Source organism: Candidatus Flexifilum breve (genome assembly GCF_016713355.1).
In genome coordinates this window covers 1,499,458-1,730,143 of the sequence record NZ_JADJPI010000035.1, presented here as the reverse complement: position 1 = coordinate 1,730,143, position 230,686 = coordinate 1,499,458, and the positions used below count along the sequence as shown (strand labels likewise).

Sequence of the window (230,686 nt, the reverse complement as noted above, 5' to 3'; positions counted from 1 at the left end):
CGAACTGGAACCGCGCGCCGCCGGTGTGCTGCTGGCCGCTTTCGGTGTGCCGGGGCTGATTCTCGCCGCGGTGGTCGCTATCCGCGCGTGGCGCAGCACCCAAAAGGCTGCCCCCGCCGCCTAAATCGGTAATGGTCACATAGTTCACCAGTCCGGCGGAGAGACGCACCTGTTTCTCCGCCGGAATCGATATGTAGAGAGATCAGTCGTCATGGACAAGGCAGCGTTGCAGAATACCATCCAAGCCCGGCGGGCCCGCCAGAAACGGCGGCAGACTCTGGTGAGTCTGGCCGCATTTGCGATTCTGGTGGCGGCGTGGCTGATCGGCTATCTCGGCCAGAGCGGCGAACTGCCCCTAAGCGATTACTTCGCCGACGTGCTGCCACAAGCGGAACGGGTTGAAGCGGGCAGCAATGGGCTGTTCACGGGTTTCGCGGCGAGCGCCGATGGCTCATTTTCCGTCGTGGGTTACGCCATGGCGGGCATCGGTTCTGGCTATGGTGGACCAGTCGCGCTGTTGGTGGGGACAGATACTGCAGGTACCATTCTGAATGTGGCGGTCGTTCAGCATGTCGAAACGCCGAACTTCTTCCGCCAGCTTGAAGACTCCGATTACTACAGCCAGTTCATCGGCGCGCGCTATGACGAAGCCCTGACAATTGGCGACGATATCGACGGCGTGAGTGGAGCGACACTCTCCTCCGAAGCCGTCGCGCAGAGCATTCGCTTGGCCGTACGCGGTATCGCGGCCCAGGCGATCCCCAATGCCGTGATCCCGCCGGACAATCGCCCGATCCAGTTCGGCGTGCCGGAAGTGACGCTGCTCGCGCTGTTCATTGTGAGCTTCTTCCTGCATCGCATCCGGTCGCGGTCACCGTTCAAGAAGTATGGACGGTGGGTCGTGATGGCGGCGGGGGTGATCATGCTCGGTTTCATCTTCAACAAACCGCTGACGCTGGCGAATGTTATTTCGCTGCTCGCGGGCTACTTCCCGGATTGGCACAACAACCTGTATTGGTTCCTGCTGCTCGGCGGAATCATCGTGGTGACGTCCATTCAAGGCAAAAACCCGTACTGCTCGTGGTTTTGTCCGTTCGGCGCGACTCAGGAATTTCTCGGGTCACTCACTGGCGCGAAAGCGTATCAGCCGCGCCAGATCTACAGCAAACTACAATGGCTCCAGCGCGGCCTATCCTTCACCGCGATTGTGTTAGGCTTAGCCCTCCGCCAGCCGGGCGCGGCCAGCTACGAACCCTTTGGCACGCTGTTCAATCTCGAAGGTTCGTGGCCGCAGTGGGTCTTACTCATTCTGATCCTGTTTGGCTCGCTCGTGATTTATCGTCCGTTCTGCAATTATCTCTGCCCGCTGGACCCGGTCGTCTCGTATATCGGTGAAGTGCGGCATTGGGTGAAAAACTTATGGGACAAGAAGAACGCCCAACCGACAAGCGGCAGTATCTCTTGATCGGCTATGTGGCTGTCTGTGTGGTGCTGGTGTGCCTGACCCTTGTGCTGGCGCTGACTTCAGACCCTTCAGTGGCGATCGCGCAGCCGACGCTCCGCGCAACCGCGACGCGCAACCCGATTGTGCTGACTGCGCAGGCCGACTATGCGACTGTCGTCCCGACGCCAACAAGGAGCGGATCATGAACCAGAAACCGGCGTCGCTGTCACGTCGCCAGTTCATCCGCCTGACCGCGTTCGCCGGGTTGGCTGCTGCTGGTGGTCTCGGCCTGTCGGCCGGGCTGCGCGCCGCTCAGCCGGTTGAATCCGTGCAGGAAACGCGCATGCTGCTCGGCAGTATCGCCCATCTGACCGTGATCAGCTCGAACGGCGCCCAGGCGCGTGCGGCGATCATCGCGGCGTTCGACCGCATGGCAGCGCTCGAAGCGGTGTTCAGCCGTTTTCGTCCGGACAGCCAGTTGAGCCAACTCAATGCGACGGGCGCGCTGAGCGATCCGCATCCTGAACTGAAAACCGTGCTGACCAAAGCGGTCGCTTATGGCGATCTCACCGCGGGCGCCTTTGATGTGACGGTCGAGGCGGTGCTCAGGCAGTATCGCGCGGCGGCGCAGTCGGGCACACTCCCGACTCATGAGCAAATCGTCGACGGCGCAGCGGCTCGTCGATTACCGTCAGATCGCCATCCATGAGGATGCCATTCGCCTGAATCTTCCCGGCATGGCCGTTACGCTCGACGGGATCGCCAAAGGTTACATCATCGATGCCGGTGCCGCTGCCCTACGCGAACTCGGCTTCGATCAGGTGCTCGTTGAACTCGGCGGTGACCTGCAAACCTACGGCAGCGCAACCGCGCAGTCGTGGCAGGTGAGCATTCAAGCGCCGCCCGGCAGCGCGAGTACGACCCCGATCATCGCGGAGTTGGTCAGCCGCGCGCTGGCGACCTCCGGCGATTACCAGTACACGTTCACGCCGGATCGGCGACTGCATCACATCCTCGACCCGCACAGCGGCGTATCACCGGATGAATTGAGCAGCGCCAGCGTGATCGCGCCGACGGCCTGCGATGCCGATGCACTCGCGACCTCACTCATGGTCATGGGCGCGGAGGCGGGGCTCGCCTTAATTGCGCGGCTCCCTGAGGCTGAAGCGCTGGTCATCAACAAACATGGGATCACCCGCCAGTCAGCCAACTTTCCGGTGCGGGCCTAAGGTGCATGCGATGATCTGAGGCGACTACATAGTCCGTCATGACAGTCTAAAGTGAGGGAAGACCGGTGCGAATCCGGCGCTGTCCCGCAACGGTAACGGCTACCCTGCCGAAGCCCGATGACTCACCAGACAGTCTTGTGCAGTGTCCTTCGTGGAGAAAGGGTGCGAGCTAACGAAACGATTTATCGTTCACCCGCTCACAGGCGGGTTTTTTCTTTGGTGGGCAAGTCTATATCGTCAATCCAGGATTCTCTGATGAAAATCACACGTTTCACCTTTATCCTCTGCTCTTTAGTGACCGCGCTGCTGCTCACGGTGGTCATCACCGTCGATGCGCAGGCCGCGGCTCCCGAGATCAACCTCATCGATGGCTGCGTCGAGAACTACGACCCGACCGTCGATTACTTCCCGGCGAAAGCCACCGTCGATTATGCGAATAACTTCGACGTGGAATACTTCAACAACTACAAAGTCGTGACCATGCTGCCGTGGGTTGGGGCAGAAACGCCGCTGCAATACGTGCTGGTGCAGTGCGGCACGCCCGCCCCGGAGGGCTACGCGGATATCCCCACGTTTGAAATCCCGATTCAACGGTTCGTGACCATGTCGACGAGTATGCTCCCGCACCTCGACGATCAAGGGCTGCTCGATCATCTGGTCGGCGTGGATACCACGCTCTACACGAGCAACGAAGACGTGCTGGCGCTGGTGGCGGCGGGTGATGTGGCTGAAATCGGCGGTGGCGGCACGGGCGGCGAGATCAACTTCGAACTGCTAATCAGCATCGAACCCGATCTGGTCATGGCGCAGGAATTCTTCGCGGGCGGAACGACCCTCGCGCAGCTCAACGATGCGGGCGTTCCCGCCGTGCTCAACGCGGATTACACCGATACATCGCCGCTCGGGCAAGCCGAATGGGGCAAATATATCGCCCTGTTCTTCAACACGGAAGCGGCGGCGAATGAGCTGTTCGCGGGCGTCGCGGAACGCTATACCGCGCTCACGATGCTGGCGACGGATGTGGCGACGCGCCCCACGGCGATCACCGCCAGCCCCTTCAGCGGCGTGTGGTACATGCCCGGCGGTGACAGCACCATCGCGCAGTTGTTAGCGGATGCGGGCGCCGACTTTCTGTGGGCGGAAATGCCCGGCACGAGCAACCCGCTCGATTTTGAAGTGGTGCTCGAACAGGGAGCCGAAGCGGAATTCTGGGTGAATGTCAACCAGTTCTGGAGCACGCAGGCGCAAATGCTGGCCGACGACTCGCGCTTCGCCGCCTTTGCCGCTTTCCAGACGGGCAACCTGTGGAACAACAACCTGCGCATGAACATCAATGGCGGCAGCGACTACTTTGAGACGGGCGCGGCGCATCCCGATCTCATCCTTGCCGATCTGATCAAGATTTTCCATCCGGAACTGCTGCCGGATCACGAGTTCTACTTCTATCAGCAATTGGGTGCGGAATAAGTAAGCACACGGGCGGGCGAGATGCACGTATTTCGCCCGCCCGAACGACTCACAGCATGTCTTGGTGTAAATACCGCTTTTCGCGAGGAAAACTTATGGCACAGCGCATCCTATCAACCCCAACGATCACGCCCGCGACCCGCCCAACGGTCGCGCTGCCCGGCTTAAAAACGCTGCTGGTCGGCGGACTCCTCGCGCTGTTGGTCGGCCTACTGTTGGTCAGCCTCGCGCTCGGTTCGGTGACGATCCCGCTGGAAGAGGTGCTGCGCGTGCTGCTGGGCGGCGAGGCAAGTAAAGCCGTGTGGACGAGCATCATCCGCGATTTCCGGCTGCCGCAGGCGCTCACGGCCATCCTCGCGGGCGCGGCGCTCGGCGTCAGCGGACTGCTCATGCAGACGTTCTTCCGCAATCCTCTCGCCGATCCGTTTGTGCTGGGCGTCAGCTCCGGCGCGAGTCTCGGCGTCGCGCTGGTCGTGCTGACGATTGGTTCGGTCACGACGACGCTGCTGACGGGACTCGGCGTGTTCGGCGATCTGGCGCTCGCCGCCGCCGCCAGCTTCGGCTCGGTCGGCGTGATGGCGATCATTCTGCTGGTCGCACGGCGCGTCAGTGGCGGCACGACGCTGCTCATCATCGGGCTGCTGTTCGGCTACCTGACGAGCGCGGTCGTCAGCGTGCTGCTCTACCTGAGCATCCCGGAACGCATTCAGGCGTACATCAACTGGACGTTCGGCAGTTTCAGCGGCGTGACGTGGGATCAACTCACCATTATGGCTCCCGTCATCATCGGTGGGCTGAGCGCGGCTTTTCTGTTGTGCAAGCCGCTCAATGCGCTGCTCCTTGGCGAAGCCTACGCGGAGAGCATGGGCGTGAATCTGCCCCGGGTGCGCTTCGCCCTGATTTTGGCCTCCGCCGTCCTCGCGGGAACAATCACCGCGTTCTGCGGGCCGATTGGTTTCCTCGGCATTGCGGTGCCGCACTTCTGCCGCAGTCTGTTCAATACGTCCGATCACCGCGCGCTGATTCCACTCACAATCCTCGTCGGCGCCGTGGTCGCGCTGCTGGCGGCGATCATCGCAGATGTGCCGGGCAGTTCACTGGTACTGCCGCTCAACGCCGTGACCTCGCTGATCGGCGCGCCGGCGGTTATCTGGGTGATCCTCAGCCGGCATAGTGTGAAGGCGGCGGCAGCATGACCGAACACCTGTTGCAGCTTGAGGAATTGAGCGCGGGCTATGTCCAGCGGGGCAAAGCCGCCCGTCCGGTGGTTCAGCCATTTTCGACGAACATCAATCCCGGTACCGTCACCTGCCTGATCGGGCCGAATGGTGCGGGCAAGTCGACGTTGCTGCGCACTATCGCGGGCATGCAGAAGCCGCTCAGTGGTCGCGTACTGATCGGCGGCAGTGACGTGCAGCGCCTGAGCGCCGCCGAGCGCGCCCGCCGTCTCAGTGTCGTGCTGACACAGAAAATGGAAGTCGGCTTGTTCACGGGCTATGCGCTGGTCGCGCTCGGGCGCACGCCGTACACGGGCTGGTTGGGGCAGCTCTCAGATCACGATCATCAAGTGGTGCGCCGCGCTATCGAACTAGTGGGCGCGGAGAGTCTGGCGGAGCGCCCGGTGCAGCACATGAGCGACGGCGAACGCCAGCGCATTATGATCGCCCGCGCCTTAGCGCAGGAACCCGATCTGCTCATCCTCGACGAACCGACCGCCTTTCTCGATCTGCCGCGCCGGGTCGAGTGTATGCTGCTGCTGCGCGACCTCGCGCGGCGCACGGGCTGTGGGGTAGTGCTCTCCACGCATGATCTCGACCTGGCACTGCGCTGTGCCGATCAAATCTGGCTGCTGCCTTACACCGGAAGAATTCAGGTCGGTCTGCCTGAAGATCTCGTGCTGAACGGCGCGTTTGAGGCCGCCTTTCGCAGTACGACTGCCGGGTTTGATCTGCTGACAGGCACGTTTCAGCCGATCGCCCGGTCATCAGCGCAGGTTGTCCTTGCAGGCGCAGGCGCGCCCTATGTCTGGACCAAACGCGCGCTGGAGCGGGAGGGTTACGACGTGGTTGATCAACCGGCACCGCATTTGCCGACCATTCATGTGGAAAGTACGGGAACACCCGGCTGGCAGGTCAAACAGAGCAATCGATGTATCGACTGTGACTCGCTGCGCGCTGTGCTGGAAGCGCTGCGTCAGAACCAGTGACACAGACACGGCGCTAAACTGAAGAGCGCGAAGCAACAGTCACGAAAATCAAACCAACTTGACGGCAACATCGAGTCCAGACAGAACGTGTTGGTTGGTCAACTTCAGATTTTCGATGGTATACGCTTCGAACAGCGAGAGGCTGCAATCGGACGTGTCTTATCCGTGCGTAATACAGTAATCCTAAAAATCGGGACAGGTAGGCTTAAGTCGTTGTGGGAATCTGAAATTTAGGTGCGGTCAGATTGCCCTTGAAGCGCGTTTTGACGGCGTCATAACCCACCTGGCTAAAGGGGCAAACGGCCAGACAGACCGCACAGCCATAGTGCTGTGTGAAATATTCGCGACAGGTATGGTGCTCAATACACTGCATGCCGCCGTCGCCGCGTGGCTGCGGTTGATCATAGATGGCGTCTACGGGGCAGCTGCGCACGCACTTGCGACACATGGCGCAAAAATCACGCACCCACCCATGCTCGTTAGTGATCGTGATCGGTAGATTGCTGATATTGGTGTAAATGGTGTTGATGCGCAGGCGTGCCCCCTGTCCCGGCGTTATCAGCAACCCGTGATAACCAATCGCCCCGAGACCGGCCAGTTCTCCCAGATGCACATAGTCAGTCAGACCACCGAGCGCGGTGCCGGGATAGGCGGCAAAACCCTGCTGCTGCAGAAACCGAGCGAGCTTGGTGCCGATGACGGCCATGTTCTTGTAACCGCGCATCACTTCGAGTTGTGATTCGAAGCTCGGTGAGGTCGAGATCGGCGCTTTGTCCATTTCGACCGTGTAGACAATGGCATACTCACAGGGAATGCCTTTGCCCTGGAAGATCGCATTCCGTGGCACTTTGACATATTTGATATCTTTCACGCCGGCTTTGAAGGCCAGGGCTTCGAGTTGTGCCAGCACGTCAGGAGTCACCTCACTGCGAGCGGCTCGAAATTTGCCGTCGTACATGCGTGCTGCCCGCTGCATATTGAAGATCAGAGGTAAGGCTTTCGGGATCACCCGCAGCTTCTGGCGCGGATTAAGATTTGCCAGCGACATCTGCTCTTTGGGTAGATGCGCATCAAACGGTGTACGTGGTTTGGATTCCGGTGCTGGTTGAATGAGCGTGTCGAAATTCTCTAGGTGCTTGTCCATGCCTTCGAGCAAGCGGTCGAGTGAGGGCGCGTTTTGTTCGCTGCCACCGCCGCGTATGATCATGTTGAACATCTGCTTGAACATACTGACTCCTTTTTGAGTCAGCATACTCCAGTGTTTACATGAAACCTAATCAAATTGCTGCTACTCTATATGAATAGAATTCATGCAGTGTCGCGAGTAAATCCGTGCGCTTTGGCCCAACGGGCACAACTTTCCAAAAACGCTTCGGCGGCGGGCGCTTTGAGATTCGAGGCCAAGTAGATATCGGTAAACTGTCTTGGGGCTAATGGCAGGGCGACTATCCCGGGCGTGTCCGTATCAAGCAGCATCTTTAACACCAGCGCGACCCCCATCTTTTCACGGACCATCGCAAAAATCGTATTCGGGGTGCTGACCTCGTGGCGCAGGCGGGGCAGGGCGCCATGACCAAGCCCAAGCAGCACGTGCATCAGACCATACTCGGCTTTTGGACCGATCAAGGTCTCATTGGTCAGGCTCTCCAGCGAAATGGCGGACTCATGGGCTAGGCGATGGTTGGCCGGTACGATAACGGTAATCTCCGCTTGGACAAAGGGGATTGAGAGCGCGAAGCCCTCAGGCCGCGTCACCGTGGCGATATCAATGACGCCGTTCTCCAGCCAGTCGACCAGCTCACGCGGCGTGCCCTCAAACAACACGACGTCGATATCAGGGTATTTTTGCTGAAAATCACGGAGGATCCCCGTTAGCAGGCGGCTAGGGACTGTGCTGACACATCCAAAGCGCAGTTTTCCAACGGTCAAGCCCCGTTCGCGCGCGGCTTTCTGCCGGATCGCTTCTGTGTGGTTCAGAATTGCGCGGGCATGCTGCACCACCTCGTGGCCGACTCGCGTCAGCGCGATCCCTTGCCGCCCGCGTTCGAGCAGGGTGACGCCGAGCTCAGCCTCCAGACGGCTCAACGAGTAGCTGACGGCGGACTGGGTCAACCCGACGACATCCCCTGCACTCGTCAGACTGCCGGTATCGACAATCGCCACCAAGACTTCCAACTGGTTGAGGTTCATAGGACTGCGCTTTCGCTGGGATTCAAGCTGCTACGGCATGATTGAGTTTGCTGCTTCACCTCTACCACAGGCAAAGCTGCTGTCAGCGCCGTTCGTTAAGTCGACGGTATTGGCGTTTTTCAGCCCAATTCGAGTTTAATCCGTCTTTCATGGAGAAAAAGAAAGCTTTCGTTTATAATTTCTCTCAAAGAGATCTTCTTTTCTTCCAGCGTAACAAACAAACGGTATCATTCATACGGTGAAAGAGAGGTGGGGTCGCTGATCGCTGCTGTATTAGCCCCTGCACTAGCGGCGTTGCTTCTGCTAACGCCGCTGCGTAAACGTCCAGTCTGGGCGGCGCTGGTCCCCGGAGGCTTATTTCTGTATTTTCTCGCCCAACTGGCGGTTGAGACAACGCAGTCGGTTATCATTCCGTGGGTGCCCTCCTTAGGCGTTAATCTGAGCTTTCAGCTCGATGGCCTCGCGCTGCTGTTCAGCCTGATCATCAGCGGGATTGGCACATTAGTGCTGCTGTATTCCGCTGGTTACTTCGAAGACGCTTCCGAGTACGCCCGCTTCAGCCGCTACACGCTGATCTTTATGACGGCGATGCTGGGCGTTGTCACCAGCGCGAATTTACTCCTGTTGTTCATCTTCTGGGAGATCACCAGCCTGACATCGTACCTGCTGATCGGCTTCAATCACGACGATGAAGCTGCGCGCAGCGGGGCGCGACGGGCTTTGATCGTCACCGGCGGGGGCGGCCTTGCGCTGATGGCGGGTTTCCTGCTGCTGGGTCTGATCGGCGGCAGCTTTGAACTCGCGGAACTGTTGAATCAGCGGGAGGCGATTCAGGCGCACGCGCTCTATATCCCGGCGCTCCTGCTGATATTCGTCGGAGCCTTCACCAAGAGCGCGCAGTATCCGTTTCACTTCTGGCTCCCCGGCGCGATGGCCGCGCCGACCCCCGCCAGCACTTACCTGCATTCCGCGACGATGGTCAAGGCGGGCGTGTTTTTACTGGCGCGCCTCGGCGGTCTGCTCAACGACACGCCGACTTGGGACGGAATCACGCTCATCGTCGGGCTGATCACTTTTCTCTATGGCGGTGTGATCGCCTTGCGCCAAACTGACCTCAAAGCGATTCTCGCGTACAGCACAGTGAGCTGGTTGGGCGCGCTGGTCGCGGTACAAAGCTCCAACAGTGAATATGCGGCGGTCGCGTTTGGCGTTGGTGTGCTGGCGCACGCCCTCTACAAAGCGGCGCTGTTCCTCACAGCCGGCAGCGTGGATCACGGTGTGGGCACGCGCGATATCCGCCAGTTGGGTGGCCTAGCGCGAGTCATGCCGTTCACGTTCGCGGGTGCGCTGATCGCGGTCGTCAGCATGGCGGGAATTCCGCCGCTGCTCGGTTTCCTGTCGAAAGAACTTCTCAAGGCCGCTTCCGTGTATGATGGTCAGCCGGACGCGTTTCTGATCATTTTTCCGATCGCCGCGGTGCTCGGTTCGGCGCTCACGGTCACCGTTGCGCTGCGCTTCCTGTGGGATACCTTCGTTCGTTCCGCGCCAGCAGAGGCCCACCATCATCCCCATGAAGTCAGCCCGCTGATGTGGATCGGCGCGCTGGTGCTCGGCACGCTGACACTCGGGCTGCCGCTCGCGCTCCCGTTGACGCTCGATCCGCTGCTCGGACGAGTGGTCGCGGTCATGCGCGGCGCGCCTGCGGAAATCCATCTGCATCTGTTTGAAGGGATCACCACGCCGCTCATCATGAGCGCGATCTCGATCACGTTGGGCTTCGGTCTGTTCCTGCTGCGGGGGCGGGTGATCCGTTTGCTGACGCGCCTGCCTTCGTTCGACACGGTCGGGGTGTATCAATGGCTGTTCTACCGGGCGCTGCCTGACGGCGCGGCTTGGCTAACCATGCGGTTGCAAAACGGTCGGCTGCACTTCTATCTGCTGGTCGTCTTAGGCTCGGCCATCAGCTTGACCGCCGCGCTGCTGCTGTTGGGACAGGTGAACCTGACAAATACTGAAACTCTCGGCGGGTTGGATCCGCTGGCGGGTGTGATCTGCGTGCTGCTGATGGCGGGCGCGATTACGGGCGTGATCGTGCCTACGCGCTTGGGCGCAATTGCGATTCTAGGGATCGAAGGCGCACTCCTCTCCTTGCTGTTCGCTTTGTTCGGCGCGCCCGATCTCGCTTTCACGCAGCTCATGATCGAGGTGGTCACGCTGGTGTTGTTCGTGCTGGCATTCCATTTCCTGCCAAATGCCTTCAACATGCAGATACCGCGCCGCACCCGGTTCTTCGATATTACGTTTGCCGCCGCCAGCGGCGTCGTGGTCACCCTCCTGATTCTTGCGGCAGCGGCCAATCCGATTGCCGAGTCGATTAGTGGGTACTACGTGGAAAATGCGTACGAGGTGGGACATGGGCATAACGTCGTCAATGTGATTCTGGTGGATTTCCGCGCTCTGGATACGCAAGGCGAAATCCTCGTGCTCATCATTGCTGCCATTGGCGTGACCGCGCTGCTGCGGCTGCGCCCCTCAGGGCAGCCTCGTGGTCTGCACCTGCCGCCCGATCCGGAGACGAGCATCACACTCCCCGTGGAAGCAGATGTCAATCTGGAGGTGGAACAGCCATGACGCAGTCCCTGTTCTTACGCTTTCTCGCGCGGATGATGATGCCCGTGCTCATCCTGTTTTCGCTGTTTTTGCTGCTGCGCGGGCACAACGAGCCGGGCGGCGGTTTCGTGGGCGGTCTCGTCGGCGCGGGCAGCATTGTGCTGATGACGCTCGCTTATGGCGCGGATGAAGTGCGGCAGCGTCTGCGCATCGATTTTCTGCGCGCTATGTTTTATGGACTGGCCATCGCGCTCGGTGCGGGCGTGATCGGTTTAGTGCGGGGCGTTGCCTTTCAGGATGCATTCTGGTGGGCGCCGTTCATCCAGGGCATCGGGCGGATCGAAATCAGTACGCCGCTGCTGTTTGATATTGGCGTGTATATCGTGGTATTCAGCGTCACGTCGTCCATCGTGATGAATATGGCCGAAGAAGGCGAACGGGAGGATCACTGATGCTGCTGCTCTTTGCTATCACGGCTGGGGTTATTTTTGCGTGCGGTGTGTATCTGATGCTGCGTCGCAGTGTAGTGCGCCTGATCATAGGTCTGTCGCTCTTGACCTATGCCGTCAACCTGTTGATTTTCTCGCTGGGGGATTTGCGCCGACGGGCCGCGCCCATCATCGACGCTGTTCCAGAAGACCAGATGGCTGATCCGCTGCCACAAGCGCTGATCCTGACCGCGATTGTGATCAGCTTTGGGATGCTGGCCTTTTCACTGGCGCTGGCCTACCGCGCGAGTCAAGCGGCCATGACGGATAACATCAACGCGTTACAGCACACAGACGGGGAGTTTTAGCATGCAGCCATATATCGTCCTCCCCTGATCATCCCGCTCTTGATGGCGCTCACCGCTTTGGCGCGGTTTCGTAATTTCCGCCGCCGTCTCGCGCAGATCGGCGCCTTTGCGAATCTGTTGGCGTGCATCGCGCTGCTCATCGTCACCGAAACCGGGCAGATTCAGGTGTCGCAAATGGGCGGACATCCGGCGCCTTACGGCATCACACTGGTCGTCGACGCGTTGAGCGCGATCATGCTCACCATCGCGGCAGTTATCGTGTTCGCGGTCGTGATGTATTCGCGCGCCGCTATCGACACGAACCGGGAACGATTCACGTACTATCCGCTCCTCGGGTGTCTACTGCTCGGTATCAACCTCGCGTTTCTGACGGGCGATCTGTTTACGTTGTATGTTGCCTTCGAGATCATGTTGATGGCGTCATTTGTGCTGCTCACGCTCGGCGGCGAACGCGGTCAGTTGGAAGGTGGGCTGAAGTACGTCATTCTGAACGTGGTCGGCTCGACCCTCTTCCTCATCGCCATCGGGTTGACTTATGCGGTTGCGGGCACGCTCAATTTGGCCGATCTGGCGCAGCGTCTGGCAGACGCGCCTGCGCCCGGCATCACCACGGTGCTGGCGGGCTTATTTCTGGTCGCGTTTGGCATCAAAGCGGCGATCTTTCCGCTGTTTTTCTGGTTGCCCGCGTCTTATCACACGCCGCCCATTGCAATCACGGCACTGTTCGGCGGTCTGCTGACCAAGGTCGGCATTTATTCCATGTGGCGCGTGCTGGTCATGGTGTTTCCGAACGAACTCACGACGCTGCAACCGCTGCTGTTCGCGCTGGCCATGCTCACCATGGTGACCGGCGTGCTCGGCGCGGTCGCGCAGATGGATTTGCGGCGCTTGCTCTCCTTCCACATCGTCAGCCAGATCGGGTATTTGCTGATGGGGACGGCGCTGCTCACCGAAGCCGGACTAACCGGGGCAGTCTTCTTCATGATTCACGTGATTCTGGCGAAAACGGCGCTGTTCTTTATCAGCGGCATCGCGCATGAAGCACAGGGCAGCTATGACCTCAAAAAGCTGGGCGGCCTCCGCGCTATGCATCCCGGCGTTGCGCTCCTGTTCATCGTGGCGGCGTTTTCGCTTGCCGGACTGCCGCCATTTTCCGGCTTCTGGGCGAAGCTGCTCCTCATCCGCGCCGGCTTAGAAGCCGGACAATATCTGGTGGTGGCGGTGGCGCTCGGCGTCAGTCTGCTGACCCTGTACTCGATGGTCAAAATCTGGAACGAAGCCTTCTGGACGCCGCCCGCACCCGGACGGGTCGCCGCCATGCTCACGTGGGAGGATCGACGTAGTCTGATGTTCCCCGCCGCGCTGTTGGTCGTGCTGATTGTCAGTGTCGGGCTGCTCGCTGAACCCATCTATCGCCTGTCGGCGCAGGCCGCCGAGACGGTGATGCAGCCCACCACCTACATCGAAACCGTACTGATCGAAGGTGAAGAATGACTTTCTTCCTGATCAATATTTTGCTGGCGTTTCTCTGGGCGTCCTTTCAGCAATTTCGCCCGATGGATGTCGTGATCGGCTTTATGTTGGGCTACGGACTGATCTGGTTGACACGCGACTGGTTGGGTGACACCGCGCCTCGCTATCTTCAGCGTATGCCAACCTTCATGCGTTTCCTGATCTACTATCTCGCCGAGCTGGTGTCGTCGACGTGGGGCGTTGTGCGAGCGCTGTTTCGCGATCAGTCAACGCTGCGTCCCGGCATCATCTCCTTCCCACTGCAAGCGCAGACGGATCTCGAAATCGTTTTGCTCAATAACCTGCTGGTGCTCACGCCCGGCACGCTCGGTGTCGATCTCTCGCCTGATCGGAAGACGCTCTACATTCATTTTCTGGATATCCCGGATGCTGACGCTGAACGGCAGCGGATCACCCAGGGGTTGGAACGTCGGTTGCTGGAGGTGCTGCGATGAACACGATGTTGTTCCTTGTTGAACTCCTGTTGCTGTTCTCGCTGGTACTGGTATCGATCCGGTTGCTGCGCGGGCCAACACTGGCAGATCGGGCGGTTGCTTCAGATCAACTGGCACTGCGTGTCGTCGCATTGATTGCCGTGCACAGCATGGTCTCAGATCAATCCTTTCTGATCGATCTCGTCATTGTGACCGCGATTGTCGGCTTTTTGAGTATGGCGGTGATTGGGATATACATCGAGCGGATCGTTCGTCGGAAACGCGGTGAGGAAATTGGAGACATTCTATGACGCTCGCAAATATCTTGATCAGTGTACTGCTGCTGCTTGGAGCGTTGATTATGGTGTTGGCCTCTGTGGGACTGCTGCGCTTTGGCGATGTGTATCTCCGGATGCATGCGGGCACAAAAGCCAGTACGTTGGGCATTGGCTTCATCATGATTGGCACAGCCCTGTATTTCAGCGACGCACTGCTTACCATCAAACTGATTGCATTGGGCGTTATTTATTTCTTCACTGCACCCACTGGAGCACAAGTACTCGCTCGGGCTGCGCATATCGCGCGCACCCCGACGGTGAAGGAAACATGGATTGATGAGCTTGATGAAACGGGGGAATCGAAATCCGGCTGAATGACATGTTCACGCGTAATTTGTCGCAGAGATCGGAATCTGCATCGATGTACACGGATGGAATTTGTTACTCAGATGGACTCCTGAAATGCCGGACTGCCCTGACCGAGAAGTTCTGATGCTGTGTGCCCCAAAATTCACATAGCCACAATGCGACTTTAAGAGCCGAGATAGTTGATTGCGCACAAGGTTAGCGCTAAAGTAAGTTCTCAACCCCCCCCCCCCCCCCCCCCCCGCCCCCGCCCCCCCCCCGGCCCGGCGCGGCCCGGCCCCGCGGCCCGGGGGGGGGGGCCCCCGCGCCCCGGGGGGGCCCCCCGCGGGGGGGGGGGGGGCCGGGGGGCGGCCCCCCCGCCGCCCGGCGCGCGGGGCCCCCCGGGGCCCCGCCCCCCCCCCCCCCGCCCCCCCGCCGGCCCGCACGCGGGTGCCCTGGCGAAAACTGAAACAGAACGAGATTAGTCCGTGTTTTGATCCAGAATCTGGCGAAGTCTGATTTCGGCAGATGACGTTGTGACCACTGTTAGCACATCACTCTCGTGAATCCGCGTGTCACCGCGAGGAACTATCAGCTGGCTGCCGCGTCGAATCGAGGCAATTACACAATCGTTGGGCAAATTGATATCACGCAGTCGCTTGCCGATCAGGCCACTACCAACGGGTACACGGCAATCCACTACATGTGCTCCCGTAAGTCGTAGTCGAGTTTGTTCGAGTGTATGCTGTTCTTCCGCTTTTCTGGCGACCGCACGGCTGTAGGCCTGCAGGATAGCAGGGCGGTTGATAATGCCGATGGGCAGGCGGGTGTGTTTCTGCAATACGGGTAGTCCCCAGAGATCACGCTCCCCTAAACGCCGCATGACATCCGAAAGCGGTTCGTCCGGCGATGCTGTTATCACGTCGCGTGTACAAATATCTGCGACCCGCCGCGTTTGTGGAAGCTCTTGCTCGTATGCCTGCTGTAAATCGCTCAAGGTAACAATACCTTGCAGTTCGCCCGCGTTATTCACCGCGCACAGCGCCCGTGCACCTCTGGTGCGTAGCGTGTCCCGTAGTTCTACAAGTGGAGCATCCATTTGGATGGTGTAAGCTGGGGTCTTCATAGCGTCAGCGACGCGCAGACTCTGCATAATATCCAGATCGCGTCCCTGCTGCAGGCGCACGCCCTTGCGCAGAAGGCCGAGCGTGTAGACGCCACTCGGCTGAATCCGTTCTGCAACCAGAATGCAGATCGCCGAGGTGAGCATGATCGCGAGGACTAGGCGAAAATCCTGTGTGAGTTCAAAGACCAGCATGATCCCGGTAATCGGTGCGCGCACGACGCCTGCCATCATGCCTGCCATCCCCGCAATTGCAAAACCTTGCGGATTACTCAAGCCTTCGAGAGGCAAGACTTGCCCCAAAAGACGACCAAAGGCGCCGCCGAGCATTGTCCCGACGAACAGCGACGGAGCGAAGATCCCTCCGACGAATCCGCCTGCCATGCTTACCGTCGTCATCAGCAGCTTGGCCAAGCCGAGCACGATGAGGAAGCCGAACGCCAATTCCCCGCCACTTCCGCTGTTCAGTACTTCCACCATGAAATCGCGTCCAGGACCCATAATCTGTGGCAGGAATAGGGCGACGATGCCGACCAGCGCGCCCGCTAGCGCGGTCTTGAACGGGCGGGGAAGTCTTGCTCCGTAATGATGCCAAACATCGTGCTGCCAGTAAACCAGACGGATGAACAGAATCGAAACAGGCGCGAGCAGCAGACCGAGGATCGCAAACAGCGCGATATTCCCAACACCGCCCAATTGGTAATGTGTAAAGGTAATCAGCGTGCGCGGGGTGCCTATCGCCTGCATGAAGGCGGAAGATACGACCGCTGAAAGTACCACGATGCCGAACGATCCGGTGCCGAACTGCCCGTTGAGCACGATTTCCAGCGCGAAGAACACGCCAGCGATTGGTGCACGAAATGCAGCGGCGATTGCGCTGGCAGCGCCTGCGGCCACCAGCAGCTTGATGCGCTCATCGGACATGCGCAGGCGCTGCCCCAAAAACGAACCGATGTTGGAGCCAATTTGAACGCTGGGGTCCTCAGGGCCGACGGATGCGCCAGCTCCTAGTGACAGGGCAGACGCGACTGCTTTGAAGGGCATGCGCCAGTAACGTAGTCGACCGCCGGAGAGCGCGACTGACTCCATGATGCCGGCAACGCCATGATGCCGTTCTTCTCCAACAAAGCGCTGCATGATCCAACCGACAATGAGACCCGCCAATGTCAGTGAGATGATCACTGCGGCTGGGCCGACGATGCCATGCAGGATATCTTCGGCCAGTAGTTCCTGGAATAGCCAGTGAAAGAACTCGATTCCGTGATCAAATGCCCAGATGGCGATCCCTGTGGCCAAACCTACACCTACGGCAAGTGAGAGCAGGACAGCGTTTTCGGAAACGAAAGGCCGCCGCCGTAGATCACGAAGGGGATCCAGATTCATAGTACTTTGCTCTTGGTAAGTCGTCGACATGTGCCGATTATAGGACCCAAACTGAGCATAGCTAGTGGCAAGGAGCGGAAGAGTGTCCTTTAGGATACCGCTCACCGTCCAAAGGATGAATGCAATAAGATCACGAGGCTTTGTAAAGTGCAGTCGTTTCGGTGACGTTTGCTGATGAGGACAGGTTATGAGCACCGACTGTCTGATCTGGCCTTCCCTGTGGCCAAATGTGAAATTGACAGACTACATCTGACACTCTGGGTAAACTGAGAGGGAAGGGAGAGTGTCAGATTGGCGCATGGAGAGCAGATCATCAAGCCGAAGTTGGCACTGCTGAAACCGGCAGAGACGCTGGGAACTGCGATCGAAGCCTCCCAAGTCATGGGTGACTCCCGGGAGAGCTGCTACCGGTTCAAGGAACTGGACGTTACTCAAGGCGAAGCCGGACTCCCCGAGATTAGGCGCAAGAAACTGAATTCCAAAAACCGGATAGACGTTGCGGTAGAAACTGCGGGGGGCCTCCGCCTAATCCAAGCGCTTGGGTTCTATGTCGATCCTATCCGGTGTCAATCATCAGTACTAGCGTGACGCTGCTGGAATTCTCCTTGGATAGGTTTATCGGCTACCAGTATGATTGCCCCACTATAGTCTGTGGACGCGGTTGGTTATAGGGTTTCGGAAACAGAGTGAATCCCGGTCGCACCGCTCGGACGTACTCCCTCGACGGTTTCGATTTGCGGCGTACCATCTGCCTCGACGCAGCGCACAGCAAACGTGTGTTCGCCCGGCTCAAATTGCCAGTCGTAGCGCCATATCACCCAGGCGCGGTCGGACAATGGCCGTCGCAGCTGCGCATCTTGCCATGCGCCACCATCAACTTGAACCTCGACCTGTGCAATGCCGCGCGTGCCTGCCCAGGCAATTCCACCAATTGGGACAAAGCGGTTCTCGGCAGCATCGATCACCATCATATCTACGGCGACAGTATCGATTACGGAGGTCGCGCGCACCAAGGCATCGCGATCCCAGCCACGCCGCACCCAGTAGCCTTCGCCCCACTCTGAGACGAATTCCATCCCCGTGATCCACTTGGGCTGCTTCATACCATAGTGATTCGGGATGTGGATGCGCAGCGGGAAACCGTGCCGCTGGGTCAAAGCTTGCCCATCCCACGCCCAGGCCAGCATAACGGTTTCGTCCCCGCGGATGGTCGCCAGATCGACATACTCATCAAATCCGTCCGCCGCGGTGATCTTGATGTGCGTCGCTTCAGGCAGTGGACGGGCAAGGTCGAGCAGGTTTTGCATACTCGTTCCCATCCACAGCGTCGTGCTGATCAAATCTCCCGCGAGCCGGTTGGAAATGCACGACATGGTGACAAACTGTTCCATCGACGGCAGCGCGCGGATTTCTTCCAGCGTGAGTTCGAGCGGTGCTTCGACCAGACCGTTCACCGCAAGGCGATACGTTTCTTCGTCGAGCGCCGGTCCGCTGCCTGTGTTGATGTCGATGCGGTAGTGCTGACCGAGCGGCGTGTATTCGGGGCGCGTGCCGGGCGCAGGCTGGACCGGATCATTGGCGTTGGGCAGCCGCGCCGCGATATCGCCGCTGGCGCTGAGCAGTTCCGTCGCCGTAGCGCGGCTGCTGTTGATCAGCGCCGCGAGTCCAGTTCCGAACAAGGTTATGGTCGCCGCAGCGCCGCCGATCTGGATGAGGAACTGGCGGCGCGACAGCGGCGTAACCCCAGCTTCGCGCGTTGGTTCTGGCATCTGGCGTGTGAGAAGGTACAGGGTTTGCCCCAGCACCAGCCCCCACAGCCCAAAGGCGGCGATCAGCCATACAGCGGTCGCCAGAGTTGGCGCGGTAGCCGCCCGATCCAATGACAGGCTGATCAGCAGGAAGGGCGTGCCGAACACCAGCCCGAACACGATGCCGGACAAGCGGGAATCACGCGAAAAGGTTGCACTCCGTGCCAACAGGCCGGGCGCTGTCTGTAAGTAAATCAGCGCCGCCCCCAGCGTGATTCCAGCAAACATCGCCACCGCCATCGTCTGTTCTGCGAGTTTGGCGGTATCGTCGGTTGCACCGAGATTGAGCGCACGAATCGAGTCGACCATGAGGTCGATGCCGAACGTGAGGAGATTGCCGGGCAGCAGGCGTGCGACCAGATCAAACAGGTTGAAGGGTGGAAAGGCCACGCCGATCAGAACAGCAGCGAGATATAACACGGCCACCAGCGGGAAGGTCAGGAGAAATGCCACCAGCAGCGTGATGGGTATAGAGAGCCTGCGCATGAGTTTACCTTTCAGATCATGGCCGGGGACCCTTGCGGCGTCCCCGGCCTCGGAGGGGCGTCCTAGCTGCCGGATTCCATCATCATGCCTTCGCTGAGCGTGGTGTAGAGGAACGCGTCGAGCTCATCGCGCAGCGCCGTACAGGCAGGATCTTCGCCTTCCACGTGTCCGGGAGTGAGCATGACCATATCGCCCATCATGGTTTCCTCGGTGCCCATCATGGCTTCTTCCGTCGCCATCATGTCATCACCCATCGCTTCCTCGCCCATCATCGCCATCATCTCGTCGAAGAGCGGCGCGTACTGCCCTTTTTCGAAGGTGGAGACGTCGACGGACATCGCGTGGAAGCCGTAGTCGTGTTCGGCGATGTAGAGCAGTGCGATCAGCGTTGAATCGCACGTGTGGGTCATCATGTCATCTTGTGCCTGAGCGGTGCGGGAGGAAAAACCGACGAAAGCCGAGAGAACGAGCGCAAACGCAGCGATCAACAGAACCCGTTTCATCATCTATCTCCTGATTAACTAGCGGACGGAACGCTAATGCCCGTCTACGATCAGGAGCTTAGAAAACAATTCTTGCGGAGAGGTGACAGAATTCTTGCGAATTCCTTACAGCGGGGATGGAATGGTGAAGCGAAAGGTGGTACCCGCCTCACGACTGCTTTCGACGTATACCTGGCCGCCGTGTGCTTCGACAAAACCACGCACAATTGCCAGCCCTAACCCCGTTCCACGTCTGCCTCCGTACTGAGCGCGAGACGGTTCGCTGCGAAAGAAGCTTTCGAAAACGTAGGGTAGGTCGGCAGTCGGAATGAAGCTGCCTGTGTTATGGACGCTGACTTCGACTGCGTCCGGGATACGGCGGGCGCGGATAGAAATAGCACCGCCGTTTGGGGTGTGTTCCAACGCGTTCGTCAGCAGATTGTGCAGCACCCGCTGAATCTTTTCGGGAGCAATCTTAACGAGGTCAATGCCTGTCTCTAACGATCCATCAAGTCGGACACTGCGTCCTTCAGCCTTGGCGTTCATACTTCCCAGCGCATCAGAGATCATGTCACGCAGCGACGTGGGTTGGCAGTGGAGGACAAAATCGCCGGCATCCAACTGGGCGAGGTCAAACAGATCGTCAATCATTTTGCTCAGATGAAACAGTTCCTTTTGAACCGTTCCGATGTACCGGTGGACAGTCTGCGGGTCGGAGACTACCCCATCGAGAATCGCTTCATTCATGGCCCGGATGTTGGCGAGGGGGGCGCGCAGATCGTGTGACACCCACGCGACCAGGTCGCGGCGGGTCTGTTCCAATTCCTGCTTTTGCAGCTCAATCGCCTGTAGGCCGTCAATCATATGGTTGAACGAGTTGGTGAGCTGCGCCAATTCGTCCCTTCCCCGTACGGGAAGTTTCGCCCGAAGATCGCCCGACTGCAGGAGCTTGGCCGCATTCCCGAGTTGATAAATGCGGTTGATCCAGGTACTCGCGATGAAAAACACCGAGATCGCGCTGATCGCCCCTGCAAAAATCAGGAGCGCCATGGTCAGAACAAAATCGTGTTCGCTGATGAACATGAGCTGCGCCGTCAGCCACACATTCAGGATGATCAAGGTGACCAGCAGAATGATGTTCGCCAGCAGTGTCCAGCGCATACTGTTGAACTGTTCGAGTAAGCCGAACTTAGTGAGCAGAAAAACGCTGGCAACGCTCACGCTGCCGCTCCCGAGCATAAAGAGGAGGAGCAGCTGGATATCGCTTTGAGGTGGATTGAGGTTAACGACGACAATTTCCAAACTGATCGCGAGGGCACTCAGCATGCCGACGAGCAGCACCAACGGATACAGAAGATTAGTCCGAGTCTGGTGGTTCAAATTTGTACCCTACCCCCCATACCGTCTGGATGATGGTTGGATTTGACGCATCAGGCTCCAACTTCTCGCGCAGACGGCGAATGTGGACGGTCACGGTGCTGTCATCACCGTAGTAGTCACCCCCCCACACCCGATCCAGCAGTTGTTCACGGGTAAAGACTTGCTGAGGATGTGACGCGAGCATCCAGAGTAAGTCAAACTCGCGTGCTGTTAGGGTGAGCTGGTGATCGCCGAAACGTGCCATGCGCCGCAACGGATCGATGGATAACTGGCCGAACTCGATGGTCTTGTCGAGCACCTCGTCTTGACCGCTTCGTGTACGGCGCAGCACCGCTTTCACCCGCGCGACGAGTTCGCGCGGGCTGAAGGGCTTCACGACGTAATCATCGACGCCCAACTCAAACCCAGTGATACGATCTTTCTCGTCCCCGCGTGAAGTCAGGATGATCACCGGAACAGCACCATGCACGTCGAGCACCGTGTATTCACCGGAATGTTTCAGAACACGCATGAACGTGAACCCATCCAGACCGGGGAGCATGATATCGAGCAGAATCAAGTCGACCGGGTTTTCACGCAATACTTGTAAGCCCTGCGGACCAGATTCTGCCTCGATCACCTGAAACCCGTCGAGTTCCAGATAGCGACGCACCACTTCACGCAGGGTAATCTCGTCATCGATGATACAGATAGTTGTGTGTTTTCCCATGGCGACGATTGTACAATAAATATCTTGCCAAATTCTTACGGCTCATACTTATGAATCCGGAGATCGTAGGGACAGCGCCTGCGCTGTCCGCTGCGAACGGACAAGGCATGAAGTCATTTCACAATCGGCAGTTTGTCTAACCTCACCCCGTTTCGCTTCGCTCAACCGCCCCTCTCCAAAGGGCGAGGGGCAAGGACACGGCGGGTGGTGTCCCTCTCCCCCGGAGAGGGACGGCTTGCGCAGCAAGCAGGGTGAGGTTGAATATTCTGACCAATTCTGAAATAGCCTCATGCCTCGTCCCTACCAATGACACCCGCTGTATCGCGTCCGCAACAGCCCAAGACGGACAGGTAACCCGTTTTCACGGCATTCGACGCACTTACCGGGTGCTTTGTCCTTTGGCTGAAACGGTCATTGGCTTAAACACCTTCTCGAAAATCTTCGTGTAGGGGCAGACCTATGTGTCTGCCCATTTTCGGGCGCACACATAGGTGCGCCCCTACATCCGTGCTTGGCGTTCTTTCGAGAACCTACTTTAGTAATCTTAGATCGGCTTCAGCCGTGAGCTAACCCGATTATGGCGTCAATCTCCTCTCTGGCCTGTTCGAGCGTCCCGTCGACGAATGCGATCGTTGGCAAATAGTGGGGCTGATCCGGCAGTCGTTCATACGGAGCGTAGCCGGACTCAAAGACGCCAGTGCTGCCCCGCGCTGGTTCGCTATCGGCGATGTGCCCCATCAAACGGGCGTAGCGCCCGACCCAATCCGGCGTCTGCCGCCACTTCGTCGTCCGCTGGAAAACCGGAAAGAGCGGCAGCAACCCGTCATACCAATCTTCACCTGTCACTAAAAGATCGGTGCGTGCCTGACGCAGTTCACCAACGAGCTGTCGATAGCCTTCCAGCAGGTTGAAGTCGGGATCATTAACCCAGACTTCAACAGTGTCGAGGAAGACGGCGTGCAGGTCGTATTGATCGAGTAATTGATTGATCTGGCGTATCAGTTCACGCTGCCAAGCAGGGGCACCCGGGTTGAGCCACGCCTGCCAGCCCGTATCCTGAGTGCGGCTGGTATCCCAATCCGGTTGATTACCATGAAACACGTTGCGGGTTGCCGTCTTCATATGTGACGACGGGCCAAACAGATGATAATTTGACTTCCAGGAGTTGACACAGTTCGCGCCAAACATGGGCATCAGGTGGACTCCCAGTTCACGCGCCGTCTGACACAGTGCCGTAAAACCCGCTTCCCCACCGAGCAGCGGATCGGGACGATAGTCCCCGTACTGCCAGTAGTAGCGTCCCTCCCAACCCGGCAGATAGGCGAGCACCTGCGAGCCATCGATGCGCGTCGCGACGTAGCGTAGGATGTCGATCATCTGCGCGTAGGTATTGAAGGTATAACCCGACCAGTGCATGCCGTGAAGCGTCACGACGAGGCGGAGTTGGCGCGCCCAATCCGGCACATCCGTGCGCTCTTCCCAGCGCTTGAGCCCCGCTTGACGTTCGTTGAATGTAAGCTGAGCAGCACGAAAGGCAGTAGGATCATCCACGCGAGCAATAATCCAGTCGGGTACCTCGATCTGTGTGGCGAAATGACGGGCATCTTCCTCATGGATACATTCGACGGTGTAGTCGTCGCCAAAGCGCTCAAGATAGACCGCAAAGCGCTTGGAGCGGTGTTCGGCGTCTTCCCAGCGGAAACCCAGTGTGATCCCGTCTAGCTGGCGCACGCACAGGAGCGGAAGGCGCAGTTGGTTGGGGTAACGGTCAAGCAGACCTTCCGGCGGGATGGCGCGTTCGTCATCAAACTGGTCGAGCGCTGTGACTGGCGCCAGATGCCTAATCAGAATTTTCACCGCGCGGATTGGCTCTGGAGCTTGCGCTTTGATCTGCACACGCAGCCCCTCTGGCTCGAAACGGGCGGTCAGGTGTAGACTTCCCGGTGCGGGCTGCTGACCACCGCCCCAGCGCAGTCCGATACAGCTCAATGATGCGCTGTCTTCGTGCTCAGTGCGGTGTATCCCGTCCGGATCGAGTCCGTAGACATTTTCCAGCGTAATGATCTGGAGGCTCAGTGCCCAATCTTGGATCCGAAATACAGGGTTATTGGGATCGAAACTGAAAAACTGCATAGTAAGTTACCACCTGTCAATATTTGCCCTCGTTTGAGCCCGCATGGGCTTATAGGAGGGATTGGCGAATCCGAGTAAGTAATGATAACCTTTACATAGAGCTTCCCCAAAGAGAATCTTTGCGCCGCAGCCGTACCAAGCTCTTTCGTATCGGTTTTTCGCGCGTTTTTGAGGAAAAAAGATTATGTCCAAACGTACTACCCCACTTTTGGTTTTCGTCGGCATCCTTCTCGTCGTCGCTTTTTCGGTCAATGCTCAGGAACCAGTCACGCTGGACGTGATGGGGTTCGTCGTCCCCCTTGAAGAGCAGGGAACGCCGCTGGATGAGGCATACCAGACGTTCATCAGCGATTTCGAAACCGCGCATGCCAACGTAGATGTTAACGCCCTTGAGACACCGCCGGAATTTGACACGCAGCTCCTCGTCGATCTCGCCGCCGGGACAGCCCCTGACGTGTGGAATCAGGACGCGTCAACCTTTGCGCGCTTGGTCGATGGTGGCTACCTGATGGATCTGCGTGAGTGCCTCGAACTGACGCCGTCGCTCAATCTGGATCGCTTCTTCCCGACGGTGCTGTCGATCTGGCAGCCGGAAGCTGACGGCCCGATTTATGCGCTGCCCAACGATTTCACCCCGATGGTGATTTACTACAATACGGCCTCGTTTGAACGCGCTGGCGTCGAACCGCCGCCGGCTGACTGGACGTGGGACGACCTGATTCAACTCAGCCAAGAACTGACGCTCGACTCTTCCGGACGCAACCGCCTCGATCCTGACTTCGATGAAACGAATGTGGTTCAGTGGGGCTTCCGCGTGCGCAAGTGGGCGTTCGAGTGGCTGTATCGCGTGTGGCAGAATGGCAGTGATGTGATTGCGCCGGATGGCTCGACGGTCAGCGGCTACCTCGATTCGCCGGAGTCGATTGCGGCCATCACGTTCCTGCGCGATTTGGTGACAGAATACGGCGTGTCGCCGGAACCAACCGTCTACGACCAGCTCATTCAGCAGGCGGGCTTCCTTGACCGCTTCCTGCTCGGCGAATTTGCTATGTTCGACCGTGGTCACTGGGAACTGGTCGGTCTGCGCGCCAATGCCAACTACCAAGAGGGCAGCTTTGGCATCCTCAGCCAACCCGCCAGCGCCCAAGAGGCGACCGTCTTCTATGCGTCGGGTTTCGTGGTCAATGCCAGCTTGACGGATGCCGAAAAACAGGCCGCCTGCGACTTCATTGCCGCTGCGACCGATCGCGGCTATCAGGACACCAAGGCGATCACCGGGATTGCCATTTCCGGCAATCAGGCAGCCGCCGAAGCCGCTGCTCAGGATAACCCGTATCCGGAAATCGAAGAAGTGTTCGTCAATGAAGTCCAGTTCGGACGCCCACCCTATGGCGCGCGTTTCGCCAACTGGCCGACCGTCGAAGAACTCCTCGACGCCATGATGGAACGCATTCTGGCCGGTGGTGACGTGGAAACGGAAGTTGCTGCCGCCGTCGAAGAAATCAACCGCGAACTGTCCCGCTAATTAACTTCCCCTAGGTTATGGAAAGCCGCCAATTGGCGGCTTTCCCCATTGATGGAGAATTGCATGAGCCGCGTGATCGATGCTGCTTCGTCTCCTCGCTCGACACCGCCCGGAAATTTCGTCCAAAATGCGTGGAGGCGCTTCTGGAGTCGGTCGAACGAGAAAGCTGGTTATCTGTTTATTTTGCCGTCTCTGATACACCTGATTGTGTTTCTATTCATCCCGCTGGTGTTCAGTTTCTTCCTGTCTTTTCGCGATTGGGATCGCCCGACGTTCACCGACGCACCCTATATCGGGTTGGAAAACTATCAGTTTCTGCTCGGCGACCGGCGCTTCTGGCAGGCGATGCTCAACAGCGCCTATTACACGGCGCTCGCCGTTCCGTTCGGCATGGCGATCAGCCTCGGCATCGCGCTGATTATGAATCAGAAACTGAAGGGCATAAACATTTTTCGCACGCTGTTCTTCATGCCCGTGATTTCGTCGTGGGTCGCCGTGTCGATCATCTGGCTGACGCTGCTTGACCCGTCCGTCGGGATTGTCAATTACGTGCTGGGGCTGCTCGGACTGCCGCCCGTCAACTGGTTGGGGAATCCAGCAACGGCGATGCCTGCGCTGGTGATCATCTCGATCTGGAAAAGCGCGGGTTTCAGCATGGTGATCTGGTTGGCAGGCTTGCAGTCGATTCCCCGCGAGCTGTATGAGGTGGCGTCGATTGATGGCGCAAACCGCCTGCAAGCCTTCCTGCGCATCACGCTGCCGCTGCTCGCCCCGACCAGTTTCTTTCTCGCCATCACCGGCGTGATCGGATCGTTTCAAGTGTTCTCTCCTGTGTGGGTGATCACGAAAGGCGGCCCGCTCGGCGCGACCGATGTCGCCGTGTTTCACATTTACCGGCGCGCGTTCGAGTCGTTCGACTTCGGCTATGCATCGTCACAGGCATGGGTGCTGTTCGCCGTGATCTTTGTCGCGACGGTGCTCCAACTGGTCTACATGCGCCGCCGCAGCGACGAAATCCTATACTGAGGGGGACTCCGGTCATGACGAAAAAACGCACGCCGCTCGGAACGATTTTTAGTATCCTTGGCTATATTGTGCTGATCGCTTTCGCGCTGACGATGGTCGTGCCATTCATCTGGATGATCTCGACCTCACTCAAGTCGCCGGGGACGGAATTCAGCTATCCCCCGCAGATCCTCCCGACGGAATTCAACTTCTCGGCCTACCGCACGCTGTTCGTTGAACTGCCATTTGTGCGCTATTTTCTGAATACGTTCTTCATCACCGCCTGCACCGTGTTCGGGCAGATGGTCGTGTGTTCGATGGCGGCTTACGGCTTCGCCCGGTTGAACTTCATCGGACGGGACAAAATCTTCGTCCTTTACCTCGCCACCATGATGATCCCGTTTCAGATCACCCTGATCCCGATGTTCCTGATCATCGCCGGGATGGGGTGGGTCAATACGTATCAGGGGCTGATCGTTCCCGGCATTTCGAGCGCGTTCGGCATCTTTCTGCTCCGGCAGGCGTTTCTGGGCGTCCCGCGTGACTATCAGGACGCCGCCCGCATTGACGGAGCGAGCGAATGGACGGTCTACACGCGCATTTTTCTGCCGCTCAACGGTCCGGCGCTGACTACGCTCGGCGTGTTCACGTTCATGGGCACATGGACGGAACTGCTGTGGCCCTTGCTGATCGCGCGGCAGGAGCACATGCGGACACTTGAACTCGGGCTGGCGTACTTCAACGCGCGCCCGAACGCCTTCCTACAGCCGAACTGGCCGCTGCTGATGGCGGGCGCGGTGGTGGTCATGCTGCCCGTGTTGATCGTGTATATCTTCGCCCAGCGCTATTTCGTAGAGGGAATCTCGCTGTCGGGCGTCAAGGGCTGAGACCGACGTCAGCGAGCAGCGGCGCAAGGGGGACAGGCTGTCCGCTGCGCGCCGACTGCTTGATCGCTTCCATCACGCAGTAAGTCTCGATCCCTTCTTCAAGGTTCGGCGAGTACGGGCGGTCGGCGAGCAAGGCGCGGGCGAAGTATTCGGTGTAGTTGGCAAATTCGCCGTAGTGCATGCCGTGAACTTCGTTGTTGAAGTAATAGGCGCGTTTGTGGTAGAGGTAGTCCTCGCGGATTTCCGCGCCGTCCGGTCGGGTCGCGAGGTAGCGCATATCGTGATACTGCGCCTGACTGCTGCCAGCGGTGCCATACAGCAGCAGCTCAATGGCATTGCGTGCCGACGGCAGTTCGTGGACGCCGTAGTGACCGAGCACCCGACCGATGCGCCCGTCGGCGGCGCGCAGATTGACCGTGTAGATATCAAACGACTGCGCGTGGTACTGCTGCGCCAGCGCCGACTGCCGCCCGTAAGCCTGAACTTCCGCAATCCGCCCCAGATACCAGCGGGCGAGATCCACCGGATGACTCAGCCCGGCATAGACCCAATCGGTTTGATCGGTCGCCCACGGGCTCTTGTCATAAAACCAGTCCATGCGATGCATGTAATGCGCGTCGAGCAGTTCCAGTGTGCCGATCTGGCCCGCTTCATAGGCGGCGCGCTGCCGCTGGAACGGTTCGAAAAAGCGCGTGCTTTGCCCGACGAGCAGTTGGCGTCCGGTGCGGCGACCCGCCTCCAGGACGCGGCGCGCATCTTCGACGGAGTTGACGACCGGCTTGGTGCAGATGACATGTTTGCCCGCGTCAAACGCCCGCACAATGTGATCGCCGTGCAGCGGATCAGGGGTGTAAATGGCGACGATATCGACGTCGTCACGCTTGAGCATGGCGTCGTAATCGGTCGTGTAGAACAGATCGGGACAGTCACGGCGCGCGGCAGCGATTTTGTCCTCGCGGAGATCGCACCCGGCGACGGCGCGGGCGTGCGGGGCGCGGGTGACCTGTTCGGTGGGCGCACCCACATTCGCCGGGATGATGTGATTGAGCGCGACGAGCAGTGTGCGCCCCTCATGCAGGCCAATGACGCCGACGCCGAGCAGATCTTTCTGCGTCATTCTGGCTTCTCCTGCTGCTCGTCGACGCGATGAACGGTCGCCCAGACCGAGCGGTGTTCGTCAAGGTTGCGCGGCTGTTTGCGCCCCCATTCGAGATCGAGGTACAGCGTGGCGATCTCGTGTGGCTTGAGCGTGAGCTGACACGTGCTCGTGAGTTGATCCTCACTGAGCGTAAATGTCACAGGTTCGCTGATTTCGCCGAGCAGGTTGGTCTTGTAGGCCGCGCCGACATTCCCCGCGACGCGCAGAGTCACGGGCGCTTCGACGCCGTTGAACTCCACCAACCGCAGGATGTACGGGAAGCCCATGCCGCTCCCGGCGTAATCGGGTAAATCTTTGGCGATCGCTTCGGACTCACGGTAGAACGCAGTGACGACCACCGAGGCAGACTCACACTGCACCGGGCTGAAAGTCGGCGGCAGCGGCGGCTTGTTGGCAAGCTGCTGGTCGAGGACAGGGTGCTGATCCTTGCGAAAATTCGTCACCCATTCCAATGGACGGCGGAATTCCTGCGCCAGCTTCCAGCGCTGCACATGATCCAGCTCACCATGCAGTATCAGGCGGAAGCCAAGATCGAGGGTATCCACGAAATAATCTTCGTCCCAGGCATCGTACAGGCTGAGGATATTCACCACGTGCAGCACTCCCGCGCTTGTGTCGCAGCGCAGGAAGGCTTGCGATCCGTCATGTAAGAGAAGCACACCGCGTTTGTCGCCCATAAAATCGAGCAGGCTCAACGCAGTAAAGGGATTGTGCACGTCCTCAAAGACCTGCGGGGAAGTCATCCATTCGCCTGTGGGATACTTGCGCTTGTAGATCTTACCCTGTGCGGTGATTTCGCTCATGCCATAAGGGTGATCATGAATCAGCCGTCCTTCAGGGAGTCGCAGTGCAAGGTGCATTTTGAGCGCCGCTGCCACGCCGTTATCGGGGCGCGGGATCGTCGGCATTGACTTGCACTCGATGTCAATCGCCTCCTCAAGTGGATAAAGAGTGAGCACAAAGCGCAGGGTAATTCCCGCTCCGTGCCGGAAGATGAAGATCGAGTCTCCCGAAATTGACACGTCAGCGCTCTCAAACCGTTCGACCTGCCCACCGTGGGTCATTTCGAGCAGAAGCAGCGGTTTCTCCAGCACACCATCGGGGAAATCGGCATTCGCAATCTGCGTGATCAAGCCGCGCTGTTTATCGACTATGACGGTCAACGCCCCCCGCCGGACGATGAATTCCGATGCGGTTTCATCGAAATCTGGAAAAGGCAGCACAAGCTCGTCATGGCACACCGTGTAGCCGAACGGCGGCACCGTCGTCAATTGGTAGTTGTTTCCGGTCATGCGAACAAAGCGGCGTTCCCAGCCGAGCGGGTTGTACGCAAACGTTTGTTCGTGAGCGAGACCAATGCGTTCTATAAGCAGAGACTGACTGCGCTGAAATATGGCCTCACTCAATCGGCGGCTGCGTTGATACGAATTTTCGCCGACGAACCCGCACAACCCTTCGCACTCGTCATTGTCGTGATGCTGCGCGCTGAGGAGTTCGCGCCACCCTTCTTCGAGTTCCCACGTCGGGTAGACATCCCAATGGGGGTATGGACGCCCGAACAAACCTGCCAGCGCGGAGAGCGACTCGGCAGTGAGCAGCGCCTCCTCCGTTTTGCGGCTCAACCGTCGAAAATAGTCGCCGTTCTTGCCGAGGCTCATGCCGTGAAAGACATCATCGAGCGTGTAGCGGCGTGGTTGGGCGTGCGCGCGCGCTTGGTCAAGATATTCCGAGAGCGTGACGAAGCGCAGCTCAAAGCGCGGATCGGCTTTGAGCGCGTGGAGCTGCGGCAGCAGCAGTTCGGAGCGGCACATCCAATCGGGGGAGGGCATGAGTTCGAGCCATTGGACGATCCCCGGCACGGGCATTTCATGGATGATTGGGCTGTCGAGCAGTCCGGCGAAGTCTTCGGGCCACTGGTGCAGATTCAGCGCGTTGCGCGTCGACGTCAGCAGGCGGCTGCCATCCATGCCTTCCCACCACACCGCTGGGATCGTCTCGCGCGGGACTTCGGGCGTGTGCCACGTCCACTGGAAGAACAGCGACGCATACTCGAAGCCGACGCCGCGCAGCATCTGCGGGAGCTGCGGGAAGAAGTCGAATTCCTCCTCCCAGAAAGTCTTCGGGCGCACGCCGAGCAGGCGCATCACCGAGCGCACACCGTAGACGCGCTGGCGCACATTCGACTCGCCGCCATGAAACAGGCCGTACGGCTGCCCATACGACGCACCGACGACTTCCAGCGTGCCCGCTTGCAGCGCGGCGCGTAGTTCTTGCAGCGCGTCGGGTGCTTCGACCGCCATTTTCTCGTAGCCGATGCCGTCGAAGTTGATGTTGCCCTTGGCGCCTGTCTCCCGGCAGAAGTGGAGCATATCGCGCAGGGAGTCCGGCAAGACCTGATAGCCCCACAGCCATTCCATATCCACCCAATGCATGTGGTTGCCGAAGGTGTAGTAGAGCAAGGTGCGCTCATTGGTCTGGGCGGTCGAGGGTTCGTTCATGGTTGAGCCTCTCGTTTCAATGGACTGGATGCTAGCTGTCGGGTTCTGGGCGGATGCATGAATTGCGAATCACCAGTTCGGGCGGCAGACTGATTTGCTCAAGCGCGCCGCCGTCGCCTTTGACGCGCCGGATGAGAATCTTTGCCGCCTCCTGACCGATGGCGACGAAGGGCTGCGCCAGCGTCGTCAGCGGCGGGTCGAGATGGTCGGACATGTCGAGGTTGTCGAAGCCGAGAATGGACAGGTCTTTCGGAATGGCGAGACCGACAATCACCGCCGCCCGGTACAGCGCGATGGCGATCTGGTCATTCGCGGCGAACACCGCCGTCGGGCGACCGGGGGATGATAGGTAGTCGCAGAGCGGCGAGAGATCGATCAGCGGGTAGCCTTCCACGCGGCAGACCAGCGCTGCATCGACCGGGATACCGCGTTCCAGCAGCGCCTGAGCATAGGCAAGGTAGCGATGCTCCATGCTGACCGCCGGTGAAAGCCAGCTCACGAAGCCGACGCGCCGGTGTCCCTGAGCGAGGAGATAGTGAGTCCCGCGCAGCGCGCCGCCAAAATGATCGCTCATCACGTAATCCGTCGAAGTGCCCCGCAGGTAGCGGTCGATCAGCACCAGCGGATAGCGTGCCCGGACGAGCGCTTCGATCTCAGGCTGAGTCTCCGAGTCGACCGGATACAGCGCGATCCCGGCTGTGCCATCGCCGACGAGTTTACGCAGGACGCGCTCTTGCTGCTCAATGCTGTTGTTGACGTGATTGAAGATGACCGAGAAATTCGCCTGTTCGGCGACCTGCTGGAACCCGATCAGAATGGCGGGAAGGGAGGAGTCGCGCACATATGGAACGACGAACGCGAGCTGCCGGGACGGCGGCTGGTTCGGCGTGTACATGACGAACGTCCCGCGACCCTGCTGGCGGTGAAGAAACCCTTCGCTCTCCAGCGTTTGCAGCGCTTGGCGCATGGTGCCCCGCGCAACGCCGAACTCTTCGCACAGTTCTTTCTCGGCGGGAATGCTGCTGCCGCTGATCCACGCGCCGCTGACGATGCGTTCTTTGAGGATGCGGGTGACCTGGACATGAAGCGGCGGAGCATCCGGAATTCTGCTTAATAAATCAGACATATACCACTTAGTCTGCACAATGTGCTTTGATAGGTCTATACCTTTTAACTATATGAGAAAGCAGTTGTCCATGTCAAATAGGAATTTTCCCTAGACTAGAACCAAATGATTGACGCTTGACACAATTTGACGCTAAGATTTAGACAGATCGTAGCAGTTCAATGATTAGATTACTTTGCAAAGAGGTATAGACCTATGGTACGCAAAAGTATTCTGCTGGTGGTGTTGGCGCTTCTGGCGCTGACGCTTGTTCCTGTGGCCGCCCAGAACGATTTCTGTGAAGGGCGGGAAACGGTTGCTTTGCGGGTCGACGATTGGTCCAGTGGCGACCGCGTCGAATACATGAATCAGGTGATCGAAGCCTTTGAGGCGGAATATCCCTGCATCGACGTCGCGCTGGAGCCGAATATTGGCGATGAGCAGAACACTCGTCGCCTGACGTGGCTAGCAGCGGGCACGAGCCCGGACCTGATGGCGTATCCACCCGAATGGGCGGCGCTGTACATGGAAGCCTCGGACAGTCAGGCGTACATCGACCTCGAACCGTACATTTCCGGCGATAACGGGATTGCGATCGGCGAGGATGTGTATCAGGGGATCTACGAACAGGGCTTTTACGACGGTCATCCCGTCGCGCTGCCGAAGGACTACAGCACCAGTTCGTTCTACATCAACACGGCACTGCTCGACGCGGCTGGCATCGCCTACCCTGAAGAGGGCTGGACGTGGGATGACGCGCTCGACATCGCCATGGAACTGACGCTGGATGCCAACGGCAACAACGCGGCCAGCCCAGACTTTGATCCCGACAACATTGTCCAGTGGGGCATTGATATCATCAACGATGGTTGGTGGCGCGGTATGCAGAGCTATCTGCAGGCCTGGGGCACGCTGACCATCAGCGAAGACGGCACCAGCACCGCCGGACTGCTCAACAGCGAGGCGGCCGTTGAGGCGCTCGAATGGTATCGTGACCTGGTCTTTGAATACCACGTCGCGCCGTCGGCCACCGAAATCGGCGCCGTCGAGGGCGGTCGTGTGCAGATGTTCCAGGATGGCAAGATCGCGCTCGGTGTGACATTCCATGGCCCGTGGTGGCAGGATGTGTTCAACGAAACGCCGAATCTGGAATGGCAGGTTGTTCCCGTTCCGACTGGCCCCGGCGGCCGGGCGAGCGTGCTCATGTGGATGGGTTGGGGCATCTCCGGCCAGAGCGCTAATCCTGACGCCGCGTGGGAGCTGCTGAAGTGGCTGACGACCGAGCCCGGCCAGCGCGTGTTCGCTCTCAAGGCGCTCAGCGGCAATCCGGTGGTTTCACAGGAAATGCAGCGCGAGGATGATCCGTACTGGAGCGTCTTCATCGCCGAAACCGACCACCTCGGCCCGCTGGAAGAACTGCGTTCACCGTACTACAGCACCTGCGTCGCCACCCCGGCGAGTGACCTGATGAAACGCCTGCTGGCGGACGGCGGTGACGCGATCGATATTCAGGCGGAACTTGATGCACTGGTGGCAGACGCCGATGCGTGCCTCGCTGAAGGCGGGCAGACGTAAAGCCTGCTGTGCAGGTGACTGAGATCACTCGTCCGTAACATCGCATCAGCGATCAACTTGTGCATAATGTGGACAGGGGGTGCGCGGCTTTCGGGCAGCGTAACCCCCTGCCCTTATCGGTCAAGACCCACCTTGCCACCCACTCGACAGGTGAAGGACTTCCGTGATGGCTGTACGTCCCCCAAAAAGGAATACTGGTTCCACGCTGGCGCGTCGGGAAGCACTCTGGTTCTACGCGCTGATCCTCCCGTGGTTGATCGGCTTTCTAGGCTTCCTCGCTTATCCGATGCTGCGTTCGCTGTATCTGTCGTTCACATCGTATGATTTACTCTCGGCACCCGTCTGGGTCGGCCTACGCAACTACGAACGCATTTTCAGTGACGCGGACTTCTGGCAGTCACTGAAAGTCACCCTGCTGTTCGCGCTCGGCAGTGTGCCCGGCGGCACGATCATCGCGCTGGCGCTGGCGATGGTACTGTCACAAAATCTACGCGGCGTCAATTTCTGGCGCACCATCTTTTTCATCCCGTCGATTCTCAGCAGCATTGCCGTCGCCATCCTGTGGCTGTACATCTTTCGCCCGGAAGGTGGGCTGCTCAATCTGGTGCTCGGTGTGTTTGGCATCAAAGGTCCAAACTGGCTGTTAGACGAAAACTGGGCGCTGCCCTCGCTCATTCTCATGAGCTGGTGGACGATTGGCGGACAGATCGTGATCTATCTGGCGGGACTCAAGGGCATCCCCGAAGTGCTGTACGAAGCGGCGGAGATTGACGGCGCGAACAACTGGGCGCGCTTTCGCTACGTGACTCTGCCCATGCTCAGCCCGACGATCTTCTTCAATGTCGTGCTGGCGATCATCGCCGCACTGCAAGTTTTTGATGTCGGGTGGGTGCTGACGCGCGGCGGTCCCAACGATGCAACCCTGTTTTATATGCTGAATTTGTATGAGCGGGCATTCCAGATGGCGCAGATGGGCTACGCCTCGGCGCTGGCATGGATTCTGTTCATCATCATCATGGTGATCACACTGCTGGTGATTCGGTCTTCAACGGCGTGGGTCTACTATGAGGCGGAGGTGCGCTGAGCTATGGATGTCGCAAGTCAATCCACCATTCGCAGGCGCGCCGCTCACCGTTGGCACATCGTGCGCGCTTCCAAAAGCTGGCAAAACGGTATCCGCCACGCTGCGAGTTACGTTATTCTGGCGCTCGGCGCTGCCTTCATGTTGTTCCCCATGTTGTGGATGATCTCCGCCAGTTTGAAGCCCGGTTGGCAGATCTTCACTGATCCGCCGATCTGGATTCCGCAGCACTGGGAAGAAGTGCGCGTCGGCAGTACCAATCGGATGCTCAGCCTATGGCGAGTGGAGATTGATGGTCAGACGGAAAAAGTGATCCAAATCGGCCTGCGGCGCTACACCACGGTCGTCGATGCCGCGCTGCTTTCCAACGTGATCGCCGCGCCGACCGCCGAACTCGGCGAGGCACGGTCGACCACGATTGGCGACCTGCTGCTGAATGTTCGTGACTGGACGGCAGAAGGCACGACTCGACAGGTGGTGGCGCTGGCACGCGGCGAGGACGACACCTTGATCGTCGCGGAAGTGGCGGATATTCAGGCCGCGGCGCTGCGGTTGCCACTGGATGAAGTGAACGCCGGTGGTCGTGCGTCGCCCGAAATCGCCGGGGTGGAATTCCGTGGTCGTGAGATCGAGACGGCGGAGGGTGTCCGTCAGATCATCCCCATCGGCCCCGAGTCGCAGCAAACGGTCGTCGGCTCACCGGAGATCGCTGCTGCCGCGCTCCTCGTGCCGGTCGAACAGCTGGCCGACGCGGGCTTTGCCCCGGTTGGGCAAACCGAACTGCCCCAGTTCACCGTTGAAGGACAGAATGGTGAGTTCATTGTGCTGGTGCAGGAGTCATGGCAGCCGGTGATCGACGAAGTCGAGTTCGACGCCTACGCCTTCATCGCGCCCCGAACGCAGCTTACCAACGAGCAGACGGTGCTCGTCAACGAGGTAGCCATGCAAGGGGCAACCTTCACTGCCGATAACGTCACAACCCCAGTAATCGTGCTGGTAAGCGGCACACAGTCGAGCATCGTGATCCCGGTCAGCCAAGCGACATCCCTGCGGGCGGCTCAACTTGGCGGACTGACCAGCGCGCGCGGCGATCAACTCAACCGCATCCCCTTCCGGGTTCAAGATGGCTTTAGCGACGACAACGCGGCGCGTTCCGTCGCATTGGTGGGCAATCCGCGTGATTTGGCGCTGATCGTACCGACCACCGCCGTTAGCGCGGCGTTCGACGTCGACCCGGCGGTGCTGTCACGTGCCATGTACCCGCAGCTCGATTTCAGCGGCTATGTTGAGGCGCTGCAAACGAAAGTCGGCGAAACCTACTTCCCGGTCTTCTTTCGCAACTCATTCGTGCTGGTGGTGCTGAACACCATAGGGCATGTGCTGTCATGCGTTGTCGTCGCCTATGCGTTCGCGCGTCTGCGCGCGCCGGGCAAGAGCTTCTTCTTCGTTTTGCTGCTGGGGACGATGATGCTGCCGTACCCGGTGACGCTCGTCCCGGTTTACGAGATCTTCCGCGATCTGGGCATGGTCAATACGTTGTGGCCCCTATTCCTGCGTTCATTTTTCGGCAACGCCTTTCTGATCTTCATGCTGCGCCAGTTCTTCACGACGATCCCGCGCGAACTGGAAGACGCCGCGCGCATCGACGGGGCCAGTACGCTGCAAATCATCGCGCGGGTGATCGTGCCGTTGAGCAAACCCGCCATCGCCACCGTGATTATCTTCACCTTCTGGTGGACGTGGAACAGCTTCCTTGAACCGTTCATTTTCCTCTCCAGCCCGGATCTGTTTCCCGTATCGGTCGGACTCAATTTTTTCAATGACCAGTACGGCACAATCTTCTATGATCGCTTGATTGCCGCCTCGGTCATGAGCATGGTGCCCATGATCGTGTTATTCTTCTTCGCTCAGCGGTATTTCATCGAGGGTATTCAACTGACCGGATTGAAGGGTTAACCTATGAAGCGTAACGTGATCCCGTCCGACGGGATGATCATCACCGAGGACACCGAGTTCGCTCCCGGCGTGTACGCGCTGCCGAACGGCGTGAGCATCGGCGCGGACCACGTCACCGTGCAGGGCAGCGGCACGGTGATTATCAGCGCGCAGCAGGAAGGTGTAGGTATCCGCGTCGATGGGCACAAGGGCATCACCATTCGCGATCTGGCGCTTTCTGGTTACTACCACGCGATCCGCTGTGACAACTGCGGCGATCTGACCATCGAGTCGATCAAAGTGCGCGACACCTGGGAGATTGAAGGCATCGATACGTTCCTCTATCTGTGGCTGCCAGTTGCGCAGGTTTACGGCGGCGCGATCCTGCTGCATGGCGTCGATGGTGGAGCGGTTCGGCGCTGCGATCTTCAGCACCAGTTGAACGGACTGCTGCTGTACAACTGCGATCATCTGACCGTCGAGGACAACAACGCCTCCTTTAACAGCGGTTGGGGCGTTTACCTGTCGCGCACCAATGACAGCCTCTTCCAGAACAACCGCTTCGACTTCTGTAACCGACTCTACCGCCGCCCCGAAGACGGATCGATCCGCGCGGAAGCCGACACGGCGGGTATGGTGCTGGTGAAGGGATCATCGCGCAACCGCTTCTTGAAGAACACCTGTATCGGCGGCGGCGACGGAATCTTCCTATGCGGGTATGAGCATCCCGGCGTGAATGAGCCGTGCAACGACAATCTATTCGAAGAGAACGACTGTCGCCTGAGCCCGAATAACGCGATTGAGGCCACGTTCTCAAAAGGCAATATCTTCCGCCGTAACGACTGCAGCCGATCGAACTACGGTTTTTGGATGGGTTATTCGTGGGATAATGTGCTTGAAGACAATCTTGTGGAGTTTAACCGCTGGGCCGGGATTGCTATCGAGCATGGGTTTGACTTCACTATCCGAAACAACCGCATTCGCTTGAACGGCGATGGGGTGCGCCTGTGGACGCGCGGTGGCGTGGTCGTCGCGTATTGGCCCGGGCATGAAACGACCTACAACTTCGTGTTGACTGACAACCTGTTTGAGTCGAATACGATTGGCTTCAATGCCTATTCTGGCGCAGATTCGATGGACCAACCGTGTCACGATTTTGTTGTGCGCGGTAATCAATTCAAAGACAACCGTATCGGGGCGCGCTACGGTCGCGTTGAGAACTGCACGCTGACTGAAAATACGTTTACGGCCAATGTCATCGCGGCGGTAGAGCTCGAAGGGCAGCCGGGAGTCACCACGGACGGCAACCACTTCGAGGGCAACGCGGCGGAGATCGTTCAGAAATAAGGCACCGGGTGGCTGGAAACAGTCACCCGGTTATTTTTTTACTGGCGCGTGGACAGATATTCCACAAGTTGATGCAGCAGAAACAGCGCGGTGGGGCTGTGCTGAATATCCGTCACCTGATCGCCTGCTCCCCCCCAGAAGCGCAGCGATGAAGCGATCAAGCGTCCGCTGCCCATTTCCAATTCCACCAGATAATCGAGCAGGGTAAACAGGCGCGCATCCAGCCGGGTGAGCATTGGCCGACGGCGGGCGTCCGGAATGCGGGTAACATCCAGCGCATGGTCGGCGGCGAGGTGATAGAACTGCAAATCGACATACCCTTGGTGCGGAAAATTCTGCCACAACGGGTGATCTTCGATCAGTTTGATCGATTCGCGCCAGAACGGGACTGGCTGCGTCGGGAACGCGCCCGCGCCCGTCTGCAGCAGGATGGCCCGACCGCCGCCGCGCACCCAGGCTTCGACCTGCGGCGTCCAGACGCTGGCGAGGATCACTTCATCCGGTTGAAACGCGGCAGGTGGGCAGATGCCTCCGAACGCACCGACCGGATCATACGCGGTAATACCTGCGCCCCAAGCCTGAGGCGTCGGGTAGAGCCAGAGCCGCCACGTGTTGGCGATCTGTCCATCAAGATCGGCTTCGAGCTGCCACATCTGCGCCGCTTCGACGTGGGGCAGCGCGATATCGAGCGCCGCAATTTCGCTGACCTGTCCCGGTGGTAAGCCCGCTGGCACGACCGCAGTTCCCATCAGCGCAATAGTCTCGTCTGGACGGACGAGCCGCCAGTGCAGTTCGCCGCCGGGGAATGATGTGTGGGCCAGCAGCAATCGAAAACTCGCCGTTGTCCCGCCGACGTAATTGAACAAATCAACCGGTGCGGGGCGGTCGCCGCCGTTGACCCACTGGCGCGCGCGTCTGCCTTCCAGCAGCAGTACCGACTCGTCGTTGAAACGCCGGAAGGCATCGGGATCGAACTTGCTGCGTCCGAGATCGTCAAAGACGCCCGATGTGCTGATCGGCGTGTCGCGCAGTCCCGTGAGCACGTAACCGCCGACGTAAGGGGTCGCGCGCGTGCGTTCGAGGATGAACTTGCGCTTTAAAAACGACTCCTGGCGCGAAAGGCTGACCAACTGCGCATCGCTGAAGGGGAGCGCATGGGCCGCCATACGCGTTTCCTGTTCGCTGTAGGCCCAGCGTCCGGTGTTTCCCTCCACGCCGAGCAGATCGCGCCACGCGGGGCGTTCGCCACCCTCGTTCAAATCCGCCGGGTCGCGGTAGTCGTCGCTGTCGCAGTATTCGCCGAAGATCCAAGGGCGGGGCTGCTGCCACTGGCGGTAAAAGTGCTGCAACAGCGGGGCGAAGTAGTGCAGATCGGCGTAGAAGTGATAATCGCTGAAGTCGGCGAAGTCGAAATCCAATCCCGCGTAGGCTTCGCCCGAACCGCTGTTGTCACAGGCGAGCACGCCGGTTGTACCCCCGCGCACGATGGCGTTCAGTTCGCTGAGCAGCGCCGCGTCCGCCATGTCGATGCCGAGTTCACAGCCGAGGCTGTAGATCACGATGGATGGGTGATGCTGAACGCGCCGCAGTATGTCACGGTATTCGCGCGGCGCTTGCCCGCGCAAATAGTCGTTGATGCGCTGCCACCACATCGGCAGTTCCAGCCAGAGCAGCATTCCCTCTTCGTCGGCGATCTCAAACAGGCGTTCCGGTGGTACGAACAGGCACAGTTTGACCAGATTGAAGCCGAGCGCGCGCACGCGGCGGAACTCGTCGCGGATTTCGTCGTCGGTGGCGACCGGCGCGAGGGTCTGCGGATTCCAGCCCCAACTGAGAATGCCGCGCACGCCGTAAGGCTGATCGTTGAGCAGGAGCGCTTCGCTCTGGGCGCGCAAACTTCGGAAGCCGAAAGTCCGGCGTGTTTCTGCCAGCAGCGCGCCATCCCGGATCAGGCGCAGGCGCAGATCGTAGAGGGTGGGCGTCTCCGGCGACCAAGGGGCTGGCTGTTGGACGTTCAGTGTGAATTCATCTGATGACGCTTCGATGGTGGCGACGGTTACGCCGTTTGCATCCAGCACATCGACCTGCAAACGATCGGTCTTCGCGGGCTGCTCGCCAAAGTAGTCGAGCGCGGCGCTGGCGCGGACTTCGCCCGTGCGCCAGTCCGCTTGAATGTGCCCCATGCGGAAGGCAGGCGTACGCTGGGCGATTAGCGTGACGGGTTGCCATAGTCCGCCGAACGTGCGCGCCACGTAGGGAACAAAACCCACCAGGACATCGCGATATGGGAAAGGGCTGCCGTCGCCGCCCGGTTTGGTGACGGTCAGCGTGATGGTGTTGGCCGTCCCGGCATGAATGACGTTCGTCACGTCGAATTCGAACGGCGTCCACATGCCATCATGCGTGCCGACGATCTGTCCATTGACGCTGACTTCGGCACGGTAGCTGACGGCTTCGAAGCGCAGAAAAACCCGCGCCCCTGCCCAGTTGGACGGAAGCTCGACCGAACGGGTGTAAAGCGCCGTGACGGCATCGGGGGGGTAGCCCTGCGTCTCCCAGACTCCCGGCACGGTGATCGCACCCGACTGATCGCCGATTTCCAAATGCCATAGGCCGTCGAGCGGCAGGCGCTGCGAGAGGATGTTTTCGAGCATCATCGGCTACGGGCGCGGTAGGCGCTGTTCGACGGGCAGTAGGGCGGGAAACGGTTTGTGCGGTTCCGTCTGATACCAGTACGCCGTCGATGAGTAATCGTTGGTCAGCTTGTTGGCGTGCCCGTGCTCAATCGTGACCCGGATCGACTGCTCGAAGAAGATCGGGTCTTCGATGTGGTAGCGATAGAGCGTGTTCTTGCCCCGCCAGCGCCAATCCTCAGTCCCCTGATTCAGGATGACGCCGTGATAGGGTGCGCTGTATTCCTGCGTAGGACAAAACGCCGTGTTGAAGTAATCTTCTGTGCCCGTCCCGTAGAGACTCGGCAGCGGTTCACCATCAATCAGGATCATGTCGTCGCCCTCGCCGTACCAGTCATTGGCCTGACGCGAGAAACAGTCCACGTCGAGATGGCAGCCGACATAGTGCCCGCGACCTTCCGCATCGAGGATGACATAGTTCTTTTCCCCGGTAAGGTTTGGCTCAGCCCATGCTGCGCTCATCGCATCGGGGTTGTCTTTCCATCGGATAGCAGGGTCTGCCCATCCCGGCGTCGGGTTGAGGCGCCGCCACTGCGCGTGAAAGCGCGCATACTCATCTAAACGCGTGCCTTCCGGATAGGCTTCATAGTCAATGTAGAAATAGAGGTTGGTCGTGTGGGTCGCTTCGTTCACCATCTCGATGCGCATCCGGCTTTGATAGGGCATGGGAAACCAGCAGTTGAAGCTGCGCCCATCCTGCGGACTCATTTGCAGCGGCAGCGAGACGAAGTTGCGAATGAGATTGTGCCCCATACCGAAGAAATCGCCGATGGGGACTTCGACGCTGGGCGACGCTTCGTCATCCCAGAACATGCGCACGACGAGTTTGCGAAAGACGAGCGCATCTTCACACCAGAGCGTCATCCAGATATGCTTAATGCAACCTGCGCCCTCCGCCTCTGCGATGGTGCGCGTTTCGCCCGGCGCAATTTCCCACCAATCCCGGTTACCGCCGGTGGGATCGTAGCTCGACGCCCGTTTGCGTTTGACGCCCGGTCGCAGCCGCGCAAGTTCTGAGAGTGTGCTCATACCGATCATCGTGTTCCCCCTAAGTGTGTGCTTGTTCGGGCCAAATACTGCGATTCCCCGGCGCGACGACGACACTCGTCCCGTGAATGACCGCCGTGAGGTCTCGTTCGCTCCGGTTTTCGATGCTCACTCCGTCAGGTGTGATCTCGACATAAACTTCCTGTCCCTTCCAGACCACCGGAAACGCCAACTGCGTCCACTGGTGCGGAAGGTGCGGGTTGAGAGTGAGTACGTCTGCCTGCATCGCGGTGCGCAGTCCGCCGAACCCAAAGACCGCGATCTGCCAGTTCATCCCCTGCGCGGCGATGTGAATCCCTTCTTCCGCGCCGCCGTCAAAGTCGAGATGCAGGCTCCGTTCCCAGAAGTCCCACGCTTGATCGGCGAAACCGAGCCGCAGCGCGATCAGCGCATGGACGCCAGGCGACAGCGATGAATCATGGGTGGTGTAGGGCAGGTAGTAGGCCCACGCCTGACGCACCTCGGCGTCGCTGAACTCGTCGGGAAACAGCATCATGAGCAGGAGGACATCTGCCTGTTTGAGGCAGCGGCTGCGGTACAGCCGCTCCTGAGATACCTGAGCGGCGAATGGCTTCGTCCGGTCACGCCACAGCGCTGTGAAGTCGATTTCGGCGAACTGCTCGAACTCTTCGCACTGAAGCAGCAGCCCGTCGGCGCGGCGCGGCAGCGGCAGTTTGCGCGCGATCAACTGGCAGCGTTCGCGTAAACCATCGTCTTCCTCGGCGGTGGCTGCGAGCGAGAGTGCGAACGCGACCATCCGGTTCGTATAGGCATTGTTGTTGGTGATCGGCGCGTATTCGTCAGGGCCCATCACGCCGAGCAGACTGGGATAGTCATCGCCGGGACGCCAGTCGATGCGTTCCAGCCAGTAGGCGGCGGTTTCGCGCAGTACAGCGTGTCCCGCCCGCGTGAGATAGCCCGGTTGCGCGGTAGCTTGCGCGGTATGAGCAAGCCCGTAGACCACGTCGGCTGTGACGTGAACCTCGTGATCGCGGTACTGCCAGTTCGGGCACTGCTCGATTCCGTCCGCGTCGCCTTCCCATGGATAGCGCGCCCCCGCATAGCCGAACTCGGCTGCATTCCGGCGCGCCCCTGACAGAGTGCGGATGCGGAAATCGGTGAGCATTCGGGCGCGTTCGGGATCGGTATACAGGAAGAAGGGGAGCAGATACATTTCCGTATCCCAGAAGTACAACCCACGATAGGCATCCCCAGCATACGCTTTCGGGTCGATGGCGACGCGTTCGTGACCGGGATGCGCGCGCAGCAGATGGTAGAGCGCAGCTCGGAGCGCGATCTGCGAGCGATCATCGCCAGAAATGCGCACGTCGGCGTGTTCCCACCGGCGCTGCCAGATCGCTTCGTGTTCAGCCTGCAGCACGTCGAAGGGGGTATCGAGCGCGTCGAAATCGGATAGGATTAATTCCCCCTCATCCATGTTCGTGGTGACGAGCGTGACTTTCTCGAAGGTGATGCTCTGCCCTGCGCTCAAGGGGATCTCCACACACAGGTGGGCGGCGCGTTCGCCTGCGACGTAGTCCCAGGCGGCGTCTTGCAGCCGCGCCTGACTGATTTCATTTACTTCGTCGCCCGTGTCCAGCACGACAGCGCAGCGCAGCCGCGCCGCGCCAACCCGCTCGAAGCGCACGTGGGCGAAGTGGTCATAGCCGCTCGTTCGCACGCCTGCATCAATTCCCGTTTCCAGCATGAGGCGGGCATCACGGTCGCTGGTGAGGGTGAGCCGCTGCGCGAAGAGATGCGGTTGTGCCGCGCTGGCGAAACGCTCGAATGTCACGTCGATCTGCGCGCCGGACTGTGCGCGCCAAGTCAGGCTGCGCGTGAGTACCGCCGTTTTCAGGTTCAACGCGCGTTGATGGTGCAGCAGTGCCGACTGCCGTATGTCCAGCCGCTCATCATCGACGCTGAGCGCGATCTGCAAGAAGCAGGGCAGATTCGCCATCTCTTTGCCCATAAGCGGGTGATTGCCGTAGATGCCCGGCACGAACGTCCCCCACTTTGATCGCATATCGGGGAACTGCTCGGCGGTCACGTTGGCAGGGCGGCGCATGTAGGATTGGTCCTGCGGCGCATCGCTCAGATGCTCCTCGAGCGATCCGCGCACATGCAGGTATCCGCTGCCCTGTGTGAACAGTCCTTCCCAGCCTTTGAGAGCTGCGACATCGGAAGGTTCTGGCTGATCTAACCACCAGTTTTCGCTCGTCATGCCGGACTCCGATTACCTATTGTTTCACAGGCGAGGTCTCACGACTGCAAATGTACCCTTTGACGGGGACAAGTTCAAAGACTGGCTGGTTTGCGCTGACGTTAACCGTTCACCTAAAGTAGATTCTCGAAAGAAATTCACGAACGGATGTAGGGCGCACCTGTGTGTGCGCCCACAACCGGGCAGACACATCGGTCTGCCCCTATACCATGATATTTGAGAATGTGCTTAAGTGCTCTGTCCGGCAATTGATTGCAGAAAAGGAAGCGCTTTTTCGTAGGGGCGCACGGCCGTGCGCCCCTACAAACCCATATTCGACCATTTACCGGATACAGCATTAAGCCAGTGTCCGAAACACTCCAAAACAGGCCAAGGCAGGCCAATCGCTGCGTAGAATAGCGTCTTTTGGGGAACAGCGGACACAATTCATTGCGTCCGCTGTTCCCAAGACCGACAGGTAACTCGTTTCCCCGGCGTCGCCTTACTGCCCAACGCCCCAACATAGAAGGCCGGACTTTGCAGTGCGATACTCACCGCATGGCGCGAGGCCAACCCGATGTCGGCGAGCGCGGAATCGGGAAAGGTCTAGATCAGGCGATCAATGTGCGGGAAACGTTCGTTATTGCCAAACACGGTACGCGGATCGATGATTTCGAACAACCCCATGCGTGCTCTAGTTCGGCGCAGATCGGGTCGGGGACGTGATCGGTCGCAAACACCACGCTCTTGACGCGCAGCGTCGGGTCGCGCCGCACCAACGTTAGCAGATGCACGGGCACGCCGACGAGCACCGTGATCGCTTCTCAGCGGATCACATCGTCGGGATCGACTACCGGGCCATACTTAACCGGCAGCGCGGACTAACCACGACTGGGGTAATGCTCAACTAGTCGGGTTCCTAGTTTTGTCGTACACTTGTTGACATCTATTGCTTTCCATAAATAAGGTTTATTTCCATGGCGCAACAGCAGCAGTCGACGAGCGCAACGCGCAAACAGGCGAATTCTGAGGTCACTCGAACGCCAAATCTCGCTGAGCAAACCGGTCAACAGAACGCTGAAAGCATCAATGCGTTTACTGAACTAGCCTCTGACCGGCTGACACCCGCCCAAGTCCTGCAACTTCAAGGAACCGTTGGAAATTCGGCGGTGCAGCGGTTGCTTGCCAAGCGCGCCGCTCGTGGGCAAGGCGACTCGGCAGCCATTCAGCGCCAATTTCAACCTGTCACGACAACGAAGAATGCGCACCTGCGGGTTGATGGCGCCTGGGATGACTTTGTTGGCCCACGGATCGATGAGGGCGACGAGATCGTCGTCGATCCCCTTCAGCAGCGGACGCAAGTGCGGCGCGTCCGGAAGAATGTCACGTGGACCAAAGCCGTAGGGGTTACGGGTGCTGGTTGGAACTGGGCACTGCACAACGGCGGAAACACTTACATTCGTAACACCGCGGTGGGGCAGGCCAAACAGTATCCGCATAAAGCCAGCATGGATTACAAGCCGCCACATCGCCGGAGTATTGACACACCGCAGTACAACTGGCATCACTTGACCGGTGAATTTGTTGAAATCGAAGACAGTGTGTCGACGCCCGGTGCGAAAATTGCGTGGCACAAAGGTACTTACAAACGGATCACCCCGGCGACCGGTCAGGTTGCGGCGCTGGACGCCGATGAAGAACGCCAGATCAATACCGAGACGCTTGAAGCCTACCTCCTGACTCGGCTGGAACAGGCCGTCCGAGCCGGACTCGGCGGTGTCGCGTGGGAAAATCTATTGGTGACTACGCCGAACCTGAAGAAGATCATGTATGCGAACAACCCCGAAGGTTCGAAGGCGCTGCGGTTTGATGATTTTGGCAAATCCTTAACCGGCGCGCGGTTCGTAGCTTACTACAAATGGGTGATGGCGGCTGATGGCCCCTTCCAACGCATTCAGGATGGCGCGGCTTATGTACGCAACTCGCTGGAACACTGGCGCGCGTACTTCAATCCGCCGAACGGTGACAACGTAACAATCACATCAATTAGCGTGAATGGCAGCGATCTCCATGAGCATGGGTTAGGCGTACTGTTCGTCAAGTTCAATAAACCCGCCGGTGGCCCCGCAGAATACACGGCGGCAGGCGAACACGAAGTGGTCGTCAAGCCGGAAGAACGCAGTCTGGAACAGGGGTTGTTTGGGACGCAGGCGGACAGTCTGGCGAACTACATCAATACGGCCGTCGGGTTGGCTGGCCCCGATCAGATCACAACCTACAAACAGAAAGTCGATGCGGGCTTCGGTACGCTGTGCGAGAAGGTTGTCCAAACGCGGGCGAAGGATTTGCCCACCAACCTCGTACGACCCATCACTCAGGCGCTCAAAGAATCGCTGATGTTCGTCCTCATCACCGGGCTGACCGATTTACATGGTGAGAATGTGCTCTGGGATGCCGCGACGGGGAAACCCTACATGATTGATGCGGACAACGCGCTTAAACTCCAGTACATGACTCCGGGACAGGCGACTGCTCAAAACGGCTACCTTGCCTACAATAATCAAGCTGGCACGGTTCTGAACGAAGTCTACAATGGGGCGGTGGGCTATGAAACCGCGCTCTTGCGAGCGCTGCAAAATCCGACGAGCTTCGAACAAATTCTGCTCCTCGACAAAGTGAAGGATGTTTTTGCAGCCTCGGTCGGGCGCACCGTTCCGATTGAAACAGCCGTTTGGGGCAATCGGCTCAAAGTGTTCATCATGACGCCGAATGTCGGTCAGCCCGCCGACGCTCCGGTCCAAGGCGTGGAACCGAACACCAAGTGGCAGTGGTGCAACTATTGGGCGGCGACCGTACCCACCGGCGCCGGGGCGAATGCCCCCGGTTTGCAGGGGGAAGTCGGCGTGCGCAACGGCACAAACGGGAATTTCCTACCCGGGGTCGAAGCCGCGCAGCTGTTTGCTGATTTCAAGGTTGGTCAAATTCCGTTCTACAACTACGAATACGGAACCGGCTACGTGAAGCATAATGGCCAGACCGTCTGGCATGGTCAGCCCATCGGTGAACGCATGCAGGGACTGTTCGCCTTGTTCCCGAATCAGATTGAGCTTTAGTAGACAATCCGCACTGAGTATAAAGCGCTGGGCGGCTGCAGCCGCCCAGTGCTTTTCTTAACCTGTGATCCCCAAGGACCCGCTTTCAAGCCATTAACCGTGCCCTTCGCCAAACAAGCGGCGTAGATTCTGGCCATACCACATCCATTCGCGAATATCTTCGGTGACGCTCAGTTTAGCGGTCGTAAACGGCGCTTCGACAATCGCGGTGACTTCCAGCGTGATCTCGGGCGTATTGGTGGCGGTGGCGGTCGCCGTCGGCGGCGGTACGGGGGTATCACTGGGTGTAGACGTATTGGTCGGCGTGTTGGTGGGCACCGCGTATTGCTCGCGGTTGGCGTGTTGGTGGGCACCGGCGTATTGCTCGCGGTTGGCGTGTTGCTCGGCGTGAACGTATTGCTGGGCGTCGGCGTGTTACTCGGCGTGGGGGTATTGCTGGGCGTCGGCGTGTTGCTCGGCGTGGGGGTATTGCTGGGCGTCGGCGTGTTGCTCGGCGTGGGGGTGTTGCTGGGCGTCGGCGTATTGCTCGGCGTAGGTGTGTCGCTCGCGGTCGGCGTACTGGTCGGCGTGTTGGTCGGTGCGGGCGTGTTAGTCGGCGGAACCGCGGTCGGAGCATCGGTATCAGTTGGTGTGGGAGTCTCGCTGCGCCGTGGGGTGCGGGAGGGTGTGTCGGTCTCCGTGGGCGCATCCGTCGGGGTGAACGTTAATGTCAGCGTGTTGGTCGGCGCAGTGCTCGGCGTGCGGCTGGGCGTTAGCGATGCGGTGGGCTCAGTGCTGGGCGTGCGTGTCACTGTGGGCGCATCGGTGGGGGGCACATTCGTGCGCGTCGGCGTCGCCGTTGGCTGATTTTCGCGGGTGGGGCTGGCTTCTTGCCGCGTCGCCGTCGGTTCCGGGCAGCCGTTATTTGCCAATGTGCCCGCTTGCGTCGGGCATTGATCGACGGTGTCGAGGATGCCGTCACCGTCCACATCGAGCGCGAGCGTCGCCGTGCGCGTTGGCGTGGGGCGGCGGGTCGCGGTCGTCGTGCCCGGACACCCCTGATTCTCGACCGGACCCGCCTCCAGCGGACAGAGATCGGCATCGCCCGCCAACCCGTCACCATCAAGATCGGGCAGCGGCGTGGCTGTGGGCAGCGGACACCCGCTATTTTCTGCGGGACCAGCGATCGCCGGGCACAAGTCTAAGCTGTCGATCACGCCATCACGATCCGCATCCGGGCAGCCGTTGGTTTCGGGCAAGCCGGGTTCGTTTTCGCACACGTCATCTGGGTAAGCGATACCGTCACCGTCGAGATCGAGGGCGGATGACAGGCATTGCAGCAGCGTCGGGTCGCCGTTGGTGAAGCGGATCGCGCTTTCGTAGTAGGCGCGCGCTTCGGAATATGGCGCGGGCACGCTCTCGACAAAGCGGGGCGGTACGCTGAGCTCGAACAGCGACCGACTCCCCGGCGTGAGCATGACCGGTTCCGCGCCGGGCAAAGTATAAGAGCACGTGTTCGCCTGCGTCGAATAGCATGTAAAAGCGATTTTCTCGGGATCGCCTTCAATGGCGGGATCCGCCGGAATCTGGCGGGCGGCCATACACTCGCTGAGCGACTGGAGCAGCACCTCGCGGTTTTGCAGCGGCTGCACCGATAACCCTTGATGCTGAAAATCGCCGATGTTGGCGAAGAAGTCACTCACGGGGTAGAGCACCAGCGCGGCATTTTCCTGTTCGGGGGTGTTGTCGACGCGGTTGAGTTCGAGCAGCGAGGCGCTTTCGACGAACAGGTTGAGCGGGTTGATGAAGAATTCGCCCGTGTCGGGATGTCGGCCTTCCACCACCATCAGGCTGTCCGCTGGCGAGGAGATTACGCTGCGGAGGAAGATCGGGACGGGCTGGCTCTCAAGAAAGTTCTGGATACCGATCTGGTCTGCTGAGACCTGCGTGGGCCGGATGGTCGGCGTAAAGGTTGGCGTCAGCGAGGCGGTCGCGGTCGGGGTGGCGGTGGGTGGCGCGGTCGCGGATAGGTTGAAGACGATGACCTGAAATTCGGTCTGCGTCGCCATGAACAGGACGTTACGTTCCTCGTTGACGCGCATCTGAAAGATGAAGAAACCGATCAGCACCAGCACGACGAACAGCGATAAACCGAAGCCCGCCCGCTGCCTACCCGACAGCGAGGCGGCGACCACAACAGCGCGGCGGCGCGGCGACGGCACGAACAACAGCGAGAGCGCCGTGTTATCCTGCGGGGCACGGGCTGTCGCATAACCCATGATCGCTTGCCCGGCATGATCAACTTTGTCATCCAGCGCGTAGCGAATGAATTCCTGCTCGATGTTGTAGGGGCCACCGACTTCCGGATCGACGGCAAACAGCCCGTCGGAGGTGACGAGGATCGAGTCACCTTCCTTGAGCGCCAGCCCTTTTTGCCCGAGCCGAAACGCGCGGCGGCTGCTGACAAATTCTTTGCCGCGTTCCGCGTAAAAGCCGATATCGACCTGCATTTCGGTGTTGACGCCCACCGCGCGGGTGATAAAGTCCGCATTCGGCAGCTTTTCCGCCTCTTCCGGCGACATCTGCCCGGCGTAGATGTACTCGTTGCCGAGCACATGATCGATGTTGAGCCGCACGGCGTGACCATCGCGCAGCAGATAGATGCGGCTGTTGCCCACGCTGGCGATGTAGAGACGCCCATGATCGCCATCGTCGAGGTTCACAACGGCCAGCGCGAGGGTCGTGGTTCCCGTGCCGCGCAGTTCGCTGTACACCACGCGATTCGCCTGTTCCACCGCGGCGAACAGCAGCTTGGGGATGCTGGTGCCCGTGCTGATCTGCAAATGATCCATAATGGCCCGCGCGGTGAGTCGAGCGGCCTTCTCGCCCGCATCACCACCGCCCGCGCCGTCACAGACGAGCGCCAACTGGAGATTCAACCCGCCGGCAGTATGGATAACCGTATCCGCGGCGTAGTCTTCCAGGCGGTCACGGGTGGCGATATTTCTTTCAGAAAATGCAGTAATCTCTGCCATGTTGTCTCAAACTACATGAACCAGCTTGGGCGTTTAGTTCAGTGCTCAGCGACCGTTACAGTGGGCTGTAGTCATCGCCAACTTCTTCATCATCATCGACGTACCGAATCCCTAACATGGGGCGGAAAAGGTGTTCCGTGCCCGTCACCTGCGAGTGCTGCGTCTGCGTGACGGTGGAACCCATGCGCGTTATATTCCGGTTCACAACGGTGGTGGGGTCCCACAATTCGACAACGATGTTCTGGGTAATGCTCACTTCTGAACCAATCGGGACGATCACATCGCGTTCGATGGGGATGCGTTCGCCGTTCACGAACACCCCATTTTTCGCCTTGAGATCGCGAATGGCGAAGCGTCCGTTGCGATGGATGATCATGCAGTGGCGCGGGCTGATGTAGGGTTCGGCGATAACGTAATCGCAGCCGCTCGTGCTGTCCCGCCCGATGACAAACTCGTCTCGCGTGATCGGGATCTCCAACTCTTTCAAGCCTCGGATGACGATCAGGCGTCCAAGGAGCTTGTTAGCGACGGGCGCGGGGGGCGTTGGGGCCGCCGTTGGTGTGGCCGCTGCAGGCTGCTTGGTTGGTGGGTCGGGCTGTCCGGCATCGGTGATGAATTCCTGATCCGCCGCATCGCCATTGCGCAGGCGCCCCGCTCGGCTGATGCGCCGCAGGCGGACGAGCATCACAACAATAACCACCACGAGGAACAGGATGATCCCGGCGAACAGCAGAATAAGGCGGCTATCGCTGGCTGTGATCGTCTGAGGTACGGCGCTGATGGGAGCGGCAGCGGGGACAGTCACCGTCGGCGCGGGCGGGGCAGTCGCGGTCGGCGGTTGCGTTGGTTCCGGCGTCGGCGTGGGCAGCGGCGGGAGCGCGGCCACCAGCAAGCGGCCTTCGGCTTCGGCTGAACCGCTCAACCCGAGCTCGTCCGTCACGGTGACGACCAGACGGAACGCCGTTGTACTGTCCGGTTGATCGAAATTGGTCAGCGGCAGCGTCAGATCGAAATTGCCAAGCGCATCCACATCCGGGTCAAGGTCTAGTTCGGAGATCAGCACCTCATCGTCGGCGGTGCTCCGCAATTCGACCTGAATGCTTTGAACGGAGCGCGCTACGTTATCGGAGAAGACCACCCGCGCGGTCAGTTGGTGTTCGCTCACGTCGAAGATGACGCTGTCAGCAGAACGACTCGGCGTGCGGCGCAGGTCGAGCGCGCCATCCGCCAGTTCGACCTGAGGGGGCGCGAAGACGCGCTCATAGGCGTAACTGGTGCTGAGCCGCTGCTGCGCGCTGAGCTGGACGGTGAGCGTGACTTCCGGTTCAACGGTCAGATCGCGGCGTTGGGGGCTATAACTCAGGGTGTAGACGCTGCGGCTGCTTTCCAGCGCTTCATAAGCGAGTGCCAGCGTGCTCACCGCCGCCCCGTCCTGCAAAAAGCGACCGCCGCGATTGTTCACAAAGAGGCCACCGCCATTGGTCGCGAGCGCGCGCAGTTTCTCGGTGCTGTCATCGCGGAAACGGTGCGCCTGAAGCACATGCAACGGGACGCCGAGCGCGGCGAAGCCTTGTCCCACCAGCGGATCGTCGTTGGCAATCAGATACGAGCCGACGAACAGCGCCTGAAACGCGCGCGTCGGGTGCTGCGCGAGTTCCGCTTGCAGACGTTCCTGCGCTGCTGTGAACATCGATCCGATCGGCGCATACAGGTTGGAAGCGATCAAACCGTCGATCTGACTCTGGAGCGCCGATAGATCGGTGGGTTCAAACGTTTCGAGCAGATTGGGTCCGAAGACGTAGAGGATGACCTGATCGCCGGGGCGATAGTAGCTGTCAAAGTACGCGCGCAGAGTGGCGCGGATGAGATCGGCATCGGAGGCCGAACCGAGGTTCACCATGACCAGAGTTGTGAGCGGAGCGCTCGGCGTGCTGGTGACCTGCACCGCCGCCGCTGGTTCGCCGATGCTGAAATTGGCTGCGTTGAGCAGATCGTAACGCTGCAAGCCCGCGCTCCGAATCAGCAGATCGACAGATACGCGATCGTCGACGACGGCGGCGGGTGTGACCACCAGCAGACTGCCGCTGGCGGTCTGCGCGTGGACGGCGAATGGGCTGATCAGCGCCAGCAAGCCTAGGAGTAACCACAGGGATAAATTACGCGGCGGGATGCGTTTCATGGTTCGGACGATCATCAACTACTGCCCCCCGGATTCGGAATGGCGTTCCCTGTTGTTCCCGGTGCTGGTGTCGCGGGCATGGGCTCTAAATAGAAGTTTTCGGCTTCACCTTCCGCCGTCCAGCCGACGACGCCGCCGTAATTGATCTGCCACCAGCGGATTTGATCAGTCGTGTCACAGGTTGGCCCGCCGACGACGAGGAAGCCAGCGCCCGGTTGCATCAGCGCGATCACCTGTCCTTCGGCTTTGCCGGGGGCGGAACGCACGCGGTTGGGCAGACCACCGGGCGTGACAATGCCCTGCATGCCGACCGCCATGCGCGACGGCGTGGGCGAACCGGAGCAGATATCGCCCGCCGTGCCGGGCAGGGTGGGGAAGGGCGTGATCGTGGGCGTGGGCGGCAGAATGGGGGCAATGTCTTCATTGTCAGGGACGCCATCGCCATCCGTATCCCGGTTGAGCGGGTCGGTGCCCAGTTCGACTTCTTCACCGTCGGCCAGCGTGTCGCCGTCGGTATCCCGATTGAGGGGATTGGTGCGCCAGACGCGCACTTCCACGCCGTCGGGCAGGCCATCTTCATCGGTATCCGCCAGCGAAGCGAACGTTTCCAGCGTGGCTTCGCGGCCATTGGTCAGCCCGTCGCCGTCATCATCGCCCAGCGCGATAGCCGTCGCGGTCGCGGCGACATCCGTCGCCTGCACGAGCGCCACCTGCGTCTGCTGCTGCGCGGTATAGGCGGTGAACTGCGTATACCCGAATACGGCGATTACGGCGAGCACCACGAGCAGCATGAGGCAGCCGCCGAGCAGCCAACCGGGAATCAGCGACTGCACGACGACTTCGCCTGAGGCCGACTGCGTGCCCCCGTACGATTCGGCGGGCGTCGGGATGACGCTGAACTCAAAGGGAAAGGTTTTTGGCGCGCCGAGCAAATGCCGCCGCTTGGCCATAACGCGCACGGCGAACAGCTCACTTTGCCCCGGCGCGAGCGTGTACTGCTTGGTGCTCAGGTCAAAGCGCAGCGCCTGTTCCCGGTCGCGGGCTTGCAGCGTGTACTTGCCAAAGGTGTTCGCGCTGTTATTGATGCTGACCTGCACGAATTTACCGGAAGCGATCCGTTCCGGTTCCATGTCGATGACGAAACTGTAGAAGGGCTGAATCAGCAGCGAGCCCTGCACCGCCGCCGAGGTAAGACCCTGCGCGCGCGCGCTGACGCGGACTTCAAACGCGTGTTCGCCCGCCGTGCTCGTGCTGTTCATGGGCGGGTTGAAGGTCACCGAGGTGGTGTTGCGGCTGTTGGGCAGCAGAAACAGCGGTTCGGTGGGCACGGTTACCCATGCAGCGGGCAAGCCGATCAGCTCGACGCGGAAGTGATCGACCACGTCGCCGCGATTCACAATTTCGATGGGCAGCGCGACTTTCGTGCCGGGCGTGACCTCTAAATGCGGCGCCTCGATGTTGACTTGAATCTTTTCCGGCAGCAGGGGCGGATAGGCGGGTATGGCCTGCGGTTCTGGGGCGGCGGTCGGCAGAGCGGAGGCTTCATCTTTGGCGGGCGCGGCGGTGCTCGGTCGCTCAATGCGTACCCAGTAGCTGCCCATGCGCAAGGTATCGACTGGATCCCAGATTTCGGCAATCCCGTTGATGAGGCGATAGTTCCCCAGGAACGTGCCGTTCTTCGATCCGAGGTCGATGATGCGATAGACACCGCCCAATGCCACTTCGACGCGGGCATGCTGATGCGACACGCGCCGATCATCCAGATTGATATCCTGACCATCACCGCGCCCAATCGTGAGCACGTTCCGGTCGAGCGGGACAATGCGCGTGGGCGCGGTCTCGCTGTAGAAGATCAACAGCGCGTGATCGGGGTGCGGGCTGGGGGCGCGCGTGGGCTGCGGCATCTCGGCGGCGACGGGCGCGACCATCACCTGCGTGACATCGCTTTCCACCTCGACGAGCTTCGTCCCCTGACCGGTACGCTGATTTTCCAGCGCGAGGCCAATATCGCTGCGCTGAAGGGCGCGCGCCACTTCAATCGCCGTCTGGAAGCGATTGTTCGGGTTCTTCTCCAGCATCTTCAGCACGAGAATTTCGAGTTCTTCAGGGATATCGCCGCGCGTGTTGCGGGGCAGCGGAATGGCTTCGCGGGCGTGCATGCGAATGGCTTCCGCCATCGAGCGCGGCTGATACGGCGGCGCGCCGACGATCATCTCATAGAACACGACGCCCATCTCGTAGATGTCGCTGCGCGTATCAACGCGTTCGCCGAGGCACTGCTCTGGCGACGCGTACGTGTAGTTCACGTCGGGTTTGTCGGACATATACAGGTCGCCATTTTCAGCGGCCTGCGCGACGGTGAACTCGGTCAGCACGGGCACGTACTGCACAATCGGCCCGATGACCGGGTTGGGGCGCAGCACAATGCTCGTCGGCGACAGCGCGCGGTGGATCATTCCTTGCTGGTGCGCGTAGTTCATGCCCTCCGCGATCTGAATCATCAGCGCCACAGCTTCCGACAGGCTCATTTGCTTGTTGGAACCCTTGAGCTGGTTCAGATAGTTGCGAACGTTTCTTCCGCCGCGAGGTGCGGATGCATGATCTTGAGCGCGACTTCGCGATCCAGCGGTAGTTCGGTCGCCTTGTAAACCGCGTTCAGGTCATTCTGACCGAGAAAGCGATCAATGCGAAAGTTCTTGATGCGCCTGCCGACCATCCGGCGCGAGTCTTTGCCCACGTCCAGTGTAATCGCATCGAGCAGGCGGCTGCCGCTCTCGAATTTAAGCCAGTAATTCCCCAGACGCACGATCTCGTCTTTGTCCCACAGGACGTGCGTTTGCGGGACGAGCAGTGTATCGCCGACCCATGTGCCATTCGTCGAACCGCGATCCAGCAGCAGAATGCTGCCATCCGCGCGCAGTTCGATTTGCGCATGAGCCCGGGAGACGCGCTTGCCATCCAACTGAATATCCTGATCTTCACCGCGCCCGATGGTGATGAGTTCGGACGCCAGCTTGATCACCTGCATCGGGTGATCCTCGCTGTAAAACACGAGGCGGTCATTCGACTGTAAATCAACCGTCAGCGGTGGTGGAGAGTAATGCGGCATCGCCTCGTCCAGCGGACGAATCATCACCACGGTCGCGTTTTCGTCGTCGGCTGTCCCTGTTTCATCGCCGAAGCGCGGCACCCCCGCCATCAACGAGATGGGGACGACACGCTTCAATTCATATTGCAGCCAGTACTCGCCAATGCGCAGACTTTTTTCGGGTTCAAGGCGAATTGTCTCGCCAGCGGCCAGGCGTCGTCCATCCGTCCACACGCCATTCTTGGAGCCGCGGTCGCGCAGATAGAATTTGCCATCAATGGCGCGTTCAATCGAGGCATGCGCCCGCGAAATACCTTCGCCACCTAATAAAATGTCCGCTTGGCTTGACCGCCCAATTTCAAAGCGGTCGCGATCCAATTTGACGGTGAGCGTCGGTTGAGAATCACTGTACAGAATCAGCCGATCAAAGCCCATTTGGTCAGGCGCAATTTGGGGGGGCGTATGCCGGGGTGGCTCCGTCCACGCCAGCAGCGCGCTCACATCCGTGTTGACGGCATCCGACGGCGAAGGCGGCGGTTTGACTGGCTCCGGCGGGCTGACTTCGATGGGCGCTTCTTCAACCTGCGCGGGCACTTCCGAGCTGATTGTTTCGGCGGGCAGCGGCTTGAGTTCAAGCTGCATCCAGTAGTCGCCCAGACGCACGATCACGCCGGGATTGAGCAGCACCGGCACGCTCGGGTCGAGGCGCGTCTCGTTGACCCACACACCGTTGGTCGAGGAATGGTCGGTCAGGTAATAGCGACCATTCGGCTTGCGTTCAACCTGCGCATGCAGGCGCGACGCTTTGCTCCCTTGCAGCGCGATTTTACTGCTCGGGTCGCGCCCAATATCGACCGTATTATCGATCAGCGGAGCCGCAAACGACGGATGCTCCGCGCTGTAGAACAACAGGCGATCATTGTCCGGATCGCCGGGCGGCACAGCGAATCCGAGCGGCAGCGCGGACGGCAGCGGCATGGTCATGATGGCCGTCGCAATGTCGGTCGGTACCCGGTCATCGGCGGTGTTGAAGACCAGGGGCGGCGCGACGGGTAACGGTGACGGCGTGGGCGCTTCACTCGGCGGTGCCAGAATCGGACGCAAGAGCGCTTGCAGCTCGTGCGCGAGATCATTCGCCGTGGCATAGCGCTGCTCCGGGTCTTTTTGCAGACAGCGCAGCACAATCCGTTCCAGATCCGCGGGATAGCCCTGACGCAGCGTCGACGGGAGCGGCACCGCTTCCCGCCCATGCATGCGCGCCGCTTCGGCGATGGACTTGGGGTTGAAGGGCAGTCGCCCAACCGACAACTCGTAGAGCATGATGCCGAGCGAGTAAATGTCGCTGCGGTAATCGATTTTCTCGGCGAGGCACTGCTCCGGGGACATATACGGGTACGTGCCGACGGGCTGCTGCTCGGTGATTTCGCTGGCAGTGCTGACAGTGAGCTTCGCCAACCCGAAATCGGTCAAAATCGGGCGGTAGCTCAGGCGGGGCGCGCCGTTCTCGGGCTTGAGCAGCACGTTATCCGGCTTGATGTCGCGGTGAATCATGCCCTGCGAATGGGCGTAGTCGAGCGCTTCGGCGAGCTGGCGCACGACTTCAATCGCTTCCGGGTAGTCAATGAAGCGCGACTCTTCATTCAGCCGCTTGACATACTGGCGCATGCTCCCGCCGGTGATCAGCTCCATGACGAGGAACAGATCGCCGCTCAGGTTGTTGAAGGTCAAAACGCGAATGATGTTCGGATGATCGAGCCGCGCGGATGCCCGGGCTTCCTGCAAAAAGCGTTGCTGGAAGCTGGTGTGGGCGGCGAGATGCGGATGCATGATCTTGAGCGCCACCTGACGCTGCAACCGCAGGTCAGTCGCCCGGTAGACCGCCGCCATCCCGCCCTGTCCCAGCATCAGGTCAATGCGATAATGCTCAATCGTGCGTCCAATCATCCCGTTACGCATGTGCTGCTATTTGCCCTTTGGCTTGCGGCTGACCGCGTTCTGCTGAATCGTGTGGGTCAGTTCATGCGCGAGTAACCGCTTGCCCTCACTGGTATCCGGTTGATATTCGCCCTCGCGGAAGAAGACATCGCTGCCCGTGGTGAAGGCGCGCGCGCCGACGGCAGCATTCAGTTGATCCGACTCGGTTCCCGTGTGAATGCGTACATTGCTGAAGTCTGCGCCGAACGCCTCGCCAAACGAGCGCTGCACATCAGCGCTCATGGTCTGACCGCCGCCGCGCTGGGACTCAATCGCCTGTTCGACCCCCGCGTCGACATCGAAGCTTTCGGCCAACGAGTGGGCCGGTTTGGTCTGGATTTCGTCTTCATCGGCTTGCCGCATGATGTGCGGGTCACGCTGGGTTTGGATTTCGTCTTCATCTTCCGCCCGCTGCACGATATTTAGGTCGCGTTGGGTCTGGATTTCATCTTCGTCTTCCGCCCGCTGCACGATATTCAGGTCGCGTTGGGTCTGGATTTCATCTTCGTCTTCCGCCCGCTGCACTATATTCGGGTCACGCTTCGTCTGCAGCTCGTCTTCATCCGCTTCACGCATGACATGCGGGTCGCGCATGGTCTGGATTTCGTCTTCATCTTCCTGTCGCTGCATACCGTCCATGCGCTGCAAAACCTGCTCGGCGACGCTGTCGGCCTCGTGTTCCGACGCATTGTCGGCAGACGTGACCGTCAGCTTGGCTTGCAGCACCGTGCCACCGGGCAGGTGTGTGCTGCCCTGCGTCATGAGGCGCTGCAGCGCCTGATTCCCGATCAGACTCTGAAGCTTGAGCGCCGGATGCGTGCTGGGTGCGGCCGCCGCTTCGTCCGACTTACGGGGCGGCTTGGACTGCGCACGATGGACATCTGGTTGATGTTCAGCCATTTTCAAATCCCCTTTGTGGTCTAGGTCACTTCGAGCAGGTAGGACGCAAATGCCGGGCGCTGCGAATTGATGAGCCGATCCGCGACTTCCGCGCCCAACTTCGATTTCGATTCGCTGAGCGGCAGCCGCACGACGAAATGGCACGGTACCGTCTCAATGATTTCCGGCGTGACATCAAAGTAGAGTTCCAGCAGACGCTGCAAGCCCATGCGCGTCCCGCGGCGCAAGAACAGCCAGCCCAACTGCCGCACGATCTCGCGCTGGCGGGCGACCGGTAGTTCGGGCAGCAGCAGCAGATCAAACCAGCTCGCCATCCACGCCAGCCATTCCTGCGGCGCGGTTTCCGGCGAGAGGTAAAAGTCGAAGTTGTCGATCATCCAGATGATCGGGTTCATGATCGACTCGAAGATGAGCAGGAAGCGTCCCATAAACTCATCATCCGAGTAGATCGCTGGGAGGTACTGCAGCCAACTGCTTTGATCGTAGGGCAAACCGGGCACAAAGCCGGGACGCGTCTCTGTCGGCGCAAGTCGTTCCAGGGGAGCAGACGCGGGCGGCGCGACGACAATCGGCGTCGCGTAGAGCAGGCGCACAAACGTGAAGATGTACGGCCCGGCGCGCAGCACATCGCCCTCATGCAGTTCCTGCGGCACGCGCGGAGGGATCCGCGCCTCATTGAACCACACGCCGTTGCTGCTGTTCAGGTCTTCGACGAGATAGGTGTCGTCGTCGCGCCACAGAATACGCAGGTGCTGGCGGCTGATCTCCCGGTTATTGAGCACGAGATTGTTATCGGATCCGCGCCCCACGCGCAGCCCCTGCCGACCGACGACCATTTCCTGTTCGTCCATGTCGGGGCCGCTCACCCGGAATACCGCTTTGATCTCTTCCATCGCGGCCTAGTCCGTAATGATCGTATGCTGGAACGAGACGACAATCCCCTGCGGCGGCAGGCGGACTTCCTGCGTTTCGGTGCCGCGGGTGAACTGCCGCTTATCGTAGTTCACCGGGAACAACTTGACTGAACGCACGAAATTCACCCCCGGCACGGAGAGCAGCACGGCGGTCAAATCGGACACGAACAGATCGCGCCCGAACTTCCAGCCCGTGCCATCCGTCCCGCCGGTCAGCGGATTGACGAATTCGAACAGTCGCTTTTCGACGGCGGCGCGCACCTGCTCGGTGTCGTACAGATCACTGATGCTGATGCGTGTTTCGCTCTCCACCCACTGATAGGTCGGCTGCGTGATTTCCAGTTGAGTCGACAGTAAGCGCCGATCATCGAGGTAGGTTTGCACGGCTTCGCGCAAATCGGCGGCGACTTCCAGACTTTCCGGCGCGATGAACCCGGTCAGGCGCGGCACCTGCGGAATCAGCAGTACTTTGATTTCCCCGCGGTTAGTGAGCGGGGGCTGCAGGCAGTACGCGCGTCCGATGCGCCCCGGCGCGGCTTCGAGCGCCAGGTATTCGAAATCGGCGGCGGTGACGGCGCGGCCCAGTGAGCGCATGAAGTGCGGAACGCGCAGCTTCGCGCTTTCGAGCGATTCGGTGTCCATGCCGCCGCGCGCCGGAAAGCGATTGGTCACACGGCTGACGTAGGGCAGGGAGGTCTTCAGTTCGTTGATGGTGTTCACGGCCACGTTGCCCGCCAGCCCGCCGCCGTAGCGGTAGCGTGACATGATCAGCATGGCGTTTTTGGGCGGCAGCGCGCCGTAGCGACGCACCTGACCGTCGCGCATGGGCAGGGCGGGGCCGAGCCGCAGCTCACCCGTGTCGCTGTCCAGCGTGTAATGGCGGTCGTTGGGCATGGAGCTGGAGAAATCGGTGACTTCCTGCCAGCGTTCCTCGCGGCCATCGTCGCGGCGCACGATCAGATATTCGTTGACCGACCGGGCGATCAAGGGGCTGTGCGCCAGATAGAAGATTTGACCGGGCGAACCATCGGAGCGACCGATCACTTCGTTCGTCACCACGTCGATGTTCGTCGCGCCGACCGTGCCACCCCAACTGGCGACGGTGACCCGGCGAAGGCGCGGGCTGACGTTGTAGCGGCTTTCCACCGTCATCGAGTCGAGGCGGCAGCGCAGCCAGAAGACGTTGCGGTCGTTGCGGACCGCGCGGCGTAACTGCGGCAGATGCATCTTGATGAGGCCGCTGATGTTCAAGCCGAGAGTCGTGTCTTCTTCGACCACCACACGCGTCCAATTTTGGGTGAGGTCGGTGCTGAGGACTTCCCACACATACGGCGGGCGCTTCGGGTCAATGCCCGCGCCTTCCGCCGTATCGACTTCTAATTCGAGGCCGATCAGGTGATCGCTCAAGTCATTGTCGAAGCCGAGGTAGAACGCATCGTCGTTCGCGGGCGGGGTTGACGTGAACGCGGCGAACGTTTCATAGCCTTCCCGCACGCTCTCCGCGTCATACACGTTGAAGGAGCGCTTGTCGTCATCACCCACTGAGGTGAGCACGGCGCTCAGTTCCGGTACGCGAATCGCGAGCTCGCCATCCGTGGTGAAGACGATAGCGGCGTCGTTCTCGGTGCGGGCGGTCGCCACCTGCGTCCCATTCGGAATAGCGATTTGGGCAGCTTGCGGCACGCTCAGCCAGAAGGTGACGCTCGTGCGGGCCGGTTCGGCTTCTTGCAGCCGCAGGCCGATCAGCTCCATGAATTTGACGAAGTGCTTGTCGGGCACGCGGTTGAGCCGGTACAGCACAATATCGGTCATCCACGCGAACAGTTCGATCAGCGTGATGCCGGGATCGCTCAGGTTATGATCAGTCCATTCCGGTGCGTAGAGTGGAATCCGCGCCCGTGCTTCTTCGACCAAATCGTTGAACGACCGATCATCCAACCGGGGTGTTTTTAAGCCCATAATGATCTATCACCGGGGTACAAGATAATAAGGAAAAACGAGGCTGCGCGGTTCATATTGTCCTTTAATCTGATACGTCACGTGAATCGACATTTCGCCCAGTTCGGTATCACCGGGTGTTATTTTGACCCCTTGCACGGTGATCCGCGGTTCCCAGCGCAGCAGCGCTTCACGAACGTAACGTTCCGCCACCACGGCCGTTTCCTCATTCACCGGGTCGAAGATGAGGGAGTGAATCTCGCACCCAAAGTCCGGATGCATGACGCGTTCACCCGGCACGGTGTACACGATAATGTAGATGGATTGTCGAATCGCCAGATCGCCGGAGACCAGCGCGATCTGGTTGCGATCACCCAATTGGAACGGAAACGCGAGCCGACTACCAATAAAATCATCCATGCCGCACCATTTCTAGTTAATGTTAACGACTGCGCCCTTGAGATTGGCGGGACCGGTCGCTTTCAGGTCGAGCGTCGATTGCGCTTCCACATTGACGGCTCTCCCTTTGATGTCGACATTCCCGGTCGCGGTGAGCGTCATATTTTTCGTCGCTTTGATCTCAATATCGCCCGCGCTTTCAATCGTGATCTTCTGCGTGGTCGTGTCGATGGTAATCTTGTTGCTCGTACTGGAATCGATGATGTAGATGCCCTTCTTTTCGCCGCCTTTGTCTTCATCGACCAGCTTAAACACATGACCAACCCTCGTTTTGAAGATGCGAACCCGGGTTTTCGACGCTTCGACCGGAGCAGGATCGGGTGGCGCATCCTTGCCATTCCAGATCCCACCGAGCACGTAGGGGTGATTGATGTCACCGGACTCAAACGCGACCAATACTTCATCGTTGACTTCGGGAAGCCACTCAATGCCCCGGTTTTGACCAGCCCCGGGCGCAATGACCGGTGCCCATGTGCTCGTGTGTTCCTCAGTCAACGTGGGGAATTTGACTTTGACGCGATTGATTTTCTTGGGATCAACCGTATCAGTCACGATGGCCGGAACCACGCCGAACCACGTCGACGTCCGCGTTGTATTTCCGGCGACGAGATCGGTAACTTGCTGCGGCTGCGTGCCTTCAATCGTGAAGTGCGTGTCGTACCCTTCCGCGGACGTGAAGAGATGGCGGGTGGATGACAAGCTGTAAGTGCCGCCAAACCGGGTGCCAATATTGCTGATTTTAACGCGCACGCCGGGCAGCAGCGCGGGATTTCCATACGCGACGCCTTCCGCTTCGGCAAAGCTCACGCCAATGTGAGCCGCCAACGCCTTGGCTAGATTGTCGCCGTCCATTTGCGTCTCCACCGGAACGCGGGTTTCAACATACTTACTGTTCGGATAGAGGCTGTTCTTTTCCGAAGCCATGGAACTACCGCCAATGGCGGGGACTGATGAGGTGGGGGAACCGGTCGCGACAATCGCCTTTTTTTGCATGCGATCCCAACTCCGCACTTCAACCGACCCCACTTGGTCGACCAGCGACACCCGTGGGCGAAAGCTGCGCAGATTTTCGCGCCACTTTAGCTCAATCGGATCGGCCGTCAGCGGTTTGCGAAAGCTCAATTTACCATCTGTGCTCATCACCAGTTCGAAGCCATTGCGCTCAGCCAGTATCTGCATGAATGCCAGATCGGTCTGGTTGTCTTGAAACACATGCTCCCGAACCACCGAGGTACTGGTGACAGTTTGCGTCGTGAGCCCGGCGGCTTTCGCCAGTTTGGAGACGATATCGCTGTCCGTCATGTTCAGGAAAGTCTGCGTGTGCGCTTTCAGCAACCGATGACGTTTATCATACCCGCGCACGACGAACTGGGCGACCGAATCCGCGCCAAAATCCGGCTCAAGAGCGGTCACTTCACCCGTGAAAACCACACTGAGCGGGTTGGTGACGCCCATGGAGATCTGGATTTCCGCCCCTAGCTTAAATTTTGCGCTGTCCATGAGGACGAAATCGTCATCGTAGAAACGCAGCGTGAACATGCTCGGCAGATCCAGCGTGTTTTCCACGTCGGCGAGGTAGAGCAGATTCATTTCGGTCGCCGATAAATCGGCTCCAGCCACTTTGATAGTGACCTGGCTGACGTCCGGTTGGGGATTGTTGGTCATGGGCGCTCGTTTATCCCTAGGTTCTCAAGACCGTGCCCGGCGGAATGCGCATCGGGTTATCGATGTTGTTGTTCTCGGCGATTTGGCGGTAATTGGCCGGGTCACCATTGTTGTTCGCCGCGATATGATCCATGCGATCCCCTTCGCGCACCTGCGTGTTGGAGACCGGAGGCGTCGAACTGGTCTGCGAACTGGTCTGCGGCGCAACTTCTTCGGCATCTTCATACTGCCGCAGCGTGATCTGAATGCTGCAGCGCAGCGGGATGCCTTCGTCGGTGAACAGCGTGAACTTCTCCGACATCGACGTGATGACCGACTTGAAGTACAGACTGCCCCATTCGAACGCGACGGTCGGCGGTTCGCCTTTGTTCGAGACCTGATTTTTCTTCGTCTGGTCGATCATCATCATCGACCACAGCGGCTTGGTATACGTACGCACATCCGTTTTGGCCATCTGCGTGTCGAAGTAGAGGGTCAGCGTGAGCGTTTGCGCCCCACCTTGACCGAACGAGACCAACGGCACATTGCGCCCCGACGGCTGCTTATCCAGCCAGTTGTTGGACTTGCTGATGGTGTATTCGTAGGGATTGAACATGAACTGCACCACCTCGCTCGGTTTCACGAGGTTGGTGATTTTCGCTGGTTTGAGTTCGCCGCGGGTTGTCATGGTGTCACCTTCGCTTACCTGTGCCGCGCGCGTTCAGATTCAATGCGCAGGCGATCTTTCAGAATGCGGTATACGTCGCGGGCCAACTGGTCGATTTCCAGATCGTCGAGTTCGAATTCGGTCTCGGAGTCATCTGAGTCGGTGTCGTCTCCGGCGGTGATCACCCGTTCCAGCACAGGCGTAAGTGGCTCCGACTGGATCACCGGTGCGCTGGTTGGACTATCGGGCTGGGGCGACCGCTGGATCGCAGCGGGCGCTCGTGTGTCGGCGCGGGGTGGCGCTGACGGAATCAAACCCATTGCCTGCAGCGCCGTCAACACGTCAACCGGCGGCACTGATGGCGGCGCGTTGGTGATCCCCGTGTCACCCTCGGGCTCGCCTTCCTCTCCGCTCCAGGCTGGCATCGACACGTCTGCCGATGGTGGGCTATCGGTGGTCGCATTGGCGACGGAGCGCGACACCATCCCCGCGGCCTGCAGCGCCGCGAACACATCGACAGGCTCCTCCGGGCTGCTGGAATTCTCACCAACCGCTGCCTCGGCAGCCTGAGCCCGGTCAAGGGATTCCGGGATGAGCGTGGTGCTCACTTCAGGCACAGAGATCGGTTGGGGCTGCCCCGTGCTCACGCTTGGTTCAGCACTATCGTGTGGCGCGACTGACGTAGTTACCGGAATTGGTGTTTGATTCGCGGTCGGCGACCCGGGATCACGCTGCACCGTGGCGTCCGGTTGTCGCTCACTTAGTGTGGGCAGCACAGATTCAGCGGTTGCAGGCAGTGAGGCAGTGACGAGCGGATCAATTGACGGTGTGGCAGACTGTGGCGCACGCGGTTCAGGCACATCACTTGAGGACAAGCTCACAACCGGTTGCTCGAGTCCGGTTGGCAGCGCCGCGACCTCATACTCAGTAATCGACAGCGGCGGCGTGCCTACAACGGTCGGATTGACTGATGGGGCAGAGGCGTTAGCTGCCGACTGTGCTTCCCGCTGAATATTGGTTTCAGTAGGTGAAATGTCCGGCGTGGGGCCAGCTGTGGTGATCGGTTCAACCGCGTTAATCGGCGTACGGATAGATGCAGGTGAGCCGATTGCAGGCTGTGGGCTTTCAATTACATTCGGGATCGGCGCGGTGCTGCCCACGCTCTCGCTGCTGTTGGCTTCTATAACAGACTCGGTTGGTGCTTCGGTCGGCGTCAGCGGAGTGCGCTGTACTGTCAGCTCGTTCGGTGGAGTGCTCGCCGCCGAAGTGTTCCGTTCGAGCTCCGGCGCGGCTGCGCTGACTTCTGGCGTCGCGGCTGTCCATGATGGCGTCGGTGCGGGGAGGGGCGTTAGTTCCGGCAGCGCGCTGTTGTCGGTCGGCGCTGCTTCACGCTGCGCTGCGCTCTGGCTGTTCAACGCGTTCACCGTAGGTTGAGGCGGCTGAACGGCAGTCGGCGCGCTGATTGTTGGTTCCTTAATCGGCGCTGGGACTATCGGCGGTTGCCCGACTGCACGCTGAAGCGGCGCGGCGGTTGCTGCCGTCGGGGGCGCAGGATCGACGTCTGATTGATCTTCCGATTCTACTTGGACGCTGCGCTGGGCAACAGCTTCAAGCGGCGTCGTGGTCACCGTTTCGAGCGGTGGCTCAAGCGCAGGTGCCGCGCTCGGTGGGCTGATTTGCGGCGGGGTCACGGCCGTAGATGTGTCTGGTGCAGTGAACACTTCGCGCTGGACAGGCGATGCTTCTGGCGAATGGCTGATGGGCAGCGTCGCGCTCTCGCTGGCTTGCTGCGCCGGGAGATTCACCGCGGATGATTCGCTCAGAGTTCCGTTAAGTTCGACGGTTGGTTGCGCCTCGGTCGCGCCCAAGTCGCGCTGGACAGGCGATGTTTCTGGCGAACGGCCAATGGGCAGCGTCGTGCTCTCGCTGGCTTGCTGCGCCGGGAAATTCGCCGTCGGCGCTTCGTTCACAAATTCATTGTATGCGACCGTGGGCTGCGCCTCAGTCGCGGCGCTAGCGCGCTGAATGGGCGGATTGGGAACATCCGGGCTGGCTGACTTTTCAGGTGATAGGGCTGGTGTCTCAAGCGCAGTGGGCAGCGGCGCTGACAGCTCGCGCTGAGCAATCGACGCGCCTGACCCTAAGCTGCTTTCGGCTCGAGCAGGTTGCGCCACGGGAGATATGTCCGACAGTGGGAGACCACTATTCGTCTCAAAAGGTGATTCAAAACGTTCCGGCTCAGGCTGCACGCTGACTTCACTGCCGAGTGCGTGCAGGCGGGGCTGATCAACAGGTGACTGGGCTGGAGGCCCAGCTTCGAGATTCGTTTCCACCGGGCTAGTCTGTGGTGGAGCGGCATCCAACATACGCTGCACCGGGCTCGGGGTGCTGGTTGCTGCGTTGACAGCCGGTGTCCCACTGGGCTGATCAATGGGGGGCTGCACCGGGATCACAGCTTCGAGATTCGTTTCCACAGGGATAGTCTGGAATGGAGCAGTGTCCAACACACGCTGCACCGGGTTCGGGGTGCTGGTGGTCGGGCTGACAGCGGGTAACCCGGCGGGCTGATCAACAGGTGGCTGCGCCGGGATCACAGCTTCGAGATTTGTCTCCACCGGGATAGTCTGTGGTGGAGAAGCGTGCAACTCACGCTGAACCGGGCTCGGGGTGCTAGTTGCTGCGCCAAAAGCGGGCAATTCCGTCGGCTCATTCGAAGGCAGCGCCTCAGGCACAGGGGGTGCGCTGGATGCTGGCTCAGACGGTGCGCTCTCAAGCCGATTGGCCATCTCTGCGTACTCGCGCTGCGCGAGCGGCGCCGCACTGGATGCTGGCGACGACTGCGGCGTTTCGATGGCGCTGACCATAGGCGTCGTAGCGGGCTTATCGGTGCTGGCCACTTGCGCGGCACTTGGTTCACCGGATGTTTCCCGTTGGAGGGGTGTTTCGGTCGGCGTGCTGCTCACTGCAGGCGGCTGCGCCTCTGGTTCCGTGATCGGAACGGAAACTTCGCGGTTGGGCAGAAGGGTATGCTGCACGCTGATTGCTGTCGGTTCCGACAATTCAGCGAGTGCGCTCGTCGATGCGCTGGTTTGTGGCGCGGGGTTGGCTTCAGGACGGAGCGCGGCTGATACATCTGTCTGGTTCAGCGTCTCCCTTTGGACAAGTTCTTCACTCACGGGGGAGGTGGGCGCGTCCGTCGGACCCACTTCCGAAACCCGTGAACTGGCGGCGGACAGAGGCGCAGCGGGGATTTGAGCAGGTTTGTTGGAAATCGCCGCCTCTGGTGGCAGGCCGCGCTGCAGCGACAGCGGCGCGGTTGCGGGTGCTGCTGTGTCTATCGGCAGGGGCGGCTGCGTGCTGCTTACCGCGCCTGTGCTCGGTGCGGATCGTTCGCTGACGGTTGGCGAGTGTGGGGCAAGTGGAACGGTCGGTGCATTGCTCCCCAAGGGGTAGGCTGGATCGTCTTGGACGGGTTCCGGGTCGGTGGGCAGCACGATATCAGACTGTGTCGGCGGCTCTACTTCAACAGGCACAGCGCGCTGAACCGCACCCGGAATTGAGACGGGCGGCACAGTGGGCAGACTGGGAAATGGCGGCGTTTCCGTGGAGCGCGGATCGCTCGGTGGCACCAAATGCGGTGATGATGGGGCGAGCTCAGAAGCTTGATGCTCAACCGGTGGCTGAGCAGCGCGCGCTTCGACCGTCGGCTCGCTTGGCGCGGCGGTTGGCGCTGGCGGCGGTGGAACCGTGATCGCCGGAACGGTGGGGCGCTCACCGGGAATCGGCTGAACCGGTGCGGGTGTTGGCATCGATAAGGGTGCAGCGTCCCGCTGAACGCTCAGGTCACGCGCGGGCGGCACTTCGACTGGAGAGACATAGCTCACGTCGGTCGTCGCGGTTTCGGCGGGGGGCAGGAACGCAGGCCGCGGCGGCAGTGCCTCATTGGGCGCGCGTTCCACGCTGTCCACGATGGGCGTATCCTGGGCTTGACTTGAACTAGAGTCGACTTGCAGCTCTTCGTTTAGCGCTGTGATGTCGTCGGTCGGGAGTAGAGGGCTATCTGCCGCACTCGCTGACCGCTGCAGACTGTCCACGACCGGCGTATCAGACGCTTGACTGGAAGCGTCTGCGGGTAATAAAGCGTCGCCAGTCTCAATTGCGGTCTCAGCGTTGGTCGCGTTGACGTCTTCGACGGGTTCCGCTTCGTCTCGTTCAGGGACTGGTTGAACGGGTTCGCTTTGGCGCTGAAGCGGTGGCTCTTCACCCTGACTGAGCGGCTTGGTATCGACGTAGTTGACCGACATTTTCCCACGGCGGCGGCGGATCTGGGCAGCCGCTTCGGGATCAGCGTTCGAAAGTTGTTCGCTAAACTTCGCCAATTTGTCCTGGCGGATTTCTTCCCGTTGGACATCGCGTTTGCGGCCTTCTTCCGCGAGTTTCAGGAGCGAGGCGGGAAGCTTAGGCGCATTGGCTGGTGGTTGCGGTGGCGCGCTTTGGCGCTGAATCGGTTTTTCGGGCGCGGCTGGCACGGGCTTGGGTGCAGCTGGTGGGGTTGGCTCGGATGCTGGAAGTGGAGGGGTGATGTTATCAACGGGCGGCGCAGCTTCGGGCGCGGGCAGCACCGATTCTTCCCAGAGCAGGGGTGTTTCGATCTCCGCCTGCCAGTTCGGCGGCGGTGCTTCACGCTGCGCCGGGAACTGCTGCTGCGGGACGTAGTGGCGCATGATGCCGCGGCCAAAATCGCGCATCCGCACCCCAATGGTCTGAAACTGCCGCTCGCGTTTTTTCATCACATCCAAATTCCAGCGCTACGAGCTGGATTGTCTCGGGTTGAGTTCGATCTCAAACCCGTGATAGACCAATTCAAGTTCTTCGATGGCGATTTCGCTGCTGTCCGTTTTCAAACTCGGACCGCTCCATTTGACCGGATAGGCATTGCGAAAACTCCAAACGACTACGGGAACACTCATCGAATCGACCAGCGCCACCGTCACCTGACGATAGGCTTTGTCGAGATCACCCTTCATCACGTCCAAATACCAGTTGAGCAGGCTCATGTCGCGGGTCAGCCCATGACGGAGCGACACTGTCCCGGTATTTACGCGCACGGGTAGTTGATGGATGTAGGCATTCTGGCCACCTTCTTGAATGCGTTCGACATCCACTTGCAGGCTGGGCAGGCGAAATTCGGTGAACAGCAGGTTATAAATGCCTTCAATCGTCACCAAAAAGCGATAGCCGTTAAAAGAAATGTCATTGAAATTGAGCATGGTTTAGCCGCGCCGTCCTCCGCGCCGTTCCCGATCCCGCCGCAGTTCGAGCATCCAGATCTGCCAGATGCGCTCGCTCACCTGCTGCACGAGCTTCTCGTAGGCTTCATCGCTCATCGAGCCGCGCTTGGATTTCTTGGCCTGCTGTTCCGGCATCGCCATCACTTTCTCGTCTGTGCTTGCCCGGAGCGGATCTGGTTTACGGTGCGCACCCACGCCTGCCGTTCGCGGTGGGTTAACGCCAAAATCTCATCGTGTTTCCAGCCCAGCCCCATCGAAAGATAGGCTACCTCCTCGCGCAAGCGAGCGACGGGGTAGCTCACAATTCCCCCAATAAGGGGAACTCCACGTCAAACTCATGCCCGCAGTTCGGGCACACGGCCTGTTCAACGCGCGCGTCCGCATCGTTGATCTGGCGATAAAAATCCTGCAAGTAGGCGATATCCCCCGCGAAAAAACGTTCAACCATCGCGGGCGTCACGCGGGGCAGCGTCCCAAGTCTGGTGATGACCTGCGACAGCAGGATCACCACCAGATAGGCTTCGTTGTTGCGAACACGCGGATCACGCAGCGGGGCAATTTCGTCCATCGCCGTCGCAAGGCGCATCGTTCCATCGGTTTGTAGGACGCCGTTGTCGTCGATATAGCCTTTCGGCAGGACGAAGCTGAACTCCGTTTGTAGCATGCTGGTTCTCCGTCAGTTCACTTACAGGGCGCGCTTGATGCCCTCATGCACGATCGTGACTTCTTCGACGCCGACCGAGCTGGACTCGGTGTTGAGCGACGGGCCGCTGAGCTTAGACGGCCAAGCCGCGACCACATCCCACTGCGCCACAAGTACGCCGGCCTGGTCATACATCATGATTGACCCGTTGGTACGCGCTTGATCGACTTTGCCCTGCTCCACCAGATAGCGCCAATCCCAAATATCCATATTGCTTGTGAGCCCGCGCTTGAGGGTGATATCTCCCCACTTCAAGCGACCCGGTACTTTGCGGATGGCTTCCTTATCGCCCCTAGACGTGATTTTGTGCTCGGTGACTTCGGTTTCCGATCCCAGACCGCTGCATTCGGTGAAATAGCCTTTGATCTTGCCGCCAAAATCAATTTCCCAATTAAACGATACAAAGGGATCACCGGTGATGACGTCTTGTGTAATGAGAGGCATGTGCTTACTCCTTTAAGGCTAGAATCGGGTTAACTCTCGGGCGACCATTGGCTGATGCGGAAGATCACGAATTCGGCGGGCTTGACCGGCGCAATACCGATTTCCACGACTAATTGACCGAGATCGCGCAGTTCCGGCGGGTTGGTTTCCGCGTCGCATTTGACGTAGAAGGCGTCTTCCGGCGAGGTGCCAAAGAGTGCGCCCGTGCGCCAGACGGTCGTCAGGAAGGCGCGCACGTCACGGCGGACACGACCCCACAGGAACGTATCGTTCGGCTCAAACACGACCCACTGCGTGCCGCGTTCGATGCTCTCTTCGATCATGTTGAACAGGCGGCGCACGTTGATATAGCGCCACGCCGGATCGCTGCTGAGGGTGCGCGCGCCCCACACGCGGATGCCGCGCCCGGGGAACGAGCGGATGACGTTCACGCCGATGGGGTTGAGCAGATCGTGTTCACCTTTCGTCACCTGCACTTCGAGACCGAGCGCCGTGCGCACGATTTCGTTGCCGGGGGCCTTGTGCACGCCGCGCGAGTTATCGACGCGCGCGTAAATGCCCGCCATGTGCCCGGACGGCGGCACCATGCGCGTGCGGCCCTTGCCGCCCGTCATATCCGCCACTTCAACCCACGGATAATACAGCGCGGCGCGGGTGGTGTCGTAGTTGACCTGCATGCGCCATTCTTTGACTTCCTGCGGCATCAGGGCCGGAGGCGCGTCGAGGATGGCGAAGCAGTAGCGCACCAGTTCGCAGTAGTCGATCAACGCCTGCTGCACGGCCTGCACGCCCTTCATGTCGATTTCGCCCGCCTGATAGCTCGCCATCAAGTCCGGCGCGCAAATCATCGTCACATCGTCGAGCGCTTCCCGACCGCCCAAGCCCTTGCGTTCGGACACGCTGCCCTTGTAGTCGACCAGCGAGATGGCCTTGGTCTTGACCTCGCCGCCCGCCAGCGGGTAGCTGCCGCCGACCGGCGCGAGTTCGGCCTTGCCGACCATCACCGCATTGATCAGGCTGGACTGGGTTTGCAGGACAGTCACGACATTCTTGTCGCCCTTGGCGGTCGTCAAACCGGGGAACGATTCGCGAACCTGCCCGCCCACTTTCACGTTGATGGTGAATTCGGGAGCCGACGGTGCGGCCTTCTTGCCGCCTTCGGTTTCGCTGTCGCCCGCGCCTGACGGGGCCGCGGCTGACGGCTTGACTTCGACTTCGATGCCATTGCCGACCGGGCCGCCTTGTTTGGCCGTGAATTCGAGCAATTTAGCCGCTTTGTCGCCCTCGGCCTGAACGGTCGCTTTGGCGGGAACGCTCAGGCTCGGGTCATCCGAGGTGCCCAGCGTCCGCACGCTGACGACGTAGCAGATCGTGCCGCCGTTGGCGAAATACCCGTAGACCGAGTCCGGCGTATACGCGCCCGCGACAAAGCCGCCAAACTTTTGCGTGTATTGGCTCCAGTTGGTGACGAGCGTCGGCTTGCCGAGCAGCGACACCGTCTCACCGTTCTTCGTATCCGTGGCTCGTTCGGTGTAACCAATGAAGGCGGCGACGGCTGTCCCGACCGACTCAATGGGTTTTGTCCCACGGTCGACTTCTTCCATATAAACGCCAGGAGAAAGGTAATTAGGCATTTTTCGTACAACTCCTTCGAAGCTACTGCTACGCTCTGCGATAAACGATCATGGCTTAGTCCTGCTCGTCTTGGTCGGCCTGTCCCTCCTGCTTCTTTGGTTTGATTTTAATAGCGCCGCTGGGTGTCGTAAGTTGATGCGTGGATGGAGATTCGGCCTGACCGGTTTTGATGGTCGCCTCCAGCACCAACGGAACTTCCTGAACCAATAGGGTGTCGAGTTCCACGGTGGCTTGCAGCGTAAAGCCCAAATGCATCTGGTTATCCATCACGCCCCATAAATCAACCAGATTGACAGGGCAGACCGACATGTCGGCGACGGTGATGGGGATATCGAGGTTTTGGTAGCGCAGCGCGCCTTCGCATTGCGCAGGCGTAAGCTGGGTGATGGGTTTTAGCACGCTCAACGCCCGCCAGAACAGGCGGTGTTCGTCTTCGATCTTGCGCGCCCACGCTGTCACCAGATAACTCAAGTCCATGCGCTTGGGGGGACGCGTGATCTGGCTGCTGTTCCCATTCCGCTGCACCTGACGTTCGGCGCTGCGGAGCTTGAGGTTTTCGCGGAGATCAAAGCACCAGCAGTTGAGCGTCGGGCGGCTCAGGCGTCCCGCCCACTCGCGGCTGGGCAAATCAAACGAAACTTCGATTTCGGAACCGAAATTTCCGTTTTTCGTCAGAATTGCGCGCAGCGTAGCGTCCAGGTCGTCCAGCATCGTCGGTTCCTAATCTTCGGGCAGTCGCCCCATTTTCTGATTTTCGCGGCGCACCGCGCTGCGAATATGCGATGGTGTGATCACCCGCCCGTCTGCCGCCGCGAGATAAGCGGCTGTCAGCGTGACATTACGGATGTTGCCACCGGAGAGCCGGTACTTCGCCGCGATCTGCGCCAGATCCACTTCCGGGGAGAGGGGCGCGGTCGGCGGGAAATGCACTTCAAAGATGCGGCGGCGGTATTCGGCGTCGGGGACGGGGAATTCCAGAATGAAGTCCAGACGGCGCGTGAACGCATCGTCCAGATTATGCCGGAAATTCGAGGCCAGAATGACCGTGCCGTCGTAGTTTTCGATGCGCTGCAGCAAATACGCAACTTCGATGTTGGCGTAGCGATCATGCGCGTCTTTGACCTCGGAGCGCTTGCCGAACAGCGCGTCCGCCTCGTCAAAGAAGAGGATGGCGCTGCCCGTCTGCGCCTCCCCGAAGATGGCGCTCAGGTTTTTTTCGGTCTCGCCGATGTACTTGCTGACAACGGCGGATAAATCGATCTTATACAGCGGCAGGCCCAGCTCATGGGCGATCACTTCGGCGGCCAGTGTTTTGCCGGTGCCGCTGTCGCCGGAAAACAAGGCGCTGATGCCTTTGCTCGCGCGGCTGCCGAATCCCCATTCCTCGTTGACGATTTGGGCGTACAGCATGCGGTCACAGATCTCGTGGAGCTGTGATAATTGATCCGGCGGCAGAATGAGGTCATTCCAGCCCTTGCGCGGGGTGATGCGCGTGGCGAGATGGCCGAGCTGAATACTCGCATGAATTTGCGCGCCCGCGTAGACATCTGCCCGGGTGGGGAACTCTCCGCGCGAAGCGGCGAGATCGGCTGCGGTTTGAACGGCACGCGTGATCTGCATATAGGTGAACCGGAATTTATTGGCTAATGTCGCCAGCTCGTCCTCGGTGAGCGTCGCATTCACAGTGTGCGCTTTGCGCTGCCAGACCTCACGGCGATACCCATAGGCGGGTGTGTCGATTTCCAAGCGCAGCATCCGGCGGTCACGTTCGGCATCCCCCGGTTCCCAGTGAGCGCTCCCCCACAGGAACACGGGATACGGGTACTCCAGAATTTGTTTCCAGAACAGGGCGGGGGCTGACGCTGGTCATCCAGCACACTGTCCCAGTGCCGGAACAGCAGTGCCGACCGGGTCAGATAGCCTTCGCGCACGGCGAGACTCAGGAGCACATCGGGCGACTCATGCCGCTGCGCGCGCTCCAGATCGATACTCAACAAGGGCAGTTGATGGACGGCGCACAGGGCAGCCGCGGTTTCGAGCTGGCCTGTATCGCGCGCTCCCGGCAAATAGACGATGGGCACGGTGAGCAGGGCCTGAGCGACGCGCTGAAATTGAGCCGGGGATATGGGCGCTTCGGCTTGAGCATGCACCGTGGTGATGAGTCCACGCAGACGCTCGTCAAACGCCTCACTGCCGAGCAGATAGTCCTCGATCCGGTGATCGACCTTGAGCGGTTGGGCGAGGCGCGTGGAGTTGGGACGCGTGGTATCAATCGTCAGGCTGATGAGGTGATGGTGCAGCAGGGGCGCAGTCGCGGTCAATCGCTCCCACACGGCCAGCCGCGTAGGGATGCCGTGCCCCAGCAGATTCGCGATCAGATTGACCGTTGGATAACGCAGCGAGACATCATCTTGCAGGTAAGCGTAGATTCGTTCGTAGCTGCGATCCAGATCCGGGAGCAGAGCGATGAGTAAAATGCCGAGATCAAGGGTGGTGAGCGCAAACGCGCTGGCCAGCAGTCCGAGTCGTGAGTCAGGGAGAATGAGGAGATCCAGCGATTGGAGCGGCGGCAGGTCGGAGGGATCGCCAGCGAGCTGCTGCAGGTGGGCTTCGACTTCGTCACGGGTGACAATGAGCCCGCGCAGCGCATCTGTAGGATCGTGTCCGGCAGCATCCGCACGGTACACAGCTTCCTGAATCAACTGCTGGATAGGGGACACAACAGTCTGAAGCTGATCCAATAGGAGCGAAGTCCTCAAAGTAGGCCTTTTTCGGGTAGTACTAATCTATTCGCCCCAACGCAAACAGCGCCGTGAAAACTGGCCATTATTTCCGGTGCGGATTTACAGTGAAAGCTTGACTCCAGTGTAACATGAGTTGGGCTACATGGATACCTAAAAACGTATATACTTGATTATAAAAGCGAAACATGGTTTACAGGACTTAACGAATGGGCAAACCGGCCGCAAAACTCGGCGACAAAATTGTTGCTACGGACACGCATATTTATCTCATCCCGGCTCCGCCCGGCCCGCCAGTGCCGACACCACTGCCGTCACCCTTCAACGGGACGATTGTGCAGAGCGTGAGCACCAACGTCAATATTGAAGGTAAGCCCGCCGCCACGGTCAACAGCATCGCCGTGAACACGCCGCCCCATTTGCCCCAGGGTGGGCCGTTTCAGAAGCCGCCATCTAATCAGGGCAAAATCATTATTGGCAGCACCACAGTCATGATCAACGGCAAGCCCGCGGCGCGCATGGGCGATACCGCCATGACGTGCAACGACCCGGTCGATCTGCCGGTGGGTCAAGTCGTGCTCTCTGGTCCCTGCAAAGTCATGATTGGGGGCTAGGGCGGAGCGCCGCATACAGCGTTTCGTTCGGCTTCATGCTGGCGACGGCTGTTTGCGGCGGGATGATATGCGCGATGTACAACTGCATATCCGTTATCGGTGTTGGCTGGAAATACTGAATGAGACTCAGGCCGATTTGCCCGAGTGGCAGGGTGCTGGAGGCGCGCAGCGTCCGCTGTTCCTGTTCGGTTCCGAGGAGCACGCGGACGGGAAACGTCCCATCCGGCAGCACCCGCCCCGCCGCCTCGACCGTTTCCGCGATGAGTTGAAGTTCGATGAGGGGCAGGCTCAGGGCTGGGTTATCCTGCGTACGGTACAATCGCAGTCGATGCCGGGCGCTGAGGGCGACAGGCTGCATCCCCACTTCGAGATCGTCCAGCAGTACACGTGTTTGACCAATTTTGGCCGCGGTCCAGACCTGAGCGCGTTCGTCAAACTGGATCTGAACACAGCGCCGCGAGATGTAGTCGAGCGTCCGTTCCGACACCACTGCGCGCAGGTCGATGTCGGGCAGATTCTGCCGCTCGTTATCCGATTTGCCGATGAGCATAGGTTGTTGACCATGGGTGTGCCATTCCGTCCCCGCCAACAGCACACGGACGCGCTTGTCGCCCGGTCGCAGCGGCGTGAACGTCGCCGCGCGTGTGGTTTGCGTGAGCACGACGAGCCGATCCCCCGCCTTGAAATCCACATCTTGCAGACACTGCTGAGCTGCCACCGGGCGCGCCAATTCCAGCATCCCGGTGACGAGCCGGGTTTCGCGCTGTGCCAGCGCCGCCGCGATGTGCTCGACTCCCGCCGCACTGGCGGTGGTGACGGTATAACTGGAACTCGTCGAGACCACCGCCGCGGTAAATTTCAATACACTCATAGATCAGTCTTGATGAAATCAGAAATGTTCTGCTGTGAATCTGGGTGGAAAACGAGAGTTGCGCCACCGATCTGAAGTTCGGTCATCGGTTCCAAGCGCTCGAAGATGAACCCGATGCGCCGCCGTCCGTTGATGCGCGTGCTCAAGCCATTTTTCCGGTTGCTGTAATACCAGTTGCGCCGCCGCCACATGACGACCCCGTGCTTGCGCGAGATATTTGGGTCTTCCCCGAGATTGATGTCATTGCTGGAACTGCGCCCGATGGTGACGGTCTTCTTGGTGAGCGTATAGTGCTGGGGCACGCCGCCGCGGTAGACCGTGAGCGACATCAACTGGGGGCTGAGGTCATGATCGTCCGCATGGTTGATGAGGCGGCGAATCCGACTGCCGCGAACAGCCCGAAACAGCAGAAGGTTGATCGCGCCGAAGAACAACGTACCCAGCAGCGGCCAGTTTTCCACCAGTGTGACCAGCCCCGCATTCACTGGCGCGGACGCTGCGGCGCTTGTGACCGCTAGCACCGGCGCGGCCACCGAGAACGTCAGCGGATCGCTGAGCGCCAGCGCGGGTTGATTTGGTGTCGTATTCGGGACGCGCGCGACTGCCTGCAGGCGATCAGTCGCCGCGAGCTGTGGGAACAGCGCCTGCACCGCCGCGCTGATATCGGCGATCTCCAGCGTGCCGCGACCGTCGCTCCCGAGTTCGATGGTCCCGAGTACCACCTGCTCATCCGGTTGGTCGCGGCGGGCGACGGCCACTTCAACTTCATCCGGGGCAAAGTCCGGGTTGGCCGCGACCGTCAGGGTGACCGCTCCGCTGAGGCGTTCTGCGGTGTCGCCCGCCACCGTGAGGTCGAGCGGCAGTTGAGTGAAGAGGCGCAGCGGCGCGGCGGTGGTCGCCAGCGTCTCGTTGCGCCGATTCCACAATTCGACTGCGACCTGATGCTCACCCGGCGCCAGCTGCGCGGCCGCCAGCGTGTAGAGCGTCGCTGTCGAATTCTGGACGACTTCCCCATCCACGCGGAAGACGATGCGCACATCATCAGTCGGCGGCGTCACGACGACACCAATGTCAGCCGTCCCGCGAATGGGTGCTCCGATTGGTGTGCCGGTAAAGGTGACTTCGTACTCAATCACCTCAAACGGACAGGTGATGGCCGTCGTGAGCGCACCAACGCCCAGAACATCCGCCGTCAGGGTGATCGGCAGTCCATTTGGTGGCGCGCTGGTGAGGCTCGAAGCATCCAGTGTGACGTTGATTTCGCTGTCGATGAGGCGCAGGTAATTGCGCAGATGCGCGCTCAACGCCGATTCAATCGAGGCGGGCGTGTTCGGTGTTTCGTCGTAGCTCCATGCGAAGCCCTGCGTGCCGACCGCCAGCGAGGTCAAATCGGGGAAGTCGGGGCGATCTTCGGACGTAAACCCGATGGTATAGAGCTGTGTGCCGTTAGCGGTGGCGCGGGTGATGATCTGATCAATCGCCGTTTGCGCGCTGTCACGGCGACCCGAGTCGGTCAAGACGAGGATCGCCTGCCGCCGATCGCTGTCAAACGGCATGAGATCGACCGCATCGCTGATCGCTTCGTATAAGCGGTTGTCACCCTCCACTGTGGTCAGACCGACCAGATAATCGGCGAATAACTGCGCCTTATCAGTGTAAAAGCGCGTCGGTGGCGAGACCTCATCCCCAAACGTGATCAGCGCGACTTCATCCTGAGGCAGCAGTTCCGGCAGGAGATCGCGGTTAATGGCGTTCAGCACGTTATCGATGGGCACGGTATCCGTCAGGTCAAGCACGAGCACCATGCGCAGCGGCGGGCGCACGGCATTGTCCGCGACAGACACGGCCTCTGCGCTGAAGGGTTCTGTCGCCCCGTTCACGCTGGCGGCCAGTTGATACGTATTGGCCGGAAACGGCAGTCCGGTGGTGTCGTGGAACGCGACGTTGAGGTTCAGCGTCTGCTGCTCGGCGTCAAAAGCGCACTGGTACGCGAACAACACCGCCTGATCGGTGGGCTCATCGGCCTGCGCGCTGACCGCGGTCACAGTCAGCCCGAGCAGCAGAATCAGCCCGAGGATGACAAAGACGATCACCGCAGCGAACAGACACCCATCGCTGATGAGAGGCGCTGACGTCTGTGTTTCCTCTCGTTTTTTGAGGCGCAGGCTGCGCGGACGGTGACCTGCGTAAACGCGCTCACTATCCACCGCCTGCCAGCTATCTTCAAGGTAGGCTTCGTTCAAGACATCAATGGCGATGGCACTGGCGTTGTCGTCCGTGCCGCGTTCCGCGGCTAAATCCACGAGTTTATGGGCAACCTGAGAGATAGACAGTTGGGCGAGCATAGTTGACATTTCACCGGAGGATACATGTTTGGCAAGGCCATCAGTCACGAGCAGCAGGCGATCCCCCGGTCGCAGCGGCAGCGTCACGAAATCGGGCTGAATGCTGTCCTCTTTGCCGATGGCACGGGTCAGGACATCATGGAGCGGCGGTGGGGTGGTCGCTTCGTAGGCGAAGCGGGTGGGCAGTTCGGCTGGCAGCCGTTTGACATGATCGACCGTGCACTGTTCGAAACTCCCGTTGCGCCAACGGTACACGCGCGAATCGCCAGCGTGCGCAATCTGCGCTTCCCAATCCTGGATGACGACCGCGGTCAGCGTGGAGCCAGTTGGCCCGAGCGCGGTCTGCGCGAAATGACGCACTTCGGAATTGATGTACTGATACGCTGTCGCGAAGATCTCCCGCCACGCAAGGCCCAGCTCGACATTCTTGTGGAAGACCGCCAGCAAGTACTGCACGCTAAAGGCGCTGATCCGGTCGCCATCCTGCCCCCTCCCCACGCCATCGGCGATGGCGAAGAGATAGCCTTTGGGGTGTTGAAACAGGCCGAGAGCATCTTCGTTCCGGTCACGCACCGGGCCGGTAATCGTCGCCCAACTCGCGTCTACCCGGGTGACGATGGGCGCGGAATCCATCGCATACAGTTCGTAGAGGAAGCTTTGCCCCGCCACGGTGATCGTGTCGCGGTTGCTCAAATAGGCCGGGCTCGCAGCTTCGACCTCGTTGATGTGCAGCGGAGTTTTCGGGGGCAGGCAGGTCAGCCGCATCGGGATCAGGCTTTCGGCGGGATCCACCAGCGTGAACTGGAGTGTGATCGGCTCACGATTGGGCAGTTGAAGCGGGAAGTCCGCCGTTTTGCGACCAATGTTCGTGCCGATATGCAGCACGGTTCGTTTGCTGTTGCTCAACTGCACCAGATGAATCTGCGAGAACTGCGCGCGGGAGCTGACGCGCTGCCGTCGGCGCGCAGCCCGCTGCGGCCGCAGGCTGTCCAGCCACTGGCTGATAGCTGCCCCCTGCGCTTTCGGCATGAGCTGCCGCAACAGCCCAAATGGGCGCAGCAGGGTGCGGGGCAGGTTGGTGAACATGCGCAGCCGACTGCTGAGCGCTCGGAACGGCATGAGCACAGTCGAAAAAAGCCGCATAACCCAATTGAGGGGTGAAATGAAGGGAAAGCGAAAAGGGTGCATATATGTTTCTTCGTTTGCGTGTGCCGTTTAACCTACAGTATAATCGCTCTAGATTATCCTTAGCAAAAGTGCCAAGACATGTTTGACGTGCAGCATCTGCTTCGACTCGTTCCCCTCGCTCTAGCCGTCGTCGCGGTGCTTCAGGTGGTCTATTTGCTGTGGCTGCGCGCGACCGCCGATCGTCAGCCCGCGTCGCGACGGCCGACCGCCCCGCAAATGCCGACCATGCCCCAAGGCGGATTGTATCCCAAAAGCGCGCCCCAACGCCCGGTCATCCTCGCTGGCAAACTCAGCGTCGTGAGCGGTTTGTCCGGCACAAGCGACATCACGCTGCCGGGCAGCACCTTTGTGATCGGACGCTTCTATCACCCCGAAAGTAATGTGATGCTCGCGTTGGATGAAAAGAGCATCTCCCGCCGCCATGCGCAGTTTTCTGGTGACGATGTGCTCAAGACCTACTCGCTCACCGATCTCAACAGCACGTATGGTACGGCGCTCCGGCGCGACGGTAAATTTGAGCCGCTGCAACCGGGGCAGCAGGTGCGCATCTACAACGAAGATATCGTGCAGTTTGGCACCAATGTCACTGTCCGCTTTAGCCTGCCCGGCGATACGCGCGCCGATGCCACCCAATTGTGATGACCACCGCCGATGCTGGACCACGCTCGTTTGAACTCGAAACCAAACTCGGCTGTGGCTCGGTTGGGGAAGTGTGGCGCGCGCAAGTGGACGGGCGGATGGTCGCCGTCAAGCTGATCAACGACCCGGCGAATGCGCGTCAGCGGCACAGCCTCGAAACCGAACTCCAAGCGCTCAACTGTCTCGAACATCCGGCGATTCCGGCGCTCTACGGGTTTGATCTGGAGGGCGAACGCGCGTATATCATCATGGAATATATCGCGGGCGAACCCTTTCACCGACTGATCGCCGAGGGTGGCATCTGGCACATTCCTCTGGATCGGCGCCTCACTATCCTTGACCAGATCGCCGGTGCGGTCACGTACAGCCATGCGCGCGGCTTGATTCATCGCGATATCAAGCCCGCCAACATCATCGGGATCGAGCAGCCATGATGCGTTTGGCTTCGCGCTGACCGCCTACGAACTGCTGTTCGGCGTGCATCCGCTGTTCACCGCGCAGGATGGCGGCTTAGCGCGGGATGAAGTGTGCGCTCTGGCACGGCAGCGGTTGGTTGATCAGCAGTGGCGCGTGCCTTCACGGATCGCGGCGCACGAAGTGCCGTATGACCTGCGTGGTGTCGATCTGCCGCAGCTCGATGCCCTGTTTGCGACGGCCTTCGACTGGCAAGCGGCCGCCCCGCTCATGCCGAGCGAGTTGGTCGCGGCGCTGCGGACGCTGGTTCTCACGCCGGACAATCAGCCCTACCGGGAGGCGATGCCGCAGATGCTTGCGCCGACCGTAGATCACAGCGCCGACCTCCCCGGCACGAGCACGCTGCACCCGGAAGCCGCCGCCCGCTGGGAGTGGCCGACCATGCTGCTCACGTCGGTGATCGGCGTGGTCACGGCGATCGTATTGTTCATCGCCCTACAGAATGCCTTTTAGCCGCGGAGGGAACCGCCGATGTCGTCGGGAGAAATTTACGCCAAACTGCATCAACTGCGCGAAGCCGCCAGCGGTTTGCGCCAGAGCACCGAGCAAATCAACCGCTCGATTGAGGCGATTGACGCGGAAGTGCGCGCCCTGAGTTCGGATCGCTTCATGAGCGTCGGCGCGGAAGTCTTTCGCGCGGAATACGCGCGCCTCACCCCGCGCCTGCAAGAGACTTTCGCGCTGTTGGGCGCGTTTCACGATAAATTGAACGCCTCCGCCGACGACATTGAGGTCGCCGCGCACGCAGTCCAAAGGTTAGACCATGAGCGCTCTCATTCGCGTCCCCTATACCGAACTGCTGCAGCGCGCCGCCCGCATCCGGCAGGAAACCGAAACGATTCGCGCGGAAATCCAACGTCTGCGCGGGACAGTGGACAGCATCCACTGGATTGGCCGCCGCGCCGAACGCTTCTTTTCGGTCTGGGGCGAAACTGTCACCGAGATGGAAGAATGGGTGACCATTCTGGAGGGCTTCGCCACCGAACTGGAACAACAGGCGCGCCGCATGCAGATCGTCGACGAGTCGTTTTAGGCGCGCGTTCGTCCCGTGACCATGCAGACTGATATTTCCGCGGTCAATTTCAATCGTCCGCCGCGCACGCCGACACCCCAACTGCCGGATCTGACGGTCGATATCCCCGCGCCGCCGCCTAACCCGCCGCCGCCCGAACAAAACCTGCTCATCATCCTCCTGCCGACCATCGGCATCGGGTTAATCAGCGCGTTCTACTTCATCCGCTCGCTCGATACGGGAGCGGGGCTGTGGTCGGCACTGCCGCTGCTCGCGCTGCTGCTCTTCACCGTGGGCAGCAGTCTATGGTTACAGAACCGCCGCCGCCGGGAATACCGCGTCCGGCGGGAAGAAGCGCGCATCGCCTATATCCGCCTGCTGGGACGCAAACAGGCACGCTTGCAGGCCGCGCACGACGCCTACCGCGCCATCCTCGAAACCGATTTCCCCGCCCCGAACGAGATCACGAGCATTGTGCTCACGCGGGCCGATCAACTGTGGCAGCGCCGCCCCTCCGATCACGACTTTCTCAGCCTGCGCATCGGCACCGGACGCATCCCTTCTCCGGTGGTCATCAATGCGCCGGATGTCGAAGATCTGCACGCCGACTTTGATCTCTCGTTCCTGCATGCCTACCAGCATCTGGAAGCTGCGCCGGTGGTCACGGCGCTGCCGACGCGCTGGGCGTTGGGCGTGTGTGGAGCACGGGCGGCGCGGCTGAACTGGGCACGGGTGGCAGTCCAGCATCTGGTTGGACTGCATGCGCCGCAGGAACTGCACCTGCACCTGCTGGCACGCGGACGCGCTTACGAAGACTGGCGCTGGCTCGAATGGCTGCCGCACGTCAGCCAGAGTCACCGGGGCGGCGCGGCGGATCTGCTGGCGTTTGACGACGACAACAGCCGTCGACTGCTGACGAACCTCAACCAGCTCATCGAAGAACGGCGCGAACAGCGGAATCCGCTGCCGTATCTGGTCATCCTCGTCGATGGCGATATTGCCATTGAAGCCGACGCTCTGGCCACACTCTTGCGGCGCGGCGCGAGCGTCGGCGCGGCGGTCATCTGGTTGGGCGAGAGCCTCAAAACGCTGCCCGGCGAGTGCAACGCGGTCATTGAACTGCTGCCGGATGAGCGCTTCCGCTACTTTGAGACCGGGGCGGAGCGCCGGGAAATTGTCGGGCAGGTGGATACCCTCACGCTGAACGAAGCGGAACAGGCCGCCCGCGCGCAAGCGGCGCTGGTCGCGCCGGAAAGCAGTCTGAGCGGACGCATCCCCCGGCATGTCGATTTTCTGGAGTTATTCGGCGTCGGGCATGTGGACGCGCTCACGGCGCAGATCGCCGCTGCTTGGAACGACGTGAATCCCGGCGGCGGCCTGCCGCATCCCGCCGCGGTCGGTCGGGATAGTCTCACGGGGGCGCTGGAAGTCGATCTCGCCGAAAATCGCCACGGGCCGCACGGGCTGGTCGCCGGGACGACGGGCGCGGGCAAAAGCGAATTTCTGCAGACGCTGATCTGTTCGCTGGTGCTGCGTCATGATCCGCGCTTGCTCAACCTGCTCTTGATCGACTTCAAAGGCGGCAGCACGTTCAATTCGTTCACACGCCTGCCGCACACGGTCGGCATCATCACCAACCTCGACGGGACGCTCATCGAACGGGCGCTGGAAGCCCTCAAATCGGAGCTGCTCGAACGACAGGAATTTCTCAAGCGGATGAAAGTGCGCGATATTGCGCAGTATCATCGCTTCTTCAGCCCGACGCCCGCGGACATCGCCGATCCGTCCTATCACCCGCTGCCGCATCTGTTCGTGATCGTGGATGAGTTCGCGCAGTTGGCGAAAGAATTCCCCGACTTTTTGCGCGAACTGGTGCGCATCGCGCAGGTGGGGCGCAGCCTCGGCTTACACCTGATCCTCGGCACACAGACCACCGAAGTCGTCACCGATGAGATGAACGCCAATCTGCAATTCAAGGTGTGTTTCCGTGTCCAGAACATCGACGCCAGCCGCGCGATTTTGCACGCGCCCGACGCCGCCTATCTGCCGATTGGATGGGCTGGACGCGCGTATTTTCAGGTGGGTGAGCGGGGGGTATTCAAGCAGTTTCAGACCGCCTATGTCGGCGGCGAATACCGCGATCCAATTATGGATCAGAGCGCCGATGATGAGCCGCTCACACTGGAATTACTGACCGACTCCGGCGAAGTGATCGATTTGCTGGCACAAACGCGCGTTCCGCTGCCCCCTTCAGTGGTCAGCAGCCGCTTTGCGGATGAACCGTATTCGATGGCCCGCGCGGTGGTCGACGTGATCATCGATTATGCCCAACGGCAGGGCGTGCCGTTCATGCCGCCGCTCCTCTTGCCGCCGCTGGAGGAGCGCAGTACGCTGCGCCCAATCTTCCGGCAGGCCGGGTTGGGTGGTTGGGATGGCCGCGGGTGGCCGGAAAACCCCATCCTCGGCGCGCCCATCGGCCTGATCGATGACATCTATGCGCGGTCACAAACGCCGCTGTGGATTTACTTCCGCGCACCCGACCAACACCCAGTCAAAGATGGGCATGTGCTGATCACGGGGTCGGCGGGCAGCGGCAAAACGATGGCACTGCGCACGCTGGCGATCAGCCTAGCGCTGCTGCACCGGCCTGATCATCTGCACCTGTATTTCCTCAGTTTCATGAGCGGCACACTGACCGATCTCGGCTCGCTGCCGCACGCGGAACAGGTTGTGCACGGCATGGAAACGGAGCGCGTGCGCCGCTTACTGCGCCGCCTGATCACAACGCTCACAGACCGTCAGTCGGGACGGATCAGCGCGCTGCCGGCGATTGTCGTGTTCATCGACCAGTACGAGCAGTTCCGCGATGCGTATTATGGTCAGTTTGCCGCGGAATTTGATCGACTGGTCAACGAGGGGCATGCGGTCGGCATTTATCTGGTCATCACCGCCAGCAGTATCAACAGCGTGCCGGAACGGTTACGCTCGCTCATTCAGCAGCGGATTGCGCTGCAGCAGAACAATGCCGCGGACTATGCGCCCACCGTCGGCGCACTGCCACGCCCCGTGGACTCCACGCTGCCGAAAGGGCGCGGCTTGGTGCATGGCACCCCACCGCTCCTCTGCCAGATATGCCTTCCGTGCGAATACCCAAGCGATGATATTCCAGCGGCGTTGGTCGCTATGCGCGAATTGATCCGTGAACTCGGTGCCAGTTATCAGCAGGCGCTGGGGAAACTGCGCAGCCCCCAGCCGCTGCGCCCGCTCCCCGCCGTCATCCCGTTCGAGTCGCTGCCGCCCATTCCCGAAGAGCGCCTCAGCACGCCGCTCGGTTGGATCGATGACGATGCCTTGAGCGTGTTCACGCTGGATTGGCGCGAACACGGCCCGCACTTTGTCGCCATCGGCCCTCCGCAATCGGGCAAGTCGAACCTGCTGCGCGCGGCGGTATTGAGCGCGGCGCGCCAACTGCCGCCGGATCGGCTGCGGTTCGTGCTGGTGGACTTCACCACGCGCAGCCTGACCGCGCTCGCGCCGCTTAAGCATGTGGCGGCGCTGGTCGATACACCGACCGCCCTCGAAGCTGTGGTAACGACGCTGGAAGGCGATCTGAAGATGACCACCGTGCTCGTCATCGACGATTATGACTTCTTCAGTGATGCGCTCATCAGCCACGGCCCGCTCATGCGGCGGCTCCGCGATGTGGTCAAGCTGCACAGCGGCGGTGGGCTGCATGTGTGGGCGGCAGGTTATCTCGAACACGCCTCTGATCCGCTCATCAAGTACATGCTGCTGCGGCGCTGCGGCTTCGGGCTGATGCTGCGCGAGAGCCTGCAAGCCATTCACCTGCGCATCACCCAGCTCCCGGTTGAAGCCATGCCGGAAGGTCGAGCGTTCTTCGTGCGGCACAACAGCGTCAGCATAGTACAGACGGCGCTCGTCAGCCAGCCGGAACACTGGGTCACGACGATTAACCAGCAGTGGTCAGACCACGCCCCGGCGACGCTCGCTGTGCCAGCCGCGCCGCCGGTCGCCCGCGTGACACCGCCCCCCGCGGCGGATCTCGGGATCGACGTCGCCGGCTTGATCGACGATCTGTTTGGAAAGTCGGATGATGATGGCTAAGCTTAGGCTCATTCAGGCGAACATCGCCCTATTCGCCGGGACGTACCCGGAAGCGCGGCGGCTGCTGGACGAGGTGCACGCCAGCCGCGATCTTACCCCGGAAGATGTGCCGCAACTGCTGTGGTTGGATGCGCAGGTGCAAGACGAGCCCGACGAGCGGCTGCGGCGGCTGCGCACGTTGATCGCGCAAGTGCCCTCCACAGATCCCTATGCCCAGATGGCGCGGCAGATTCTCAACGCGGAGCAGGAATATGCGGCCAATCTTCGCGCCGCCCAAAGCACCACGTTGCTGTCAAACCGCCTAGCGTGGTTGTGGCTCGCCGTAATCGTCCTGGTCGGCGGGGTATTGATAGGGCTGACGGCTAATGGATCCCAATCAAACATGCCCGTCAGCCCGACGGCACCGGCCAGCGCTGAACCCACGGTGCCCGTTTTCGCGGATACCAGTTCGGCGCTTGACCCGGCGGCTCATACCGGGCGTTACCCGCAAGGAATTTTGCAGGTGACCCGCGTCGAAAATGCCTCAGCTCGGGTGATCGCAGCACAGAGCGGTGAACTGCTCAGCCCGGTCGATGGCGCGCGTTTCTACGCGCTGCACATCACCTTTGAGTGCCGGAGCGGCGTGTGCGATCAACCGCCGGAAGCCGATCTCGCGCTGCTGCTCGACGATAACACCCGCATTCCGCCGCGGGGGGATCTCAATCTCGGCGGCGAAACCGGATTGACCGCGGTCGCCTTAGGCCGTGTCACCACAGGCTGGATCATCTTTGAAATCCCGCTCATCAGCCGCGCGGTGGCGCTGCAAGTATCCGCGCGGGATCGTCAGGCTTTCGATCCGCTTTCTATCAGTTTGCAGGGGGCAGCATGAGCGATCAGCTTGAAGTTCAACTCTCGACCCTGCGGGCGGCGCGGGAGCAGTTGTTCGCCTCGACGCTGCGCATTGGCGACTCGGTGATGGCGGTGCGCGGGGTACTGCGCGAACTCGCTGCGCTCGGCGGTGATGGTCTGAGTGGGCTGGCTCCGCTACCCTTGGCGCTGAGTCCGATCATGGAGCGTGACCTCGAACAACTACAAGCGCTCAAACAACAGCTGGATGAGACAGTCTATGCGGTGGAAAACGCAGCCGTCGCCCATTTCCCGCCGCTGGGCGCGCTGCTCAATCCGTCGCCGCTGACGTTGGCGCTGGGGGCGGCGAAGTCCTCGCCGGTACTCGTGCCCGTTGCGCTGGCCATCACCCCTGACCGTTATGTATCGGTGGCTAATCTGGAGTTGTATCAAACGCTGGTCAGCCGTCGTGATCAGCTCGCCCAGCAGCAAGCCCAACTGCAAACCTTGACAGCTGCGCAGGCTGAACTGGAGGCGGATCTGCGGGCGCTGCGCAACCGCAACGCGACCGCAGCGGTCAGCGCGCCAACGCCTGAAAGCGCGCGGCTGGAAGGCGAACTGCAGCGGGTCGATGCCGAACTGGCGCGCGCGCACGGCGAAATCAACCGCCTGCAGGCGGAAGTCGCGGCACTCAATGCGCGTCTCGACCGGGTTGCCCCCGGCGCGGGCGCGAATCTGGCGGAGATTCGCCAGTTGGAGAGCGGAACCAGCGCCGACGCGGTACTGCAAAACACGCAGGGCTGCGTGAATTACATCGCCCAGCGTGTGCCGATCCCGGCGATCCTCGCTCGCGATGCCCATTTGTGGAATGATATTGCCGCCGAGCACCCGCAGTTGGGCATCACGCAGGGGCAGACACCCCTCGCAGGATCAATTCTGGTGATGGAACGCGAACACAGCTACGCCGATGATCTGTACGGGCATGTGATCTACGTGGAGCGCGTCGATGGGGACACGGTCTGGGTCACCGATAACACCCATCCCACCCCTGTACCACTGACCGAATTGACGACGGAAACCAGCAGTGCACACCTGACTTATTTGTATCTGCCGTGGCACACCGCTGGGTGAATATTCAGCAAGATGTGACTCGCTGCCCGGCAGGGTAAAACCTGTCTGGCTGAACCTCGGAACGGTCATGCAAGGTTCTCTGGAGGTTCGCGCCCAATTCCGCACACGGCGATTCAGTAAAGTTGATAGATTTCGTATTGACCCGCGACGAATTACCCTTGGCGCTCGCGTATGGCAGCGGGTGATTGAAGACAGATGCTTCAATAGGTGTTCTTGTGGTAACGCTTTGCGGATCTGACGGGAAATCTACGTTTCGAGCTGCCTATCGATAGTCGTGATGTATATATTGTCAAGGAAGCCCGGTGAATAAGTCATTGAAGCTGGTCGAAGGATGTTGGGGCGAAAAAGGCGAGTTCTTCGGACGCACGCTTTGTATAGAGGGTTTGGTGCTGAGTAATGGTGGCCGTACATTGTACTTGCGCAACCACGATTCCTTGATATGTGTGGATCTCAATTTCCATATTTGACAGTTCAAACTCGTCGCTACGTCTTCGCCGTTCCCAAATATGGACGACGACCCGCCGATACGATCATTCGACAGTCTGCACGGCGTGGAAAGGGCGTATTCGGAATCGGCAGGTATGCGGGTGCTGAGCGCTATGGTAACGGCTTGCACTCAGATGGTAGAGCGAGTTAAAGCGTAGCGACAAGCTGGGGGCATGCCCACCCCGGAGTAAACAGCGGACGATCTTTAGCGGAGACGTTCCGAGGGTAAATTATTATATATGACATAGATTAATTTTTAGTACTAGGGATAGATTGACAGAGTCCGTATTTCAATATGCTCCTCGAACCGTTAGATATGCTAGACTTGAGTGTGTGCCTGAATAGGAACTGGAATCGACGGTGTACCGACAGCAGCGGAGCAATCCATTTCGAACAATTCTGCGCATGATTCTCCTTGGCGTCCTCGTTGGGGCAGGCTTTTATGTCCTCAACAATCCGGCGACCACGGAGTTCGCGCCTCCTTTACAGGCGACCTCGGTGCAGATGCTGCCTTCGGCGACGATGCTTCCGCCTCCCCAACCTGATGAACCGCAGGTGCGCCTGCTCATTCCCAGCGTGGTGATCGTCGCCGATATCGTCCCGGTGCGCTTGGACAGCAGCGGCACCTGGAATGTGAGCCTACTTGGCGAGCATGTTGGTCATTTGCAGGGAACGGCATGGATTAATCAACCGGGGAACATTGGCCTCGCCGGACATTCGGAGCGGGCGAACGGTAATCCCGGCGTTTTCAGTCATCTCGCCGACCTGCGCTCAGGCGACGAAATTCTGATGCAGATTGACGCCCTGACGCGGCGCTATGTGGTCGACACTGTCTATACAACCGTACCTGAAGATCTTACACCGCTGTATCCCACGACCGATGATCGGCTCACGCTGACCACGTGCACCGATTACGACTTCATGACAGGCGTTTATCGCCAGCGCGTCATCGCTGTGGCTGTGCTCAGCGGCGTCTGGCAGGAGCCAAGTACGTAAGCCGCAGCAACAACCTTGACCATTGGCCCCATGCGACATTCCAAGGGGTTGTCCGTTCTAACAATAGGGCGATTTTTGCCGTTTCGCAGAACCCACTGAGCCCTGTGGTGGACAAAGGCGCAATTTATGAACATCGTAACTCTGCAACTCAATTGGCTGCATCGCTATTTTTCTCTCCTTGCTCTTTTACTTCTCGTCTTTGTCGGGCTGGTGTCGCCAGTCTATGCCGCTGGCATCACGGTGACGCCCATCACGTGGGACATCCTCGGTCTCGACAGCAACAGCCCAACGACTGGCCCGCGGTTATTCCCTGTCGGGGCGCGCGTGTGCAACACCAGTGGCACAGCGCTCACGGACGTGTTGGTCAAGTTCAACTGGGACTCGGTTAATACGAATATTGACCTGCGCGCGGGTTCGCTGACTGAGATTACCTTTGCAAACATGGCGGCAGGTGCCTGTCGGGATGCGTACTTCGAAGTCGAAGTCACGACGACCGCTGCCGCGTATGACACTTTCCGCCGCTACTACATCACGGCGCAAGATGCCAACGGTACCGGGACGTTTACCGGCAGCACGCCGCGACCGCGCCAGCTCTATGTCGAGTACCTGATTTCACAGAACCGCAATGCGACGCTCGATGTCTTGTATGGCACGAGCATTGGTAGCTTGACCTCTGTGCCCGCCGGTGGGGCGATGAACCTGATGGTCGGCGAAACCTATTACATTCGCCTGCATGCGAGTACGGCAACGCAGGGTTACGAGCAGCTCGAAACCTTCATCACACTCAATAATAAAATCTTCAACGTGCTGGATGTCACATCGAGTTACTCCGCCAACACTGCGCCGCTCACACGTGTGCCCAACCCGAACGACAAACTGTATGCGGATGCTTGTAAGTGGGATCCCAACCCCAGCAGCCCGACCTATAGTTCGTGTTTGGAAAGCTCGCTGAAATCTGGCGGTTCGAACATTTTCGTCACCTATCATGTGACAATTCTGTCGGGCAGCGGCGCGACATCGAGCACGCTCAACAGCTTGATTTACGATTTCTCCGGGTCAAGCTTCCACTACAACAGCGACTATAGTTCCGGTGCGCGCACGGCGAACATCATCGATCCCACTCTGATGGACATCTCGAAGGCTTTTACGCCCGCCACTACGGTCGCCGGTGGCATCTCGACCCTCACTTTCACGCTGACCAATCCGAACTCGGGTGCGGTGTCCGGCTATAACTTTAGTGATACGCTGCCGGGTTCCATGACAATTGCCAACCCGGCCAATGCGACGACCAATGGCTGCGGCACGCCCACGCTTGTGGCGACCGCGGGCACCAACGTGATCAACTTTAGCAATGGCACCGTCGCCGGGGCGACTGTCGCCGGGGCAGGCACGTGTACCATTTCGGTCAATGTGACCGCTCCTGCCGGGACGTGGAATAACATCTCGAATAACCTGTTCATCAATACGGTGGATACCACGCAGAATGCGACCGCATCGCTGACGGTCAACGCCGCGCCAACGCCCGTGACCACCTGCTCGACCACGCAGACGTTCGCGAACTGGCAGTTCTCCAGCACCCTTAGCGATACGAACCCGCTGCCCACCACCTCCACGGTGACGGCGACCGCCTCGACCGGTAGTGGTTTCACCGCCACTAACCTCTACATCAATACGACGGCGGGCAACAACCAGGCGGGTTCACCCGCAGGTTCGTGGGAAGCCGACCTCGTGAGTACCAGCGCGACACTCAACACCGCGCTGGGGGAATACTTTGAGTTCTCCATTGATACGACGGGAGTCTCCAGTATCTCGCTGAGCTTCTTCGCACAGCGCACCTCACAGGGTCCGGCGAGCGCCCAGCTCTATTACGGGACGTCCGGCCAAACCGCGTCATCCGTCTATACCATCACCGGCAGCTATCCGGGTACGGCCTTCACGGCTGGTCCCATCACGACGGGTTTGAATCCGAGCGGGCCAACGCTTTTCCGCTTGTATGCGTACAACGCGGGTCAAGAAGTTAATGGACATTCCATTTATCTGGATAACGTCACTTTTACGGGCTGCAAGCCGCCCGACCCGCCGCGTATCACCAAAGCGTTCTCGCCCAACCCGATCGCGGTGGGCGGTACGTCGACGCTCACCTTCACGCTGACCAACCCGAATACGACGGCAGCGCTCAGCGGGGTGACTTTCAACGACACGCTGCCCGCGGGCATGGCGGTTACCAGTTCGCCCACGACGACGAATACCTGCGGTGGTTCGTGGGCGCCCAGCGGCGGCGCAACCGCGCTCAGCTTCAGCGGGGGCAGCATGGCCGCGAACAGCACCATCTCAGCGACCGATGTCGGCACGAACAGCACCGCCACGGGCAGCGCAAACGCCACCCTTAATGTGATCTCTGCCCCGGAGATCGACAAGTCGTTCTCGCCCAACACGGTCGTCGCGGGGGGCACGACCACGCTCGTGTTCAGTATCGTCAATCCGAACGCGAGCACGTCGATCAGCGGCGTGGCCTTCACCGACAACCTGCCGAGTGGATTGACGGTTGCCACGACGCCGAATACCTCGATCAGCGCAGCCTGTGGCAGCCCGACCTTCTCGGCGAGCGGCAGTTCGATCAGCTTCTCCGGCGGGACGCTGGCAGGCGGCGCGACGTGTACGGTGAAGGTGGATGTCACGGTGGCAGTGTCACCCGCGCCCACCACGTATACCAACGCTAATGTCACCGTAGCGCATACGGTGAACGGCACTCCGGTCAATGGCAATACGACTAGCGATACGCTCAACGTCACCGAGCCGAATCCGTCGGTGTCGCTCTCCAAGGAGATCGGGTTATCGAGCAGCGGGCCGTGGTATTCCTACGTCTCAATTCCGGCCAACACGGCTGTCTTCTACCGCTTTGTAGTCGAAAACACGGGCGATGTACCGCTGACAGGGATTGCGATCAATGATCCGAATGTGAGCACCGCTAGCTGTACGTGGCCGTCACCGCTGCCTGTCGCGGTCGCCGCCAATGACAATCACATTGCGACCTGCGTGGTCAACGCAGGGGCGACGAGCGGCGGCACGCTGACCAACACGGCGACCGCGAGCGGCAGCTACAGCGCGCTGACCGTCACTGCGACCGACAGCGCCAAGTACGCGACCGCCGAGCTCAGCATTGTCAAGTCCGTCGCTCAAACCCAATATACGTTTGCGGGCGAAACGCTCAGTTACAGTTACGTGGTGACGAATACCGGCACGGCCACGCTCAGCGGCCCGGTCACGGTCAGCGACGACAAAGCGACCGTCACCTGCCCGGATTTGACCACCATTGGCAACACCGACGACTTCTTCAACGCGGGCGAGTCCCTGACCTGTACGGCGGCGTATGTCGTCACTCCCGGCGATGTGAGCGCGGGCAGCCTGACCAACACCGCCTCGGCCAGCGCGGGCGGCTTCACCTCGCCGACGGATAGCATCACCATCGCCAACACGCCGCTGCCCAACCTGATCATCAGCAAGACGAACAATGCCGCCGTGAATCCGGTCAACCCGGGTGCGTGGCTGTGGACGCTCACGATCACGAATGATCTGACAGCCAGTGGGGCGGCCCAGTTTACGACCGGCACGGTGCTGCTCACCGATACGCTGCCCGCTGGTCCGACCTACAGCGTCAACACCGCGCCACCTAACGTCGACTGCCAGATCGCCGCGAACGTATTGACGTGCACCGCGACGGCCGATTTCCCGTTAGGCGCAGGGGGCGGAACGCTGGTCATTACACTGAATGTGACCAACGCTTCAGACGGAACATACCCGAATACGGCCGTTGTGGACCCGAATGACGCCATTCCCGAAACCCGCGAGAACGACAATCAAAGCCCGACCAATACCGTTGTAGTCGATCCGTCGCCATATGGCATCATCACGGGCGTGGTCTACAACGACCTCAACCATGATGGCAACTATGATAGCGGTGAAGAACTGCCAAATGTCAGCGTGACAATCACCGGGGATGGCGGGCCGTATGTGCTCACCACCAACAGCAGCGGCGTGTACATCCAGACGAACCTCAATCCCGGCGACTATTCGGTCGACATTGATCTGACCGATCTCGACATTCCGACGGGCGCGACGCTCACGATTGGCACTGATCCCACCACCGCGACCGCCGTCGCCAATACGACGACCACCGTCGACTTTGGGTTTACTCCGCCCGGCAGCATCAGCGGGGTGGTCTACTATGATGCCAACGGTAACGGTACGATGGATGGTGGCGAACAGGTTCTGGCCGTTCCCCTCACTATCACCGGGCCAGGTGGTACGTACAATGCCAGCACCGATGGCGGTGGCGCCTACAGTGTAGCTAATCTGCCCCCCGGCAACTATTCGGTCGATATTGACACGGCTTATGTCCAAACTATCTTCCCCGGCGCGACCCTGAGTTTCGGCAGCGACCCGACCAGCGTCACGGTCAGCTCGGGCAACAACGCGACGGCCGATTTCGGCTTCAGTCCACCGGGCAGCATCAGCGGCGTCGTCTTCAACGACTTGAACGGCAACGGTGTGCATGATACGGGGGAGGGCATCCCTGATATCACCGTCACCATCACAGGAACCAGCGGCGGGCCGATGGTGCTGATCACCAATGCGAGCGGCGCCTACTCCCAAATTGGCCTCGCTGCCGATACCTACTCGGTCGATGTGGATACAACCGATGCTGACCTTCCAGCGGGGGCTGTGCTCACCTACGGCAGCGACCCAACCAGCGTGGTGCTGCCCGCAGGTGGTAGTGAAGCCGTCGACTTCGGCTTTGTCGTCCCGCCCGGCACGATCAGCGGCTACGTTTTCAACGACCTGAATGACGATGGTAACTATGACGTGGGCGAAGGGATCGCCGATGTCACCGTGACGATTACGGGTACGGGCGGCCCTTACACCCTGACCACCGGGGCAGATGGCAGCTACACGCAGAGCGGTCTCGTCCCCGGCAGCTATTCAGTTGATGTGAATACCGCTGATCCCGACATTCCGACGGGCGCGACCTTCAGCATCGGCACGGACCCGACCACGGTGACGGTGACGTCTGGCGGGACGGCGACGGCTGACTTTGGTTTCACCCCACCTGGCACGATCAGCGGCTACGTCTACCAAGATTTGAACGGAAATAATGCGTACGACGCGGGCGAAGGGCTGCCGAATGTCACCGTGACCATTACGGGCACAGGCGGCCCCTATACCCTGACCACAGGCGCCGACGGTCGCTTCAGCCAGTCGGGTCTCGTGCCCGGGGACTACGATGTGGATGTCAACACGGCTGATCCGGATATCCCAGCGGGCGCGACCTTCAGCATCGGCACGGATCCGGTCACGGTGACCGTGCTGCCCAATGCGACGGCTACCGCCGAGTTCGGCTTCACCCCGCCCGGCAGCCTGAGCGGCGTTGTCTTCCAGGACCTGAACGGCAATAACGCCTTTGACGCCGGTGAAGGCTTATCCGGTGTCCCCGTAACTATCAACGGGCCGAGCGGCACTTTCAACCTCACGACCAACGCGACGGGCGGTTACAGTCAGACGGGCCTCGCCTCGGGCAGCTACACCGTTGATGTGGATCAGACCGACCCGGCGATCCCCAGCGGCGCGGCGCTGACCGTCGGCACCGATCCGGCTACGGTGACCGTGCCCGCGAATGGCAGCGGTACCGCCAACTTTGGCTATACGCCGCCCGGCAGCCTCAGCGGCACGGTGTTCAATGATTTGAATGACGACGGCAACTATGACGCGGGCGAAGGTCTGGTGAACGTTACCGTGACGATCACGGGCACGGGTGGGCCGTATACCCTCATCACCGATGCCAACGGCGGTTACAGCCAAACCGGTCTCATCCCCGGCAGCTATAGCGTCAACGTGGACGAAACCGATGCGGATATCCCGACCGGAGCCGTGCTCAGTATTGGCACGGACCCGGCCACGGTCACCGTTCCGATCAACGGTAACGCCACGGCGGATTTCGGCTTCACACCGCCGGGAACAATCAGCGGTGTCGTTTACCAAGACCTGAACGCCAATAGTGCGTATGATGTCGGCGAGGGCCTGCCGAACGTGACCGTGACCATCAACGGCGCGGGTGGCCCCTACGTTCTCACCACGGATGTGAATGGCGGCTACAGCCAGTCGGATCTCGCCGCGGGCATCTATTCCGTGGATGTCAACGAGGCGGACACGGACATCCCGACCGTGGCCGTGCTCAGTATTGGCACCGACCCGGCGAGTGTCACTGTGCCGCCCAATGGCAGCGCGACCGCCAACTTTGGCTTCACGCCGCCGGGCAGCGTCAGCGGGACGGTCTTTAATGATCTGAACGGCAGTGGCACCTATGATCTCGGCGAGGGCCTGCCGAATGTCACCGTCACAGTGTTGGGCAGCGGCGGCCCGTATATCCTCACCACCGATGTGAACGGCGGCTACAGCCAGACCGGACTGCCAGTCGGGACATACTCCGTCGATATTGACCTGACGGATGCAGATATCCCGAGCGGCGCGACGCTCACTACCGGCACCGACCCGACGTCCGTCAGCGTGCCCCCCAATGGTAACGCCACTGCCGACTTCGGCTTTACGCCGCCGGGCAGCATCAGCGGCATCGTCTACGTCGATCTGAATGGGAACAATACTCACGATGCCGGCGAAGGTTTGCCGAACGTCACGGTGACGATCACGGGGCCGGGTGGTCCCTACACGCTGACGACCAACGCCAGCGGCGTCTATACACAGATCGGGGTGAGCGCGGGCGATTATGTCGTCACCGTCGATACGGCGGACACGGATATTCCGACGGGCGCGACGTTCAGCCTCGGCACGAACCCGGCGAATGTGACCGTGCCCAGTGGGGGCAGTGGCTCCGCTGATTTCGGCTTCGCGGCTCCGGGCAGCCTCGGCGGGGTGGTCTATATCGACAACAACGGTAACGCTGGCTATGACTCGGGCGAAGAACTGGCCAACATCAGCGTGACCATCACCGGGCCGAGCGGAACGTTCAACCTCACGACCAACAGCAGCGGCGTCTACAGCCAGAGCAATCTCACACCGGGCAGCTATACCGTCGACATCGATCTGACGGATACAGATATTCCGGTGGGCGCCACGCTCACAATTGGCAGCGACCCGACGACCGTGAGCGTACCCGCCAATGGCAGCGCAACCGTCGACTTTGGTTTCACGCCGACGGGCGGCATCGGCGGCATCGTTTTCCACGATATCAACGGCAATGGCATCCATGATCCGGGCGAAGGCCTGCCGAACATCACCGTCACTATCGATGGACCCGGCGGCCGGTACACGCTGACGACCAATGCCAGTGGGGCATACAGTCAACTTGGCCTCCCGGTGGGGAGCTATACCGTTACTGTCGACACGGCGGATCCGGATCTGCCGCCGAGCGCTGCGCTGACCATTGGTACGAGTCCGGCGAGCATCACGCTGACCGGGGGTGACAGCGGTATGGCCGATTTCGGCTTTACCACGCAGCCCGGCACGATCAGCGGCGTCGTGTTCAACGACTTGAACGGCGACGGCACGTTTGACGCGGGCGAGCAGCTCGCGAACATCAGCATCACCATCACCGGGCCGGGTGGCCCGTACAGCCTGACCACTGACGCCAACGGTCAGTACAGCATCAGCGGTTTGCCGCCGGGCAGCTATGACGTCGATGTCGACGAGCTTGACCCCGACCTACCCGCGGGTGTGGTGCTGAGTGTTGGCACGGATCCGGCGACCGTCACTCTCGCACCCAATGGCAGCGCCACCGCCGATTTCGGCTTTGTCCTGCCGCCGGGGAGCATCACGGGCACAGTCTTCAATGATGTCAACGCGAATGGCGTGCAGGATCCCGGCGAAGAGCCCATCGCTGGGGTAACGGTCTTCATCGATCTCGACGACAATGGCGTGCAAGACCCCGGTGAACCGAGTACGGTGAGCGCGCTGGTTGGCGGTTTCAGCTTCCGCGGGCTGAGCGCGGGCATCTATCGCGTCCGCATGATCCAGCCCGCTGGCATGAATCTCACGCTGCCCGCCGTCGTCGACGTGACGGTCTCCACGACCGGACCCGGCGTCGCCGTCTTTGGACTCACCAGCAGCGCGCCTGTGGTACAGCCACCGCCCACGCCCGTCGTCATCATCACGGACCCACTGATCACCAAGTCGGTGAACCCGCCGTTCTCCATGCCGGGCGAAAGCGCCCAATGGACAATCGTGGTCACGAACCCCGGTTCTGTGCCGTATGGCGCCGTGCAAACCGTCGACAACATGCCCGCCGAAGTCGAAATTGTGAACGTGAATGCGACCGCGGGGACGATCAGCTTCAGCGGGCAGACGGTGACGTGGAACATCGGCTCGCTCGCACCACTGCAGAGCGTCACCATCACCATCAATGCGCGGGTGCGGGCGAATGTCGCCGTGCCGTTCACAATCACCAACGTGGCGGTGCTGACCGGCGACAACCTTGCGCAAACGACCGCCAGCGCGACCCTCATCAGCGTGGCTGAACTTCCGGCCACGGGCGAAGCGCCGCTTGCGCCGCTGCGCTGGGTCGTGGTGATCGGCACGCTGCTGCTCATCCTTGGCGGCGGGTTCACGCTGTGGCGGCATCGGCGTCAAACAACCTGAGTCATAGAGAACGCTTCTGCGACCCCCTCGAATTCAGGGAGGGGCCACAGCAAAAGCGTTGTTCGTAGCTCCTCGCCTCGCTTGCATGGAAGAGCGTTTGGGGTGAGGGGGACGCGTTGACGGTACGGCGTCGCGATCCGAAATGAAAAGACACCCTCGTTCAGGAGGGTGTCTTTTCATTTCGGCATTTCGGTTCGATCAAGCCCCTAACTGCCGGAGCTACCGTTGCCCGCTTCTGAGGGGGGCGGTGGCGGGCTGACCACCTCCGGTGTCGGCGTGGGACTGGGCGTCGCCGTCGGCGTGACTTCCGTTGGAACCGCGGTCGGTGTCGGTGTTGGGGTGGACGTCGCGGTGGGCGAGACTTCAGTTGGAACCGCGGTCGGCGGCGGGCTGATCGCTTCCGGTGTTGGCGTGGCGCTGGGCGTCGCCGTCGGCTCAATCGTGAGTGTCGGCGTCGTCACGGCACTGATTTCCAGCGCGTCCAGACTGAAATAGGTGGACGTGTCGTTCTCCGGTAGGATGGCGCTCGTGTCGACGCGGAAGCGCAGCCAGACACGCTGCCCCACATAGGCCGACAGATCAAGCTCGTATTCCGTCCAATCCGACAACGTGCCCGCCATTTCGAACACCGTCTGCCAGGTGACCTGACCCTCCGGCAGGAGGTCGACCGCGACGCGATCGACGCTGGACAAGGCAGTCTGCGCCCTAAAGGTCAAGCGCGGTACGCCTGCCGTTGTAAGATCAATCTGCGCCTCGGACTGAAGCACGCTCACCAGACCGCGGACTGAAGTGTCCACCGCCCAATAACCGTTTTGCGCGTCGGTTGCGAACAGCCAACCGCCCGAGGGCAGCCAACGGCCACTGTCCGTAAACTGTTCCAGCACGGGCAGGGGCATCGGCGCGATCGGCGTAGCGGACGGCACAAGCGTCGGCGTGACGGGGGCCGATGGAATGTAGGCGGGGCAGTCAATGGCGACCTGGAGCAGATTATCGGCGACCACCAGCGTGTAGGTGCCAGCGACGATGATGCCACTGAACTCGAGGCGGACGGGCTGACCGCTCACCAACCCGGTCAATTGATTGTTGTCGACGACGCCGTGCGGGCTGCTGACGTGATAGGGTAGGGTCTGCACGTCGACGGAGGTCGGCATGATGTCATACGACAGGACGCCGTTCGCACACACGCCGCTTCCGCTGATGAACGGACTGGCGCTGGTGGACGTCGGTAGAACCTCGACCGCGGTTGGCGTTGAACTCGGTGTCAGCGTCGGCTCAACAGTCGGCACCACACAGTCGACCGATATGGCGAAGCCTTCGGCGTCCGCGGCCAGCGTGTAGAGCCCGGTGGTCGTAACCGTGCCGACGGGCACGATCACCGTTTGACCACTGAGCAGTGTGTCGAACTGAGCGAGAACGAGTGTGCCTGTTGGTCCGAACACGCCATAGAGAACATTACTGAAATCGCCCTCGGCAGCCGTAATGTAGAAGGTGAGTGTGCCAGTACTGCATTCCCCATAACCTGTGAGGTGAGCCGGTGCCGCCACGGGCGGTGGGAGTTCCACAACAAGCGGACTCTCGACCTGTTGAGCCGGCGGTGCGCCGGACTCAAATTCGATCACCAACGTGGGGTGGTTTGCCGCGGCCTCTTTGGTGTTGTACAGCACGCTGTTGGTTGACGAGGTATTTAAGCCGAAGCTGTACGCGCCATCCCCCGTGATCGCGGCGGTCACGTCGAACTCAACCCACGTCCCCAGCGCAGCCTGACCCACGGTCGCGAGCGGCGCGCCGCCGATGGTGGGCGCATTGTTCCATGTCAACCCGGACTCAACCCAAGGGGTGCTCGTGTTGAGGTAGGTATCGGCGACACTGTAGATCGAGCCGCCCTGCGGACTATCATCGATCACGTACAAGCGCACGACCGCCCGGGTGATGGGGCTGCTCACGCCCGTCACGTTGAAACGCAGATAGCTGGTATAGGTTTCGCTGCTGGTCAAGCGCAGGCGCAGCGCCGTCATTCCGTTGTAGTTGTTGTTGGGGCTGGTCGACTTCACATAGACATCATCCGACGGCGTGTAGCTCAAGGATGTTTGTCCGCCGGGGGTATTGGTCGCGGTGGGTGTCGCACTGGGGGTCGCCGTTTCGGTCGGGGTGGGCGTATTGGTGACTGTGGGAGTGTCACTAGGCGTTGCCGTTGCGGTCGGTGTAGGCGTATTCGAGGCGGTCTCGGTTGCGGTGGGTGTCGCACTGGGGGGCGCCGTTTCGGTCGGGGTGGGCGTATTGGTGACCGTGGGGGTGTCACTAGGCGTTGCTGTTTCGGTTGCGGTGGGCGTGGCCGATGGCGTATCAGTTGCGGTTGGGTGTCGCGCTCGGCGTTGGTGTGCTGGTCGGCGTCGCGGTATTGGCTGTACCAAAGTCAATCACCAAGACGGGATGATTCGCCGCCGCTTCTTTGCTGTTGTACAGTACGCTGTTGGTCGACGGGGAGTTTAGGCCGAAGCTGTACGCGCCGTCACCCGTGATCGCCGCGGTCACGTCAAACTCAACCCACGTCCCCAGTGCCGCCTGCCCCACGGTCGCCAACGGCGTGCCGCCGATGATAGGCGCGTTGTTCCACGTCAAACCCGTCTCAACCCACGGCGTACTCGTGTTGAGGTAAGTGTTGGCGACGCTGTAGATCGAGCCGCCCTGCGGGCTGTCATCGATCACGTACAAGCGTACGACCGCGCGGATGATAGAGCTGCTCACGCCAGTCACGTTGAAGCGCAGATAGCTGGTGTAGATTTCGCTGCTGGTTGCGCGCAGGCGCAGCGCCGCTGTCCCAGCGTAGTTACTGTTAGGACTGGTCGACCGCACATAGACGTCATCCGACGGCGCGAAGCTCAAGGTGGTTTGGCCGCCGGGCGTGTTGGTCGGCGTCGGCGTGTTGGTGGCCGTTGGCGTACTGCTGGCGGTGGGTGTACTGCTGGGCGTCGGCGTATTAGTCGCCGTCGGGGTCGTGCTGGGCGTTGCCGTGTTGGTCGGTGTGGGCGTAATCGAGGCCGTATTGGTGGCCGTTGGTGTACTGCTGGGCGTCGGCGTGTTGGTAGCCGTCGGCGTATTGCTGGGCGTCGGGCTCGGCGTCGCCGGGCCAAAGACGAGATAGTTATGGAAATAGGTGTTTGTGTCGCCGTCGTTCGCGATGATCAAGAGACCCGGCAGTACGTCCAAGTTCTGTTTGGTCGATGACACGTTATTGATGCGGGTCGAGTCGCTCGAACTGATGATCACCTGGCCTAATCCCGACGTAAAGCTAATATTCGTCATATCCGTCGATTTGTAGTAAATGCGACCGCCGCTGTTAGGAGAGGTGGCAAACAGATACAGGCGGTTCGTCGCTTCATGGATTTGGATGATCGGGCGTGTATGTCCGTCTGTACCCAGTCCAAACGTGTGACTCGACCACTGACCGTTGGTTTGCCGTCTCAGCAGAATCACCATTGGGTTTGAACCCGTCAGACTGGTCTTGGCGGCCACAAACAAACGCCCGGTTGAGTCGACTTTCATATTTAGGTGATCGTCACTGATGTTGTTGCCACTGAGCGCGATTTCGATCGGCTTCCACGTGTTAACCGGATCAACATCATTGTGAACGGCATAATAGAACGAGTCGCTGCGCTGACTGCTCCACATGACGCCGATCTGATTGCTGGGCAGGGCAATGATGGAGGCGATATCGTCGCTGTTGGGTGCGAACGGCGCCGACCCCGGGAGTTGGAAGGGAGTCCCCCAGACGGCGTCATTACCTGTGGAAACGTTCACCATGACCTTGGAGTCTTCGACGTAAGTAACCCACAACCGTCCCACAGAGTCCTTGGCGAGAACCAGTGTTTCAGATTTCCCCTGAGTTACCGTAACCGGGAACCCAGAATCCAAGCTATAGGTATCGGTGCTGGCGTTGTAGCTGTAACGGTACAACCGTCCCCATTGGGAGACAGAGCTGGTCGCGCTCCCGGCGTTCGTGAAGAGATGGGACACGATATACAGCTTCTGCGTTTTGGAGTCCCACAGCGTGTCCGCGTTGCTGCTGGTGCGGTTATCGATGGCGACACCCGTATTCACCCAGATGTGAACCGCCGGATCCATGCGGTGGATGAAATAACCGGTTCCTGCGGGATTGCACAGGCTTCCCCACCAATAGCCGTCATTCCACCAGACCTTACTTTCCGGCTTTTCACCGCTTACGGAACCGGAACAGACGGAGCCATAGACGAAATCTTCATAGCCGACATCGTCCTGTGCTTGGCTGGGCTGTGGCGCAGCAAACATCAGCAGGCACAGAACCACGGCTACAGCGACACTCCAGCGGAGGCTTCCAGAACGACCTGAGGGCATCTTTATCATGACGTTTCTCACAGTTAGGGTTTCTAAGTGAAAACTGAGCAGGGCGACACCGATCCCATTGCGTGACCGGACGCCGAATCCACCTATCATGGATTATATTGAACCGATACCTTGCAAATGCCTAAAATACGCAAGAATGGAGTCATAGTATTATTTGGCAAGTGTTTTTGCTAATACGGCCGACCGGCGTGAATACCCGCCAAAGTCGAGCGCTCTTCGCGGCATAGACGCCCGGCAGGCCAGCCCTAACGTTCCGCGAGTCGTTTCCCTCAGACAGCACCGTGAAAGAGGTATTTTTGACTTGTCGGCTGACCGCGGGCGCGCCGAAGCGCATCCCGAAAGCGGCCTTGATCGTTCAACGTCGCCCGTCCTCAACGTTCGTGTAAGGAGGCGAATTATGTTGTAAGGACGAGGCATGAGGTCTAGCCAATGCCCGTTTGTCAGCCCAAGCACAAGGCAGGCCGGTAAGTGCGTCGAATGCCGTGACAATGGGTTACCGGTCGCTGGCTTAGCAATTGGCTCAATACCAAACGTCATCCTCACCATTCCCCATATGGAGAAAAGGGGAGCCTACACTCATCGCCAGACCCAATGCCTTTTCGAGGGGATGTGATCTGCCGCGCTCGCTGCGAACGGATCAAGCGTTGATTAGGGGCAGATGGTTTCGATAGGTCGAAGTCGGCCTGCCGCGACCGGGATGCCGTATCGCTTCAAATAAGATAGAATACCTTTGTCAGTCAACAAACCGAATGTCAGCCATAGGACGAGGCATGAGGGAATCTAAAAACCATCCCTTGAAGCCTTTCCATTCGCCAGTGGATGCGATGAATCGTGTCCCTACGAAAACAAATTCGGCTTGGCAGACGAAGCTGGGTCCCTTCGCTGAGTTCGGGGTGAGGTCGGAATCTGACGGTTTTTAAGCACCCTCAGATCTCGGCCTTGTTTGGTGCCTTTCAGACCTTGGCTTAGGTTTGTGGCGATTTGAGCGTCAAAATTCGGTGCGTTCGGCTGATGTCTACCATAGGTTTCTTAATGTTCATTATGACTGCACCAAGTTTATAGGATTGTGAGTACACAGGCTGTTATAGTAGCCTTTATATTCATTTAAGTGTAATTTAACAAGAGGGCCGTATGATGAGGGTGTGTTCTGGATAAGTGAGTTGATGCAGGTCTCAAGCAGCCGCAGATGCTCGAAAGCATGAGCGAAGAAAAATCTTAAGCATTTATAGGGCAAAAGGTAAATTAGAATAAATATATGGATAGTTTCATCCTAAATCGCAACTAATGACTATCAACAGGCGTACCGTGAATATGTTCACACAACTTGAACACCTCCTGCGCTCACTCGTCGAGATTCTGTATCCTCCGTATCTGAAGTCTCGTCTTCTCCTTGAAATGGCGTCCCCTGATCGGGAAACGGCGACTCGCGCCGTAACTGCGTTGCGTGCTCGTGGTTGGCTGGAAGATGGAACCGTGCAAGGTATCTTTTCGGGAGCAGCCCTGCATGCGGTCAATTTGGCCAGTGCTGTCCTGCCCGCCATTGACCTGTACCGTGCAGATTTGAGCAACGCGAACTTAAGCGGGGCAGATCTGCGCGATGCTAACCTGAACGGTGCCGACCTACGGGGTGCCGACCTTTCCAATGCCGATTTGCGCCATGCATTTCTCTGGGGTGCTGACTTGAGCGGTGCCAACCTGACCGGGGCGAATCTCCGCTTTGCATTCCTTTATCCGAATGATGCGCCACGGGCGGCTGAGCGGGTCGAACAGCTGCTTGAACGTCAGGATCATGTCGAAAACGAGCGACTGAAAGGCCAGCTCGCCCCACGCTTCGATGCGCGTACCATTCTTCCCGATGGTTCGTTCTGGTGCCCGCAAGTCAACGTCAAACACTTGGTATCGGTGTAATCAATCGGACGCGCACATCGGCGGCGCGTAATTAACAGTTTTCAAACCTAACTAATTCCTAACATACGGGACTAACGGCATCGTTAGCCCCGTATACTGCTTTATTAGTCGCAACTTCCTCAGAAAATCCTCCCTCAGAACGCCCGCGCCCCCAGATTAAGGGGAATTCGCCACATAAAACATTACTAAACGAATTTCGTAAAAACTTATGCTTATACCCTATGTGTGTAAGGGGCCTGTAAGGTCGCCTAGTCAACCATTTAATCTATAACTGTTTCCATACAAACAGTTCTCCGACGATCCGTACTTTCAATTGAGGTAAAAGTCATGGTTCGCCTTCGCGTCTTGATTGTCGTTTTTTCGTTATGGTTAACCCTGCTCTTCAATATTGAGCGCCCAGACATAATTGCTTTGAACCTCTCCTCGATTGTCTATGTGTTGGCTGCCGGATTCGTGATAGCAACGCTGCTCCTCCCCGACCTCAGCACGATGCGGCTAGAGCTTTTGTTTGGTGGCACGGGAATCTTATATGTCTTTATGCGTCTACTGGCGTTCAACGATGGTTCGTCGCTGCCGGTCGTCATTCTGATAGAAGTGGTCCTTTTGACCGCAACGATTTTGTTGGGGCGCCTTATTTCCAGCGTCGTTACCAATTTCGAGCACGTTTTTGAAAGTGTTGTGACCGGGGCAGAGGATACACGCGCGCACTCCATGATCACCGGTGAAGATGAGATGAATACCGAGCTGTTCCGTGCGCGTCGGTTCAATCGACCGGTCGGTTTCATTTATTTCCGCGTAGAAGTTCTGACGCAGGCGCACTCGCGTACAGACGTTCTTTTCAACTACGAGGCGATTCTTCAGCGTCGTTACCTGCGCAACCGCGTCTCACGCATTGCTGAAGCGGCGCTCTATATGAATGAACTGGTCGTGTGGTATGGCGATAACGTGCTGGTGTGCCTGCCCGAATCAACGCCCGAAAATACGGCGGCTGTCGAACAGCGTATCAAGGACCTGATCTGGCTGTCACTCAACGTGAAAGTGCCGACGGGCACCGCCAATTTCCCTGAGGATGGCTTCGTCTTAAAGGATCTGGTCAAGAAAGCTATTCAGCGGGCCGATGACGCGACCGACAACAACACCGCGAACGCCATTCGCCGTCCGACATCGGTCGACACCGGGAATACCGGCACGCAGTCCCAGCTTCCGAACCGTCAAGTCAACATGTTCCAGTCCTTGCAGACGATTTTCGGGCCTGGTTTCCCGCAGCCCAGCCGCCTGGCCCCGCAATTCGATGGTGTCGGCGTCGACGCGCTCAACGCCACGCCCTATTTTCATCCGAATTTCTGGGCGAACCAGCTGCCGTACCAGAGCGCGAGCGCCCGCTACATCTATCTGCGCGTAAAACGGATGTTTGATATTGGCGTCGTCGCCCTCACACTCCCGTTCTTGCTGCCGCTCACCCTCGTCGTGGCCGGGCTGATCCTGCTCGATGATGGCCGTCCCATCTTCTATATGCAGAAACGCACGGGCGTGGGCGGGCATAAGTTCAAAATGTACAAGTTTCGCTCGATGATTCGCAACGCTGACCAGAAACTCGCGGAACTCAACGTGACCGTCAATGAGCGGGGTGAAACTATCAATGAGCGGGGCGAAAAGCTCGAAAATGATCCGCGCATCACGCGGGTGGGCAAGATCCTGCGCAAGACCAGCCTGGACGAGCTGCCTCAGGTTCTGAACGTGCTGCTCGGGCAAATGAGCCTTGTCGGCCCACGCCCTACCTCCTTTGGGGTGGAGAAATACCCGCTGTTCCACACCGAGCGGTTGAACGTGCCACCGGGGATCACGGGGCTTTGGCAAATTTACGACCGAGGTGATACCGACTTTGACAATCGACTGATTTGGGACATCAAATACATCGAGAAGCTTAGTCTGGCACTCGATCTACAAATCCTCGTCCGTACTGCCCTGCGGGTGCTTCGGCACCATGGGGCGCGATAGCACTGTTTTGCCAGGAGAGCAATTGATGGCCATGTCAAACTACGTGCGGATTGCACGTCGCTGGTGGTGGTTTGTCGCGATCGCGCTCATTTTGAGCACTGCAGCCGGGTATTGGTTCAGCAGTCAGCGCCCGCAGTTGTATGAAGCCGAGGCGCGCTTGCTGGTTGGCTCAAGCATCAGTAATCCGAATCCGAGTCTCGACGATATTCGAACTGCGACTCAGCTGCTCGAAACGTACGCGATGCTGCCCACTGTCCGACCCTTTCTGGAAACGATCATCAATCAGTTGACCTTGGAGGAAACGCCCTCCGAACTGCAGCGCAGCATCGACATCTCCACCACGCCGGCGACGCAGTTAATGGTCATCCGGGTGCAAGACCATAACGCGGAACGGGCACGCGTAATCGCCAATACCATCACTGATGTCTTGTTGAGTCAGGTTCCCATCAGCACTACCGAAGGCCTTCCGCCGACCAACCGCCTCACGGTGTTGGAACCGGCCACGACGGGCAGTCCGGTGGATCAGGAGATTGAGATGCGCACTCTGTTCATTGGCGCATCCGGAGTGCTGCTGAGTGTGTTCGTCATCTTCCTGTTCGAAACCCTCGACACACGGCTGAGAGAGCCCGAAGAGCTGGAACAAGCCCTCGGCGTTCCGGTGCTGATCGCGATGGATAAGCAGGGGGGAGCCGAAAAGAGCCACGGTGTGGCGGTCATTGATACGCCGCGCTCCTCGGCTGCGCGCAGTTATCATCTGCTCAATGCCAAGCTGGCGGCGCTCAATGATGGACAGCCGCTGCCTTCCCTCATGATTCTGGGCGTGGAAAAGGGGAGTGCTACCGAAACCGCGCTCAACTGCGCCGCGGTCTTCGGTCAGCGTGGGCGGCAGACGGTCATTCTGGAATTGGATGAGATTCCCGCAGTGTCGCCGGTCTCCACTGAGCAAACTCAGCCGCCAGTCACGGAATTGACGGAAGACGTGTATGAATTGGTGCCACTGCACCGGCTGCCCAATGTGATGCACCTGAAGGTTGTCTCGCCCTCGACCGATCTGCTGCCGTTGTTGACCGCCGCTGGATCGAACAACCTGATCAAGCATCTCGAAGGGGAAGGCTACACGGTTTTGGTCACAACCACATGGGCCCAGTCGAAGGTTGCCAGCCTGCTGACTGCTCCCCATGTCAACGGAATTGTCGTCGCGGCCATCGCCCGGGCCAGCTCGCGCAGTGTCCTACGCAGCATCAATGAGGACTTCCACTCGGTGGGCGCGCACGTCGTGGGCAGCATCTGGCTGCCGCGCTCCCGCAGTGACGTCTCCATCGCCAGCTTGCTCCAACCGCAAACTGCGGAGGGCCGGCGACTTGCAGCCAATCGAGCCTAGCGTGCTGGAGCTTAAAGGCGTGAACAGTGTTCTGTCGAGTTCAGCGCAAGCGCAGCGAAGCGTCCCGGCGCGAAAGGGAAGCCGCTAATGCACGCGCGTTTCCGCGATGCCTTTGGGCGCTTCCAGGCTGTCGGAATAACCTATTGTGTCCTGCGCGACGGTGATCAGTTGGAGCGCTTTGCCGACGGCGGGGAAATTGACCTGCTCGTGCAAGCGGATCAAGTGACGGTTCTCGAACGTGAACTGGTGCAGTTGGGTTACATGCCGCTCCAGCGCTGGGGAGACTATCCGCACCACCAGTTTATTCTCGACGATGCCGGCAGCAATTCAGTGCTGAAGCTCGACGTGGTTACGGCGGTGTGGTTCGGCGCTTCGGTCAAGTATCTGCGGACGGATTTGGCGGCGCAGTGGCTGAAACGCCGCCGCGCTCTCGGCGACATCTATGTGCTTGCGCCCGAAGATGAGGTTATCCTCCTGCTGCTGCACTGTGTGATCGACAAGCGCGAGTTTCGCCCGCTGCGTCAGCAGCGTCTGCAATCCCTGCGCGCATCGGTTACCGATCCGCAGTCCGTGACCAACTTGCTCCGCACGTATTGGCAAGCTGGCGCAAGTTGGGAACAGATTGCTGCTCACATTGACCGTGGTGACTGGGCGGGACTGCTCAAGCAGCGCCCGGCGGTAATCGCGCATCTGCGCCGCGGCGACACCCTCACCTCAATGATGCGCCACGTTCGTCAGCGCGTGCTCCGCAAGGTGGGGCGCTGGGCAAGCAAACTGCGCTTCCAACTGCTCCTGCCGCTACTTTCCGCCGAAAAGCAGGCGCACGCTCGGCGTGAATTCGGTATGCGCTGGAACAGCCGGGTACCAACCGCGCTGGGGAATGACCGGGGGACGTTGTGAGCGCTGTCAAACCGTTAAAAGTCGCCTACATGATGTCCCGCTTCCCCAAGCTGACCGAGACCAACTGAGGTGATGCACCCGGAAGCGGTCCCACTGGTCGAGCGCGCTCATTTTCAGCCGTTCTTCTCCGGGGCGATCGCGCGCGCTAACCTGCGCTTTTTGGGGCGCAAGCCGCTGGTCTACGTGCGAACCTTGTGGGATGTGCTGCGCCACACCTTCGGCAGCGTTCGATTTTTCGTTGGCGCGGTTGGGATTTTCCCGAAGAGCGTGTACTTCGCCCAGATGATGACGGAGGCGGGCATCGATCATATCCATGCGCATTTCGCCAGTCATCCCGCGGCAGCCGCTTTCGTCATTCATCGCCTGACGGGCATTCCCTACAGTTTCACGGCGCATGGTTCTGACCTGCACCGGGATCGGCACATGCTGCGCGAGAAGACCGCCGAAGCGGCCTTTGTCGTCGCCATTTCGAATTTCAACCGCGAGATCATTGTGCGCGAGTCCGGCGAAGCAGCGCGACCGCGCGTGCTGATCGTTCACTGCGGCGTCGACACGAGCGTGTTTCAGCCACAAGCCGAGGCGAAACCTGCCGCCGATGGGTTTAATATCCTGTGTATCGGGACGCTGCACGAAGTCAAAGGGCAAACGCATCTGATCGAAGCGTGCCGCCTGCTGAAGGAACGCGGCGTACCGTTCATCTGCCATTTTGTCGGCGACGGCCCCGACCGACCCATGCTGACCGAACAGGTCGAGCGCGCAGGCTTGCAGCAGCAGGTTTGCTTTCATGGCCGCCTCGCGCGTCAAGATGTGGTCAAGCAGGTGCAGCAGGCGCAGGTGGTCGTCGCGCCGAGCGTTCCCAGTCGTGATGGCCGTCGTGAAGGGATTCCGGTCGTGCTGATTGAAGCGATGAGCAGCGGTCGCCCCGTCGTCGCCAGCCGCCTGTCGGGGATTCCCGAGCTGGTGGACGATCAGGTCAACGGTCTGCTGACTGAGCCGGGTGACGCGGCGGCACTGGCCTATGCCTTGCAGCAGCTATCCACGGATCTGGCCTTGCGTCAGCGTCTGGGTCAAGCTGGCCGGGAGAAGGTCGCGTCTGAGTTCGACCTGACGACCAATGCAGCGCGATTGATCCGCTGTTTTGGGGGAGAAACCGAATGATAGTCAGCATCGTGTTCTGGGCGTGTCTCGTGCTCCTCGGTTACACGCTGGTGCTCTTTCCTGTGCTCCTGCTGCTGCGCCGTCTCCTCAGTCCGCGACCATACCGGGCGGCGGATATTACGCCGTCGGTGAGTGTGGTGATCGCGGCCTATAACGAAGTCGACAGCATCGGCGCGAAGCTGGATAACATGCTGGCGCTGACTTACCCGAAAGACTGTCTGGAGATTATCGTTGCCTCGGATGGCTCGGATGATGGCACCGACGACGTGGTGCGCCGCTACCTTGATCACGGCGTCCGCTTGTTGTCGCTGCCGCGGCAGGGAAAAGCCGGAGCGCTCAATGCCGCCGTCAGCGAAGCCCACGGGGAAATTCTCGTGTTTTCGGACGCGAACAGCATGTATGGCAGCACGGCGATTCAGGCGCTTGTGCGTCCGTTCGCGGACCCGGAGGTCGGTGGCGTCGCGGGTAATCAACGCTACCTCGACCAGGAGGCGGGCAGCGCCGATAACGCGGGCGAGCGGGGCTACTGGCAGCTCGACCGCCTGCTGAAACGCCTGCAAAGCGACTCGGGGAACACGATTTCGGCCACGGGCGCGATCTACGCCATTCGCAAGTCGCTGTTTCTCCCGGTTCCGCCCGGCGTCACCGACGACTTTGTTACCTCCACGCGCGTCATTGCCGCAGGCTATCGGCTGGTGTTTGCGGCAGATGCGGTGGCCTACGAACCCGTCGCCAGTTCGAGCGACCGCGAGTTCGGGCGCAAAGTGCGCATTATGACGCGCGGACTGCGCGCCGTGCTGACCATGCGCGAACTGCTCAACCCGTTCCGCTTTGGGTTCTATGCGGTGCAGTTGTTCACGCATAAGGTGCTGCGGCGGGTGATTGTGCTACCGCTCCTGCTGCTGTTTGTCTCGTCGTTGTTTCTCTGGCAGGAGAACGTGTTCTACCTGTTCATACTGGCTCTGCAGATCGCTTTTTACGGCTGTGCGCTCCTTGGATTCATGTTTCGGAGTTCTCGGTTGGGACAGTTGAAACCCTTAGCCATCCCGTACTTCATCTGCATGGTCTACGCCGCCGCGCTGGTCGCCATCTTCAATACTGTCAGCGGTCGGCGGATCGACCGCTGGAATCCGCAGCGCCAATCATGAGTCAGGTTGGCGTTTGGTCTTGGGGCGAACGGGTGGCCAGGCGGCGCAGCGTGCGTACGCCGGAAGCCGCAAAACTGAATCGACTTGCTCAAACTAGGGGGCATGACGGAACGAACCCATGCGCACGCTAACGAAACTTCCGTTCCATAACTTACATCTCATCGCCGGATTCGGTTTCATCCTGCTGAGCTTTTTTCTGGTATTTGGCCTGCGTGACATTGACCCGCCGCTGATCTTCGGGCTGCTGGTGCTCCTGCTGCTGGCGGTCATTATGTCGGCGCGTCCGGAGTTCACGACGACGCTCATTTTGTTCGCGTTGTACGCCAATCTGGGGGTCATTGCGAAACGAAACGGCATCCCGGATGTGGTGGCGACCAGCTTATTTGCGGCGCTGGCGTTTCCGACGCTGATCTATGTCGTGGTGTACGGGCAGAAGGTGATCGTCAACTTTGCGTCCATGTTGATGGTGCTCTATTTCGCCGTGATTCTGGTGTCGGCGGCGCTGTCAAACGATGTCATGGACTCCACCGATCGGCTGATCGCCTTTGCCGCGGAGGGGTTGATCCTGTTCGTACTGGTGACGAATTCCGTGCGCACGCCGTCAATCTTGCGCGGCGCGCTCTGGGCGCTGGTGCTGGCGGGCGTGCTGATGGGCAGTCTGTCCTTGTATCAGGAGATCACCGGGTCGTATGACAACGATTTCGGCGGGTGGGCTGAGGTCAAAGAGTCCGAAATTCGCGTCGAAGGCGAGACGCTCATCGACGCTGGTGAGACCCGGCAGCGTCTGTCCGGCCCTATCGGCTCGAAGAACCGGTATGCGCAGATTATGGTGGTCCTGGTGCCGCTGGCGCTGGGGTTGATGTGGGCCGAGCGCCGCCGTCTGTATCGGGTGGCCGCCGCCGTCTCGATCATCCCCATTGTCGGGGGGCGCTGCTCACGTTCTCGCGCGGTGCCGGCATCTCGCTCGTTGTGATGCTGCTGGCGCTGGTCGTGCTGCGCATCGTCAAGCCGCTGCATCTGCTGCTCGTCGCCGGTTTGCTAGTGGTGGTTGTGTTCGTCTTCGTGCCGGATTACGTCTATCGCATTTCGACCGTGTCCGAGCTGACCCAACTAACCTCCGGCGATGTGACTGAGGTCGAAGGGTCCCTGCGCGGGCGCGCGACCGTGAATCTCGCGGCGATTCAGATCTTCGTCGATCACCCGCTTCTCGGCGTTGGACCCGGCCAGACGGCGCTGCACACGCGCGCCATCGGCAACGAGATCGGACTGCGCGTCCTGACCACAGATCGCCGCGCGCATAACATGTATCTAGAGGAACTGGCGGACACGGGCGTCGTAGGGTTTGCGGTGTTTATGGGGATTGTCGCCTACCTCCTCCGGCGGTTGTGGCAGATTGCTAAACAGGCACAGCGCGCGCACTCTACGGACATTTACTATACGACGATGGGGCTGCTGCTGGCCATCATCGTTTATCTGACGACCGCCGTCTTCCTGCACCTGTCCTATGTACGTTATTACTGGCTCTTGATTGCGCTTGCGAGCGCAGCGGTGGAGATTTATGGACGACACACAAGCACTGAGCAGCTCACCAGCGGGTGAAACCGGCCCACGAAATGCCGTTCGCCGCCAGATTCGCGGATCGAGTCTGCTGCTGCTCGGCAAGTTCATCTCAATTGGGGTGAATTTTGTCATCCAGATTTTGATTGTGCGCTACTTAAGTAAAGCGGAGTACGGCGCATTTGCCTACGCGCTGTCCATCGTTTCGGTCGGTGAAACGGTCGTCACGCTGGGGTTGGATCGCGCTATCACGCGCTACGTACCCATCTATCACGAGCGCGGCGATTATGCGAAGATGCTCGGCACACTGGTCATGGTGTTGAGCACGATCCTGTCACTGGGGCTGGCCGTTGTGCTGGCCGTCGTCGGCATGCAGGCCATCGCCGACAATCTGGTGACCGCGGCGCAAGCGAGCAGCGGGGTGGGGCTGGCGTCGGTGTACTTTGGGACACTGGTAGCCGAACCGCTCATTCAGGATTATCGTCTCGTCAGCTTGCTGCTGGCCATTCTGATCGTCCTGTCGCCGCTGCAGGCGCTCGACAATATTTTCAACGGCATGTTTGCCGTGTTTTCGCGTCCGAGCGCGATCTTCTTCCAGAAATACGTGCTCGGCCCGGCCTTGCGCGTGATCACCGTGGCGCTGCTGGTCTTCGGTCAAAGCAACACCGTGTTTTTAGCGGTGGGGTACACGCTGTCGGGGCTGGTGGGCATCCTGATCTTTGGCGTTGTCCTGTATCGGGTCATGCGGACGCAGCGCATTTTCCAGCTCGTGCCGCTGCGCTCCATTCAAATCCCCTTCCGCGAAGTGTTGGCGTTTACGGTGCCGCTGTTGGCATCGGATCTCGTCTATGTGGTGATGAACGCGTTTGACGCGGTGCTGCTCGGGCAGTTTCACGGGACGGAAAGCGTCGCGGCACTGCGGGCGGTCCAGCCGACGGCCCGCTTCAATCAGGTCATTCTGACCAGTTTCGCGCTGTTGTTCACACCCGCGGCGGCGCGCATGTTCGCGCGGGGTGACACGGAACGCATCAATGATTTGTACTGGAAGAATGCCGTCTGGATCGCCGTGCTGTCCTTCCCGATCTTCGCGCTCACGTTCTCACTCGCCCAACCGCTGACGCTCATGCTGTACGAGGAACGCTATGCCCAGTCCGCGATCATCATGGCGCTGCTCTCGTTTGGCTACTACTTCAACTCGGCGACCGGACAGAACGGCCTGACGCTCAAGGTCACGGGGCGGCTGCGGTACATCGTCACCGTTGACATCTTCGCGGCGGTGTTGAACCTCGCGGTGAACCTGTGGACGATCCCGCGCTATGGTGCCCTCGGCGCGGCTGTGGGCACGACGGTGACGCTCGTCATCTTCAATCTACTCAAGCAGGCTGGACTGATGCGGGGCACGGGCGTGCGCGCATTCGACCGTCGTTACCTGCGCGCCTACCTCGTGATTGCGCTGGCCGCTGGCGGACTGCTCGTCGTTCAATCGCTGCTGGCCGTGCCCATCTGGGTCGGCGTGCTGCTGGCTATGGTGGCTTCCGTGCTCGTGGTGCGCCTGAACCGGGACATTCTGGATGTCAAAGAGACGTTTCCCGAGTTGACACGGATTCCGCTTGTGCGGCTGCTGTGGAGATAACCGAGATGCTTGAAGTCGCATTGGCGGCGCCCTACGTGCCCGGAACCAATATCAAAGGGGAAGTGGCGGGCGCAAACTGGGTGTTTTTGCTCCCCTCGCTGGAAATGACCCGCATTCTGTGCTTGGGCGTGCCGAGCAGCGCGGCCCTGCGCACGCTCGCCAAGCTCGCTCCGGTCGAGGTCATCGTCCCCGGCAAGGAGCAGCGCGTCGATCAGGGGCTGTCCAACGTGACGTACACGTTGGTCGCCGGGTATGTGAGCGTGGTGCTGCCAGAACGGCACGCCGATCTCCTCTATCTGGCGGATGCCTCGGCAGTGCGCTTGTTCTGCCAGAATCCGCAGGTGCAGCGGCACTGGTTACAGGCGCTCCAACCACGCGGCGTGGTCTATCTCGAAAGTACCGGGATCATCGATTATCTGCAGTGCCTTGCGCCGCTGAAGTCACGCTTTGAAGCGCAGTCGGTATTTTGGCTCACCCCGTTGGGGGGGGAAGCGCATACCGCCGTGGCCGCCGCGGACAGCGCGACGCGCGAGTATTTTCTGCGCCTGAGCCTGCATAGCCCGAGCGTTCAGCCGCAGATGCTGCGTCAGGTCAAGCGGCGGTTGTTCCCCAAGCAGGAACGGGGCAGCATCCGCGAGGCAGCGGTGTCCGCCGAACCGTCGCTGGTGCAGACCGAACGTACCGCGCGCAAGGTCAGCGGCTTCCTGTTTCAATCGGCGGATCGCATTGAGCGGTCGCTGCTGCGGCAGATGCCCAGTGTGCGCCGCTACGGCGTGCTGCTGGGACAACCCGGCACCGCGCTCAAGGATGAGCCACCGCGGTTCTTGCAGGAGCTCGCGCGATCCGCCGGGATCGACATCGGCGCGTACCGCTGGGGCTTTTCGGGGCGCGGCGAGTACAGCTCGCGTAAGCTGCTCTATTACCTGTTCCCGCCCGGACAGGCGACGCCCGAATTCGTCGTCAAGATGGTGCGTGATTCGGGCTTCAATCCGCGGCTGGAAAACGAGCAGCGAGCGCTGTCGCTGCTGGCTGAACGGCATCTGAACGACAACGACGCTTTGCCCCGCGTCGCCTTCTGGGGTTATCACGCGGACTTGGTGCTGGTCGCCGAGACGTATGTCCCCGGCGTGCCCTTTCGCCAGCGGCACGCACTGGCGCCTGATTCACCCTATGTGCGCGGCGCGCTCGATTGGCTCATCGATCTCGGTGGGCAGACGGCGCAGCCCGCGGCGACCAGCGCTGCTGATGCGCTCAATCAACTGCTGGCGCGCTACGTGGAGATCTACCAGCCCGCGGCGTCGGAAAGCGAGTTCTTGGCGCAGCAGATCGCGACGATCCGGCAGTGTCAACGGGATCTGCCGACCGTCTTCCAGCATGGCGACCCGGGAATCTGGAATGTGCTGACGCGGGATGACGGTGGCATCGCCTTCCTCGATTGGGAAGCCGCGGAAGCTCAGGGACTGCCGCTGTGGGATCTGTTCTATTTCCTGCGCTCTTATTGCGCGGAAGTGGCGCGCGCCGAGCAGATCTACGACCGCATGGACGCCTTTTCGGCGATCTTTCTCGGATCGCCCACACTCCGTCCGTTCATCGTCGACGCGGTGCGGCGCTATCTCGAGCGGGTCGGCCTCCCCGCCGCGACGGTTGAGCCGCTGTTCTTCACCTGCTGGATGCATCGGGCGCTGAAGGAAGCCACCTTGCTCGACGCGCGCAAGGTCGACCGGGGCCATTATGTGAATATTCTGCGCTTATGCCTTGAGCAGCGGGATGCGCCGCTGCTGCGTCAACTTTTTAGTGGTTTGTAACGCGAGATGCGGTTGAATTTGGAGGGGCGCTTGCTTCCACGGTTCTTCAATCTGTTCGCTACTCTGATCTGCTTGCTGTGTATGAGCTGCGACGTCGCTCACCCAATCGAGGCGGTGTCGGCTGCAGTGCCCACACTGACGATGGCTACACTGCAGCCGGGCACATCGCGCGGTTACCTGACGACACCGCAGGAATTGCGCACGATCGCGCAAAAGGCGGCCCAGAATATCGAGCCTTACCGCAGCGCCGTGGATGAAGTGCTGGCGTGGGCGGCCCGCGATTGGGACTTTTCCCTTGACGAGCACGAAGGCTGTGACTCGTCCGAAAACCCAGCGTGGATCGACCGGAATCGCGGCGCAGGGATTGTTTACGCCAAGGCGCTGGCTTATCACCTGACTAATAACGCGGCGTATGCCGAGGAAACAGTCGAGATTCTCCAGCGGGTCATGACGTCGGTCATGACTATCGGCCTGCGTCAGCCTCAATGCCAGTTGAACTTTGGTTGGGGAACGCCCGAGTTTGTGGCCGCGGCGGATCTGATTGAGGCTTACTGGCTCGACCGCGAATGCACCGGGCCGCTCTCGACCATTTATGGAGACGACCAGATGGGGGCGGGCATTTGTAAGCGCTTATTTCAGAATTGGCTGGTCAAAAATCCGTATTATGTGACGTCGTATGCCGCCATCAGCAGTCAGAGCAACTGGGGTGCCGCCGCGACCAACGCCACCGCCTATGTGGCTGACTACCTGTGGGATCGCCCCGAAGTGCGGTTGATTCACCGCGTGCCGCAGCTTGTGAACGAAGGCGCCAACTTTGCGTTTTCTCCGGCGGAAGCATACCGGTTTGCGCGGCAGCTCGCGCTTGACCGCTTGAATGGCTACGGCGTCGAATATACCAGCAACTCTTCCTGCGACTATCTGGCAGGGGAGCAGCAGTCGGGGGAGTTGCCTGCGGTGAAGTCGCAGATCACCGAAAACGGCATCATCCCTGAAGATGCCCGCCGCGAACAGTTCTGTAACATAGCTGTCTACAACGGTGAATACCAGAACTATCCACAGATTCACCTGAACAACACGATTCAGCAGTGTGAGTTGCTGTATCGCCGCGGCGATCGGTCGTGCTATGACAACGTCGCCGTCCAAGCCATTTCGGATTACACGTTTGTTGGGCCGGATGGCCTGACCCGAACCACCGACCTGCACGCCTTCCGCGGTTCCATCGAGCGGGCGATCAACGCCATCATCATCGACGCGGAAACGGAATGGCGGCATGATGCGGCGCTGGAGGTCGCGTATCGTTACTACCTGCTGAATCATCGACTGGAGGGCGTCGAACGGTGGTTTGCCGAACTCACGCGTCCCAGCGGCTGCAGTCAGGGCGTGTGCTTTGGCACGCTGACTCACGGATTCGCGGTGGGCGAATTCCCGACGCCGCCCCCCATTACGGCACCACCGAGTGACTAGCTGTGATGATGGCTTTTGAGGAGAGCACGTTGGCGACAACGGATCAAGCACGTACTACGAGTGTCGATTTTGATCTGCATCACCTGATCGGGATTCGTCTGCTCAATCCCACGCCGGGTGATGTGCGCGCAGTGGCGCAGCAACTGGGGATTGAGCAGTCGTCCCTCCAGCGCGAACCGGACATCCTGATCCGGTTTGTGGCGAAGTTTCCGTCTAACTCGGCTCTCAACCGTCTCGGCTTGCATGAAGCGGGTTACTCCCAGGATGCCTTCTTTGTGCTGCAAACCAAGCACAAAGCGCCGACGAAAGTTCACATTGAATTCAACCAGATTGGCCAGCAGGTGGAAATCGTCTGTGAAAGCGGGTTGGCCGCTGTGCCGCTGCTGATCGCTGTGCTGAATATGACCGCCATCACGCGCGGCATTCTACCGCTGCACGCGGCGGCGTTCCGCTACCAGGGGAGCGACTATCTGGTGACCGGATGGTCGAAGGGGGGCAAGACGGAGACCTTGCTCACCTTCACAAGTCAGGGCGCGGAATACATTGGAGATGAATGGATTTACATTGATACCGCCACTGAACGGTTGTATGGCGTGCCGGAACCGATTCGCGTGTGGGATTGGCACTTGCAGCAGCTTCCCACTCTGCGCAGGCGCATCGGTTGGCAGCGCCGCGCTCGACTGAGCGCACTGGGGGTCGCGCAGCGCGTGAGCAAGTTCCTCTTGCGGACGCTCGCGCGGTCATCCGGCGCGAAGCGCGGACTGCGCCAGATGGTGCGCCTGTTCAGTGAGCAGATGTACGTCGATGTGCCGCCGAAAACCTTAAGCGGTACCCCGACCACGCCTCGCGCGGGCACACTGGAGACCATCGTGTTCGTCTCGACGTGGGAGTCGCCGGAAGTGTGCGTGGAGGCGGTCGCGCCAGAAGAAGTCGCGCGCCGCATGGCTGCATCGCTGGCCTACGAACGCTTGCCGTTCATGGCCTACTATCACATGTACCGGTTTGCTTTCCCAGATCGGCGCAATCCCGTCGTTGACAACATCGAGGAACGTGAAACGGAAATGCTCACTCGGCTGTTTGCGGGCAAGCCGTGCTGCATCGTGAATCATCCTTACCCGGTGTCGTTTTCAGAACTTTTTGAAGCGTTGAAACAGTATGACCATGCTTGAATCTACCCAGACGGGACACCACGACGGGACGTCGGTCGAGACGCGGTTTCAGGCCACGGCGCGCCGCGCTGACTGGCGCTTTCTGCTGCCCGATCCCAATCTTAAAGACGTGGAGTACGTGGGTCACCTGCCCGACGATTTGCTCGCGGCGCTGCGGTTGTTGAGCCGGTCGCTCGAGATCGTGGACGCGCCCCGCACCGCGGATGCCCCGCGTCTCGCCAATGTGGTGGTACTCCATTCGCCGACCCGCGCTCAGGTGCGCACGGCGCTGGAGGTGGTCAAAGCAAACGGGGCTGTCTACTGTGAGCTGAAGCGTTCACGGCGCCGCCCGCTGAGCTTCCTGAAGTTGCAGACGGACGCGGTCTATGCTGAGCTGACTCAAGCCGGGTTCACGTCCATCCAGACGCACTGGCACTATCCATCCTTCAGCAACTGCACGCGGCTCGTTCAGCTCGCTGATCCCGCCGCGCTGGGTTACTGGCTCGCCAGTCGCAACCAGACTTGGCTGGCTCAACCAATGTGGCTGCGCTGGCTGACCGGAGCGCGTTTGCTTGAGCGTGTGCTGCCCTGTGTCAGTATTGTCGCCCAGCGAGGCGCACGATGAACACTGTGGTGGCGTTTCTACACGAAAATCAGGCGCGGTTGGGGTTGGAGCGTTACGGCGGGCTGGCGGGTATGCAGTCATTGATCCTGACGCCGAATTTTCGTGCCTCTCGGCATCTCATCTTTCTGTTGTTTCCGGAAGGTCAGCGCACGCCCGTGCTGGTAGCGAAAGTGCCGCGGGCGGCGGATGCTGGTTCCAGTTTGGAGCAGGAAGCGCGGAATCTGCAGGCGGTTCACGCCGCGACACCGGGCGGCATGGATTCGATTCCGCGCCTCGTCGCGTATGAAACGTACTGCGGCTATCCCCTGTTGATCGAGACGGCGATTGTCGGGCCGCTCATGAGCCCGGCGGCAGTGCGAGCCAACCGCGACGTAAACTGTGAATTGCTGTTGGAGTGGCTGGTCACACTGGAGCGCAGCACCGCCAGCACTGCCGACGCAGGGTGGTTCGAACGCCTGATCGAACACCCAATCAGTCAGCTTGCGCAGCTGCTGTCGCTGGATGCTGGCGAACAGCAGGCTTTAGAGCAAACGTATCAGCACACGCAGGCGCTGCGCAGCGCCAACTTTCCGCTGGTGTGCGAACACGGCGATTTGAGCCATCCGAATATCATCCTGCTGTCCGAGACGCGGGTCGGCGTGATCGACTGGGAACTGGCCGATCCACACGGGCTGCCAGCGTGTGATTGGTTCTTCTTTCTCAGCTATGTGGCGTCCGCGCTGGCGCAGGCGCGCACGCCGGACGAGCACCTCAAGGCGTTTGTAAGCGCATTTTTCGGCCAGACGGCGTGGGCGGGCGCGCTAATCCGGCGCTATACCCAGTCGATGGGGCTGGCGGATGATCTGCTGAAGCCATTATACGTCGCCTGCTGGGCGCGCTATACGGCGCACCTCCTCCTGCGACTCAGCGAGCAGCAGGTGGCGGCCGATGCGGACAGCGCTAAGTGGCTGCGCACCAACCGCTACTATCACTACTGGCGCTACACGCTCGAGCATCTGGATCAGTTGAGTTGGACGTAGAAAGGAGCGACGTATGAACATCCTCTACCTGACGGCGAACTTTCCCTACCCACTCACGAGCGGCTATCTTCGCCACTACTTTCTCATCCGGGAATTGGCGCAGCAGCATGAGATCACGCTGTTGTCGCTGGTGGGCGCGACCTTTGACGCCGCCAATATCGAGGCACTCACGCCCTATACCAAGCGCATCATGACCGTGACCTCGCAGACGCGCGGCGGGTCACGGCGGCGCAAAGCCATCAACCGGCTGCGCTCGGTGGTCAGTCAGGACAGCGCGATTGTGCAGATGCGCGGCATTGTTGAGCAGCTTTTACGCTCGGAGCGCTATGACGCGATCATCTTGAGCGGCAAGCAGACCTACTTTGCGGTGCGCGGGCTGCCCCTGCCGCCGCTCGTGGCGGATATGTGTGATGCCACCTCGATGAAGATTCGCGGGCACATGCGCTATGCCAGCCCGGTCAAGCGGCTGCTGCTGTGGTGGGATTGGCAGCAGATGCGCGGCATCGAAACGAAGATCATTCGGAGTGCCCAACATCTGTTGTTTGCTTCGGCGCGGGACTGCGATGTGATGATGGGCGGGTTAGCGCAGCCCGCCGCCGTCATCCCCAATGGCGTCGATCTTGACTACTGGAAACGCTCGACTTCCAGCCGGGACGCCCACACGATCATTTTCACCGGGGCGATGAACTACGCCCCGAACAGCGATGCGGCGCTGTACCTCATGCGTGACATTTTTCCACGCGTGCAGCAGGTGGTGCCGGATGCCAAATTGTTGATCGTCGGCCACAGCCCAACGCCTGAGGTGCTCCAGGCCGGGCAGCGCCCCGGGATTCAAGTCACGGGGTTCGTTGATGATATGCGGCCGTATCTGGAACAGGCGCGGGTGTTTGCCGCGCCGCTGCGCTTTGGCGCTGGCATTCAGAACAAACTGCTGGAAGCCATGGCGCTGGAACTGGCCGTGGTGGCGTCACCGCTTGCTGGGGAGGGGTTGCGCACGCGGAGCGGGGAGTCCCCGCCGCTGACCACCGCCGATTCTGCCGACGAGTTCGCGCGGGCCATTGTGCATGAATTGTGCACGCCAGCGTCCGTCGCGTCGAGCGAGCGTGAGTATGTGCAGCGCCATTTCTCGTGGCCGCGGGGCGCGGCACAGTTAAATGAAATCCTGCTGCAAATTGCAAAGTCGTGATGATTGTGAGGCGAATGTGACATGGTGAGTGTAGCTCTGATCGGACCCGACGGCGCCGGCAAGACGACGGTGAGCAAACAGTTGGAACACGCTTTCCCGATGCCCGTGAAATACGTCTACATGGGCATCAACCCGGACGCCAGCAACCATATGCTGCCCACAACCCGGTTGCTCATCCAAATGAAGCGGATGCTGGGGCGCTCCACGGCGAAAGGTGGCCCGCGCGACCCCAAGGACAGCCAGACCCGGCGGCGGGGCAAAGGCAAGCGTCTGCTGTATGGCCTCAAGACGGGGCTGTCGCTGACAAACCGCATTGCCGAAGAATGGTTTCGTCAGGGCTTGGCGTGGTATTACCAGCAGCGCGGCTATCTGGTGCTGTTTGACCGACATTACTTCTCGGACTACTACAGCTATGACGTGATGACCGCCGACCAACCGCGCGCGCTCTCACGGCGGATTCACGGTTTCATGCTGAACCGCGTGTATCCTAAACCGCACCTCGTCATTTACCTGGATGCGCCCGCCGAAGTCCTCTTTGCGCGTAAGGGCGAAGGGTCGGTGAGCCTGCTGGAAGAACGGCGCAAGGCGTACCTGCAGATGGCGTCCCTGGTGCCCGCGTTCCGCGTGGTCGATGCGACGCAGACGATTGACGAAGTCACGCAGGAAACACAGCGCATCATTCTGCAATACTGCCGGCAAAATGCCCCCGCGACGAAGGGACTGTCTGATGTCAGCCAAGCGTGAACCACGCGGGACGGTGCTGATAACCGACGCCGGACGCGGGAGCGCCATCGCGTTTATCCGTTCGCTGGGGCGCAGCGGTTGGCGCGTCGTCGCCACGGACTCGATTGCCAACAGCATCGGTTTTCGTTCGCGTTACGCCGCGCATCACGCCGTGTATCCGAACCCGGAACACGCTCCCGATGCGTTTGTGGCGTGGATGCTGGACATCGTGCGGGAGCAGCAGGTCGATCTCATCGTACCGATCACGGACACCGCCATCCTGCCGCTGTCCGCCGCGGCAGCCGCGTTTGCTGACATCTGCACCTTGGCGCTGCCAGATCCGGATGCCCTGCGCAAGGTCACCGATAAACAGCAAACGCTGGATCTGGCGGAGTCGCTGGGCATCCCAACGCCCAAGACGCGTCTGGTCACAACGGTTGAGGAAGCGTGTGACACAATCGCGTCGTTCGGCTTTCCGCTCGTGCTCAAACCACGCGCCTCGAAGCTCTATCACGCGAGCGAAGGCATCGAAGCGTACAGCGTCACCTATGCCAACACGCCGGAACAGTTAGTGCACGAGATGCGGCGCTTTGAAGGTCGCTGCGCGGTGCTGATTCAGCAGTACTGCGCGGGCGTCGGCTGCGGTGTCGAAGTTCTGGCGCACCGGGGGAAGCCGCTGTTCGTGTTTCAGCATCAACGTCTGCGCGAAGTCCCGCTGACCGGCGGCGCGAGCTCATTTCGGCAAAGTGTCCCGCTCGATCCCCAACTCTACGACTACACCACCCGCCTGATCCAGGCGCTGAACTGGACGGGGCTGGCGATGGTGGAGTTCAAAGTGGGCGCGCAGCGGACGACGCTCATGGAAATCAACGGGCGGGTGTGGGGATCGCTGCCGCTCGCCGTGCACAGCGGCGTTGATTTTCCGCGCCGCCTCGTCGAACTGCTGTTGGAAGGCAAGCCCGCAGACCAGAGCGCCGCCCGCCCACCGGAGACGAGCTACCAACTCGGCGTGCGCTCCCGTAACTTGCAGCTCGACATGGTGTGGATCGCCGCGGTGCTGTCGGGGCGGCGGCGCTATCCGTTTATCCGCCAGCCCAAGCGGCGGGAAGCGGTCACCGCGCTGCTCGGCATCTTCAACCCGCGCAATCGCTTTGATATCTTGTCGCTGGAGGATCCCATGCCCGGCTTGGCCGAGCTTCCCAGAATCGTCCGCAATATGAGCAGCAAGCGCAAGCGGCTGCACGCCTAGGGGAGAGTCGTCGATGAACCGCATGCTCATGACAGCCACCCGCAGCCCTGCTTTGGCGGCGTTCGTCAGCCTGCTTGAACACATTCGCCCCGCTGTCAGCACGCGCTTTCATGTGCTTACGTATCATCGGGTCGACGAAGTGCACGCGCACCCCGAGCGCAGTCCGGCATTGTTGAGCGCGACGCCCGCTGAGTTTGAGCAGCAGATGCGCTATCTATCGGCGTGCTGCCAAGTTATTTCGAGCGCTGATTTAGTCCAAATCGTGGAAGCCGGGCGGCCACTGCCGCCGCGCACCGTGCTGATCACATTTGATGATGCTTATACCTGTTTTGCCGAACACGCTTTTCCAATTATGCAGCGGTATGGACTGCCGGTGACGCTGTTTGTGCCCACAGCGTTTCCTGATCAACCGGAGCGGATATTCTGGTGGGATCAGTTGTATCATGCTATCTTCACTACGCGTTGCCAATGTGTGCAAACGCCGGTTGGCGAGTTACAGTTAGAGCTGCCGGCGCAGCGCCGCCAAGCATTCAAAATGCTGCGCGAGTACGTGAAGTCGCAGCCACATGAGCGGGCGATGCAGTGGGTCAGCGAGTTGGTGACCGCACTTGATGTTGCGCCGCTGAATCAGGGGGCGGTTCTGAGTTGGGCGCAGCTGCGCGCCCTCGCCAAGGCCGGGGTGACGCTGTGTCCACATACCCGTACGCATCCGTTGCTCAACCGTATTTCTGCGGAGGCCGCGTGCGCGGAGGCAGTTGGTGCGCTGCGGGATCTGGAACTGCAGATCGGTTCTACGCTCCCGGTGATTGCCTATCCGGGCGGTGGAATCAGTGAAGCTGTCACGCAGGTGCTCCGGCAAGAGGGATTTGTGCTGGGCTACACTACCCAGCGCGGCAGTAATGATGTGCGTACGCTGGACAATCTGCAAATCCGTCGCATCAACATCGGGCGTTCGACCTCACTCACGGCGCTGCGCGCACAGTTACTGTGAGCCGGGCACGCGCAGCACTTAGCTGGTTTGAAACATCTTAGTCATTGACATTACAGACGAAAAATTAGGAGATGAGATTGTGTCGAAAATCCGCATCATGTTCAAACTCTTGTGCCTTGCGCTGCTGTTGGGCATCTCGCTAACGGTCGTCCCCGTCGCGCTGCTGCAGGCCGATGAGCCGCCGTTCACTGATTACCAGATTTACTTCTCAGAGAGCAATGCGGAGGCCAGCCCGTTTGACCGTTCCGCCCGCGGCGCGTCGCGGTTCGCCGGGTTTTTGCAGCAGCTCGGCGCGGATATTCGCATTCTGGACTGGCGGCAAGACGTCCCGGCGGACGCCGATCTCGTGGTCATCTTAGGGCCGCAGCGTGATCTGGCGGCGGATCAGATTGCGCGCTTGTGGCACTATCTGATCAATGGGGGCAGCCTACTGCTGGTGCTCGATCCGCTGGAGATCACCACCGATCAGGGCACTCAGATCATCGATGCGACCCGGTCGCTCGGGGCGACGCGCGGCTTGTCCCAATTGCTGTGGGCTGATTTCGGTATTCGTGGTCGCGACGATTTGCTGCTGCTCCATGCGGATGCCCGCGCCGCCGCGGTCGGAGCTGACGCCCCGTTGAATCTCGCCCAGACGCTGAGTTTGGTGAGCGATTTTACGACGACCAATCTGAATCACGACACGCCGATCACCGCCGGGGTCGATTCCTCACTGGCATTCTTCGGCGCCCGGTCGGTCGAGTTCGATGCGACAATTCAACCGTATGAAACCGTGCCGCTGGTGTTCGCTGCCGAAGGCTATTACGGCGAGAGTGGTTATGCCAGTTTTCTGGCCGATGGTCTCGCAGAGTTCGACGAAGCTGCGGATTTTGAGTCTGAGGCACTGGCGCTGGCGGTTGCGTTCCTGAACCCGACTTCAAGCACACGGTTGATCGTGATTGGGGATCGCGACTTTGCCACCAATGGTGGTGGCTTCCAGTCGACGCCCATGACCAGCGCCGATTTCACGTATGTTTCCAACATCCAATTCCTTATCAACTCGGTCGCGTGGCTGCTCGACAGCGAAGCGCCCGTCACCATCCCGGACATCGCCGCGGCGTCCGCCACGCCCGAGTCGACGGAGACGGCACCGGGGAAGCGGCACAGCTCGCTGAGCAGTGGATTCGCTCGTGTTCAGTAGAGGATGTGAACAGTGAACATGGTGAAGCAACGCTTTTTGCTGTTGATACTCGGAATCAGCATACTGTCAACAGCGCTCGTCATTCGAGCACAGGACGACCTGTTCATTGTTTTCATTGAAGGACGAGATCTCGGGGCCGCCGCCACGTCGGATGTTGGCCCCGATGGCACGAGTCTGTTCATGGAAATGCTGGTAGCCCGCGGCGCACAGGTGGCGCGGATCACGCCGGATGAGGCGATCCCGGTCGACGCCGACGCTGCCGTCCTGATTCGTCCCACCCGGCGGCTGCAGGTGCCGCATGTCGCGCGCCTGTGGACGTTTCTCCGCAGCGGCGGGCGGCTGCTGCTCGCGGTCGATCCTGAGAACTACCATTTGGACTCGACCAATGCCCGTCCCGGGTTAGAGCGCAGTCGGTTGTCTGCCTTACTCGCGCAAGACTATGGCCTGCTCATTCAAGAGTCCTTTCTCGCCAAGGACTATTTCTCAACTGAGACGATTCAGAACCTGTACACCAACTATTTGCTGGCGCAGGCTGAACCTAACGGTCACCCTGTGACTGAAACGCTCCAGCACTACAATCTGCCCATCTGGATCTGGGGGGCACGCCATCTACAGGTCGAACCCGTGGGTCTCGGCAGCACCGCCATCCCATTGCTGTACACAGAAAATGCGTTTGGCGAGACCGATAGCACTATCTTTGCCGATGCCCGCGACGCGACCATCATCCCCACACCGCTCGAATTCAACCCGGCCGTCGATTACGCCGGACGGTTGACGATTGCGGCGCTGGGGCACAGCACCAGCAATGCATCCGAAGTTTTGTTTCTGAGCGATTCGGAACTGCTGCAGAACGGGTACGGTCTGATGACCGATGACGGTGTTCCGCGGTATCCGGGGAATTACGTCTTCGCCCAAGGTGTGGCGGAATGGCTGGTGGGTTTTCCCGCCGATGGGGGCCGCACGCTGCCCGAGGATTTCACCTGGCTCGCAGTTGATGGGAACGGGGATGATTGGTCTGATCAAGTCGCCCGCTACCCCGAAGCTGACGCCTCACTGCCGTCTGCGACTTACCGCATTGAGCAGTACCGCATGTTCCGCGATGATCAGTACCTGTACCTGCGCCTCGACATGAACGAGCCGCCGGGGGCGGTCGCGCGGGTGAACTTACGCTTTGACGTGGACAATGACGGACTGAATGATGTGCTGATTGCCGTTAACGCCGACGGATCGGCGCAACGAACCGCGGGCGAAGTTCGCAGTTTTTCGGACGCGCGTTTCGCGGTCGATGAGATCATCGAACTGCGCGTTCCGCTGCGGGTGCTGCCGAATCTGCAGCGCGTGCGCAGCATTTGCGCCGCCTTCACCATCGAAAACTCCACAGAGGAGCAAACGCCGTGTATCCGGGGCGAACTGCTGATTCGCCAAGCGACGACTGTCGCCCTGTTTGATGCCCGTCTGGCTGATGAAATTCTGGTCACCGCTTTCAGCTATGAACGCGCCAACCTGCGGCTTGAGCCCGGGCTGGAATTTCCGCGCATCACAGCGACCAGCAACGGCACGGTGTTTGCCGCCATCGGGCGTGACGCGGCGGGCGAATGGATACAGGTGCAGAACGCGCGCTTTGAAGGCTGGATCGCGCGGTTCCTGCTGGCGCCCAATGGCGACGTCATGCAGCTGCCAATCACTTACACCAATTAGCAGTGAGGTGACCCGATGAACGATTACGAGTTCCAGCGATGAAAACAGCGAGCGCCCTGCGGGGGATGTTCTGGAGTGCTATCGTCAGCGTCGGCCTGTGGGTCGGCGCTGAAGTGCCGCTCATGGGCGATCAGTTCACGCCGCCGCAGCAGTCGATCAGCATTTCCGCCGCCGTCGAAACCGATCCGGTTCCGAACACGGGCGACGCTGCCGACGATCCGGCGATCTGGGTGCATCCGTCTGACCCCGCGTTGAGCATCATTCTGGGTACGGACAAGAAAGGCGGTCTGGCCGTTTACGACCTGTCGGGTCAGGAACTGCAGTACCTTGAGGACGGGCGCATCAATAACGTCGATTTGCGCTATGACTTTCCCCTGGGTGATCGGCGTGAAGCGGTGGTCGCTGTCAGCGAGCGTTCGGATGATCTGCTGGTGTTCTACACGGTCGATGTAGAGACGCGCAGTTTGCTGCATGTGACCAGCCGCCCGATTGAGATCGGGATCGGCGAGGCTTACGGGTTGTGTATGTATCACAGCGTGCGCACCGACGAGTACTATGTCTTTGTCAACGATGAGGACGGGCTGGTCGAGCAGTGGCGCATATTTGATGATGGCACGGGGCAGGTGGATGCGGAATGGGTGCGCAGCTTCGCGGTCGGCTCCCAGACCGAAGGCTGCGTGGTCGACGATGAACGCGGCAGCCTCTACATTGCCGAAGAGGATGTCGGGATCTGGAAATATGCTGCGGAACCGGATGCCAGCGCAACGCGAACGCTGGTCGCGGCGGTGGATGAGGAGCAGTTGGTCGCCGACGTGGAAGGGCTGACAATCTATTATGCCGCGGGCGGGGGTGGCTACCTGATTGCATCGAGTCAGGGCAGCGACAGTTTTGTGGTCTACCAGCGGGACGGTGATAATGCCTATGTCGCCACCTTCGAGATCGCCGCGGGTGAAACTGTCGATAAAGTGACGAACACGGACGGCATCGATGTCGTCAATCTCGCGCTCGGTGAGGCTTTCCCCGGCGGTCTATTCGTAGCGCAGGATAGCGATGGAGCCGAGGATGGTCGGCAGAACTTCAAACTCGTCTCATGGGCGGTGATTGCAGAGGCCGCCGGACTGACTATCGACACAAGCTGGGAGCCGGGGCAGGCCGTAGTCATTGAAGACTAAAGTAGGTTCTCGAAAGAAATCCACGAACGGATGTAGGGGCGCACCTGCGTGTGCGCCCGAAACCGGGCAGACACAGAGGTCTGCCCCTACATTAAAACTTTCGAAAGACCACTTAAGCCAGTGTCCGAAATACGACAAAACAGGACAAGGTAGGCCAATCGCTACGTAGAATAATGTCTTTTTAGGGACAGCGGACGCAATAAATTGCGTCCCTACGAGAAAAGCATGGTTGTGTAGGGACGCGATTTATCGCGTCCGCAAACGCCCAAGACCGACAGGTAACCCGGTTTCACGGCATTCGACGCACTTATCGGCCTGCCTTGGCCTTTGGCTGACAAACGCTCATTGGCTTAGCCGCGACTGTCAATCCACAGGCACGACATTGTAATAATACGCAGTCGTTGTGCGGTCACTGGCGAGAACGACGATGCCCGTTGCGCTGGTGACCGTCTGCTTGGTTGAAGTTACGTTGTTGAGGCGAGTGGCATTCGGGTAACGGAGGATCGGCGTTCCCAGCCCCGCGGCAAAGGCGATTTCGTCAAGGGAAGTCGCCTTGTAGTAGATGCCCCCTCCGGACTCTGGCGCAGTGGCGAACATGTAGAGGCGGCGATGGGCGTTGTCGATGAGGATGATGGCGCGCGTATGACCATCGTGATTGTAACCGAAGACATGCTGTGCCCACGTATTGGGCGCTTGGCGAACGTACAGCATTAACAGCGGATCGTTGCCGCGGGCGGACGTTTTGCCCGCCACATAGACGATGCCGTTTGCGTCGACTGCCAAATGTAAGTGATTATCCGCGGCCCGGAACCCGGCGGTGATGATTTCTTCGGTCCATTGATCGTCAGGCGCACCGTCGACGTGCACGGCAAAATGCATCGAGTCGCGTTCACGGTTGCTCCACGCAACCCCGATCTGCCCGCTAAAGGCGATGATAGCTGAAATGTCATTTAATGCGGTGGTGGAATCGACGGCGGGCAGTGGGTAGGTATCCGTCCACACGTGATCGTCGCCGTTCGTGCGGCGCACCATGACCTGACCGTGAAACACATAAGTGATCCACAACTGCCCGAGCGAGTCCTTCGCCAGGGTGATCGTTTGGGCGCTTCCCGGCGTCACCACCACTGGAAAGCCCGCATCGCGGGTGTATTGCTGGGTGAGTGGATCGTAGCTGTAGCGATAAAAAAAGCCGCGTTCGTCCAGCCGGGTGGTCCGTGGAATGTTGTCCGAAACGTGCGAGATGACGTAGAGTTTTTGAGTGGTTTCATCCCATAGACAATCGGAATGCACGCGGGCACGTTCATCCAACACGGTGCCCGTGTCTTCCCAGGTTTGCTCAGCCTCATTCAAACGGTAAATGTGATGCGACTGATCGGCGGCATTGAGCATGTCTGCCCACCAGACCCCGTCATTCCACCAGAGCGTGCTCTGAGCTTTGCCCTCCGTTGGAGAACTGTATCCAGCGTTCGCAAAACTGTGACTCCGGTACCCGATCACCGGGTCACTGCTCTGCGATTGCACCGCCGGCAGCGCGACCACGCCAAACCAGCCGCTGAGCAGGCTCAAGACTGCCAACAGGATCCACGGTACCTGCGACCGACGAGGTAAGTGCCGGAGGGCTGTCAGCGATTGGTTCAAACCGGTCTCCAAACTTCGTTCCAGAGGTGCGATGAGCTGCACCACCTATCGTATCATCAATCTGTGGTCGGATGATACCTCACTCGCTTCATGCCTGCGGGAGCATCGTCACATTTCCCGCACCAGCCGCATTTAGATTAGGTGTTCTATTAAATTCGTATGGAGACACATGACGTGGAAAGATCTGCTGTCGAGCGCAGCCCCGTGACCAGCACTGATTACGCCATTGAAGTCACCAATTTACGGAAATCCTTTGGGAAGGTGGAAGTCCTCAAAGGATTGAACTTGCAGGTAAAGCGGGGATCACTGCTGGCATTGTTGGGCCCCAACGGCGCTGGCAAGACGACCACCATCCGCATCTTGTCGACCCTCATCCGTCCGGATGCTGGCAGCGTGCGCGTCTTCGGGCACGATGTCGTGCATGCGGCAGATGCGGTGCGCCGCCGTGTCAGCCTGACCGGGCAGTTCGCCTCGGTCGATGACGACCTGACGGGCTTCGAGAATCTGGTGCTGGTCGCGCGGCTCCTGGGCTTCTCCTGGAAGCAGGCGCGCGCGCGTGCCACCGAACTGCTCAACGCCTTCGGGCTGGAAGACGCGACTGATCGGCTGGTGAAACACTATTCCGGTGGCATGCGCCGACGGTTGGATATTGCCGCCAGCATCGTGATCTCGCCGGATATCCTTTTTCTGGACGAACCCACCTCAGGTCTTGACCCGCGCAGCCGCCGCTATGTCTGGGATATTGTCCGCACGCTGCTCAACACGGGCACGACCGTCCTGCTGACGACGCAGTACCTCGAAGAAGCCGATCAACTGGCAGATCGCGTCGTCATCATCGATCACGGGACGGTGATCGCCGATGGTACGATTGGCGAACTTAAAGCATCGGTTGGGGCAGGGGCGCTGCATATCCGTCTGCGAGACCCGCAGCGGCGGCCTGAGGCCGAACAGATCGTCGCGCACAGCCTGAAGACTGCGGTGACGCTCGAAGTCGATCCGTCAGCGCTGTCGGCGCAAGTGACTGATCCCGAACTGGTGGCGCGTACGCTCAGCCATCTCTCCCGCGCTGGCATCATCGTGAATGACTTCTCACTGGGTCAGCCCAGCCTCGATGATGTGTTCCTGGCGCTGACAGGTCAGCCTGCGGAAGACCAAGAGACGATTCAGGAGGTGGCGTAATGGCAACGATTGATTTGCAGCAGGCGGCGATCCGGCCCGTCGATGAATCTGCTTTGCGATCGGCGCTGTCGGTGCAGGCGCGTCCACGCCGACCGCACGCGTTGTCGGCGTCGCTGACGCTGGCGTGGCGGGCTCTGCTCAAACTCCGGCACTCGCCCATGCAGTTGTTTGATGTGACCATGTTCCCCGTGATGATGACGCTCATGTTCACATTCTTGTTTGGTGGGGCTATCGCCGGGTCGGTGGCGGACTACGTGCAATTTCTCATTCCGGGCATCTCGGTGATGACGGTCGCCATGATCAGCATGTATACGGCCATGGGACTCAGCACGGATATTGCCAAAGGCATCTTTGACCGTTTCCGCTCGCTGTCGTTCTGGCGTCCCGCCGTGCTGGTCGGCGCGCTGCTCGGTGACGCGGTGCGCTACACATTGGCGGCGCTGGTCGTCTTCGTCCTGGGTTTCATCCTCGGGTTTCGTCCCGAAGGCGGCGTGATAGGGATGATCGCGGCGTTGGCGATCATGCTCGTTTTCGCGTTTAGCCTCTCGTGGATCTGGACGATGATCGGTTTGCTGATCCGTGCGCCGGAATCGGTCATGATGGTGACATCGATGGCGTCGTTCCCGCTCACCTTCGCCAGCAACATCTTCGTCGATCCGCAGACCATGCCCCAGTGGCTGCAGGTCGTCGTCGGGATCAACCCCGTCACCCATACGACGACCGCCGTGCGCGGTCTCATGCATGGGACAGCCAACCCCAACGACATTGTTGCGGCGTTCATTGCGTGCGCGGCGTTGATCGTCATCTTTGCCCCGCTGACTATGTATTTCTACAACACCAAGAACTCGCGTTAGCGCAGCGTTCCGGCGCACAGGCCGGATCCTAAACACGAGCACTGCCCACGATGAGTGCCTCTTTCTTGACAGAGAGAGGCACAATCAGCGGCGTCGAGTGTGCTGGTCACAGTCCTTGAGAAGACTTTCAATTTCTGGCTGGCCGCGGGTTGGATTTGTCCTGCGCTTACCCCTTCGTCGCGCCACCGGTTAAGCCGACGACATAGTAGCGCTGCAAGAGCAGAAAGATCACAACGCACGGCACAATTGTGACCATCAAACCCGCTTGCAGCGCGCCCCAATCGATCGCGCCGTAATAACCGCTGCGCACGCTCGTGAGCAGAATCGGCAGCGTGAAACTCGTCTCTTTGGTCATGAAGATCAGCGCGGCGAGGAATTCATTCCACGAGTTGAGGAACGCGTAGATGCCCACGGTGATGATTCCCGGACGCACGATATTCAGCATCACGCGGTAGAGCATGGTGAACGGCGTGCAGCCATCCAGCAGCGCCGCTTCTTCGATCTCGCGCGGCACGGTGTCGAACGAGTTGCGCATGATGAACACGCCGAACGGCAGTTGGAAGGTGATGTACACCAACGCCAAACCGAACAACGTATTTTGCAGTTTCAGCCCGGTCAGAATCAGAAACAGCGGGATCAGAATTGACTGAAATGGGATCATCAGCGTCATCAGAATCAGCACGAACATGAGGTTCTTGGCCGGGAAGCGGAAGCGCGAGAAACCATAGCCCGCCAAGGTACTCAGAATTGTCGAGCCGATCACCGTCATGATCGCCGTGCCGACACTGTTGCCGACGTAGTTCCACACTCCACGCCCGTAATCGTTCAGCTTGATGTAATTGCCGAAGTCGATCCGTGACGGCAGGAAGGTCGGTGGCGCGGCGGACGCTTCCGACGGCGGCTTGACCGAGCTGATCGCCGTCCACACGATGGGGAACAGGAACAGAAGCGCCAAAATGATGCAGACCGCGTAAATCACCCCACGCCAGAAGCTGAACTTTGGCCGCTGGGTGGTGGGATTGGGTTGCGCTACCGTAGCCATGCGGCCTCCTTAGTACGATGTTTCATCACGCAGCAGCCGGAGCTGAATGACGCTGAGGATCACCAACACCACGAGCAGCACAATCGACATTGACGCCCCGTAGCCGAGCTTGAAGTTGGTGAAGGAGTTCTTGTAAATCCAGTACACGACCGAAATCGTGGTATTTTGCGGGCCGCCCGCCGTCATGATGAAGAACTGGTCGAAGCCAAGGTACGAACCGATCACCGACAGAATCAGCGCCAGCGCGAAGGTGCGCCGCAGCAGCGGCATGGTGATGAAGCGCAGCCGCCCGAAGTAGCTCGCGCCATCGACGCGCGCCGCCTCATAGAGTTCCAACGGGATGGCCTGCATCCCGGTCAGCAGCAAAATCATGGTGAAGCCAACGGTCTTCCACACCACCGACATGATGATCGCCAGCATCGCGTAATTGGGATCGGCCAACCAGACAATCGGGCGGTCGATCAACCCTAAGCCTAAGAGAATCGCGTCGATGATGCCGACTCGGTCATGCAGCAGCCACACCCACAGCAGACTGCTCGTCCCCAAGCCGATGACGACGGGCAGGAAGTAGATCGTGCGGAAAATCCCTACGCCGTGCAGCGGCAAATTGACCAGCAGCGCCAGCACAAAGGCGAGGATGAAGATCACGGGCGTGACCAGCAGCGTGTAGCGGGTGGTGAACCACAGACTGTTCCAGAACTGGCGATCACCTGCCAGCGTCACATAGTTATCCAGACCGATGAATTCCGATTGACCAAGCAGCGGCCAATCATGCAGTGACATGTACACGGTCATGATCAGTGGGATGATGAAGAACACAACCGTGAAGGCCACCGCGGGCAGCACGAACAACAAGCCGATGCCGCGCTGACCAATTGCCCCGCCGGTAGTCTCCGTGCGGCGCGCTTTTACACTCGACTTTACAACGCTCACTGGGATCTACCTCGCCTTCTGTAGCATGCTGGAACTGCTCCCCAACGACCGCCTGCCGATTGTCGGCAGGCGGTCATATGGCCTAATTCAGAGTATTCTATTCGCTCGCGAGGATATCGGTGAAGCCTTGCTGCGCGGTCGCGACCGCACCGTCAATGTCGCCCTGGAAGATCGCCGTCTGAATCATGGACAGCCACGGGCCATTCGCATCATTGAACAACTGGTTGTACACGAAGCTGTACGGCGTCTTGCCGAGATTCATCGCTTCGGCGTTGGTGATCAGACGCGGGTCCTGCTGCGAATATTCGTTGTCGATCAGGTCGGCGCGCAGAGGCAGTTGACCACGAGCGGCGAACATCTCAAGCTGGATTTCTTCCGAGAGCACCCACTGGATGAATTCGAAGGCTTCCGCCGCGTGCTGCGAGCTCGACGTAATCGCAATCGAGTCCCCGCCCGCGAACGACGACGTGCCGCCATCCTGACCGGGCAGGAACGTCAGGCCGAAGTCAATTTCCGGGTGATCGTTCTTCAGCACGGAGATGGAGAACGCGCCGGAGCCCGCCATACCGATCTTGCCAGTCAGGAACGCATTGAGGAAGTCTGTGCCCGTGTCAGCCTGCGCGCTCGGCGGGATCAGGCCTTCATTCCACATCCGCTGGTAGAATTCCAGCGCCGCGCGCACTTCCGGCGAATCGACCGTCGCGCTCAGGCCGTCTTCCGACAGGACATCGCCACCGCTCGCCCAAATCAACGGCAGATACGTGAAGGCATTGCAGCCCGCGCACGCACCGCTGAAATAGTAGCCGTAGATGTCATCGCCCAACGCGGTGATCGCGACGGCGGCATCGTAAATTTCCTGCCACGTGGTCGGCGGCGCTTCGGGATCGAGGCCGGCCTGTTCGAACAAGCCCTTGTTGTACAGCAGCACAGAGCCTTCCGCGGCGAACGGCACCGCATAGCGACCGCCATCATATTCCCCGAGGTGGATGTGCGACGGGCTTAACTGGTCGGCATAGGGCAGGCTGTCGATAAAGTCGCCGATTTCCGTCAGGTTGCCCGCGCGGGCGAACGCCGGGACGTAGATCAGGTCGATGGGCAGCAGGTCCGGCGCTTCGCCACCCGCCGAGGCCACACCAACGCGCGTCACGAAGTCCGCCGCCGGGATGATCGTCAGTTCGATCTGGTTGGCATGGCTGCCGTTCCACATATCGACCAGCTCACGTAAGAAATCTTGGTTGCTGTCACGCGACCACATGGTGAGCGTGACACCGTCTTGTGCCGCCAGCGGCGCAATGCTGATCGCCAGCAGCGCCAACAGCACGACTACTAAGAGAGATCTGCGTTTCATTATGACTAACTCCTATTGTCAAAACCCATATTCTTCAGTCAACGGCGGTGCAACCCGCCGGCATGACTCACTCTAGATTTCCAGCGCCGCCTTGCATGCAGCGATGACGTCGTCGGCATACTTGCTCAGGCTGTCGTCGACGATGCCGACCGATGGAATGTGCCCGACGGTCACTTTGCCTGCGTGCTTATACGTGAAGCCACGTTCATGCACGCCCGTGCTGACCGCTCCCGGCGCGCCTTCTGCCAGATGCCCGAGCGCCCGCCCGTACTTCGCCAGAAGCTGCGGGAACTTGTAGCTCCGGTCAACGCCCAGCCAGCTCTGATTTACGGGGAGCACCGCCAACAATGCGTCATACCAGCCCTCACCCGCGACCAGCACATCGGGATGACGCTGATGCAGTTCGCCGACCAGTTGGCGGTAACCCTCGTACAGGTTGTGCCGCGGATCGTTGAACCAGCACGCCGACGTATCGAGGAATACGCCGCTCACGCCGTATTTCTGTACGATACCGCTCACTTGCTCCAGCAAATGCTGCCGGAAAACGGGTTCGCCGGGATTGAGAAACACCTGATCATCTTCACCGGAGCGATCCGTATCCCAATCCGGGCAGTTGACCAACGTGAGGTAGCTGCTCGTGCGGCTGCGGAACGCCGACCGTTCGTAGTCGGGGTACACCTGAATATTCGCGCCGTGCATGCCGAACATCGGCATGAGGCGCACGCCAAGACCGTTCGCCGTGTCGACCAGGCGCCGGAAGCCCGCCTCACCACCCAGCGCTGCCCCCGGCTGATAGTGCGGGTAGGCAAAGTAGTAGCGGCCCTCGAAGCCGGGCACATAGGCGAGGATATGCTTGCCGGGCACATGCTGCGCGACCGTCTTGAGCGTCTCCGCCATCTGATCAAACGTGTTGAAGACGTAGCCCGTCCAGTGTTGCCCGTGCAGATTGAGCACCAGCTTGATGTCGCGCATCCACCCCGGCACATCCGACCGCGTTTCCCACGACTGCAAATCATATGCCCCCTCCAAAAACGCGAGGTGCGCTGCGAAATCATCTTCGACCTCGGCGAGGCTGTTGGTCACGCGCAGCCGCAGCTCGCAGGTGCTGATCGTATTGCCCCAACGAATCGCGTCTTCTTCGAAGATCACTTCGACGACGGGTTTGCTGTCGGCATAGGGGGGCAAATGCGTATACAGCCGCTTGGCGCGCACTTCCGCGTCGCGCAGGCTGACGCATACCAGTGGCGAACCATCAATTTCGCCCGCGCACGCCCACGGCGTCAGCCATTCGCGCCACGGATAGTTCCACTTGACCGGAGCGGTCAACGTGGGAACGGCCGTGCGCCCGGCCGTGCTCGTCGGCTGCCACCAGCCCTGTGCAATTGCGGATTCGGGCAAGCCCCACAGCATCAGCTTGACGACCTTGATCGGCTCGGCATGCTGCGCCTGAATGCGCCACACGGTCGCGCCCGCATCCTCGCTGATCTGTACGCTGACGCTGCCGGGAGATCGCTGCTGCTGCCCGGCCCAGCTCAAGCCCGCGGCCTCGAGCCGCCGACCATCGGCGCTGACCGTCACCTGTGCCGAATCGAGCTGATACAGGTTGCTCACTGTGAAGATCTGCACGCCCCAGCGCACGCCCGGCAGACCGGGCACGTCGTACAGCGGGTCGCGCGGGTCAAAACTTAAATCGTAGATTTCCAAGACCATTTACTCCATAAGGTTTAATAGGTAAAGCGCTCACTAACGTCCGCTCTAGGTCATGGCTGCCCCGCAGGATTGCCGCACTACCAACGGACACGTCACCCGATGCAGTTCGGCGCTTTCCGTGCCTTCACTGATCGCCTTGAGCAGCAGATTACCGGCCAACCGCCCCATCTCCACCAGCGGCAGCGCGACCGTCGTCAAAGGTGGCCGTTGATGCGCGGCAAAGTTGCGGTTGTCAAAACCGATCAGGGCGACATCCTGCGGCACGCGAATACGCAGTTCGTGCAGCGCGCTTAACGCGCCGACGGCGATGCTGTCGCTCATACAGAACAGCGCATCCGGCGGATTAGGCAACCTCATGAGCTCGTGTGCCAACTCATAGCCGCTCGTTTCGTACCACTTCCCGACCCGCACCAGCGCATGATCGAAAACCACATCCGCGTTATGCAGCGCTTGCTGCACCCCGGCGAGCCGCTTTTGCGTCGCTTCGTAATGCGTCGGCCCATTGATGACGCCGATCCGCCGCCGTCCTAATGACAGCAGATGCTGCGTTCCGGTCACCGCACCGCCAAAATCGTCAGGTATAACACAGGGGACGGGCAGGTCGTACGTGTACTGGTAGAGGTACACGACCGGGAGATCGCCGAGCGCCAGCGCCGGAGCACCCCGCTGCCGAACGCGATAGCCGCTCAACACAATGATGCCATCCACTTTTTTGTCAAGCAGCACCTCGAGATGGGCGCGCTCGCGCGTCATGTCACCATAGCTGTTGCTGAGAATCACACTGAAGCCTTGCTCGCTCGCGACTTCTTCGACGCCGCGCATCATCGACATGGTAAATACGCCTTCGAGGTCGTCGGTGATCAGACCGAGCGTCGAGGTGCGGCTCATCTTTAAGCTGCGGGCGATGCGATTGGGGCGAAAATTCAGTTTTTGAGCCGCTGCTAATACACGCGCGCGGGTTTCTTCACTCACGTAGGGCGTGTTGTTCATGACCTTAGACACCGTCGCCGGGGAGACTCCGGCCAACTGCGCGACGTCATGGATCGTTACGGCTGCGGAAGAATTGCGTTTCATCACACACTATTCGGAAAACGATTTACTACGAGTTTAGGCAGGTGATTTCGCCTTGTCAAGTCACTTTAGCCAATTTGCCTAAAAATCGTTTTCCGAAAACTAACCAGCGCGTAGAGCGCGAAAACCATGTCCGCACGGGAAAGTGAGGCGACGCGGCGATGATCATGGCTGAGACCGTGCCAAAATCCCGCCGTTCGATCCCATTGCGAGATGGTCTCGCATCCAGACCTCCTATGTCCTCTCACGCCACACGTGAAAATGCCCTTATGACCAACTCGTTCTAAAACAACAGAAATACCGTGTATTCAGCCTTATTGTGTCAATCGCCTGTCGAAATTAGTACCGATTCCGTTTTGCTATACCCAGAAAACAAGGACGCACACGGAGTCTGAAATCACTCATTACATCTCACCAAAATGCCCCTGAACATTTCTGTGTGTCGATCTAATGTAACTTTTCAGAACTTGGCATACAATTGCACCTAGGTCAAAGTCTCTTTTGTGCAACCCTATTTCGCCCTTAGTCGGCAAGCCACCAAAAAGGAGCTATTACGAATGTTACGGATGTTTCTTCGCAAAAAGCAACGTGCTGCGCTTGTAGTAAGTACCCTGCTCATTCTCGTGCTAACCATGCCCACGTTCGCCCAAGGCACAACCATCACCTTTTTGACTCCCCCGTGGGGCGTCCCGCCCGATGAAGCGGCCCTGACCGCCTTCGAAGAAGCGTCGGGGATCACTGTCGAAATTCAGTCGGTGCAAAGCGCGGATCTATTCAGCCGCGTGCAGGTGGCGGCGGCCTCGGGCCAAGCGGCGGCGGATGTGATTTTCCTGACTGAAGAAGCCCCCTCGAACATTGTGGCGACCGGGAACATGCTGGCGCTCAACGATTTGATTGCAGCCACAGCGGATCTCGATCTCACTGATTTCAACAAGGTCGATTTCTGGACGCAGGATGGCCAGACCTACGGCATTCCGACCTACCTGCAGCTCGTGATGATGGACTACAACACCGCGCGCTTGGCGGAAGCGGGCTTTGATGCCGCCCCGACCACCTGGGCAGAGCTCAGCGACATGGCGCAGGCGCTCAAGGAGCAAGGCGTCGACGAATATCCGATCGCACTGGGCGCTATCGACTGGTCGTGGTATCTCATCGCGCTGTCGATGGGCGATCCGATGTTCGATGCGGACCTGAACCCGGTGTTCGCGGATGAGGGTTCTAAGGCGCGCGAAGCGATGAATCTGCTGCTCAGCTACTTCTCAGACGAACTGATCAGCCCGGAAATCCTCGCCGGTTCGATCAACCAGCACAGCCTGTTCTGGAGCGGCGTCGGCACATTCCATCAAGGTTGGCAAGGGTCAGTGGCGGTTGGCAATAACCCGGATACGTCGCAGCAAGCGCCGAACGTCGCTTATCTGCCGCTGCCGGAAGTCGGCAATACGTGGAGCTTCCCCGCGGCCATTGGCATCAGCGCCAATTCTGCCAATGCCGAAGCCGCCTGGGAATTCATTCAGTGGTATGTTGCGCCGGAACAGCAGGAGGCGATTTACAACGCGTTCGGTCTGTACCCGTCGCGGACTTCGGTCGGTGCCGCGCTCAATGAGGCGGGCGTGATCGCCGGGTACGACGCGATTCTCGCACAGAGCGACCGCATCAATGAACTGCCGCGCTACACCCTGTGGTGGGGACCGTTTACGCAGTCGGTCAGCGAGACGATTTTGCAGGCCGCCCAGACCGGGATGAGCGGCGACGAGGTGATCGACGCCCTCGCCGAAAGCTGGAACGATCTGCGGTCTGAATACGAATAAACCAAGAATAGTTACTGCTGGAGGGGTGGCGGCGCTGCCCCTCCAGCCTTGTTTATAGCCGGGATAAATTGCCTATGCGCAGTCGTTGGTTAAGCCCTGACCGCTTTTTTCTGGTCGTAATCCTCGTCCCCTTGCTGCTGCTGGTGGCCGCGCTGATTTACTACCCCGCCGTGAGCACGTTTCAAACCAGCCTGACGAATCAGAACCTGCGCATTAACCGCCCCATAGAACAGATCGGTCTGGAAAACTACAGCCGCCTCCTCGGCGATGACGAATTCTGGGAAGTCCTCGGGCGCAGTTTGCTCGTGGTCGCGCTCATCTTACCGATGGAAACGATCATCGCGTTTGCGGCGGCGCTGCTGCTCAATGAGAAATTTCCGGGACGTGGGTTGGTCCGTTCACTGGCGATTATTCCGTGGATGGTGCCGCCTGTTGTCAATGGCTTTTTGTGGGGCTGGCTGCTCAACGGGGAGTACGGCGCCTTCAATGGTCTGTTGTATCAACTTGGCCTCATTCAGGATTATCAGTACTGGCTGCGTGAACCCTCGACCCAAATCATCTGGGTGGCGATTGTTCATACCTGGACCCGCTTCGCCTTCCCGATGATCGTACTGCTGGCGGGCTTGCAGGGCATTCCCCCAGATCTCTATGATGCCGCCAAAGTCGATGGCGCGGGCGGCTTGCAGCGCATGGTGCGCATCACTATTCCTATGCTGTTGCCCTCGCTGGCCGTCTCGCTCGTCGTCGAATTCATATCGGCGTTTCAGATTTTCGACGTCGTGTGGACGCTGACCGCGGGCGGATCGGCGGGCGGTGCCATCAACCCCTTCACCAAGACCCTGATGATCTATAACTACGAACTGGTCTTCCGCGATCTACGCATCGGTTTAGGGGCAGCCCTGTCTTACCTCATTTTGCTGATGTCCCTTGGTGTCGGCTTCTTCTTTATCCGGCGGCTGTATAATCAGGGCGTGAAATCCCGATGAGCGATCTATCCCTCGTTGGCAAGTCAATGTCCGCGCGCATAAGCGCTTCACCATCCGCGAAACGCCAGCGTGAACTGCTGCGCCTTGCATTTTTGTACCTGTGCAGCGCCGTGCTGTTATTCTGGGCGCTCGCGCCAATATACTGGGTGTTCGTTTCCAGCATTTCGACGCGCACCGAACTCTACGCTCGCCCGTACAAGATCTGGTTCCCCAGCCAGCCGACGTTTGAGCACTATATTGAGCTGTTCACGTCGGGAGCGCAGTTTCGGGATGGCGGTTACTCGCCCACTGCCGGCTTGATCGGTGCGGGCATGCGTAACAGCCTGGTGACAAGCGTGATCTCGGGAGCCATTGTGACCATTTTGGGCACGGGGGCGGGCTATGTCTTCGCCCGTGTTACCTTCCGCCTGAAGGGCTTAGCCTTCTTTTTTATCATGCTGCTCATGCCGCTGCCGATCTGGGTGTCGCTGATCGCGCTGTTCTTCATCATGTCGCAAGCCGGGTTGGTCGACACGCTGACGGGGCAAATCCTGATATTCACCACGCTGCTGCTGCCGCTCGGCATATGGCTCATGTCTACCTTCGTCCGCGATATTCCGTCCGAAATCGAGGATGCGGCGCTGGTCGATGGCGCGAACCGCTGGCAGATGCTGTTTCGCATCATCATGCCGCTGGCCCGGCCCGGCATGGTCGCCGTCTTTCTCGTCAGCCTGCTCTCAGCGTGGAACAATTTTCTGATCCCGCTGATTTTCACGCGTACCCCGCGTCGCAGCCGCTCACCGTCGTGCTGACGCTGTTCATCGGGCAGTATGAAGTCGCCTGGGAGTCGATGGCCGCTGCCGCCGTGATGACGATGCTACCGCCTTTCCTGTTGGCGCTGTTCTTTCAACGCTATCTCGTGCGCGGCTTGACGCTAGGCGCAGTAAAGTGAGAGGTCTACGATGACACTTATTCCGGAAACCCCCGAAGCGCTTACCGCCTTCATCGCCGGTATGACGCTGGAAGAGAAAATCGGGCAGATGTTTCTGCTCGCGTTCTCCGGCGACCGCCTCGACGAAGCGCGTGTTTTGATGGAAGAATATGGCGTCGGCGGGTCGTACATCAGCAATGACAATATCCCGACGCCGGAAGCGGCCGCCGCGATGACGCAGCAGTTACAGGGGTTCGCGGCGCGCACCCGTCTGGGTCTGCCCCTGCTGCTCGGCGTCGACCAGGAAGGCGTGTGGGGCGTAATGATGTCCCGGAGCTGCACCGGACCGGGCAACCTTGCGCTAGGGGCAGCCAATGACGCGGAGACAACCTACGCTATGTACCGCGTGCTCGGGCAGGAACTCGCAGCGGTAGGGCTCAACGTGTTATTCGCCCCCGCCGCGGATTGCAACAGCAACCCGCACAACTCGATCATCGGCATGCGCTCGTTTGGCGAACGTCCGTCGCTGGTGGGCCGCATGACGACCGCCGCCGTGCGCGGTGCGCAAGCGGGCGGCGTGATCGCGACCGTTAAGCACTTCCCCGGTCATGGCGACACGCGGCTGGACAGTCATCGCGGCCTTCCGACCGTGAACCGATCGCTCGTCGAACTCCACGAACTCGATCTGCGTCCCTTCCGTGAAGGCATTGCCGCGGGTGCGGAGATCGTCATGACCGCGCATATCATTTTCCCCGCGCTCGATCCGGATAGTCCGGCCACGCTCTCTGCGCGTATTCTGCAAGATTTGCTACGCGCTGAACTCGGATTTGACGGCGTCATTTTGTCCGACAGCATGAATATGCGCTCGATGAAGCGCAACTATACCCCCGCCGATGCGGCGATCCGTGCCTTCAACGCCGGGGTCGATATGCTCATGCTAGCCGAAGAACACTATGAACATGACGCGGTGAACTATCTGCGGCAGCAGACCGACCTGATTCAGGCGGTGATCACGTCTGTTCGCGAGGGAAGCTTGCCTATCGCCCGCGTTGATGACGCTGTCGCACGCATTTTGCGCCTCAAGCGCAAATTGGTCAGCGCACAGCAGGCAGCGCAGCAGGTGTTGCACCCCGAACTCGTTGGATCAGCGGCAAATGTCGAGGTTGAGCTGGCGGCGGCCCGGCGCGCAGTCGCGTTCTTGCGCGGTGGCGCTCAGTTCCAGCCGCTCCACGCCGACCAGCCGCAAGTGCTGGTCAATGCGACGCACGCCCGCGCCTATGTCGGCTTTGACCAGACGCGTGGCATCGGGCCGAATCAGAGCACCCCGGCGTATGAGTACTTTGCCGCCGCCTTCAAAGAACAGGCACGTCAGGTGACCGAGTACTCCGCCGAACAAGTTCTGAATGGTACGGTGACGATCCCGGACGGCAGTCAGGTGGTTGTCGTCACGGAGAATTATCCACTGCCGGGCATGGATTTCGATCAGTCGACTCAGCCACAGGTGATTGAGCGCTTGATCGCACAAGTGGGCGCGGATCGTGTGATTGTGGTGGGTTTGCGGGATCCCTATGAGCTGGAACGGTTCGCAGCGGTACGCCACTATTTGTGCGCGTTCAGTTTTCGACCGTGCGCGGCGCGGGCGGCGGCCGAAGCCCTGTTCGGTCGGTACGCTTTGGTTGGCTCAAGTCCTGTCAGCGTGCCGGAGACCGAAGTCCACGCGCAAACCTGATGCTGAGAGACCTGCGGGAAGGGGTGTCGGAAGACACCCCTCACGAACGCTGTTACTGAGCCCACGTCCACTGCGGAACGCTGGCGAACAACTGAGTCAACGAGCTGACTTCGGGGACATTCAGCGACGCGCTGTAGGTGATCAGGTTGTCGAGGCGAGCAAGATGCGCCCACACCGCGTTCTCTTCGACGATTTCTGCCGCGCGCCAGTACAACTGCTGACGAGCCGCCGCATCAAATTCCGTGGGGGCGTTGGCGATAATCTCTTCGAACTCGTCTGTGCTATCCCAGTGCGCAAAATTGAGCGCTTCGCCGCGGCCAAAGTTCGTCTGAAGTTCGCCCTGTGGAATCTGCTCAAACGCAAACCAGCCGCTGATCGCGATTTGGAAGTCACTGGTCCCAGTCAGATATTCCGAGAAGTAGGTATTGAAATCGCTCACGGCGATGTTGGTTTCAATGCCCACATCGCGCAGATTCTGCTGGACGATCTGCACGGTGTTCGCGTAGAGCGGGCGGTCAAACGTGCCGAGTTCAACGCTGAACGGCGTGCCGTCATCCAGCCCAGCGACACCATGCGACTCGACAATACCGTCGCCGTCATCATCCGTCCAACCCGCTTCGGCGAGCAGCGCGCGCGCGCCATCGGGATCAAACGCGAAGCCTTGCAGGTTCGGGTTGTATTCGGGTAGGCTGGGGTGCACGATCTGCGTCACGGGGATGCCGAACCCGCCGCCAACCGCGGTGATGATCGAGCTGCGGTCAATCGCATGGTTGATCGCCTGACGGACGCGCACATCCTGGAAGAACGGCCAGTTCAGGTTGAACTGCAGCATGGTGAAGTTGACGCCGGGGAGCTGCAAGCGCGTCACCGTCGACTCATTTTCCAGCGTGACGAAATCATCGGGCAGGGTTTCCGGCACGATCTGCACACCACCGCTCAGCAGTTCAGTGATTTGCACGGACTGATCCGGGATGATGCGCCAGATATAATTGGTGATCTGGGCGGGTTCGCCGAAATAGCCGTCATAGCGCTGGTAGATCAACGCTTCGTCGGTACGCCATTCCACCAAGCGATAGGGACCAGTACCAATCGGGGCGCGCGCCTGCGGGGCGTTCGGCAGTTCGGCCACCGGGATGCCTTCGAGCAGGTGCGCGGGCAGAATATAGCGCCCGCCCTGAATATCGAGGAAGAGAGCCGACGGTTCTTCGGTCGTCAGCGCAATCGTATGTTCGTCGATGACCTGAATGCCTTCGATGCTGTCGGCAGTGCCGTCATGGTAGGCCTGAGCGCCCTTCAGCGCCAGCGATGTCGGCGCGAGCGCGCCACCGTAATCGGCGGAGGCGGGGAAGGTGAAGGTGAACGCCACATCCTGCGCGGTGAACGGCGTGCCATCATGCCAGGTCACGTCCTGCCGCAGATTGAATGTCCATGTTAGTTGATCGTCGGATACCGTCCACGAGTCGGCCAATTCACCCACGTAACTGCCGTCAGCCGCCTGCGCGACCAGACTGTTGTACAACACCTGCATGGCAAAGCCAGCGGTCGAAGTAATGGCATAGTCGACGATGAGCGAGTCCGGCTGACGCGAGAACGCCAGAATCACGGTGTCCGCGTCCGATTGCGCCGATACGCTCAAGGGGAGCAATACCAGCACGAGTAACAGGGCAAAAGTGACAATTCGTTTCATGCTATCCTCTCTAAAGATAATTACCCAGTTCCTGCTGAAATCGGGTGGTTAGCCCGAGGTTCCCGGTTATGACTCACGCCGCAGCCTCCGCCAGCGAATAGGAACAGCCTCGGCCCTACTATCAGGTTTTCGTAGGGTCAAGGTTGCCCTTGCTCCCAATGTGAAGAGGTGTTCGCTGTGGGCTTAAACGGGTATGGCGATTTCGCGTGGACACCGCGTGAGCAGTTGATAGCCATCGGCGGTGACGACGACATCATCTTCCAGCTTCATATTGCCCGCGCCGGCCACATAAATCCCCGGCTCAATACAGATGGTATTCCCCGGTTCCAGAGGCGCGGGCTCTGTATCCAGACTCGGATACTCAAACGAGGTCGCCAGGCCGATGCCATGCCCGATGCGGTGAGCCAGCGTGTAACCTGCCGCTTCGATGACCGCCACCGCCGCCCGATGCACGTCGATGCAGGGCACCCCGGGTCGGATGCGTTCAAACGCGGCATCATAGGCGCGCAGGATCACATCCCACACGCGGAGCTGATCGGCATTCGGTTCGCCGAGCACATAGGTGCGCGTCGCGTCGGCTTGATACCCCTGATAGCTCGCGCCAATGTCGATCATGACGGAATCGCCCACCTGCAGCGGGCGCTCAGTGGGCATGCGAATCGGGATGGGATGATCATTACCGCCGACCACCGTCCCGGCGAACGAGAGGTCAGCCCCCTGCCGCTGGATGTGATAGTTCAGGCGCGCGGCCACTTCAAACTCGGTTAAGCCGGGCTTGAGTTCCTCGCGGATGGCCTCAAAGGCCATGTCGGTGATGCGCGCCGCTTCGCCGAGCAGTTGCACCTCGAAGGCGCTCTTGCGCCAGCGCAGCTTGCCGACCGCCGTGCCGATATCGAGCAGTTCAGCAGTGGGAAACGCGGCTTTGATGGACTGATAGGTCGGGTAGGGTAAGCGGTGGAGTCCCACCACGCCAATGCGTTTGGCGTGCGGGGCGGCGGCATGCAGCAGATCGACCACTTTGGGCACGGGGTTAAACTGACCATACCAGTCGTCGAGGCCGGAAATTGCGCGCGCTTCGATCACCTGCCAGCTAAAGTTGAGGACACACGCCCACTGCTGGGCTCCTCCGGCAATGGCATAGGCATCACCCAACACAGGGACGAAATTCGTCACATAGCGGAAGGGTTCGGCATGCCCCCACCCGCCGTAGATGAGCACAAGATCACACCCGCCCCCTTGCGCCACCTGCCAGATCGCCTGCCGACGCTCACCGAGTTCACGATACCAATCCTGTGTGGTGATCACACTGCCCCCTTAACCGGGTGACTACCGCAACTACTGGATAATCTGCCTAAAGAGCTTTGGAAAATCGCTGGCGTATTTTTATGATACATTTGCTGTATACAAGTAGTATATTTCAAAGCATACACGGATCGCAATAGTCCAAAGTGCATTAGATTGTGGGCGAGAATTCAAACTATTTTTCACAAATGAGAGGTTTTTGATGGACCTAAGTGTGATGATGCACGCCTCACCGTATCATCGGTGGCTCGGTGTGGAACTCACCCGACAGGAGTCAGACGAAATCGAAATTCGCCTCCCGTACCGTCCGGAATTTTCCGGCAGTGATGAGGCGACCAATATTCATGGCGGCATCATTGCGACGTTGGCCGATATCACGGCCTGCTTCGCGATCATCAATAAGACGGGCAGCGACGCCCCCAACATTGACCTCCACCTCGATTACCTGCGCATGGCGCCGGATCGGAGCGATCTGATCGCGGTCGGGCGCGCCGCGAAAGTCGGGCGCACCATCGGCGTCGCCGATGTCGAAATCCGCACGCCGGAGGGGCGGCTGGTCGCGATTGCCCGCTCCAAAGTCACCACGACCACGCCCGGACGAGATACCCTGACGAAATCAGAGAGGAGCTAATATGCGCGCAGTCGTAATCCATGAGCACGGTGGACGGGACAAACTACTGCTCGAACAGGTGCCGACGCCGGAGGCGGGCGCGGGCCAGATCCTCGTCCGCGTGAAAGCGTGCGGACTGAATTACCTTGACATCTTCGTCCGGCGCGGCATGCCGGGCCTCCCGATTGAACTGCCGCGCATCACGGGCGGTGACATTGCGGGCGTGATTGAAGCGGTCGGCGCGGGCGTGACGAGCGTATCCGTCGGTCAGCGCGTGCTGCTCGACCCGGCGGTCGTACTGCCAGATGGCGAAATCGGCGCGCTGGGCGAAAACACGACGGGCGGCCTCGCCGAATACATCGTCGTTCCCGCGGAAAACGCGATTCCCCTCCCCGATGATGTCACCTTTGAGCAGTCCGCGGCCCTGCCGATCGCCTATGGGACGGCGTGGCGCATGCTCATCACACGCGGTCAGGTGCAGCCCGGCGAAAGCGTCTTCATCCTCGGCGCGAGCGGCGGCGTGGGCACGGGCGCGGTGCAGATCGCCAAGATGCGCGGCTGCATCGTCTACGTGGCCGCCAGCAGCGCCGACAAGCTCGAACGCCTCAAAGGGCTCGGCGCGGACGTGCTCGTCAATTACGCCGAACAGCCAGAATTCCACCGCTTTATCAAGGGACACACGCACGGCGCCGGCGTGGATGTCGTCGTGAACTACACGGGCGGCGACACATGGGTGAAGAGTCTCAAATGCGTCAAATTGGGCGGACGCCTGCTCACCTGTGGTGCGACCGCGGGCTACGACCCCCAAACCGATATTCGCTACATCTGGCGCAAAGAGATGGATATTCGCGGCTCGGATGGCTGGCAGCGTCAGGATTTGATCGACCTGCTGGAGGCCGTACGCAGCGGCCAGATCAATCCCGTCATCGACCGCGTGCTGCCCCTCGAAGAAACAGCCGAGGGGCATCGCCTCCTCGAAGATCGGGAAGTCTTTGGCAAAGTCATCATCGTCCCCTGAGAGGAACTATGCGCAGTAATTTTGGAGAGATCTTCTGGCGGTCTGTCTGCCTCTACCCGGATAAAGTCGCCATCGAGCAAGGTGATCTCAGCTTAACCTATGCCCAACTGGAAGACCGCACGCAGCGCTTCGCCCGCGTACTGGCAAACCTCGGCGTGCGCAAAGGCGATAAAGTGCTGCTGCTGCTGCCCAACGACTACCGCTTCGCGGAAATCCTGTTCGGGACGCTGCGGACGGGGGCAGTCGCCGTTCCAGCGAACATCAAATTGGGGCTCGACGCGCTGAGTTACATTGCCGACCACAGCGAGTCCACGGTCTTGATCGGGCACGCCGATCTGCTCGACAAAGTCGCCGGTATCCGGGAGCGCGTCCCCGCCATCCAGCACACCATCCTGCTCGATGCAGCTCTGCCCGGCACGCTCGATTACGATATCGAGCTGGCCAATGCCGCGCCCGGTTTTGCGACTGTACCCGTCGAACTGAGCGACCTCGCGCTGATCATGTACACCTCTGGCTCAACCGGACGCCCCAAGGGCTGCCTGCTCACCCACGAGAGCAAATGGTTCAACGTGCGCTCTAATTCCAAAGCCTACCAGCACGACGAAACCGAAAAGGCGCTCATCACCGGCCCGCTCTATCATGCGAATGCGCTGTGGGGCAGCATGCTGCCCATGCTCTACACAGGGGGTGCGATGACGATTCTCCCCGGCTTTGACGCTGTCGCGGTGATTGAAGCCATTGACCGCTATAAAGCCACATTCATGTCGGGCACGCCGTCCATGTTCACGCTGATGCTGGCGCAGCGCGAGGCGCTCGCCCGCGCGGATGTCTCCTCGATCAACCTGCTGATGTGCGGTTCGGCGCCTGTCCCCGAAGAACTGATGAACGCGCTCAAACGCCAGTTCAACTGTGAAGTCTGCGAAACCTACGGGCTAACGGAAGCGGGGGCGAACGTGCTCACGCCGCGCTGGGGGATCAAGAAATTTGGCAGTACTGGGCTGCCCGCGCCGGGCTTTGAAATTCGCATCGTCAAGCTGGACGACGAGACGCAGGAATGTGACCCGCTCGAAGTGGGCGAGTTGTGGAGCCGCAGCCCCTGCAACACTATCGGCTACTACAAGCAGCCCGATGTGACCGCCGAACGCATCACCCCGGACGGGTGGCTGCGCACCGGCGACCTGATGATGCGCGACGAACAGGGTTACATTTACTTCCGGGGGCGGCGCGATGACATGATCAACATCGGCGGCGAAAACGTCTACCCGAAAGAGGTCGAAACCATTCTGCTCACCCACCCGGCCGTCGCCGATGTCGCCGTGGTCGCCGCGAAACACGCCGTGAAAGGCCAGGCGCCCGTGGCGTGGGTTGTACTGCATCAGGGCACGAGCGCCACCGAAGACGAACTGCGCCAGTTCACGCTGGCGCACGGCCCGGCCTATGCGCATCCGCGCCGCGTCTTCTTCATCGACGTGCTGCCCGTGGGCGGCACGAACAAGATTGACCGCAAGTGGCTGACCGAAGAAGCCGCGCGGCGCATTCCCGAAGGTTTGGGCGGTTAGGCTGTTCGCAGAGAGGGAACGTATGCTGCATGGAATTGATCATATCGCGGTGGTCGTGCCGGACCTGAACACGGCAATCGCCAATTACACGACGCTCGGGTTCACGGTCGTGCCGGGCGGACGGCACCCCATTGGCTCACACAATGCGCTGATCGCCTTCGAAGACGGTTCGTATATCGAATTGCTGGCGTTTTTCGAACCGAATCCCGGTCACCGCTGGTATCAGGTGCTGCAGCAGGGCGGCGGGCTGGTTGATTACTGCATGGTCACTGACAACCTTGCCGCCGATATCGCCGCGTTTCGGGCGCACGGCCTGCCCCTCGCCGATCCTGCTCCGTTGAGCCGGACGCGTCCGGATGGCTACAAGCTCGACTGGGTGATGGGCTTCAGCGAACAGGAAGATCAGCAGGGCATCCTACCCTTTCTGATTGAAGATCTGACGCCGCGCGGCGAACGTGTCCCTAAACAAACTGAGCATGCTAACGGCGTCACGGGTATTCAATCCGTCACCGTGATCGGCCCGGATGCGCTCTTTCAACCGCTGACTAAGCTGTTTGAGTCGGTTGTGACCTTCGTTAGTCCCGAACTCAACACCTCCGGGTATCAGGCCACGAGCGGCGCGCACACGTTCAACTTTCTGCTACCCCCCGCAGCGGGGGCTATCGCCGACTGGGTGCGCCAGCGTGGCTCCGGCATTTATTCGGCTGAATTGACGACCACCCGGCGCGCTCTGCGCGGTGACTTAAATCTTCATCTGGCTCTGAACGGACGCTTTCGGCTGGAGGAATCGGCATGAACGAGACGCAAGTGCTTCTGACCAATGCCCGCGTGATCGACTGCACAGGCGCGCCACCCCGTTCCGGTCAAGCCGTGCTGCTCCGGGGGAAAAGAATCGCGGCGGTCGGCGCGGAAGCCGCTGTCCGGCGCGATTTACCACCGGAGACGCCCGTCATCGACCTCGCCGGAAAAACGCTGCTGCCCGGTTTCATCGACTGTCATGTGCATATCATGTGGAATCCCGATCCCACCGCCCCGCCGCAGCGGATGTCAAGCGTTCCGGTACGCGGGTTGGGCTACTGGAATAGCCGCGGCCTGCTGTACGCGCTCACGGCGTGCCGCCTGACCCTGGAGGCCGGTTTCACGACCATTCAGGACATGATGGCGCCGAATGATCAGATTTTTGCGCTGCGCGATGCGTTGGCGGCTGGGGAGTTCAGCGGTCCGCGCCTGCTCGCCTCCGGCATGTGCATCACGCATACGGGCGGTCACGGCACGGAAATGCTGAACGGGCAGGATGTCGCCTATATCGCCGATGGCCCCGACGAGGTCTTTAAGGCAGTGCGTCAACAGCTCAACGCCGGGGCCGATCTGATCAAGATCATGGGCGGCACGCGCCCCGCGCTCTCCGCACCCTACCGCGGACGCCCCGGTTACACGGTCGAAGAAATGCAGCCCGCCATTGAGGAAGCACATCGCGCCGGGGTACGTGTCGCGGCGCATGCGCACTCGGATACGCAGGGGATCAAGAACTGTATTCAGGCGGGCGTCGATCCCGTCGAACACGGTTTCCCGCTCGACGAAGAGGGCGCAACCTGGATGATCGAACGGGGCACGTTCCTTGTGCCCACACTGTCGGTCAACCCGGCGGCGCTCGAAGCAATCGCGCGCGGCATCTGGACGTATAAGGGGTCGGAAGCACAGGTGCAGCGTATGGCGGATATGGCGCCGAAGACGATTGAACTGGCGCACCGCCTCGGCGTGCAGATCGCGTTCGGCACGGATGCCGCGATGCCGCTGGTCATGCATGGGGGCAACGCCCGTGAGTTTGAACTACTGGTCGACTACGGGTTGACGCCAATGGAAGCGCTGCTCACTGCCACGCGCAATGCCGCCCAGAATTTGCACCTCGACGATCAACTCGGCACGATTGAAGCGGGCAAAATCGCGGATCTGGTGGTCGTGGACGGTGATCCGCTGGCGGATATCCGCCTACTGCAAAACCTCGACCGCATTAAGCTCGTCTTCAAGGATGGTCAAGCCGTTGTCAGCCGCATCTAGGCGGATTGCTCGTTAGGGAAAGCGCTCCGAATGCAGAACTACCTCGTGCGTCGTCTCCTGCAAATGATCCCGGTCTTCATTGGGATCACCTTTATTTCGTTTGCCATCGTGCGGCTCTCGCCCGGCGACCCGGTCGCGACACTTTTTCCGCCCGAAGTGTTAGGGCGCATCGATCAGGAACTGCTGCGCGAACAGCTAGGCTTGAATGATCCGCTCCCGGTGCAGTACGTCAAGATGATGGTGAGCTTCTTCAACGGCAGCTTGAACTCGTTTCAGGAACGGCGTCCCACCTCGGACATTCTATTCGAACGCCTGCCGATTACGCTGTTGTTTGCGACTACCGCCGTCCTGCTGGCACTGCTCATTGGCTTGCCCGTCGCGGTGATCAGCGCGCTGCGTCCCAATTCGTGGCTGGATAACGTGTTCACCACGGCGGCGCTCGCCGGGATCTCGATACCATCATTCTGGATCGCCCTGGTGTTCATCCTCATCTTCACCGAGCAGCTGCGCTGGCTGCCCGCCAGTGGTATCCGCCCGATCACGGCGACGGGTTACAATCTGGTCGAGATGCTGCCCTACATGATCATGCCGTCGATAGTGCTCTCGCTCAGCCTGATTCCGTCGATTGTGCGCTACACCCGCTCGTCGATGCTGGAAGTCATGACGCAGGATTATGTGCGCACCGCCCGCAGCAAGGGGTTAGCGGAACAGGTGGTTGTGATCCGGCATGGGCTGCGCAATGCGCTGCTCCCGGTCGTCTCATTGATCGGTGCTATCTTCCCCGTACTGCTCGGGGGGATGGTGCTGGTCGAATCGATCTTTGCGCTGCCGGGCTTAGGTCGGCTCGCGGTACGCGCCGCGCAAACCCGTGACTATCCGATGATTCTCACGCTCAACATGTTCTCAGCCGTGATGGTGCTGCTCTCCAATACGGTGACCGATCTCATCTATCAGGTTCTTGACCCACGCATCCGACTGAATTAGGCCATGACTGAGAACTCTAGCCCAACTTCTATCCACCCCTACGGGAAAGCGTTACCATCGCCGATCATCAAGGGCACACCGCAGCGCAACACGCCGCTGCGCCGCTTTCTACGCAACCCTCGGGCGGTCTTTGGCTTGATTCTACTGGTCGGCTTCGTGCTGATCGCCGTGTTCGCACCGGTCATTCCGCCCTTCGAACCTGATGAGCAGTTCGTCAACGACCGCTTGCTCCCGCCCAATTCCACCTATGTGATGGGTGTGGACGGGCTCGGGCGGGATGTCTTCAGCCGCGCGTTGTATTCTGCGCAGATTTCCATTCCCATTGGTATTTTCGCCATGCTGGTTTCAATCCTCGTCGGCGTGACGATTGGGCTGCTCGCGGGCTATCTCGGCGGTTGGGTTGATGTGCTCCTCATGCGGCTCACCGATATGCTGCTCGCGTTTCCGGTCTTCTTCCTCCTGCTCACCGTCACCACCTTGTTCGGTCGCACCATTCCCGTGTTGATTCTGGTGCTGGGACTCACCTCATGGGGCGTCAACGCGCGCATTGTCCGTGGTCAGGTGCTGGCGCTGCGCGAGAAAGAATTCGTTGAGGCTGCCCGCTCACTCGGCGCGGGCAATTATGGTATTATTTGGAGGCATATCTTCCCGAATATCGTGCCGTTGATCATCGTCGACGCCACGCTGCGGATCGCGCTGGTGATCCTAATCGAGGGGGGATTGAGTTTTTTAGGCGTTGGTGTTCAGCCGCCGACGCCCAGTTGGGGCAGCATGGTCGCCGAAGGCGGGACGCTGCTCCGGCGAGCGTGGTGGGTGAGCGTCTTTCCCGGCGCTTTCCTGTTCCTGTGTACGATCTCTTTCAATCTGGTTGGGGATGGGCTGCGCGACGCGCTTGACCCCCGAATGAAGCAATAATGAGTTCGAAAAAAAACGAAGTCTATGTTGGGTTGCACAGAAGTATCATCAGCGGGGAGATCAAGCCCGCCGAGATCATTAACGAAGGCGAAATCGCTCAGCGCTTCGGCGTGAGCCGGACTCCGGTGCGCGAAGCGCTGCTCCATCTGGTTGCAGACGGTCTGCTCACGGCTCTGCCGCGCGCTGGCTACATGGTGACGCCCCTGACAATTCAGGATGTGCAGGAAGCCTTTCACCTGCGCGAGATACTGGAATTGGAGGCGGTACGGTTGGCCGCCGCCCATATCACGGAAAAAGATCTCGAAATCCTCGAAAAGAACAAAATCGGCATACCGCCCGAACTGAATCCGCCCTACAACCGCCAATTTCATCTGGTCATCGCGCAGGCCTCCGGCAGCCGCCGTCTGGCGCGCCTGCTCAGCCAACTTCTGGATGAGATGGAACGCATCATCATCTACGATCCATTCATCAGTCATCCGCCCAACTCAGACGAGCACCAGAAAATCATTGACGCGCTCCGGGTTGGCGATGCCGGAACCGCGCAGATCGCGATGCTGGGACATCTACGCGCTGTTCAGACCAGAGTACTTGAGCGTTTCAAGTGAGCCAGTGCTAACGGTTAGTTCTCAACCTGCTGGTCATCGGACTTTTTCAAACCATACCTCTGCACCATTGCCGCAATCACTGGGGAGTCGTTGTCCGCCGTCTCCGGTGACGGTGCTCAATCGCACCGACCATGGTTGGTCGGTTCACGTTCTGAAAGCACAGAAATGTTCCACTGAGAACGGGATACTGCGTCAAAACTCTGACTCTTTCAACCCGCGTTCAGGGCTGATGCCAGTCGTTTTAGTGCACGTCTGGCGCGCGAACGCTTACCAATCATCAGCAATAGCTCACATTTTTGCTGTTCTGATAGCGTGCAGAACCTGGTTTGCCTATACTTGAATGCACCCAATAGTGCGAGGCATCCCGATGGCAACGCTTGTAACACGCTACCTGCCGGCAGACCGTGTGCACGCTCTGGCCGCAGGCACCCCGCTGGAAACTACCGCGACGGGCTCGGCTTTGTTCGCGGATATTTCCGGCTTTACCCCGATCACGGAGAAACTCAGGCAGGCGTTGGGCGCACGGCGCGGCGCCGAGACGCTGGCGTCGCACCTTAATCGAGTCTACGACGCGCTCATCGCCGAGGTTGACCGCTTTGGCGGGTCGATCATCTCCTTCGCAGGCGATGCGATCACCTGCTGGTTTGCAGGCGATGACGCTGCCCTGCACGCTGCCGCCTGCGCCTTCGCGCTGCTGGAGGCAATGCAGACCGCAGCGGAGATCCCGCTGCCCAATGGCGAAACGGCGTTGCTTGGGCTGAAAGTCTCACTGGCGACCGGGACCACACGGCGCTTTGTCGTTGGCAACCCCCACATTCAGCAGCTTGACGCGTTAGCAGGCGCGACCATCGCGCGGATGGCCTCCGGCGAGGGCGAAGCCGAACGCGGCGAGGTGGTCGCCGATGTGGCGACCGTCGAGGCGCTGAGCACGGCCGCCCGCGTGCGAATATGGCGTGAGGCGGGCGGCGAGCGCTTCGCCGTGCTCGAACACAGTGAGGCATTCGCCGCGGTGCTGCCCGCGATGCCGTTCCCGACTTCGTCGCTAGACGATGCGTTGGCTCGTTCCTGGCTGCTGCCGGCGGTCGCCGCGCACTTTGAGGCAGGCCTGGGCGAATACCTGACCGAATTGCGCCCGGCGGTGGCCTTGTTCGTGCGCTTCACCGGCATTGACTATGACCACGATCCCGACGCCGAAGCCAATCTTGATCGCTTCGTGCGGCTGGTGCAGCGCGTCGTGGTTCGTTCCGAAGGCAGCGTGCTGCAGCTCACCATTGGCGATAAGGGGAGCTATCTGTATGCAGCGTTCGGCGCGCCGTTTGCCCACGAGGACGACATCATCCGGGCGCTCGACGCAGCCCTCGAAATCCGCGCTGAGGCGGCGCAGCTTGGGTATCTCGACCCACTGCAAATCGGCATCAGCCAGGGGACGATGCGCACGGGCGCCTATGGGGGCGAGACACGCCGCACCTATGGTGTGTTAGGCGACGAGGTCAACCTGGCGGCTCGGCTGATGGCGCAGGCCGCGCCGGGGGAAATTCTGCTGAGTGAAACCGTCGCCGGGGCACGGCTGGCTGGTTTCGCGCTGGAAGCTCTCGCCGCAGTGCAGGTCAAGGGCAAGGCACGTCCGATTGGACTGTTCCGGCTGCTCGGGCGGCGCGAGGGGTCGTTTGAGGCGCGCTTCTATACCACCGCGCTGGTCGGTCGTGAGGACGAATTGGCAGTAGTTCAAGCGGCTTTCCAGCCGCTGTTTGCGGGACGGCACGCGGGAATCATCTACGTGAACGGTGAGCCGGGGATGGGTAAAAGCCGTCTGGCGTTTGAGACGCAGCGGCGTTTACAATCTGAAGCGCCGGTCACCTGGCTGACTGGACAAGCGGATCAGCTTAACCGTGCCCCACTCAGCGCCTTTCGCTACTTTCTGCGTCCCTATTTCGGCCAGCACCGTGAGGTGGATACTGCTCGTAACTTGGCTGCCTTCGAGACCGCTTTCGCCGGGCTGATGGCGCTCTCAGACGACCCCAACCGCGCCGACCTCCTGTTATATCGTTCGTATCTGGCGGGGGTCGTCGGGTTGGTCATTCCCGACTCCCCCTATGCAGCGGCGGATGAACGACTGCGCATTGACAACAGTCTCGCCGCGATCAAGGCCTGGGCGCGTGCAGAGAGCCAACGCCAGCCGCTGGTTCTGCATCTGGAAGATGCCCAATGGTTCGATCCGATTTCGCTCAGCGCTGTCCAGCAGTTAACTTACAACATGGCAAACGTTCCTGTCGCGCTGCTGCTGACCTGTCGTTATCAGGATGATGGCAGCCCGTATACCATTTCTGGCATCTACTCTGTACCCGTTCACACCGTAGACTTAGGCCGTCTGAACGCTGAGGGAGGGCGAGCGGTCGCCGAAGCGGTCCTCAGCAGCCCAGTCAGTGAGGCTTTGGCGCGTTTCTTGCACGAGCGGGCTGAGGGCAATCCCTTTTTCACCGAGCAGCTCACGCTCGACCTGAAAGAGCGTGGAGTGCTGACCCAGACGAACGCGCTGTGGGATATCCAGCTCGATACACATGTAGAAGTGCCGTCCGGGGTGAACTCCGTCTTGATCGCGCGGCTGGATCGCCTGGCGACACAGGTGAAAGCGGCAGTGCAAACCGCCGCCGTGCTGGGGCGTGAGTTCGATGTGCAGATCTTATCGTTGATGCTGCGCGAAAGTGCGCAAACCTATATTCAGGCGGCGGAAGGCGAGTCGATCTGGACGGCGCTCGATGCCCTACGCTACCTGTTTCGGCATGCGCTGCTGCGTGATGCCGCGTACCAGATGCAGGTACAGGAACGCTTGCAGGGATTGCACAGGTTGGCGGCCGAAGCCATTGAAGCGCTGTATCCCGATGATCCGGCCTATCAGGATGCGCTGCTCGAGCATTGGCGCAGCGTGGGCGCGGCGGAGAAGATCATCGCCTACACGGTTTTGGTCTGCCAGCGCATCCTCGACGTGACAGCGGAAAATGCCCGCGCCGAGCGCCTGCTGGATCAGGCGCTGGCGTTCGAACAGACCCCGGCGCTGCTGCGTCTGCGCGGCGATGTGGCAACCGACGCCGGAGATTATGCCGCCGCGACCACCCACTATACAGCCTGCCTGAACGCCAACCCGGACGCGGCGCAGCACATTCAGGCGCTCCTTGGGCTTAGCCGGATGGCACAGCTGCAGTCCAACTACCCTGTCGCGCAGGAACACGCGCAGCAGGCGTTGAACCTCGCGCAGTCCCAACAAAATCAGCTTGGGATCGCCGACTCGCTGCGCACGCTCGGCCTGATCGCACATCGACAGTCGGACCAGCAAACGGCTGTGCCCGCGACGGAGGAGAGTTTACGCCTCTATCGCGCACTGAACCACCTGAACGGCGTGATCGACGCGGTGACGAAGCTTGGTGAGATCGCGATTGATCGCGGCGACCGCGCGGCGGGACAGCGCTACCTGGAAGAAGGCTTAAGCTACGCGGAGGCGCTCGGCTCGCGCCGTCGCATCGCCGCATCGCTGAATACACTGGGGAACAACGCGCTGCTGAAAGGAGACTATGCGGCGGCACGGGGTTATTACGAGCGCAGCCTCAGCGCGCGGCGCGAGATCGGAGATCGCATCGGGGCCGCAACGGTTCTGGGCAACCTCGCCATTCTGGAGAGCGAGGTTGGCAACCTCGACGCGGCGGAAGCCTTCGCGCAGACCAGCCTGAGCGAGCGGCGCGCGCTCAATAATCCACGGGGCGTCGCGAACTCGCTCGGCATGCTGGCGTCGATTTACGCTTACCGTCGCCAGCACGACGACGCGCAGCGTCTCTGGGACGAAGCTGTGCAAATGCAGCGGACAATCAATGATCGGTGGGGCGCGGCAACCACGCTGGTCAATCTGGCCGAACTGGCACATCTGCGCGGAAACGACCAAGAGGCGCGGCGCTATGGACTGGAGTCACTGGAACTCGCCCGGCAGATTAATCAGGTGGGGAACATCGGTTTCGCGCTCGCCTACCTCGGCAGTATCACGAGTGAGCTGCAAGCCTGGGACGAAGCGCGCGGCTATTTTGAAGAAGCGCTGACGATCCTGAGACAGATCAACAACCAGGACGACTTGGGTCGGGCGCTCGTGAATTACGGCATCATGAACTCCAGAATCGGAAATTTGCTAGAGGCAGAGCGCCAGATTGAGGAAGGCGTTGCGGCGCTGCGGGCAATCGACGAGCGCAACCTCGCATGGTCGTTGGTGACCCTGGCTGAAGTCAAGCAGAAGCTGGGGCAACCACAGGCGACCATCGATGGGCTGCTGCGCGAGGCATTGACAGTCGCGCGGGCGAAGAGCGACACGGACGCGAAATTCAGCGCACTAATTGGGGTCGCGACGGTTTTCATGGCCCAGGCGCGCTATAGCGCGGTTGCCAGTGTGATCGGGCTGCTCGCGGCGCAACAGTATCCGCACGCCAATTGGGTCGCCGCGAATCAACTACTGACTGATCTGCGCGCGCGCGCAGACGTGGCAGTGATTGAACAGGATGGGGCACTGGATGTAGACGGCGCGATCGAACAGATGCTGGAGAAGCTCGAGCGAGCGTAGCTTGCTTCCCATATTCCCGAAAAATTCCATGCTGCGGTAGCCTGCCTCACGATGAGAGAACAGCTCGCCGCGAGGATCGCTGCTTGCCTGGTTGCCGTTGGGCGTGTTCCGGGCACTGGTTCATCATTGCGCACTGTTTCTCCAAAAACTTTACGCTGAGGTCGCCAGTTTCATGGTCGATGTTCGCAAAATCCGAAATCGGGTGTAGGATAGTAATGAATATTGTAATGACACATGACCAGAGGAGACGATGATGGCGGAATATGTACTGAACGACAAACAGCGACACCTGTTGAGAAGGCTCGCGCCGGGACTAAAGCAAGCACAAATCGGCTTGGAGTGGAACGTCGTCATGGGGGCGAACATCACCGCCATTTTCGAGAGTGGCAAAATCAATCTTCGCTCGTTAGGTTGGCATCACGCAAATCACGAGGACTTCGAGCAGTTCGTGGATCAAGGTTTCTTTCGCGTGACGAAACACAACCGCATCGGCCAACCGCTGGGCTACGCCTTGAGTGACAAACTCATTATTGCCGCGGTTGAGAATAACTTTCTCCTCCCCGACCCAATGGCAAACTAAAAAGTGTACGGAAAGCTGGCTCGTAAAATTAGGTGTGCGCCAAACGGCGCACCATCTGACGATGACAGCGCTTATGGCTCGACGTCTAGCGTACACCTATTCTTATAGGTCGGCTTTCCGTGCATTTTGACCCTTAGATATGGCGAGTAATTATCCACGATTTCAGTTTATTGCGCCCACCGAACCTTGATTGAGATATACTAGCTGCAGCGCCAGCGCCATTACTGTTTTGGGGTATTGCAGCACACTATGATGGTCCGTTCACGGCATGTCATGCAAGCAGCCTTCATCATTGCCCTGCTTGTCGTACCGGTTTTCCTCCTCATCATCTCAACCCAGACTACGGACGAGTTGAATTACCTCGATAACTTCTGGTATCTCAACCGCGCCCGTCTCATCTGGCAGGGTATCTTGCCGGATCTATTTGTCTACACCTTGACCTATCCCAGTCTCGTAGGGTTGGTCAATTTGTTCGTCGCTGATGTGCTGTTGGCCGGGATGCTCACCAATGCGTTTCTGTTGTGGTGCATTTTACTGGGTGTCTATTTACTAGGTTGCTGGCTGTACAAGGATCGGCGGGTGGCTTGGCTGGCGGTCACGCTCGTGCTTGTCAATGCTTCACTTCTGGACACCCTGCGCCTGTTCTGGGCAACGGTCTCCTTCACAGCCGCAACCGTCTGGTGTCTCGTCGCCGCGGTGTTGGTTACGCGTCAACCTCGGTTTGGCACGGCTGTGCTTTTCGGCGCTGTGCTGGCATTGGCTGTCTACACAAGGGTTGAGGGGGTAACCTATGCTCTGTTCGTGCCGGCGACGGCCTGGCTGATTTTCAAGCAGCAGGGCTATCGGGCTGCACTGCGCGCCTTGATTACCACGAGTGTAGTTTTTGCGGTCTTGTGCCTTCCTTTTGCACTCAACTTTCTCTACATTCGCAACAACATCAATGCCGAATTGAGTACAGCCGTGACTGGCGTTTTTACGCTGCTGGATCGCACCCCAGTTGAGTGGCCCGTCATTTGGCGGCGCGTCACCGACACGTTGACTGGCTTGCTCTCCCATTGGTCAACGCTGGCGTGGTTGATCGGCATCGCTGGATTGCTGTGGTCTACGCCACGTTACCGAACCGCCCAATGGATCTGTGCAGCCTTGATTGTTCTCAATCTGCTGTATTCCTTCCTTCTGTCGATCTGGCCTTATCCCATCCACGTCATCTTTTACCTGCCTTTGTTCGGGTTAATCCTTGCGAGCACCTTGATTCAGCTTACGGAACGAGGCCGGTGGTCGCGGCGGCTCGCAGTCGTGCTGCTCATTGTACTGCTCGTGCCCAACCTGCAGTACGCTGGCCGCCGCGCTGTGGAAGTGCCGGTCATGGCGTATCGAACCTCAGCCAGCGCGGCCACCGGCGCGGCACTCGATGGGTGGTTGGTCGAGCAAGGCTGGTACGAGCAACCAATCTATACCTTTTGCGACTCAATCTTGTCTTTTAGTCATGCGCGCTTGCAGTTGATTTATCGCTTGCAGTTCGCGACCGGTTGGGACACGCCGGAGCACCTGCTTCCGCGACTTTGGGCAGAAAACGCTCTGCTCATGGTCTGCGGTAACCAAGTCTATTTCCCGGATTGGCGCCCCCTGCTTCAGCAAGCAACGCCGTCGGGGCTGGTGGAAGCCGGACGGTTTGAAAACTTCGTTTTTTATCGTCCCGACGAGGCGAACTGATGCGCCGATCGATGTTAGCGAGCGCGGCGATCCTGCTGCTGGCTGCCCTACTACGCCTGAATGCGGTCACTTACGGCTTAAGCGATGTGTGTCTCACTGTGCCGGAAGAATATTGGCTGTTCGCTGCCGAGCAAACCACCTCACTATACAACTGGAACATTGCGCCGCAAGGTGCCCTAACGACCTTATCCGGTCGAATCCCGCCGAGACCGCTCCTCTCCGCCGAAGCGCAGCTTGCAGATCGGCTTGGACTGCGGCTTGCGGGCGTCGTGGCAGGTCTCGTGACCGTCGCCCTGATACTGCGCCTGGGCCGCAGCTTAGGGTCGAATTGGTGGTGGGCGGCGGGCTTGTTCACCGCGGTAGCACCCTGGCAGGTCGCCAGTGATCGCTGGATAACACCATATGATGCGGCACCGCTGGTTTTGATGCTGAGCGTATGGGCGTATGGGTTAGGTGAAAGCACTCGCTCGGGTTGGCGGCGAGCCGCCCTCAAAGGGGTGTCGACGGCGGCTGCTCTCAGCTTACTGCTCATCGCGCCGCCGCTCTGGTGGTTAGCGGTCTTGATGGTGGTGCTCCCGCCGCGACCCCATTGGCGGCTGATTCTTTTTCTGCTGCTGGGCGGGATTGTCGTCTTCCCGGCGCTGCAAACGCCGGAATTGTGGCTGGCAGCGGCGGCGCGGTGGGATCTGGGCGTTACCTCGGCGTGCATCCTCGTAGGTTTGCTATTGGTTCTGTGGTGGCGCCGCCATCTGTCGCGCTGGTATATCAGCGCTCTGGTGGTAGTCAGCCTGTGTGCGGGCGCAGTCACACTATATCAGACGACTCAGCTCCCACAGCCAACGGCTGAGGAATGGGAATTGGTGCGTTGGCTGCAAAACCGCATTCCCGATGATGAAGTCGTGCAGTTCGATTTCACCGTCTGGCATCTTGCGCCCGTTGTGGCTTGTCCTATGGGAGCGGACATCCGGTTTCAAGCCCAGTCCATGCCGGTCGAGTTTTTCGATGTGCGTGAACTGGCGTCACCATATTACTTGATCAGCAATCGCGTCGATGCCGTCTCTAAAATGCCGTACATCAGTCAGGTCGGTGAGCACTTCTGGATCGGACGTAGACTCGCTTTACCAAATGTAACCGACATCGGGTTTGGCGAACTCGTTCATGTGCTCGGTTATGAGCTGGTGACGACGAGCACCACACCCGCGGGAACGGTTGATCTGCGTATTGATTACCAGTTTGGTGCGAACATCACACCGGATGTCCTCGCCTATGCCGCATTTGTTCACGTCACGCCCGAAAACGATCCACTCACCAATTCGGTGAACATCAGCGACCCGTTTTTTGCTGAGTCGGGGAACACCGGGTCACGGCGCGTGATGCTCAACCATCACATTCGTTTTTCGCTGCCCCCCACGATTCCGGCGGGTGTGTATGCTGTGCGGTTGGGGATTTTCAATGTGTACACGGGTGAAAAGGTGGGCGAGGAGCTAATCTTGGGTGAGCTGGTAGTTACGGGAATCAATTAGGTGCAATTACATGACGTTGAAATTATGAACCCCACACTTTATCTCTAAAGTATCGGCACTATTCCAGCTGGATCGACGCGATTACGTGTGGTTAGGTGTTCTGGTTGCGCTTGCCATCATCGTCCAAGGGCGGATGCTGCGGCTTCAGTTTTCCACCCCGGATGGCGATTTTGTCGGTCATGTGCGTATCGCGCGGCGGATTGTCGAAGAAGGGGTGTTGGAAGGCCCGCATATTGTTTATCACGTGATTGTGAACACGCTCACGCTGGTCATTGGCGACCGAACAACCGCCGGTTTATTGGTGGTCTTAGCAGCTCAGGTCGTGCTTCTGCCCATCATCTATGGTCTGCTGCGTCCGGTCATGGCCAACACTGCACGCGGGGCGCTTCAGACCGCCGTGTTTACGGCCGGACTGGTGTTCGTCGCGCCGCTTGCCTTACCGACTTTAGCCGAGAACAACTTCTATTTTGGCTATGTGGTCGCGAATGCCATTCATAGTCCGACCACCATTGTGCTCAAACCGTTCGCGCTGGGCGTTTTGGTGGTAATTTTGGCTGGTTTAAGCAATCGACTGCGCTTCACGTTCTTGACTTGGCTCGGCGTTACGGTGTTGGTCACCCGCTGTCTTTTCACCAAGCCCAATTACATGTTGAGCTTGCTTCCCGCTTTGATTCTCTTGGTTGGGTATCGCTTTTGGCGCGGGGAAGCGGCCAACACAAAGCTCATCGTCTCGGCTGTGATTGTGCCGACTGTTCTACTGCTGATCGCCCAATATGCGCTGGGATTTAGTGACGCGGAGGCCGGTATTGCAGTTGCGCCCTTCAGCGTCGTTGGCCATTTGACTGGCTATGGAGTCCCCCCAACTCATTCTCTTATTCTTCCTGTCGATCCTGTTTCCGCTGCTGGTTGTGCTGTATCGCTGGCACACGGCACGGCGTGATGTCGGTCTAGTCGTCAGTTGGCTCGCTTTTCTGGCTGGCGCGGTTCAGATGTACTTTTTGTCCGAAACGGGCGTGCGCCAGTGGAATGGCAATTTCTGGTGGAGCGCCCAGATCACCTTGTTTGTTCTCTTTGTCTATTCCGCCATCTTTCATCTTCGGGAAGCAACTCAGCATCCCCGCAGGTTTGATAAACTCATCACAGGCGTGTTCGGTTTACACGTTCTTCGAAAGCGCCTGATCCACCTACAGATTGGGCAGAATCGCCAGCGCCCGGCAGTCGTGGCGCTAGCGCCAATTCGCTGTATAGTGGAAGCATGCGGAAGTCAAATATAAACTAAAGTGGTCTTTCGAAAGTTTTAATGTATCGGCAGATCTATTTGTCTGCTCGGTTTCGGGCGCACACGCAGGTGCGCCCCTACATCCGTTCGTGGATTTCTTTCGAGAACCTACTTTAGATGGGGCGACCAGCCACCGTACTGAAGGATTTTTTGTGGGCGATGGCGTTCAGAATCATCTGCATCGCCTTGACAAGGCGCGCGGGGCGCACTTGCCGCCACTGGATGCGTTGCCGGCGTTCGGTCAGTCCTTCGGATTGACGCATCTGCTCACGCAGGTGCTGCAGGTCGTTGATCCGCTGCTTGTATTCATGCGACATAAAGTAATCGCTCATGATCAGGATACCTTTCTCAGACTACGCTTCGGACTTGCCGAAAGTCACCCAACGGCGGCGCGCCACCAGTGCCGGGCGGTGTGCCGATTGAGTCGTCTGACTCAATTGACGGAGGGCGTCGGCGGCTTCGCGGCTGTTCGGATGGATGTAGAGCGCGCGTTCCAGACAATACAACTGCTCGTCGCGGGATGTCAGCTTGGACGCCCAGAAGAGCCAATCGACTTCCATGTTCGAGTCTTCCTGCAGTGCTTCCACGAAGTCGATACTTGGATCGGTGACACGATTTACCGGGAACAGGGATTTGGTAGACTGCGGCGCCATCTGCAAATTCCTTTCGTCAGTACTCACAACGTTGTCTTATTCATAGCAGAGTGTGACCCGTGGAGTCGTCCTACCAGGGTGGAATAAACGGGATGGAGGGGGTGAAGAGTTCAACATGATCAGCTCACCGAATCAAGTACGACGCATTCAGCAACTTCCCGTCATGGCGACACCGTTTGTCGGCAGGCAGACCGAACTGGAAGAACTGCATGAGCTTTTGACGCAGCCTCGCATCCGCCTGATCACCATTTTGGGCGCGGGCGGTATCGGCAAGACGCGCCTCGCCCTTGAAGCCGCGCAGCGCCACCGCGCGCTGTTCGCCGATGGCCTGTCGCTCGTTACGCTGTCTATGCCGACGACAGCCGATGAGCTGGCGCTGTTGATCGCGGAAACGCTCGACTTCCAGACGCAGACGGGCGATCTGCCGCCCGCGCAGCAGGTGTTGGAGTTCATCAAGTCACGGTCGCTGCTGCTGGTAGTGGAGAATGCCGAGTACCTCGCCGAGGCGGCGATGTTCGTCGGCACACTGGTCGATACTGCGCCGGGCGTCAAGCTGCTGGCGACCTCGCGGCAAAAGCTCAACCTCTCAGCGGAGAGTCTGTTCCCGCTTGGTGGGATGGATCTGCCCGCCGACGATTCCGGCACGGATGTGTTCGCTTCCGGCTGTGTGCACCTGTTTATGGACAGCGCGCTCCGAGTGCGGCCGAGCTTCGAGCTGTCGCCGGCTGATCAGACCGCTGTTGTGCACATCTGCCAGTTGGCGCAGGGCATGCCGCTCGCCATTGTGCTGGCGGCCAGTTGGCTCCCGCTCCTGTCGCCCACCGAAATTGCGCGGGAGATGCAGAAGAATCTCGATATCTTGCAGACGGATTGGCGCGACGTACCTGAACGCCAACGCAGTGTGCGCGCAGTTTTCGATGCGTCCTGGCGGCTGTTGGAGGCAAACGAGCAGCGCGGGTTGCTGCGGCTGGCGGTGTTTGCGCATGGCTTCACGCGCGATGCTGCCGAGCAGGTCGCGGGCGCGGATCTACGCATGATGATGAACCTGTTCAATAAGTCGCTGGTTCAGCGTTTGGTTTCGACCGGACGCTATGAATTGCATGAACTGCTGCGTCAGTATGCGCTGGAACGTCTGCGTCAAGCCGATGACGAGCACGCCGTGTACGCCACGCACAGCCAGTATTTTCTCAATCTGGCTGCGGGGCTGACCGCGCAGATCACCGGGCAAGGGCAGCTTGACGCGCTTGACCGGATCGAGGCGGACTTCGAAAACCTGCGCGCGGCGTGGCTGTGGGCAGTCGAACACGATGAACTGGAGACCGTGGCGCGCGCGCTGGACAGCTTGTTCTGGTACGGCATGATGCGCAGTCGGTACGCCGCGCTGGAAGCGATCTTCGCGCCGACTCTGGCGATGCTGGCGGGGCGTTTGACCGGCAGCGCTGGCACATTACGCGCGCAAATCGAAGTGCGGATGTGCTGGATGCGGCGCTGGCGCGAAGGAGCGCCGCTCAACCCGCTGATCGTCGACGAGCTCGAAGCGCTGCTGGGATCGCTGCCCGCCGCGAGCGTCGACCGCGTGCTGGGACTGATACTGCTCGGCGATGCGCTCGATGCGACGGCAAGCGATCCCGACCGCGCAGAGCAGGCGCTGGCCGAGGCATATGCGCTCGCCACTCATCTGCGCGATGAATTTTACGCGGCGTGGGTGCTGCACTTTCAGGCGCGGCATGCCGGGCGGCGTGCCGGAGTGGAGCAGAGTCTCACGCTCGGGCGCCGGGCGGTCGAACTGCGGCGGGGACGCGGCGACCTGATCGGTGCGTGCTATTCGTTGTACAACGTCAGCATCGACTTACTGCTGCTCGGGCAGGCGGACGCCAGCATCACCGTGGCGACCGAACAATTGGAACTCAGCCGTAAAGTGCGGGAATGCTCCAGCATTCTCATGGCGCAAATCACGTTAGGGCTGCATGGGCTGCTCGATGCGCGCTTTGAGGAGGCACGGTTGTTCACCGAGGCGAGCGCACGCCTTGCCGCTGACCTGAATCACCCGTTGGGAATCGCCTGGACGAACCTCATTCGTGGGCTGCTGCGCTGGTTCGACGGTGATTTCGATGGCGCGTTTGAGTTGCTGAGCGAGAGTGTCGATCTGGCGACGCATGATACCGTACGCTTTTTCCTCGATTGGGGCTTCACGCTGATCGAGCGCCCGGGCGCGGAGCTACAGGCACAGCGAGTGCGTTCGTTGAGTTATGCGGTGCGCATCGGCGCGCGGGGGGCACAGCGGCTGTGTCTGCCCGCTTGGGCGCGCGCCGCCGCCGCGATGGGAAATGATCAGACGGCGGCCGCCTTGTTAGGTCTGGCCGAAGGGGCGGGCGGTTGGTTAGGGAGCTGGCTCGACCTCACCGGTCTGCCAGCGCAGCTTGAGCGGCGCATGGGCGCGGAGGTGTTCGACCGCGCTGCGGTTCAGGCGGCGGGGGCGGACATGGGATCGGTAGCTGCTGCGCTGCTCACCGCTGCGGATGGCGGTAGTGGCGGTGCGGTGCTCACCGATCGTATTCGGCAGGCCAATGAGCAGTTGATCGAGCCGCTCTCCGAGCGTGAGCTCGAAGTGATCCGCTATATCGCTACTGGTCTGTCGAACCGTGAAATCGCGGATCAACTGGTGGTCGAACTGAGCACTGTCAAGAAGCACCTGACGCACATCTACGGCAAGTTGGAGGTGCTCAACCGAGCGCAGGCGATTTTACGCGCCCAGCAGCTCGGTCTGGTCTAGAGGCGGCGGGCGCGCTCAGCTTTGCGGGACGACGGTGCGTGTAGGGCGGGTCGTTAGTCGCAGCGCAGGCACTCGAATGGCGTTGGCGCCGAGGACGAGCACCGCGCCGAGCGAAATGATGGCGAACGCGGCCAGTGAATTGATGGAGAGCACCTCGCGACCGAGCAGGATGCCCCAGATCACGGTGAACGGCGATTCGAGAAAGCTGATCATGCCCATCAGCGCCGGGCTGAGAAAGCGGCCACTCCACAAGGTGATGGCAGCACACAGGATTGTCCCGATCAGCGCGGAGAGGATCACCGGGGCCAGCACATCGATGGAGAGCGAAAAGCGCGCCTGATCGGTCACCACAGCGAGGCCAATCGATAAGCCAGCGACCACGACGGCGGAGACCAGACTCATCACGCGCCAGTCTTCGTGGGCGTAGCGACTCAGCAGCAGCAGATAGACGCCAAAGGCGAGGGCGCGCAAGACGCCGAAGAAATCACTGGCAATGGTGCCGTCCGGCGTGTAGAGCAGCAGCCCTCCACCCAGCAGGACGACCAGACTACCGATCACAGCCGCAACGCGTACGTTTGGCCGTCGGAACAGGAGGGCACACAGCGGCAGGAAGGCGACGTAGAGACTGCCGAGAAAGACCACGCGCCCCGCCGAACCAAGCGCGATCCCCTGCGTATCCGCCGCGACCGCAACCGTGAACACTGTGCCGAGCAGCGCGCCGCCCTGAATAGCGCGGCGTGTCAGCGGGATGCGCTTGATGAAGCAGAAGCCGCCCAACAGGAGGCTGGCGAGCAGGTAGCGTTCCGCGTTGAAGGCGAGCGGGCTGGACGCTCGAACTGCCGACTGCACAAACCAGGCTTGCAGGCCGTACCACACGGTGACGAATAAGCTCATGCCAATGGCCATTCGGGCGTACTTGTTCATTCTGTGCCTCCATCCTCGCTGAGATGACTCTCACGTTAGCGGGATGCGGCGGCACTGTCTTTCGCCTTAGGTGGAATTCGCGGCAGAGGAGGGGGTGAATCGGGGTGGGAATGAGGCAGGAGCGTATTTCACAATTGGTGGAATTACGCTCCTGCCTCGTCTCGACACTTGAAAACCTACCCCTGTCTGAGGGGCGCTGATCGAGAAACCAATCGTCTTACGCGCGTCCCCACTTGTTGAAGGCTTCATCGAAGGAGACACCGCGGGCGAAATCTTCGCGCATGCCTTGTTCGCGCCGTTCAACATCTTCGACCTTGACGAGCGCTTCCATCGCGATCTCTTTGGGCACCACGATCACGCCGTCCGCTTCCCCGATGATCCAGTCACCGGGAGCGACGCGCACGCGCGCCGTCAGTGTGCCGGGCATAGCAATCGGCTCGTTTAAGGCGGTCATGCGCCAGCGCTTGTTCGACTCAATCGGCGAGGTGCCGCGCACGCACGGCGTAAAATCGGGGATGACTTCCAATCCGAGGTAGTCGCGGATGAACGAGTCGATGACGATGCCATGCGCGCCCCCTTGCTTGAGCGCCCAACTGGTCATTTCCCCGAACTTGCCGGCGTGCAGCTCGCCGCCCGTCTCGACCACGACCGCGCAGCCGGGATACAGCGCCCCGCGCAGCGCCTCAAAGTAGTTCCCCGTCCAATTGGCGGTCTCGGCGCCGTGCAGCGGCGGGGCATACGGGCTTCCCTGCACGGTGATCACTTGTCCGGCGAGGTGCCGCTGAGGAAACAGCGGCCGGATGCCCAGATCGAGGCACTGGTTGGGGTAACCCATCGCATTCAGCGTATCGTACAGGTTGGTCACCCGGATTTTATCCCAGCGCGCTTGCACCTCAATCACCGAAGGTTGGTCTGACATCACAGAATTCTCCAAGCACACAATCAGTCGAAGTAAGTATCGTCGTTCCAGAGCAGGGCCTTGGCATTCTTGGCGTTGAGTTCGACGCCGATGCCGGGGCGGTCGGAGACGCGCATGAACCCCGGCTCAATAAAGGGCTGGTCGCCGTCGCACAGATCGTTCCACCACGAAATCATCCGTCCGTGAAACTCCAGCACGAGGAAATTCGGGACGGACGCCATGACATGACAGGCGGCCATCATGCCGAGCGGCGACGAGACATTGTGCGGTGCGATAGGAATATAGTGCGCATCAGCGATATCGGCAATGCGTTTGGCTTCGGCAATGCCGCCCGCCTTAGCCAGATCCGGCATGATCACGTCGGTCGCTTTGCGCTCAAACATTTCCAGAAATTCAAAGCGCGTGTATTGATTTTCACCCGTGCAGATCACCGTACTGCTTGAGCGGCGCACCTGCGCAAGTGCGTCGAGGTTTTCGGCGGGCACGGGTTCTTCGAGCCACAACAGGCGCAGCGGTTCGACCGCTTTCGCCAGCGTGATCGCGGACGGCAGATCGAATTGGCCGTGACAGTCGATGGCGAGATCGGTGGCATAGCCGAGCGCCGCGCGCAGTCCCTCGATCAGCTTGATTACTTGATTCATCTCGCGCGCGCCGACTGTCCAGTTGTACGGATCGAGCTTGCCTTCGACGGCGTGATCGACGTCGAATTTGACCGCCGTATAGCCTTCGGCGACGACCTCCAGTGCCTTATCCGCGTAAGCCTGCGGATCGCTCGTCTCACCGGCATGACAGTCGGCGTACAGGCGCAGCTTGTCGCGGAATTTGCCGCCGAGCAGTTGGTAGATCGGCACATTCAGCGCTTTGCCGACAATGTCGTAGAGCGCGTTGTCGATGCCCGTGAGCGCGAAAATGAGCGGCGCATGGCTCGACCCGCCGTAGCGCCCGCGCCGCCGCAGCTTCTCGTATATCAGGTTGATGTTGAACGGGTCTTCGCCGATCAACAGGGGTTTCATGGCGAGGATGGCCGCCTTGGTCGCGAAGCCGGAAAAGCCCGGTCCGCCCGAATTGCATTCGCCGGTGCCAACGATGCCCTGATCCGTATAGATGCGGACAAACGTCCATACGCTGCCGCCGCTGTCCGGCTCTTCACGACCGATGACACAGGCTTGCACGTCCGTGATTTTCATGTCCCGTTATCCTTTGACGCTGCCAGCGGTCAACCCGCCGACGAGATAGCGTTGTGCGTAGATGTAGACGATGACGACGGGAATCGCCATCATCAGCGATGCCGCCATGAGCTGACCCCAAGGATAGATGTCGCCGAACACCAGCAGCTGCAGACCTACCGGGAGGGTTTTCAGGCTGTCGCTGGTGATGAAGACGAACGCATATAGAAACTCGTTCCAGGCGTTGGTGAACGCGAACAACGTGACCGAGAGCAGCGCGGGCGCGGCGAGCGGTAGAGTCACACGGCGGAACGCGCCGAAGCGGGTTGTGCCGTCGATCAGCGCGGCTTCTTCCAATTCGACGGGGATGGAGCGGAAATAGCCCATCATCACCCACGTCGCGAACGGCATGAGGAAGGTCGGATACGTCAGGATGAGCGACGAGTAGTTGTTGATTGCGCCGAGATCCGTGAGGATGCGGTACAGGGGGATGAACAGGAGCGAGGCGGGGAGCAGATAGGTGATGAGCAGCAGCGTCGTGAGCAGACCCGCGCCGAGGAAGCGCAGGCGCGCCAGCGCGTAGGCGGCAAGCGCCGCAATCACAATTGACAGCGCCGTGCTGCTGACGGCGACGATCAGCGTATTGCGGAACCACGTGAGGAAGGGGGTATCGCTTAGCAAACTGCGATATTGTTCAAACGTCCACGGATCGGGCACATAAATCGATGTGAAGCGTTGAATCTGTAAGTCGGTTTTGAAAGAAGTGACGAAAATCCAGTAGAACGGAAACAGTACGAAGATGAACACGGGAATCAGCATGAGCAGACGGGTGCTCACGCCAAAGACTTCCCACTGCGAACGCCGAAGTCGGGGCTGACCATCGCCTTTCGCTGGCACCAGCAGGCGCATGAGGGCGCTCACGCCCTGTTCCAACCACTGCAGCGGCAGCAAGACCAGATCCAATACGAGGCCGACGAACCGGTTTCCCCATTCGCCAATTCGATCAAACACCGTGACTTTTTCCCGGACCTGCACCTGCTCGCTCGGACGCATCACACGGGCCAGCACGAAGATCAGCGCGGCCATGAAGGGCGCCATGCTGAGCGCGGTCGCGACGCCGGGACCAAAGCGCAGCCCGACAATCGCCTTTTCGTAGGCGAGAATTGAGAACATGCGCGTCGCGCCGCCGGGGCCGCCACCTGTCATCAGGTAGATGAGGCCAAAGGTATTGAAGGTGTTGATGAAGGACAGCAGCAGCGTCGTGATGATCACGTAGCGCAAGCCCGGCATGGTGATGTGCCGGAAGCGCTGCACCACGCTCGCGCCGTCCACTTCAGCCGCCTCGTACTGCTCCCGGTCAATCGCTTTGAGACCCGCGAGCAGCAGAATGACGAAAAAGGGAATCCCTTTCCATACATTGACGGCGATCACACTGGGCATGGCTAAACCGGGTTCGGCCAGCCACGCCACCGGGCGGTCAATGATCCCGAGGCTCTGCAGAATGGGGTTTAGGCCGCCGAAGACCGGATCGTAGATGCTGCGCCACGTCAGCGCGGTGACGACCTCGGGCACAATCCACGGCAGCAGAATGATCGCGGTCAGGATGTTGCGTCCGGGCAGTCGTCCATGCAGCAGCAGAGCAATGCCAATCCCGATCACAAACTTGATGCTGACGGAGGCGAGCGTGAACACGAGCGTGTTGCGGACTGAGCTGATGAAGTCGGTATCCTGAAAGAGGCGCGCGTAATTGTCAAACCCGACAAAGACTTCGGTGCGCGTGATCAGCGAACGCGTCGTCATGCTCAATTGCACGGCGTTGATGAAAGGGTACAGGATCAGCCCGCCCATGATGAGGACGATCGGGATCACGAAGGGAATGGCCATTTTCCAGTCACGCCCTAAGATGCGTGAGAGTGAACTCGGACGCACCGTTCGTGCCGACTGGTAAAGATTGCTCGAGGTTTTCAGTCTTTTCGACTGATCCATTGGCTTTCTCTTTCGCTTGTGCCATTGTGATGGCGCGTTTGGAGTTGGAACCCGCTGTTGACCCAGCTTCTTCGTTCTTGATCACAGCGGGCGGGACATGTCCCGCCCTGATCGAAATGCGAAAAGCTGCGCGTGAGGGGTGTGTTCGACACCCTCTACGACTGCGGGACGCCGCCTTCTTCGAAGATCTGCACGATGCGGTTGTGGGCGTCTTCGACGGCCTGCGCCGGGGTCATCGCGCCAGTGGTGATGTTCGCCATCATCTGGCTGGTGACCGCCGCGCCGTCAATGGCGTCGATGAGCGCGTTGGGCGGGGCGGGATGCGACCGTCCGTAGAAGATGTCCTCGTTCAGTAGAATGTCACGGAACACCTGGAAGTTCGGATCGGTCCCGAGCACATCGTCCGTCCAGAGATTTTCGTACGCGGGGAGGAACAGGCCGCCGCCGTTCTGCGCCATGGGAACGTAAACCGACGGGTCGAGGAGGTGGTAGATGAGGGATTTCGCGGCGTCGAGGTTGCGCGCGCCCTTGAAAATGGTGAGCCAGCCGCTGCCGCCAGCTTCGAGCAGGCGACCGTCGATCGTCAGCGGGTTGTGCAGAACCGCGGTATTTTCGAAGACCGGGTTGCCGTCGGCCTTCGCCTTAGCATAGACGCTCGGTTGGTTGATCGTGAGCGCAATCGTGCCCGCTAGATACGCTTCGTTGTTGCTCGTATCCGTCCAGCTTTCCACGCCGGGCGGGAGCATCGGGCGGAAGCGGTCACTCATGTAGGTTTCCGCCAGCCATTCGACCCCCGCTAGCGTTTCCGGCGTGTTGAAGTTCACACGTAGCCCGGTTTCGTCGGTGAAGCTGCCGCCGAAGCCCTGAATCACGGAGAGGATCAACCCGTGCGCGTCACCGCTGCGGTTGACCGTCAAGCCCCAGCCCCACAGGTTATTGTCGGGGTCGGAGACTTCCAGCGCCGCTTCACGCCGCGCATCCCACGTATCGAGCGTATTCACGTCGATGCCGTGGGCATCAAACACATCGCGGCGGGCGAACCACGCGCCAGTCACGCTCATGAAGGGCACCGCCCACCATTTGCCGTCGATCTTGGCATTGAACTCGGCGATCCGCGGCACGACCAGCCCATAGCGGCTGATCAGTTCCTCGACCACGTCGGACACGTCTTCGACGATATCCAGCGCGTACATCTGCGGGATGCTCAGTACGTGATAGCCGAGGTCGGGCGGGTTGCCCGCCTGAACGGCCGCCAGCATCTTCGCGGTGAAGTCGCCGAACAGTTCCGGGTTGGCCGTGGAAATGTCGAGGCCGATGCCCTGTTCTTCGGCAAAGCTGACGACACCCTCGCGGAACATCGTCTGCACCACTTCAAAGTATTCGGTCTTGTGAATGACGGTCAGCGTACCTTCCGCCCCAACGGGCAGGGGCAGCGGTGTCGCCGTAGGGGCGGGCGTGGGGGTTGCATCCTGTGCCATGAGAATTCCGGTTTGAGCGGCGGCAAGCGCGGCTCCCGTTGCGCCAGCGATACGCAAAAACTCGCGGCGGGTCAAATTCTTTTTGCTCATTAGTATGTTCTCCTCAACCAATTGAATTAACAATGTGTTCAGGCGGACACAACCCGCGGCCTAACCCCTTTCCTGTGCCTGAAGACGATTGCACGCGGGCTCAGCACACCCACGTGGACCTACCGTAATTTTTAAGCGCCACTTGTCAACCTTGCGCTCGTCAGCCGCGGCGTGGCGATCCCGCGGCGGCGATCCTCCCGGTCTACGGGATGATTTTCGGCCAGATGAGCATGATATGGTCGTAGACCGCGCACGCGGCCCGTTCGGTGTCATGCTCGCGCAAGGCATCGACAATCGGCTGATGCCGGGTCGCGACCTCGACGTAATCCGGCGAGTAGAGCGGGTGCGACTGCACGATAAACCGCTGAATCTGGTTCGACAGCGGATTCCACACTTGCAGCAGTGAGCGATTGTCGGACCATTCGACGATGGAGCGGTGAAACTCCATGTCGAACTCGGACAGGCTCAGTAGATCGTTGGCGCTCCCGGCGGCCTGCATTTTGCCAATCAGCTCGGCGAGCGTGTCGCATTGCTCCGGGGTGATCTTCTGGGCGACGCGGCGGACCGCGAACATTTCGATGTGGGTGCGCACGACCGAAAGTTCGTACATTTCGTCAAAGGGAATACTGGTCACATAGGTCGCGCTGCGCGCTTTGCGTTCGACCAGACCGTCATGTTCCAGCCGCTGCAAGGCTTCGCGCACTGGGCCTTGGCTGGTGTTCATCTGCCGGGCTATGTCTAGCTCGATCAGCTTCTCGGCGGGCGGCAGTTCTGCTGAGATGATGGCCAGCCGCAAGTGTTCGTACACTTGATCGGCAAGGGATGTCAACCGAATCTCGCGTCGTTGGAAGTGCATCTGATTCACGTTTTTTGAATCCATTATTAATAATCAATCATTGTAAAGAGATTTGGATGGTTGTCAACTTTTGAATCGCGTTATCCTATACACCAATAGTGTGGCGTTGAGCCGCGCTAACCATGCGCGGCTGTGCGCCTTAGTTAGAGGGATAGATTGTGGAAGATCAGCGGCCTTTGGAAAGTCAGGTCAATACTTATTCGCGTCCGAGCGAACTCAAAATCACCGATATGCGCGTGTGTCACCTGCGCGGCCTGCCGATGGACTGTTCCCTGATTCGGCTGGATACCAATCAGGGCATCAGCGGTTACGGCGAAGTGCGCGACTGGGCCAGTCCCACTTACGCTCTGATGCTCAAGAGCCGCCTCATCGGCGAAAACCCGTGCAACATCGACAAGATTTTTCGCAAGATCAAGCAGTTCGGGCATCACGGTCGGCAGGGTGGGGGCGTGTCCGGCATCGAAATGGCGCTGTTCGATCTGGCGGGCAAAGCCTACAACGTTCCGGCGTATCAACTCCTCGGTGGTAAGTTCCGCAGTCAGGTGCTGTGCTACTGCGATACCGACTCGTCACCGGATGGTCGGCAGATGGGGGAACGGCTCAAGCGGCGCATGGATCGTGGTTTCAAGTTTCTGAAGATGGATGTGGGCATCGGCCTGCTGCGCGACGTGCCCGGCGCGTTGAGCGCGCCGCCGGAGATGCTCGACAGCACGACCATCATGCACCCGTTCACCGGCATTCAGGTCACGCAGTTGGGGATCGAATACCTCGTGGAGTATGTGCGGCAGGTCCGGGAGATTATTGGCTATGAGATTCCGCTGGCGGCAGATCATTTTGGGCATCTCACGGTAGAAAGCGCCATCCGCCTGGGACGCGCGCTCGACCGCTTCACACTGGCATGGTACGAAGATGTCATTCCGTGGCAGCTCACCGATCAATGGGTGCGGTTGGCGCAGTCCGTGACCACGCCGCTGTGCACGGGTGAGGACATTTATCTGAAAGAGGGCTTCCGACCGCTGCTCGAAGCGCATGGCGTCTCCGTCATTCACCCGGATCTCGCGACGGCGGGCGGTCTGCTGGAGACCAAGAAAATCGGGGATCTGGCGCAGGAGCACGGCGTGGCGATGGCGATGCACTTTGCCGGGTCACCCGTGTCATTTCTCGCCAATATCCACTGCGCCGCGGCGACCGAAAACTTCTACGTGCTGGAGAATCATTCGGTCGACATTGACTGGTGGGATAACCTGATCTCCGGGATCACCGCGCCTTTGATTCAGGATGGCTATGCGCGTGTGCCCGAAACACCGGGGTTGGGCTTCACTGATGTACAGGAAGCGGCGCTGCAGGACTGCATCGATACGGCGCGGCGCGGCGGCTATTTTGAAGCCTCCACGGATTGGGATGACGAACGCTCGCATGATCGGTTGTGGAGCTAGTCGCGGGGCTGCGCGAGCATCCACGCTGAAAATCGAAGCGCGGACACGGTTACTTCAATGCTCCAACCGTGTCCGCGGAGAAAGATCTGCTCGCAATGAGCTGACAGCGCTCATTGGGGATATGTAGGCAGGGCGGCGCACCTGCCGCTGAGTCATGCGCTGTGCTGGGTGAAGTTCGGGTTGTCGCTGTCAAACCGCTCGCGACGAATGCGACCCAATTCGCTGTGCAGTTGGGTGAGGTCGGCATAGACGGTCTCACGTTCGAGCCCGGTTCGTTTCATGGCGTTGAGGAGTTGACTGGTGAGCAGTTCCAACTCTTGCAGTTTCTTGGGGGGCAGTTCGTTAAGGCTTTCCATCTTGAATTCCTTGGTTCAGCAGCTAAGCGTCCTCATGGGCGGCTTGATACGCAGCGATGCCTGCGGTTGTGATGTGGATCTGATTGTCAGCAGGTTTCCCGATCCACGCGGCGAGCGGCGGCTGATGCTCGATGAGCCGTTTGACCGTCGCCAGCAAACCCACATACCGAACGGGGCTGGAGGTGCGGTCACGATGCTGGTAGAGCACAGATAATGCAACCCATTCAAGGTAGGAGAGGGGTTGGCTAGTTTCCATTGGGGCACGCCTTTGCCACGGCACTGTGAGTCGAGAGCAAACCTGTGGGGTGCTATTTGATGAACGGGGAAGACCTGAACAACCGCTCAGGCATTAGCGGCTCTTCAGCAAGTGTCACCAAATCTGCTGAAATCTGTGATGTGACCATCAGTGGACATTCGTACTGGTAAGTAATTGTACTCATAATCTCGCCGCCTGTAAAGTCGCGGCAGGCACCGCAGAGTGGCGCTACTCAGCACCCAACCTACGGTTCGACTAACAACTGGGTACCTCGGCGACACCGGCCAGCGCCAAGCCTTCCGGTTCAATGACGAGGTAGGCGGCAAAGCCTTCACCGCGCACGCCGACATCGAATAGGTGGTTTTCCACGCGCACATACAGCCGGAGCTGCTGGCTGATCACTTTGACGACAGCCTCGCGGGGTGTCAGCGTCCACCCGACCCCGCCCAGCCGGATGATTTGCCCCCGTTGGTCTTTATTCACACACGTGATTTCGAAACCGGACACGTCCGCTGCTCCTCTTGACTGGCTTGGCTCGCTGGCGGGCACGTTAGTGCGGCTTCACCAGGCGCAGCGTTTTGTATTTGGCCACTTCCGGATGCAGCTTCTGCCACGCCACCTGAACCGCGCGGAACACGGCAGGCAATGACTGGCAGTAGGGGCTGTAAGGCTGGGTCTCGTCCGCCGCGCTGACATCATGGGTACAGCCGCACAACGGGCAGCAGACCAGCCAGCGCTGCGTCCCGCGCAGGGTAATCGTCGACGACGGCAAATCGTCAATCACGTCCAGTTTAAAATGCTTTTGCACAGTCATATCCATCACAGGCATGGGGTTACACTTTCTTGTCGGTTGAACAACTCGTGTTTTCACCAGACGTACCAGTCAGCAGTTCCGATAGATGTGACTGCTCACCAACGGGGTGCGGTAATTGAGGTCCTGGGCTGTGTTCGATGGATGGGGAAAACTGTACCGGTGCACAGTATCACGCCAGAGGCATCAAACCTGAGTCAGAGAAACGAAATCAACGTGTTTGCAATACAACGCCAGCGGGATACTTCTCTGCAATATGAAGTGTAACCTAAATTGCCTCAGAAGTAAACAGTCCGTTCAGCCGTTGACCCTCCACACGGGAAGTACCAATTGGTCAGGGTGAACGGAAGCCGTAGTTCGTCCATGAAACCCCGCCGGATCGCATGACCATAACTGGAGCAGCAAACCTGAGCTAGCTGTTGTGATTTATTGACATTGAAATTAAGACAGGTATAATGCAAGAAAACTGGATCGATACAGCAGAACCTGTTGTATTGGCCGAAATCGACATCCTCCACCGGGCACACTGCCGCTGTTTCATTGACTGAAACAGAAAAACTACTGGCAATGCGAGTAGAGTGGTTCACCGCGATGGTACCGGATGCACAACCGGCTGTACGCGCGCTCGTCATCGATCTGCGCCGAAACTCGCGTGAAGTCGGGCAACTGCTCAAAAGTCTAGCCTCGGACAAGCGTCTGGAAATCCTGCGTCATCTGGCCGGGCGTAGTTCCAGCGTCAACGAGATCGCCGATGCGCTCCGCCTGCCCGCGTCCACGGCCACCATGCACATCAAGCTGCTGGAAAAAGCCGGGCTGATTCGCACCGAACTCAAACCGGCCAGTCACGGGCTGCAGAAGATTTGCTATCGCCTGTATGACCAGATCGCGCTCGCGCTGCCGATGGTCGAACCCGTGGCGGAAACCACCATCGACGTGGCGATGCCCGTGGGCGCGTACGTCGACTGCCGGGTGACGCCCACGTGTGGCCTCGCCAGCGGCACCGGCCTCATTGGTCGGTTCGATGACCCCAGCGCTTTCTATGATCCGGAGCGCTTTCAGGCGCAGTTACTGTGGTTCCGTGCCGGGTATGTCGAGTACCGCTTCCCCAATCGCCTTCCGCCGGGCGCGCTGCTCGAAAGTCTGCAAATCAGCCTGGAAATGTGCTCCGAAGCCCCGCTGCACAAAGCGGATTGGCGCTCCGATATCACGGTTTGGGTGAATAGGGTGGAAGTCGGCACGTGGACGAGCCCCGGCGACTTCGGCGAGGAAGCGGGGCAGCTCACACCGTCGTGGTGGGAACGGCGCTACTCTCAGTATGGACTGCTCAAACTGTGGAAAGTCACCGGGGCGGGAGCCTACCTCGACGGCGTGCAAGTCGCGGATGTGACACTCGATCAATTGGCTATTGCTCAGGCGGAATTCATCTCGGTGCGGATTGGCATCAAAGAAGATGCCCAACGGATTGGCGGACTCAATATCTTCGGGCGGCAGTTTGGCAATTACCCGCAGGATATTGTGCTGCGTTTGCGGTTTCGAGAACTGGAACACGAGCCAAAGGAGGCGCAATCGATTCACGTGCACGGCATCGAAAGCAAATGACTACCTGCTGCCGAAAAGGTTAATAGGAGCACAGCTGAAATGTCCAAACGTACGCTTATGTTGATTCTGCTTGGCCTGCTGGCCTTAATGGCCACACCAACCCTCGCGCAAGACGACGGGGGCATGCAACTGCCCGAAGAGTGCAGTACCGTGACCCTCGACTACTGGAATCCCTTCACCGGACCCGACGGTCCGTTCATGGGACAGCTCGTCGACGCCTTTAACAGCGAACACCCGAATATTCAAGTGGCGATGACCACGCAGAGCGAGTATTACACCCAGCTCAGCACGGCGGCGGCTTCCGGCACGCTGCCAGATGTGGCGATTGTCCACGCCGACCAGATCGCGACGCAGGTCTACCGCAACATTCTGCGCCCCATGGACGATATCGTCGAACAGGTGGGCATCAATGGCGCGGATTTCCCGGAAGCGGTGTGGAACGCGGGCGAGGTCAACGGTTCGCGCTATGCCGTGCCGTTGGACATCCACCCAATGACGATGTTTGTGAACACGGATCTGCTCGAACAAGCGGGCTTTGCGGACGCGCCTATGACGGGTGAAGCGTTTGCCGAAATGGCCGCCGCGCTAACCAGCGGCGACAACAACGGCTTCATGCTGACGGCGGGTTTCCCCATCCGCCAGATCTTCGAAATGCTGCTGTACCAATTTGGCGGCACGTCCTTTAACGAAGACGGCACGGAAGCAGCGTGGAACAGCGAAGCCGGGGTGCAGGCCATGCAGTGGCTGCTCGATGCGCAGGCGGGCTATTCGCAGCCCAACCTCGAAGTAGATGCCGAGCTCAATTCGTTCAAGGGCGGCACCGTCGGCATGATCTGGAATGGTATCTGGCAGACGACCAATGTCACGGGCGAAGGCGTTTTCTTCGGCAGCCGGGCGATGGCCGTGCCGCAGATCGGCCCGAATATGGCGGTCTGGGCGGGCTCGCATCAGCTCACGCTGCCGACGCAGGCCGCTGAGGATCCGTGCGTTGATACGGCGGCGGGCATCTTCATTAGCTACCTGCTCGACAACTCGGTGACGTGGGCGCGCGCTGGTCAGCTCCCGGCGAATAACGTTGTCCGTGAAAGCGACGAATTTGCGGAAGTTCAGCCGCAGGCCGATATCGCCGCGGGGTCAGCGGACTACGTGTTCTTCCCGCCGTCCGTGCCGGGCATCACCGATGCTTACGGCCCGCTCGACGAAGCGGTCAGCGCGCTGATGAACGGCAACGCGACCGACATCCAAGCGGAACTTGACAACGCCGCGGAACGCGCCAATCAGATTTTGGAGCAGAACCGCGCGACGTTCGGTGAAGCGCCGTCATCCTAAACGGAAATGCATAGCCCAGCGGGTTGGGGTGGCTCCATCTCAACCCGCTGGACCGCTTTCCGAAAAAGACCCCTCCACTCATTAGAAGGGACCCGATCTATGGCGGTTTCGGTCGAAACTCCAGCCACAGCAGCCCCGCTCACAGTTCGCAAACGCCGCTTCGACGCGGTGCCGTACCTGTTTGTGCTGCCGCATCTGATCTTCTTCCTCATTTTTGCCGGGTTTCCATTCGGCTTGGGTTTGGTCATCAGCCTATTTGAATATGACATTTTGCGCCCGACGGCCACGCGTTTCGTCGGCCTAGGCAATTACACCAATCTGTTTACGCCCGGTACGGTTGAATACCCCGTTTTTTGGAACTCGCTGCTCAATACCGGGGAGTTCGTCGTCCTGAGCGTGCCGCTCCTGATCGTGATCCCACTGTTCTTGGCGATGCTCCTCAACGCGAACCTGCCCGGCAAGAACATCTACCGGGCGATCTACTTCGCGCCGTGGGTCTTGTCCTCGGCGGTGGTCGGGCTGCTCGGCTTCTGGGTGTTTCAGAGTCAGGGTGGGCTGCTGAATTACTATCTGCGCGCCTTAGGGCTGGATCAGCCGCGCTGGCTTTCGACCATGCCGTGGGCGTGGTACGCGATTCTGATCGTCACGGTGTGGTGGACGAGCGGGTTCAACATGATCATTATCCTCGCGGCGCTGCAAAACATCCCGGTGGCGCTGTATGAGGCGGCCTCGATTGATGGGGCGACGTGGTGGCAGCGCTTCCGGTTTATCACGATTCCCCAACTGCGGCCCGTGCTGGTGTTCATCATCATCATCACGATCATCGCGTCGTTCAACCTGTTCGCGCAGCCGCTGTTTATGACCGGGGGTGGTCCCGCGCAATCCGGCGGCGGTGGGTCGACCGAGCCGATCATGCTGCGCATCTACACGGAGAGCTTTGTCCGCAATCGGATGGGCAGCGGCGCGGCGATGTCGTTTGTCGTGGCGACCATCATGATCGTGATCTCCTATTTCAATTTCCGCCTGTTCCGAACGCGCGAATAAAAGCGAGGTGCATGATGGCTGTGAATGCTCAGACGGAAACGCCCACCTATTCGGGTCGCAAGCGACCGCCCAATCAGCTCATCCCGCGCATACTGATCTATGCGCTGCTCACCATCATTGCCTTATTGATCATTTTGCCGCTGCTGTGGGGTTTATCGACCTCGTTCAAGCCCAAGTCGGAGTGGTTTCTCCCGCAAATCTTCTGGATTCCGCGCACCTTCACGTTGGATAACTACCAGAGCATTCTGGAAAACCCGAGCCTGCCCATCACCCGCTGGTTTTTGAACAGCGTGCTGGTCGCTTCGATCATCACCGTGCTGATTCTGGCGATCGATTCGATTGCGGCGTATGCCTATGCGCGGATGGAGTTTCCCGGCAAACGGATCCTGTTTGGGCTGCTGCTCGCCACGCTGTTTTTGCCCGGCGTGATGTTCCTTGTGCCCAACTTCCTGACGGTGACCTCACTGGGGCTGCTCAACAATTACGCGGGGGTGGTGCTCCCAGCGCTGTCGGGCGTGTTCGGCGTATTTTTCATGCGCCAATTTTTCGAGTCGCTGCCGCGCGAGCTGGAAGAGGCCGCCTTCATTGACGGCGCGACCCGCCTGCAGACCTTCCTGCTGATTGCACTGCCGCTAGCGAAGCCCGCGTTGGCCACGCTTGGGATCATCACGTTCCTCGGCGCGTGGAATGACTTCCTGTGGCCGCTGCTCGTCCTGAAAGATCGCACACTGCTGACGCTGCCGCCCGGTCTGCGGACGCTGCAAGGCGCCTATACATCGGAGTACGGCCAGATGATGGCGGGCGCGGTCATAACGTCGATTCCCGTGCTGATACTGTACCTGCTCTTGCAGCGCTATATCGTCGAAAGCGTGCAGACCACCGGGTTGAAAGGGTAGATCCATGACTCGTTTACAGCGTATAGGCTGGCTTTACGGGGTGCTGTGCCTGCTCTTGGGGCTGGCTGTCCCGCTCGCCGCGCAGTCGGATGACGAGGACACGTTCCAGAATCCCGTTATTTCCACCAACTTCCCCGACCCGTTCATTCTGGAAGTGGACGACGTGTACTATGCCTATTCCACCAATTCAAACAGCCGCAATGTGCCGTATGCGACCTCGACGGATCTCGTCAACTGGCAGGTGGGGCGCGATGCGCTGCCCGCGCTGCCCCGGTGGGTCAATCTGAATCACGCCGACGTGTGGGCGCCGGAAGTGCTGGCGCTAAGCGCGGACGAGTATGTGCTGTTCTACACCGCGCGGGATCGCTCGACGGGCAAGCAGTGCATTGGTCAGGCGACGAGCACCAGCCCGACCGGGCCGTTTCGCGATACCAACGACGGGCCAATCATCTGCCAGACGCGCGAAGGCGGTTCCATCGATCCGAGTCCGTTCCGGGATGTGGATGGATCGCTGTACCTGTATTGGAAGAATGATGGCAACTGCTGCATGATGGCGACCTATATTTACGTACAGGCGCTGTCAGCGGATGCGACCGAACTGATCGGTGACCCAGTACGTCTCGTGCGCAATGATGAGTTGTGGGAAGGGCGGGTGATCGAAGCGCCGACATTGTGGCGGCACGACGATCAGTACTATCTGTTCTATTCGGGCAACGCTTACTCGGGCGAGGCTTACGCCGTCGGCTATGCCGTGTGTGAAACCCCGGTCGGTCCGTGCACGGACGCCGAAGAGAACCCGATTCTGGCAAGCGATCTGGACAGCCGACCGCTGGTCGTCGGACCCGGACATCAAACGATCATCACGGATGATGCAGGCGAGACGTGGCTCGTGTATCACGTGTGGCAGGTGACGGATGGTGGCGCGCTGACGTCGACCCGGCAGGTGTGGCTGGATCGGCTGGAATGGGAAGACGGACGCCCATTGGTGGCAGGCCCCACCCGGGATGAGCAGCCCGCGCCGCAGTGATTCGTACAGTCTGCACAGTTTTCGCGTTGTAATGTCCACCGCTATTGACTCACTCAAAAAAGCGTGATAACTTTAGCGAAAGTCATATGCAATCGATTGCAATTATAATGGCGAAACCAAAACTGACTTTAGCTGATATTGCAAAAATGACTGGGGTGTCCACCTCAACGGTGTCACGCGCGTTGAACGACAGCCCGCTCATCAATGACGAAACCAAACAGCGAATTCAGAGCATCGCGCGGGATCATAACTACCAGATTCATCTGGGCGCGCGCAATTTTCGCCTCAAAAAGAGTTTCATCGTCGCGGTGGTCATTCCGATTGAGACCAGCGATGCGGCGACACTCACCAACCCGTTCATTCTGGAATTCATCGGGTCGGTGGGCTGCGAACTGCGCAACAATGGCTACGACCTGCTGCTGATTCAGGATCGCACCATCAGCGAACGCTATCTGCGTTCCGGTCTGGTCGATGGTTTCATCCAGCTGGGTCACGGCGATTATCCGAACCTGAACAGTGTGCCGGAAGACGTGCCGCTCGCCGTGTGGGGGCCGCCGTTTCCGGGACAGAAATACTGCACCGTGGGCATTGATAACTGGGCGCTCTCCCGCGAAGCGGTGGAACATCTGCTGCGCTTGGGGCGGCGGCGCATCGCCTTGATCACGACGCATGACCATGTCAAGGCGACGACCGAAGCAGCCAACCGTTTGCAAGGGTATCAGGAAGCGCTGCGGACTGCGGGCCTCCCGCTTGACCCGGCGCTGGTTGTGAGCACGGATTGGAACCCGGCAGCCGGGGTCGGAGCGACGCAGCAGCTTTTGCGGCAAGCGCCGGACGCTGACGCGATTTTCGTCAGCAGCGGTGACGCGATGGCGCTCGTCGTCATGGAAACCCTGCGCGAACTCAGTCGGTCAATTCCGGAAGATGTCGCCATCGTCGGTTTTGACAACAGTTCAGTTGGGGAAACGGGAGCGGTGCCCTTGACGACGGTGAGTCAGGAAATCCGGGGTCTCGGGGCGAAACTGCTGGTCGAGAGCTTGATGCAGCTCATCGATGGAAAGAAAGCGGCCACCCAAGTGATCGAGGGGAAAATTATCGTTCGGCGGTCGTGCGGTGCCGCGCTGTAAGATTATTTGCGACGATTTGCAATCGATTGCAATTTCGACGATTTGTTGAGTGTATTTGGTCGTTTCAGTGACTGTAGTCACGCTGACGTAGTTTTTGAATGTTCGCCGGAGCAGTTTTATGCCGAGTCTTGCAATCGATTGCAAAACTGAAATGGGACGAGAACCGATGTTAGTTCACCTAGATGCCGATGCACAAGTCTTCGAAGCTCCAACGGATGCTCACCCGTCTACGGCGTGGTGGCGGTCGGCGGTCTTCTACGAAGTCTACATTCGCAGCTTTCAGGACTCGAATGGTGACGGCATTGGCGATTTGCGTGGCATTGAACAGCGCTTGCCCTATTTGCAGCAGCTTGGCGTCGACGCGCTGTGGATCACGCCGTTTTACCCCAGCCCGATGGCGGATTTCGGCTACGATGTGGCCGACTATACCGCCGTCGATCCGTCCTTCGGCACGATGGCCGATTTTGATCGCTTGCTGCAGGCGGCGCATGACCGCGATATCCGCATCGTCATCGACATGGTGCTCAATCACACGTCGGATGCGCACCCGTGGTTTGCCGAATCACGCAGTTCGCGGACCAACCCCAAGCGCGACTGGTATATCTGGCGCGATGCCCAGCCGGATGGATCACCGCCCAACAACTGGACGACCTTCTTCGGCGGCAGTGCGTGGGCGTGGGATGAAACCACCCAGCAGTACTACCTGCACCTGTTCCTCGACCGCCAGCCCGATTTGAACTGGCGCAATCCCGAAGTCATTGCGGCCGTCGATGACGTGCTGCGCTTCTGGTTGGACAAGGGCATTGATGGCTTCCGGTTGGATGCCATCAACTTCCTGATCAAGCATGCGGATTTTCCCGACATGCCCGTCGTCACCAACGCGACGGGCGGCGATCTCGTGCAATATCACGTCCACGTCAATAACCAGCCGGAACTGCATCCGCTGCTGCAAAACGTGCGCCGCGTGTTGGAGTCGTATCCCGGCGAGCGCGTGCTGATCGGGGAGACGGGCACGCTCAAAGCGCCGGAACTGGCGGAGTTCTACGGAGCGGATCTCGACGAAATCCACCTGCCGATGATTGTGCTGCCGCTGCATACGCCGTGGCAGGCCGCAGCGATGCGCCAATGCCTGCTGGAGTTCTATGCGGGACTTCCGCCCGGCGCGACACCGCACTTTGTCTTCAGCAACCATGATGACAAACGCCTGATCACGCGCTATGGCTACGAGCAGCACCGCTCGATTGCCGTACTGCTGCTCACGCTGCTCGGCTCGCCGATTCTGTACTACGGTGATGAGATCGCCATGTGCGACATGTTTATTCCGCTGGAAAAGCGGGTAGATACAGCCGGGCTGATCGATCCCGACACGTATCCGGGGCGCGACCCGAACCGGACGCCGATGCAGTGGGACGCCAGCCAACACGCTGGTTTCACGCCGGACACGGTCGAGCCGTGGCTGCCCGTCAATGAGAACCGCAGCACGATTAATGTCGCAGTTCAGGCGGCGGCGCCCGACTCTACGCTCACGTTCTATACCACGCTGCTGCACCTGCGGCGTGACTCCCGCGCGCTGCGTGTAGGCAGCATCCAATTTTTAGAGGAGACGGGTGATGTCCTCGCCTACGTTCGCACGTCTGGCGACGAGCGCCTGCTGATCGCGATCAATTTCGGCAGCGGCTCCCCCATCCTCGATCTGTCCGAACTGGCAGATCAAGCTCACTGTGTGCTCTCCAGCACGCTGCAGCGTCCGGACGCTGTGGCGCTTGCTGCGGTGGCTCTCAATGCCTATGAGAGTGTGGTATTCAAACTCGGCGCAGGCGGCACGTAGCCACATACGTCAGTTTGAAGTCGGTTTTCTGTTTAGGTCTTGCATCGAACCAGGATTTTTTGAAAGGCAATCTGATGACCAATAATGTACGTCGTACGGTATTCGTTCTGTTCATTCTGCTGCTCACGTTGAGCGTCGCCGCTGTTCAGGCTCAGGATCGCGTGCAGGTGACGATCCTTGGCACCATCAAGCCGGAAATTGCCGAACCGTTCACCGAAGCGGTCGCCGCTTACAATGCGGCTCAGACGCAGTATGAAGTCGTGGTGATCCCGCGGGATGGCGACCCGGTGCAGATGATGACGTCGCTGTCGGCCTCGGGCAACATGCCAACCATCAACAACATGGGGCAAGAATTCGGCCTGTTCAAGGATACGCTGTGCGATGTCACCGACACGACGTTCTCACAGCACGCCTTCCCCGGCACGCAGTCGGATGTGACCATCGACGGTAAGGTGTACGGCATGCCGATCACCATCGAAGCCTTCGGTCTGCTCTACAATCAGGCAGTTCTCGACGAAGCGGTCGGCGGCACGTTTGACCCCGCGACCATCACCACCCGGTCGGCGCTGGCGGAACTGCTGGCGGCGGTCGATGCGCTCGACAGCACGCAGGCGGCCATCCATCTCTCCGGTCTCGATTGGTCGCTCGGCGCGCACTTCACCAACGTCCTGTTCACCGACCAGTCGGCGGATGCGGCGGAACGCGTGGCCTTCATCGACGCACTGAAGGATGGCAGCTCGGACCTCGCCAACAACGAAGTTTTCAACGGCTGGGCGGACACGCTCGACCTGCTGATGCAGTACAACCAGAACGCGCCCTCGCCGTTAGCTCCCACCTACGATGACGGTGTGCTGGCGCTGGGCTTGGGCGATGTTGGCTTCTGGTTCATGGGCAACTGGGCACTGCCGAACCTGTTCGAAATGAACCCGGATGTTGACTTCGGCATCCTGCCCGTCCCCGTGAGCGATGATGCGGCCACCTACGGCAACACCGCGATTTCGATTGGTGTGCCGTCGAACCTCGTGATCGACTGCGCGCAGTCCTCGCCGGAAGAGCAGGCGGGCGCCATCGACTTCCTGAACTGGTTCGTCACCGACCCGGTTGGTCAGGACTTCTGGGTGAATCGCTTCAACTTCCTGCCCGTCTACGACACCTTCGAAATTCAGCCGCAGGACGCGATGTCGCAGCAGATTCTGCAGTACGCTGCCGATGGTCTGAGCCTCCAGTGGATGAACAACCTGTATCCGGCGGGCGGCTGGCAGGCGATGGGCGCGTCGATGCAGAAGTATGTCGTGGGTCAGATTGACCGCGCTGCGCTGGCGGCGGAACTCGAAGCCTACTGGCAGAGCGTTGAGTAGCCCACGCTGACTCCCTAAATAACAAAGTCGGGGAGCGCCGCACAGGCCGCTCCCCGACCTCACCCCACCACGCCCAGAGCTCAGATCGTCAAGCTCGGAGCCGAGAGGAACTGAACCCGTGTATATCGAGAAAACCTTCGCGCAGAAGCTGCGCACTTTCCTAACCTTTGCCGCTTTCCCGTTATTTGCCTTCACTATTGTGCTCGTGATCCCGTTTCTGGTTGGCGTGTTTCTCTCGTTCACCGATTGGAACGGCATTCAAGCGATCGATTCGTTTGACTACAACTGGATCGGCCTGACCAATTTCACGCAGGCGCTCAACGATCCAACATATATGAGTACGTTGGGCATGACGGTGGCCTATGTGATCTCGGTGGTCATTTTCACCAACGTGATCGGTTTTCTCGTCGCCGTGCTGGTCACATCGAATTTGCCCGCGCGCAACTTCTTCCGCGCCGCCTTCTTCGTCCCCAACCTCATTGGCGGCGTGATCCTCGGGTTCATCTGGCAGTTCATCTTCTCGACGTTCCTCACGCGGGTGGGCGACATTCTCGGCATTCCCGCCCTCCAGTTTTCGTGGCTGGTGGAGACGGACAAAGCGTTCATCGCGCTGGTGATCGTCGGCGTGTGGCAGCTTTCTGGCTATATGATGCTCATTTATATTGCCGGGCTGGTCAACATTCCTGATGAAGTCATCGAAGCCGCCCGCATTGACGGGGCAAATACCGTGCAGCAGATGACGCAAATCAAAATTCCGCTGATGGTGCAGGCGTTTACGATCAGCATCTTTTTGACGCTGCGCAACAGCTTTATGGTGTTTGATGTCAATCTGTCGCTGACCAGAGGCGGGCCGTTCCGCTCGACCGAAATGGCGACGCTGCACATCTACAACGAATCCTTCATCAGCCAGCATTTCGGCCCAGCGCAGGCGCAGGCCATCATTCTGTTCGCCATTGTCGCCGTGGTGGCGACGACGCAGGTGCTGATTTCCAAGCGTTTGGAGAGCCGGTCGCTATGAAGCTGACGAAATATGGCAGTTTGGCTGCCGCTGTCTTTCTGGCCTTGTTCTATCTGTTTCCGTTCGCCGTGGTGCTGATGAACGCCTTCAAAGGGCGCGTCGACGTGCTGCGCGACCCGCTGGCGCTGCCGAAGAGCCTGGACTTCACTAACTTTGCTGACGCGTTCACCCGCATGAACTACAGCACGACGTTCATGAACACGCTGATCGTGACGGTGCTGTCCATCGCCATCCTGACGATTTTCCCGTCGATGCTCGCCTACTACCTAGCGCGCTTTGACAACCGCGCGACCAAAATCATCTTCATTCTGTTGGTGGTGTCCATGATCGTGCCGTTTCAGGCGCTGATGATCCCGTTTGCCAGCATCTACGGTCGCTTGAACCTGCTGAACAACCGCTGGTCGCTGATCTTCTTCTATCTGGGCTTTGGCGTGAGCTTGTCGACGTTCCTGTATCATGGCTTCATTCGGACGATCCCCATGGCGCTGGATGAATCGGCGGCGATTGAAGGGGCGAACAAGTTCCAGATTTTCTGGAAGATCATCTTCCCAATTCTGCGCCCCACCACGGCGACGATCATCATCCTCAATGCGCTCTGGATTTGGAATGACTACCTGCTGCCGTCGCTGGTCTTGTTCATCAATGACCGGACCCTGCCGCTGTCGACCTATTCGTTCTATGGGCAGTACACGAGCGACTATGGCGTGGCGATGGCCGGGTTGATCCTGTCGATCACACCGGTGATCCTGTTCTACCTGTTTATGCAGCGGAACATCCTCAAGGGGATTGCCGACGGCGCGGTGAAATAGGCGACGTTCAGCGAAAACACATGTTTTTCGTAGGGACGCAATTCATTGCGTCCGTGGCGTTCGACCCCACCCCCGGCCCCTCCCCGAATTCAGGGAGGGGAGCCAACAGCGCTCGCAGCGCCCCCTCTCCCACGCAAGCGGGGAGAGGGGTTTTTGAATGCCTCCACGCGAGAGCTACCAGGCGCAGTAACCGCCATCGATGATGATGTCGCTGCCCGTCACGTAATCCGACGCTTCGGACGCGAGGTAGACCGCCGCGCCCTGCAGATCGGTGACTTCCGCCATCTTCTTCATGGGGATGAGCGACATCCACACCGGGTACACTTCCTTGCCGAGCGGCGTCGCCAGCAGGTCATCAACTAACTGCGTGCGCGTGTAGCCGGGGCTGATGCTGTTCACGCGGACGCCGAGCGGTGCCCATTCCGCCGCGAGACTGCGTGTCAGATGCAGCACACCCGCTTTGCTCGTGTTGTAGGCCGATTGCTTCTGCGGATAGTTCGAAATCCAGCCGGACATCGACGCCGTATTGATAATCTTGCCGTAGCCCGCCGGGATCATGACGCGCCCGGCGGCCTGTGAGCACAGAAACACGCCCTTGAGGTTGATGTCGATCATGCGATCCCAGTCCGCTTCGGACATCTCATCCGCGCCGACCCATTGACCGATGCCCGCGTTATTCACGCCGATCGTGATTTTGCCCCATTCGGCGACGATCTTGTCGATCATCGCTTTGACGTCGTCGGGCTTGGTGACATCAGCTTTGATCGCCATGGCTTTGACGCCTTTGGCGACCAATTCCTGCGCGGTCTCTTCGGCTTTCTGCAGCGAGACATCGACGAGCGCGACCGATGCGCCCGCTTCGGCGAAGGCGTGCGCGAAGGCGCGGCCAATGCCCTGCGCGCCGCCGGTGATATAGGCGGTCTTGCCGGTGAGCATGAACCGTTCGAGGATCGGTTTGGCGTTGCTGAGTGCGTCAGTCATCATGTCCTCTAGTCGTTGGCGACGATAATCTGCACTTTGACGGACGTCGCGGGCATGTGCGCGGCGTAGTCAAACGCCTTGATGCTGTCCGCGAAGCCAAACGTGTCGGTGATCAACGGTTTGACGTCCAGCTTGCCGCTGCCCATCAACGCCAGCGCGCGCGGATACACATGCGCGTAGCGGAAGACATGTTCGACACGCGCTTCTTTCACCGACGCCGCGACCACATCATACGGAATCGGCTTGGCAGGCAGACCGACATACACGACACAGCCTCCCGGCGCGAGCGGTTCAAACACGCCCGCCGACGCGCGTTCGTTGCCGCTGGCTTCAAACACGATATCCGCGCCCCAACCATCGGTCAGCTTGTTGACCACGTCGACGAGGCTTTCCTTCGCCACGTTGACCGGGGTGATCGGGCCGAGCTTCGCCGCGAGATCGAGCTTAGGCTGCACCACGTCGCTGATGATGATCTGGCTGCACCCGCCCGCCAGCGCCGCCAGCGCGGTCAGCACGCCGATGGGGCCAGCGCCCATCACGACGGCCACATCGCCGGGGCGAATCTTCGCTTTGTTGGCGGCGTGCATGCCGACGGCCAACGGTTCAACCATCGCGCCTTCAGCATAGCTGATATTTTCCGGCAGCTTGAAGGTGAACGCGGCAGGGTGCACCACTGAGGGACGCAGCACACCGTGGATCGGCGGGGTGGCCCAGAAGCGCACTGCCGGGTCGAGGTTGTAAATGCCGAGGCGGGTGGCCTTGCTGTTGGGGTCGGGGATGCCGGGTTCCATGCACACGCGGTCGCCGATCTTGAAGTTGGTCACTTCCGCGCCCAGTTCGGTGATCACACCCGAGGCTTCGTGGCCGAGCACCATCGGCGCGCGGACGACAAAGTGCCCAATCGCGCCATTCTCATAGTAGTGAACATCGCTGCCACAGACGCCGACCGTGCGCAGCGCGATACGCACATCATGCAGGCCGAGCGGTTCGTCCAATGTGATGTCCCGGATTTGGAGTTCATGTTGTTTTTCGAGTACTAACGCTTCCATGTTATTACACCCTTTTTTGGAAGATTGTGCTGCGTATTCTGGTGCGGATCACGGACAGTCGTCACCCTTTCCAGATGATAAAAATGCCCAACACGACCGAGATCAGCGTGGCGATCTCAATCGGCAAAAACGCCTCGACAAAGCGCATCCACAGCAGATGAATGGCGACGAGCAGCACGATGCTGATGAAGACGCGGTCAAACGTGTTCGCGTTGATCGGCAGGAAACCTTTGCGCTCGCTGATGGTGCGGGCGCGGAACGAGGTGAGCGTCGCGGCGAACAGATACTCATTCCACGCGAAGATCCAACTGAGGATGGCGGTGACGGCGAGGCCGGGCGCGGCCAGCGGCAGGATGATCATGCGGATCACCCCAAAAGTTGTCGCGCCATCGACGAATGCCGCTTCGTCCATCTCAATCGGGATGCCGTCCATGATGCCCTTCATCAGCCAGATGGCAAACGGCAGGTTGAACACGCAGTACAGCATGATGAGGCCGAAGTGTGTGTCATACAGCGTGAAATTGAGGCTGCCCAATTTGACATTGGTCACCTGCGTGAACATCAGGAAGAGCGGCAGCAGGAAGGCAGCCGGGGGAGCCATACGGTTGGTGATCGTCCAGAAGAAGATGTTATCGCTGCCCGAGAGCTTGTAGCGGGAGAGGGCGTAAGTCGCCAGCAGCGCCAGCAGCGTGACCAGGAGCGCGTTCCCGGTCGACACGATCAGCGAATTGACCATGTAACCCTGAAACGTGCGGTCGGTGATCACGTTGGTATAGTTTTGCGTGAAAAACGAGTTGATGATGAGCGTCGGCGCGTTGAACAGCTCGACACGACTGCGGGCAGACACGACAATCATCCACCACACGGGCACGACCGTGAAAATGGTCGCCAGAATCCAGACCACGTAGGTGGGGACATAACTTAGGGCCTTGCGGAGTGTCTTGCTCATGTTTTTGCTCAGTTATTGCGCCGGACTTGCGTTAGCGAGACGAACAACAGCCAGCAGGCGACAATCGTCAGGTACAGCGTGAGCAGTGACATCGCCGAGCCGTAACCATAATCGGTCTGCGGGAAAACCACGCGGAAGATGTGAATGCCCAGCGTGCGCGTCGAGGTGCCGGGGCCGCCGCCGTTCGTCAGCATGTTGATCTCGTCGACGGTGCGCAGCGCGTCCATTACGCGGATGAAGACGGTCGTCAAAATCACCGGGCGCATGAGCGGCAGGGTGATATGCCGGAAGATTTGCCAGCGGTTCGCGCCGTCAACCTGCGCCGCCTCGACCGGTTCGCGGGGCAGGGCGGTTAAGCCCGCCAACATCGTCAGCGTGACGAACGGCGTCCAGTGCCAGATATCCATGATCAGGATCGACAGGAATGCCTGATCCGCGCTGGTGCCGATGTTGAAGCTGAGGTCAAACCAGCGGTCGAGAAAATACGGGATTGGCCCGAACCCGGGGATGGTCATCAAGCGCCAGATCGCGCCGACAGCGATGGGGGCGATCATCAGCGGGATAGTGTGGATGATGCGAAACAGCGTTTTGCCGAAGAAGTCGCGCGCCAGCAGGTTGGCGAGGAAGAATCCGATGATGAGTTCAGAGAAGACCGCGAAGAGGGTGAAGCGGATGGTGACGCCGAGCGCGTTCAAAAATAGTTCATCAAAGACGAGCGAGCGGTAGTTCTGCACGCCAATGTATTGGATGGTATCGCGCGCGGCGAACGGGTTCCAGTCGTTAAAGCCGACGATCAGCACATAAATGAACGGGAACAGGCCGAAGATGAACATAATCAGCAGAGTTGGGGACAGCAGCAGCCATCCGGTCCGACTTCGCCGCATAGAAGCTCCTTTATCGCTCAGAAAAAAGACTATTTCAGTGCCCTATGCGGTAAGCTGCGAGCAGGACTTACCTAATGGAGCAAATCATCTAAAACCAAACAGGTGGCGCGACCCAAAGATCGCGCCACCCCTAGACACTAGAACAGGCTAACCGTTAGCTGCCATACCCGAGGCTGATGAGTTCAGCTTCGGCGGCGGCGGCCGCACCATCGAGGGCTTCTGCCGCCGTGATTTCGCCAGCGATCGCCTGATAGATGAACGGCGCAACCGCTTCACGAACCTGCGGGTGGAAGGGGAACGGCGGGGCACCCGCGAACAGGTAGCCCTGATCCTGCATCAGGCTGTAGTAGCCATTGGTCGCTTCGTCCATCGCGACGACCAGCGGATCATCATAGGTCGGTTCCATGACGATACGGGAGGACGCTGCCGCCCATTCCGCCTGAACTGACGGCAGACCGACGAACTGCAGCCACAGGAGCGACGCCTGCTGGTTCTGCGAGGAGACGGGCAGACCGAACGCGCCACCATCGTAGTAGCCGATATAGCCGGTGTCGGCTTCCGCCGCTTCCATCACGCCTTCGGCGACCGGGGGCAGCGCCACACCGACATTGCCGACCACGTTGGAACGGGTCGCATCCGTCGCGATCCACGCCGCGTTTTCACCGTAGACCAGACCCTGAGCCGCGCGACCCGCTGCGAACGAGGCCGCGACTTCGTCCCACGTGCTGCTGGTGGATTCCGGCGGCGCGTACTGGAGGTTGTTCAGCCACCACGCCAGCGCTTCCTTGGCCGCATCACTGTTCATCTGGCCGCCATTTTCAACCGAGGCCTTCCAGGTTTCCTGGTTGATGCCCCAGTTGTACACGCCGAAGGTCGGAGCGACCGATTCAAAGAATTCATAGAACGACGACGGGTGACCGGACGCGGCCTGCACCGTGGTGCCCCACAGGTCGAGGTCGTTGGCTTCGCCGTAGGCGGTGAAGAAGGCGGCGATGTCCGCATACTGCTGGTGCGTGGTCGCCGGGGCGAGCGGGTAGCCATATTCGGCTTCGAAGGCGGCCGCGATGTCCGCGTTTTCGAACAGGTCGGTGCGATACAGGTAAATCTTCACGAAGGCTTCCATCGGCATGCCGAAGACGTGGCCTTCGTCATTCTTGAAGTAGTCGACGAACGTTGTGAAGTTGTCGAAGCTGAATTCGGGCGCGGCGAGTTCCGGGTTGTCTGCCAGAGCCTGCGTCATGTCGACGAGGTACTCATTCGCCAGATACCCATAGATGATGTCCTGTTCGATGTACACGAAGTCATACAGACCCGTGCCCGCTTCCATGTCGCGGATCGCCTTGTCGTACATCTGATCCCACGACGTGGTTTCGAGTTCGACGTTGATGCCCGTCAGTTCGGTGAACTGGGGCGCGAGCACGTCCTTGACATAGTTCGACGCCGGGGTGCTTTCCGAAACGCCACGCAGGGTCACGCCTGCGAACTGTGCGCCCGCTTCTGCCCACCAGGCCGACGTATCATCTTGCGCGCTGGTCAGCGACGCGCCGACGAGCAGCGCGAAGACCATCACGAGTACCGCTAACCGACTCCAATGTGTAGTACGCATAATCTTAAACTCCAAGAAGTCTAACCATACACAAGTAAATGCTGCCGAAAACCGCTGATGTCTGTCCGTCTATCACCCCCTTAACACTGTCTCGATTTCACCATCATCCAAGCGTCAGGTTCCTGCCTTGCGCTTTTCGATGCGTTCCAGAATGCCACGAGCGGCGGTCGCATCGGTGATGAGCACGTTGAAGAAATGCCCCCGTAGCCCGCCTAAAATCGCCTCGATCTTGCTTACACCACCGGCGACCGCAATCGAGAGCTGCTTTGTGTAAACGTTTTCAAGGTTAATCGCAATCGACCGCTCACTGATCTCCGGGAAGCACAGCACGCCGTCGGCGTCGTAGGCATGCCCTAATATTTCGCCCACTGCGCCTCGTTTTTGAATGACTTCCAGCAGATCCTTGCCAAAATAACCTTGGCGATACGGTGTAGAGAATTCGGTGATCAAGCCGATGCCGAGGAGAACGATATTGGCTGCATTGCCGAGTTCCAGCGCCGCGGCGACACCCGAGTCGTTGAGGAGCGCGAGCTTGATGTCGGCGGTATCGACGAAACGGGGTGCGGGCAGCAGTACGGTGCGCGCGCCCAGCGCCTGCCCGATGAGCATCACGGTCAGGTCGACGTTCGGCTTGTTAATGTTGCTTGGCGCGCTCCCCGTGAGGCTGACGACCGTCAGGTCGCGGAAGGGACTCGGTTTCATGCGCAGGGCGCACTCATAGAGCGTCGTGCTGCCAGAGGGCAAGCCGAGAATGTCGCCGTCGTGCAGTTGGGCGTGCAAATAGTGCGCGGTCGCTTCGCCCATCGCCGCCTTGATCATCTCGTCATCGTCGTCGATGGCCGCAACGACCACCGCTTCTTTGAGGCCGAAAGCTGCTTCCAGCCGCAGTTCAAGGTCAGCGACGTAGGCGAACGGTTGCACGATTTCGACGCGCACCAGACCAAGTTCGTTGGCGCGCTGGAGCAATCGACCGACGGTTTGACGCGATAGACCGACCCGCTGTGCAATTTCGGATTGGAGAAGCTGATGTTTGTAATAAAGAGTCGCCACTCTCACGAGCTGCCGCGTATCTTCATTCAAAGCCAACTGTTCCAAGAATTCTAAATTTACGAATTTTGATTATGGTCATATGCTCAGTGTTTGAGCATGGGTTACAAGACTCAGTGTAGCGAAATCCAATTTCGGTGTCAAGAACTTTTGTTACACAATATTCCTCGTCGCTGTAATCTTGGTAAAAGGTTATAAGGGAAGATACGGGAGACAAATTATGGATGATCAGAACATACTTTTTGCGGCGCGGCAGATCATTCAACGTGAAGCTGAGGTGGTGGCCGCGCTGGCACAGCAGCTCGATGCCGCCTTCATCGCTGCCGTGCGCGTGCTGCTCGCGTGCGATGGCCATGTATTGGTAACAGGCGTCGGCACGTCGGGCGCGGTGGCGCGGCGGTTGGCACATCTGCTCACCTGCTGTGGTACGCCCGCGCTCTACCTGCACCCCGGCGACGCGCAGCACGGTATGGCCGGCGCGATCACCGCGAAGAACGTCGTGATCGCCCTCTCCAAAGGGGGCGAGAGCGCGGAGATCACCTTTGTCGTGACCTATGCGCGGCAGCAAGGCGCGCAGGTGATCGCCATCACCGAACAGCCGGAGTCGACGCTGGGCAAACTGGCGGATGTTGCCCTGATTATCCACACGCCCCCCGCTGCAGACCAGCTCAACTATATTGCGACCGGAAGTTCGCTCGCCGTCGCGGCGGTCGGCGATGCGTTGTGTGGTCTGCTGCTGCGACTGCGCGGGCGCACGCTCGATGCGTTCGCGGCGACCCATCCCGGCGGCGCGGTCGGGCAGACGTTGTTGGGGAAGCCCGAGGAATAGCTGAACACCGCAGTTCATCCGGCCAACTTCAATATCTCAGTCCCTCGGATATATTAGCAGTCGCTTTTGATTCTTCACGCTATAATCCGTAAGTGTCGCGGTTTACCTCCAAAGGGGTACAAATGCACTTCAAAAAGTCCATCCAGATTTTGCTCGTCGTTTTGCTGCTCGCCGTTATTTCGGCGCAAGTCGTGTCCGCTCAGGATGATCTCGGTTCAGAAGCCAATCCGATTCAGGTGTACTTTGTCCCCTCACAAGAAGCGCAAGCGATTGTGACGGGCGGCGAAATCATGGCGACTGCACTGGAAGAAGCCACCGGACTGAATTTTGAAGTCTTCGTGCCGACCTCGTATGCCGCGACCGTGGAAGCCATGTGCGCCGCGCCCGGCAGCTCGATTGGTTTCATTCCGGCGGCTGGTTACGTGATCGCCAACAACCGCTGCGGCGTCGAAGTTGAAGCGGCGGCGGTGCGTCGTGGCTGGAATGTCTACTGGGCCGCGTACATTGTCCGGCGTGACAGCGATATCTACACGTTTGGCGATCTCGCTGGTCGTTCGTGGGCCTACCCGGACAGCGCGTCGACCTCCGGTTTCATCGTGCCGTCCGTCGAACTGCAGGCGGCAGGCATTGAACCCGGCGAACGCGTCGAAGCCGGTGGTCACAATCAGGTCGTACAGGCCGTGTACAGCGGTGAAGTTGAATTCGGGACGACGTTCTACAGCCCGCCGCTGGTCCCCGGCGCAGCGTGGCGTTTGGGCGACAACCCGGAACCCTACGATCTGACCGTTGACGAATCGCGCCTCGACGGCGAAGGGAACCTGTTTGTCGGCGATATTCGCATTCTCGATGCGCGCGCCAACATTCGTGACACCGCGCCGGATGTGGTCGATCAGGTTCGTATCCTGCGCCTGAGCACCCCGATCCCGAATGACACGCTGAGCTTTGGCCCGGACTTCCCGCCGGAACTGCGCCAGCAGGTACTCGATGCGCTGTACGCCTTCGCCGAAACTGAGGCATGGGGTACGTCGATTGGCAGCCAGGATATGTACAGCTGGAGCGGCATCGCCCCCATTACCGATGCGGACTATGATCCGATCCGCCAGCAGTTCGAAATCCTCGGTCTGACCGAATCCGACGTGTTCGGCGGCTGATCGCTGCTCCTGACACGTTAACCAGATTCACAGGCGGGCAGGGGGAACCTCTGCCCGCCTGTGCTACCTAAGGATAGACGTATGCTCATCATCGAAAACCTCACCAAGATCTACGACAATGGCTTCATGGCGCTGGATAACATCAGCCTCGAAATTCCCGACGGCCAGTTTGTCGCGATCATTGGCTTGAGTGGGTCTGGCAAATCGACGCTGCTGCGCTGTATTAATCGACTGGTGCAGCCGACCAAAGGACGCATCCTCTGGAACGATATCGACATCACCGCGGCCACCGACGATGAACTGCGCCAGATTCGGCGGCGCATCGGCATGGTGTTCCAGCAGTTTAATCTGGTGCGGCGGTCGAGCGTCCTCACCAACGTGCTGGCCGGGCGGCTCGGTTATATCAACCCGGTCTTCAGCCTGCTCAACTATTTTCCGCCGCAGGAAAAAAAGCGCGCGATGGCCGCTTTAGCGCGGGTAGGGATCGCCGAGAAGGCTTATAACCGCGCCAGCGCCCTCAGCGGTGGTCAGCAGCAGCGCGTGGGCATCGCCCGTACGCTGATGCAGAACCCGGAGATGATGCTCGCCGATGAACCCGTCGCCAGCCTCGATCCGGCCACTTCGCATTCCGTCATGAAGTATCTCGAACTGCTGAACCGCGAAGACGGGATCACCATTCTATGCAGCCTGCACTTTCTCAGCTTGGCGCGGGCTTATTCCCAGCGGGTGATCGCGCTGAAAGACGGCAAACTAGAATTTGATGGCTTGCCCAAAGATATTGACAACGACCGCTTCAAACAAATTTACGGTGAAGACGCCGTCGAAGTCGAGATTCACTAGGAGTTCACTTTGAACAAAGGAACGGAATCCCGTTCACGCAGAGCTCTGCGGCGTCTGGCGCTCCTCACGGTCGCCCTCATTGTGCTGCTGATCTTCTCCTACGGTTGGACGGTGGTCGGCATCGACCTCGATGTCCCCCAAGAACCGCTGCGCCAGCAAAACGTCGGCTCAGCGTTACGTGAACTGCTCTCCCCGAACGTGTTCACGCAAGACTACGAAATTACCGGCGCGACGACGCCGTTTCAAATGGGCTGCCCGGATGGTTTTGTCGCGCCCGAACCGGCCATCAGCGCCGACCAGCCTTATATCATTGTCACCCCGGCCTGCGGCAACAGCCGCGAGATGGTGACGGTGCAGGGCTTCAACTTCTACCCGAACTCGATTTCGCGCGTGAACTGGATCGCGACGGATGGTGAACGGCGGACGCGCGAAGTCGACGATTCCGGCGAGGATAACTTCTATACACGGGCTGATGGCTCGTTTGAAGTCCAGATCCAGATTCCGCAGATTCGCGGTACCGCGGGTGAGACGCACACGGTCGAGGCACAGGGGCGCTTCCCCATCGGCCTGCCGCGCTTCAGTGACACGACGGCGATTGTCGTCGAAAAGATGACCGAGACCATTCTACTGGCGTTGATTGCGACGACGGTCTCGATATTGCCGTCGGCGATTCTCAGCTTCTTTGCCGCACATAACCTCATGCGCTCAATTCAACTGCCGTTGGGCAATTTGCTGATGATGGTCGTGCTGCTGCCGTTCGGCTGGTTGATCGGCACGGCGCTCCTCGAACCGATCGGGCGGGTGCTCTACAATGTTGGCACGGGGAATCTAGCCAGTGTCGGCGGCGTGATCCTGATCGGCGTGGGCAGTGTGGTCACGACCCAGCGCGTGCGCCGGGCTGCACCGCCGACCACGACCTCCACGCGCCTGCGCGGGATCTTCGCGTCGGCACTGGTGGCGGTCGCTGCCGTCGCCGGGTTTGGTCTGCTCGGTGGTCTCCTGCTGCTGGTCAGTGGTGCCCTGCAAACGGGCATTCTCGTGTACATTGGCAACTTTTTCCACTCGATTGGTGAGCTGATTGGGCTGCTGCTGACGCCCGTCGCGGGCATCGTTGGGGCGTTTGCGCTGTCATCCATCGGCAGTGATCTCACGCGCGGCCTGCTCAAGCACATCAGCCTGCCACTGAGCCACGCGCTCGGCGCGGCGCTCGGTATCGTAGCGGGCGCGTTCGTGATGTGGGCGGCGGCGGAAATCGGGGTGGTCGCAGCGTGGTTGGGACTGTTTCCGGCGGTGGTCGCCGCGGGGTTGGGCGGCGCGATGCTGCCGCAGGTCTACCGCGGCCTTGTTCCACAGCCCGAGCGTCCGCTGCGGTGGGATCGCATACTCGTCACCGCTTTGTCATGGGCGGGCGCGATCCTCGGTTTCATCGTGACGTTTCAGGTCTTGCAGGTGCGCACGGCGCTGGTCGAAGGGGTGCCGCCGCCCGCCATTCCTGCGTTCCAACTGCTCGGTCTGGTCGTGTCGGAGTACGATCTGCGCGCTTTGCTGATCGGCGCGGTGCTGGGCGGAGTCACAGCGGGGTTTGCGGGGACGCGCCGCAGCTTCCCGATTGGTACGGTGCTTTACAACACGACGCGCACGATTTTGAACTCTCTCCGCTCGATTGAGCCGCTGATCATGGGTTTGGTGTTCGTGATCTGGGTGGGGATTGGGGCATTCGCCGGGGTGCTGGCGCTGGCGCTGCACTCGGTCGCGTCGCTGGGTAAGCTGTACTCGGAGCAGATCGAAAGCATCGACACGGGGCCAATTGAAGCCCTGCAAAGCACGGGCGCGAACCGTCTGCAAACGATCATGTATGCGGTCGTGCCGCAGATCATCCCGTCGTATATCGCGTTTACGATGTATCGCTGGGATATCAACGTGCGCATGTCCACGATCATCGGCTTTGTCGGCGGCGGCGGGATCGGTTTCCTGCTTCAGCAGCAGATCAACCTGCTGCGTTATCGCGATGCGGGCGTGGCCGTGCTGGCCATCGCCATCGTCGTGTCGATCCTCGACTTTGCCAGCGCTTACATCCGCGAACGGGCGTTGTAGCGCAGTCGCCTTTTCCTCAGCGAGAAACATGGCAGCGCGGGCATAGACTGCCCGCGCTGCTGTCTGGCATTAGAGACCATCTGAATATTCGCGAATTCTCTCGTAGGGGCGCACGGCCGTGCGCCCCTACACAAGCGAAAGCAACGTATTTTTCAAATGGCTTCTTCGCTGTTCACATTGAGTTGCGCCACCCTTACACCGTGACGACGAGCTGCGTGTGCAGCGTCGCCCGTGAGTCCGAGCCGACCCACAGATCAATCGTCGTGGCATCCTGCACCCACCGACCCGCATTGGTGCTCCAATAGCCGAGTTCAGCCGGGCCGAGCTGGAAGCTGACCGGGCGCGTTTCGCCCGGCTGCAGCGTGATCCGTTCGAAGCCTTTGAGTTCACGCATGGGGCGGGAGTCGCTGCCAAACCGCTGGTGGATGTAGAGCTGCACGACTTCATCACCTGCGACTGCCCCCGTGTTCGTCACGTCGACCGTGACCGAGGCCGAGTCGCCAACGCGCACCTGTGGCGCCGAAACCGCGAGGTTCGTGAGCGCGAAGGTCGTATAGCTCAGGCCGTAGCCGAAGGGATAGAGCGGTGTGGGCAAGCCGTCCCAGTAGCGCGGGTTGTACAGCGGGCTCTCTTCTGGCGAGTGCGTCGTGTTGCGCGCATAGTAGAGTGGCGCGTGACTGCCCTTGCGCGGGAACGTGACGGGCAGTTTGCCGCCGGGGTTGGCATCGCCGAATAAGATGTCGGCAACCGCGTGGCCACCCTCGGTCCCCGGTTCCCATGCTTCGAGGATCGCCGGGACGTGGTCGGCTGCCCAGTTAATGCTCAATGGTCGGCCGTTCAGGAGTACGAGCACGACGGGCTTCCCGAGCGCGACTACGGCTTTCAGCAGTTCTTCCTGGCGACCGGGCAGATCGAGTGAGGCGCGCGACGCGGCTTCGCCCGACATGTTGGCGTGTTCGCCCAGCACCATGATGATCAGGTCGGCCCGCTGCGCGGTCGCCAGCGCGGCTTGATACGCGCGCTCTGCATCTTCCGGCGACTGCGACGCGCGGCTGCCGCCCGCCATTGCGCTTTCGAACCACGATGGAATATCACGGTTGATCTCCGGACCCGGCGCATAGTCGATGGTGGCGTCTGGCAGTTTGGCGCGCAGACCTTCGAGGATGGTCACCGCCGCCGGGACGTGCCCGAAGACCATCCACGAGCCTTCCGTCGCCTCTTTGGAATTCGCCAGCGAACCGATGACGGTGATGTGCTTGAGCGACTTGGACAGCGGCAGGAGCTGACCTTCATTGCGCAGCAGCACCATTGAACGCTGCGCCGCCCGGCGCGCTTCGGCGCGGTGTTCTGGCCGCGCGATCACGTCGGCGAGCAGACCTTCGTCCGTGTAAGGTTGCTCAAACAGCCCCAGGCGTACTTTGACCGCGAGAATCGTCCGCACGGCATCGTCGAGGACTTCCAGCGGAATGGTGCCATCTTCGATCAATCCAGTTAGGTGGTCGAGGTAGGTGCTGCTCGCCATATCGACATCCAGCCCGGCGCTTAAGGCACGCTGTGCGGCGTCGCGGGCATCGTGTGCAAAGCCCTGCGTCACAAGGTTGCCGACGGCGAAGGCATCACTCACCACGAAGCCGCCAAAGCCCCATTCGCCGCGCAGGATATCGCGCAGCAGCCAGCGATTCCCGGTCGCGGGCACATCGTTGAGATCCATGTAGGCGCTCATGAACGTCCCGACGCCCGCGTCGACGGCGGCGCGGAAGGGCGGGAAATACACGTTGCGCAGTTGATTCTCGGAGAGGTAGACCGGATCATAGTCGCGCCCACCGTCGGAGGCGCCGTAGCCCGCGAAGTGCTTGGCACAGGCGACGACACGCCCGGGCGTGCCGAGATACGCGCCCTGAAAACCGCGTACCTGCGCCGCCGCGACCGCCGCGCCCAAATACGGGTCTTCGCCCGCGCCTTCGACAATGCGGCCCCAGCGGGCATCCCGCGCGATATCGAGCATGGGCGCGAATGTCCAGTGCAAGCCCGCCGCGCGCGCTTCCTGGGCAGCCACCGACTGCGCTCCCTCGATCGTCGCCGGATCCCAGGATGCGGCCAGCGCCAACGGTACAGGGAAGATCGTGCGGTAGCCGTGAATCACGTCGAGCGCGAACAGGAGGGGGATTTTGGACGGGCTCTCTTCAACGGCAATTTTCTGCAACGCGTTGAAGCGCTTCGTGTCGTTCAGCCACAGCACGGAACCCGCGCCGCCTTGACGGATCACGACTTCGGGCTTGGGGCCGGGCACAAAATCGGCTGCGCCGATTTGGACGAGCTGCCCGACTTTTTCCGCGAGGCTCAAGGTCTTCAGGAGCGCTTCGACGCGCGCTCGCACGTCAGCATCTGACCACGGGGCAGTTCCGGTCGTGTCTGGGTTATCCATAAGGGTCTCCTTGGGCCGCCGGGGATGGACACTGCTTGAGGGAAGAATACCATTCAGGCGGCATAATTTCCGCGGATTGTATTGACACTGAGTGCCATTGTCAACATAATGTGTCATAATCTGACCGCCGTGTATAATATATGTAGTACTGTTTGAACTGGTAGTGTTTGCCATGATGGAAGGCGGCGATCAGTCCGTGGTAAGACCCAAAGCGAAACCGTTTGCCGAGGCGGTACCATCGGCGGCGGATAAGCTCAGAGCGCGCAAACAGCAGGTGATGCGCGACGCAATGAGCGAAGCGGCAGCAAAATTGTTTAGAGAACGTGGGTTTGAAACGGTGACCGTGGAAGAGATCGCGCAGGCGGCGGGGGTTTCCCGGCGAACATTCTTCCGATATTTCGAGTCGAAGGAAGATGTCGTTGTGACGCGCTTCGAACGCGACACGGAGGAGCTGCTCACCGAACTGGCTGCCCGACCCGCGTGTGAAATGCCGTTGTTAGCGATTCGAAACGCGCTGGTTCCGGCGATTCGGAGCGCGCTGCGGGAGGCTGACCTGCTGCGCGATGTGATTCGGCTCCTGCGTGAGACGAGCACGCTCCGCCGCGCCTTGATGGAGCATCGCAACCGCTACGAAGAGCGCGTCGCCGCCCTGATGATTCGGCGGTTGGAATGCGGGAGCGAAGATAATCGGCCCATTCTGCTGGCGTTCCTCACCCGGGCGCTGCATGAAGCAGTGCTCAATGCGTGGTATGACCACGAAACCGACGATATCGAAGGTTTGGTGGATGAATTGATCACCGGCTTGTGCGGCATCACCGCGGAGATGCCCGTCAGTTATCAGCCGTCAGCGTCGTAATGGTGGTGCCAGTGACGCGATCACTAGGGTCATACGTCACACCAGAGCGCTGACACTTTCATGTGCCCCCGATCATGTGGGGTGCGTATAATAGGTGTGGTTCTCGATAGGCGGACACGCCACTGTATCGAGGTAGAGTCCGTTTTCTATCAAGAATTAGAAGTTTGTTTTACTTAGGAGATATATGCAATGAAAGTTTCGCGTTTCGCCGTAGTAGCTTTCCTTCTTATGTTGGTGATGGCCGTCGCTGTTGCGCCATCAGTCGCCCAGGATACCACCCTCCCGCGTAACGAAACCCTCTATTTCAATGGTCAGCAGTGGGGCGCCGTTGTCGGCTGGAATCCCTATTCAAGCAACAACAATAACGCGCTGGCGATTTCGCAGGGTGACAATGCCCGCGTCGTCATGTTTGAAACCCCGTATCTGTACAACATGCTGGACGGTCAGGTCTATCCGCTGCTGGCCGACGGCCCGTACGAATGGAACGAAGCTCGCACGGAACTCACCTTCCACCTGAAAGCCGCCGCGCACTGGAGCGATGGCACCCCGGTGACCGCTGAAGACGTGGCCTACACCTGGGCGACGCATGTTCAGTACAACACGCCGACCGGCGCGGGCAATGTCGACTATATCGAAGACATCGTTGCGGTTGATGCCAGCACCGTGACCATTAAGGCTAAACTGAACGCCGATGGCGCCGCTGTCAACCCGCTGATCGTGCAGGCGTACGTCAGCAGCAACTACGTGATCCAGCAGGCGTGGACGCAGACGTTGGAAGCCCGCGCGAACAACGACGCGACCGCGCTGCTCGCGGACACGGCGGAAGATGTCGTGTGGTCCGGCCCATATCATGGCTATTTCTGGGACGAATCGAAGGTCATTTACGTCCGCGACGACAACTACTGGGGTCAGGACGCGAGCATGTGGGGTCGCCTGCCGGTTCCGCGCTACCTCGCGCACAACATCTTCCAGGACAACGCCGCGGGCACGACCGCTCTGCAGGCGGGTGAAGTCGACGTCAGCCAGCAGTTCAACTCGAACGTTCAGGATCTGTGGCTGGTTCAGGGTCTGCCGATTTCGACCTACCTGCCGGAAGCCCCCTATGGCATCGGCGCGAGCCTGCCGACCGCGTTCTACAACCTCAATTCCCCCGGCCTCGACAATGTTGCCGTGCGCCGCGCGATTGCGATTGCCGTCGACTATCCGACGATCATCGCCAACGCCATGACCAACCAGTCGGCCACCTTCGATCAGGTTCCGCGCTCGCTGATGAACCCGACCGCCGGTGAACAAGCGATGTACAATCAGGAAGCCGTCGCTGACCTGCAGTGGGCGGGCAATGATATCGCCGGCGCGAACGCGCTGCTCGACGAAGCGGGCATCGTGGACAGCGACGGCGACGGTTGGCGCGATATCGACGGTCAGAAGCTGAGCTACGTCGCGACCTGCCCGAACGGCTGGTCGGACTGGCAAGCGGCCATCGAAGTGGTCGCCGCGGCTGGCGCGCAAATTGGTATCGAAATCACCACCAATTACCCCGAATGGTCCGTGTATCAGACTGTCGTCACCAAGTCGGATGCTCCGCTGCCCGAAGGCTACGACATCTTCATGATGTGGAGCGACGGCGCTGGCCCGACGCAGCCGTGGAGCCGCGTCCGCAAGCTGCTGAGCTCGGAATTCAACGGCATGTCGAGCAACTGGAACGGTAACTGGGGCGGCTACTCGAACCCGGATGCGGATGCGCTCATTCAGCAAATCCCGACCGTCACCGATCAGGCGCAGCTCGTCGACATGTACACGGAACTCGTCCGCATTTACCTGACTGACGTGCCGTCCTTCACCCTCATGTACCGTCCGCAGTCCTTCCACACCGTCAACGAAAGCGTGTGGACGAACTTCCCGTTTGACGGCGATGGCACGGAACCGCCGGTTCCGCCGCTGGACCTCACCGACGGCTGGAGCATTGCTGGTCTGTACAATCTGGAACTCGTCAACCCGTAGATCAAACTTCAAGACCGCAGGTGATCACCACTGCACCACAGCGGACTCAGTCCCCGAAAGGGGGCTGAGTCCCTGCGGCGGTGGTCACCGCATTGCTATCGACCGTTCATCTACGAGGAGTCCCGCCGTGAAAGGGTATCGGAATTATTTTCTTAGAAGGCTGGGGTGGTTTGTTGTCACCGTTGTGATCGCTTTCATCCTCAATTTCACTCTCCCCCGTTTGATGCCGGGTGACCCGGTGGCGGCCATCGCCGCGCGCATGGCGCAAGGCATGTCCAACGCGACCGGGGTGCAGGCCGTCTACGAGCAGTACACCCGCTTGTTTGCCACCGACAAATCTATCCCCGAACAGTTTATCATCTACATGCGCAATGTGTTCAACGGCGATTTTGGCTTTTCGATCAGCCAGTACCCGCGCACGGTCGGCGATGTCATCAACGCCTCGATCTGGTGGACCATCGCGCTGCAATTCCCCGCGATCATCGTCGGATGGATCTTAGGCAATACGCTGGGCGCGCTGGCGGCCTACCTCCGCAAAGGCTTCGACAAAGTCTTGCTCCCGCTCAGCCTGTTCCTGAGCAATATGCCCGCGTTCGGCATGGCGATCATCTTATTGGTGGTGTTTGCCGTCAACCTCAAATGGCTGCCGACTTCAGGTGGTTACGATTATGCGATGGTGCCTAACCCCAGTTGGGATTTCGTGTGGTCGGTCATTGTGCATTATCAACTGCCGTTCTGGTCCATTGTGCTGATCACGGTTGGCGGGCAGGCCATCGGCATGCGCTCGATGGCGATCTACGAGCTGAACGCTGATTACGTCAAATATGCGCGGTTTTTGGGTATCAAAGACAGCAAAATCATTGTTTATGTCTTTAGAAATGCGATGCTGCCGCAGATCACAGGGCTGGCTCTGTCCATCGGGACGATGGTATTCGGGGCGGTGGTCGCGGAAGTGATCTTCAATTATCCGGGGATTGGTTCGACCATTCTGACCGCTGTATTAGGCGGGGATTATCCGTTGATTTCGGCGACGACGCTGATTATCACGCTCATGGTGCTGATCGCCTTTTTCGCCATGGAAATCCTCTACGGATTGATTGACCCGCGCATTAAAGCAGCGCAATCAGAATAGGTGGAGGCCGACCATGAAATATATGCTTGGGCAAATTTTCCGATCTGGCCGCTTTCGGGTGGGCTTCGGTATTTTCGCGACAATCTTCTTGACCGTCCTGATCTACCCGCTGATCATTCCGGATCCGCCGCTGGAAATCGTCAGCCGCGGGACGTTCCTCGCGCCGGGCGTGTACGTCAACGTCTACGACAGCATGAACTCTTCGACCCGCTACACGCTGATTCTCGACGAGGCCGCGGCGCGGCGCGTGGGATCCCGGTTGAGCGTTGACGACCGGATGGCGATGCAGGAATGGCTCGTCGGGGCGGGCGTGGCGGAAGGTGATATCAACCTCGAAGATACAGCGGCGCTTCTCGACCTGTGGCACAGCCGTTTTGACCCCAGTGTGCGCATCCCCGGCATGACCAATGCGGATCGCAACTACTACATTCGCTTGACGGCCTCGCTTGATGGACTGCTCTCGACGGAAGGGGCGATTGTCGCGGCGGCGAATGCCAGCAGCGGCGCGCTCGAACAGCAGCGTGTCATCGAACAAACCGACTATGTGAACGTCAACGAAGTGCCGAATGTGCGCGTGCTGCCCCTCGGGACGGACAACTTCGGGCGCGATATTCTCACCGAATTAGTCAGCGCCACGGGCGTCTCCCTGACGATTGGCTTTGTCGCCGGGGCGGTCGCCACGACGATTGGCTTGCTGCTGGGGTTGTTCTCCGGTTACATGGGCGGCGTCGTGGATGAAGTGCTGGTGTTCATCACCAACCTGTTCACCGTCATCCCCGGTTTCGTGCTGCTCATCCTGATATCGTTCAGCATCGGGCAGGAACAGCGCGGCGCGTTCACCATCGCCGTCGTTATTGGCCTGACCTCATGGGTGTGGACGGCGCGCGCCGTGCGCGCGCAGGTGATTTCGCTGCGCAACCGCGACCACGTCAGCTTATCAAAGCTCTCCGGACATTCGATTGTCTACATTCTGGCGATGGATATCCTCCCCTACATCGCCTCGTATGTGGTGATGGCCTTCATCCTCCAGATTTCGTCGGGCATTCTGGCGGAAGCCGGGCTGTCGATTCTCGGCTTAGGCCCCAAAACGACCGACGTCCCCACGCTCGGCCTCATGATGAACTGGGCCTTGATCTATCAAGCGCACGTACTGGGTAAGTGGTGGGCCTACGCTCCGGTGATCCTCGTGATCACGCTGATAACGTTCTCGCTGAACCTGATGAACACGGGGCTGGATCAGGTATTCAACCCGACGTTGAGGGGATAAGTGATCTGATGGCCAAAGTTGTTCTACAAGTCAATGAACTGACCACGCGGTATATCACGCGGTTTCGCGAAAACGTGTATGCCGTCGATCATGTGTCTCTCAAAGTCGAAGAAGGCAAGTCGTTGGGCATCGCCGGGGAATCGGGCTGCGGCAAGTCGACGTTGGCGCTCAGTCTGATGGGCTATTACTTCGCGCCGCTGCACTATACCAGCGGCGAGATCATCGTCAATGAGCGCAATATCACCGGGATGGACCCGGATGACGTGCGCAAGACCATCCTCGGCAGCGAGATCTCGTACATCCCGCAGGCGGCGATGAATGCGCTCAACCCCACGCGGCGTGTCATCAATTTCATTGAAGACGTAGTTCGGGCCCATAACCCCAACATCACGCGCAGTGAGGTTTATGAACTCGCGCGGGAACGCTTCGAACTGCTGGGGCTGCCCGCCGAAGTGCTGCAAAAATTCCCGGTCGAGCTGTCCGGCGGGATGAAGCAGCGCACCGTGATTGCGACCTCAGTCATCCTTTCACCTAAAGTGCTCGTCGCCGACGAGCCATCCTCCGCCCTCGACGTGACCTCGCAGAAGATGGTCATCAAGATGGTGATGGATTTGATGGACAAGGGCATCATCAAGGCGCTGGTGTTCATCACGCATGAGCTTCCGCTGCTGTACAACGTCACCGACGACATCATGGTGATGTACGCGGGGCAGGTGGTGGAAAAAGGGACGGCGGAAGAGATGGTGTTTGATCCCATTCACCCGTATACGCGCGCGCTCATGGGGTCGATCATTGTGCCGGAAGCCGGACTGCGGAACGTCAAGCTGACGGCGATCCCCGGCACACCGCCCAATCTCAAGAATCCGCCGTCCGGCTGCCGCTTCGCCGACCGCTGCCGCTATGCGATGCCGGAATGCCGGGCAAATTCTATCGAACTGCGGGACGCGGGCAATGGCCGCGCCTACCGCTGCATTATCCCGGTCGAAGACCTGAAAAAGGCGTACAAACATGACCAACAGTAAAGTGATTCTGAGTGGCAAGGGCGTGACCAAGGTCTTCGGGTTTGGGGCGCACAAAACGGTCGCCGTTGATCATGTCGATTTCAGCTTTCGTCAGGGCGAGGTCATCTCGATTGTGGGCGAGTCCGGGAGCGGTAAAACCATGCTGGCGAAGATGCTGTTGGGCTTGACCAATCTCACCGAAGGCGAAATCCACTTTGATGGGCAGCTCCGCGATATTCGCTCCACCAAACGCAAGCGCGAATACTGGAAGAACATTCAGGCGATCTTCCAAGACCCGTTCTCGGCTTACAATATCTTCCGGAAGATCGACGCGGTGCTGCTCGACTGTATCCGCATGCGGGGTGGGGCTAAACTTCCCTATGAGCAAAAAGTCGAGTTGATGCGCGAGGCGTGCAAGTTCGTCAATTTGAAGTTCGACGAGCTGACGAACAAGTACCCGTTTGAGCTCTCTGGCGGGCAGCAGCAGCGCCTGATGATCGCGCGGATCTTCTTGCTCAAGCCGAAAATTCTGCTGGCGGACGAACCCACCTCGATGATCGACGCGTGTTCCCGGGCGACGATCCTCGACATGCTGATGGATTTACGCACGGAAATTGGCATGACGCCGATCTTCATCACGCATGATATCGGGTTGGCCTACTACGTGTCCGACAGCGTATACATTATGGAGCATGGCCGCTTTGTGGAGAGCGGTTCCGCCGACGAGGTGATTCTGCGCCCGAAAGAGGCGTACACCAAACGTCTGCTCAATGACGTTCCCAAGCTGCACGAGGAATGGGATTTGTCGACCGTGTAGCGGGGCACGTGGCTGCATCCCAAGTGGCAAGTGTCCTGAAAAACAGCGCCTACCCTTTTGGGGTAGGCGCTGTTTCTATGTGACTCTACGGGCTGCGCTCGACGAGAATGAGCGTTCCCGGTTCAAACAGAGTCGCACAGGTGAAGCCGGGGAACTCCGGCACAGTGTAACTGCCAATGATTTCGGCGTGCCGCGGTGCTTGGCTGGCCGCCAGCCAGATCAGCGTGCCCGCATCGCGCAGGCAGAAGACACCACCCCCTTCAAAATACGTCATTCCCGGCGGGCTGAAGATATCAATCGCCTGCCGGATCCCGTACTCGGTCAATCCGGATAAGCCGAGGCTGGCTTCGCCGACTTCCACGGGACTGCCATTCTGATAAAGCACGCGGCAGTTGATGGCATAGCCGAGCGCATCCGCCAGACTGGCGCGTACGATGCCATCGACGTCAAAGTTGTGCGTGTCGCAGCGTGGAACGAGCGCTGCTGGCAGGATCGGCGTGGCTTCAATGGTCACGGCCAGTGAAAGTGTGCCAAGTGAGTACCAAGTTGAGCCGGTCTTGTCGTACAACGCCCCGGACAGAAACGTGAACACGCCCGTGGGCACGCTCGCCGTGAGGCCATAGCTGCCGCCTGTACCCATCAGCACGACCGTATACGCACTGTTCGCGCGCAAAGTGAGGGGCGTAGTCGGAATGAAGGGCGTGAGCGCGCCTGCGCCCCCGGCATTGACCGTCACCGGGCCGCCGATCTGACTCACCAACGTGCCGGGCCGCGTGCCGGAGTATTCGTACAGAAAGGCTTGGTACGTGGCTCCGGAACCCACCAACTGCACGCTGAAACTGTTCAGCGTGTAATTGGTGCCGACTGGAACTGAAAAAGTGATGCCAACATCGAAAAAGTTGGCACTATAGCCGGCGGCAAAACCGGCTACCGGCGCATTGTTGAGGACGATTTGTGAGGCGGCCGCCGAAGCTGGTAGGGGCGACACAACGCTGAAACTGATCAAGAGAGCAGAAAGCAGAACGACGATGAATTCTGTGGACTTCAGACGCATGATGAGTGTGTGTAACCTCCGGATAAAATACCCAACGCTTGCTGCAAATGGCTAATCGTCAAAAGCTGCTGCGGCTGAATGAGGTTGATTGGGTTCGTTCCTCGGCGATAGAGGGGGCGTCGAAGGTGGGCAGGTGTCAATGAATCTACCAGCAAAGGGTGAGTCGCTCTCCTTTCGGCGCGGCAGAGGCGCGAATCAAACGACGGCGCGCTGCCGAACGCACTGGTGTTTACTTGGATTAGGATGGACGTGATGAATGCACGTTAATCAGTGTAACATAACCTGATCGCGCATGAATTAAGCTTTTAGTCGGTGACGCTCAGGCTGTTACGAGCGCCCGCCGATCACCCGCGCGCCAGTGCTTCGAAGAAACGCACGCCGAACAGCGCCGCCTGCGTACGGTCGCGCACATCCAACTTGGTGAGGATGTTGCTGACATGGGTGCGAATCGTATTCTCGCTGACGTTCAGTTCGGCGGCGATCTCGTGATTCTGCCGCCCCTGCGTGAGCAAGCGCAGCACAGCGAGTTCGCGGTCACTCAGGCTTTTGCCGAGTTCCAGCTCGGCCTGCTCGGTCGAATGAAGGTTGGCCGCGATCAGCATGACGACGCGCGGGTGCATCACCGACTGGCCGTTGTGTACGGAGATGATCGCCTGTACAAGGTCTTCCGGCAGAATGTCCTTGAGCAGGTAGCCGGACGCGCCCGCGCGCACCGCCGAGAGCACATGCGCAGTATCGAGGAAGCTGGTCATCACGATCACACGCACCGCCGGGTAGCGTTCGCCGATGCGCAGAATGGCTTCCGCGCCGGACATGCCCGGCAGCACCAGATCCATGAGCACCACGTCGACGCTGATCGTTTCCAGCACATCGAGCGCTTCTTCCGCGCTCCCGGCCTCACCGACCACACACAGCGTGGGAAAGGTTTCGAGATACCCCCGCAGGCCAAAGCGCACCATGCCGTGATCGTCGACGATCAGCACGCGAACAGGAACAGTTTTGGACATCATAAAGTTTACTCATCTTCTACGCAAATCTAATTGAATGGTCAGCCGGGTTCCGGTTTCCGGCGTGGTTTCCACCTCAACCCGCCCGCCGACCCGCTTGAGCCGCGCTCGCATCAGGGCTAAACCGTTCGAAGTCGGCGCAATTTTATCTGGTGCGAAGCCCCTTCCATTATCTTCCACAATCACATGGGTGAGCAAGCCATAGCTCAGTGAGACACGCAGCACGGTCGCGCTGCTGTGCCGCACCACATTCGACACGGCCTCCTGCACGGCGCGGAACAGGGCATGCTCCTGCGCGATCGTCAGCGTATTCGTGCCATCGGTGCGCCACAGCAGCTTGAGACCGTGGGTGGCGCACAGCGGATTCAGATAGTCGAGCAGGGCATCTTCGAGCCGCTTGTCTTGCAGCGGCATCGAGACGAGCTCCTGCACGAGGCTGGTCATCTCCGATTGCGCGGCGTGTCCTGCCTGCTTGATGTGTTCAAGATGCGATTTGACGAGCGGTGGCGCATCAGTCAGCAGATTGAGAATCGCGCCCGCCGAGAGTGTAATGCTGAATAACTGCTGTTTGACGCTGTCGTGCAGTTCACGGGCGATGCGCTGGCGTTCTTCGAGGATCGCGGTGGTGCGTTCCTGCCGCGCCAGCTTGAGCAACTGCAGGCGGTTCTGCTCGTTGGCCGCCAGTTCGGCCTGCTGCGCCTGCTTAAGGTTGTCCGCCATGCGGTTGAACGCCTGTCCGAGTTGAAGGAGATCGGGATCGACTTCGTCCGTCAGGTTGAGGCGGGCGTCCAGGTGACCGTCGGTGATCTGGCAGGTGATCTCGCGCAGGTCACGCAGACTGCGCGTACTGTGCCGGGTGATCGTGCTGACGAGCCGCAGCGTCACGGCGAAGACCGTGCCAAGCGCCAGCAGCAGCCCAAGCGCCAGCAGGGCAATCTGATTGTTCACGGGAATGGCGCTGGTATGGGCGGCGTTCAGGTTGGTCACACGCAGGCTGTGCGCGACGGCTTCGAGCGTGTGCGCGGTCGCGGCGAGGTCGGCGCGCAGGAGGGCGAGGGTACTCTCCGCTTCGCCCGCCGCCGTCAGATTATGATAGCTGCGCAGGAGGTTGAGATAGGCGGCGCCCGCGTCTTCCAGGCGATTGAGCGCCCCGTAGTCGTCGGTCAGCGCGGCGAGCTGCATGATGGTCGTCTGGAGGATGAGCGCGCCCTGTTCGGCGGCGGCGTAATCTTCCCCGGTGACCAGATACTGTTCGACGGGCCAGCGCTGCGCGGCGAGCGTGCTGATGGCCGTGTCGAGGTCGGCCAAGCGCGTGAACTCCGCGTCCAGCGGCTGCAGGACGCGCAATGTATATGCGGTCAGCAGCACCAGCGTGAGCGCCGCGACCGCGCCAACGGCCACGAGCACCGCTCGCAGGCTACCGACGGTCAATTTGCCGTCAAAAAACCAATTGTTCTTGCGCCCAAATGTACGAAGCGAGATTATTTCGTCCATAACCACGTATTTTCCACGGCTCATTGGCCAGTTCGGGGTCCGTTTCAATTTCCAGCGTGATCAGCGGGCCGGGCCAGCGCCATATCATCATTGTGTAAAAAGCCCGCCCGCAAATCCGGGTGGCGGTTGAGCAGCGTCTCCCAGATGTCGGTTGTCAGGCTGACGTTCCAGTCGCCCGGCTGATCGTCCACGACTTCGATATCCGGGTAGCGGCTGATCACGTTATAGAAGCCCTGCGCCCGTCCCTGCGCGCCGGTGTGCCCCTGTCGCCCCCATGTATGCGCGATCTTGCCGGCGCCGCCCATCTTGTCGACCAGCGTTTGCACCACGCTTTCGGCCATCACGACGTTATCGGGCGTGATGAACGTCAAGATGCCGATCTCCTGCAAGAGTGGGAACGGCGCGATCAGTGTGTCCATGTCGACGACGGGGACGCCGCGGCGGGTGAGCTGTTCAGTCGAATCGACCAGCGTGCCGATGCTGCCCGGCTGCACGGCGACGAAATCCCAATTTCCCTGCGCGATTTCTGCCATGTTCGAGCGCTGCTGATTCAGATCGAGATTGCCGTCGAACCACACAATTTCGACGCCGAGCCAGCGCCCCATCTGCTCCGCGGCCTGCCGACCCTGCGCACCCCAGCTCACCACGAGACCATCGTTCATCATGGCGGCGCGCAGCGGGCGTTCGGGTTCCTGCGCGGGCAGCTTGGCGATCAGCGGCGCGAACGGGGCTAACCCGCCGGCGGCTACAGCGTGTTTGAGAAAGGTCCGACGATCCATAATGGCCCCATATTGCAGATAACCTTTTTCTTTAAAGATAACGCAACTTTGGTTCAAGTACTCATGGGAGGTCGGACAAACTGGTGGACGAGCGTGAGCAGATTTTCCGGGGCGAAGGGTTTGCTCAGGAAAGCGGCGCACCCGGCTTGCTCCGCGAGCTTTGCTTCGACCGTGCCGACGCGCGCCGTGCACGCGATGATCGGCGGGGCTTTCGGGCGGCCGCCCAATTGCTGCACGAGCAGCAGCGTGAGTACGCGCCCATCGACATCCGGCAGGTTGAAATCCATCACGATCAGGTCGGGGCGCTGCTGGCGGGCGACCTGTGCCGCGGGCAGTCCGCGGTTGTAGTGCCGCACCTCGTACCCCTCCGATTCGAGGATATGAATGATCATGTTGGCGTTGTCCTGGTTGTCTTCAACCAGCAGGATGTAACCCATAGCGCTCTAGCTTTCTATTCAGTCGACGGTTCATCGTCGGGCTGGGCAAGCACGCGGCGCACGGTCTGGATGACCTGTTCGGGCGTCGCCGGCTTGACGATGAAGGCGGCAAGGTCGAGCCCGGCGGCGCGGTGATGATCGCTGGAACCGGTGTACACGATGATCGGAATAGCGGCGGTGGTTGGCTCGGCCTGCAACTGGTCGATCACATCCCAGCCGCTGACGTGCGGGAGGTTCACGTCGAGGATGATGATGTGCGGTACGAGGCCGAGCGCCAGTTCCAGCACCTGCGCGCCATCGTGCGTGTCGATCACAATATAGCCCGCGCTTTCCAACGCGCGGCGCAGCAGTTCGCGCATGCTCACTTCGTCTTCGACCAGCAGCACCGAGATCACCTCGTCGGCGCGCAAGGCGTTTTGCTCGAAGACGGTGAACGCCTCGTTGACCTGCGCTGGGGCGACGCCCGTTTCCAATTGTTCCGGCGTGGCGATGGGCAGCGTGAAGGTGAAGCGGCTGCCTTTGCCGACTTCGCTGAACACCTCAAGATCGCCGCCGTGCATCTGGCTGATCTGCTTGCTGATGTCCAGTCCCAAGCCCGTGCCGATGATGTCGCTGAAGGACTGCGTGCTGATCTGGTGGAAGCGGTCGAAAATGGTGTCTTTGGCGTCTTCGGCGATGCCGATGCCCGTGTCGATGACGGAGATGGCCACCCAATCGCCGCGCACTTCAGCCTTCAGCGTGACGCTGCCCGTGGTCGTGAACTTGATCGCATTCGAGAGCAGGTTGAGGATCACCTGCCGCACGCGGATCGGGTCGGCCCACACGCGGGGGAGGTTTTCGGAGTAGTCGGGGCGGAGCTGGAGCGGCTTATCTTTGAGCAGACCGGTCGCCGTCGCCAGTACACCGCGGAAGATCTCCGGCAGTTCGATGGTGGTGCAGGAGAGTTCCAGCTTGCCTGCTTCAATCTTGCTCAGGTCGAGGATATCGTTGATCAAGCCGACGAGATAATGGCCGTTGTCTTCGATCAGCTTGAGATACGGACGATAGATCTCCGGCATGGGCTCATTTTTGAACATCTGCGGCATGACCAGCATCGAATGCGAGTAGCCGATGATCACGTTGAGCGGCGTGCGCAGTTCGTGGCTCATGTTGGAGAGAAACTGCGACTTGGCGCGGCTGGCTTCTTCGGCCTTACGCTGGGCTGCGCTCAGCTTGACGTTGGTCGCGGAGAGTTCAGCCGTACGGCGCGCCACCCGGTCTTCGAGTTCGCTGTACACGCTTTTCAATTCGCGCAGCATGCCGTCAAAGGCGTCGGCTAAGTGCCCGATCTCGTCCCGACCGCCCGTCCCCGGCACCGAGACATCCCAGTTGCCGAGACGCACATTATCGGCGACAGCGGCGAGCTGGCGCACCGGGCGCACGATGCTCCGCGTGAGGAACACGGCGACGAAGATCGCGACCAGCAGCGAGATCAGCGCCAGCAAAATGGCGACCTGCTGCGACGCGTTGACCTCGCCGACGATGGTGCTGACCGGGATCACCCGGTAGAGCAGCCAGCGGATCGAGATCTGCGTTTCCGGGCGGATGTGGACGAAGACTTGCAGCGTGTCGGGGTAGTCGGCGGACTGCGTGATGATGCCCTGCGATTCACCGAACATGGCGATTACATCGTCCCGCGAGCGGTCGCTGTCGAAGCTGATGTAGGAATTGAGCATGCGCCCGAACAACCGCGTCGAGTCCGGGTTGAGCAGGTAGCTGCCGTCGCGGTGGTTGACCAGATACAGCGGCGCGCTGCCGTGACTCGCCGTCATTTCCGTGAACAGCGGCGTCAGGCTGACGCGCGCCACCAGCACGGCGACGTTTGCGCCGTCGACTTCCAGCGGTACGGAGTAATACAGGATGGGGACATACGGCTCGTCGATCACCCCGTCGGTGCGCCGCAGGTCGTAGTCAGAGATGTAGACCTGATTCGTCGGCAGGCCAATCGCTTGATTGAAGTAGGCTTCCCCGGCGAACGTCTGCCCCGGCTGCGTGGGGATGAGTTCACCCGTGCCGCTCACATGCAGCAGTTCTTCTCCGCCGAGGTCAAGAATACGAAAGTCGACATACTGGTTTTCAGAGTGGTCGAGGAAGGTGCGAAACAGCGCAATCTGCGCGTCGTGGGTGGCGTTGGCGAGGTCGGGCGCGCCGTCGATCACGCTGGCGTAGCGGCGCGTGGGCGGCGCGAGACTGAGGAAGATCAGGTCTTCTTTGACGGCATTCAGACGCTTTTCGATCTCGTTGGCCTGTGAGACGAGCGAGCGCAGTTCTTCCGCACCGATCTTCTGAATCAGCGTGCTGGCCGCCGTCCGCAGGCTGTAGAAGCTGATGATTCCGGTGGGTATCAGTAAGACGACGACAAACGCGAAGATGAGCTTGTTTTGGAGTCGTCGGGTAAATCTCGGCAGCATGACCTTTCCTCGCCCTATTCAATCAGTATAGCGGAGGTTGCGCACCCCGTGTTCATCCTAAAGTTGAAAAATAAATCGTCTTGGCGGATGAAAGGCCATTGGCTGGAACTCGCTATAGTGGAACTATGGGTACCCAAAATGTTCTTGTCTTGGTAGGTAGCAGAGGAAAACTTCTCATGCGTTCGCACAAACTACTCTTTTCACTCGTCATGGTCTTGATGGTCATCTTCGGCGCGGTCGTCGTGAGCGCGCAAGAAGGCGGCGGCGCGGGCTTGACAATTGGTTTCTCGCAGGTCGGTTCGGAAAGCGCGTGGCGCACCTCGTTCACGCAGGCCGTGATCGCGGAAGCCGAAGCGCGGGGCATTAACCTGCTGTTCTCGGATGGCCAGCAGCGCCAGGAAAACCAGATCGCCGCGCTGCGTTCGTTCATCGCCCAGGGCGTTGACGCGATCATCCTCGCTCCCGTCGTTGAAACCGGCTGGGACGAAGTTCTGCAAGAAGCGGCTGACAACCAGATCCCCGTCGTGATCGTTGACCGCAACGTCACCGCCGACGAATCGCTGTACATCACCCGCGTGTCCTCCGACTTCGTGCACGAAGGTCGGTTGGCGGCGGCGTGGTTGGTGCAGGCGACCGCTGGTCAGTGCGACATTGTCGAACTGCAAGGCACGGTCGGTTCGAGCGCCGCGCTGGATCGTCAGCAGGGCTTCAACGAAGTGATCGCGCTGTTCCCCAACATGCAGATCGTCCAGTCGCAGTCCGGTGACTTCACCCGGACGAACGGCAAGGAAGTTATGGAAAGCTTCCTCAATGCGGTTGACCCGAGCACGATTTGCGCGGTGTGGTCGCACAACGACGACATGCTCATCGGCGCGATCGAAGCGATGAAGGAAGCCGGCATTGACCCCGGTCAGGATATCCTGACGATTTCGGTCGACGCGATCCCCGACATCTTCCAGGCGATGGTTGACGGCGACGCGAACGCCACCGTCGAACTCAGCCCGAACATGGGCGGCCCGGCCTTCGACGCGATTGTGTCGTACCTCGCTGGCGAAGAACTGCCGCGCTGGATCCCGGTCGCGGGCGGCATCTACTTCCCGGACACGGCGGCGGAAGAACTGGCGGCGCGTTCAGGTTCGTAGTTCCTAAGCGTATTTCCTCCAACTCTCGGATGAAAGCGGACGCGGTTTGCCTCGCCAGCCACGGGCGGGGCAAGCCGCGCTCCTACATCCGGAGGATAACGCCCGGTATCGTCAAGCGAAGGAGCAGCACGTTGAGCAGTCACCAAGTAGATTCCACCCCTTTATTGCAGACCCAGCAGCTCACAAAAATCTTTGGGAATGTTCGGGCGTTGTCCAACGTCGATTTCAACCTGTACGCGGGCGAAGTTCACGCGGTGCTCGGCGAAAACGGCGCGGGTAAGTCCACGCTGATCAAGCTGATCACGGGCGTACACCGCAAAGACGCGGGCACGATCATGCTGGCGGGCAAGTCGATTGAACCGCAAAGCCCGCATGACGCGCAAAGTCTCGGCATCAGCGCTGTGTATCAGGAGATCAACCTCGTCCCGACGCTGTCCGTCGCGGAAAACATCTACCTCGGTCGCCAGCCGATGCGCTTCGGCTTTGTCGATATGCGCCGCGTCAACACGCAGGCGCAAGCCCTCCTGAAAAAGTACAATCTCGACATCGATGTGACACGCACGCTCTCGACCTATTCCGTCGCCATTCAGCAGATCGTCGCCATTGCGCGCGGTGTCGATATGTCCGCGAAAGTCCTCATCCTCGACGAGCCGACCGCCAGCCTCGACGCGCGGAAGTGCAAATGCTGTTTGAAGTCATGCGGTCGCTGACGGCGCAGGGCATTGCCATCATTCTGATCACGCATTTCCTCGATCAGGTGTACCAGATTGCGGATCGCATCACGGTGCTGCGCAACGGCGAGAAGGTCGGCGAACACCTGACGCGCGATTTACCCAAGCGCCAGCTCGTCTCACTGATGCTGGGGCGCGACTTCGAAGAGATCGCCGCCACCGGGGAAAAACCCGCCGCGCCCGCGGGCAGCGCGCCGTTTGTGCAGGCGCAGGGGTTGGCGCGCAAGGGCCTGCTTCAACCGTTTGACCTCAACATCGCGAAAGGCGAAGTGGTCGGCTTGGCGGGGCTGCTCGGTTCGGGGCGCACGGAAGCCGCGCTGCTGCTGTTCGGCATTGAACACAGCGACGCGGGCGAACTGGTGGTCAACGGGCAGAAGGTCGCGCTCAGGTCACCGCGCGACGCGATCCGGCATGGCTTCGCGTTGTGCCCGGAAGATCGCAAGGTCGAAGGCATCATCCCGGAATTGAGCGTGCGCGAAAACATCATCCTCGCGCTGCAAGCCAAGCAGGGCTGGTTCAAGTTCCTGCCCTATGCCAAACAGGAACAGATCGCGCAGGAGATGATCGCCGCGCTGCACATCGTCACGCCGGATTCCAACAAGCCGGTGAGCCAGCTTTCCGGCGGTAACCAGCAAAAAGTGATCCTCGCGCGCTGGCTGGCGGCTCAGCCCGAATTTCTCATCCTCGACGAGCCGACGCGCGGCATTGACGTCGGCGCGCATGCCGAAATCATCAACATCATCAAGCGGCTGTGCAGCGAAGGGCTGGCGCTGCTGGTCATCTCGTCGGAACTCTCCGAGGTCGTGGATTACAGCAATCGCATCGTCGTGCTGCGCGACCGCCGGAAATTGACCGAACTCACGGGCGACGACGTCAACGAAACAACCGTGATGCACGCGATTGCGGAAAAATAACCATGGTCAACACGAAAACACCTGAAGTTGCTCAGCCCGCGGCGAACCGCGTCAACTGGCGGCGCACGCTGCAAGGCACCCGCAAGCTGTGGTTTCCGCTGGCAGCCTTTATTCTGATCTTGATCGGCAACGGCCTGATTTCGCCGAATTTCTTCGCGATTCGTATGGTCGAAGGCCGCATGCTCGGCAGTCTGGTCGACATCTTCAACCGCGGCGCGCCGACCGTGATCCTCGCGCTGGGCATGACACTGGTCATCGCCACCAAAGGCATTGACCTCTCGGTCGGCGCGGTGATCGCCATTTGCGGTGCGGTCGCCGCCGTGCTGATTGACACGACCGAACTGTCGCCATTTGTCGTCATCGCCATCAGTTTGGGGGCGGGGGTGCTGTGTGGCCTGTGGAACGGCGTGCTCGTCGCCGTGTTCGACATTCAGCCGTTCATCGCCACGCTGATCCTCATGGTGGTCGGGCGCGGGATTGCGCAGTTGATCACCGAAGGGCAGATTGCCATCTTCAACAACCCGACGCTGGAATTCGTCGGCAAAGGCGTGGTCGCTGGCCTGCCGTTCCCCATTCTGCTGTCGGCGTTCGTCTTCATCATCCTCTTTCTGTTCGTGCGCCGAACGGCGATTGGCCTGCTGCTCGAAGCGGTCGGCTCGAATGACCGCGCTAGCTACTACACGGGCATCGACGCACGCTCGATCAAGCTGCTGGCCTATGTGATTTCGGGGCTGTGCGCTGCCATCGCCGGGCTGATCATCACGGCGGACATCAAAGGCGCGGACGCCAACAACGCTGGGCTGTGGCTGGAACTCGACGCGGTGCTCGCGGTCGTCATCGGCGGGACGCTGCTGACGGGCGGGCGCTTCTACCTCGGCCTGAGCGTGATCGGCGCGCTCATCATCCAGAGCATTCAAACGGGGATCTTCGTGAGCGGTCTGCCGCCGACCTTCAATCTGATCGTGCAGGCGGTCGTCATCCTGACGATTCTCTTCATCCAGTCCGAAGAATTCCGCCGTCCGTTTGCCCGACTGTTTCAGCGAGTGAGGAAATCAGCATGAGATCGCGCATTTTTCCGCTCATCGCGACATTTGTCGTCTTTGCGGTGCTGTACCTGATCGGCTGGCAGCGCTTTCCCGCCTTCGGCACGACGCGCGTGATCGCCAACTTCCTGACCGACAAATCGTTCTTGGGGATCGCGGCGGTCGGCATGACCTTCGTGATCATCTCCGGCGGCATCGATCTGTCGGTGGGCTCGGTGGTCGCCTTCACGGGTGTGTTCTGCGCGCTGGCGATTGGCGAACTCGGTATGCACCCCCTGACCGCGTTTGGCATAGCGTTGGTGATCGGCGCGGCGTTTGGCGCGGCGATGGGCGCAGCCATCCACTACTTCAAGATTCCGCCGTTCATCGTCACCTTAGCCGGGATGTTTTTAGCCCGCGGTGGGGCGTTCGTGCTCTCGCAGGAATCGATTCCGATTGAGCACCCGTTTTTCACCGATGTGTCGAACCTGTACTACGTCTTCCCGGATCGCGGTCGCCTGAGCACCATCGCGGTGCTGTTCGTGCTCGTGCTGGTCGGAGGGATCATCCTCGCGCAGTTCACCCGCTTCGGGCGCAATGTGTACGCGCTCGGCGGCAATTCGACGGCGGCGCTGCTGCTCGGCGTACCCGTTAGCCGCACGACGATTCTCGTCTACACGTTGAGCAGCGTACTGGCGACGCTCTCCGGCATCGTCTACGTGTTATACACACGTTCCGGTTATCCACGAGCGGCAATTGGTCTCGAACTGGACGCGATTGCGGCGGTCGTCATCGGCGGGACGCTGCTCACGGGCGGCGTTGGCTATGTGGCGGGGACGTTCCTCGGCGTGGCGATTCAAGGCGTGATTCAAACCTACATCAACTTTGACGGCACGCTCAACAGTTGGTGGACGAAGATCGTCATCGGCCTGCTGTTGTTATTCTTCATCGCGCTGCAAAAGTTCCTGACGAGCTATCGCGGGACGTTCCCGTGGCGGCGGAGGCGGTCAACCAACGCGCTCGCCGGGGATGGCAGCGCTCCAGCGTAATACAAGCGCCGCCCTCTACTCAGAGTGCGGCGCGATCCAGAGTGTAGGTAAAAAGCGCACAGTTCTCTTGATTTTTGTAGGGACAAGGCATGCCTTGTCCTCTGTATCCTTTTCTAGAAATTAGGACGAGGCATGCCTCGTCCCTACAGATTAACATCCTCGTCATTGCGTCCGCTGTACGGTTTCATAGGACGATTTCGGACACCATCAAGCCGGGTGCTGCTGTTCCGCCTCAGCAGATGCGCGGGAGCTGTTCGCCGATTTGCATGGAGACGACGCGCGTGCCGCCGATGCCGGTCTTCGACACGACCATGCCCGGATGGTCGGCGACGACCTGCCCGATGCGGGCAGCGTCCTTGCCGTAGGGATGCTGGCGCATGGCGTCGAGCATGGCGTCGGCGTGTTCGGGCGGCACGATGGCGATCAGTTTGCCCTCGTTCGCCACGTAGACCGGATCCATGCCGAGCAGTTCACACGCGGCGCTGACTTCGGGACGCACGGGCAGCCGCTGATCCTCCAGCAGTACACCCACCCCCGCCGCGCGGGCAATTTCATTGAGCGATGAGGCCAAGCCCCCGCGTGTCGGATCACGCAGGACGTGAATCTCCGGCGTGACGGCCAGCATGGCCGCGACCAGGCCGTTGAGCGGCGCAGAATCGCTCTGGATCAGCGTCTCAAACTCCAAGCCTTCGCGCACACTCATGATGGCCATGCCGTGATCGCCAAGCGTGCCGCTGACCAGCACTACATCGCCGGGGCGCGCGTTTTGCGGCGCGATGTGCACGCCCTCGGGGATCAGCCCGATGCCGCTGGTGTTGATGTAGACGCCGTCGCCGTGACCTTTGTCTACGACTTTGGTATCCCCGGTCACCACCTGCACGCCGGCCGCGCGCGCCGCCGCGCCCAGGCGCTCGACAAGTGCGCCGAGCATGGACATGGGCAATCCCTCTTCAATGATCAGCCCCACGCTGAGGAACAGCGGGCGCGCGCCGAGCATCGATAAATCGTTCACCGTGCCGTTGATCGCGAGGTCGGCGATACTGCCGCCGGGGAAGAACAGCGGGCGCACGACGTACGAATCGGTCGAGAAGGCGAGCCGTGCTCCGCCGATCGTCAGCGCTGCGCCATCCGCCAGCGAGGCCAACGCATCATTCTGGAAGGCGGGCAAATACAGGTGCTCAACCAGATCGCCCGAGAGTTTGCCCCCGCCACCATGCCCGAGCACGATCTGCGGGTAGTCACGCAGCGGCATGGGGCATACCCACCCGCTGATATCGATATCGCTCATGATGGGATGCTCTCAACTGAGATGAATCGTCCGTAGTTGTAGTACGCGGCGCACGCGCCTTCGCTCGACACCATCGTCGCACCGAGCGGTTTGCGCGGGGTGCACTCCTTGCCAAAGGCCGGGCACTGATTCGGCTTGATCAACCCCTGCAAGACCTGACCGCTCTGGCACAGCGGCGATTCCTGTGTATGTACGTTTTCCACCTGAAAGCGCACTGCTGCGTCGAATTCGCGGTAGGTGGCGTTCAACTGCCAACCGCTCTGCGGGATGAGCCCGATGCCGCGCCATTGGCGGTCGCACACTTCGAACACCTCGGCGAGGATGCGCTGCGCCGTGACATTGCCTTCGCGCTGGACGGCGCGCGCATAGCCGTTCTCGACGTCCGCGCGCCCCGCTTCCAATTGGAGGATGACGCGGTGAATGCCCACCAGCACGTCGAGCGGCTCGAATCCGGTCACGACAATGGGCACGTGATACTGCGCGGCGAGCGGTTCATACTGCCAGTAGCCCATCACGCTGCACACATGACCCGCGGCGAGGAAGGCCTGCACGCGGTTGGTGGGCGCGCTCATCAGCGCTTCGATGGCGGGGGGGACGAGGACATGCGACACGAGCATTGAGAAGTTGGTCAGCCCCTGTTTTTTCGCCTGTACGACGGCCATCGCATTGGCGGGCGCGGTCGTCTCAAAGCCGATACCGAAGAAGACCACCTGTTTGCTTGGGTTCTCACGCGCGATCTTGACTGCGTCCAGCGGCGAATACACGATGCGCACGTCGCCGCCCTGACTCTTGACCGTGAACAAGTCACGGTCGCTGCCGGGGACGCGCAGCATGTCGCCGAATGAGCAGAAGATCACGTCAGGCTGCGCAGCGATCGCCAGCGCTTTGTCGATGGTTTCGAGCGGCGTCACGCACACGGGGCAGCCCGGCCCGTGGATCAGCTCGATTTCTGGTGGGAGCAGTTGATCGATGCCGTTGCGGATGATCGAGTGTGTTTGCCCGCCGCACACTTCCATCATCGCCCACGGGCGGGTCACCACCGCGCGGATTTCGGCCAGCAGCTTCTGGACGAGATCGCCATCGCGAAATTCGGTTAAGTATTTCATGTCAGCCAATCACTTTGCACAGGGGTGGGCGTTGTCACGACGACTCTTCGGGCTTGAGTTCTTCTTCCAGCACACCGAGCTCCGCGAATAGCTGGAGGGTTTCCAGTGCCGACTGTTCGTCAAGGCGCGTGATGGCGAAGCCGACATGCACGATGGCATAGTCACCGACCACGGCTTCCGGTACATATTCGAGGCACACTTCTTTGACAATGCCGCCGAAGTTGATCTTGCCCATGCGCGTGCCCGCGCTGTCATAAATTTCCGTAATTTGACCGGGTACTCCGAGGCACATACACCGCTCCCCTCATCAACTGATACGTCCATTGTAAGGCGGATGCCTGTGGCTGCCCTGTGATGTCGCTCACGTTGTAGAGGCCTATTCATCACTCGTTGGCGGTCAGGCCGGAGCCTGTCAGAACGAGGAAACCGCCTCAGCCTGCCCACTCATGGCAGGCTGAGGTCGGAGATACCGCAGGATTACTGGCTGAGGATGTCGTTGACCCACGCGATGAAGTTATCGGTGCTGCTCCCGGTGCGCTCGGCCATGGTGTGACCCTGATCCCACACGGTGGTGAACTGGACATCCTCTACACCATCGTAGCTCGCCAGCGCCAGCGCGAGGTTCATTTCGACCGTTGAGGCGGTGTCACCCTGTTCGATGCCGGTGTTGATGCGCCAATATGGGGCAACCGTCGAGGTCTGGTAGCCATCGTAGTATGCCAGCAGGTAGTACATGGGGTTGTACATGTTCAGGCGGGTCTGGATGCTGTTGCCAAGACTGTCCACCGCTTGCAGATCGGTCGCATAGGCGTCGATGTAGCCCGCGTCCCAGTCGGCATAGGTGGCGTAGGTAGCTTGATTTGCCGCCAGCAAGTCGGCCAGCACGGCGTCAAAGTGCAGGGAGTCGCTGGCATCGTTGCCGAACACGTTGTTTTCGGCCTGACCGCGATTCAGATCATCGAACGCGCCGACGCTCTTGCTCGGGGTTTTGCTGCCATAGGCGACGAAATCCGCGAGGCTGGTGATGGTCGCGGTATTGCTGGCGGCGTCGTAGGTCACCCACTCCACGGCGGCGTTGAGCGAGTCGATGTAGGCCTGCGCGGTCGCATAGGTGGTGCTGGTGGTTGTCGTGCTGCCCGCTTCAGCGGTCGCCGCGGCATCCCCGGTGGGTGGTGTCATACCAGCGGGCATTTCGCCACTGGGCGGTGTGCCGCCGCGCATCCCGCCGCCGAAACCGCCTGAGCTGGGCGTGTAGGGGAAGGTTGTGTCGGCGAGGAAGTTATTGAGCGACTGTTCGACCACGCCGAGCAAGTAGTCATAATAGCTGCCCGCCGCGTAAATGCCCACTTCTGAAGCTTCCAGAGTCAGCGCGTTGCCGTCCGCGTCGGTCAGCCCCAAGGCGTTGATGTAGGCGGCGTAGGCTGCGGCGAGGTCGTCAGACAGGGCGGATGTCCACATGTCGTCGGCGCGTGTGCCCGTCGTGGCGTACTGCCCCATGTTCCATTCGTAGGCGGCATCGGCATAGTCGAGGCTGGTAATCGGACACCACGCCATTGCGCCGAGCACAGCATCACTGATGGGATTGCCGTCAGCATCGGTCATGGCCGCGCCGATGGCTTCGAGGTAGGGGGTGTAGAGTTCGCTGTCGCCGGTCGCGCCCATGACGCTGGTCTGCGCGCCGCCACCGCTCATGCCGAAGATGAAGATGCTGTCGGTGTTGCCCGGCAGTACATCCGCATTGTAGCGGTAGTAGCGCACGGCGGCTTTCAGGTCGGTCACGCCCCACGGCGCGCCGCCGCTGTAGAGTAGATTGCCGCTGGCGTCGTAGCCATTGTCACGCCCGCGCAGCCCGGCGCTGACGTAGATGAAGCCCGCCTGCATGTAGCTGGACACATCGCTGTAACTGTAGGCAGTTGGGGCAGCGGCGGCGGAATAGCCGGGGGTGTTCACTGGGAACACAACCGGGGCAGTGGCGGCTGTGTAGCCGCTGATGGTCGCGTCGGCGTTGAGCGTGGCGGTGAATGTGCCGTCGCCATTGTCGGTCGCCGTCAGGTAGTCGCCGGGGACATAGATCCCGAGAGATTCATACTCGGTCGACGCGGGGTTGCTGACATAGATGATGCCGATCTGCCAGTAGACGTTGTTTTCGGCGTCATACTGCCAAGCGGTATTGTCCAAAGCGAGTGGGTCAGTGGCCGTACTCGCTTGCGCGCTGACGCCGGATAGGGTGAGCAGCAGCATGAGACCGACACAAACGGCTAGGGCGAGCTTCATCCGGGAAGCTCCTTGGTTGAGGGACATCGTTTTCTCCTGTAGTGGTATAAAGTGGAAGTTTCGGCTGATCCAGTTCAGGTGGCTGGATCGCGGAAACGAGCAACAGGAAAAGCATAGCGCTTCGTGAGCGGGGTAACTTGAAACGTACCTCAAGTATTCTTAAATTAGGTTAAATGGGGCTGAGCGGAGGTAGCGTCCGTTGTTTGCGGTCTGCGGACGCGCGGGAAAACAAAAACGGCGGAAGTCTCCGCCGTTCGAATGGGCCTTTTACCGGATGTTGAGCCGTGTCGGTGCGCTCCTCAATCAGTCATGCGCGTTGGCATGCCATCCAGCAGACTGTACGTGCGGATGGTGAAGCGGTGATCGACGGGCGTGCGGAAAGTGAGCAGCACGCGCACGAGGTCGCCCGAGGCTTCGCTGTGGCGCATATCGCGCGCGAGGTGCGCGCCCGCCCCCGGCGTAATCTCGATCACGTCCGCACCGTAGCGCATGCGTCCCCAGCCCTGCTTGAGGAAGATCACCGATCCGGGCGCGCAGGTGACGACGGTATCTTCGGTCTCCCATAGGCCGCCGGGTGGGAAATCAAAGCTGATTTGCGCGATGACATCGTCCAGCCCGTCGAGCGTGCGATAGTGCAGGTCGAATCCGCTGTCCACCGGAGTGATTTTCAGGGCGCTTTCCGCCGGGGGAATCCATTTCTGGTCGCGGTCAACTTTGGTCGTTTCGAACGTTTCCGGCGCGACCGGGCGTCCCATCGGCAGGTGATAAGCGGGCAGCGCGGGTTTCTGCTTCCCGGAGGACGTGAGCAGGACTTCGTCCGGCGCGGTCTCCAACGAGTCGGCAATGAACAGTCCGACGCTGAAATAGGCCTGCGCGATCTTCACGGCGACGAGTTCGGCAGAGCGGTAGACGAGGTGCAGCAGGCGCGTGCGCCCGCCGAACACGCTGGCGCTCAGGTCGTCGGCACGGTAGCGCCACAGCTTGTTGGTGGGGTAGCTGTTGGCGTAGCTCGTCGGGATGGCGGGTTCAGCGGTCACGCTCGACCCGTGTTTGAGCAGCACGTAGAGCAGCCATTCGAGGTCATACATTTCGCCCGCGCGCTCGTACAGGAATGCCGCCGCATTGATGAAGTCCTGCCGACCGAGCAGCAGCCCAACATTCAGGTAATTGGCGATGAGCGGCGTCGGCACGTTGCGCTGACCGTAATCCTGCCGCACTGATAAACCCGTTTCGGCGGTGCCGTCAGCGTGCAGCAGATGCAGGTCAAAGGCGAGGTTGCGCTCGACTGCTGCCAGAACAGGCATGGTCGCGGCAGAGTCGGCGGTGTTTTCAACGTAGAACAGCAGTGACCGCGCCGTGACCGCGTCGTATACGCCGATGCTGCGTTCGAGATACGCGCCGTCTGCGTCGATATCCAACCCTTCGGCGAGATACAGGTTGATGGTGGGCGTCGTGTTCGGGTGGTTGGGCAGCACGGCTTGCGCCAACGCCAGCGCGCCGACGATCACCCAGCGGTGATTAGGCGTGTGGAAGCCGCTCTCCATGATGCCAACCGTGGCGCGCTGCGCGAACAGCGTGAGTTTGGCGACGATGTCCGCGAGTTCCGGCGTGGAGCGGGCGCGCTCGATGAAGGCGCAGATCAATTGGAGGGCGAAGGCGGTGTCGGGGCCAGATTCGTAGTTGGTGTTGCGCAGGTCGATCAAGCCGGATGGGCGCTGCACCCGCAGCAGGTAATCGACCGCGCTTTCCAGCCGTTCCAGCAGGGTAGCGAATACCGGAATTGTAGGCGCGCCGGGCAGTTTCTGAGCCTGCGCCAGCGCGAGGTAGCCCCACCGCACGATCAACCGCGTCGTACCCACATGTCCGGATTCGTCCAACCAGTGCTCCGGGCTGATGAAGGCCCCATACAGCGGATCGCCGGGAATCCGGTTCTGATAGCTGAATTCGCGGGCGGTCGTCGCTGCCATCCGTTGAAGCAGCGCGGCGGCGTCAAACGAGATGCTCATTTATTTCAATCCTGTCGTGGCAATGCCCGAAGCGATGTACTTCTGCAGGAAGGCGAAGATAAACGTGATTGGGAGCAGGCTGAGCACCGTCATCGCCAGCAGGTAACCCCACTGCACGTCAAACTGCCCCTGGAACAGATTCAGCGCCACTTGCAGCGTGAAGTTGCGGTTTTCCGTGAGCACGATCAACGGCCACAGGAAGTCGTTCCAGCGCCACATCACCGAGAAGATCGCCAGCGTGGCCAGCGCGGGCGTCGAGAGCGGCATGATGATCCGCCAGTAGATGTACCACTCAGACGCGCCATCGACGCGCGCTGCATCGACCATTTCATCGGGGATGGTCAGCATGTACTGGCGCAGCAGGAAGACGGCGGTCGGGCTGGCGATGGTGGGGATGATGACGCCGAGCAGGTTGTTGTTCCAGCCGAGCGTCGTGATCACCAGATACTTGGGCGCAAGCGTGACCGCGCCGGGCAGCAGAATCGTGATCAGGAAGATGCCGAGAATCATGCCGCGCCCGCGAAAGTTGTATTTGCTCAGGGCAAAGGCGAGCATGCTGTTCAGAATCAGCGTGAGCACGGTCGCGACGAACGTCACAACGATGCTGTTGCGGAAATAGGTCACAAAATCGAACTGTTGGAGCGGCTCGATGTAGTTTTCAATGGCTAAACGGAACTCCTGCACGACCTGCGTCGTTTCCAACCGCGCCCGAATGACTTCGCCATCGGGGTTGTTGGGGTCGATCAACTGGCGTTCAAGGCCGACACGGCGAATCTGCGCGAGGCGCTGCACCGTCCCATCGGGCAGGGTGACGTCATAGAGCGTCAGTGGCTCATCATAGCCTTCGACGACGATGGTCTGATCGGAATAGGGCAGAAATTCCGGCGGAAAGCGCGTAATGGCCGACGGCGTCTTGAATGACGACATCACCGCCCAGAGCACCGGACCCAGCATGACAATAGTGCCGATGGTCAGATAGAGGTACGACAGCATGTCGGCGGTGTGCAGTCCGTGTTTGCCGCCGCGGGTGCGGAACAGCAGGGAAGAGATAGCAGACATTTCGGCACCTCGTTTAGGTTGAATAATCGTCGCTGGCGTTGCGCGACACCCAGCGCTGGAGCAGAGTCACGGCGACCAACACGACCGCCACCAGCAGGGTCGCCGCGGTGGCCAGCC

180 protein-coding genes, 1 pseudogene and 1 riboswitch (2 of these 182 running past the window's edge) are annotated in these 230,686 nt (G+C 60.0%); of the genes and pseudogenes, 100 read left to right on the top strand and 81 right to left on the bottom strand.

Features of this window, described 5'->3' with window-relative positions; all coding sequences use genetic code 11:
- From IPK17_RS30280 to IPK17_RS30245, 8 genes are all read left to right on the top strand, one after another.
- On the top strand, nt 1–124 hold the 3' portion of the coding sequence (locus IPK17_RS30280) for a VcrB family reductive dehalogenase putative membrane anchor (RefSeq protein WP_343421431.1). It extends 158 nt beyond the left edge of the window; only the last 124 of its 282 coding nucleotides appear in the window; its start codon lies beyond the left edge, outside the window; it ends in the stop codon at nt 122–124.
- Between the two features lie 87 nt (nt 125–211).
- A complete protein-coding gene (locus tag IPK17_RS30275) occupies nt 212–1,465 on the top strand; it encodes an FMN-binding protein (RefSeq protein ID WP_343421430.1) in 1,254 nt (417 codons plus the stop codon).
- On the top strand, nt 1,420–1,650 hold the full coding sequence (locus IPK17_RS30270) for a hypothetical protein (protein WP_343421429.1): 231 nt from the start codon (nt 1,420–1,422) through the stop codon (nt 1,648–1,650). The genes IPK17_RS30275 and IPK17_RS30270 overlap by 46 nt, the downstream gene beginning before the upstream one ends.
- Nucleotides 1,647–2,153, top strand: a complete 507-nt coding sequence (locus tag IPK17_RS30265) for an FAD:protein FMN transferase (protein WP_343421428.1) — start codon at nt 1,647–1,649, stop codon at nt 2,151–2,153. Before IPK17_RS30270 ends, IPK17_RS30265 begins: the two co-directional genes overlap by 4 nt.
- On the top strand, nt 2,095–2,673 hold the full coding sequence (locus IPK17_RS30260) for an FAD:protein FMN transferase (RefSeq protein WP_343421427.1): 579 nt from the start codon (nt 2,095–2,097) through the stop codon (nt 2,671–2,673). The genes IPK17_RS30265 and IPK17_RS30260 overlap by 59 nt, the downstream gene beginning before the upstream one ends.
- 27 nt (nt 2,674–2,700) lie before the next feature.
- A riboswitch (adenosylcobalamin (AdoCbl) riboswitch) is annotated at nt 2,701–2,847 on the top strand.
- Nucleotides 2,848–2,928: 81 nt separating this feature from the next.
- The gene (locus IPK17_RS30255) at nt 2,929–4,140 is read left to right on the top strand and encodes an ABC transporter substrate-binding protein (RefSeq protein ID WP_343421426.1); all 1,212 of its coding nucleotides are present in this window, start codon (nt 2,929–2,931) and stop codon (nt 4,138–4,140) included.
- A 95-nt stretch (nt 4,141–4,235) separates the two neighbouring features.
- Complete coding sequence (locus tag IPK17_RS30250; RefSeq protein WP_343421425.1) at nt 4,236–5,336, top strand: iron chelate uptake ABC transporter family permease subunit; 1,101 nt, start codon at nt 4,236–4,238, stop codon at nt 5,334–5,336.
- Entirely contained in the window at nt 5,333–6,346 is a 1,014-nt protein-coding gene (locus IPK17_RS30245; protein ID WP_343421424.1) for an ABC transporter ATP-binding protein, read from the top strand. The genes IPK17_RS30250 and IPK17_RS30245 overlap by 4 nt, the downstream gene beginning before the upstream one ends.
- Before the next feature lie 205 nt (nt 6,347–6,551).
- On the opposite strand, the gene IPK17_RS30240 is transcribed toward IPK17_RS30245, so the two are convergent.
- Both IPK17_RS30240 and IPK17_RS30235 read right to left on the bottom strand, forming a co-directional pair.
- On the bottom strand, nt 6,552–7,574 hold the full coding sequence (locus IPK17_RS30240) for a 4Fe-4S binding protein (protein ID WP_343421423.1): 1,023 nt from the start codon (nt 7,572–7,574) through the stop codon (nt 6,552–6,554).
- A gap of 80 nt (nt 7,575–7,654) precedes the next feature.
- Nucleotides 7,655–8,536, bottom strand: a complete 882-nt coding sequence (locus tag IPK17_RS30235) for a LysR family transcriptional regulator (RefSeq protein WP_343421422.1) — start codon at nt 8,534–8,536, stop codon at nt 7,655–7,657.
- Between the two features lie 249 nt (nt 8,537–8,785).
- Here IPK17_RS30235 and mbhE point away from each other — a divergent pair, with 249 nt between their 5' ends.
- From mbhE to mnhG, 7 genes are read left to right on the top strand one after another with little or no spacing between them, the layout of a single operon-like run.
- Nucleotides 8,786–11,167 carry a hydrogen gas-evolving membrane-bound hydrogenase subunit E gene (mbhE, locus tag IPK17_RS30230; RefSeq protein ID WP_343421421.1) on the top strand — a complete coding sequence of 794 codons (2,382 nt, stop codon included), beginning with the start codon at nt 8,786–8,788 and terminating at the stop codon, nt 11,165–11,167.
- Nucleotides 11,164–11,598, top strand: coding sequence for an MnhB domain-containing protein (locus tag IPK17_RS30225; RefSeq protein ID WP_343421420.1), 435 nt, complete (start codon nt 11,164–11,166; stop codon nt 11,596–11,598). Before mbhE ends, IPK17_RS30225 begins: the two co-directional genes overlap by 4 nt.
- A complete protein-coding gene (locus IPK17_RS30220) occupies nt 11,598–11,942 on the top strand; it encodes a Na+/H+ antiporter subunit C (protein ID WP_343421419.1) in 345 nt (114 codons plus the stop codon). Before IPK17_RS30225 ends, IPK17_RS30220 begins: the two co-directional genes overlap by 1 nt.
- A 57-nt stretch (nt 11,943–11,999) precedes the next feature.
- The gene (locus tag IPK17_RS30215; RefSeq protein WP_343421418.1) at nt 12,000–13,436 is read left to right on the top strand and encodes a proton-conducting transporter transmembrane domain-containing protein; all 1,437 of its coding nucleotides are present in this window, start codon (nt 12,000–12,002) and stop codon (nt 13,434–13,436) included.
- Nucleotides 13,433–13,909 (top strand): Na+/H+ antiporter subunit E, encoded by a 477-nt coding sequence (locus tag IPK17_RS30210; protein ID WP_343421417.1) that lies wholly within the window; start codon nt 13,433–13,435, stop codon nt 13,907–13,909. Before IPK17_RS30215 ends, IPK17_RS30210 begins: the two co-directional genes overlap by 4 nt.
- Nucleotides 13,906–14,199 carry an MrpF/PhaF family protein gene (locus IPK17_RS30205; RefSeq protein ID WP_343421416.1) on the top strand — a complete coding sequence of 98 codons (294 nt, stop codon included), beginning with the start codon at nt 13,906–13,908 and terminating at the stop codon, nt 14,197–14,199. The genes IPK17_RS30210 and IPK17_RS30205 overlap by 4 nt, the downstream gene beginning before the upstream one ends.
- Complete coding sequence (gene mnhG / locus IPK17_RS30200; protein WP_343421415.1) at nt 14,196–14,540, top strand: monovalent cation/H(+) antiporter subunit G; 345 nt, start codon at nt 14,196–14,198, stop codon at nt 14,538–14,540. The genes IPK17_RS30205 and mnhG overlap by 4 nt, the downstream gene beginning before the upstream one ends.
- A gap of 452 nt (nt 14,541–14,992) precedes the next feature.
- Here the strand turns inward: mnhG and IPK17_RS30195 are convergent, their stop codons facing one another.
- From IPK17_RS30195 to IPK17_RS30170, 6 genes are all read right to left on the bottom strand, one after another.
- Complete coding sequence (locus tag IPK17_RS30195; protein ID WP_343421414.1) at nt 14,993–17,017, bottom strand: chloride channel protein; 2,025 nt, start codon at nt 17,015–17,017, stop codon at nt 14,993–14,995.
- 665 nt (nt 17,018–17,682) lie between these two features.
- Complete coding sequence (locus tag IPK17_RS30190; RefSeq protein ID WP_343421413.1) at nt 17,683–19,311, bottom strand: molybdopterin-dependent oxidoreductase; 1,629 nt, start codon at nt 19,309–19,311, stop codon at nt 17,683–17,685.
- 62 nt (nt 19,312–19,373) lie between these two features.
- Nucleotides 19,374–19,817 carry a hypothetical protein gene (locus tag IPK17_RS30185; protein ID WP_343421412.1) on the bottom strand — a complete coding sequence of 148 codons (444 nt, stop codon included), beginning with the start codon at nt 19,815–19,817 and terminating at the stop codon, nt 19,374–19,376.
- A 102-nt stretch (nt 19,818–19,919) separates the two neighbouring features.
- Nucleotides 19,920–21,173, bottom strand: coding sequence for a sensor histidine kinase (locus IPK17_RS30180; protein WP_343421411.1), 1,254 nt, complete (start codon nt 21,171–21,173; stop codon nt 19,920–19,922).
- Complete coding sequence (locus tag IPK17_RS30175; protein WP_343421410.1) at nt 21,151–21,882, bottom strand: winged helix-turn-helix domain-containing protein; 732 nt, start codon at nt 21,880–21,882, stop codon at nt 21,151–21,153. The genes IPK17_RS30180 and IPK17_RS30175 overlap by 23 nt, the downstream gene beginning before the upstream one ends.
- A gap of 555 nt (nt 21,883–22,437) precedes the next feature.
- A complete protein-coding gene (locus tag IPK17_RS30170) occupies nt 22,438–24,015 on the bottom strand; it encodes an alpha-amylase family protein (protein ID WP_343421409.1) in 1,578 nt (525 codons plus the stop codon).
- A gap of 184 nt (nt 24,016–24,199) precedes the next feature.
- Between IPK17_RS30170 and IPK17_RS30165 the strand changes: the two genes are divergently transcribed.
- The 3 genes from IPK17_RS30165 to IPK17_RS30155 all read left to right on the top strand — a co-directional run bounded on the left by IPK17_RS30165 (nt 24,200) and on the right by IPK17_RS30155 (nt 27,432).
- The gene (locus IPK17_RS30165; RefSeq protein WP_343421408.1) at nt 24,200–25,540 is read left to right on the top strand and encodes an extracellular solute-binding protein; all 1,341 of its coding nucleotides are present in this window, start codon (nt 24,200–24,202) and stop codon (nt 25,538–25,540) included.
- 63 nt (nt 25,541–25,603) lie between these two features.
- On the top strand, nt 25,604–26,566 hold the full coding sequence (locus IPK17_RS30160) for a carbohydrate ABC transporter permease (RefSeq protein WP_343421407.1): 963 nt from the start codon (nt 25,604–25,606) through the stop codon (nt 26,564–26,566).
- 14 nt (nt 26,567–26,580) lie between these two features.
- Complete coding sequence (locus IPK17_RS30155) at nt 26,581–27,432, top strand: carbohydrate ABC transporter permease (RefSeq protein ID WP_343421406.1); 852 nt, start codon at nt 26,581–26,583, stop codon at nt 27,430–27,432.
- Here IPK17_RS30155 and IPK17_RS30150 read toward each other — a convergent pair.
- The 3 genes from IPK17_RS30150 to IPK17_RS30140 are packed head-to-tail and all read right to left on the bottom strand — an operon-like array spanning nt 27,422 to nt 32,215.
- Nucleotides 27,422–28,549 (bottom strand): Gfo/Idh/MocA family protein, encoded by a 1,128-nt coding sequence (locus tag IPK17_RS30150; protein WP_343421405.1) that lies wholly within the window; start codon nt 28,547–28,549, stop codon nt 27,422–27,424. The two genes, IPK17_RS30155 and IPK17_RS30150, sit on opposite strands and share 11 nt — an antisense overlap.
- Nucleotides 28,546–31,089 (bottom strand): glycoside hydrolase family 38 N-terminal domain-containing protein, encoded by a 2,544-nt coding sequence (locus IPK17_RS30145; protein WP_343421404.1) that lies wholly within the window; start codon nt 31,087–31,089, stop codon nt 28,546–28,548. The genes IPK17_RS30150 and IPK17_RS30145 overlap by 4 nt, the downstream gene beginning before the upstream one ends.
- A 31-nt stretch (nt 31,090–31,120) precedes the next feature.
- Nucleotides 31,121–32,215, bottom strand: coding sequence for a GntR family transcriptional regulator (locus tag IPK17_RS30140; RefSeq protein WP_343421403.1), 1,095 nt, complete (start codon nt 32,213–32,215; stop codon nt 31,121–31,123).
- 195 nt (nt 32,216–32,410) lie between these two features.
- Between IPK17_RS30140 and IPK17_RS30135 the strand changes: the two genes are divergently transcribed.
- From IPK17_RS30135 to IPK17_RS30120, 4 genes are all read left to right on the top strand, one after another.
- Nucleotides 32,411–33,769: an ABC transporter substrate-binding protein gene (locus tag IPK17_RS30135; protein WP_343421402.1), complete on the top strand. Its 1,359-nt coding sequence runs from the start codon at nt 32,411–32,413 to the stop codon at nt 33,767–33,769.
- 166 nt (nt 33,770–33,935) lie between these two features.
- On the top strand, nt 33,936–34,853 hold the full coding sequence (locus IPK17_RS30130) for a carbohydrate ABC transporter permease (protein WP_343421401.1): 918 nt from the start codon (nt 33,936–33,938) through the stop codon (nt 34,851–34,853).
- Nucleotides 34,854–34,856: 3 nt separating this feature from the next.
- Nucleotides 34,857–36,806 (top strand): carbohydrate ABC transporter permease, encoded by a 1,950-nt coding sequence (locus IPK17_RS30125; protein ID WP_343421400.1) that lies wholly within the window; start codon nt 34,857–34,859, stop codon nt 36,804–36,806.
- 3 nt (nt 36,807–36,809) lie between these two features.
- On the top strand, nt 36,810–38,132 hold the full coding sequence (locus IPK17_RS30120) for a right-handed parallel beta-helix repeat-containing protein (RefSeq protein WP_343421399.1): 1,323 nt from the start codon (nt 36,810–36,812) through the stop codon (nt 38,130–38,132).
- A 38-nt stretch (nt 38,133–38,170) separates the two neighbouring features.
- On the opposite strand, the gene IPK17_RS30115 is transcribed toward IPK17_RS30120, so the two are convergent.
- The 4 genes from IPK17_RS30115 to IPK17_RS30100 form a co-directional block, all read right to left on the bottom strand.
- Nucleotides 38,171–40,789: a glycoside hydrolase family 2 protein gene (locus IPK17_RS30115; protein WP_343421398.1), complete on the bottom strand. Its 2,619-nt coding sequence runs from the start codon at nt 40,787–40,789 to the stop codon at nt 38,171–38,173.
- A gap of 3 nt (nt 40,790–40,792) precedes the next feature.
- On the bottom strand, nt 40,793–41,854 hold the full coding sequence (locus IPK17_RS30110) for a glycoside hydrolase family 172 protein (RefSeq protein WP_343421397.1): 1,062 nt from the start codon (nt 41,852–41,854) through the stop codon (nt 40,793–40,795).
- A 19-nt stretch (nt 41,855–41,873) separates the two neighbouring features.
- Nucleotides 41,874–44,096, bottom strand: coding sequence for a glycosyl hydrolase family 65 domain-containing protein (locus IPK17_RS30105; protein WP_343421396.1), 2,223 nt, complete (start codon nt 44,094–44,096; stop codon nt 41,874–41,876).
- A gap of 590 nt (nt 44,097–44,686) precedes the next feature.
- Nucleotides 44,687–44,887: a hypothetical protein gene (locus tag IPK17_RS30100; RefSeq protein ID WP_343421395.1), complete on the bottom strand. Its 201-nt coding sequence runs from the start codon at nt 44,885–44,887 to the stop codon at nt 44,687–44,689.
- 165 nt (nt 44,888–45,052) lie between these two features.
- Between IPK17_RS30100 and IPK17_RS30095 the strand changes: the two genes are divergently transcribed.
- The gene (locus IPK17_RS30095; RefSeq protein ID WP_343421394.1) at nt 45,053–47,188 is read left to right on the top strand and encodes a hypothetical protein; all 2,136 of its coding nucleotides are present in this window, start codon (nt 45,053–45,055) and stop codon (nt 47,186–47,188) included.
- Between the two features lie 170 nt (nt 47,189–47,358).
- On the opposite strand, the gene IPK17_RS30090 is transcribed toward IPK17_RS30095, so the two are convergent.
- From IPK17_RS30090 to IPK17_RS29995, 20 genes are read right to left on the bottom strand one after another with little or no spacing between them, the layout of a single operon-like run.
- Complete coding sequence (locus IPK17_RS30090; RefSeq protein ID WP_343421393.1) at nt 47,359–50,202, bottom strand: thrombospondin type 3 repeat-containing protein; 2,844 nt, start codon at nt 50,200–50,202, stop codon at nt 47,359–47,361.
- 55 nt (nt 50,203–50,257) lie between these two features.
- A complete protein-coding gene (locus IPK17_RS30085; RefSeq protein WP_343421392.1) occupies nt 50,258–52,396 on the bottom strand; it encodes an FHA domain-containing protein in 2,139 nt (712 codons plus the stop codon).
- Nucleotides 52,396–54,939 (bottom strand): protein kinase domain-containing protein, encoded by a 2,544-nt coding sequence (locus IPK17_RS30080; RefSeq protein WP_343421530.1) that lies wholly within the window; start codon nt 54,937–54,939, stop codon nt 52,396–52,398. The genes IPK17_RS30085 and IPK17_RS30080 overlap by 1 nt, the downstream gene beginning before the upstream one ends.
- Nucleotides 54,936–57,425 (bottom strand): FHA domain-containing protein, encoded by a 2,490-nt coding sequence (locus tag IPK17_RS30075; protein ID WP_343421391.1) that lies wholly within the window; start codon nt 57,423–57,425, stop codon nt 54,936–54,938. Before IPK17_RS30075 ends, IPK17_RS30080 begins: the two co-directional genes overlap by 4 nt.
- Before the next feature lie 6 nt (nt 57,426–57,431).
- Nucleotides 57,432–58,343 carry an eCIS core domain-containing protein gene (locus tag IPK17_RS30070; protein WP_343421390.1) on the bottom strand — a complete coding sequence of 304 codons (912 nt, stop codon included), beginning with the start codon at nt 58,341–58,343 and terminating at the stop codon, nt 57,432–57,434.
- A gap of 20 nt (nt 58,344–58,363) precedes the next feature.
- The gene (locus IPK17_RS30065; RefSeq protein ID WP_343421389.1) at nt 58,364–59,236 is read right to left on the bottom strand and encodes an FHA domain-containing protein; all 873 of its coding nucleotides are present in this window, start codon (nt 59,234–59,236) and stop codon (nt 58,364–58,366) included.
- Nucleotides 59,237–59,242: 6 nt separating this feature from the next.
- Nucleotides 59,243–61,216 (bottom strand): putative baseplate assembly protein, encoded by a 1,974-nt coding sequence (locus IPK17_RS30060; RefSeq protein ID WP_343421388.1) that lies wholly within the window; start codon nt 61,214–61,216, stop codon nt 59,243–59,245.
- A 9-nt stretch (nt 61,217–61,225) separates the two neighbouring features.
- Nucleotides 61,226–61,615, bottom strand: a complete 390-nt coding sequence (locus IPK17_RS30055) for a GPW/gp25 family protein (RefSeq protein ID WP_343421387.1) — start codon at nt 61,613–61,615, stop codon at nt 61,226–61,228.
- 12 nt (nt 61,616–61,627) lie between these two features.
- Nucleotides 61,628–63,319 (bottom strand): VgrG-related protein, encoded by a 1,692-nt coding sequence (locus tag IPK17_RS30050; protein WP_343421386.1) that lies wholly within the window; start codon nt 63,317–63,319, stop codon nt 61,628–61,630.
- 16 nt (nt 63,320–63,335) lie between these two features.
- Nucleotides 63,336–63,986 (bottom strand): CIS tube protein, encoded by a 651-nt coding sequence (locus IPK17_RS30045; protein ID WP_343421385.1) that lies wholly within the window; start codon nt 63,984–63,986, stop codon nt 63,336–63,338.
- Between the two features lie 14 nt (nt 63,987–64,000).
- Entirely contained in the window at nt 64,001–68,758 is a 4,758-nt protein-coding gene (locus IPK17_RS30040; protein WP_343421384.1) for a hypothetical protein, read from the bottom strand.
- 15 nt (nt 68,759–68,773) lie between these two features.
- Nucleotides 68,774–69,235, bottom strand: coding sequence for a phage tail protein (locus tag IPK17_RS30035; RefSeq protein WP_343421383.1), 462 nt, complete (start codon nt 69,233–69,235; stop codon nt 68,774–68,776).
- Nucleotides 69,236–69,238: 3 nt separating this feature from the next.
- Nucleotides 69,239–69,397, bottom strand: coding sequence for a hypothetical protein (locus IPK17_RS30030; RefSeq protein WP_343421382.1), 159 nt, complete (start codon nt 69,395–69,397; stop codon nt 69,239–69,241).
- A complete protein-coding gene (locus IPK17_RS30025) occupies nt 69,397–69,558 on the bottom strand; it encodes a DUF6760 family protein (RefSeq protein ID WP_343421381.1) in 162 nt (53 codons plus the stop codon). The genes IPK17_RS30030 and IPK17_RS30025 overlap by 1 nt, the downstream gene beginning before the upstream one ends.
- Nucleotides 69,555–69,920: a phage tail assembly protein gene (locus IPK17_RS30020; protein WP_343421380.1), complete on the bottom strand. Its 366-nt coding sequence runs from the start codon at nt 69,918–69,920 to the stop codon at nt 69,555–69,557. Before IPK17_RS30020 ends, IPK17_RS30025 begins: the two co-directional genes overlap by 4 nt.
- Before the next feature lie 21 nt (nt 69,921–69,941).
- On the bottom strand, nt 69,942–70,403 hold the full coding sequence (locus tag IPK17_RS30015; protein ID WP_343421379.1) for a phage tail protein: 462 nt from the start codon (nt 70,401–70,403) through the stop codon (nt 69,942–69,944).
- A gap of 29 nt (nt 70,404–70,432) precedes the next feature.
- On the bottom strand, nt 70,433–72,037 hold the full coding sequence (locus IPK17_RS30010; RefSeq protein WP_502749351.1) for a phage tail sheath family protein: 1,605 nt from the start codon (nt 72,035–72,037) through the stop codon (nt 70,433–70,435).
- A 55-nt stretch (nt 72,038–72,092) separates the two neighbouring features.
- Nucleotides 72,093–72,749 carry a Pvc16 family protein gene (locus IPK17_RS30005; RefSeq protein ID WP_343421377.1) on the bottom strand — a complete coding sequence of 219 codons (657 nt, stop codon included), beginning with the start codon at nt 72,747–72,749 and terminating at the stop codon, nt 72,093–72,095.
- A 9-nt stretch (nt 72,750–72,758) separates the two neighbouring features.
- Complete coding sequence (locus tag IPK17_RS30000) at nt 72,759–73,793, bottom strand: ATP-binding protein (protein ID WP_343421376.1); 1,035 nt, start codon at nt 73,791–73,793, stop codon at nt 72,759–72,761.
- Nucleotides 73,718–74,779, bottom strand: coding sequence for a hypothetical protein (locus IPK17_RS29995; protein ID WP_343421375.1), 1,062 nt, complete (start codon nt 74,777–74,779; stop codon nt 73,718–73,720). Before IPK17_RS29995 ends, IPK17_RS30000 begins: the two co-directional genes overlap by 76 nt.
- A 209-nt stretch (nt 74,780–74,988) precedes the next feature.
- Here IPK17_RS29995 and IPK17_RS29990 point away from each other — a divergent pair, with 209 nt between their 5' ends.
- On the top strand, nt 74,989–75,393 hold the full coding sequence (locus tag IPK17_RS29990) for a PAAR domain-containing protein (RefSeq protein WP_343421374.1): 405 nt from the start codon (nt 74,989–74,991) through the stop codon (nt 75,391–75,393).
- On the opposite strand, the gene IPK17_RS29985 is transcribed toward IPK17_RS29990, so the two are convergent.
- Nucleotides 75,377–76,264 carry a hypothetical protein gene (locus tag IPK17_RS29985; RefSeq protein WP_343421373.1) on the bottom strand — a complete coding sequence of 296 codons (888 nt, stop codon included), beginning with the start codon at nt 76,262–76,264 and terminating at the stop codon, nt 75,377–75,379. The genes IPK17_RS29990 and IPK17_RS29985 overlap by 17 nt on opposite strands.
- Nucleotides 76,261–79,728, bottom strand: a complete 3,468-nt coding sequence (locus tag IPK17_RS29980) for a protein phosphatase 2C domain-containing protein (RefSeq protein ID WP_343421372.1) — start codon at nt 79,726–79,728, stop codon at nt 76,261–76,263. The genes IPK17_RS29985 and IPK17_RS29980 overlap by 4 nt, the downstream gene beginning before the upstream one ends.
- Before the next feature lie 147 nt (nt 79,729–79,875).
- On the opposite strand from IPK17_RS29980, the gene IPK17_RS29975 reads away from it, so the two are divergent.
- Genes IPK17_RS29975 through IPK17_RS29965 form a run of 3 tightly spaced genes read left to right on the top strand, consistent with a single transcriptional unit; the run spans nt 79,876 to nt 81,363 of the window.
- Complete coding sequence (locus IPK17_RS29975; protein WP_343421371.1) at nt 79,876–80,436, top strand: FHA domain-containing protein; 561 nt, start codon at nt 79,876–79,878, stop codon at nt 80,434–80,436.
- Nucleotides 80,436–80,870 carry a serine/threonine protein kinase gene (locus IPK17_RS29970; RefSeq protein WP_343421370.1) on the top strand — a complete coding sequence of 145 codons (435 nt, stop codon included), beginning with the start codon at nt 80,436–80,438 and terminating at the stop codon, nt 80,868–80,870. Before IPK17_RS29975 ends, IPK17_RS29970 begins: the two co-directional genes overlap by 1 nt.
- A 43-nt stretch (nt 80,871–80,913) precedes the next feature.
- Nucleotides 80,914–81,363 (top strand): hypothetical protein, encoded by a 450-nt coding sequence (locus tag IPK17_RS29965; protein WP_343421369.1) that lies wholly within the window; start codon nt 80,914–80,916, stop codon nt 81,361–81,363.
- Here IPK17_RS29965 and IPK17_RS29960 read toward each other — a convergent pair.
- Nucleotides 81,346–81,609 (bottom strand): hypothetical protein, encoded by a 264-nt coding sequence (locus IPK17_RS29960; RefSeq protein ID WP_343421368.1) that lies wholly within the window; start codon nt 81,607–81,609, stop codon nt 81,346–81,348. The two genes, IPK17_RS29965 and IPK17_RS29960, sit on opposite strands and share 18 nt — an antisense overlap.
- A gap of 64 nt (nt 81,610–81,673) precedes the next feature.
- Between IPK17_RS29960 and IPK17_RS29955 the strand changes: the two genes are divergently transcribed.
- From IPK17_RS29955 to IPK17_RS29930, 6 genes are all read left to right on the top strand, one after another.
- The gene (locus tag IPK17_RS29955) at nt 81,674–81,943 is read left to right on the top strand and encodes a WXG100 family type VII secretion target (RefSeq protein WP_343421367.1); all 270 of its coding nucleotides are present in this window, start codon (nt 81,674–81,676) and stop codon (nt 81,941–81,943) included.
- Between the two features lie 21 nt (nt 81,944–81,964).
- Nucleotides 81,965–86,047, top strand: a complete 4,083-nt coding sequence (locus IPK17_RS29950; protein WP_343421529.1) for an FtsK/SpoIIIE domain-containing protein — start codon at nt 81,965–81,967, stop codon at nt 86,045–86,047.
- Entirely contained in the window at nt 86,034–86,915 is an 882-nt protein-coding gene (locus IPK17_RS29945) for a hypothetical protein (RefSeq protein WP_343421366.1), read from the top strand. Before IPK17_RS29950 ends, IPK17_RS29945 begins: the two co-directional genes overlap by 14 nt.
- Nucleotides 86,912–88,003 carry a CHAP domain-containing protein gene (locus IPK17_RS29940; RefSeq protein ID WP_343421365.1) on the top strand — a complete coding sequence of 364 codons (1,092 nt, stop codon included), beginning with the start codon at nt 86,912–86,914 and terminating at the stop codon, nt 88,001–88,003. Before IPK17_RS29945 ends, IPK17_RS29940 begins: the two co-directional genes overlap by 4 nt.
- An 891-nt stretch (nt 88,004–88,894) precedes the next feature.
- Nucleotides 88,895–89,485: a class F sortase gene (locus IPK17_RS29935; protein ID WP_343421364.1), complete on the top strand. Its 591-nt coding sequence runs from the start codon at nt 88,895–88,897 to the stop codon at nt 89,483–89,485.
- A gap of 126 nt (nt 89,486–89,611) precedes the next feature.
- Complete coding sequence (locus IPK17_RS29930; protein WP_343421363.1) at nt 89,612–98,131, top strand: SdrD B-like domain-containing protein; 8,520 nt, start codon at nt 89,612–89,614, stop codon at nt 98,129–98,131.
- 206 nt (nt 98,132–98,337) lie between these two features.
- Here IPK17_RS29930 and IPK17_RS29925 read toward each other — a convergent pair whose 3' ends face one another.
- Both IPK17_RS29925 and IPK17_RS29920 read right to left on the bottom strand, forming a co-directional pair.
- Nucleotides 98,338–100,212: a CBM96 family carbohydrate-binding protein gene (locus tag IPK17_RS29925; protein WP_343421362.1), complete on the bottom strand. Its 1,875-nt coding sequence runs from the start codon at nt 100,210–100,212 to the stop codon at nt 98,338–98,340.
- A gap of 262 nt (nt 100,213–100,474) precedes the next feature.
- Entirely contained in the window at nt 100,475–102,436 is a 1,962-nt protein-coding gene (locus tag IPK17_RS29920; RefSeq protein ID WP_343421361.1) for a CBM96 family carbohydrate-binding protein, read from the bottom strand.
- A 1,386-nt stretch (nt 102,437–103,822) separates the two neighbouring features.
- Between IPK17_RS29920 and IPK17_RS29915 the strand changes: the two genes are divergently transcribed.
- The 21 genes from IPK17_RS29915 to IPK17_RS29815 all read left to right on the top strand — a co-directional run bounded on the left by IPK17_RS29915 (nt 103,823) and on the right by IPK17_RS29815 (nt 128,454).
- Complete coding sequence (locus IPK17_RS29915; protein WP_343421360.1) at nt 103,823–104,419, top strand: pentapeptide repeat-containing protein; 597 nt, start codon at nt 103,823–103,825, stop codon at nt 104,417–104,419.
- Nucleotides 104,420–104,746: 327 nt separating this feature from the next.
- Nucleotides 104,747–106,417 carry a sugar transferase gene (locus tag IPK17_RS29910; RefSeq protein WP_343421359.1) on the top strand — a complete coding sequence of 557 codons (1,671 nt, stop codon included), beginning with the start codon at nt 104,747–104,749 and terminating at the stop codon, nt 106,415–106,417.
- Between the two features lie 25 nt (nt 106,418–106,442).
- Nucleotides 106,443–107,798, top strand: a complete 1,356-nt coding sequence (locus IPK17_RS29905) for a YveK family protein (RefSeq protein WP_343421358.1) — start codon at nt 106,443–106,445, stop codon at nt 107,796–107,798.
- An 87-nt stretch (nt 107,799–107,885) separates the two neighbouring features.
- The gene (locus IPK17_RS29900; RefSeq protein WP_343421357.1) at nt 107,886–108,698 is read left to right on the top strand and encodes a nucleotidyltransferase family protein; all 813 of its coding nucleotides are present in this window, start codon (nt 107,886–107,888) and stop codon (nt 108,696–108,698) included.
- Between the two features lie 72 nt (nt 108,699–108,770).
- Nucleotides 108,771–109,856, top strand: a complete 1,086-nt coding sequence (locus IPK17_RS29895) for a glycosyltransferase (protein ID WP_343421356.1) — start codon at nt 108,771–108,773, stop codon at nt 109,854–109,856.
- Nucleotides 109,853–111,004, top strand: a complete 1,152-nt coding sequence (locus tag IPK17_RS29890) for a glycosyltransferase family 2 protein (protein WP_343421355.1) — start codon at nt 109,853–109,855, stop codon at nt 111,002–111,004. The genes IPK17_RS29895 and IPK17_RS29890 overlap by 4 nt, the downstream gene beginning before the upstream one ends.
- Before the next feature lie 118 nt (nt 111,005–111,122).
- Nucleotides 111,123–111,977 carry a hypothetical protein gene (locus IPK17_RS29885; RefSeq protein ID WP_343421354.1) on the top strand — a complete coding sequence of 285 codons (855 nt, stop codon included), beginning with the start codon at nt 111,123–111,125 and terminating at the stop codon, nt 111,975–111,977.
- Nucleotides 111,977–112,603, top strand: a complete 627-nt coding sequence (locus tag IPK17_RS29880; protein ID WP_343421528.1) for an O-antigen ligase family protein — start codon at nt 111,977–111,979, stop codon at nt 112,601–112,603. The genes IPK17_RS29885 and IPK17_RS29880 overlap by 1 nt, the downstream gene beginning before the upstream one ends.
- Nucleotides 112,563–114,194, top strand: a complete 1,632-nt coding sequence (locus tag IPK17_RS29875) for a flippase (RefSeq protein ID WP_343421353.1) — start codon at nt 112,563–112,565, stop codon at nt 114,192–114,194. Before IPK17_RS29880 ends, IPK17_RS29875 begins: the two co-directional genes overlap by 41 nt.
- 5 nt (nt 114,195–114,199) lie before the next feature.
- Nucleotides 114,200–115,999, top strand: coding sequence for an aminoglycoside phosphotransferase family protein (locus tag IPK17_RS29870; RefSeq protein WP_343421352.1), 1,800 nt, complete (start codon nt 114,200–114,202; stop codon nt 115,997–115,999).
- A gap of 126 nt (nt 116,000–116,125) precedes the next feature.
- Nucleotides 116,126–117,463, top strand: a complete 1,338-nt coding sequence (locus IPK17_RS29865; RefSeq protein WP_343421351.1) for a hypothetical protein — start codon at nt 116,126–116,128, stop codon at nt 117,461–117,463.
- Nucleotides 117,464–117,492: 29 nt separating this feature from the next.
- Nucleotides 117,493–118,632 (top strand): phosphoenolpyruvate carboxykinase (ATP), encoded by a 1,140-nt coding sequence (locus tag IPK17_RS29860; RefSeq protein ID WP_343421350.1) that lies wholly within the window; start codon nt 117,493–117,495, stop codon nt 118,630–118,632.
- Nucleotides 118,625–119,236, top strand: coding sequence for a hypothetical protein (locus tag IPK17_RS29855; protein WP_343421349.1), 612 nt, complete (start codon nt 118,625–118,627; stop codon nt 119,234–119,236). Before IPK17_RS29860 ends, IPK17_RS29855 begins: the two co-directional genes overlap by 8 nt.
- Nucleotides 119,233–120,255, top strand: a complete 1,023-nt coding sequence (locus IPK17_RS29850; protein ID WP_343421348.1) for a phosphotransferase — start codon at nt 119,233–119,235, stop codon at nt 120,253–120,255. Before IPK17_RS29855 ends, IPK17_RS29850 begins: the two co-directional genes overlap by 4 nt.
- Before the next feature lie 13 nt (nt 120,256–120,268).
- Nucleotides 120,269–121,441, top strand: coding sequence for a glycosyltransferase (locus IPK17_RS29845; RefSeq protein WP_343421347.1), 1,173 nt, complete (start codon nt 120,269–120,271; stop codon nt 121,439–121,441).
- A gap of 21 nt (nt 121,442–121,462) precedes the next feature.
- Nucleotides 121,463–122,185, top strand: a complete 723-nt coding sequence (locus IPK17_RS29840) for a nucleoside/nucleotide kinase family protein (RefSeq protein ID WP_343421346.1) — start codon at nt 121,463–121,465, stop codon at nt 122,183–122,185.
- Nucleotides 122,169–123,413: a carboxylate--amine ligase gene (locus IPK17_RS29835; RefSeq protein WP_343421345.1), complete on the top strand. Its 1,245-nt coding sequence runs from the start codon at nt 122,169–122,171 to the stop codon at nt 123,411–123,413. Before IPK17_RS29840 ends, IPK17_RS29835 begins: the two co-directional genes overlap by 17 nt.
- A gap of 13 nt (nt 123,414–123,426) precedes the next feature.
- Nucleotides 123,427–124,404 carry a polysaccharide deacetylase family protein gene (locus IPK17_RS29830; protein ID WP_343421344.1) on the top strand — a complete coding sequence of 326 codons (978 nt, stop codon included), beginning with the start codon at nt 123,427–123,429 and terminating at the stop codon, nt 124,402–124,404.
- 79 nt (nt 124,405–124,483) lie between these two features.
- On the top strand, nt 124,484–125,584 hold the full coding sequence (locus IPK17_RS29825; RefSeq protein WP_343421343.1) for a Gldg family protein: 1,101 nt from the start codon (nt 124,484–124,486) through the stop codon (nt 125,582–125,584).
- Between the two features lie 18 nt (nt 125,585–125,602).
- Nucleotides 125,603–127,282 (top strand): DUF4350 domain-containing protein, encoded by a 1,680-nt coding sequence (locus IPK17_RS29820; protein WP_343421342.1) that lies wholly within the window; start codon nt 125,603–125,605, stop codon nt 127,280–127,282.
- A gap of 38 nt (nt 127,283–127,320) precedes the next feature.
- Nucleotides 127,321–128,454 (top strand): phytase, encoded by a 1,134-nt coding sequence (locus tag IPK17_RS29815; protein WP_343421341.1) that lies wholly within the window; start codon nt 127,321–127,323, stop codon nt 128,452–128,454.
- 363 nt (nt 128,455–128,817) lie between these two features.
- Here the strand turns inward: IPK17_RS29815 and IPK17_RS29810 are convergent, their stop codons facing one another.
- Complete coding sequence (locus tag IPK17_RS29810) at nt 128,818–130,092, bottom strand: hypothetical protein (RefSeq protein WP_343421340.1); 1,275 nt, start codon at nt 130,090–130,092, stop codon at nt 128,818–128,820.
- A 159-nt stretch (nt 130,093–130,251) separates the two neighbouring features.
- On the opposite strand from IPK17_RS29810, the gene IPK17_RS29805 reads away from it, so the two are divergent.
- Both IPK17_RS29805 and IPK17_RS29800 read left to right on the top strand, forming a co-directional pair.
- Nucleotides 130,252–131,271: an ATP-binding cassette domain-containing protein gene (locus tag IPK17_RS29805; protein WP_502749335.1), complete on the top strand. Its 1,020-nt coding sequence runs from the start codon at nt 130,252–130,254 to the stop codon at nt 131,269–131,271.
- Complete coding sequence (locus tag IPK17_RS29800) at nt 131,271–132,125, top strand: ABC transporter permease (protein WP_343421338.1); 855 nt, start codon at nt 131,271–131,273, stop codon at nt 132,123–132,125. Before IPK17_RS29805 ends, IPK17_RS29800 begins: the two co-directional genes overlap by 1 nt.
- 166 nt (nt 132,126–132,291) lie before the next feature.
- Here IPK17_RS29800 and IPK17_RS29795 read toward each other — a convergent pair whose 3' ends face one another.
- The 5 genes from IPK17_RS29795 to IPK17_RS29775 all read right to left on the bottom strand — a co-directional run bounded on the left by IPK17_RS29795 (nt 132,292) and on the right by IPK17_RS29775 (nt 138,232).
- The gene (locus tag IPK17_RS29795) at nt 132,292–133,167 is read right to left on the bottom strand and encodes a carbohydrate ABC transporter permease (protein WP_343421337.1); all 876 of its coding nucleotides are present in this window, start codon (nt 133,165–133,167) and stop codon (nt 132,292–132,294) included.
- A gap of 9 nt (nt 133,168–133,176) precedes the next feature.
- Nucleotides 133,177–134,106: a carbohydrate ABC transporter permease gene (locus IPK17_RS29790; protein ID WP_502749425.1), complete on the bottom strand. Its 930-nt coding sequence runs from the start codon at nt 134,104–134,106 to the stop codon at nt 133,177–133,179.
- Nucleotides 134,107–134,197: 91 nt separating this feature from the next.
- Complete coding sequence (locus IPK17_RS29785) at nt 134,198–135,448, bottom strand: ABC transporter substrate-binding protein (protein ID WP_343421336.1); 1,251 nt, start codon at nt 135,446–135,448, stop codon at nt 134,198–134,200.
- A 72-nt stretch (nt 135,449–135,520) separates the two neighbouring features.
- A complete protein-coding gene (locus IPK17_RS29780) occupies nt 135,521–137,158 on the bottom strand; it encodes a hypothetical protein (protein ID WP_343421335.1) in 1,638 nt (545 codons plus the stop codon).
- A gap of 45 nt (nt 137,159–137,203) precedes the next feature.
- Nucleotides 137,204–138,232 carry a LacI family DNA-binding transcriptional regulator gene (locus tag IPK17_RS29775; protein WP_343421334.1) on the bottom strand — a complete coding sequence of 343 codons (1,029 nt, stop codon included), beginning with the start codon at nt 138,230–138,232 and terminating at the stop codon, nt 137,204–137,206.
- Between the two features lie 554 nt (nt 138,233–138,786).
- Here IPK17_RS29775 and IPK17_RS29770 point away from each other — a divergent pair.
- The 5 genes from IPK17_RS29770 (at nt 138,787) to IPK17_RS29750 (ending at nt 143,662) form a co-directional block, all read left to right on the top strand.
- Complete coding sequence (locus IPK17_RS29770) at nt 138,787–140,037, top strand: ABC transporter substrate-binding protein (protein ID WP_343421333.1); 1,251 nt, start codon at nt 138,787–138,789, stop codon at nt 140,035–140,037.
- A gap of 74 nt (nt 140,038–140,111) precedes the next feature.
- The gene (locus IPK17_RS29765) at nt 140,112–141,023 is read left to right on the top strand and encodes a carbohydrate ABC transporter permease (RefSeq protein ID WP_343421332.1); all 912 of its coding nucleotides are present in this window, start codon (nt 140,112–140,114) and stop codon (nt 141,021–141,023) included.
- The gene (locus IPK17_RS29760) at nt 141,020–141,814 is read left to right on the top strand and encodes a carbohydrate ABC transporter permease (protein ID WP_343421331.1); all 795 of its coding nucleotides are present in this window, start codon (nt 141,020–141,022) and stop codon (nt 141,812–141,814) included. The genes IPK17_RS29765 and IPK17_RS29760 overlap by 4 nt, the downstream gene beginning before the upstream one ends.
- A complete protein-coding gene (locus IPK17_RS29755; RefSeq protein ID WP_343421330.1) occupies nt 141,808–141,954 on the top strand; it encodes a hypothetical protein in 147 nt (48 codons plus the stop codon). The genes IPK17_RS29760 and IPK17_RS29755 overlap by 7 nt, the downstream gene beginning before the upstream one ends.
- Nucleotides 141,955–141,964: 10 nt before the next feature.
- The gene (locus IPK17_RS29750) at nt 141,965–143,662 is read left to right on the top strand and encodes a glycoside hydrolase family 3 protein (protein ID WP_343421329.1); all 1,698 of its coding nucleotides are present in this window, start codon (nt 141,965–141,967) and stop codon (nt 143,660–143,662) included.
- 52 nt (nt 143,663–143,714) lie between these two features.
- Here the strand turns inward: IPK17_RS29750 and IPK17_RS29745 are convergent, their stop codons facing one another.
- Both IPK17_RS29745 and IPK17_RS29740 read right to left on the bottom strand, forming a co-directional pair.
- A complete protein-coding gene (locus IPK17_RS29745) occupies nt 143,715–145,349 on the bottom strand; it encodes an ABC transporter substrate-binding protein (RefSeq protein ID WP_343421328.1) in 1,635 nt (544 codons plus the stop codon).
- Nucleotides 145,350–145,532: 183 nt separating this feature from the next.
- Nucleotides 145,533–146,654 (bottom strand): M24 family metallopeptidase, encoded by a 1,122-nt coding sequence (locus tag IPK17_RS29740; protein ID WP_343421327.1) that lies wholly within the window; start codon nt 146,652–146,654, stop codon nt 145,533–145,535.
- Between the two features lie 199 nt (nt 146,655–146,853).
- Between IPK17_RS29740 and IPK17_RS29735 the strand changes: the two genes are divergently transcribed.
- The 13 genes from IPK17_RS29735 (at nt 146,854) to IPK17_RS29675 (ending at nt 163,750) form a co-directional block, all read left to right on the top strand.
- The gene (locus IPK17_RS29735; protein WP_343421526.1) at nt 146,854–147,282 is read left to right on the top strand and encodes a PaaI family thioesterase; all 429 of its coding nucleotides are present in this window, start codon (nt 146,854–146,856) and stop codon (nt 147,280–147,282) included.
- A gap of 1 nt (nt 147,283) precedes the next feature.
- A complete protein-coding gene (locus IPK17_RS29730; protein WP_343421326.1) occupies nt 147,284–148,279 on the top strand; it encodes a zinc-binding dehydrogenase in 996 nt (331 codons plus the stop codon).
- 8 nt (nt 148,280–148,287) lie between these two features.
- A complete protein-coding gene (locus IPK17_RS29725) occupies nt 148,288–149,838 on the top strand; it encodes a class I adenylate-forming enzyme family protein (protein WP_343421325.1) in 1,551 nt (516 codons plus the stop codon).
- 22 nt (nt 149,839–149,860) lie between these two features.
- Nucleotides 149,861–150,634, top strand: coding sequence for a VOC family protein (locus IPK17_RS29720; protein WP_343421324.1), 774 nt, complete (start codon nt 149,861–149,863; stop codon nt 150,632–150,634).
- Nucleotides 150,631–151,896, top strand: coding sequence for an amidohydrolase family protein (locus IPK17_RS29715; protein WP_343421323.1), 1,266 nt, complete (start codon nt 150,631–150,633; stop codon nt 151,894–151,896). The genes IPK17_RS29720 and IPK17_RS29715 overlap by 4 nt, the downstream gene beginning before the upstream one ends.
- Nucleotides 151,897–151,926: 30 nt before the next feature.
- Nucleotides 151,927–152,880 (top strand): ABC transporter permease, encoded by a 954-nt coding sequence (locus IPK17_RS29710; RefSeq protein ID WP_343421322.1) that lies wholly within the window; start codon nt 151,927–151,929, stop codon nt 152,878–152,880.
- Nucleotides 152,881–152,883: 3 nt separating this feature from the next.
- A complete protein-coding gene (locus IPK17_RS29705; protein WP_343421321.1) occupies nt 152,884–153,795 on the top strand; it encodes an ABC transporter permease in 912 nt (303 codons plus the stop codon).
- Nucleotides 153,795–154,400 carry a GntR family transcriptional regulator gene (locus tag IPK17_RS29700; RefSeq protein ID WP_343421320.1) on the top strand — a complete coding sequence of 202 codons (606 nt, stop codon included), beginning with the start codon at nt 153,795–153,797 and terminating at the stop codon, nt 154,398–154,400. The genes IPK17_RS29705 and IPK17_RS29700 overlap by 1 nt, the downstream gene beginning before the upstream one ends.
- A 367-nt stretch (nt 154,401–154,767) precedes the next feature.
- Nucleotides 154,768–158,994: a tetratricopeptide repeat protein gene (locus IPK17_RS29695; RefSeq protein ID WP_343421319.1), complete on the top strand. Its 4,227-nt coding sequence runs from the start codon at nt 154,768–154,770 to the stop codon at nt 158,992–158,994.
- 250 nt (nt 158,995–159,244) lie between these two features.
- On the top strand, nt 159,245–159,574 hold the full coding sequence (locus IPK17_RS29690) for a hypothetical protein (protein ID WP_343421318.1): 330 nt from the start codon (nt 159,245–159,247) through the stop codon (nt 159,572–159,574).
- A 273-nt stretch (nt 159,575–159,847) separates the two neighbouring features.
- On the top strand, nt 159,848–161,287 hold the full coding sequence (locus tag IPK17_RS29685; protein ID WP_343421317.1) for a glycosyltransferase family protein: 1,440 nt from the start codon (nt 159,848–159,850) through the stop codon (nt 161,285–161,287).
- Nucleotides 161,287–162,810, top strand: a complete 1,524-nt coding sequence (locus IPK17_RS29680; protein ID WP_343421316.1) for a hypothetical protein — start codon at nt 161,287–161,289, stop codon at nt 162,808–162,810. The genes IPK17_RS29685 and IPK17_RS29680 overlap by 1 nt, the downstream gene beginning before the upstream one ends.
- Before the next feature lie 85 nt (nt 162,811–162,895).
- Entirely contained in the window at nt 162,896–163,750 is an 855-nt protein-coding gene (locus IPK17_RS29675; protein ID WP_343421315.1) for a hypothetical protein, read from the top strand.
- A 7-nt stretch (nt 163,751–163,757) separates the two neighbouring features.
- Here the strand turns inward: IPK17_RS29675 and IPK17_RS29670 are convergent, their stop codons facing one another.
- The 3 genes from IPK17_RS29670 to IPK17_RS29660 form a co-directional block, all read right to left on the bottom strand.
- Nucleotides 163,758–163,904: a hypothetical protein gene (locus IPK17_RS29670; RefSeq protein ID WP_343421314.1), complete on the bottom strand. Its 147-nt coding sequence runs from the start codon at nt 163,902–163,904 to the stop codon at nt 163,758–163,760.
- A gap of 298 nt (nt 163,905–164,202) precedes the next feature.
- A complete protein-coding gene (locus tag IPK17_RS29665; protein ID WP_343421313.1) occupies nt 164,203–164,421 on the bottom strand; it encodes a hypothetical protein in 219 nt (72 codons plus the stop codon).
- Nucleotides 164,422–164,442: 21 nt separating this feature from the next.
- Complete coding sequence (locus tag IPK17_RS29660) at nt 164,443–164,742, bottom strand: hypothetical protein (protein WP_343421312.1); 300 nt, start codon at nt 164,740–164,742, stop codon at nt 164,443–164,445.
- A gap of 115 nt (nt 164,743–164,857) precedes the next feature.
- Here IPK17_RS29660 and IPK17_RS29655 point away from each other — a divergent pair, with 115 nt between their 5' ends.
- Nucleotides 164,858–167,515, top strand: coding sequence for a LuxR C-terminal-related transcriptional regulator (locus tag IPK17_RS29655; protein WP_343421311.1), 2,658 nt, complete (start codon nt 164,858–164,860; stop codon nt 167,513–167,515).
- Nucleotides 167,516–167,530: 15 nt separating this feature from the next.
- On the opposite strand, the gene IPK17_RS29650 is transcribed toward IPK17_RS29655, so the two are convergent.
- The 6 genes from IPK17_RS29650 to IPK17_RS29625 all read right to left on the bottom strand — a co-directional run bounded on the left by IPK17_RS29650 (nt 167,531) and on the right by IPK17_RS29625 (nt 174,934).
- A complete protein-coding gene (locus IPK17_RS29650) occupies nt 167,531–168,439 on the bottom strand; it encodes a DMT family transporter (protein WP_343421310.1) in 909 nt (302 codons plus the stop codon).
- A 217-nt stretch (nt 168,440–168,656) separates the two neighbouring features.
- The gene (locus tag IPK17_RS29645) at nt 168,657–169,358 is read right to left on the bottom strand and encodes an RraA family protein (protein ID WP_343421309.1); all 702 of its coding nucleotides are present in this window, start codon (nt 169,356–169,358) and stop codon (nt 168,657–168,659) included.
- Nucleotides 169,359–169,381: 23 nt separating this feature from the next.
- Nucleotides 169,382–170,545 carry a mandelate racemase/muconate lactonizing enzyme family protein gene (locus IPK17_RS29640; protein ID WP_343421308.1) on the bottom strand — a complete coding sequence of 388 codons (1,164 nt, stop codon included), beginning with the start codon at nt 170,543–170,545 and terminating at the stop codon, nt 169,382–169,384.
- A gap of 6 nt (nt 170,546–170,551) precedes the next feature.
- The gene (locus IPK17_RS29635; RefSeq protein WP_343421307.1) at nt 170,552–172,408 is read right to left on the bottom strand and encodes an ABC transporter permease; all 1,857 of its coding nucleotides are present in this window, start codon (nt 172,406–172,408) and stop codon (nt 170,552–170,554) included.
- Nucleotides 172,409–172,665: 257 nt separating this feature from the next.
- Nucleotides 172,666–174,078 (bottom strand): ABC transporter substrate-binding protein, encoded by a 1,413-nt coding sequence (locus IPK17_RS29630; protein WP_343421306.1) that lies wholly within the window; start codon nt 174,076–174,078, stop codon nt 172,666–172,668.
- 202 nt (nt 174,079–174,280) lie between these two features.
- On the bottom strand, nt 174,281–174,934 hold the full coding sequence (locus IPK17_RS29625) for a GntR family transcriptional regulator (protein WP_343421305.1): 654 nt from the start codon (nt 174,932–174,934) through the stop codon (nt 174,281–174,283).
- A gap of 158 nt (nt 174,935–175,092) precedes the next feature.
- Here IPK17_RS29625 and IPK17_RS29620 point away from each other — a divergent pair, with 158 nt between their 5' ends.
- On the top strand, nt 175,093–176,370 hold the full coding sequence (locus IPK17_RS29620) for a mandelate racemase/muconate lactonizing enzyme family protein (RefSeq protein ID WP_502749321.1): 1,278 nt from the start codon (nt 175,093–175,095) through the stop codon (nt 176,368–176,370).
- Between the two features lie 152 nt (nt 176,371–176,522).
- Here IPK17_RS29620 and IPK17_RS29615 read toward each other — a convergent pair whose 3' ends face one another.
- The 4 genes from IPK17_RS29615 to IPK17_RS29600 all read right to left on the bottom strand — a co-directional run bounded on the left by IPK17_RS29615 (nt 176,523) and on the right by IPK17_RS29600 (nt 177,790).
- Nucleotides 176,523–176,726, bottom strand: a complete 204-nt coding sequence (locus IPK17_RS29615; RefSeq protein WP_343421304.1) for a hypothetical protein — start codon at nt 176,724–176,726, stop codon at nt 176,523–176,525.
- Between the two features lie 22 nt (nt 176,727–176,748).
- Nucleotides 176,749–176,982, bottom strand: coding sequence for a hypothetical protein (locus IPK17_RS29610; RefSeq protein ID WP_343421303.1), 234 nt, complete (start codon nt 176,980–176,982; stop codon nt 176,749–176,751).
- A 255-nt stretch (nt 176,983–177,237) separates the two neighbouring features.
- Nucleotides 177,238–177,489 carry a hypothetical protein gene (locus IPK17_RS29605; protein ID WP_343421302.1) on the bottom strand — a complete coding sequence of 84 codons (252 nt, stop codon included), beginning with the start codon at nt 177,487–177,489 and terminating at the stop codon, nt 177,238–177,240.
- A gap of 43 nt (nt 177,490–177,532) precedes the next feature.
- The gene (locus IPK17_RS29600) at nt 177,533–177,790 is read right to left on the bottom strand and encodes a hypothetical protein (RefSeq protein ID WP_343421301.1); all 258 of its coding nucleotides are present in this window, start codon (nt 177,788–177,790) and stop codon (nt 177,533–177,535) included.
- Nucleotides 177,791–178,384: 594 nt separating this feature from the next.
- Between IPK17_RS29600 and IPK17_RS29595 the strand changes: the two genes are divergently transcribed.
- The 10 genes from IPK17_RS29595 to IPK17_RS29550 all read left to right on the top strand — a co-directional run bounded on the left by IPK17_RS29595 (nt 178,385) and on the right by IPK17_RS29550 (nt 189,828).
- The gene (locus IPK17_RS29595) at nt 178,385–179,392 is read left to right on the top strand and encodes an ArsR/SmtB family transcription factor (RefSeq protein WP_343421300.1); all 1,008 of its coding nucleotides are present in this window, start codon (nt 178,385–178,387) and stop codon (nt 179,390–179,392) included.
- Between the two features lie 39 nt (nt 179,393–179,431).
- A complete protein-coding gene (locus IPK17_RS29590) occupies nt 179,432–180,721 on the top strand; it encodes an ABC transporter substrate-binding protein (RefSeq protein WP_343421299.1) in 1,290 nt (429 codons plus the stop codon).
- A gap of 99 nt (nt 180,722–180,820) precedes the next feature.
- Nucleotides 180,821–181,765 carry a carbohydrate ABC transporter permease gene (locus IPK17_RS29585; RefSeq protein ID WP_343421298.1) on the top strand — a complete coding sequence of 315 codons (945 nt, stop codon included), beginning with the start codon at nt 180,821–180,823 and terminating at the stop codon, nt 181,763–181,765.
- A 20-nt stretch (nt 181,766–181,785) separates the two neighbouring features.
- A complete protein-coding gene (locus IPK17_RS29580) occupies nt 181,786–182,661 on the top strand; it encodes a carbohydrate ABC transporter permease (RefSeq protein WP_343421297.1) in 876 nt (291 codons plus the stop codon).
- A 4-nt stretch (nt 182,662–182,665) separates the two neighbouring features.
- Nucleotides 182,666–183,688, top strand: coding sequence for a glycoside hydrolase family 43 protein (locus tag IPK17_RS29575; RefSeq protein WP_343421296.1), 1,023 nt, complete (start codon nt 182,666–182,668; stop codon nt 183,686–183,688).
- Nucleotides 183,689–183,774: 86 nt separating this feature from the next.
- Complete coding sequence (locus tag IPK17_RS29570; protein WP_343421295.1) at nt 183,775–184,815, top strand: LacI family DNA-binding transcriptional regulator; 1,041 nt, start codon at nt 183,775–183,777, stop codon at nt 184,813–184,815.
- Nucleotides 184,816–184,981: 166 nt separating this feature from the next.
- Nucleotides 184,982–186,643, top strand: coding sequence for an alpha-amylase family glycosyl hydrolase (locus IPK17_RS29565; protein WP_343421294.1), 1,662 nt, complete (start codon nt 184,982–184,984; stop codon nt 186,641–186,643).
- 74 nt (nt 186,644–186,717) lie between these two features.
- Entirely contained in the window at nt 186,718–188,001 is a 1,284-nt protein-coding gene (locus tag IPK17_RS29560) for an ABC transporter substrate-binding protein (RefSeq protein ID WP_343421293.1), read from the top strand.
- 118 nt (nt 188,002–188,119) lie between these two features.
- Nucleotides 188,120–189,019, top strand: a complete 900-nt coding sequence (locus IPK17_RS29555; protein WP_343421292.1) for a carbohydrate ABC transporter permease — start codon at nt 188,120–188,122, stop codon at nt 189,017–189,019.
- Nucleotides 189,016–189,828, top strand: a complete 813-nt coding sequence (locus tag IPK17_RS29550; RefSeq protein ID WP_343421291.1) for a carbohydrate ABC transporter permease — start codon at nt 189,016–189,018, stop codon at nt 189,826–189,828. Before IPK17_RS29555 ends, IPK17_RS29550 begins: the two co-directional genes overlap by 4 nt.
- A gap of 174 nt (nt 189,829–190,002) precedes the next feature.
- On the opposite strand, the gene IPK17_RS29545 is transcribed toward IPK17_RS29550, so the two are convergent.
- From IPK17_RS29545 to IPK17_RS29520, 6 genes are all read right to left on the bottom strand, one after another.
- Nucleotides 190,003–190,812: an SDR family NAD(P)-dependent oxidoreductase gene (locus tag IPK17_RS29545; RefSeq protein ID WP_502749313.1), complete on the bottom strand. Its 810-nt coding sequence runs from the start codon at nt 190,810–190,812 to the stop codon at nt 190,003–190,005.
- Between the two features lie 5 nt (nt 190,813–190,817).
- Nucleotides 190,818–191,858, bottom strand: a complete 1,041-nt coding sequence (locus IPK17_RS29540) for an NAD(P)-dependent alcohol dehydrogenase (protein WP_343421290.1) — start codon at nt 191,856–191,858, stop codon at nt 190,818–190,820.
- A 61-nt stretch (nt 191,859–191,919) separates the two neighbouring features.
- Entirely contained in the window at nt 191,920–192,807 is an 888-nt protein-coding gene (locus IPK17_RS29535) for a DUF2160 family membrane protein (RefSeq protein WP_343421289.1), read from the bottom strand.
- Nucleotides 192,808–192,815: 8 nt separating this feature from the next.
- The gene (locus IPK17_RS29530; protein WP_343421288.1) at nt 192,816–193,691 is read right to left on the bottom strand and encodes a carbohydrate ABC transporter permease; all 876 of its coding nucleotides are present in this window, start codon (nt 193,689–193,691) and stop codon (nt 192,816–192,818) included.
- A 154-nt stretch (nt 193,692–193,845) separates the two neighbouring features.
- The gene (locus tag IPK17_RS29525; RefSeq protein ID WP_502749310.1) at nt 193,846–195,297 is read right to left on the bottom strand and encodes an extracellular solute-binding protein; all 1,452 of its coding nucleotides are present in this window, start codon (nt 195,295–195,297) and stop codon (nt 193,846–193,848) included.
- A gap of 114 nt (nt 195,298–195,411) precedes the next feature.
- Nucleotides 195,412–196,377 (bottom strand): sugar-binding transcriptional regulator, encoded by a 966-nt coding sequence (locus tag IPK17_RS29520; RefSeq protein WP_343421287.1) that lies wholly within the window; start codon nt 196,375–196,377, stop codon nt 195,412–195,414.
- A gap of 187 nt (nt 196,378–196,564) precedes the next feature.
- Between IPK17_RS29520 and IPK17_RS29515 the strand changes: the two genes are divergently transcribed.
- The 4 genes from IPK17_RS29515 (at nt 196,565) to IPK17_RS29500 (ending at nt 201,258) form a co-directional block, all read left to right on the top strand.
- On the top strand, nt 196,565–197,173 hold the full coding sequence (locus tag IPK17_RS29515) for an SIS domain-containing protein (RefSeq protein WP_343421286.1): 609 nt from the start codon (nt 196,565–196,567) through the stop codon (nt 197,171–197,173).
- 122 nt (nt 197,174–197,295) lie between these two features.
- Nucleotides 197,296–198,324 carry a phosphate/phosphite/phosphonate ABC transporter substrate-binding protein gene (locus IPK17_RS29510; protein ID WP_343421285.1) on the top strand — a complete coding sequence of 343 codons (1,029 nt, stop codon included), beginning with the start codon at nt 197,296–197,298 and terminating at the stop codon, nt 198,322–198,324.
- A gap of 81 nt (nt 198,325–198,405) precedes the next feature.
- Nucleotides 198,406–199,164, top strand: coding sequence for a phosphonate ABC transporter ATP-binding protein (phnC, locus tag IPK17_RS29505; protein ID WP_343421284.1), 759 nt, complete (start codon nt 198,406–198,408; stop codon nt 199,162–199,164).
- A 9-nt stretch (nt 199,165–199,173) separates the two neighbouring features.
- Nucleotides 199,174–201,258: an ABC transporter permease subunit gene (locus tag IPK17_RS29500; protein WP_343421283.1), complete on the top strand. Its 2,085-nt coding sequence runs from the start codon at nt 199,174–199,176 to the stop codon at nt 201,256–201,258.
- A gap of 193 nt (nt 201,259–201,451) precedes the next feature.
- Here IPK17_RS29500 and bglX read toward each other — a convergent pair whose 3' ends face one another.
- On the bottom strand, nt 201,452–203,683 hold the full coding sequence (gene bglX, locus IPK17_RS29495; RefSeq protein WP_343421282.1) for a beta-glucosidase BglX: 2,232 nt from the start codon (nt 203,681–203,683) through the stop codon (nt 201,452–201,454).
- Between the two features lie 196 nt (nt 203,684–203,879).
- On the opposite strand from bglX, the gene IPK17_RS29490 reads away from it, so the two are divergent.
- The 6 genes from IPK17_RS29490 (at nt 203,880) to IPK17_RS29465 (ending at nt 210,757) form a co-directional block, all read left to right on the top strand.
- Nucleotides 203,880–204,539: a TetR family transcriptional regulator gene (locus tag IPK17_RS29490; RefSeq protein WP_343421281.1), complete on the top strand. Its 660-nt coding sequence runs from the start codon at nt 203,880–203,882 to the stop codon at nt 204,537–204,539.
- A gap of 189 nt (nt 204,540–204,728) precedes the next feature.
- Nucleotides 204,729–206,540, top strand: a complete 1,812-nt coding sequence (locus IPK17_RS29485; protein ID WP_343421280.1) for an ABC transporter substrate-binding protein — start codon at nt 204,729–204,731, stop codon at nt 206,538–206,540.
- Nucleotides 206,541–206,667: 127 nt separating this feature from the next.
- The gene (locus tag IPK17_RS29480; RefSeq protein WP_343421279.1) at nt 206,668–207,672 is read left to right on the top strand and encodes an ABC transporter permease; all 1,005 of its coding nucleotides are present in this window, start codon (nt 206,668–206,670) and stop codon (nt 207,670–207,672) included.
- A 13-nt stretch (nt 207,673–207,685) separates the two neighbouring features.
- Entirely contained in the window at nt 207,686–208,939 is a 1,254-nt protein-coding gene (locus IPK17_RS29475) for an ABC transporter permease (protein WP_343421278.1), read from the top strand.
- Between the two features lie 8 nt (nt 208,940–208,947).
- Nucleotides 208,948–209,961 (top strand): ABC transporter ATP-binding protein, encoded by a 1,014-nt coding sequence (locus tag IPK17_RS29470; protein WP_343421277.1) that lies wholly within the window; start codon nt 208,948–208,950, stop codon nt 209,959–209,961.
- A complete protein-coding gene (locus IPK17_RS29465) occupies nt 209,948–210,757 on the top strand; it encodes an ABC transporter ATP-binding protein (protein WP_343421276.1) in 810 nt (269 codons plus the stop codon). Before IPK17_RS29470 ends, IPK17_RS29465 begins: the two co-directional genes overlap by 14 nt.
- Nucleotides 210,758–210,842: 85 nt before the next feature.
- On the opposite strand, the gene IPK17_RS29460 is transcribed toward IPK17_RS29465, so the two are convergent.
- From IPK17_RS29460 to IPK17_RS29435, 6 genes are all read right to left on the bottom strand, one after another.
- Nucleotides 210,843–211,811 (bottom strand): choice-of-anchor R domain-containing protein, encoded by a 969-nt coding sequence (locus IPK17_RS29460; RefSeq protein ID WP_343421275.1) that lies wholly within the window; start codon nt 211,809–211,811, stop codon nt 210,843–210,845.
- Between the two features lie 344 nt (nt 211,812–212,155).
- A complete protein-coding gene (locus IPK17_RS29455) occupies nt 212,156–212,821 on the bottom strand; it encodes a response regulator (RefSeq protein ID WP_343421274.1) in 666 nt (221 codons plus the stop codon).
- Nucleotides 212,822–212,830: 9 nt separating this feature from the next.
- Nucleotides 212,831–214,312: a HAMP domain-containing sensor histidine kinase gene (locus IPK17_RS29450; protein ID WP_343421273.1), complete on the bottom strand. Its 1,482-nt coding sequence runs from the start codon at nt 214,310–214,312 to the stop codon at nt 212,831–212,833.
- A 44-nt stretch (nt 214,313–214,356) separates the two neighbouring features.
- Nucleotides 214,357–215,091 (bottom strand): sugar ABC transporter substrate-binding protein, encoded by a 735-nt coding sequence (locus IPK17_RS29445; RefSeq protein WP_343421272.1) that lies wholly within the window; start codon nt 215,089–215,091, stop codon nt 214,357–214,359.
- A gap of 53 nt (nt 215,092–215,144) precedes the next feature.
- The gene (locus IPK17_RS29440; protein ID WP_343421271.1) at nt 215,145–215,528 is read right to left on the bottom strand and encodes a response regulator; all 384 of its coding nucleotides are present in this window, start codon (nt 215,526–215,528) and stop codon (nt 215,145–215,147) included.
- Nucleotides 215,529–215,542: 14 nt separating this feature from the next.
- Entirely contained in the window at nt 215,543–217,978 is a 2,436-nt protein-coding gene (locus tag IPK17_RS29435; protein ID WP_343421270.1) for an ATP-binding protein, read from the bottom strand.
- Nucleotides 217,979–218,154: 176 nt separating this feature from the next.
- Here IPK17_RS29435 and IPK17_RS29430 point away from each other — a divergent pair, with 176 nt between their 5' ends.
- From IPK17_RS29430 to yjfF, 4 genes and pseudogenes are all read left to right on the top strand, one after another.
- Nucleotides 218,155–219,120, top strand: coding sequence for an ABC transporter substrate-binding protein (locus IPK17_RS29430; protein WP_502749302.1), 966 nt, complete (start codon nt 218,155–218,157; stop codon nt 219,118–219,120).
- A 131-nt stretch (nt 219,121–219,251) separates the two neighbouring features.
- Nucleotides 219,252–220,765, top strand: a pseudogene (locus IPK17_RS41150) (sugar ABC transporter ATP-binding protein).
- A 2-nt stretch (nt 220,766–220,767) separates the two neighbouring features.
- Nucleotides 220,768–221,826, top strand: coding sequence for an ABC transporter permease (locus IPK17_RS29415; RefSeq protein WP_343421267.1), 1,059 nt, complete (start codon nt 220,768–220,770; stop codon nt 221,824–221,826).
- Entirely contained in the window at nt 221,823–222,836 is a 1,014-nt protein-coding gene (yjfF, locus tag IPK17_RS29410) for a galactofuranose ABC transporter, permease protein YjfF (protein WP_343421266.1), read from the top strand. Before IPK17_RS29415 ends, yjfF begins: the two co-directional genes overlap by 4 nt.
- Nucleotides 222,837–223,068: 232 nt before the next feature.
- Here yjfF and hypE read toward each other — a convergent pair whose 3' ends face one another.
- From hypE to IPK17_RS29375, 7 genes are all read right to left on the bottom strand, one after another.
- The gene (gene hypE, locus IPK17_RS29405; protein ID WP_343421265.1) at nt 223,069–224,124 is read right to left on the bottom strand and encodes a hydrogenase expression/formation protein HypE; all 1,056 of its coding nucleotides are present in this window, start codon (nt 224,122–224,124) and stop codon (nt 223,069–223,071) included.
- Nucleotides 224,121–225,230: a hydrogenase formation protein HypD gene (gene hypD, locus IPK17_RS29400; RefSeq protein ID WP_343421264.1), complete on the bottom strand. Its 1,110-nt coding sequence runs from the start codon at nt 225,228–225,230 to the stop codon at nt 224,121–224,123. The genes hypE and hypD overlap by 4 nt, the downstream gene beginning before the upstream one ends.
- A gap of 34 nt (nt 225,231–225,264) precedes the next feature.
- Nucleotides 225,265–225,522 carry a HypC/HybG/HupF family hydrogenase formation chaperone gene (locus IPK17_RS29395; protein WP_343421263.1) on the bottom strand — a complete coding sequence of 86 codons (258 nt, stop codon included), beginning with the start codon at nt 225,520–225,522 and terminating at the stop codon, nt 225,265–225,267.
- Nucleotides 225,523–225,707: 185 nt separating this feature from the next.
- Nucleotides 225,708–227,504 (bottom strand): subtype A tannase, encoded by a 1,797-nt coding sequence (locus tag IPK17_RS29390; protein WP_343421262.1) that lies wholly within the window; start codon nt 227,502–227,504, stop codon nt 225,708–225,710.
- Nucleotides 227,505–227,803: 299 nt separating this feature from the next.
- The gene (locus IPK17_RS29385) at nt 227,804–229,510 is read right to left on the bottom strand and encodes a hypothetical protein (RefSeq protein WP_343421261.1); all 1,707 of its coding nucleotides are present in this window, start codon (nt 229,508–229,510) and stop codon (nt 227,804–227,806) included.
- Nucleotides 229,511–230,569, bottom strand: coding sequence for a carbohydrate ABC transporter permease (locus tag IPK17_RS29380; RefSeq protein WP_343421260.1), 1,059 nt, complete (start codon nt 230,567–230,569; stop codon nt 229,511–229,513).
- A 13-nt stretch (nt 230,570–230,582) separates the two neighbouring features.
- Nucleotides 230,583–230,686: the 3' end of a carbohydrate ABC transporter permease gene (locus IPK17_RS29375; protein WP_343421259.1), read on the bottom strand. Its footprint extends 967 nt past the window's final position; 104 of the gene's 1,071 nt are visible here — the last part of the coding sequence; its start codon lies off the right edge, out of view; it ends in the stop codon at nt 230,583–230,585.

What these genes read in the sequence shown, in the direction of transcription:
- IPK17_RS30275 (WP_343421430.1), top strand. Translation starts at nt 212, where the DNA reads ATGGACAAGGCAGCGTTGCAGAATACCATCCAAGCCCGGCGGGCCCGC.
- IPK17_RS30270 (WP_343421429.1), top strand. Translation starts at nt 1,420, where the DNA reads ATGGGACAAGAAGAACGCCCAACCGACAAGCGGCAGTATCTCTTGATC.
- IPK17_RS30265 (WP_343421428.1), top strand. Translation starts at nt 1,647, where the DNA reads ATGAACCAGAAACCGGCGTCGCTGTCACGTCGCCAGTTCATCCGCCTG.
- IPK17_RS30260 (WP_343421427.1), top strand. Translation starts at nt 2,095, where the DNA reads ATGAGCAAATCGTCGACGGCGCAGCGGCTCGTCGATTACCGTCAGATC.
- IPK17_RS30255 (WP_343421426.1), top strand. Translation starts at nt 2,929, where the DNA reads ATGAAAATCACACGTTTCACCTTTATCCTCTGCTCTTTAGTGACCGCG.
- IPK17_RS30250 (WP_343421425.1), top strand. Translation starts at nt 4,236, where the DNA reads ATGGCACAGCGCATCCTATCAACCCCAACGATCACGCCCGCGACCCGC.
- IPK17_RS30245 (WP_343421424.1), top strand. Translation starts at nt 5,333, where the DNA reads ATGACCGAACACCTGTTGCAGCTTGAGGAATTGAGCGCGGGCTATGTC.
- IPK17_RS30240 (WP_343421423.1), bottom strand. Translation starts at nt 7,574, where the DNA reads ATGTTCAAGCAGATGTTCAACATGATCATACGCGGCGGTGGCAGCGAA.
- IPK17_RS30235 (WP_343421422.1), bottom strand. Translation starts at nt 8,536, where the DNA reads ATGAACCTCAACCAGTTGGAAGTCTTGGTGGCGATTGTCGATACCGGC.
- IPK17_RS30225 (WP_343421420.1), top strand. Translation starts at nt 11,164, where the DNA reads ATGACGCAGTCCCTGTTCTTACGCTTTCTCGCGCGGATGATGATGCCC.
- IPK17_RS30220 (WP_343421419.1), top strand. Translation starts at nt 11,598, where the DNA reads ATGCTGCTGCTCTTTGCTATCACGGCTGGGGTTATTTTTGCGTGCGGT.
- IPK17_RS30210 (WP_343421417.1), top strand. Translation starts at nt 13,433, where the DNA reads ATGACTTTCTTCCTGATCAATATTTTGCTGGCGTTTCTCTGGGCGTCC.
- IPK17_RS30205 (WP_343421416.1), top strand. Translation starts at nt 13,906, where the DNA reads ATGAACACGATGTTGTTCCTTGTTGAACTCCTGTTGCTGTTCTCGCTG.
- mnhG (WP_343421415.1), top strand. Translation starts at nt 14,196, where the DNA reads ATGACGCTCGCAAATATCTTGATCAGTGTACTGCTGCTGCTTGGAGCG.
- IPK17_RS30195 (WP_343421414.1), bottom strand. Translation starts at nt 17,017, where the DNA reads ATGAATCTGGATCCCCTTCGTGATCTACGGCGGCGGCCTTTCGTTTCC.
- IPK17_RS30190 (WP_343421413.1), bottom strand. Translation starts at nt 19,311, where the DNA reads ATGCGCAGGCTCTCTATACCCATCACGCTGCTGGTGGCATTTCTCCTG.
- IPK17_RS30185 (WP_343421412.1), bottom strand. Translation starts at nt 19,817, where the DNA reads ATGATGAAACGGGTTCTGTTGATCGCTGCGTTTGCGCTCGTTCTCTCG.
- IPK17_RS30175 (WP_343421410.1), bottom strand. Translation starts at nt 21,882, where the DNA reads ATGGGAAAACACACAACTATCTGTATCATCGATGACGAGATTACCCTG.
- IPK17_RS30170 (WP_343421409.1), bottom strand. Translation starts at nt 24,015, where the DNA reads ATGCAGTTTTTCAGTTTCGATCCCAATAACCCTGTATTTCGGATCCAA.
- IPK17_RS30165 (WP_343421408.1), top strand. Translation starts at nt 24,200, where the DNA reads ATGTCCAAACGTACTACCCCACTTTTGGTTTTCGTCGGCATCCTTCTC.
- IPK17_RS30160 (WP_343421407.1), top strand. Translation starts at nt 25,604, where the DNA reads ATGAGCCGCGTGATCGATGCTGCTTCGTCTCCTCGCTCGACACCGCCC.
- IPK17_RS30155 (WP_343421406.1), top strand. Translation starts at nt 26,581, where the DNA reads ATGACGAAAAAACGCACGCCGCTCGGAACGATTTTTAGTATCCTTGGC.
- IPK17_RS30150 (WP_343421405.1), bottom strand. Translation starts at nt 28,549, where the DNA reads ATGACGCAGAAAGATCTGCTCGGCGTCGGCGTCATTGGCCTGCATGAG.
- IPK17_RS30145 (WP_343421404.1), bottom strand. Translation starts at nt 31,089, where the DNA reads ATGAACGAACCCTCGACCGCCCAGACCAATGAGCGCACCTTGCTCTAC.
- IPK17_RS30140 (WP_343421403.1), bottom strand. Translation starts at nt 32,215, where the DNA reads ATGTCTGATTTATTAAGCAGAATTCCGGATGCTCCGCCGCTTCATGTC.
- IPK17_RS30135 (WP_343421402.1), top strand. Translation starts at nt 32,411, where the DNA reads ATGGTACGCAAAAGTATTCTGCTGGTGGTGTTGGCGCTTCTGGCGCTG.
- IPK17_RS30130 (WP_343421401.1), top strand. Translation starts at nt 33,936, where the DNA reads ATGGCTGTACGTCCCCCAAAAAGGAATACTGGTTCCACGCTGGCGCGT.
- IPK17_RS30125 (WP_343421400.1), top strand. Translation starts at nt 34,857, where the DNA reads ATGGATGTCGCAAGTCAATCCACCATTCGCAGGCGCGCCGCTCACCGT.
- IPK17_RS30120 (WP_343421399.1), top strand. Translation starts at nt 36,810, where the DNA reads ATGAAGCGTAACGTGATCCCGTCCGACGGGATGATCATCACCGAGGAC.
- IPK17_RS30115 (WP_343421398.1), bottom strand. Translation starts at nt 40,789, where the DNA reads ATGATGCTCGAAAACATCCTCTCGCAGCGCCTGCCGCTCGACGGCCTA.
- IPK17_RS30110 (WP_343421397.1), bottom strand. Translation starts at nt 41,854, where the DNA reads ATGAGCACACTCTCAGAACTTGCGCGGCTGCGACCGGGCGTCAAACGC.
- IPK17_RS30105 (WP_343421396.1), bottom strand. Translation starts at nt 44,096, where the DNA reads ATGACGAGCGAAAACTGGTGGTTAGATCAGCCAGAACCTTCCGATGTC.
- IPK17_RS30095 (WP_343421394.1), top strand. Translation starts at nt 45,053, where the DNA reads ATGGCGCAACAGCAGCAGTCGACGAGCGCAACGCGCAAACAGGCGAAT.
- IPK17_RS30090 (WP_343421393.1), bottom strand. Translation starts at nt 50,202, where the DNA reads ATGGCAGAGATTACTGCATTTTCTGAAAGAAATATCGCCACCCGTGAC.
- IPK17_RS30085 (WP_343421392.1), bottom strand. Translation starts at nt 52,396, where the DNA reads ATGATCGTCCGAACCATGAAACGCATCCCGCCGCGTAATTTATCCCTG.
- IPK17_RS30075 (WP_343421391.1), bottom strand. Translation starts at nt 57,425, where the DNA reads ATGCGTAACGGGATGATTGGACGCACGATTGAGCATTATCGCATTGAC.
- IPK17_RS30070 (WP_343421390.1), bottom strand. Translation starts at nt 58,343, where the DNA reads ATGGCTGAACATCAACCAGATGTCCATCGTGCGCAGTCCAAGCCGCCC.
- IPK17_RS30065 (WP_343421389.1), bottom strand. Translation starts at nt 59,236, where the DNA reads ATGGAAGAGATCAAAGCGGTATTCCGGGTGAGCGGCCCCGACATGGAC.
- IPK17_RS30060 (WP_343421388.1), bottom strand. Translation starts at nt 61,216, where the DNA reads ATGGGCTTAAAAACACCCCGGTTGGATGATCGGTCGTTCAACGATTTG.
- IPK17_RS30055 (WP_343421387.1), bottom strand. Translation starts at nt 61,615, where the DNA reads ATGGATGATTTTATTGGTAGTCGGCTCGCGTTTCCGTTCCAATTGGGT.
- IPK17_RS30050 (WP_343421386.1), bottom strand. Translation starts at nt 63,319, where the DNA reads ATGACCAACAATCCCCAACCGGACGTCAGCCAGGTCACTATCAAAGTG.
- IPK17_RS30045 (WP_343421385.1), bottom strand. Translation starts at nt 63,986, where the DNA reads ATGACAACCCGCGGCGAACTCAAACCAGCGAAAATCACCAACCTCGTG.
- IPK17_RS30035 (WP_343421383.1), bottom strand. Translation starts at nt 69,235, where the DNA reads ATGCTCAATTTCAATGACATTTCTTTTAACGGCTATCGCTTTTTGGTG.
- IPK17_RS30030 (WP_343421382.1), bottom strand. Translation starts at nt 69,397, where the DNA reads ATGGCGATGCCGGAACAGCAGGCCAAGAAATCCAAGCGCGGCTCGATG.
- IPK17_RS30020 (WP_343421380.1), bottom strand. Translation starts at nt 69,920, where the DNA reads ATGCTACAAACGGAGTTCAGCTTCGTCCTGCCGAAAGGCTATATCGAC.
- IPK17_RS30015 (WP_343421379.1), bottom strand. Translation starts at nt 70,403, where the DNA reads ATGCCTCTCATTACACAAGACGTCATCACCGGTGATCCCTTTGTATCG.
- IPK17_RS30010 (WP_502749351.1), bottom strand. Translation starts at nt 72,037, where the DNA reads ATGCCTAATTACCTTTCTCCTGGCGTTTATATGGAAGAAGTCGACCGT.
- IPK17_RS30005 (WP_343421377.1), bottom strand. Translation starts at nt 72,749, where the DNA reads ATGCTGGACGACCTGGACGCTACGCTGCGCGCAATTCTGACGAAAAAC.
- IPK17_RS30000 (WP_343421376.1), bottom strand. Translation starts at nt 73,793, where the DNA reads ATGCTGCGCTTGGAAATCGACACACCCGCCTATGGGTATCGCCGTGAG.
- IPK17_RS29990 (WP_343421374.1), top strand. Translation starts at nt 74,989, where the DNA reads ATGGGCAAACCGGCCGCAAAACTCGGCGACAAAATTGTTGCTACGGAC.
- IPK17_RS29985 (WP_343421373.1), bottom strand. Translation starts at nt 76,264, where the DNA reads ATGAGTGTATTGAAATTTACCGCGGCGGTGGTCTCGACGAGTTCCAGT.
- IPK17_RS29980 (WP_343421372.1), bottom strand. Translation starts at nt 79,728, where the DNA reads ATGCCGTTCCGAGCGCTCAGCAGTCGGCTGCGCATGTTCACCAACCTG.
- IPK17_RS29975 (WP_343421371.1), top strand. Translation starts at nt 79,876, where the DNA reads ATGTTTGACGTGCAGCATCTGCTTCGACTCGTTCCCCTCGCTCTAGCC.
- IPK17_RS29970 (WP_343421370.1), top strand. Translation starts at nt 80,436, where the DNA reads ATGACCACCGCCGATGCTGGACCACGCTCGTTTGAACTCGAAACCAAA.
- IPK17_RS29955 (WP_343421367.1), top strand. Translation starts at nt 81,674, where the DNA reads ATGAGCGCTCTCATTCGCGTCCCCTATACCGAACTGCTGCAGCGCGCC.
- IPK17_RS29950 (WP_343421529.1), top strand. Translation starts at nt 81,965, where the DNA reads ATGCAGACTGATATTTCCGCGGTCAATTTCAATCGTCCGCCGCGCACG.
- IPK17_RS29945 (WP_343421366.1), top strand. Translation starts at nt 86,034, where the DNA reads ATGATGATGGCTAAGCTTAGGCTCATTCAGGCGAACATCGCCCTATTC.
- IPK17_RS29940 (WP_343421365.1), top strand. Translation starts at nt 86,912, where the DNA reads ATGAGCGATCAGCTTGAAGTTCAACTCTCGACCCTGCGGGCGGCGCGG.
- IPK17_RS29935 (WP_343421364.1), top strand. Translation starts at nt 88,895, where the DNA reads ATGATTCTCCTTGGCGTCCTCGTTGGGGCAGGCTTTTATGTCCTCAAC.
- IPK17_RS29930 (WP_343421363.1), top strand. Translation starts at nt 89,612, where the DNA reads ATGAACATCGTAACTCTGCAACTCAATTGGCTGCATCGCTATTTTTCT.
- IPK17_RS29920 (WP_343421361.1), bottom strand. Translation starts at nt 102,436, where the DNA reads ATGTTTGCTGCGCCACAGCCCAGCCAAGCACAGGACGATGTCGGCTAT.
- IPK17_RS29915 (WP_343421360.1), top strand. Translation starts at nt 103,823, where the DNA reads ATGTTCACACAACTTGAACACCTCCTGCGCTCACTCGTCGAGATTCTG.
- IPK17_RS29910 (WP_343421359.1), top strand. Translation starts at nt 104,747, where the DNA reads ATGGTTCGCCTTCGCGTCTTGATTGTCGTTTTTTCGTTATGGTTAACC.
- IPK17_RS29905 (WP_343421358.1), top strand. Translation starts at nt 106,443, where the DNA reads ATGGCCATGTCAAACTACGTGCGGATTGCACGTCGCTGGTGGTGGTTT.
- IPK17_RS29900 (WP_343421357.1), top strand. Translation starts at nt 107,886, where the DNA reads ATGCACGCGCGTTTCCGCGATGCCTTTGGGCGCTTCCAGGCTGTCGGA.
- IPK17_RS29895 (WP_343421356.1), top strand. Translation starts at nt 108,771, where the DNA reads ATGCACCCGGAAGCGGTCCCACTGGTCGAGCGCGCTCATTTTCAGCCG.
- IPK17_RS29890 (WP_343421355.1), top strand. Translation starts at nt 109,853, where the DNA reads ATGATAGTCAGCATCGTGTTCTGGGCGTGTCTCGTGCTCCTCGGTTAC.
- IPK17_RS29885 (WP_343421354.1), top strand. Translation starts at nt 111,123, where the DNA reads ATGCGCACGCTAACGAAACTTCCGTTCCATAACTTACATCTCATCGCC.
- IPK17_RS29880 (WP_343421528.1), top strand. Translation starts at nt 111,977, where the DNA reads ATGCTGCTGGCGCTGGTCGTGCTGCGCATCGTCAAGCCGCTGCATCTG.
- IPK17_RS29875 (WP_343421353.1), top strand. Translation starts at nt 112,563, where the DNA reads ATGGACGACACACAAGCACTGAGCAGCTCACCAGCGGGTGAAACCGGC.
- IPK17_RS29870 (WP_343421352.1), top strand. Translation starts at nt 114,200, where the DNA reads ATGCTTGAAGTCGCATTGGCGGCGCCCTACGTGCCCGGAACCAATATC.
- IPK17_RS29855 (WP_343421349.1), top strand. Translation starts at nt 118,625, where the DNA reads ATGCTTGAATCTACCCAGACGGGACACCACGACGGGACGTCGGTCGAG.
- IPK17_RS29850 (WP_343421348.1), top strand. Translation starts at nt 119,233, where the DNA reads ATGAACACTGTGGTGGCGTTTCTACACGAAAATCAGGCGCGGTTGGGG.
- IPK17_RS29845 (WP_343421347.1), top strand. Translation starts at nt 120,269, where the DNA reads ATGAACATCCTCTACCTGACGGCGAACTTTCCCTACCCACTCACGAGC.
- IPK17_RS29840 (WP_343421346.1), top strand. Translation starts at nt 121,463, where the DNA reads ATGGTGAGTGTAGCTCTGATCGGACCCGACGGCGCCGGCAAGACGACG.
- IPK17_RS29835 (WP_343421345.1), top strand. Translation starts at nt 122,169, where the DNA reads ATGTCAGCCAAGCGTGAACCACGCGGGACGGTGCTGATAACCGACGCC.
- IPK17_RS29830 (WP_343421344.1), top strand. Translation starts at nt 123,427, where the DNA reads ATGAACCGCATGCTCATGACAGCCACCCGCAGCCCTGCTTTGGCGGCG.
- IPK17_RS29820 (WP_343421342.1), top strand. Translation starts at nt 125,603, where the DNA reads ATGGTGAAGCAACGCTTTTTGCTGTTGATACTCGGAATCAGCATACTG.
- IPK17_RS29815 (WP_343421341.1), top strand. Translation starts at nt 127,321, where the DNA reads ATGAAAACAGCGAGCGCCCTGCGGGGGATGTTCTGGAGTGCTATCGTC.
- IPK17_RS29805 (WP_502749335.1), top strand. Translation starts at nt 130,252, where the DNA reads ATGGAGACACATGACGTGGAAAGATCTGCTGTCGAGCGCAGCCCCGTG.
- IPK17_RS29800 (WP_343421338.1), top strand. Translation starts at nt 131,271, where the DNA reads ATGGCAACGATTGATTTGCAGCAGGCGGCGATCCGGCCCGTCGATGAA.
- IPK17_RS29795 (WP_343421337.1), bottom strand. Translation starts at nt 133,167, where the DNA reads ATGGCTACGGTAGCGCAACCCAATCCCACCACCCAGCGGCCAAAGTTC.
- IPK17_RS29785 (WP_343421336.1), bottom strand. Translation starts at nt 135,448, where the DNA reads ATGAAACGCAGATCTCTCTTAGTAGTCGTGCTGTTGGCGCTGCTGGCG.
- IPK17_RS29780 (WP_343421335.1), bottom strand. Translation starts at nt 137,158, where the DNA reads ATGGTCTTGGAAATCTACGATTTAAGTTTTGACCCGCGCGACCCGCTG.
- IPK17_RS29775 (WP_343421334.1), bottom strand. Translation starts at nt 138,232, where the DNA reads ATGAAACGCAATTCTTCCGCAGCCGTAACGATCCATGACGTCGCGCAG.
- IPK17_RS29770 (WP_343421333.1), top strand. Translation starts at nt 138,787, where the DNA reads ATGTTACGGATGTTTCTTCGCAAAAAGCAACGTGCTGCGCTTGTAGTA.
- IPK17_RS29765 (WP_343421332.1), top strand. Translation starts at nt 140,112, where the DNA reads ATGCGCAGTCGTTGGTTAAGCCCTGACCGCTTTTTTCTGGTCGTAATC.
- IPK17_RS29760 (WP_343421331.1), top strand. Translation starts at nt 141,020, where the DNA reads ATGAGCGATCTATCCCTCGTTGGCAAGTCAATGTCCGCGCGCATAAGC.
- IPK17_RS29750 (WP_343421329.1), top strand. Translation starts at nt 141,965, where the DNA reads ATGACACTTATTCCGGAAACCCCCGAAGCGCTTACCGCCTTCATCGCC.
- IPK17_RS29745 (WP_343421328.1), bottom strand. Translation starts at nt 145,349, where the DNA reads ATGAAACGAATTGTCACTTTTGCCCTGTTACTCGTGCTGGTATTGCTC.
- IPK17_RS29735 (WP_343421526.1), top strand. Translation starts at nt 146,854, where the DNA reads ATGGACCTAAGTGTGATGATGCACGCCTCACCGTATCATCGGTGGCTC.
- IPK17_RS29730 (WP_343421326.1), top strand. Translation starts at nt 147,284, where the DNA reads ATGCGCGCAGTCGTAATCCATGAGCACGGTGGACGGGACAAACTACTG.
- IPK17_RS29725 (WP_343421325.1), top strand. Translation starts at nt 148,288, where the DNA reads ATGCGCAGTAATTTTGGAGAGATCTTCTGGCGGTCTGTCTGCCTCTAC.
- IPK17_RS29720 (WP_343421324.1), top strand. Translation starts at nt 149,861, where the DNA reads ATGCTGCATGGAATTGATCATATCGCGGTGGTCGTGCCGGACCTGAAC.
- IPK17_RS29715 (WP_343421323.1), top strand. Translation starts at nt 150,631, where the DNA reads ATGAACGAGACGCAAGTGCTTCTGACCAATGCCCGCGTGATCGACTGC.
- IPK17_RS29710 (WP_343421322.1), top strand. Translation starts at nt 151,927, where the DNA reads ATGCAGAACTACCTCGTGCGTCGTCTCCTGCAAATGATCCCGGTCTTC.
- IPK17_RS29705 (WP_343421321.1), top strand. Translation starts at nt 152,884, where the DNA reads ATGACTGAGAACTCTAGCCCAACTTCTATCCACCCCTACGGGAAAGCG.
- IPK17_RS29700 (WP_343421320.1), top strand. Translation starts at nt 153,795, where the DNA reads ATGAGTTCGAAAAAAAACGAAGTCTATGTTGGGTTGCACAGAAGTATC.
- IPK17_RS29695 (WP_343421319.1), top strand. Translation starts at nt 154,768, where the DNA reads ATGGCAACGCTTGTAACACGCTACCTGCCGGCAGACCGTGTGCACGCT.
- IPK17_RS29690 (WP_343421318.1), top strand. Translation starts at nt 159,245, where the DNA reads ATGATGGCGGAATATGTACTGAACGACAAACAGCGACACCTGTTGAGA.
- IPK17_RS29685 (WP_343421317.1), top strand. Translation starts at nt 159,848, where the DNA reads ATGCAAGCAGCCTTCATCATTGCCCTGCTTGTCGTACCGGTTTTCCTC.
- IPK17_RS29680 (WP_343421316.1), top strand. Translation starts at nt 161,287, where the DNA reads ATGCGCCGATCGATGTTAGCGAGCGCGGCGATCCTGCTGCTGGCTGCC.
- IPK17_RS29670 (WP_343421314.1), bottom strand. Translation starts at nt 163,904, where the DNA reads ATGAAAGATGGCGGAATAGACAAAGAGAACAAACAAGGTGATCTGGGC.
- IPK17_RS29665 (WP_343421313.1), bottom strand. Translation starts at nt 164,421, where the DNA reads ATGAGCGATTACTTTATGTCGCATGAATACAAGCAGCGGATCAACGAC.
- IPK17_RS29660 (WP_343421312.1), bottom strand. Translation starts at nt 164,742, where the DNA reads ATGGCGCCGCAGTCTACCAAATCCCTGTTCCCGGTAAATCGTGTCACC.
- IPK17_RS29655 (WP_343421311.1), top strand. Translation starts at nt 164,858, where the DNA reads ATGATCAGCTCACCGAATCAAGTACGACGCATTCAGCAACTTCCCGTC.
- IPK17_RS29650 (WP_343421310.1), bottom strand. Translation starts at nt 168,439, where the DNA reads ATGAACAAGTACGCCCGAATGGCCATTGGCATGAGCTTATTCGTCACC.
- IPK17_RS29645 (WP_343421309.1), bottom strand. Translation starts at nt 169,358, where the DNA reads ATGTCAGACCAACCTTCGGTGATTGAGGTGCAAGCGCGCTGGGATAAA.
- IPK17_RS29640 (WP_343421308.1), bottom strand. Translation starts at nt 170,545, where the DNA reads ATGAAAATCACGGACGTGCAAGCCTGTGTCATCGGTCGTGAAGAGCCG.
- IPK17_RS29635 (WP_343421307.1), bottom strand. Translation starts at nt 172,408, where the DNA reads ATGGCCATTCCCTTCGTGATCCCGATCGTCCTCATCATGGGCGGGCTG.
- IPK17_RS29630 (WP_343421306.1), bottom strand. Translation starts at nt 174,078, where the DNA reads ATGAGCAAAAAGAATTTGACCCGCCGCGAGTTTTTGCGTATCGCTGGC.
- IPK17_RS29625 (WP_343421305.1), bottom strand. Translation starts at nt 174,934, where the DNA reads ATGCACTTCCAACGACGCGAGATTCGGTTGACATCCCTTGCCGATCAA.
- IPK17_RS29615 (WP_343421304.1), bottom strand. Translation starts at nt 176,726, where the DNA reads ATGGAAAGCCTTAACGAACTGCCCCCCAAGAAACTGCAAGAGTTGGAA.
- IPK17_RS29610 (WP_343421303.1), bottom strand. Translation starts at nt 176,982, where the DNA reads ATGGAAACTAGCCAACCCCTCTCCTACCTTGAATGGGTTGCATTATCT.
- IPK17_RS29595 (WP_343421300.1), top strand. Translation starts at nt 178,385, where the DNA reads ATGGTACCGGATGCACAACCGGCTGTACGCGCGCTCGTCATCGATCTG.
- IPK17_RS29590 (WP_343421299.1), top strand. Translation starts at nt 179,432, where the DNA reads ATGTCCAAACGTACGCTTATGTTGATTCTGCTTGGCCTGCTGGCCTTA.
- IPK17_RS29585 (WP_343421298.1), top strand. Translation starts at nt 180,821, where the DNA reads ATGGCGGTTTCGGTCGAAACTCCAGCCACAGCAGCCCCGCTCACAGTT.
- IPK17_RS29575 (WP_343421296.1), top strand. Translation starts at nt 182,666, where the DNA reads ATGACTCGTTTACAGCGTATAGGCTGGCTTTACGGGGTGCTGTGCCTG.
- IPK17_RS29570 (WP_343421295.1), top strand. Translation starts at nt 183,775, where the DNA reads ATGCAATCGATTGCAATTATAATGGCGAAACCAAAACTGACTTTAGCT.
- IPK17_RS29565 (WP_343421294.1), top strand. Translation starts at nt 184,982, where the DNA reads ATGTTAGTTCACCTAGATGCCGATGCACAAGTCTTCGAAGCTCCAACG.
- IPK17_RS29560 (WP_343421293.1), top strand. Translation starts at nt 186,718, where the DNA reads ATGACCAATAATGTACGTCGTACGGTATTCGTTCTGTTCATTCTGCTG.
- IPK17_RS29550 (WP_343421291.1), top strand. Translation starts at nt 189,016, where the DNA reads ATGAAGCTGACGAAATATGGCAGTTTGGCTGCCGCTGTCTTTCTGGCC.
- IPK17_RS29545 (WP_502749313.1), bottom strand. Translation starts at nt 190,812, where the DNA reads ATGATGACTGACGCACTCAGCAACGCCAAACCGATCCTCGAACGGTTC.
- IPK17_RS29540 (WP_343421290.1), bottom strand. Translation starts at nt 191,858, where the DNA reads ATGGAAGCGTTAGTACTCGAAAAACAACATGAACTCCAAATCCGGGAC.
- IPK17_RS29535 (WP_343421289.1), bottom strand. Translation starts at nt 192,807, where the DNA reads ATGAGCAAGACACTCCGCAAGGCCCTAAGTTATGTCCCCACCTACGTG.
- IPK17_RS29530 (WP_343421288.1), bottom strand. Translation starts at nt 193,691, where the DNA reads ATGCGGCGAAGTCGGACCGGATGGCTGCTGCTGTCCCCAACTCTGCTG.
- IPK17_RS29525 (WP_502749310.1), bottom strand. Translation starts at nt 195,297, where the DNA reads ATGCGTACTACACATTGGAGTCGGTTAGCGGTACTCGTGATGGTCTTC.
- IPK17_RS29515 (WP_343421286.1), top strand. Translation starts at nt 196,565, where the DNA reads ATGGATGATCAGAACATACTTTTTGCGGCGCGGCAGATCATTCAACGT.
- IPK17_RS29510 (WP_343421285.1), top strand. Translation starts at nt 197,296, where the DNA reads ATGCACTTCAAAAAGTCCATCCAGATTTTGCTCGTCGTTTTGCTGCTC.
- phnC (WP_343421284.1), top strand. Translation starts at nt 198,406, where the DNA reads ATGCTCATCATCGAAAACCTCACCAAGATCTACGACAATGGCTTCATG.
- bglX (WP_343421282.1), bottom strand. Translation starts at nt 203,683, where the DNA reads ATGGATAACCCAGACACGACCGGAACTGCCCCGTGGTCAGATGCTGAC.
- IPK17_RS29485 (WP_343421280.1), top strand. Translation starts at nt 204,729, where the DNA reads ATGAAAGTTTCGCGTTTCGCCGTAGTAGCTTTCCTTCTTATGTTGGTG.
- IPK17_RS29475 (WP_343421278.1), top strand. Translation starts at nt 207,686, where the DNA reads ATGAAATATATGCTTGGGCAAATTTTCCGATCTGGCCGCTTTCGGGTG.
- IPK17_RS29470 (WP_343421277.1), top strand. Translation starts at nt 208,948, where the DNA reads ATGGCCAAAGTTGTTCTACAAGTCAATGAACTGACCACGCGGTATATC.
- IPK17_RS29465 (WP_343421276.1), top strand. Translation starts at nt 209,948, where the DNA reads ATGACCAACAGTAAAGTGATTCTGAGTGGCAAGGGCGTGACCAAGGTC.
- IPK17_RS29460 (WP_343421275.1), bottom strand. Translation starts at nt 211,811, where the DNA reads ATGCGTCTGAAGTCCACAGAATTCATCGTCGTTCTGCTTTCTGCTCTC.
- IPK17_RS29455 (WP_343421274.1), bottom strand. Translation starts at nt 212,821, where the DNA reads ATGATGTCCAAAACTGTTCCTGTTCGCGTGCTGATCGTCGACGATCAC.
- IPK17_RS29450 (WP_343421273.1), bottom strand. Translation starts at nt 214,312, where the DNA reads ATGGACGAAATAATCTCGCTTCGTACATTTGGGCGCAAGAACAATTGG.
- IPK17_RS29445 (WP_343421272.1), bottom strand. Translation starts at nt 215,091, where the DNA reads ATGGATCGTCGGACCTTTCTCAAACACGCTGTAGCCGCCGGCGGGTTA.
- IPK17_RS29440 (WP_343421271.1), bottom strand. Translation starts at nt 215,528, where the DNA reads ATGGGTTACATCCTGCTGGTTGAAGACAACCAGGACAACGCCAACATG.
- IPK17_RS29435 (WP_343421270.1), bottom strand. Translation starts at nt 217,978, where the DNA reads ATGCTGCCGAGATTTACCCGACGACTCCAAAACAAGCTCATCTTCGCG.
- IPK17_RS29430 (WP_502749302.1), top strand. Translation starts at nt 218,155, where the DNA reads ATGCGTTCGCACAAACTACTCTTTTCACTCGTCATGGTCTTGATGGTC.
- IPK17_RS29415 (WP_343421267.1), top strand. Translation starts at nt 220,768, where the DNA reads ATGGTCAACACGAAAACACCTGAAGTTGCTCAGCCCGCGGCGAACCGC.
- yjfF (WP_343421266.1), top strand. Translation starts at nt 221,823, where the DNA reads ATGAGATCGCGCATTTTTCCGCTCATCGCGACATTTGTCGTCTTTGCG.
- hypE (WP_343421265.1), bottom strand. Translation starts at nt 224,124, where the DNA reads ATGAGCGATATCGATATCAGCGGGTGGGTATGCCCCATGCCGCTGCGT.
- hypD (WP_343421264.1), bottom strand. Translation starts at nt 225,230, where the DNA reads ATGAAATACTTAACCGAATTTCGCGATGGCGATCTCGTCCAGAAGCTG.
- IPK17_RS29395 (WP_343421263.1), bottom strand. Translation starts at nt 225,522, where the DNA reads ATGTGCCTCGGAGTACCCGGTCAAATTACGGAAATTTATGACAGCGCG.
- IPK17_RS29390 (WP_343421262.1), bottom strand. Translation starts at nt 227,504, where the DNA reads ATGAAGCTCGCCCTAGCCGTTTGTGTCGGTCTCATGCTGCTGCTCACC.
- IPK17_RS29385 (WP_343421261.1), bottom strand. Translation starts at nt 229,510, where the DNA reads ATGAGCATCTCGTTTGACGCCGCCGCGCTGCTTCAACGGATGGCAGCG.
- IPK17_RS29380 (WP_343421260.1), bottom strand. Translation starts at nt 230,569, where the DNA reads ATGTCTGCTATCTCTTCCCTGCTGTTCCGCACCCGCGGCGGCAAACAC.